The organism is Virgisporangium ochraceum, from assembly GCF_016863655.1.
Taxonomy (GTDB): Bacteria; Actinomycetota; Actinomycetes; order Mycobacteriales; family Micromonosporaceae; genus Virgisporangium; species Virgisporangium ochraceum.
Genome location: NZ_BOPH01000068.1, coordinates 1 through 170910, shown reverse-complemented (window position 1 = coordinate 170910; position 170910 = coordinate 1). Strand labels below are relative to the sequence as shown.

General features: G+C 72.0%; 145 protein-coding genes and 2 pseudogenes. 78 read left to right on the top strand and 69 right to left on the bottom strand.

Annotated elements, in window-relative coordinates:
• Positions 1-49 precede the first annotated feature (49 nt).
• Entirely contained in the window at positions 50-1075 is a 1026-nt protein-coding gene (locus Voc01_RS23730) for an AAA family ATPase (RefSeq protein ID WP_307781589.1), read from the bottom strand.
• Positions 1072-1335, bottom strand: coding sequence for a hypothetical protein (locus Voc01_RS23725; RefSeq protein WP_203929711.1), 264 nt, complete (start codon positions 1333-1335; stop codon positions 1072-1074). The genes Voc01_RS23730 and Voc01_RS23725 overlap by 4 nt, the downstream gene beginning before the upstream one ends.
• Before the next feature lie 105 nt (positions 1336-1440).
• On the opposite strand from Voc01_RS23725, the gene Voc01_RS23720 reads away from it, so the two are divergent.
• A complete protein-coding gene (locus Voc01_RS23720) occupies positions 1441-2373 on the top strand; it encodes an acetamidase/formamidase family protein (RefSeq protein ID WP_203929710.1) in 933 nt (310 codons plus the stop codon).
• Here Voc01_RS23720 and Voc01_RS23715 read toward each other — a convergent pair.
• Both Voc01_RS23715 and soxR read right to left on the bottom strand, forming a co-directional pair.
• Positions 2359-2727, bottom strand: a complete 369-nt coding sequence (locus Voc01_RS23715; protein ID WP_203929709.1) for a hypothetical protein — start codon at positions 2725-2727, stop codon at positions 2359-2361. The genes Voc01_RS23720 and Voc01_RS23715 overlap by 15 nt on opposite strands.
• Positions 2728-2743: 16 nt before the next feature.
• Entirely contained in the window at positions 2744-3178 is a 435-nt protein-coding gene (gene soxR / locus Voc01_RS23710) for a redox-sensitive transcriptional activator SoxR (RefSeq protein WP_239160433.1), read from the bottom strand.
• A gap of 208 nt (positions 3179-3386) precedes the next feature.
• Between soxR and Voc01_RS53225 the strand changes: the two genes are divergently transcribed.
• The 4 genes from Voc01_RS53225 to Voc01_RS23695 are packed head-to-tail and all read left to right on the top strand — an operon-like array spanning position 3387 to position 6739.
• Positions 3387-4004, top strand: a complete 618-nt coding sequence (locus Voc01_RS53225; RefSeq protein WP_239160432.1) for a 5-oxoprolinase subunit B family protein — start codon at positions 3387-3389, stop codon at positions 4002-4004.
• On the top strand, positions 3899-4867 hold the full coding sequence (locus tag Voc01_RS53220; RefSeq protein ID WP_373873856.1) for a 5-oxoprolinase subunit C family protein: 969 nt from the start codon (positions 3899-3901) through the stop codon (positions 4865-4867). Before Voc01_RS53225 ends, Voc01_RS53220 begins: the two co-directional genes overlap by 106 nt.
• Positions 4858-5616 (top strand): LamB/YcsF family protein, encoded by a 759-nt coding sequence (locus Voc01_RS23700; protein ID WP_203929707.1) that lies wholly within the window; start codon positions 4858-4860, stop codon positions 5614-5616. The genes Voc01_RS53220 and Voc01_RS23700 overlap by 10 nt, the downstream gene beginning before the upstream one ends.
• A gap of 43 nt (positions 5617-5659) precedes the next feature.
• Entirely contained in the window at positions 5660-6739 is a 1080-nt protein-coding gene (locus Voc01_RS23695) for a WD40 repeat domain-containing protein (protein ID WP_239160441.1), read from the top strand.
• 83 nt (positions 6740-6822) lie between these two features.
• Here the strand turns inward: Voc01_RS23695 and zwf are convergent, their stop codons facing one another.
• Positions 6823-8304 carry a glucose-6-phosphate dehydrogenase gene (gene zwf / locus Voc01_RS23690; protein WP_203929705.1) on the bottom strand — a complete coding sequence of 494 codons (1482 nt, stop codon included), beginning with the start codon at positions 8302-8304 and terminating at the stop codon, positions 6823-6825.
• Positions 8301-9743 carry a dihydrolipoyl dehydrogenase family protein gene (locus Voc01_RS23685; RefSeq protein ID WP_203929704.1) on the bottom strand — a complete coding sequence of 481 codons (1443 nt, stop codon included), beginning with the start codon at positions 9741-9743 and terminating at the stop codon, positions 8301-8303. Before Voc01_RS23685 ends, zwf begins: the two co-directional genes overlap by 4 nt.
• A 62-nt stretch (positions 9744-9805) precedes the next feature.
• On the opposite strand from Voc01_RS23685, the pseudogene fdh reads away from it, so the two are divergent.
• The 3 genes and pseudogenes from fdh to nrfD all read left to right on the top strand — a co-directional run.
• Positions 9806-13033, top strand: a pseudogene (gene fdh / locus Voc01_RS23680) (formate dehydrogenase); the annotation flags it as partial.
• 3 nt (positions 13034-13036) lie between these two features.
• Entirely contained in the window at positions 13037-13849 is an 813-nt protein-coding gene (locus Voc01_RS23675; protein ID WP_203929702.1) for a 4Fe-4S dicluster domain-containing protein, read from the top strand.
• Positions 13846-14808 carry an NrfD/PsrC family molybdoenzyme membrane anchor subunit gene (gene nrfD, locus Voc01_RS23670; protein ID WP_203929701.1) on the top strand — a complete coding sequence of 321 codons (963 nt, stop codon included), beginning with the start codon at positions 13846-13848 and terminating at the stop codon, positions 14806-14808. Before Voc01_RS23675 ends, nrfD begins: the two co-directional genes overlap by 4 nt.
• Positions 14809-14841: 33 nt before the next feature.
• On the opposite strand, the gene Voc01_RS23665 is transcribed toward nrfD, so the two are convergent.
• Both Voc01_RS23665 and Voc01_RS23660 read right to left on the bottom strand, forming a co-directional pair.
• Positions 14842-15744, bottom strand: coding sequence for a hypothetical protein (locus tag Voc01_RS23665; protein ID WP_203929700.1), 903 nt, complete (start codon positions 15742-15744; stop codon positions 14842-14844).
• 36 nt (positions 15745-15780) lie between these two features.
• On the bottom strand, positions 15781-16635 hold the full coding sequence (locus tag Voc01_RS23660; RefSeq protein WP_239160440.1) for a pentapeptide repeat-containing protein: 855 nt from the start codon (positions 16633-16635) through the stop codon (positions 15781-15783).
• A gap of 61 nt (positions 16636-16696) precedes the next feature.
• Between Voc01_RS23660 and Voc01_RS23655 the strand changes: the two genes are divergently transcribed.
• Complete coding sequence (locus Voc01_RS23655; protein ID WP_203929699.1) at positions 16697-18997, top strand: putative bifunctional diguanylate cyclase/phosphodiesterase; 2301 nt, start codon at positions 16697-16699, stop codon at positions 18995-18997.
• Here the strand turns inward: Voc01_RS23655 and Voc01_RS23650 are convergent.
• On the bottom strand, positions 18984-19982 hold the full coding sequence (locus tag Voc01_RS23650) for a GNAT family N-acetyltransferase (protein WP_203929698.1): 999 nt from the start codon (positions 19980-19982) through the stop codon (positions 18984-18986). The two genes, Voc01_RS23655 and Voc01_RS23650, sit on opposite strands and share 14 nt — an antisense overlap.
• Positions 19983-20083: 101 nt before the next feature.
• On the opposite strand from Voc01_RS23650, the gene Voc01_RS23645 reads away from it, so the two are divergent.
• Positions 20084-20734 (top strand): M15 family metallopeptidase, encoded by a 651-nt coding sequence (locus tag Voc01_RS23645; RefSeq protein ID WP_239160430.1) that lies wholly within the window; start codon positions 20084-20086, stop codon positions 20732-20734.
• 206 nt (positions 20735-20940) lie between these two features.
• Here Voc01_RS23645 and metE read toward each other — a convergent pair whose 3' ends face one another.
• Positions 20941-23079 (bottom strand): 5-methyltetrahydropteroyltriglutamate--homocysteine S-methyltransferase, encoded by a 2139-nt coding sequence (gene metE / locus Voc01_RS23640; RefSeq protein ID WP_239160429.1) that lies wholly within the window; start codon positions 23077-23079, stop codon positions 20941-20943.
• An 88-nt stretch (positions 23080-23167) separates the two neighbouring features.
• Here metE and Voc01_RS23635 point away from each other — a divergent pair, with 88 nt between their 5' ends.
• The 4 genes from Voc01_RS23635 to Voc01_RS23620 all read left to right on the top strand — a co-directional run bounded on the left by Voc01_RS23635 (position 23168) and on the right by Voc01_RS23620 (position 27061).
• The gene (locus Voc01_RS23635) at positions 23168-24034 is read left to right on the top strand and encodes a LysR family transcriptional regulator (protein WP_203929696.1); all 867 of its coding nucleotides are present in this window, start codon (positions 23168-23170) and stop codon (positions 24032-24034) included.
• A 9-nt stretch (positions 24035-24043) separates the two neighbouring features.
• On the top strand, positions 24044-24829 hold the full coding sequence (locus tag Voc01_RS23630; protein WP_239160428.1) for an alpha/beta fold hydrolase: 786 nt from the start codon (positions 24044-24046) through the stop codon (positions 24827-24829).
• Positions 24822-26090, top strand: a complete 1269-nt coding sequence (locus Voc01_RS23625) for a DNA polymerase domain-containing protein (protein ID WP_203929695.1) — start codon at positions 24822-24824, stop codon at positions 26088-26090. The genes Voc01_RS23630 and Voc01_RS23625 overlap by 8 nt, the downstream gene beginning before the upstream one ends.
• A 173-nt stretch (positions 26091-26263) precedes the next feature.
• The gene (locus tag Voc01_RS23620; RefSeq protein ID WP_203929694.1) at positions 26264-27061 is read left to right on the top strand and encodes a serine hydrolase family protein; all 798 of its coding nucleotides are present in this window, start codon (positions 26264-26266) and stop codon (positions 27059-27061) included.
• A gap of 40 nt (positions 27062-27101) precedes the next feature.
• Here Voc01_RS23620 and Voc01_RS23615 read toward each other — a convergent pair whose 3' ends face one another.
• From Voc01_RS23615 to Voc01_RS23590, 6 genes are all read right to left on the bottom strand, one after another.
• Positions 27102-27707: a CE1759 family FMN reductase gene (locus Voc01_RS23615; RefSeq protein WP_203929693.1), complete on the bottom strand. Its 606-nt coding sequence runs from the start codon at positions 27705-27707 to the stop codon at positions 27102-27104.
• Complete coding sequence (locus tag Voc01_RS23610; RefSeq protein ID WP_203929692.1) at positions 27704-28813, bottom strand: LLM class flavin-dependent oxidoreductase; 1110 nt, start codon at positions 28811-28813, stop codon at positions 27704-27706. The genes Voc01_RS23615 and Voc01_RS23610 overlap by 4 nt, the downstream gene beginning before the upstream one ends.
• Positions 28814-28865: 52 nt before the next feature.
• A complete protein-coding gene (locus Voc01_RS23605; RefSeq protein WP_203929691.1) occupies positions 28866-31829 on the bottom strand; it encodes an alpha-mannosidase in 2964 nt (987 codons plus the stop codon).
• Positions 31830-31902: 73 nt separating this feature from the next.
• A complete protein-coding gene (locus Voc01_RS23600) occupies positions 31903-34659 on the bottom strand; it encodes an alpha-amylase family glycosyl hydrolase (protein WP_203929690.1) in 2757 nt (918 codons plus the stop codon).
• A gap of 47 nt (positions 34660-34706) precedes the next feature.
• Complete coding sequence (locus tag Voc01_RS23595; RefSeq protein ID WP_203929689.1) at positions 34707-35660, bottom strand: aminoglycoside phosphotransferase family protein; 954 nt, start codon at positions 35658-35660, stop codon at positions 34707-34709.
• Positions 35623-36624 carry an EamA family transporter gene (locus Voc01_RS23590; protein WP_203929688.1) on the bottom strand — a complete coding sequence of 334 codons (1002 nt, stop codon included), beginning with the start codon at positions 36622-36624 and terminating at the stop codon, positions 35623-35625. The genes Voc01_RS23595 and Voc01_RS23590 overlap by 38 nt, the downstream gene beginning before the upstream one ends.
• A gap of 85 nt (positions 36625-36709) precedes the next feature.
• Here Voc01_RS23590 and Voc01_RS23585 point away from each other — a divergent pair, with 85 nt between their 5' ends.
• Together Voc01_RS23585 and Voc01_RS23580 are read left to right on the top strand one after the other, a co-directional pair.
• Positions 36710-37348 carry a SigE family RNA polymerase sigma factor gene (locus Voc01_RS23585; RefSeq protein ID WP_307781588.1) on the top strand — a complete coding sequence of 213 codons (639 nt, stop codon included), beginning with the start codon at positions 36710-36712 and terminating at the stop codon, positions 37346-37348.
• Entirely contained in the window at positions 37341-38576 is a 1236-nt protein-coding gene (locus tag Voc01_RS23580; RefSeq protein WP_203929687.1) for a hypothetical protein, read from the top strand. Before Voc01_RS23585 ends, Voc01_RS23580 begins: the two co-directional genes overlap by 8 nt.
• Here the strand turns inward: Voc01_RS23580 and Voc01_RS23575 are convergent.
• Both Voc01_RS23575 and gnd read right to left on the bottom strand, forming a co-directional pair.
• Entirely contained in the window at positions 38545-39366 is an 822-nt protein-coding gene (locus Voc01_RS23575; RefSeq protein WP_239160427.1) for a putative protein N(5)-glutamine methyltransferase, read from the bottom strand. The two genes, Voc01_RS23580 and Voc01_RS23575, sit on opposite strands and share 32 nt — an antisense overlap.
• A complete protein-coding gene (gene gnd / locus Voc01_RS23570) occupies positions 39324-40724 on the bottom strand; it encodes an NADP-dependent phosphogluconate dehydrogenase (protein ID WP_239160438.1) in 1401 nt (466 codons plus the stop codon). Before gnd ends, Voc01_RS23575 begins: the two co-directional genes overlap by 43 nt.
• Positions 40725-40862: 138 nt before the next feature.
• Between gnd and Voc01_RS23565 the strand changes: the two genes are divergently transcribed.
• Positions 40863-41270, top strand: a complete 408-nt coding sequence (locus Voc01_RS23565; protein ID WP_203929686.1) for a nitroreductase/quinone reductase family protein — start codon at positions 40863-40865, stop codon at positions 41268-41270.
• Between the two features lie 7 nt (positions 41271-41277).
• On the opposite strand, the gene Voc01_RS23560 is transcribed toward Voc01_RS23565, so the two are convergent.
• On the bottom strand, positions 41278-42165 hold the full coding sequence (locus Voc01_RS23560) for a S41 family peptidase (protein ID WP_203929685.1): 888 nt from the start codon (positions 42163-42165) through the stop codon (positions 41278-41280).
• A gap of 57 nt (positions 42166-42222) precedes the next feature.
• Between Voc01_RS23560 and Voc01_RS23555 the strand changes: the two genes are divergently transcribed.
• On the top strand, positions 42223-42771 hold the full coding sequence (locus tag Voc01_RS23555; RefSeq protein WP_203929684.1) for a helix-turn-helix domain-containing protein: 549 nt from the start codon (positions 42223-42225) through the stop codon (positions 42769-42771).
• Here the strand turns inward: Voc01_RS23555 and Voc01_RS23550 are convergent.
• The 4 genes from Voc01_RS23550 to Voc01_RS23535 are packed head-to-tail and all read right to left on the bottom strand — an operon-like array spanning position 42736 to position 49318.
• The gene (locus tag Voc01_RS23550; protein WP_203929683.1) at positions 42736-43152 is read right to left on the bottom strand and encodes an STAS domain-containing protein; all 417 of its coding nucleotides are present in this window, start codon (positions 43150-43152) and stop codon (positions 42736-42738) included. The two genes, Voc01_RS23555 and Voc01_RS23550, sit on opposite strands and share 36 nt — an antisense overlap.
• Positions 43139-46207, bottom strand: a complete 3069-nt coding sequence (locus tag Voc01_RS23545) for a SpoIIE family protein phosphatase (protein ID WP_203929682.1) — start codon at positions 46205-46207, stop codon at positions 43139-43141. Before Voc01_RS23545 ends, Voc01_RS23550 begins: the two co-directional genes overlap by 14 nt.
• A complete protein-coding gene (locus Voc01_RS23540) occupies positions 46204-47007 on the bottom strand; it encodes an alpha/beta fold hydrolase (protein ID WP_275423745.1) in 804 nt (267 codons plus the stop codon). Before Voc01_RS23540 ends, Voc01_RS23545 begins: the two co-directional genes overlap by 4 nt.
• Before the next feature lie 43 nt (positions 47008-47050).
• Positions 47051-49318, bottom strand: coding sequence for a beta propeller repeat protein (locus Voc01_RS23535; RefSeq protein ID WP_203929680.1), 2268 nt, complete (start codon positions 49316-49318; stop codon positions 47051-47053).
• A gap of 271 nt (positions 49319-49589) precedes the next feature.
• On the opposite strand from Voc01_RS23535, the gene Voc01_RS23530 reads away from it, so the two are divergent.
• Positions 49590-50954, top strand: a complete 1365-nt coding sequence (locus tag Voc01_RS23530; RefSeq protein ID WP_203929679.1) for an ABC transporter substrate-binding protein — start codon at positions 49590-49592, stop codon at positions 50952-50954.
• 6 nt (positions 50955-50960) lie between these two features.
• On the opposite strand, the gene Voc01_RS23525 is transcribed toward Voc01_RS23530, so the two are convergent.
• From Voc01_RS23525 to Voc01_RS23505, 5 genes are all read right to left on the bottom strand, one after another.
• Positions 50961-51758 carry a maleylpyruvate isomerase family mycothiol-dependent enzyme gene (locus tag Voc01_RS23525; protein ID WP_203929678.1) on the bottom strand — a complete coding sequence of 266 codons (798 nt, stop codon included), beginning with the start codon at positions 51756-51758 and terminating at the stop codon, positions 50961-50963.
• A 13-nt stretch (positions 51759-51771) separates the two neighbouring features.
• A complete protein-coding gene (yicI, locus tag Voc01_RS23520) occupies positions 51772-54030 on the bottom strand; it encodes an alpha-xylosidase (RefSeq protein WP_203929677.1) in 2259 nt (752 codons plus the stop codon).
• A gap of 12 nt (positions 54031-54042) precedes the next feature.
• Positions 54043-54870, bottom strand: coding sequence for a carbohydrate ABC transporter permease (locus tag Voc01_RS23515; RefSeq protein ID WP_203929720.1), 828 nt, complete (start codon positions 54868-54870; stop codon positions 54043-54045).
• A gap of 79 nt (positions 54871-54949) precedes the next feature.
• On the bottom strand, positions 54950-55885 hold the full coding sequence (locus Voc01_RS23510) for a carbohydrate ABC transporter permease (protein ID WP_239160426.1): 936 nt from the start codon (positions 55883-55885) through the stop codon (positions 54950-54952).
• A gap of 13 nt (positions 55886-55898) precedes the next feature.
• Positions 55899-57203: an ABC transporter substrate-binding protein gene (locus Voc01_RS23505; protein WP_203929676.1), complete on the bottom strand. Its 1305-nt coding sequence runs from the start codon at positions 57201-57203 to the stop codon at positions 55899-55901.
• A 218-nt stretch (positions 57204-57421) separates the two neighbouring features.
• Between Voc01_RS23505 and Voc01_RS23500 the strand changes: the two genes are divergently transcribed.
• Positions 57422-58420 carry a LacI family DNA-binding transcriptional regulator gene (locus Voc01_RS23500; RefSeq protein WP_203929675.1) on the top strand — a complete coding sequence of 333 codons (999 nt, stop codon included), beginning with the start codon at positions 57422-57424 and terminating at the stop codon, positions 58418-58420.
• A gap of 31 nt (positions 58421-58451) precedes the next feature.
• On the opposite strand, the gene Voc01_RS23495 is transcribed toward Voc01_RS23500, so the two are convergent.
• Genes Voc01_RS23495 through Voc01_RS23480 form a run of 4 tightly spaced genes read right to left on the bottom strand, consistent with a single transcriptional unit; the run spans position 58452 to position 62245 of the window.
• Positions 58452-59204, bottom strand: coding sequence for an ABC transporter permease (locus tag Voc01_RS23495; RefSeq protein WP_203929674.1), 753 nt, complete (start codon positions 59202-59204; stop codon positions 58452-58454).
• Between the two features lie 11 nt (positions 59205-59215).
• A complete protein-coding gene (locus tag Voc01_RS23490; RefSeq protein WP_239160425.1) occupies positions 59216-60169 on the bottom strand; it encodes an ABC transporter ATP-binding protein in 954 nt (317 codons plus the stop codon).
• Positions 60170-60197: 28 nt separating this feature from the next.
• Entirely contained in the window at positions 60198-60872 is a 675-nt protein-coding gene (locus Voc01_RS23485) for a response regulator (RefSeq protein WP_203929673.1), read from the bottom strand.
• Entirely contained in the window at positions 60869-62245 is a 1377-nt protein-coding gene (locus tag Voc01_RS23480) for a sensor histidine kinase (protein WP_203929672.1), read from the bottom strand. Before Voc01_RS23480 ends, Voc01_RS23485 begins: the two co-directional genes overlap by 4 nt.
• 151 nt (positions 62246-62396) lie before the next feature.
• Between Voc01_RS23480 and Voc01_RS23475 the strand changes: the two genes are divergently transcribed.
• The 6 genes from Voc01_RS23475 to Voc01_RS23450 all read left to right on the top strand — a co-directional run bounded on the left by Voc01_RS23475 (position 62397) and on the right by Voc01_RS23450 (position 68242).
• Complete coding sequence (locus Voc01_RS23475) at positions 62397-63065, top strand: ABC transporter ATP-binding protein (RefSeq protein ID WP_203929671.1); 669 nt, start codon at positions 62397-62399, stop codon at positions 63063-63065.
• Entirely contained in the window at positions 63062-65398 is a 2337-nt protein-coding gene (locus Voc01_RS23470; protein ID WP_203929670.1) for an ABC transporter permease, read from the top strand. The genes Voc01_RS23475 and Voc01_RS23470 overlap by 4 nt, the downstream gene beginning before the upstream one ends.
• 106 nt (positions 65399-65504) lie before the next feature.
• Positions 65505-65843 (top strand): VOC family protein, encoded by a 339-nt coding sequence (locus Voc01_RS23465; RefSeq protein ID WP_203929669.1) that lies wholly within the window; start codon positions 65505-65507, stop codon positions 65841-65843.
• Between the two features lie 14 nt (positions 65844-65857).
• The gene (locus Voc01_RS23460; RefSeq protein ID WP_203929668.1) at positions 65858-66778 is read left to right on the top strand and encodes a sigma-70 family RNA polymerase sigma factor; all 921 of its coding nucleotides are present in this window, start codon (positions 65858-65860) and stop codon (positions 66776-66778) included.
• Between the two features lie 34 nt (positions 66779-66812).
• Complete coding sequence (locus Voc01_RS23455) at positions 66813-67172, top strand: MFS transporter (RefSeq protein ID WP_203929667.1); 360 nt, start codon at positions 66813-66815, stop codon at positions 67170-67172.
• Positions 67157-68242: an MFS transporter gene (locus Voc01_RS23450; protein ID WP_203929666.1), complete on the top strand. Its 1086-nt coding sequence runs from the start codon at positions 67157-67159 to the stop codon at positions 68240-68242. Before Voc01_RS23455 ends, Voc01_RS23450 begins: the two co-directional genes overlap by 16 nt.
• Here the strand turns inward: Voc01_RS23450 and Voc01_RS23445 are convergent.
• On the bottom strand, positions 68148-69086 hold the full coding sequence (locus tag Voc01_RS23445) for an anti-sigma-D factor RsdA (protein WP_203929665.1): 939 nt from the start codon (positions 69084-69086) through the stop codon (positions 68148-68150). The two genes, Voc01_RS23450 and Voc01_RS23445, sit on opposite strands and share 95 nt — an antisense overlap.
• On the bottom strand, positions 69083-69664 hold the full coding sequence (shbA, locus tag Voc01_RS23440; RefSeq protein WP_203929664.1) for an RNA polymerase sigma factor ShbA: 582 nt from the start codon (positions 69662-69664) through the stop codon (positions 69083-69085). The genes Voc01_RS23445 and shbA overlap by 4 nt, the downstream gene beginning before the upstream one ends.
• 131 nt (positions 69665-69795) lie before the next feature.
• On the opposite strand from shbA, the gene Voc01_RS23435 reads away from it, so the two are divergent.
• The 13 genes from Voc01_RS23435 to Voc01_RS23375 all read left to right on the top strand — a co-directional run bounded on the left by Voc01_RS23435 (position 69796) and on the right by Voc01_RS23375 (position 84226).
• A complete protein-coding gene (locus Voc01_RS23435; RefSeq protein ID WP_203929663.1) occupies positions 69796-70740 on the top strand; it encodes an ABC transporter ATP-binding protein in 945 nt (314 codons plus the stop codon).
• Positions 70737-71486, top strand: a complete 750-nt coding sequence (locus Voc01_RS23430; RefSeq protein WP_203929662.1) for an MlaE family ABC transporter permease — start codon at positions 70737-70739, stop codon at positions 71484-71486. The genes Voc01_RS23435 and Voc01_RS23430 overlap by 4 nt, the downstream gene beginning before the upstream one ends.
• Position 71487: 1 nt before the next feature.
• Positions 71488-72276, top strand: a complete 789-nt coding sequence (locus Voc01_RS23425; RefSeq protein WP_203929661.1) for an MlaE family ABC transporter permease — start codon at positions 71488-71490, stop codon at positions 72274-72276.
• Positions 72273-73559 (top strand): MCE family protein, encoded by a 1287-nt coding sequence (locus tag Voc01_RS23420; RefSeq protein ID WP_203929660.1) that lies wholly within the window; start codon positions 72273-72275, stop codon positions 73557-73559. The genes Voc01_RS23425 and Voc01_RS23420 overlap by 4 nt, the downstream gene beginning before the upstream one ends.
• The gene (locus tag Voc01_RS23415; protein WP_239160424.1) at positions 73556-74581 is read left to right on the top strand and encodes an MCE family protein; all 1026 of its coding nucleotides are present in this window, start codon (positions 73556-73558) and stop codon (positions 74579-74581) included. The genes Voc01_RS23420 and Voc01_RS23415 overlap by 4 nt, the downstream gene beginning before the upstream one ends.
• Entirely contained in the window at positions 74578-75576 is a 999-nt protein-coding gene (locus Voc01_RS23410; protein WP_203929659.1) for an MCE family protein, read from the top strand. Before Voc01_RS23415 ends, Voc01_RS23410 begins: the two co-directional genes overlap by 4 nt.
• A complete protein-coding gene (locus Voc01_RS23405; protein ID WP_203929658.1) occupies positions 75576-76784 on the top strand; it encodes an MCE family protein in 1209 nt (402 codons plus the stop codon). The genes Voc01_RS23410 and Voc01_RS23405 overlap by 1 nt, the downstream gene beginning before the upstream one ends.
• Complete coding sequence (locus Voc01_RS23400; RefSeq protein ID WP_203929657.1) at positions 76781-78184, top strand: MCE family protein; 1404 nt, start codon at positions 76781-76783, stop codon at positions 78182-78184. Before Voc01_RS23405 ends, Voc01_RS23400 begins: the two co-directional genes overlap by 4 nt.
• Positions 78181-79443, top strand: coding sequence for an MCE family protein (locus Voc01_RS23395; RefSeq protein ID WP_203929656.1), 1263 nt, complete (start codon positions 78181-78183; stop codon positions 79441-79443). The genes Voc01_RS23400 and Voc01_RS23395 overlap by 4 nt, the downstream gene beginning before the upstream one ends.
• Positions 79440-80165 carry an Rv1363c family protein gene (locus Voc01_RS23390; RefSeq protein ID WP_203929655.1) on the top strand — a complete coding sequence of 242 codons (726 nt, stop codon included), beginning with the start codon at positions 79440-79442 and terminating at the stop codon, positions 80163-80165. Before Voc01_RS23395 ends, Voc01_RS23390 begins: the two co-directional genes overlap by 4 nt.
• A gap of 4 nt (positions 80166-80169) precedes the next feature.
• The gene (locus Voc01_RS23385; protein WP_203929654.1) at positions 80170-80634 is read left to right on the top strand and encodes a hypothetical protein; all 465 of its coding nucleotides are present in this window, start codon (positions 80170-80172) and stop codon (positions 80632-80634) included.
• A gap of 177 nt (positions 80635-80811) precedes the next feature.
• Positions 80812-82704: an FHA domain-containing protein gene (locus Voc01_RS23380; protein WP_203929653.1), complete on the top strand. Its 1893-nt coding sequence runs from the start codon at positions 80812-80814 to the stop codon at positions 82702-82704.
• A gap of 37 nt (positions 82705-82741) precedes the next feature.
• Positions 82742-84226, top strand: coding sequence for a GGDEF domain-containing protein (locus tag Voc01_RS23375; protein WP_203929652.1), 1485 nt, complete (start codon positions 82742-82744; stop codon positions 84224-84226).
• A gap of 7 nt (positions 84227-84233) precedes the next feature.
• On the opposite strand, the gene Voc01_RS23370 is transcribed toward Voc01_RS23375, so the two are convergent.
• Positions 84234-84797: a hypothetical protein gene (locus tag Voc01_RS23370; protein ID WP_203929651.1), complete on the bottom strand. Its 564-nt coding sequence runs from the start codon at positions 84795-84797 to the stop codon at positions 84234-84236.
• 42 nt (positions 84798-84839) lie between these two features.
• Positions 84840-86033, bottom strand: a complete 1194-nt coding sequence (locus Voc01_RS23365) for a DUF8814 domain-containing protein (protein ID WP_239160423.1) — start codon at positions 86031-86033, stop codon at positions 84840-84842.
• A gap of 126 nt (positions 86034-86159) precedes the next feature.
• On the opposite strand from Voc01_RS23365, the pseudogene Voc01_RS23360 reads away from it, so the two are divergent.
• Positions 86160-86894, top strand: a pseudogene (locus tag Voc01_RS23360) (class I SAM-dependent methyltransferase); the annotation flags it as partial.
• 111 nt (positions 86895-87005) lie between these two features.
• On the opposite strand, the gene Voc01_RS23355 reads toward Voc01_RS23360, so the two are convergent.
• On the bottom strand, positions 87006-87932 hold the full coding sequence (locus Voc01_RS23355) for a hypothetical protein (protein WP_203929649.1): 927 nt from the start codon (positions 87930-87932) through the stop codon (positions 87006-87008).
• Positions 87933-87990: 58 nt separating this feature from the next.
• On the opposite strand from Voc01_RS23355, the gene Voc01_RS23350 reads away from it, so the two are divergent.
• Positions 87991-91266, top strand: coding sequence for a BTAD domain-containing putative transcriptional regulator (locus Voc01_RS23350; RefSeq protein ID WP_203929648.1), 3276 nt, complete (start codon positions 87991-87993; stop codon positions 91264-91266).
• A gap of 151 nt (positions 91267-91417) precedes the next feature.
• On the opposite strand, the gene Voc01_RS23345 is transcribed toward Voc01_RS23350, so the two are convergent.
• Positions 91418-92080 (bottom strand): sirohydrochlorin chelatase, encoded by a 663-nt coding sequence (locus Voc01_RS23345; protein ID WP_203929647.1) that lies wholly within the window; start codon positions 92078-92080, stop codon positions 91418-91420.
• On the bottom strand, positions 92077-93252 hold the full coding sequence (locus Voc01_RS23340) for a uroporphyrinogen-III synthase (RefSeq protein WP_239160422.1): 1176 nt from the start codon (positions 93250-93252) through the stop codon (positions 92077-92079). The genes Voc01_RS23345 and Voc01_RS23340 overlap by 4 nt, the downstream gene beginning before the upstream one ends.
• Positions 93253-93412: 160 nt before the next feature.
• Between Voc01_RS23340 and Voc01_RS23335 the strand changes: the two genes are divergently transcribed.
• The 5 genes from Voc01_RS23335 to Voc01_RS23315 are packed head-to-tail and all read left to right on the top strand — an operon-like array spanning position 93413 to position 99935.
• The gene (locus Voc01_RS23335) at positions 93413-95479 is read left to right on the top strand and encodes a molybdopterin oxidoreductase family protein (protein WP_203929646.1); all 2067 of its coding nucleotides are present in this window, start codon (positions 93413-93415) and stop codon (positions 95477-95479) included.
• The gene (locus tag Voc01_RS23330) at positions 95480-95827 is read left to right on the top strand and encodes a molybdopterin oxidoreductase (RefSeq protein WP_203929645.1); all 348 of its coding nucleotides are present in this window, start codon (positions 95480-95482) and stop codon (positions 95825-95827) included.
• Positions 95828-98269, top strand: coding sequence for a nitrite reductase large subunit NirB (gene nirB, locus Voc01_RS23325; RefSeq protein ID WP_203929644.1), 2442 nt, complete (start codon positions 95828-95830; stop codon positions 98267-98269).
• Entirely contained in the window at positions 98266-98589 is a 324-nt protein-coding gene (locus Voc01_RS23320; protein WP_203929643.1) for a Rieske (2Fe-2S) protein, read from the top strand. The genes nirB and Voc01_RS23320 overlap by 4 nt, the downstream gene beginning before the upstream one ends.
• On the top strand, positions 98586-99935 hold the full coding sequence (locus Voc01_RS23315; RefSeq protein WP_203929642.1) for an MFS transporter: 1350 nt from the start codon (positions 98586-98588) through the stop codon (positions 99933-99935). Before Voc01_RS23320 ends, Voc01_RS23315 begins: the two co-directional genes overlap by 4 nt.
• 9 nt (positions 99936-99944) lie before the next feature.
• Here Voc01_RS23315 and Voc01_RS23310 read toward each other — a convergent pair whose 3' ends face one another.
• The 4 genes from Voc01_RS23310 to Voc01_RS23295 form a co-directional block, all read right to left on the bottom strand.
• The gene (locus Voc01_RS23310; RefSeq protein ID WP_203929641.1) at positions 99945-100235 is read right to left on the bottom strand and encodes an NIPSNAP family protein; all 291 of its coding nucleotides are present in this window, start codon (positions 100233-100235) and stop codon (positions 99945-99947) included.
• Position 100236: 1 nt separating this feature from the next.
• Positions 100237-100710: an SRPBCC domain-containing protein gene (locus Voc01_RS23305; RefSeq protein WP_203929640.1), complete on the bottom strand. Its 474-nt coding sequence runs from the start codon at positions 100708-100710 to the stop codon at positions 100237-100239.
• 79 nt (positions 100711-100789) lie between these two features.
• Positions 100790-101137, bottom strand: coding sequence for an ArsR/SmtB family transcription factor (locus tag Voc01_RS23300; RefSeq protein WP_203929639.1), 348 nt, complete (start codon positions 101135-101137; stop codon positions 100790-100792).
• A 12-nt stretch (positions 101138-101149) separates the two neighbouring features.
• Positions 101150-101506: a VOC family protein gene (locus Voc01_RS23295; RefSeq protein WP_203929638.1), complete on the bottom strand. Its 357-nt coding sequence runs from the start codon at positions 101504-101506 to the stop codon at positions 101150-101152.
• 98 nt (positions 101507-101604) lie between these two features.
• Between Voc01_RS23295 and Voc01_RS23290 the strand changes: the two genes are divergently transcribed.
• Both Voc01_RS23290 and Voc01_RS23285 read left to right on the top strand, forming a co-directional pair.
• Complete coding sequence (locus Voc01_RS23290; RefSeq protein WP_203929637.1) at positions 101605-102213, top strand: class I SAM-dependent methyltransferase; 609 nt, start codon at positions 101605-101607, stop codon at positions 102211-102213.
• Between the two features lie 9 nt (positions 102214-102222).
• Positions 102223-102633 carry a VOC family protein gene (locus tag Voc01_RS23285; RefSeq protein ID WP_203929636.1) on the top strand — a complete coding sequence of 137 codons (411 nt, stop codon included), beginning with the start codon at positions 102223-102225 and terminating at the stop codon, positions 102631-102633.
• 2 nt (positions 102634-102635) lie between these two features.
• Here the strand turns inward: Voc01_RS23285 and Voc01_RS23280 are convergent, their stop codons facing one another.
• Genes Voc01_RS23280 through Voc01_RS23270 form a run of 3 tightly spaced genes read right to left on the bottom strand, consistent with a single transcriptional unit; the run spans position 102636 to position 105235 of the window.
• Entirely contained in the window at positions 102636-103961 is a 1326-nt protein-coding gene (locus Voc01_RS23280; protein WP_203929635.1) for an acyltransferase family protein, read from the bottom strand.
• 57 nt (positions 103962-104018) lie between these two features.
• Positions 104019-104498 (bottom strand): HIT family protein, encoded by a 480-nt coding sequence (locus tag Voc01_RS23275; RefSeq protein ID WP_239160436.1) that lies wholly within the window; start codon positions 104496-104498, stop codon positions 104019-104021.
• A gap of 2 nt (positions 104499-104500) precedes the next feature.
• On the bottom strand, positions 104501-105235 hold the full coding sequence (locus tag Voc01_RS23270) for a TIGR03089 family protein (protein WP_203929633.1): 735 nt from the start codon (positions 105233-105235) through the stop codon (positions 104501-104503).
• Positions 105236-105342: 107 nt separating this feature from the next.
• Between Voc01_RS23270 and Voc01_RS23265 the strand changes: the two genes are divergently transcribed.
• Together Voc01_RS23265 and Voc01_RS23260 are read left to right on the top strand one after the other, a co-directional pair.
• On the top strand, positions 105343-106518 hold the full coding sequence (locus Voc01_RS23265) for a metallophosphoesterase (RefSeq protein ID WP_203929632.1): 1176 nt from the start codon (positions 105343-105345) through the stop codon (positions 106516-106518).
• Between the two features lie 3 nt (positions 106519-106521).
• Positions 106522-107316: an SDR family NAD(P)-dependent oxidoreductase gene (locus Voc01_RS23260; RefSeq protein WP_203929631.1), complete on the top strand. Its 795-nt coding sequence runs from the start codon at positions 106522-106524 to the stop codon at positions 107314-107316.
• Here Voc01_RS23260 and Voc01_RS23255 read toward each other — a convergent pair.
• The 3 genes from Voc01_RS23255 to Voc01_RS23245 form a co-directional block, all read right to left on the bottom strand.
• Positions 107303-107908, bottom strand: a complete 606-nt coding sequence (locus tag Voc01_RS23255) for a dihydrofolate reductase family protein (RefSeq protein ID WP_203929630.1) — start codon at positions 107906-107908, stop codon at positions 107303-107305. The genes Voc01_RS23260 and Voc01_RS23255 overlap by 14 nt on opposite strands.
• 78 nt (positions 107909-107986) lie before the next feature.
• Complete coding sequence (locus Voc01_RS23250; RefSeq protein WP_373873854.1) at positions 107987-109030, bottom strand: DNA polymerase domain-containing protein; 1044 nt, start codon at positions 109028-109030, stop codon at positions 107987-107989.
• A gap of 41 nt (positions 109031-109071) precedes the next feature.
• Positions 109072-111357, bottom strand: a complete 2286-nt coding sequence (locus Voc01_RS23245) for an ATP-binding cassette domain-containing protein (RefSeq protein WP_203929628.1) — start codon at positions 111355-111357, stop codon at positions 109072-109074.
• Positions 111358-111455: 98 nt separating this feature from the next.
• Here Voc01_RS23245 and Voc01_RS23240 point away from each other — a divergent pair, with 98 nt between their 5' ends.
• The gene (locus Voc01_RS23240) at positions 111456-112193 is read left to right on the top strand and encodes a MerR family transcriptional regulator (protein ID WP_239160421.1); all 738 of its coding nucleotides are present in this window, start codon (positions 111456-111458) and stop codon (positions 112191-112193) included.
• Positions 112194-112218: 25 nt separating this feature from the next.
• Complete coding sequence (locus Voc01_RS23235; protein ID WP_373873858.1) at positions 112219-113823, top strand: DEAD/DEAH box helicase; 1605 nt, start codon at positions 112219-112221, stop codon at positions 113821-113823.
• A gap of 249 nt (positions 113824-114072) precedes the next feature.
• On the opposite strand, the gene Voc01_RS23230 is transcribed toward Voc01_RS23235, so the two are convergent.
• Positions 114073-115065, bottom strand: a complete 993-nt coding sequence (locus Voc01_RS23230) for a zinc-dependent alcohol dehydrogenase (protein WP_203929626.1) — start codon at positions 115063-115065, stop codon at positions 114073-114075.
• A gap of 32 nt (positions 115066-115097) precedes the next feature.
• Here Voc01_RS23230 and Voc01_RS23225 point away from each other — a divergent pair, with 32 nt between their 5' ends.
• From Voc01_RS23225 to Voc01_RS23215, 3 genes are all read left to right on the top strand, one after another.
• Complete coding sequence (locus Voc01_RS23225) at positions 115098-116804, top strand: IlvD/Edd family dehydratase (protein WP_203929625.1); 1707 nt, start codon at positions 115098-115100, stop codon at positions 116802-116804.
• Between the two features lie 19 nt (positions 116805-116823).
• Positions 116824-117024 (top strand): hypothetical protein, encoded by a 201-nt coding sequence (locus tag Voc01_RS23220; protein WP_203929624.1) that lies wholly within the window; start codon positions 116824-116826, stop codon positions 117022-117024.
• Positions 117025-117193: 169 nt separating this feature from the next.
• On the top strand, positions 117194-117493 hold the full coding sequence (locus tag Voc01_RS23215; RefSeq protein WP_203929623.1) for a type II toxin-antitoxin system PemK/MazF family toxin: 300 nt from the start codon (positions 117194-117196) through the stop codon (positions 117491-117493).
• A gap of 15 nt (positions 117494-117508) precedes the next feature.
• Here the strand turns inward: Voc01_RS23215 and Voc01_RS23210 are convergent, their stop codons facing one another.
• Together Voc01_RS23210 and Voc01_RS23205 are read right to left on the bottom strand one after the other, a co-directional pair.
• Positions 117509-118510, bottom strand: a complete 1002-nt coding sequence (locus Voc01_RS23210; RefSeq protein WP_203929622.1) for a LacI family DNA-binding transcriptional regulator — start codon at positions 118508-118510, stop codon at positions 117509-117511.
• Positions 118511-118606: 96 nt separating this feature from the next.
• Positions 118607-119095: a ribose-5-phosphate isomerase gene (locus Voc01_RS23205; RefSeq protein WP_275423747.1), complete on the bottom strand. Its 489-nt coding sequence runs from the start codon at positions 119093-119095 to the stop codon at positions 118607-118609.
• A gap of 88 nt (positions 119096-119183) precedes the next feature.
• On the opposite strand from Voc01_RS23205, the gene Voc01_RS23200 reads away from it, so the two are divergent.
• Positions 119184-120038, top strand: a complete 855-nt coding sequence (locus tag Voc01_RS23200; RefSeq protein ID WP_203929621.1) for an SMP-30/gluconolactonase/LRE family protein — start codon at positions 119184-119186, stop codon at positions 120036-120038.
• On the opposite strand, the gene Voc01_RS23195 is transcribed toward Voc01_RS23200, so the two are convergent.
• Positions 120031-120441: a carboxymuconolactone decarboxylase family protein gene (locus tag Voc01_RS23195; RefSeq protein WP_203929620.1), complete on the bottom strand. Its 411-nt coding sequence runs from the start codon at positions 120439-120441 to the stop codon at positions 120031-120033. The two genes, Voc01_RS23200 and Voc01_RS23195, sit on opposite strands and share 8 nt — an antisense overlap.
• Positions 120442-120458: 17 nt before the next feature.
• Positions 120459-121187, bottom strand: coding sequence for an SDR family NAD(P)-dependent oxidoreductase (locus tag Voc01_RS23190; protein WP_203929619.1), 729 nt, complete (start codon positions 121185-121187; stop codon positions 120459-120461).
• A 223-nt stretch (positions 121188-121410) separates the two neighbouring features.
• On the opposite strand from Voc01_RS23190, the gene Voc01_RS23185 reads away from it, so the two are divergent.
• The 5 genes from Voc01_RS23185 to Voc01_RS23165 all read left to right on the top strand — a co-directional run bounded on the left by Voc01_RS23185 (position 121411) and on the right by Voc01_RS23165 (position 128318).
• Positions 121411-122730, top strand: a complete 1320-nt coding sequence (locus tag Voc01_RS23185) for an ABC transporter substrate-binding protein (RefSeq protein WP_203929618.1) — start codon at positions 121411-121413, stop codon at positions 122728-122730.
• Positions 122731-122810: 80 nt separating this feature from the next.
• A complete protein-coding gene (locus Voc01_RS23180; protein WP_203929617.1) occupies positions 122811-123695 on the top strand; it encodes a carbohydrate ABC transporter permease in 885 nt (294 codons plus the stop codon).
• Positions 123696-123700: 5 nt separating this feature from the next.
• On the top strand, positions 123701-124603 hold the full coding sequence (locus Voc01_RS23175) for a carbohydrate ABC transporter permease (RefSeq protein ID WP_203929616.1): 903 nt from the start codon (positions 123701-123703) through the stop codon (positions 124601-124603).
• Positions 124600-125463 (top strand): aldo/keto reductase, encoded by an 864-nt coding sequence (locus Voc01_RS23170; RefSeq protein ID WP_203929615.1) that lies wholly within the window; start codon positions 124600-124602, stop codon positions 125461-125463. Before Voc01_RS23175 ends, Voc01_RS23170 begins: the two co-directional genes overlap by 4 nt.
• Positions 125460-128318, top strand: coding sequence for a glycoside hydrolase family 2 TIM barrel-domain containing protein (locus Voc01_RS23165; RefSeq protein WP_203929614.1), 2859 nt, complete (start codon positions 125460-125462; stop codon positions 128316-128318). Before Voc01_RS23170 ends, Voc01_RS23165 begins: the two co-directional genes overlap by 4 nt.
• Here Voc01_RS23165 and Voc01_RS23160 read toward each other — a convergent pair.
• Genes Voc01_RS23160 through Voc01_RS23140 form a run of 5 tightly spaced genes read right to left on the bottom strand, consistent with a single transcriptional unit; the run spans position 128285 to position 132053 of the window.
• On the bottom strand, positions 128285-129160 hold the full coding sequence (locus Voc01_RS23160) for an NAD-dependent epimerase/dehydratase family protein (protein ID WP_203929613.1): 876 nt from the start codon (positions 129158-129160) through the stop codon (positions 128285-128287). The genes Voc01_RS23165 and Voc01_RS23160 overlap by 34 nt on opposite strands.
• The gene (locus Voc01_RS23155) at positions 129145-129537 is read right to left on the bottom strand and encodes a cupin domain-containing protein (RefSeq protein ID WP_203929612.1); all 393 of its coding nucleotides are present in this window, start codon (positions 129535-129537) and stop codon (positions 129145-129147) included. Before Voc01_RS23155 ends, Voc01_RS23160 begins: the two co-directional genes overlap by 16 nt.
• Before the next feature lie 5 nt (positions 129538-129542).
• Complete coding sequence (locus Voc01_RS23150; RefSeq protein ID WP_203929611.1) at positions 129543-129968, bottom strand: cupin domain-containing protein; 426 nt, start codon at positions 129966-129968, stop codon at positions 129543-129545.
• Position 129969: 1 nt separating this feature from the next.
• Positions 129970-130803, bottom strand: a complete 834-nt coding sequence (locus Voc01_RS23145; RefSeq protein ID WP_203929610.1) for a phosphoenolpyruvate hydrolase family protein — start codon at positions 130801-130803, stop codon at positions 129970-129972.
• A 2-nt stretch (positions 130804-130805) separates the two neighbouring features.
• Positions 130806-132053: a Tm-1-like ATP-binding domain-containing protein gene (locus Voc01_RS23140; RefSeq protein ID WP_239160419.1), complete on the bottom strand. Its 1248-nt coding sequence runs from the start codon at positions 132051-132053 to the stop codon at positions 130806-130808.
• Positions 132054-132146: 93 nt separating this feature from the next.
• Between Voc01_RS23140 and Voc01_RS23135 the strand changes: the two genes are divergently transcribed.
• From Voc01_RS23135 to Voc01_RS23100, 8 genes are all read left to right on the top strand, one after another.
• Entirely contained in the window at positions 132147-134744 is a 2598-nt protein-coding gene (locus Voc01_RS23135) for a family 78 glycoside hydrolase catalytic domain (protein WP_203929609.1), read from the top strand.
• Positions 134745-134839: 95 nt separating this feature from the next.
• Positions 134840-137716, top strand: a complete 2877-nt coding sequence (fxsT, locus tag Voc01_RS23130; RefSeq protein WP_203929608.1) for an FxSxx-COOH system tetratricopeptide repeat protein — start codon at positions 134840-134842, stop codon at positions 137714-137716.
• Between the two features lie 233 nt (positions 137717-137949).
• A complete protein-coding gene (locus tag Voc01_RS23125) occupies positions 137950-142236 on the top strand; it encodes a galactose-binding domain-containing protein (protein WP_203929607.1) in 4287 nt (1428 codons plus the stop codon).
• Between the two features lie 110 nt (positions 142237-142346).
• Complete coding sequence (locus tag Voc01_RS23120; protein ID WP_203929606.1) at positions 142347-143492, top strand: sensor histidine kinase; 1146 nt, start codon at positions 142347-142349, stop codon at positions 143490-143492.
• Positions 143493-143571: 79 nt separating this feature from the next.
• Positions 143572-144231 carry a response regulator gene (locus Voc01_RS23115; RefSeq protein ID WP_203929605.1) on the top strand — a complete coding sequence of 220 codons (660 nt, stop codon included), beginning with the start codon at positions 143572-143574 and terminating at the stop codon, positions 144229-144231.
• 194 nt (positions 144232-144425) lie between these two features.
• A complete protein-coding gene (locus Voc01_RS23110; RefSeq protein WP_203929604.1) occupies positions 144426-146366 on the top strand; it encodes a serine hydrolase in 1941 nt (646 codons plus the stop codon).
• A 194-nt stretch (positions 146367-146560) separates the two neighbouring features.
• Complete coding sequence (locus Voc01_RS23105) at positions 146561-152314, top strand: ThuA domain-containing protein (RefSeq protein WP_373873853.1); 5754 nt, start codon at positions 146561-146563, stop codon at positions 152312-152314.
• Between the two features lie 27 nt (positions 152315-152341).
• On the top strand, positions 152342-152956 hold the full coding sequence (locus Voc01_RS23100; protein WP_203929602.1) for a hypothetical protein: 615 nt from the start codon (positions 152342-152344) through the stop codon (positions 152954-152956).
• Between the two features lie 15 nt (positions 152957-152971).
• On the opposite strand, the gene Voc01_RS23095 is transcribed toward Voc01_RS23100, so the two are convergent.
• Together Voc01_RS23095 and Voc01_RS23090 are read right to left on the bottom strand one after the other, a co-directional pair.
• The gene (locus Voc01_RS23095; protein WP_203929601.1) at positions 152972-153553 is read right to left on the bottom strand and encodes a hypothetical protein; all 582 of its coding nucleotides are present in this window, start codon (positions 153551-153553) and stop codon (positions 152972-152974) included.
• 36 nt (positions 153554-153589) lie between these two features.
• Entirely contained in the window at positions 153590-154204 is a 615-nt protein-coding gene (locus Voc01_RS23090; RefSeq protein ID WP_239160418.1) for a TetR/AcrR family transcriptional regulator, read from the bottom strand.
• 64 nt (positions 154205-154268) lie between these two features.
• On the opposite strand from Voc01_RS23090, the gene Voc01_RS23085 reads away from it, so the two are divergent.
• Positions 154269-154676 carry a RidA family protein gene (locus Voc01_RS23085; RefSeq protein WP_203929599.1) on the top strand — a complete coding sequence of 136 codons (408 nt, stop codon included), beginning with the start codon at positions 154269-154271 and terminating at the stop codon, positions 154674-154676.
• 28 nt (positions 154677-154704) lie between these two features.
• Positions 154705-155145, top strand: a complete 441-nt coding sequence (locus Voc01_RS23080; RefSeq protein ID WP_203929598.1) for a nuclear transport factor 2 family protein — start codon at positions 154705-154707, stop codon at positions 155143-155145.
• A gap of 32 nt (positions 155146-155177) precedes the next feature.
• Here Voc01_RS23080 and Voc01_RS23075 read toward each other — a convergent pair whose 3' ends face one another.
• Complete coding sequence (locus tag Voc01_RS23075; protein WP_203929597.1) at positions 155178-155438, bottom strand: YciI family protein; 261 nt, start codon at positions 155436-155438, stop codon at positions 155178-155180.
• A 48-nt stretch (positions 155439-155486) separates the two neighbouring features.
• Here Voc01_RS23075 and Voc01_RS23070 point away from each other — a divergent pair, with 48 nt between their 5' ends.
• Positions 155487-156206: a Crp/Fnr family transcriptional regulator gene (locus Voc01_RS23070; protein WP_203929596.1), complete on the top strand. Its 720-nt coding sequence runs from the start codon at positions 155487-155489 to the stop codon at positions 156204-156206.
• Here the strand turns inward: Voc01_RS23070 and Voc01_RS23065 are convergent.
• Both Voc01_RS23065 and Voc01_RS23060 read right to left on the bottom strand, forming a co-directional pair.
• A complete protein-coding gene (locus Voc01_RS23065; RefSeq protein ID WP_203929595.1) occupies positions 156163-156786 on the bottom strand; it encodes a TetR/AcrR family transcriptional regulator in 624 nt (207 codons plus the stop codon). The two genes, Voc01_RS23070 and Voc01_RS23065, sit on opposite strands and share 44 nt — an antisense overlap.
• A 103-nt stretch (positions 156787-156889) precedes the next feature.
• On the bottom strand, positions 156890-157828 hold the full coding sequence (locus tag Voc01_RS23060) for a class I SAM-dependent methyltransferase (protein ID WP_203929594.1): 939 nt from the start codon (positions 157826-157828) through the stop codon (positions 156890-156892).
• Positions 157829-157886: 58 nt separating this feature from the next.
• Between Voc01_RS23060 and Voc01_RS23055 the strand changes: the two genes are divergently transcribed.
• Positions 157887-158738 (top strand): DUF72 domain-containing protein, encoded by an 852-nt coding sequence (locus Voc01_RS23055; protein WP_203929593.1) that lies wholly within the window; start codon positions 157887-157889, stop codon positions 158736-158738.
• A gap of 44 nt (positions 158739-158782) precedes the next feature.
• Here Voc01_RS23055 and Voc01_RS23050 read toward each other — a convergent pair whose 3' ends face one another.
• From Voc01_RS23050 to Voc01_RS23035, 4 genes are read right to left on the bottom strand one after another with little or no spacing between them, the layout of a single operon-like run.
• On the bottom strand, positions 158783-159436 hold the full coding sequence (locus tag Voc01_RS23050; protein ID WP_203929592.1) for a response regulator transcription factor: 654 nt from the start codon (positions 159434-159436) through the stop codon (positions 158783-158785).
• A gap of 5 nt (positions 159437-159441) precedes the next feature.
• Entirely contained in the window at positions 159442-160974 is a 1533-nt protein-coding gene (locus Voc01_RS23045; RefSeq protein WP_203929591.1) for a sensor histidine kinase, read from the bottom strand.
• Positions 160971-162320, bottom strand: a complete 1350-nt coding sequence (locus Voc01_RS23040; protein ID WP_203929590.1) for an ABC transporter permease — start codon at positions 162318-162320, stop codon at positions 160971-160973. Before Voc01_RS23040 ends, Voc01_RS23045 begins: the two co-directional genes overlap by 4 nt.
• The gene (locus Voc01_RS23035; RefSeq protein ID WP_203929712.1) at positions 162317-163036 is read right to left on the bottom strand and encodes an ABC transporter ATP-binding protein; all 720 of its coding nucleotides are present in this window, start codon (positions 163034-163036) and stop codon (positions 162317-162319) included. Before Voc01_RS23035 ends, Voc01_RS23040 begins: the two co-directional genes overlap by 4 nt.
• Positions 163037-163211: 175 nt before the next feature.
• Between Voc01_RS23035 and Voc01_RS23030 the strand changes: the two genes are divergently transcribed.
• The 5 genes from Voc01_RS23030 to Voc01_RS23010 all read left to right on the top strand — a co-directional run bounded on the left by Voc01_RS23030 (position 163212) and on the right by Voc01_RS23010 (position 170670).
• Positions 163212-163919 carry a DUF4184 family protein gene (locus tag Voc01_RS23030; protein WP_203929589.1) on the top strand — a complete coding sequence of 236 codons (708 nt, stop codon included), beginning with the start codon at positions 163212-163214 and terminating at the stop codon, positions 163917-163919.
• 306 nt (positions 163920-164225) lie between these two features.
• Complete coding sequence (locus tag Voc01_RS23025) at positions 164226-166547, top strand: glycoside hydrolase family 9 protein (protein ID WP_203929588.1); 2322 nt, start codon at positions 164226-164228, stop codon at positions 166545-166547.
• Positions 166544-168685 (top strand): glycoside hydrolase family 3 N-terminal domain-containing protein, encoded by a 2142-nt coding sequence (locus Voc01_RS23020; RefSeq protein ID WP_239160416.1) that lies wholly within the window; start codon positions 166544-166546, stop codon positions 168683-168685. The genes Voc01_RS23025 and Voc01_RS23020 overlap by 4 nt, the downstream gene beginning before the upstream one ends.
• Positions 168686-168835: 150 nt before the next feature.
• Positions 168836-170218: a GH12 family glycosyl hydrolase domain-containing protein gene (locus Voc01_RS23015; protein ID WP_203929587.1), complete on the top strand. Its 1383-nt coding sequence runs from the start codon at positions 168836-168838 to the stop codon at positions 170216-170218.
• Between the two features lie 65 nt (positions 170219-170283).
• Positions 170284-170670, top strand: a complete 387-nt coding sequence (locus tag Voc01_RS23010; RefSeq protein WP_203929586.1) for a hypothetical protein — start codon at positions 170284-170286, stop codon at positions 170668-170670.
• Here Voc01_RS23010 and Voc01_RS23005 read toward each other — a convergent pair.
• A partial coding sequence (locus Voc01_RS23005) for a YchJ family metal-binding protein (RefSeq protein ID WP_275423744.1) occupies positions 170634-170910 on the bottom strand: 277 nt, incomplete at its 5' end. The genes Voc01_RS23010 and Voc01_RS23005 overlap by 37 nt on opposite strands.

Sequence of the window (170910 nt, the reverse complement as noted above, 5' to 3'; positions counted from 1 at the left end):
AAATCCCGCACAGGACCGCGGCACGAGCGCCTACGCTCCGCTCCGGCACTCATGCCGCTACCTTGGGCGCCCCTGTGGCGACGGCGCCGAGGCCCGGGCCTCCCGTGACCGCGGTGATGCGCGGCGGCGGCACGACCTCCAGCAGCCGGGTGACGAGCTGCTCGGCGGTGACGCCGTCGGCGACCGCCTCGAAGCTCAGCACCAGCCGGTGGGAGAGCACGTCCGTGGCGAGCTCGAGCACGTCCTCCGGGAGCACGTACTCGCGACCCCGGATCAGCGCCAGCGCACGCGCCGCCGCCGTGAGCCCCAGCGTGGCCCGCGGGCTCGCGCCGTAGGCCAGGTTCGGAGCGACGTCGGGCGCCCCGAACCGCTGCGGCTGACGGGTCGCCAACACGAGCCGGACGACGTACTCGGCGATCGCGTGGTGCACGAACACGTCGCGGGCCTGCGCCTGCAGGGCCAGCAGCAGCTGCGGGTCCAGCACCGCCCTCGCCGCCGGCCGGCTCGTGCCGAGGCGGTAGAGGATCGCCAGTTCCTCGCTGTCGCTCGGGTAGTCCACGACGATCTTCATGAGGAAGCGGTCGCGTTGCGCCTCGGGAAGCTGGTAGACGCCCTCCGACTCGATCGGGTTCTGGGTAGCGAGCACCAGGAACGGCTTCGGCGTCGGGTACGTGCGTCCGCCGATCGACACCTGGCGCTCGGCCATCACCTCCAGCAGCGCCGACTGCACCTTCGCCGGCGCCCGGTTGATCTCGTCGGCCAGCACGAGGTTGTGCATCACCGGACCCAGCTCGACGTCGAACGTCTCCTTCGACGCCCGGTAGATCCGGGTGCCGAGGATGTCGCTCGGCACCAGGTCGGGCGTGAACTGGATCCGGGCGAACGTGCCGCCGACCGCCGTCGCCAGGGTGTGCGCGGCGAGCGTCTTCGCCACGCCGGGCACACCCTCCAGCAGGCAGTGACCGTCGGCGACCAGCGCGGTGAGCAGCCGCTCGACCATCCGGTCCTGCCCGACGATCACCCGCCGCACCTGGAACATCGTCTGCTCCAGGAGCAGCGCCGGTTCCTGACTCACAGGTTGTCTCCGGTGCCGCTCCCGGTGGCGCCGCCGCTGCTCCCGCCGGAGCCGGTGCCGGTGCCCTCGCCGGTGCCCTTGTCGGGGCAGTCGCGGCCGTCGCCGGTGTAGCCGGTGCCGCCGCCATCCTCGACGACGCGGACGATCTGCTCGCCGTTGCCGGTGTCGGGATCGCCGGCCGCGTACGCCACGCCGCCCACCGCGAGCGCCGCTCCGATCGCGCCCGCGGCCACGATCCCCGCCATCATTGATTTCCGCACGGGTCCACCCCTTCGTTGTGGTTGTGGACCCATGCCACCAGCCGGAGCCGAAAGCAACCCGAAAGCATTGGCCTCGCAAAGCCTTGCCTGGCAACCTTCCCAGACATGGCAGTGTTCGACATAGACCCCGACGACCGCACCCTGCACGGCTCCTTCAACCCCGACCGCGAGCCGGTGCTCACCATCGACCCCGGCGACACCGTGCGGTACACGACCCTCGACTCGGGCTGGTCGGCCGGCCAGTACCGGCACGACGTGGTGTTCCCGGAGCGGCCGCGGGTGCCGCAGTACCGGCCCGAGTTCGGTCACGCGCTGGTCGGGCCGGTGTACGTGCGAGGCGCCGCCCCGGGCAGCACGCTGGCGGTGCGGGTCGACGCGGTCGTCCCCGGCGGCTGGGGCTACTGCGTGGCCGGCGGCTGGACGAACGAGCTGAACACCCGCTACGGGCTGACGACCGAGGGCGTCGTGCACACCTGGACGCTCACCGGCGACACCGGCCGCAACCAGCACGGGCACACGGTGACGCTGCGGCCGTTCATGGGCGTGATGGGGATGCCGCCGGCCGGGCCGGGCGACCACTCGACGATCCCGCCCCGCGTCCACGGGGGCAACCTCGACTGCAAGGAGCTGGTCGTCGGCAGCACGCTCTACCTACCGGTCCCGGTGGAGGGTGCGCTGTTCTCGGTCGGCGACGGGCACGCCGTCCAGGGCGACGGCGAGGTCAGCGGCACCGCGATCGAGTGCCCGATGGACCGCGTCGAGCTGACCTTCGACCTGCGCGACGACCTGCCGCTCGACGCCCCGTTCGCCGAGACCCCGGCCGGCCTGGTGACGATGGGCCTCGGCGACACCGTCGACGACGCCACGTTCATGGCGCTGGAGGGCATGTTCGCCCAGCTGCGGCGGCTCTACGGGGTCTCGCGGCCCGACGCGCTGGCGCTCGCGAGCGTCGCGGTCGACCTGCGGGTGACCCAGATCGTCAACCAGGTCGTGGGCGTGCACGCGGTGCTGCCGCCCGGCGCGCTACGAACTGGATGAGCTCGACCCGCACGACGAGCTCGACGACGACCCGCACGACGACGAGCTTCCGCACGAGCTGGACGACCCGCACGAGCTGGAACTGCCGCACGAGCTGGACGAACTGGCGCAGGACGCGCTGAACGACGTGTCGCTGGACGACGAAGAAGACGACGACGAGCAGGAGGAGCCGCTCATCCCGGCGCCCGTCGCCGGCCCGAAGAACGTGCCCCAGTGCGGCGCGGCGCCGTTCGGTAGCCCCGACCGGACCCGCCGGGCGATGCGCCGGGTCACCACGAAGATCACGATCGCGGTCACGACGACGGGCACGACCGTCACCGCGACCACCAGGAACACCCAGCCGAACACGTCCACGCAGGGAAGATAACCCCTAGAGTCGAGAGGCCCCCGGGCCGTACGAGGCCATGAAGTCGTCGGGATTGGCCAGGGCGCAGCGGTCGAGCGACAGGCATCCGCAGCCGATGCAGTCGTCGAGGTTGTCGCGCAGGCGTTCCAGGCGCGCGATGCGATCGCTGAGCGCCGACCGCCAGGTCGCCGACAGGCGCGCCCAGTCGCCGCGGGTGGGCACGCGCCCGTCGGGAAGCTCGGCCAGCGCGGCCGCGATGTCCTTCAACGGCATGCCGACCCGCTGGGCGGCCCGCACGAACGCGACCCGGCGCAGCGTGTCCCGGCTGTACCGGCGCTGGTTGCCGGACGTGCGCCGGCTGTGGATCAACCCACGCGCCTCGTAGAAGTGCAGCGTCGACACCGCGGCGCCGGACCGGGCGGAGAGCTGGCCGACCGTCAACTCGGCGGGCTGGGACACCACCCCACCCTACCGGCGCTCATCCGCCCGCCGATCTTGCAGTTGTGGCCCCACCTAAAGCATGACATATCGCCACATAGGTGAGGCCACATGTGCAAGATCGGCGCGCCGGCTCGGCGCTCGCCACGGCAGCGAGCGGGTGTCGCCACGGCAGCGAGCGGCACGGAGCGATCCGCAACCCGACAAACCACTACTAGGCTGGCCCCCCGTGAGGGCAGCGCGCGTGGTGGGTCGGTCGGCGGTGCTGCTCGAGGTCGGCGGGCACGACGAGGTTGCCGCCTGGTACGCCGAGCTCACCCGGCGCAAGGACCGGGGCGAGCTCACCGCCGTCGACATCGTGCCGGCGGCCAGGACCGTCCTCATCGATGGTGTGACGAATCCGCTGGAAGTCGCAGAAACGCTGGCGAAAGCGGCGGAACCCGGAAGGCCGGAGAAGGGCGAGAGCCAGCTGATCACCGTGCCCACGGTCTACGACGGGCTCGACCTCGCCGACATCGCCGAGCGGTGGAACACCAGCCCGGAGGGCGTCGTCCGCCGGCACCAGGAACTGGAGTTCGAGGTGGCGTTCTGCGGCTTCGCGCCCGGCTTCGCCTACCTGACCGGCCTGCCACCCGACCTGCGCGTACCCCGCCTCGACGAGCCCCGCGTCAGCGTCCCCCGGGGCTCGGTGGCCCTCGCCGACGAGTACACGGCGGTCTACCCGGCGGCGTCGCCGGGCGGGTGGCGGCTGCTCGGCCGCACCGACCTCGTCCTCTTCGACCTGGACAGGGACCCGCCCAGCACGTTCCGGCCGGGCGCCAGGGTGCGCTTCGAGGAGGCCCGGTGATCGAGGTGCTGCGGGCGGGCGCGCTCACGACGGTCCAGGACCAGGGCCGCACCGGGCACGCGCATCTCGGCGTCCCGGCGGCGGGCGCGCTCGACGGACCCGCCCTTCACCTCGCCAACCGCCTGGTCGGCAACGACCGGGCGGCCGCCGGGCTCGAGATCACCGTCTCCGGCTGCCGGCTGCGCGTCCACCGGACCACGATCGTCGCGGTGACCGGCGCTCCGGCGGCAAAGATCACGGTGGACCGGCGGAGCGTCGACGCCGGTGTCCCGGTGCCCGTGCCCGCCGGTGCCGTGCTCGACATCGGACCGGCGAGCGCCGGCGTGCGCACCTACCTGGCGGTCGCCGGCGGGATCGACGTGCCGCCGGTGCTGGGCTCCCGGTCGACCGACACGCTGTCCGGGCTCGGCCCACGACCGTTGCGTGACGGCGACACGCTGCCGGTCGGCCCACCCACCGGACCCGCCGCGCCGGTCTGGTTCACCACCAGCGAACCGAGAACGCCCAGGCTGCGCGTCACGCTCGGCCCCCGCGACGACTGGTTCACCGACGAGGCGCGGCAGACGCTGGGGACCGCCGAGTGGACCGTCTCGGCGAAGTCGAACCGGGTCGCCGCCCGGCTCGAAGGGCCGAAGCTCACCCGCGCCAACACCGACGAGCTGCCCAGCGAGGGCATCGTGCTCGGCGCGGTGCAGGTGCCCGCGGGCGGCGAGCCGCTGGTCTTCCTCGCCGACCACCCCACGACCGGCGGCTATCCGGTGATCGGCGTCGTACACCCCGACGACCTGCCCGTGCTCGCCCAGAGCCGGCCCGGCGCGAAGCTCAGGATGACCGTGGTTCAGAAGGGCGACGCATGGACCTGAACGCCGACCTCGGCGAGGGCTTCGGCCGCTGGCACCTCACCGAGGACGCCGCGCTGCTCGACCTCGTCACCAGCGCGAACGTGGCCTGCGGGTTCCACGCCGGCGACCCGCTGACCATGCGCCAGGTGTGCGCGACCGCCGCCGCGAAGGGCGTCAGCGTCGGCGCCCAGGTCGGCTACCGAGACCTCGCCGGCTTCGGCCGCCGCTACATCGCCTACGAGCCGGCCGAACTGGCCGCCGACGTGCTCTACCAGCTCGCCGCGCTCGACGGGATCGCGCGGACCGCCGGCACCCGGGTCACCTACGTCAAGCCGCACGGCGCGCTGTACCACGCCGCGGCGCGGGAACCCGCGCAGGCCGGTGCCGTGGTCGACGCCGTCGCCGCGTACGACCCGGCCCTGCCCGTGCTCACGCTCCCCGGCTCGCGGCTGATGGAGGTCGCCACGGAGAAGGGGCTCAGGGCGGTCCCCGAGGCCTTTCTCGACCGGGCCTACACCCCCGACGGCGGTCTCGTTCCGCGCGGACAGCGCGGTGCGGTGATCCACGACGCGGCCGAGGTGACCGCGCGGGCCGTGCGGATGGCGGCCGAGGGCACCGTGGTCGCCGCCGACGGCAGCGTGGTGCGGGTCGCGGCGGAGTCGTTCTGCCTCCACGGCGACACCCCGGCGGCCGTCGACGTGGGCCGGCGGGTGCGGACGGCGTTGGAGGAGGCCGGTATCACGGTCGCCCCGTTCGTGACCGTAGGCTGAGGCATCCATTGTCATTTGTATCTGAGGTGTGCGCGTGAAGGCGATGCTGCGCAGCGACTCCGCCGAGCGGCCGACGGAACCGCCACCACCGGCGGTGTCCGCCGAGAACCGCACGTCGGTGGTGGTGGCCTCGATCGTGGCGCTGGTCCTGCTCGCCGCGACGGCGGTGGTACTGACGGTCCAGTCCGTGCGTGACACCGACACCGTGCGGGCCGCCAGCGGCTACCGCGGCGAGCTCGACGGCGGGTCGATGTTCCGGCAGGTCGCGTTCGACCCCGAGGGCACCTGGCTCTACGCGGCCACCGGCACGACCGTCGAGGTGCGGCACCCGGTCACGCACCGCCGCGCCGGCGCGGTGTTCGAGATCGGCAGCCGGGTCCTGACGATGGTCATCAGTCCGGACGGGCGTCGCCTGGTCACCGTGGCCGAGGACAACTCGGTGCGGGTCTGGGACACCGAGAGCCGGCAACCGGTCGGCGAGCCGCTCGCCGCCGAGGGGCTGACCCGGGCGATCGGGCTGGCGATCAACCCCGACAGCACGCTGCTGGCCGTCGCCGGCGACGGCGGAACCGCCCTGTGGAACCTCGCCGACCGGCGGGTCGTCGGGCTGCTGCAGGCCGCCAACGGCTCCCACTCGTCGGTGGCGTTCAGCCCCGACGGGTCACGCGTCGCCACCGGCGACACCGGCGGCGGCACCGTGGTGCTGTGGAGCACCGACACCCGCCAGCCCGAGGGCGAACCGCTGGTCGCGCACCAGCCCGGCGCGTCGGTGAACGCGGTGGCGTTCGACCGCAGCGGCACCGTGCTCGCCGACGGCAGCGGCGACTTCGTCGCCAACGTCTGGAACCTGACCGCCCGCGAGCACACCGAGTTCCGGGGCCACGAGTTCCAGCCGGTCCACTCGGTGATCCTCACCGCCGACGGCCGCACGATGATCACGGCGAGCCTCAACTCGATGCGGATCTGGGACGTGCAGAGCGTCGCCGAGGTCGGCCGGACCTACGGCAAGGACGGCTCCGACGACATCAACGACATCGCGCTCAGCCCCGACGGCGACACGCTGGCCGTGATCCGCGACCACCGCATCGAGTTCTGGAGCCTGGACGGTCTCCGCAACCGGTGAGGGCCCCGCCATCGGCGGAGGCCCTCACGTGGGTCGGTGTGTGCTCAGCTGTTGTGCTCAGTCGTTGTGCTCAGCCGTTATGCTCAGCCGTTATGCCAGGCCCGCCCGTCGCGTTCGAGCAGCTGGTCGGCCTCCGACGGCCCCCAGCTCGCCGCCTCGTAGAACGGGATGCGCCCGTCGGACTCCTGCCAGTGGGCCACGATCGGGTCGACGATGCGCCAGCTGTGCTCGACCTCGTCGGAGCGGATGAACAGGGTGGGGTCGCCGATCATCGCGTCGAGCAGCAGCCGCTCGTACGCCTCCGGTGACTCCTCCTTGAACGTCTCCTGGTACGAGAACTCCATCGACGCCGACCGCACCTGGAACGAGTGCCCCGGCACCTTCGCGCCGAAGCGCAGCGTGATGCCCTCGTCGGGCTGGATGCGCAGGATCAGCGCGTCGGGCTTGAGCTCGCTGACCTGGTCGGCCCGGATGGGCAGGTGCGGCGGGCGCTGGAACTGCAGCACCACCTCGGTGAGCCGCTGCGGCAGCCGCTTGCCGGTGCGCACGTAGAACGGCACACCCGCCCAGCGCCAGTTGTCGACGTCGAGGCGCAGGGCCGCGTACGTCTCGGTCTTCGACCGCGGGTTGACGCCGACCTCCTCGCGGTAGCCGGGCATCAGCTCGTCGGACGTGCCGCCGCGGCTGTACTGGCCACGCACCGCGATGCGGTCGATGTCGCGGGTGGTGGGCAGCCGGATCGACTGGAGCAGCTTGACCTTCTCGTTGCGTACGTTCTCCGGCGAGAACGAGGCCGGCGGCTCCATCAGGGCCAGCGCGAGCACCTGCAGCACATGGTTCTGCAGGATGTCGCGGGTGGCGCCGGCATGCTCGTAGAAGCTGCCCCGGGTGCCGACACCGAGCGTCTCGGCGACCGTGATCTGCACGTGGTCGACCCACGTGCGGTCCCAGATCGGCTGGAAGATCGCGTTGGCGAACCGCAGCGCCAGCACGTTCTGCACGGTGTCCTTGCCGAGGTAGTGGTCGATGCGGAACACCTGTGACTCGTCGAACCCGGCGTGCACGGTGTCGTCGAGCGCCTTCGCGCTGGCCAGGTCGTTGCCGTACGGCTTCTCGATGACCACGCGGGAGAAGCTCTCGGGCCCGGCGCCGTGGTTGAGCCCGGCGGCGGTGAGCCCGCGCACCACCGGCTCGAACGCCTGCGCCGGGGTGGACAGGTAGAACACCCGGTTGCCACCGGTGCCGAGCTGCTCGTCGAGCTCGTCGAGCAGCGTCTTCAGCCGGGCGTAGGTGTCGGGGTCGTCGTAGCCGCCGGCGAGGTACCGGAACCGCTGCAGCAGGCCGTCGTCGGGCCCGTTGGAGCACTTGGCGCGGAACTCGTCGTCGCTCATCGGACTGCGGGCCACCCCGACGACGGCGAACTCCTTGGCCAGCCGCTTGTGGTGGTTGAGCCGCTTGAGGGCCGGCACCAGCTTGCGGGCGGTCAGGTCACCCGACGCACCGAAGATCACCAGGGTGGTCGGCGGTGCGCGACGATCATCGGCTTCGACCGGCAGGTCGTTCATGAAGAATCCTCCCCACGGGCTTCGAGCAGGCGAAGCCAGATCTCACTCACCGTCGGGTACGACGGGACGGCGTGCCAGAGCGTCGAGACCGGCACCTTGCCGACCACCGCGATGGTGGCGGCGTGTACCAGTTCAGCAACGTCGGGTCCGACGAAGGTGGCGCCGACGAGAACGTCGGACGTCCGGTCGATGACCAGGCCGGCACGGCCCTTGTACCCGTCGCGTTGCAGCGACGCCCCGGCCACGTTGCCCAGGTCGTACTCGACGGTCTCCACGTCGATGCCGCGCTGGCGGGCCGCCGCCTCGGTGAGGCCGACGCTCGCCACCTGCGGGTCACAGAACGCGACCTGCGGCACCATGTCGTGGTCGGCCACGTCGCGGTAGCGGGGGCCGTCGAGGGGACGCCCCTCGGCGCGCGCGCCGATCACTGTGCCCGCGATGCGGGCCTGGTACTTACCCATGTGGGTGAGCAGGGCGCGCCCGGTGATGTCGCCGACGGCGTACAGCCAGTCGTGCCCGGGGACGGTCAGGTGGTCGTCCACCTCGACGAAGCCGTTCTTCAGGGACAGGCCCAGCGCGTCCAGTCCCAGATCGCCCGTGGCCGGAACGCGGCCCGCCGCGACGACGACCTCGGCCACGACGAGCGTCTCGCCGCCCGCGACCAGGTCGACCGGGCCACCGTGGACCCGCCCCTCGCCGGTGTCGGCCGGCGACTTGCGCGACACCCGCTCGACGCTCACGTTGAACCGCACGTCGATACCCAGCTCGGCGAACCGCTCGGCGACCAGCGCGCTCGCGAACGGCTCGCTGCGGCCGAGCAGCGCGTCGCCGCGCACCAGCATGACCACCTCGGCGCCGAGCGCGCGCAGCCACACGGCCGCCTCGCAGGCCACGACACCTCCGCCGATCACGGCGACCTTCGACGGCACCTCATGCAGGTTGGTCGCGTCGCGGGAGGTCCACGGCAGCGCCTCGCGCAACCCGGGCACCGGCGGAACCGCCGCCGTGGTGCCGGTGGCGAGGACCACCGCGTGGTTCGCGCGGATCGTCCGTTCCGTGCCGTCGGTGCCGGTGACCGTGAGCTCCCTGGGACCGGTGATACGCCCCCGGCCGCGCACGACGTCGATGCCGACGGAGTTGGCCCAGCCGACCTGGGAGCTGTCGTCGTGGTTGTGGGTGAACTGGTCACGCCGCTTGAGGACGCCGGCCACGTCGAGCGTGGCCCCGCGGACCCCGGTGAGCGCGTTCGCCGCGTCGACCACGTCGACGGGACGCAGAAGCGCCTTGCTCGGCATGCAGGCCCAGTACGAGCACTCGCCGCCGACCAGTTCCTTCTCCACGATGGCCGCGGTGCGGCTACTGCCCTGGATCGCGTAGCTCGCGGCATTCTCGCCGGGCGGACCCCCGCCCACGACGATCACGTCCCACTGATCAGTCACGAGAGCACGCTACCGTGCCCGCCAGCCGAGCAGGTTGCCCTGAACTCCCTTAGGCTCGCATCGTGGGCGTCCGTCGGTTGTTGCACCTGTGGCCGGTGTACCGGCAGGTCACGGGCACCGACCCGCTCGGGCGGGGCGCCGCGGCGCAGTCTGCGCGGTCGGCCTCGCTGCACGCCCGGACGGGTGATGCCGATCACGTTGCGCGCTCGGTCTGCCCGTACTGCGCGGTGGGCTGCGGGCAGCGGGTGTTCGTGCGCGACGGCGTGGTCACCCAGATCGAGGGCGACCCCGACTCGCCGATCTCCCGCGGCCGGCTGTGTCCCAAGGGCTCCGCGAGCAAGAGCCTGGTCACCAACCCCGACCGGCTCCGGTCGGTGAAGTACCGGCGGGCCTACGGCACCGAGTGGGAGGACCTGGACCTCGAGACGGCGATGGAAATGATCGCCGACCGCGTGGTCAAGGCGCGTGCGGAGACCTGGGAGTCGCACGACGCCGAAGGACGGCGGGTCAACCGCACCCTGGGCATCTCCAGCCTCGGCGGCGCCACGCTCGACAACGAAGAGAACTACCTGATCAAGAAGCTCTTCACCGCTCTGGGCGCGATCCAGATCGAGAACCAGGCCCGTATTTGACACTCCGCCACGGTTCCCGGTCTGGGAACCAGCTTCGGTCGCGGTGGCGCGACCGGTTTCCAGCAGGATCTGGCGAACGCCGACTGCATCATCATCCAGGGCTCGAACATGGCCGAGGCCCATCCGGTGGGCTTCCAGTGGGTGATCGAGGCCAAGAACCGTGGGGCCACGGTCATCCACGTCGATCCCCGGTTCACGCGGACCTCCGCGCTCGCGCACCGGTTCGTCGCCGTGCGGGCGGGGTCGGACATCGCGTTTCTCGGTGGGATCGTGCGGTACATCCTCGAGAACGAGCTCGACTTCCGTGAATACGTGCTCGCCTACACCAACGCGGCCACGATCCTGCGTGACGACTTCGTCGACACCGAGGACCTCGACGGGCTGTTCTCCGGCTTCGACCCCGACACGAACACGTACGACCCGTCGTCGTGGAACTACAAGGGTCAGGACGTCGACCGCACCGGCGGCGGCGCCGGCGACGACTCGGGAGACACCCACGCCGAACGGGAGACCGCGGCCGGCCTGCAGCACGAGTCGCACGGCGCGCCTGTTCCCTCGGAGCTGGAACGCGACGAGACGCTGCAGCACCCGCGGTGCGTCTACCAGGTGCTGAAGCGGCACTTCGCCCGGTACACGCCCGAGCTGGTCGAGCGGGTCTGCGGCGTGCCGGTGGCCGACTTCCTCGCGGTGTGCGAGGCGTGGACCGCGAACTCCGGCCGGGAGAAGACGACCGCGCTGGTCTACTCGGTCGGCTGGACGCAGCACAGCGTGGGCGTCCAGTACATCCGCACCGGCGCGATCATCCAGCTGCTCCTGGGCAACATGGGTCGCCCGGGCGGCGGCATCATGGCGCTGCGCGGGCACGCCAGCATCCAGGGGTCCACCGACATCCCGACGCTGTTCAACCTGCTGCCCGGCTACCTGCCGATGCCGCGGGCCGACGAGCACACGTCGCTCACGGAGTGGGTCGACAGCATCCGGCACCCCGGTCAGAAGGGCTTCTGGGCGAACGCCGGCGCGTATGCGGTCTCGCTGCTGAAGGCGTATTTCGGGGAGAACGCCACCGCCGGAAACGACTTCCTCTTCGACCACCTGCCCCGGCTGACCGGCGACCACGGCACCTATCAGCAGGTGCTGAACATGATCGACGGCAAGGTCAAGGGGTACTTCCTGCTCGGCCAGAACCCGGCGGTCGGGTCGGCGCACGGCAAGGCGCAGCGCCTGGGCATGGCCAACCTCGACTGGCTGGTGGTCCGCGACCTCTACGAGATCGAGAGCGCGAACTTCTGGAAGACCGGCCCAGAGATCGAGACCGGCGAGATCTCACCTTCCACGTGTCGCACGGAAGTGTTCCTGATGCCGGCCGCCTCGCACGTGGAGAAGGAGGGCACGTTCACCCAGACGCAGCGGATGCTGCAGTGGCGGGAGAAGGCGCTCGACCCGCCGGGCGACTGCCGGTCGGAGCTCTGGTTCTTCTACCACCTGGGCCGGATGATCCGGGAGCGGCTCGCGGACTCCGACCTCGACCGCGACCGGCCCGTGCTCGACCTGGCCTGGGACTACCCCGTCCACGGCCCACACGACGAGCCGGGCGCCTCCGACGTCCTGAAGGAGATCAACGGGTACGAGGTCGGGTCCCGTCGGCTCCTGTCCGGCTTCTCCGAGTACCGCGACGACGGCTCGACGGTCGGCGGCTGCTGGATCTACTCCGGCGTCTACGCCGACGGCGTGAACCAGGCGGCCCGCCGCAAGCCCGGCCGGGAGCAGACCTGGGTCGCGCCGGAGTGGGGCTGGGTCTGGCCGGCGAACCGGCGCACGCTCTACAACCGGGCCTCGGCCGACCCTTCCGGTAGGCCGTGGAGCGAGCGGAAGGCCTACGTGTGGTGGGATCCCGAGAAGGGTGAGTGGACCGGGCACGACGTGCCCGACTTCCCGAAGAACCTGCCGCCCGACCACCGCCCGCCGCCCGACGCCAGCGGGGTCGAGGCGCTGGCCGGCGACGACGCGTTCATCATGCAGGGCGACGGGAAGGGCTGGCTGTACGTGCCGGCCGGGCTGATCGACGGCCCGATGCCGACCCACTACGAACCGGTCGAGTCGCACACGGGCAACCCGCTGTACAAGCAGCAGGCGAACCCGACGCGCAAGGCGTACCCGCGCGAGGAGAACCCCGACAACCCCAGCCCACCCGACCGGCGCCACGAGGTGTACCCGTTCGTCTTCACGACCAGCCGGCTCACCGAGCACCACACCGCGGGCGGCATGAGCCGCACGCTGGCATACCTGTCGGAGCTGCAGCCGGCGATGTTCGTCGAGGTGTCGCCCGCCCTCGCCGAACTCCGGTCGCTGGAGCACCTGGGCTGGGCGCACATCGTCACGGCGCGGTCGGTGATCGAGGCGCGGGTGATCGTCACCTCGCGGTTGCGGCCGTTGCGGGTCGAAAGGCGGACCCTGCACCAGATCTGGCTGCCCTACCACTGGGGAGGCACCGGCCTGGTCACCGGCGACTCGGCCAACGACCTGATCGGGATCAACCTGGACCCGAACGTGCTGATCCAGGAGAGCAAGGTGGGCACCTGCGACATCCAGCCGGGCCGGCGTCCCGTCGGCCCCGAGCTGCTGTCGTTCGTCAACGGGTACCGGCGACGGGCGGGGATATAGATGGCTTCCTACGATCCGGTCGCCGTGTCGGGATACGTCGACGCGCCGCCGCGGATGGGGTTCTTCACCGACACCAGCGTGTGCATCGGGTGCAAGGCCTGCGAGGTGGCCTGCAAGGAGTGGAACGCCGTCCCCGCCGACGGCTTCAACCTGCTGGGCATGTCCTACGACAACACCGGCCGGTTGGACGCGAACTCGTGGCGGCACGTCGCGTTCATCGAGCAGCCCGGCTTCGGCGGTGGCGACGACCCGCGCTGGCTGATGATGTCGAACGTCTGCAAGCACTGCACCCACGCGGGCTGCCTCGACGTGTGCCCCACCGGGTCGCTGTTCCGCACCGAGTTCGGCACCGTGGTGGTGCAGGAGGACATCTGCAACGGCTGCGGCTACTGCATCCCGGCGTGCCCGTACGGGGTCATCGACCAGCGCAAGGACGACGGCCGGGCCTGGAAGTGCACGCTGTGCTACGACCGGATCGGCGACGGGATGACCCCGGCCTGCGCGAAGGCCTGCCCGACCGAGTCCATCCAGTTCGGCGAGCTCTCCACGCTGCGCGTCAAGGCGGCCGAGCGGGTCGACGCCCTGCACGCGGCCGGCGTGACCGAGGCCCGGCTGTACGGCCACGACGAGAACGACGGCGTGGGCGGCGACGGCGCGTTCTTCCTGCTGCTCGACGAGCCCGAGGTGTACGGTCTGCCACCGGACCCGGTGGTGACCACCCGCGACCTGCCCGAGATGTGGAAGCGCGCCGGGGTGGCGGCGCTCGCGATGGCGGCGTCGGTGGCGGTGGCGTTCCTGGGGAGACGGCGATGACCTCGTACTACGGCCGGCCGATCGTCAAGGTGCCGGTGTGGAAGCACGACATTCCCGCGTACCTGTTCACCGGCGGGCTCGCGGCCGGCTCGTCCCTGCTCGCGGCCGGCGCCGACCTCACCGACCGGCCGACGCTGCGCCGCGCCGGACGGCTGACCTCGCTGGCCGCGCTGGGCGCCAGCACGTACTTCCTGATCAACGACCTGGGCCGGCCGGAGCGGTTCCACCACATGCTCAGGGTCGCCAAGCCCACGTCGCCGATGTCGATGGGCACCTGGATCCTCAGCGCGTTCGGCGCCCTCGCCGGCACGGCCGCCGCGGCGGAACTGGCTCCGCTCGCGCTGCGCCGCCCGTCCGCGACGCCGCGCTTCCCCGCGGTGCGGCGCTCCTTCGCGGCTCGGCGCTCTCCCGCGGTGCGCCGTTTCTCTGACGGCGTGGGGCGCGTGTCCGGGCTCGGCGCGGCAGCCGTGGCGCCGGCGCTGGCCACGTACACGGGGGTGCTGCTGGCCAACACGGCCATGCCGTCGTGGCACGCGGCCCACCGGGAACTGCCCGTCGTGTTCGCCGGTAGCGCCCTGGCCAGCGGCGCCGGCGTCGGGCTGGTCGCGGCCGCCGTCGGTGGGTTGGACGAGGCCGCACCGGCCCGGCGCATCGCGGTCGCGGGTGCGGCGCTGGAGCTGTACGGGGCGCACCGGGCGGAGACCCGGCACGGCCTGCTCAGCGAGCCCTACGCCACCGGCCGGGCCGGTCGGCTGCTGCGGGCCGGGCGGACGCTGACCGCGCTGGGGGTGGCCGGCGCACTGCTGGGCCGCCGCAGCCGGGTGGCGACGGCCGCGTCGGGGGTGGCCCTGCTCGCCGCGTCACTGGCGACGAGGTTCGGCATCTACGAGGCCGGCGTCGCGTCGGGGAACGACCCGAAGTACACGGTCGAACCGCAGCGGGCCCGCCTCGGTCGGTGAGTCGGGAGCAGTCGGTGAGAGCGGGCCGGTGAGTCAGAGCAGGAAGTACGCGGCGGCGCCGGCGGCCGCCAGCACCACCAGGACGACGAGGACGATCGCGACCAGCTTGCCCTTGCCGCGACCCGCCGGACGTCCGTACTGCGCGCCGGCGGAGCCGTAGCCGGGCTGCTGACCCTGCTGCCGGCCCTGCTGCCGGCCCTGCTGCCGACTGGGCCGCCCCGGACGCCCGTACTGCCCCGGCTGGCCCTGCTGACCGGGATGCCCGCCCGGTCCGGGATATCCGCCCTGACCCGGGTGCCCCGGATGCCCTGCCTGGCCCGGGTGCCCGGGCCGCCCCGCGTGACCGGGCTGACCGGCGTACCCGGCGTGCCCCGGGGGTCCCGCGTGTCCCGACTGTCCCGGCTGTGCCGGGTGGCCGAACTGCCCGCCACCGGGTGCGCCACCGGGCTGGGCGAAGCCGGTCCCCGCACCGTGGCCGAAGCCGGGTCGCCCGTGGCCGAAGCCCGGCCCGTCGTCGCGCTGACCGGACGGGGCCGGAGGCAGGGTCGGCTGCGCTCCCCCGGTGACCGAGGAGGGCCAGAGAATCCCGGCGCCGCCGGCCGGAGGTCCGCTCGAGGCCTCGGCGGTCGACGAGGCCGGCGTGGCCGGCGCCTGCGCCGCGGGCCGCTGCCCCTCGGAAGCCGCGGGCCGCTGCCCCTCGGAAGCCGGACGCCGCCCACCACCGGCAGGGCCACCACCGGCAGGGCCACCACCGGCAGGACCCCCACCAGCTGGGCCGCCACCAGACGGGCCGCCACCGGTGGGCCGGCCGCGCTCGGGGCCGCCCTCGCCGGGTCCGGAGCCGCCCCCGGAACCGCCTCCGGACCCACCTCCGGAGCCGCCACCCGCACCGGGCCACAGCAGTGGACGCTCATCCCCCGTGGGCTGATCAGACACGTTTCTACCCCCGTGGCGTCGGCAACCCGAGTCACTTTATCGGCCCGCCTCCACCCCACCAGGGGCGGCGCCCCAATGGGCGGGGCGGACGCGTCCGTCCGGCAGGGTCGTGCGGGAGTCACCGGTGGCCGAGTCGACCTGGGACTGCAGCAGGAACAGCGCGCCGTCCAGGTTGGCCCCCGCGAGGTCGGCCCCGCGCAGGTCGGCACCGAGGAGGTCGCAGCCGCGCAGGTCGGCACCGGTCAGGTCGGCGCCGATCAGGTACGCGCCGCGCAGGGTGGCCCCCCGCAGGTCGGTGCCGGTGAGAACCGCGCCGATCAAATCGGCGCCCCGCCGGTCCCGCTTCCGGCCACGGGAAGGGCGAACACCGTGAGACCGGACCAGCTCGCTCGCCCGGCCCAGCAGCTCGCCCACGCCCGCGCGGAGCGGCGCCACGTCCAGCGCCAGCACCTCCTCCGGCGTCCCGGCCGCCAGCGCCTCGATACCGTCGCGGGCCTCGGCCAGCGCGCCGTGCAGCGCGGCGGCCCGGGGCATCGCCAGCGCCTCGGTGAGGTAGTACAGCAGCTCGTGGAGGTGCCGCAGCACTCCGAACACCGCGAACATCTGGCCCGCGGTGTCCGGGTCGTCGCGCCAGCTGCGGCCGCCGTAGGTGACCCGCGAGACCTGCTGACCCGCACCGAAGCAGTCGAACACCGTGCAGCCGGCGAAGCCGCGCGGCCGCAGGGACGCGTGGATTCCGCACCGGAAGTCGGCGCCCAGGTTCGGGCACGCGTGGCCGGCCGGCTTGTCGATCGCGAAGTCCGACGAGCGGACGAACGCGGGCGCCACGCAGCACAGACCGAAGCAGTTGGCACAGTCGGCCCGCAGCCGGGCGAGGGGAATCTGGCGTATCCCCCATGCCTACCAGAGCGGTAATCCTCAGGTCGCGCCGCACCGCGACGACGCTCCGGACGTGGGAACCAAGACGGGACTGCTGCTGCCGTACCTGTTCTTCCCGCCCGCCGTCGTCGCGCTCGCGGCCACCCACGGCACGACCGCGCACACCGCGGTCGCCAGCTGCACGTTTCTCGCGTTGAACCTCGCCGGCGCGGTCTACGCCGGAAAGGCGGCCACCCATCCCGCGCTCACGCCCGCGCAGCGCCGCCCGTGGTGGATGGTGATGGGGTGCTTCGTGGCCCTGTGGCTGGCCAGCGTCGGCTTCGGGATCTACGCGGTCACCGAGGACGACGAGCTGCCGCTGCCGCAGGTGCTGAGCATCGGCGGTCGGATCGCGTTCGTGCTGGTGCTGCTCATCGGCCTGCTGATGTTCGCCGCCCAGCCGCTCGACGGGCGGGCCGGCTGGAAGCTCGCGATGGACGTCGTCACGGTGGTCGGCGCCGGGGTGATGCTCGCCTGGTACTTCCTCGTCGGACCGGCGATCACCGACCCGGCGAGCACCCGGGCGCTCATCGTCCCGGTCAGCGACCTTATGCTGATCCTCGGCGTCTGCACGATGCTGCTGCGTGGCGCGGTGCTCAACGGTCGCCGGCCGCTGAACCTCCTGCTCGCCGGCACGCTCAGCTACCTCGTCGTCGACTTCTACCTCGCGGTCGTGAAGATCGGCGAGGGTCCGGTGGTGGGCAGCGTGCTCGTCCCGGTTCCGCTGTTCTTCCTGGTCGCGGCCGCCGTCGAGCAGATCAGGCTGGCCGGCGGACCGACCCGGCCGGCGCGTCCGCGCAATCCGCGCGGCAGCGGGCTGCCGTTCGCCGCGCTGCTCCTCGGCTACGGCGTCCTGGCCTACGCCGCCTGGGCGGCCGGCGTCGCGCGCTGGTACGGCCTCGTCGCGGGCGGGGTCGTGATGACCGTCGGGATCACCGTGCGTCAGATCCTCACCCTCCGCGAGAACCAGGCCCTGTTGGTGACGGACCGGCTGACCGGCGTCGCGAACCGGATGCGACTGCGGGACGCGCTGGCGCGCAGTGCCCGGCGGTCGGCGCGCGACGGTCGCGCCACCGGGGTGCTGCTGCTCGATCTCGACGGGTTCAAGCAGGTCAACGACACGCACGGGCACGACGCGGGCGACCAGGTGCTGATCGCGTTCGCCGACGTGCTCCGCCAGAGCGTGCGCGCCGGCGACCTGGTGGCACGGCTCGGCGGCGACGAGTTCGCCATCCTGCTCGACGGCGTCGACGACGTCGCGGCGGCCACGGCCGTCGCCGACCGGATCCTGGGTGCCCTGGAGACCCCGGTCGTCGTCGACGGCGCGGAGAGGACGCTGCGGACCAGCATCGGCGTCGCGTTGAGCGCGTTTCCCGACGGCGCGGGTCCCGCCGCCGAGCGCGACCTGCTCCACTGCGCCGACGTGGCGATGTACGTCGCGAAGCGACGGCGCACCCACGGCTGGCAGGTGTACGTCGAGGGGAGCATGGAACTCGGCCGGGAGCTGGCGGTGCTGGGCGAGGAGCTGGGCCGCGCCGTCGCCGACGGCGAGATGCGGGTCGCCTACCAGCCGATCGTGGCGCTGTCGTCGGGCGGGCTCGCCGGGGTGGAGGCGCTGGCCCGGTGGCACCACCCGACCCGTGGCGTCGTGCCGCCGGCGACGTTCATCCCGCTTGCCGAGGAGACCGGGCACATCCACGGGATCGGCGCGTGGGTGCTGGAGGAGGCGCTCGTGCGGGTCAAGGAGTGGCAGGAGCGGTTGCCGAAGAGCATCTACCTGAGCGTGAACGTCTCGGCGCTGCAGCTGGAGCGGCCCCGGTTCGCCGCCGAGGTGGGTGAGCTGATCGACCGCATCGGCTACGACCCGGCCAACCTGGTGCTGGAGGTCACCGAGAGCGCGCTGGTCAACGAGGCCACCGCGCTCGCGCACCTGGTCGAGCTGCGGACACGCGGCGTGCGGGTGGCCGTCGACGACTTCGGGACCGGCTACTCCAGCCTCCAGTACCTGAGCCGGCTGCCGGTGGACATTCTCAAGATCGACCGGAGCTTCGTGGCGGAGCTGAACGGCGACCCGGCCGGGGCTGCCGTCGCCGAGGCGGTGATCCGGCTCGGGCAGGTGCTCAAGCTCGACACGGTGGCCGAGGGCATCGAGCAGCCCGCGCAGGCGACCGAGCTGACCATGCTCGGCTGCGACAACGCCCAGGGCTACCACTTCGCCGAGCCGCTGGCCGCGGACGCGATGGACGACCTGGTGAGCCGGGCCGCGCACGGGTGGCCGAGCCTGCCGGAGGAGCGGGTCGGCACGGCTCCGGACAAGCCGGTCAGCTCAGCTTGAGCTGGTACTCCAGCTTGCTGCCGATCACCTTGTAGCCGATCGCGTCGTTGATCGAAATCATGTAGCCGTTCGACGCGGCGTTGTCGGTGTCGACCGAGCGCAGCTGCGGCTCCTCGACGGCGAGCCACCGCAGCATGCCGATCTTCAACAGCAGCCCCAGCCGGTAGCCGCGGTGCGCCCGTACCACGCTGGTGTCGAGCTGGAAGCCGATCCACGGCCGCTCACCGTCGACGACGACGATGGTGTGCCCGGCCAGCTCGCCGGTGTCGCGGTGCCGGGCCATCAGCCGGTAGATGCGGCGGCCGCGCAGCACCTGGGAGGTCTCGAACCGGCGTACCCGCTCCGGCGTGAACACGTCGTCCTCGACGTCGAGGCCGTCGGTGGGCGCGTCGTTGATCGCGGCGGTCAGGACGGTGACCGCGTCCAGCTGGTCGTCGGGCGTCGGTCCCGCGATCCGCACCAGCTCGTACGCGCCGGCCTTCGCCTCCGCCGACGCGTGGAGCGTGTCGAGCCGGCTCCAGTCGAGGTCCGCGGGGTCCTGGCGGCGCAGCATCACCTCGGACGCCTGGGACATCCCCATCGCCGTGAGGAACCCGACGCCGGTGGGGTAGTCGTGCGTGTCGGCCAGCACCGTGGTGCGGTTCTCGGCGCGGGCCCGCGCGATGCCGGCCTCGAAGAGCGCCCGCCCGAGCCCGTTGCCCCGCGACAGCGGGTCGACGGTGACCCCGATCGTGGCGAGGTGCGTGTTGTCCCACCGCGGCAGCCACACGTCGAGCACCCCGTCGACGCGGCCGCGGGCGTTGCGGTGCACGGCGGTGGCCGGGGGATCGCCGTCCCACCCGTGCTTGAGGCGGTAGGTGTACGAGGTGGACAGCACCGGTACCAGCACCGGGGTGTCGGCGGCCCGGGCCGCCTCGACGACCGCGACGGCGCCCGCGACGTCACGGTGATCGAGCTGTTCCGGGTCGAGCCAGGCGGGGTCCATGCGGCCATGAGACAGCGTCACCGGAGCAAACGCGAGCGAATTCCTCACGGGGCCGGGATCCGGGCCGATCTGGGAGGGCCGACTCACGGGGGGATCAACCTTTGGACGCGATCAGCAGCATCTCCAGCCGCATCGCCTACATCGAGTCCCAGCTCGCCGCGGTGCGCGCCGGCGGCTGGCCGGCCGGCACGGCAACCGCGACCGCTCCCACCGGTACGGCCACCACCGCCGGCGGAAACGCCTTCGCGGAGACGCTGCGGAGCATGGGCGCCGGCTCGACCGCGATGGGCGCCCTCGGCGCCGGGGCCGCCGGCGCCGGTGTCGCCGGCACCGGCAAGGCGAACCTGAACGCCAAGGGCATACCGGCCGACCTCGCCGCCTACGGCAACGGTCGCATCCCGTCGGGCGCGCTGGGCCAGGTGGGCGACACCCGGCACCGCCTCTGGACCCCGGCCGCCGACTCGCTGACGCGGCTGATCGCCGACGCCCGCCGCGACGGCGTGACGATCGGCATCACCGACTCCTACCGCTCCTTCGCCGAGCAGGTCGACCTCGCCAAGCGCAAGGGCCTGTACTCGCAGGGCGGCCTCGCCGCGAAGCCCGGCACCAGCGACCACGGCTGGGGCATGGCCGCCGACCTCGACCTGAACTCGAAGGCCCAGGCGTGGATGCGCGCGAACGCCGGTCGCTACGGGTTCGTGGAGAACACGCCCCGCGAGCCGTGGCACTGGGCCTACCGCCCCCGCGCCTAGGCGGGCGCGGTGGGCGGCGGTCACCACGTTCGCCAGCGCGGCCACCAACTCACGCCGACGGGTGGGAGGTTATCAACATCAAAAACACCTGTTTATGTTGATAACCTCCCATCCGTTCGTGATCATCGATGTGTCGGCATGGCGAAACTCCCGACGCTCATCACGAAACAAGCGGACGGACAGCCAGAGTCCTCGGAACAGATCGTCTAGGCCCTGGCGCGGTGGGCCGCGGTCACCAGGTTCGCCAGCGCGGCCTCCACCTGGTCGTACGTCCGCGTCTTCAGGCCGCAGTCCGGGTTGACCCACACGCGGTCGGCCGGGAGCGTCTTCAGCACGGCCGCCAGCGACGACGACACCTCCTCCACCGACGGGACCCGCGGCGAGTGGATGTCGTACACGCCCGGCCCGAGTCCGCGGCTGAAGCCGTCGGTCAGGGAACCGAGGATCCGGCCGTGCGAGCGGGCCGACTCGATCGTGGTGACGTCGGCGTCCAGGCCGTCGATCGCCGACAGGATCTCGTTGGCGTCGGAGTAGCACAGGTGGGTGTGGATCTGCACGCCGTCCGGGGCCGACGACGTGGCGCGGCGGTACGCGTCGACGGCCCACGACAGGTATTCGGCCTGCGCGGAGCGGCGCAGCGGCAGCAGTTCGCGCAGGGCCGGCTCGTCGACCTGGATGATCGACACGCCCGTGGCGGCCAGGTCGGCGACCTCCTCCCGGATCGCGCCGGCCACCTGGTGCACCACGGCCCGCAGCGGCAGGTCGGCACGCACGAACGACCAGGCCACGATCGTCACCGGTCCGGTCAGCATGCCCTTCACCGGCCGGTCGGTCAGCGACCGGGCGTGGGAGGTCCAGCGCACGGTGATCGGCTCCGGCCGCCGGACGTCGCCGTGCAGGATCGGTGGCCGGGTGCACCGGGACCCGTACGACTGGACCCACCCGTGGCGGGTGACGGCGAAGCCGTCGAGGTGCTCGGCGAAGTACTGCACCATGTCGTTGCGTTCGGGTTCGCCGTGCACCAGCACGTCGAGCCCCAGCCGCTCCTGGAGGCGGATCACCCGCTCGATCTCGGCCTCGATGTGCCGCCGGTACTCCGCGTCCGACAGCTCGCCGGAGGCCAGCCGGGCCCGCAGGGAACGCAGGTCACCGGTCTGCGGGAACGATCCGATCGTGGTCGTCGGCAGCGGCGGCAGCCCCAGCCCCGCCTGGGCCGCCCGCCTCGCCGCGTAGGGCCCGCGCCGGGCCGGGGGCGCGCTCACGCGGTCCACGACAGGAGCCGGCACCTCACCCGCGGCCTCGCCCCCGGCGAAGGCCGCGGCCAGGTCGACGACCTCGGTGACCTTCTGGTCGGCGAACGCCAGCCGCGCCCGTAGCGCGGCGTCGAGGTCGGGCTCAAGATCAAGATCATAGGGGACGTGCGTGAGCGAACACGAGGTACCGACCGCGACCGACGCTCCCAGGTCGCGCACGGCGTACAGGGCGGCGAGCGCGGCCCCGCGGTCGGTGCGCCACACGTCGCGGCCCGAGACGACACCGGCCACCACGGTTTTCCCGGTGAGCGGCACCGACGGAACCGGGCCGCGCACGAGGTCGAGCCCGATCGCCTCGACGCCGGTGGCGGCCAGGGCGGGCAGCGTCGCGCCGGGGTCGCCGAAGTAGGTCGCCACGAACAGCGACGGCCGTTCGGCCACCGCGGCGAGCCGGTCGTAGGCCGCCGCCACGTGGGCTTCGGTGACAGCGTCGGTGACGAACGCGGGCTCGTCGAACTGCACCCACTCCACCCGCTCGGCGGCGAGGATCCCGAGCAGCTTCGCGTACTCGTCGAGCACCTCGGGCAGCCGCGACAGGTCGGGGTCGTCGGCGAGGAGCAGGAACGTCACCGGCCCCACGAAGACGGGGCGGGTGTCGTACCCGAGCGCGCGGGCCTCGCGCAGCTCCCGGAGCGGCTTGGTCGCGTCGAGCCGGAACGCCGGCGGCAGCTCCGGGACGATGTAGTGGTAGTTCGTGTCGAACCACTTCGTCATGCGCAGCGGCGGCGTCTCCGCGGTGCCCCGGGCCATCGCGAAGTAGGGGTCCTTCTCCTTCCGGAACCGCTCGGGTACGGCGCCGAGCAGCACGGCCGTGTCGAGCACCTGGTCGTACTCGGAGAACGTGTTCGACGGCAGCCCCGAAAGGCCCCGGCCGGCGAGCGTGTGCCAGGTCCGCGCGCGCAGGTCGGCGCCGACGCGGTCGAGGTCGGCGCGGCCGGCGCGGCCGTCCCAGTAGGCCTCCAGGGCGCGCTTCAGCTCGCGGTGGGGCCCGATGCGCGGGTAGCCCAGGACGGTGGACGCGGGGAACGGCACGGTTGCTCCTTCGGCAGGTCGGACCGGCCGATCCTGGCGATAGGCGCGGGCGGACGCCCGTCCCATTCGCTCTGCTTATAGTGGGCGGATGCTGCGCGACGTGGCGTGCTTCGTGCGGGTCGCCGAGCGGGCCAGCTTCTCCGGCGCCGCCCACGACCTGCGGCTCTCCCAGCCCGCGGTCAGCCAGGCGATCGGGCGCCTGGAGCGCTCGTTCGGCACCCGGTTGTTCGAGCGCGGCAACCGGGCGGTGCGCCTCACCGGTCCCGGACGGGCCCTGCTGCCGTACGCCGAGGCGCTGCTCGCGGCCGCCACCGCGCTGCGCGACGAGGCCGCCCGGCAGGCCGTGCCCACCATTCGATTTGCTTATCCGCCGTTGGTCGGGCCGCTGGTGGCCCGCGTCGCCCGGCGCCTCGCCGCCCGCACGCCGGCCGTCGACGTCGACCTGCGGCCGGCCGGGTGGAGCGCGGCCACCGCCGCCCTGGGCGCCGGTGACGTGCCGGCCGCGATCCTCAGCTACCCGTTCCCCGCCGGCCGGCCCACGACCGCCCGGTTCCAGGTGCCGGTCGCGCACCTGGCCGTGCCGGCCGGTGGTCCGCTCGCCGCGCGGACGCTGCTGCGCCCGGCCGACCTGGGCCGGCACCGGATGCTGCTGCCCGCGACCCGTCCACCCGGCTCGACCTGGGCCCGGCTCGCGGCCCTGGTACGGCAGCACCGCGTGGTCGGCCCGGACCTCGACGACTTCGCCGCACCCCTCGACCTGGTCGCCGCCGGTGCCGGGGTGCTGGCCACGCCCCGGCTGGTCGTCGAGACGGTCCGGCGGCCCGACGTGCGGTTCGTGCCGCTCGACGCCGGCGACCTGCGCACCACGTACGGGCTCGTCTGGGCGCCGGAGGCGGCCTCGCCGGCCGTCATGGCGCTTGTCGCAACCGTGCAGGAGGCCCTGCGCACCCGGTAGCTTGGCGGCGTGGACAACGGATACGCACCGGTCAACGGACTGGACCTGTACTACGAGATCCACGGGGACGGCGATCCCGTGGTGCTCCTGCACGGCGCGTTCTCCGGCATCGGCACCTCGTTCGGCGCGGTCGCGCCGGCGCTGGCCGAGCGCCGCCAGGTGATCGGCGTCGAGCTACAGGCCCACGCCCGTACCGCCGACATCGACCGGCCGATCCGGGTCGAGACGCTCGCCTCCGACATCGAGCAGCTGCTCACGCACCTCAAGATCGAGCGGGCCGACCTGTTCGGCTACAGCCTCGGCGCCGGGGTGGCGCTCGAGACCGCGATCCGGTTCCCGTCGCGGGTGCGCAAGCTCGTGCTGGCCTCGCTCGCGGTCACCGCCGAGGGCATGCACCCCGGGTTCGGCGGCGGCATGGACGCGCTGCAGCCGGAGATGCTCCACGGCTCGCCGTTCCACGACGAGTACCTGCAGCTGGCGCCGAAGCCCGAGGACTTTCCGCGGCTCGTCGAGCGGGTGAAGGAGTTCTCGCGGCACACGCCGGTCTGGCCGGACGAGGCGATCCGGGCGCTCACCGCGCCGGTGATGCTGGTGGCCGGCGACTCCGACATCCTGCGTCCCGAGCACGCCGTGGAGACGTTCCGGCTGCTCGGCGGCGGCGTCAACGGCGACATCGTGGGCCTGCCCCGCTCGCGTCTGGCGATCCTGCCGGGCACCACCCACACCGGGGTGGCCGCTCACGGCGCCTGGCTCGCCCCGATGATCGACGACTTCCTCGACGCCGACCATGGCTAAGGCGAAGTCGGAGGTTCTCGAAGTCGACGGGATCGACGTCACGGTCACGAACCCCGACAAGGTGTACTTCCCGGCCACCGGGCACACCAAGCTCGACCTCGTCCGCTACTACCTGTCCGTCGCCGGCGGCGCGCTGACGGCGGTCGGCGACCGGCCGATGGCGCTCAAGCGCTACGTGAACGGCATCGACAAGGAGGCGTTCTTCCAGAAGCGGGCGCCCGACAAGCGTCCCGAATGGGTGGAGACCGTCGAGCTGAAGTACCCGTCGGGACGCTCGGCCCACGAGATCGTCGTGCGCAACGCCGCCCAGCTCGCCTGGGTGGTCAACCTCGGCTGCGTCGACCTGCACCCGCACCCGGTGCGCTCCGGCGACGTCCACCACCCCGACGAGCTGCGGGTCGACCTCGACCCAGTGCCGGGCGTCCCGTGGGCGATGGTGCGCGACGTGGCGCTGGTGGCCCGCGAGGTGCTCGCGGAGCACGGGCTCACCGGCTGGCCGAAGACCACCGGCTCGCGCGGCTTCCACATCTTCTGCCGCATCGCGCCGGCGTGGACGTTCCGCGAGGTGCACCGCGCCGCCGCGGCACTCGCCCGCGAGATCGCCCTGCGGGCGCCCGACATCGCGACGGCGCGCTGGTGGAAGGAGGAGCGGCACGGGGTCTTCGTCGACTACAACCAGAACGCCAAGGACCGCACCACCGCGGCCGGCTACTCGGTGCGGCCGACGCCGGACGCCCGGGTCAGCGCAACGCTGAGCTGGGACGAGGTGCCCGACTGCGACCCGGCCGCGTTCACGATCGACACGATGCCGGCCCGGTACGCCGAGCGCGGCGACCCGTGGAGCGGCATCGACGACGCGGCCGGCACGCTCGACTCGCTGCTCGACCTGGCCGACCGCCAGAAGGACCTCGACCCCGCGCAGGGCGGGGAGGTCGCGCCGGCCGCGCCGGGCAAGTCGTACGGGGCGTCGGGCCGCCGCCGCACGTCGGCGGCGCTCATCGAGATCAGCCGGGCGCGCACGCGCGAGGAGGCGCTGGAGGGCCTGGAGCGCTGGAAGGTCCGCCACCCGGGCATCGTCGAGCGGCTCGAGCCGTCGGAGGTGCTGGTGGACGCGATGCGGGGACGCAGTACGGCGTGGTACCGGGTGCGCCTGAACGTCACGAACATCCCCACCGACGAGCGGCCGGCCCAGGAGGAGCTGGAGGTCGACTACGACCCGTTCGAGGGGTGGACCCCGCCGCCGGAGCAGCCGGCACCGTGAGGCGCCCCGCGCTCCTCCTCCTGACTCTCTGCCTGTCACTCGCCGCGTGTGACAGCGGCGGCCGGACCTCCGCCGCCACTCCGGCCTCCGGTTCCGCGTCGGCCGCTGCTCCCGGTTCGGGTGCCGCTTCGGGTACTGCTTCCTCGGCCGCCTCCGCTTCCGCTTCCGCCGCCGTGCCGCCGCCGGTCGTTCCGGCCGGGGTCGCGGCGTCGGTCGTGGTGTTCGACCGGCGGACGGGCGAGTTCGTGTACAGCGTGGCGCCGTCGACGTCGTACCGCTCGGCGTCGCTGGTCAAGCTGCTCATCGTCCTCGACGTGACGTGGTCGTCGGGGGCGGTGCCCGCGGCGGACCGCGGCCGTCTCGACGTGATGCTCCGTTCCAGCGACGACGCGGCCGCGACGTTCTTCTGGCGGCGCGGCGGCCAGCGGGCGCTGGTGACGCGGATGGCGCAGCGCCTGGGGCTGGTCGACACCGATCCGCCACCGGCCGGCCAGCCGGGGTTCTGGGGTTACACGGCGATGAGCGCCGCCGACGTGGTGAAGATCTACCGCTACCTGCTCGACCAGGCCCCGCCGGCGGTGCGTGACTACGTGCTGGGCAACCTCCGCGCCTCGACGAGGTGCGGCACCGACCGGTACGACCAGTCGTTCGGCATTCCCACCGCGCTGGCCCGGCCGTGGGCGGTGAAGCAGGGCTGGTCGGGTTTCGGCGACACCCCGGCGACCCCGTGCACGGCCCCGGCCGCGCTACCGGTGCAAATGGAGGCCCCGGGCGCGCTACCGGTGCACCGGGCGGCCCCCGTCGACCTGGCCGGCGAGGTCCTGCACACGACCGGCATCGTCGGTGCCGACGACCGCGCGGTGGTGGCGGTCCTGACCTCCCACCCCGACGGCACCGCCTTCGCCCGTGCCACGGCGACCGTCACCGACCTGGTGCGCTCGCTGAGGATCCCCGGCGCCACCCCGGCCTGACCGCCGCCGGCACGGGGCGGCGTTCCGGTTCGGGGCCGGGTCAGTCGCCGGCGAGGAGCTGGTCGAACGTGGTGGTCAGCTCGAAGGGGTCGAGGACCGTGGCCGGTGCCCGGCGGAGCATCTCCTCGGCCAGTTCCCGGCCGGCCCGGCTCATCCGGGCGGCCAGAGCCGTGCCCGCTCCGCCGGTGGCCCAGTCTTCCGGGGCGGCGAACACGGACGTGGCGACCGGTGCCGCGCGCAGGTACGCGAACATCGGACGCAGGGCGTAGTCGAGGGCCAGCGAGTGGCGGGCGGTGCCGCCGGTGGCACCGAGGAGCACCGGCTTGTCGTGGAGGGAGCCCTCCTCGAACACGTCGAAGAAGGACTTGAACAGCCCGCTGTACGACGTGTTGAAGGTGGGCGTCACGGCCACGAGACCGTCGGCGCCGGCGATCGTGCGCAGCACCTCGGCCAGGGGCTGCGGGGCGAAGCCGGTGAGGAGGTTGTTGACCACGTCGTGGGCGTGGTCGCGCACCTCGATCACCGGCAGTACCCGCACCTCGGGAGACGCGGCCGCGACCGCGGCGGCCAGCCGCTCGGCCAGCAGTCGGCTGGACGAGGGCTGGCTCAGGCCGGCGGACACCACCGCGAGCGTGCGCTCTGTCACTGGGAGGCCACCTCCAGGGCGTCGACGTCGGAGGCGGCCGCGGCGGCAACCAGCGACGCGTGGGTCGGCGCGTCGGGCACGTGCGCGGGACGGCCGACCGCGAACTCCTTGCGGAGCACCGGCACGACCTCCTCGCCGAGGATGTCGAGCTGCTCCAGCACCGTCTTCAACGGCAGACCGGCGTGGTCGACCAGGAACAGCTGCCGCTGGTAGTCACCGACGTACTTCCGGAAGCCCAGCGTGCGGTCGATGACCTGCTGCGGGCTGCCCACGGTGAGCGGCGTCTGGGAGGTGAACTCCTCCAGCGACGGCCCGTGACCGTACACCGGCGCCTCGTCGAAGTACGGGCGGAACTCGCGCACCGCGTCCTGCGAGTTCTTGCGCATGAAGACCTGCCCGCCGAGGCCCACGATGGCCTGGTCGGCCGAGCCGTGACCGTAGTGCTCGAACCGCTGCCGGTACAGACCGACCATCCGCTGGGTGTGCGACGCCGGCCAGAAGATGTGGTTCGCGAAGAACCCGTCGCCGTAGTAGGCCGCCTGTTCGGCGATCTCCGGGCTGCGGATCGAGCCGTGCCACACGAACGGCGGCACGCCGTCGAGCGGACGGGGCGTCGAGGTGAACGACTGCAGCGGCGTGCGGAACTTGCCCTCCCAGTCGACCACGTCCTCGCGCCACAGCCGGCGCAGCAACGCGTAGTTCTCGACCGCCAGCGGGATGCCCATCCGGATGTCCTGGCCGAACCAGGGGTACACCGGCCCGGTGTTGCCGCGCCCCATCATGAGGTCGACCCGGCCGTCGGCCAGGTGCTGCAGCATCGCGTAGTCCTCGGCGATCTTCACCGGGTCGTTGGTGGTGATCAGGGTGGTCGCGGTCGACAGCAGCAGCCGCTCGGTGCGGGCCGCGATGTAGCCGAGCATGGTGGTCGGCGACGACGGCACGAACGGCGGGTTGTGGTGCTCACCCATCGCGAACACGTCGAGCCCGACCTCTTCGGCCTTCAGCGCGATCGCGACCATCGCCTTGATCCGCTCAGCCTCCGTCGGCTCCCGTCCCGTGGTCGGGTCGGGCGTCACGTCGCCGACTGTGAAGATCCCGAAGTGCATTTCGCGCGCTCCCTAATAGGTTCTTGCCCCTCCAAACTACTTGCTTACGCAATTAATTCCCAGGGGTCAGGCGCAAGGTCACAACCTGGAACGGGCGCAAGGTGATCGCGACGGTGCCACCTTCGCGAGCGGACGGCGTGAGCACGCGCTCCAGCAGGTCGGTCTCAGCCGCGGCGGCCAGCGGGAAGTCGACCGTGAGCCGGGCCGACGCCCGCCCGCCGAGCGCCTCGTACAGCCGCACCACGACGTCGCCGCTCCCGTCGTCGGCCAGCTTGACCGCCTCGACCACCACGGCGTCGTTGTCGACCGCCACCAGCGGCTCGACGACCGCGTTGCCGGGCTGCCGCCGCGCCGGCAGGTTGATCCGGTAACCGGCGCGCACCGCGTCGCCGATCGTGGCACCGGGCACGAGCGCGTACCGGAACCGGTGCTCGCCCTGGTCGGTCTCCGGGTCGGGGAACCGCGGCGCCCGCAGCAGCGACAGCCGCACGGTCGTGGTGGTGCCCCCGTCGTCGCGGACCGTCGACGTGACGTCGTGGCCGTACGTGGAGTCGTTCACCACGGCCGCGCCCCACCCCGGCTCGCCGACGTGCACCCAGCGGTGGGCGCAGATCTCAAACCGGGCCGCCTCCCAGGAGGTGTTGCGGTGGGTCGCCCGGTACACGTGCCCGAACTGGGTCTCCGACGCCGACCGGTCGGCCCGCACGTCGAGCGGGAACGCGGCCTTGAGGATCTTCTCCCGTTCGTGCCAGTCGACCACCGTGTCGATCTCCACGGTGCCGTCGGCCACCGAGACGACCTGCTCCACCGTCGACGCCCCGAACGCCCGCCTCACCACCACGGCGCCGTCGCGCGCCTCCATCGACACGAGGTCGACGAGGTCGGTGCCGGTGTTGCGGTAGTAGTGGTTGACGTCCCAGGCGTCCCAGTTGGCCGGGTGGTCGGGGTGCAGCTGCAGCAGGTTCGCCGCGCTCCCCGGCGCGACCGCCTCCCGCCCGTCGGCCACGACGGAGGTGATGAGGCCCCGGGCATCGACCACCACCCGGAGCAGACCGTCGTCGAGAACGTACCCACCATCGGCCTCTTCGACAGCGGAGTGCTCCGCGGGCGCCCACTCGGGATGCGCTCCCCCCGCCGGAACCCCGTTCCGGCCGTGCGGCGCGGCGTTGAACACAACCACACCCTCACCTGCACCTGACAGCGACTCCTGTGCCGAGTCGATGATCTCGCCCAGCTCGGCTGCGACGTCGGCGTAGGTGGTGCGGGCCTGACGGTGGACCCAGGCGATCGACGAGCCCGGCAGGATGTCGTGGAACTGGTGCAGCAGCACGGTCTTCCACAACCGGTCGAGCCGCTCGTACGGGTACGCGAAGCCCGCCCGCACGGCGGCGGTCGCGGCCCACAGTTCCGCCTCGCGGAGGAGGTGCTCGCTGCGCCGGTTGCCCTGCTTGGTCTTGGCCTGGCTCGTGTAGGTGCCGCGGTGCAGCTCCAGGTACAGCTCCCCCACCCACACCGGCGCGTCGGGGTACTCGGTGTGGGCGTCCTCGAAGAACCGCGCCGGCGCGGCGATCCGCACCCGGGGCGAGCCGGCGAGGTTCGCCAGCCGGCGGGCACGGGCCATCATGTCGCGGGTCGGGCCGCCACCGCCGTCGCCGTAGCCGAACGGTGCGAGCGACCGCGACGCGGCGCCCTTCTCCTCGAAGTTCGCCACCGCGTGCGCGAGCTGCTTGCCCGAGAACTCGACGTTGTACGTGTCGACCGGCGGGAAGTGGGTGAAGATCCGGGTGCCGTCGAGCCCTTCCCACCAGAACGTGTGGTGCGGGAACTTGTTCGTCTCGTTCCACGAGATCTTCTGCGTGAGGAACCACTTCGAGCCCGACAGCTTGATGAGCTGCGGCAGCGCCGCCGAGTAGCCGAACGAGTCGGGCAGCCACACCTCCTCGGTCTCGATGCCGAACTCGTCGAGGAAGAAGCGCTTGCCGTGCACGAACTGGCGCGCCATCGCCTCGCCGCCGGGCATGTTGGCGTCGGCCTCGACCCACATGCCGCCCACCGGCACCAACCGCCCGTCGGCGATCCTCTCCTTGACCCGCGTGAAGATCTCCGGCCGGTGCTCCTTGATCCACGCGAGCTGCTGCGCCTGCGACATCGCGAACACGACGTCGGGGTCGTCGTCCATGAGCGACACCACGTTGGCCGCGGTGCGGGCGACCTTGCGGACGGTCTCCCGCAGCGGCCAGAGCCACGCCGAGTCGATGTGCGCGTGCCCCACCGAGTACAGCGTGTGCGCGTCCGGGTGGGCCGGCAGCGCCAGCGCGGGCGCGAGCTTCTCGCGCGCCGCCGCGGCCGTCGCCTCCAGGTCGAACAGATCGAGGACGTCGAGCGCGCGCTCGCAGGCCCGCAGGATCTCCCAGCGGCGGGGTGACTCGAGCGACTGCTGCCGCATGAGGTCGACCAGCACGTCGAGGTCGTGGGCGAGGTTCCACACGGTCTCGTCGAAGATCGCCACGTCGGCGCGGGCGAGGCGGTAGAGCGGGGCGTCGCCGGCGGTCAGCGGGTCACCGAGCGCGGTGACCGGGCCGACGATCAGCGGGTTGGCCGCCGCCTCGACGTAGAGGTCGACCGTCCGTTCGGTGAGGCGCACCCAGTGGCTCTTCGGATGCAGCCCCTTCACCGGTGAGCCGTCGGGCCGGTACACCAGCCCCTCGGCCGAGAACCCGGGACCCGGGTGCGAGAACCCGAGGTCGAGCACGGCCTCCACGGTGCGCCCGGCCCACTCGGCCGGCACCTCGCCGGTGAAGCGGAACCACGAGGTGCCCCACGGCGGACCCCACGCGTCGCCGACCGCGGCCGGCGCGTACGTGGCCCGCAGCCCCTCGGCCACCGGCACCGGCTCACCCGGCACGTGCCAGACGTGCACCGCTAGCGGCACGGCATGCGGGTACACGGCCGGCCGGATCCGCTCGCGGAGCGTCCGGTCGATGCGCGCCTCGATGACCCGCCGATCGTCGTGCATGCCCCGTCTCCCCTCGAAGAACCGGCTCCCGCGTCCACCCTATGCGGCGGACGCGGGAGCCAGATCGAGGTAACTACCGGGGCTGGGACGTGTAGACCGTGAGGTCGCCCTGCACGATCCACACCTCGGGGCTGTCGATCGGCAGGAACGACCGGTCGCCGCCCGGCTCACGGGTGTCCGGTACGGCGTCCCCGTTGGGCGTGTGCATGATGAAGTTCACCGGCGCCGTGTCCGACACCAGCGGGATCTCGTACACCGCCCAGCCGTCCCGCACTCCGGTCCGCTGCCACGGCGCGCCCCACGCGATCTGCGCGAGCACCGCCGGGTCGACGGCGTCGCCCCACATGTGCAGGCCCCAGTCGGCGTAGTCGCCGGCCGGGCGGTAGTAGTACAGCGTCGCCGTGGTCACCGGCGGACCGGCGTACCGCACCTCGCGCACCGTGCTGGTCACCTCGCCCCGGCCCGACGTGAGCACGGCCCGGTAGGCCACCGTCGTGCCGGTCGCCAGGTTCAGCGGGGTGAGGTTGTCGAAGACCGTGTAGACCGGCGACGACGAGTCGGTGCCCACGGGCGTCCACTCGCCGGTGCCGATCCGACGGTCGATGCGCACGACGTGGCTCGACCGTTCGGGGTCGGCCACCGCGCGCACCTCGACGGTGCCGCGGACGTTGCTGCCCGCCGCGGGCACCTCGATGGTCAGCGTCGGCAGCGGCACCGTCGCCCGGCGCACCGAGCTGGCCCGTTCGTGACCGGCGTTGTCGAGCACCACGGCCCGGTACTGCACGTCGGTGCCCGACGGGATGTCGGTGACGTCGTGGAACACCTGGTACGGCGCCGTGTCGTCGGTGCCGATCGAGCGCCACTGGCCGTTTCCGGTGCGAGCCTGGAACGTCACCTCGTAGAACGACGAGCCGCCCACCTGTGCGCTCACCTGCATGCGCCCGTTCGCACCGGCCGCCGGCTGCGGCTGGGCGAGCGCGATGGACGGCGCGGCGCGCGACCGGTCGAGCTTGTCCGTCGCCTGGTACACCACGGTGGACAGCGGCGGCACGGTGACCGTCAGGGCGCCGTCGCGGTTCGTCCGGACCGTGCGTTCGCCGTCTCCGTAGATCTTCACGAACGTGTTCCGGCCGTACGTGGGGATCGCCGCCGTCGCCGGCTGCTCGCTGTTGTTCAGCGCCACCACGTACTCGCGCTGCTGGCCACGGTCGAAGCGGGAGAACGCGTAGATCCCCGCCGCGTCGCTGCCGTACCGGTGCTGGTGGGCACCGTCGCGCAGCGCCGGGTGCCGCTTCGTCAGTTCGGCGAGCTGGTTGATCGACCGGTACAGCGGGTGACCGGCCACGAAGTTCGACTGCGCGTGCGTGGCGTCGGTGCCGAGCAGGTCGTCGTCGAGGTACTCGGGCACGCGGCTGGCGAACATGGTCTGCCGGGCGTCCTGGTCGCCGCCGGGGCCGGTGAAGCCCTGCTCGTCGCCGTAGTAGATCACCGGGTTGCCGCGCGAGAAGTACATCAGCTGGTGCGCCAGCAGGTCGCGGGCCAGGTACTCGGCGTCGGTGGCTCCGGGGTTGTCGGCCTTCACGAAGCTGCCGATGCGCCCCATGTCGTGGTTACCGAGGAACGTCGGCAGTTGGTAGACGTTGCTGTCGGCATCGGTGTACCAGTCGTCGGCCTGGAAGAACGCTCCCAGGGAGTTGGTCGGTGCACCCTTCGACGCGAAGCCCCGCGCCGCCTCCTGGAACGGGAAGTCGAGCACCGACTGCATCCTGTTCTTCGTGGTGAACTGCGAGGTGAAGCTCTTCGTGGTGTCGAAGACCTCGCCGAACATGAAGAACTCACGCTTGCCCTGCGAGCGCGCGTACTGCAGCACCTCGGGCCCGAACGCCTGCCAGAACTCGTCGTTGACGTGCTTCATCGTGTCGATGCGGAACCCGTCGACACCGAAGTCGCGGATCCACGTCTTGTAGATGTCGATCATTCCGCGCACCACGCGCGGGTGCTCGGTGAACAGGTCGTCGAGCCCGAAGAAGTCGCCGTAGTACGAGTTCTCGCCGGTGAACGTCGTGTCACCACGGTTGTGGTACAGGGTGACGTCGTTGAGCCAGGCCGGCTGCTTCAGGTTCTCCTCGCCCGGCTGGAGCACGGGCGTGTAGCCGGGTGGGAAGCTGGCGGTGGGAGACAGCGGCGGGAACCGGTTCGAGCCGGCGTAGTCACGGTCGTCGAACGGCTGGCCCGCCGCCGTCCGGTACGGCGCCACGTCCTTGCCGACGTACGGCTTGCGGGCGCCGGTGTCGTACCCGATCACGTCGGCCGTGTGGTTGGTGATGATGTCGAAGTAGACCTTCATCCCCTTCCGGTGCGCGGCGTCGACGAGCGCCTTGAGGTCGGCGTTGCTGCCCAGGTGCGGGTCGATCTGGGTGAAGTCGGTGATCCAGTAGCCGTGGTAGCCGGCCGACGGTCCGTCCTCCAGTTGCACGGCCTTGTTCTTGAAGCTCGGCGTGAGCCAGATCGAGGTCGTGCCCAGGCCACGGACGTAGTCGATCCGGTTCAGCAGGCCCTTGAGGTCGCCGCCGTTGTAGAAGCCCTTGCGGGTGGGGTCGAACCCGGTCGTCAGGTAGTCGCCGGAGAGCCCGCCGGTGTCGTTGGCGGTGTCGCCGTTCTCGAACCGGTCGGCCATCACGAAGTAGAAGTTCTCGTCGGTCACCGGGCCGCGCAGGGAGTGGCCGGCACCATCGTTGCCTTTTGCGGACGCTGTGGCGGGCGTCAACGCGACGGCGAGAATCACGGGTAGCGCAGCGGCGACCGCCCTTACCGCACTGCGAAGGAACATTCACGCACACTAACGCCCGGCAGCCGTGGAAGCGCCCTTCACGAGCCCTATTCGGTTGCGTACCAACGGTCACCGAGCGACTCGAAGGTCGGTTCCTCCGGCTGTGGGAGGCGATCGAGGTATTTGCGCACGTTGCTGTAGAAGTGCAGCAGCGTCCACGCCGTCATGCGGCGCCGGAACGCCTCGTCGGGGTCGGCGTAGCCGTAGGCGCGCAGGGCGCGGCCGAGGAACCGCGCGTCGCCCTCCGCGACGGAACATCCGAGACCGACGAACTCGTACTCGCGGGCGCCCCGCACCGCCGGTTCGAAGTCGAGGAGACCGGTGAGCCGCCAGCCGTCGTCGCCGGGTGCCACGAGGAGGTGCTGGCGCATGATCTCGGTGTGCAGCAGCACCGGCTCCCCGTCGGGCAGGTCGACGCCGTCGAGGAACGGCTCCACCTTCGCCAGCCACTCCGGGGCGAGGCCGAGGCCGCGATGCCGGGCCACGCACATCGCGCGCTGGGTGTACACGAAGTCGTCCCAGTCCTCCGGCCACCAGTCGTCGATCTCGGGGACCGGCACAGCGTGCAACGCCGCCAGCGCCTCCCCCAACTGGGTGGCGATCGAGTCGCGGCCCTCGGCACCCAGCCCGTTCCACGCGGTCTCCAGCGACTCGCCCCGCAGCCGGTCCATGAGCACGTAACCCCAGTCGTCGCGCTCGCCGACGGCGCGCACACCCGGCGTCGGTACCGGCAGGCGGCCCTCCACCGCGGCGAGCACGCCCGCCTCGACCGGGAACTCGTCGAGGTGCACCGGCGGGAACAGCTTGAGCACCGCCGAACCGACCGCGTAGACCGGCAGCGACCCGCCCGGGAACCGGACGACGTCCGACCCACCGACACCGAGGTCCCCGACACCGAGGTCCCGGCACAGCGCCGCGACCCCGGGCCGGAGGTCCTCGTCGGTCAGGTCGTCGAAGTCCTCCTCAGACTCCGCTGGTGGCAGGGCGGGGCGCGACGTCATGGTGGCCGAACCTACCGGCACCGGGCCGGATACCCGGGGAGGTCGCGCCACCCGGCGTCGACGTACCGAGAACCACCGCGCCGAGCACCGCCGCGAAGCCCACGACCTGGCCGGCCGACAGCGCCTGGCCCAGCACCGCCCAGCCGAGCAGCGCGGCGACCGCCGGGCTCAGCAGGGCCAGCACCGTCACCCGGGCGGGCGCCAGCGAGGTGACCCCGCGGAACCACAGCACGTACGCGAACGCCGTCCCGACGATCGACAGGTAGCCGTAGCCGGTGAGGTTCAGCGCGGTGAGGGCGGGCGGCGGCCCCTCGACCAGGAGCGCCACCGGCAGCAGGAGCAGCCCACCCGCGGTCAGCTGCCAACCGGTGAGCGCGAGCAGCGCGGTGGCCTTCCGGTCGAAGCCCGCCGGCGTGCCCCAGCGCCGGCCGAGCACGGTTCCCAGCGACATCACGACCGTGCCGCCCGCGGCGGCCAGCAGCCCGACCGGGTCGAGCGCGACCGACGAGCGCAGCACCAGCAGCGCCACGCCGCCGACACCGATCGCGGCGGCCACCAGCGTCCGTCCGGCCGGCCGCTCCCCCAGCAGCACGAACGCGATCCCGGCCACCACGAACGGGCCGACGGCGCCGACCACCGCGGCCACGCCGCCCGGCAGCCGGTACGCCGCGACGAACAGGAGCGCGAAGAACACGCCGATGTTGAGCGTGCCGAGCAGCGGCGCCCGCCACCACCAGGCGCCGCCCGGCAGTATCGATGCGCCGGGCCGCGAGCGGCCCACCGGAGCCCGCCGGCGCGCGAACACGGAGACCAGGCCCAGCAGGAGGAGACCGGCGGGAAGCGCCCGCAGGGTGCCGGCGAGCAGCGGCCGGTGCGCGGGCAGCAGCTCCGTGGTCACCAGGTAGGTCGTGCCCCACAGCGCCGGCGCGGCGGCGCTCGTCCCCACGGTCCGCATGTCTCTCATGAGTAAGTAGCTTAGCAGTAAGCTACTTATCCACAAGGGTTCGGAAAGACCTGCAACCGGACGGGCCGCGGTGGCGTGTCGGTACGTGTCGATCGGCCACTATCGAGGCGGAGGGGGAATGCTGGATATGGCCATACCGGACGAGGAGGCGCGCGACAGCGATGACGCGCCGCCCACCTCGGTCCGTGTGCCGTCTGTGCCGCCCGTCCCGGCCGCGTCCACGGCCGACTTCGACGCCTTCTACCTCGCGAACTTCGATCGCTTCATCGTCCAGTTGCACGCGTACACGGCCGACATGGCCACCGCGCAGGACGTGGTGCAGGAGGCCTTCGCCCGTGCGCTGCAACGGTGGTCGCGGGTCTCGACCTACGACAACCCGGAGGCGTGGGTGCGCCGGGTCGCGTGGAACCTGGCCACGAGCAACTGGCGCCGGATCGCCCGCTTCAACACGTTCATGCGCAAGCAGTCCGTGGAACGGCTCGTCGCCGAACCCTCGCCCGACCGGGTGATGCTGGTCCGGGCGCTGGCCACGCTGCCGGAGACGCAACGCCGCGCCGTCGTGCTGCACTACCTCGGCGACATGTCGGTGAACGACATCGCGGCGCAGGAGCGGGTCGCGCCCGGCACGGTGAAGTCGTGGCTGCACCGGGGCCGCGCGGCCCTGGCGGCCGCACTCAGTGACAGTAAAGAGGAAGCGCCCGGGAGGGAGGTGCACGATGGCTGACCCGGAAGACGTTGAGGTGCGGGAGGCGTTCGCCCGGTTCCGGGTGGAGTCGCTCGTCGACTCGCCCGGTCCGGATCTCGCCCGGGTGCGCGGCATTGCCCGGCGCCGGCAGGTCACCCGCCGCACGATGCTGTCCGTAGTGGCCCTCGCGGTGCTCGCCGTTCCGGCCGTCGGCTACCGGTTCGTCGGCCATCAGGCCGAGACGCCGGTCGACCCCGGGCCACCGCAGCAGGTGTCCGGCCTGCCGTCGGAGCGGCCGTCGGAGGAGCCGTCGACCGCGGTGTCGACCTCGTCGGCCACCGTGCAGAAGCCGATCACCCGGGCCGACATCCTGGCGGCCACGCTCGCCGTGCCGGCCTGGCCGGCCAAGCGCGCCTTCTGCTCGTCGGGCGAGGTCGACCTCGACAAGATCGGCCCCGTCACCACCGAGCAGCAGTTGTCGGTCGGAAAGGTGATCTCCGTCGACGTCGACCGCGACGGCGACACCGAGGCGGTCGCCGTGTTCTCGTGCGGCTACGAGGACAGCGTCGACCAGGTGCTCGCGATCGGTCGCGACGAGCAGGGCGGCCTCCGCACGATGGCGCGGGTCGTCGCCAGCGGCGACTCCGACCCGTTCACGGACGTGGTCGACCTGCGGCCCGGCGTCGACGCCGCCGTCGACGTCTACATCTACGAGGGGATCAACCTCGCCGGGCCGGAGTACGTCGAGAAGCAGTGGCGCTCGTACGGCTGGAACGGTCGGCAGTTCACCCAGGTCGGCGGCCCGCGCCAGTGGACACCGAAGGCGCCGCCGACCGACCTCGGCGTCGCGGTCACCACCGCGCCGTTCGGGGCGGCGTCGAACGGCGTGTGGACCGGCGGCATCACGGTCACGGTCACGAACGCCGGCCCGAACCGCGCGCCCGGCGTGTACCTGGAGCTGTACGTCACGACCGCAGACAGCAGCGGCCTCGCCAAGCAGCTGAAGGTGACCCCGGAGTGCACCACCACCGACAACCGCCTCAGCACCGGCCTGGTGGGTGTGCGCCTGGTCTGTCACCAGCCGGCCCTGGCGAGCGGCGCGGGCCGGGAGACGTCGTTCGAGGTGAGGATGCCCGTGGCCAACGGGGCCAGGGTGCTGAACGCGACGGCGAGCGTCTCCTCCGAGCAGCCCGGCGTGCGGATCATCGAGGACACCGGCGGGCTGGCCAACTGGGTCAGCGTCCCGCTGCCGGCTCCGCCGGGGTGAGGGTACCGACCACGACGGTCGCGTCCGCGTCCGCGCCGGTCACCACGTCGGCGCGCAGACCGGCCGCGACCACGTCGGCGGCGAGCGCCGGTGCCTGCCGGTCGCCGGTCTCGACGAGCACGCTCCCGCCCGGCGCGAGCCAGGCGGGAGCGGCGGCGATCACCCGCCGCAGCACGTCGAGGCCGTCGGCGCCGCCGTCGAGGGCCGCGAGCGGCTCGTGGAGGCGGGCCTCTGGCGGCATCAGGCCCACCTCGGCGCTCGGCACGTACGGGGCGTTGGCGACCAGCACGTCGACCCGCCCACGCAGGTCGGGCGGCAGCGGCTCGACCAGGTCGCCCTCGTAGACGGGACCGTCGAGGTTGCGCCGCGCGCACCGCACGGCGGCCGGGTCGAGGTCGACCGCGTGCACCCGTGCGCCGGGAACCAGGTGCGCCACCGCGGCCGCGACCGCACCCGACCCGCAGCACAGGTCGACGACCACCGCACCCGCGGCGGCGCGCTGCGCGGCCTGACGGGCCAGGAACGCGGTGCGCTGCCGGGGCACGAACACGCCCGGGTCGACCGCGACGCGCAGCCCGCAGAAGTCCACCCAGCCGACCAGGTGCTCCAGCGGCTCACCAGCCACCCGCCGGGCGATCAGAGCGGCCAGGCCCTCGGGTGAGGGCCCGGCCGCCTCGATCAGCAGGCTCGCTTCGTCCTCCGCGAAGACGCAACCGGCCGCGCGGAGTGTGGAGACGATCGAGTCGTTCAGTGCCCGTCCTGACGGACCTCGCTGCGGTCGCCGCTCCACAGCGTGTGGAAGACACCCTCGCGGTCGACCCGCTTGTAGGTGTGGGCGCCGAAGAAGTCGCGCTGACCCTGGATCAGCGCGGCCGGCAGCCGCTCCACCGACAGCGAGTCGTAGTAGCTCAGCGCCGCCGAGAAGCCCGGCACCGGGACACCCGACAACGCGGCCACCGACACGATGCGCCGCCACGCGTCGACGCCGTCGGCCACGGCCCGCGCGAAGTACTCGTCCTCGAGCAGGGTCTGCAGCCCGGGGTTGCGCTCGTACGCCTCGACGATGCGGTTGAGGAACTGCGCCCGGATGATGCAGCCGGCCCGCCAGATCTTCGCGACCGCGCCCTTGTCGATCTCCCAGCCGTACTCCTTCGCCGCGGCGATGATCGCGTCGAAGCCCTGTGCGTACGCGACCACCTTCGACGCGTACAGAGCCGCGCGCACGGCGTCCTCGAAGTTCTCCCCGGGCGGGACGGGCGTGGGCCGCGCCGCGGCCGTGCGCTGGACGGCCGCGCGCTGCTCGGGGTGGCTGGACACGCTGCGGGCGAAGACCGCGGCGGCGATGCCACCGACCGGGACGCCGAGGTCGAGCGCGTTCTGCACGGTCCAGACGCCGGTGCCCTTCTGGCCGGCCTGGTCGAGCACGATGTCGACGAACGGCTTGCCGGTCTCGGCGTCGACCTGCTTGAGCACCTCGGCGGTGATCTCGATGAGGTACGACTCGAGGTCGCCGGTGTTCCAGGCCTGGAAGACCTCGGCGATCTGCGCCGGCTCGTGCCCGCCGACCGTGCGCAGCAGGTCGAACGCCTCGGCGATGAGCTGCATGTCGGCGTACTCGATGCCGTTGTGGATCATCTTGACGAAGTGGCCGGCGCCGTCGGTGCCCACGTGCGTCACGCACGGCTCGCCCTCGGCCACCGCGGCGATCGACGCCAGGATCGGCCCGAGCGTCTTGTACGCCTCGGCCGAGCCGCCCGGCATGATGCTCGGGCCGTTGAGCGCGCCCTCCTCGCCACCGGAGATGCCGGCGCCGACGAAGTTCAGGCCCTTGGCGCTGATCGCCTTCTCGCGGCGGATGGTGTCGTGGAAGTCGGCGTTGCCGCCGTCGACGATGATGTCGCCCGGCTCGAACAGGCCGGCCAGTTGGTCGATCACCGCGTCGGTGCCCTTGCCCGCCTGCACCATGATGATCGCGGTGCGCGGCTGGCTGAGCGACGCGACGAAGTCCTCGATGGTCTCGCTCGGTACGAAGTCGCCCTCGTCGCCGTGCTCGGCGATGAGCTGGCGGGTGCGTTCCGGCGAGCGGTTGTAGACGGCCACCACGTTGCCCTCACGGCTGGCGAGGTTGCGGGCCAGGTTGCTGCCCATGACTGCCAGGCCGACGACGCCGATGTTGGCGCTCTGCTTCTTCTCCACGGTCACGGATGGAAAATACCCTGCTCCGGTGGCCGGGGGCGGCGCCGGTTCGCACCGTGGACCCGGTTAACGGGCATCTAAGGTCACTCTATGGCTCAGATACCCGACGACCTCGCAGCCGCCAACCGGAAGCTGATCGGGGAGTTCCGCGCGGCCGGGCGGTCGCTGCCCGGGCGGCCGCTGCTCCTGCTCACCACCACCGGCGCCCGCACCGGCACCGCGCGCACCACCCCGATGATGTACGTGCGCCTCGACGACCGGCTGCTGGTGATCGCCTCGGCCGCCGGCTCGCCGCGCCACCCGGACTGGTACCACAACCTGGTCGCCAACCCCGATGTGACGGTGGAGGTCGACGGCGAGGAGTACCGCGCGACGGCCCGGCCCGCCGACGACCGCGACGCGCTGTTCGCCCGGATCGAGGAGCGCTACCCGTTCTTCACCGACCACCAGGCCGGCGTCGACCGGAGGATCCCGGTGGTCGAGCTCATCCGGGCCTGAAAGAGCTCTACGGGACCCGCCTGAGCGCGGTCGCGAGGGCCTCGTCGGCCGGGGTCTCCACGTCGGGGTGGACGCCCGTGCCCTCCCAGTTGCCGCCGGTCTCCGGGTCGAGCGCGCGGCCGGTCGGGATGGTCAGCTCCAGGTGCGGGTGCATGCGGTGGCCGACCCGCGGGTGGGCGCCGCCGCCGGTGCGTTCGCCGACCACCGTGGCCCGGCCGGTGCGCTGCAGGTCGAACGCGAGTTCCTCGCCGCCGGAGAAGGTCCGGCGGCTGGTGAGCACGAACACCGGCCGCGTTCCGCCGAAGCGCCGGCCCGGCACGTACGGCGAGCTCCAGCTCTGCGTGGTGCGGTCGCCCTGCCGCTGGTAGATGTCGATGAGGTGGGTCGGCTCGTCGAAGAGGTAGCCGCACACGAACGCCACCATCGTCGGGTCGCCGCCGACCGTGTTCCGCAGGTCGAGCACGAGCACGTCGGCGGTGGCGACGAGCTGCATCGCGGCCGCCATGGCGTCGCCGGCCATCGACGGCGGGTACAGCAGCGGGGTGATCTCCAGCCGGGCGACGGTGCTCCCGTCCGCGGCGACCAGCCGCTCGACCGCGGCGATCCCGCCGAGGTCACGGGCCGACCGCTCGGTGAACATCGCGACCGTCAGCTCCTCGCTCGGCTTGTCGGGGATCTCCTCGGCGTGGTGCTTGAGCCGCAGGTGCAGGTCGCCGTTGGCCGACTGCAGATCGGCGGTGACCAGTGCGGAGAGTCCCGGGACGTCGGCGTCGGCGTAGCGGCCCTCGCGCAGGTTGGCGCGCAGCAGGTCGGCGAGCTTGGTGCCGATCTCCGGAAAGACGTACTGCTCCTCGATCAGCCGGGCCGACGACGTCACGATGCGATCGATGTCCATGGCCGTCGAGTAGAGCAGTCGGTTGACAAAGCGTCAAGAGATGTAGACGCTTTCTGCATGCCCGAACCGCCCGAACCGCCCGAACCGCCCGAACCGCCCGGCCCGGCCGGCCCGCCCCGGCCCGCCGACGAGACGCTCGAGGCGACCTCGCCCGCCCAGCTCAAGGCCCTCGCCCACCCGTTGCGCCAGCGGCTGCTCTACGCGCTGGGCGAGCAGCCGGCCACGATCAGCCAGCTCGCCGTGTCGTTCGGCGAGCGGAAGGGCAACATCGCGCACCACCTGAAGGTGCTGAGCGGCGGCGGCATGGTGCGCATCGTCGAGACCCGGCAGGTGCGCGGCGGAACCGAGCACTACTACCAGCGGACCACCAGGCGCGTGCACGTCGGCGGGCCGCCGGCCGCGTCGACCACGGCCATGCTGCGGGCCGTGGCCGACGAGTTGGCCGCCACCCCGACGGAGCCGCTGCTGATCCTGCGGCACGTGCGCCTGTCGACCGCCCAGGCCGAACGCCTGGCCGCCGCCCTCACGGCGATCGTCGCCGAGACCACCGACGACGGCGCCGGCGAGCGGTCATACGGCCTGCTCGTCGGCCTCTACGAGAGCTGACCCGCCGGTGCCCGGCGGCCCGCCGCCGGCGCCGGCCCGTCGACCGGCCGCCTCGACCGCGGCCCGCACCGACGTGGCCAGGTACTCCTCCGGGAACTCGCACATCCGCAACGTGAACCACGGCGCGCCGCTGTCCGGTGCCACCATCACCGCGGTGCTGCCGGCCCGCCGGTGCCGGCCCACCAGCCGGTCCATCAGGCGCACGCCGGCGCTGTCGAGGAAGTCGACGCCGCTGAGGTCGACGACTAGGGGCACCGACGGCGCCGTCAACGCGACGATCTCGGCCTCCAGGCGGCCGGCCACCGCGGTGTCGACGTCCTGGCCCAACGTGATCACGCAGACGTCGCCCACCGAACGGACCGACAGTTCATGCGGGGTCATGGCGATCTCCCCCCTGTAGCCTGCGGCGCATCGTGATGGTCGTGCCACCGTCGTGCGCGATCGTGACGTCGTCGACCACGGTCTCGATGAGGGCCAGCCCGCGTCCGCGGTCGCTCTGCGGGTCGGGGTCCTGCCAGGCACCCCGGTCGTGGACGGCCAGCTCGACCGAACCGTCGAGCATCGCCGCGCTGACGTGCACCTCACCGACGCCGTCGGCGCCGTACGCGTGCTCGATCGCGTTGGCGACCGCCTCGGAGCACGCGAGCAGCACCGCGTCGCGGTCGAGGGCCGGCACGCCGGCGGTGACCAGCCAGCCGCGCAGCTCGTCACGCACGCTCTTGAGCCGCACGATGTCGGCCGGCACCGTGCACGCGAACGACGGGCCCGCGCCGTACGCGAGGCACAGCATGCACACGTCGTCGTCGCGGGTCTGCGCCAGCGCGGCGCCGAGGTCGGGCAGCAGCCAGGCCAGCGGCGCGTGCCGCCGCGCCGCGGCCTCGCCGGCGAGGCGCGCCAGGTCGGTGTGCAGGTTGCCGGTGCGCCGCTCGACCAGCCCGTCGGTGTAGAGCAGCAGCCGCGCACCGGGCTTGAGCTGGGCCTCGGCCTCGACGCGCGGCTTCATGCCGGTGTACGCGGCGATCGGCGTCGACCGGCCCGACCACAGGAACCGCTCGCCGCCGTTGGGCTCGATGAGCAGCGGTGGAACGTGACCGGCGCAGGCGTAGCGCAGCTGGCCCGTGTCGAGGTCGAGCAGCGCGTACGCGACCGTCGACATCCGCCCGTCCTCGAACCGGTCGACGAACCGGTCGAGCCGCTCCAGCAGCCCGGCCGGCCCCGGGTCGGTGGCGGCCAGGGCCCGCACGGCGCTGCGCAGGTGCCCCATGGTGGCGGCGGCCCGGATCCCCCGGCCCACCACGTCTCCGACGACGATCGCCACCCGGTTCGGGCCGACCATGAACGCGTCGTGCCAGTCGCCGCCGACCTCCAGGTCGTCGGCGGCGGGCCGGTACCAGGTGCCGAACGCCACCCGCGGGTCGCGCGGCAGGTCGCCGGAGAGCAGGCCGCGCTGCAGGATGTGCGCGTTCTCGTGCTCCTGGTCGTAGAGCCGGCCGTTCTCCAGCGCCAGCCCCGCCGACGCCGCCAGCTCGCTGAGGAACCGGGTGCGCCGGTGGATCTCGCTGCCGCGCGGGAACCCGAGCACGAGCACCCCGATCACGCGGCCGCGGGCCCGCAGCGGCACCGCCACGTCGCACGGTCCGGTGCCGCGCTGGGCGGCGATCGTCGTGTTGCCGGTGCGCACCGCCACGTCGACGAACTCGTCGGCCCGCGCCTCCGTACCGCCGGCGCCGTCCGGCCCGGCGACGGGACCGGTGGGCTCGGCGGCCAGCAGCACGCGCCCGGTCTCCACGACCAGCTCCACCCGCGCGCCGAGCGCCACCGCCGGCACCAGCTCCGACACGAGCACCCCGGCCCGCGAGAGCAGCCCGGCGGTCTCGTCGAGCCGCCGGCTCAGGGCCACCAGGAACGTGGCCTCGCGCTGCAGCTCCAGGGTCTCGGCGTGCAGCCGGGCGCGTTCGAGCGCCTGCGCGCACTGTGTCGCGAAGGTGCGCAGGAAGCTCCGCTCGCCGGGTGGGAAGCCGCGGGTGCCGGCCCGCCCGAGCACCAGCGCTCCCAACGCGACGGTGCCGACCCGCAACGGCAGGATCGCCACCGCCCAGTCGCCGGTGAACAGCCCGTCGAGCGTGTCGGGGTGGTCGGCCGCGCGGGCGATGAACGTGCCCTCGGTGGCCGGCCACCCGAGCATCCGTTCCAGCGGAGCCGGGTCGTGCCACCAGGCGTCCACTGTGGACTGCGTGAACCCGGTGGTGACGGCCGGAACCGCCGCCATCCCGCCGGCCACGGTCGGCGGCTCGCCCGGAAGCACCACCAGGGCCCGGTCGAAGTCGAGCGTCGCGGCGACCCGGTCGGCGGCGGCCTCGGCGATCTGCTGCGCGTCCAACGGCACGGCGAGCGCGGCGGTGATCAGCTGGAGTGTCTCGGCACGCTGCCGCAACTGCTGCTCGACCTCGAACTGGCGGGTCCGCTGCAGGGTCTGCCCGGCCTGGCGGGCCACGGTCCACAGAAGCTGGCGGGTCTCGGTGCCGATGTCGCTCGCGGCGCGGTAGCCGAAACCGACCACCCCGAAGAGGGTGTCACCGGCCACCAGCGGAACGATCGCGAGCGCGCCCAGGCCGAGCGCGACCATCGCGTCGGCGGCCACCGCCGACTCCCTCCGCAGTTCGTCGTCGGAGTCGACGACGAGCAACGTGCCCTCCCGGGCCGCCCGGGCGTGCGGCAACGGGTCGTCGAGCATGGTGCGTTGCATGCGTGGCTCCGTCGGAGCCGAGCCACCATTCATCCATTCGAGTGACGTGCCGTCGTCGGATTTGAGCCAGACCGCGCTGCGCACCGCGTGGACGGCCCGCAGCCCGGTACCGGCGAGGGCGTCGACCACGTCGCCGTTGTTGAGCGCCACCGCGAACTCCGACACCAGGTCCTGCAGCAGCGCCAGCCGCCGCTCGGACTCCTCGGCGGCCTGACGCGCCGCGAGCGCGACGCGCTCGGACACCTCCGCGGCGCGGCGGGCCTCGAGCGCGACCTTCTCCGACTCCTCCGCCGCCCGCCGGGCGGCGAGCAGTTCCTGCTCGTACTCGCGCCGGAACAGGGCACTGAACACGGCGGTGTGGATGAACGACGGCCGACCGTCGGAGCCCATCTGCACGTCGGAGTTCACCAGCGCCGGCATCCGGGTGCCGTCGCGGCGCACCAGCTCGACGGCGATCTCCCGCACGGCACCCTGCATCGCGAGGAGCGGCCCGTAGTGCGTCTCGTAGTAGATGCGTCCGCCGATGGCGAGCAGGCTCTGGAACGTGACGTGACCGATGAGCTCGGACCGCTCGTACCCGAGCCAGCCGAGCAGCGTCTCGTTGACGCCGACGATCGTGCCGTCCATGCGGGTCGACAGGTACCCGCAGGGTGCGTCGCCCGACGGCTGGTCGCTCACCACACCGCTCACACGCCCAGGAACTCCTTCATCGCGTCGACGGTCTCACCGGGTGAGCTGAGGTTCGGGCAGTGCCCGGTGGCCCGCATCACCACCAGTTTGCTGTTGGCGACGTGGTGGTGCACGTACTGTCCCACCGACACCGGCGCGATGACGTCGTTCGAACACTGCAGCACCAGCGTCGGCACGGTGATGCCGGCCAGGTCGGTGCGGTTGTCGCTCTTGAAGGTGACCTCGGCGAACTGACGCGCCACCACCGGATCGGTGCGGCAGAAGCTGTTGGTGAGCTCCTCGCCCAGCTCCGGCCGCTCGGGGTTACCCATGATCACCGGGGCCATGACACGTGACCAGCCCAGATAGTTGCTGTCGACCGACTCCAGCAGTTCGGCGACGTCGGCCTCGGAGAAACCACCGGTGTATCCGGCGTCCGGGTCGTCGATGTACCGCGGCGACGGACCGACCATTATCAGGTTGGCGAACCGGCCCGGCTCGCGCAGCACCGCGAGCGCACCGATCATCGCCGCGACCGAGTGCCCGACGAACGTGACGTCGCGGAGATCCAGCTCGTGAATGATGTCGAGCACGTCGAGGGCGTAGGCGTCGAGCGAGGAGTACTTCTCCACGGAGTACGCGTCGAGGTTGGAGAGCCCGTAGCCGATGTGATCGAAAAGCACGATGCGGTGGGTGTCGGCGAACGCCGGCGCCACGAACCGCCACATGTTCTGATCACACCCGTAGCCGTGGGCGAAAATCATCGGTGGGCCGCTCTCGAGACCCGTCACCGTGACCGCGTTGTCTGCTACAGATCCCACGCCGGACACACTACGGAAACAACTGTCGCGCGCAAACCGTCCGTCAGGCCGGTTCGCCGTAGATGATCCCCCGCCCGTTGGTGGCCACATAGACGCGTCCGGGTACCCGTGGGTCACCGGTGATCGCCGCACCGGTCCACGCGTACCGGTGGGCGTCATCGTTCACACGCACCCACGTCCGTCCGCGATCATCGGACCGGAAGATGCCGCGGACACCGCGGATCCGCGCGGAGCTGAAGATCGACGGATATCGGCCTCCGCGCAGGTTGGCGCCGAAGCCGACGGTGTCGGCTTCGTCGACGGCGGGGTGACGCGCGAACGACGCGCCGCCGTCGGTGGAGTGCCACAGGCCGTAGGCGCCGCCCTCCTCGCCGCCGGCGAACCAGATCTCCCCGGCGTGGCCGGGAACCGCCTTGAACCGCACGTTGCCGGTGGCCGGCAGGCCGGTCGCGGCGGTGGCGACGAACGTGAGACCGCCGTCGCCGCTGCGGTGGAACACGCCGGCGGCGTACGCGTAGAACACCGTCGGGTCGACGCGGTCGGCCGCGACGCCCGCGCCCGCCGGCACACCGGTCGACGCGGTCCACGTCGCGCCGCTGTCGCCGGTCCCGTGAACGGCACTTCCCGACGGCGACCACAGCGCGCGGGCGCCGTCGGCCGACACCGCGACGACACCGCCGCCCGTGACGCCGGGCGGTTCCGACGCCGCCGGGGTCCACGTGTGGCCGCCGTCGGTCGAGCGGCCGAACCGCGGCGCGTTGCCGTTGCCGACGCGCACGACGACGGCCGGCGCCAGTTCGGCGACGTCGACGCTGGTGCCGCTGCCCAGCGTCGGGTCGGCGTGCATCGTTCCCGGCCGGGCGAAGTCGACGTGCGTGAACCCGCCGAGGTCACCGACGGCGCTCAGCAGGTGGGCGCCCCGCGACGGGCTGACCAGGTCGAGGACCGCGCACTCCTCGATGCCCCGGGCGCGCACCGAGATCCGCACAACCTCACCGCGGTCCCACGCGGTGAGGTTGTCGGTTCCGTAGATCGTGGCGCCGGTGCCGTAGAGCAGCCGGTCGGAGTCGAACGGGTCGATCTCCACGGACTCGGTCATCCAGCCGAGCTTCGGGGTCTGTTCCGGCGGCGCGGGCGCGGTGTTGAACGTCAGCCACGGCGCCTCGCCGTAGTCGATCTCGTAGCGGTTCTGCCGTTCCGGCCAGGCGGTGACCTGCCACGCCCGGCTCCACGTGGCGCCGTCGTCGGTGCTGCGGAAGAAGACGGTGTCGGGCCACCAGGAGATCTGCGTGGCGACCATCAGCGTGCCCGGCCGGCGTCGGTCGAGGGTCAGGCCGCTGTACCCCCAGGCGCCGTCGGGCTCCGGGGTGATCCGGGTCCAGGTGTCGCCGGCGAGCTTCCACACCTCGCCCCCGCCGCCGCTGTACGGGCCGGCCGTGTCGCTGGTCGCGACGAACAGCGTGCCGTTCCGGTCGACCACGCCCTTGTGCGGGAGGAACCCGGTCGGCTGACCGGGCACCCGCTCCCAGGTGCGGCCGGCGTCGGTCGACCGGTACAGCATGTTCTGCTTGTCGGCGACGCCGACGTAGATGGTCCGCGTGGGCCGGGTCCGCCGGCCACTCCGCGGATCGAAGGCCACCCACAGAATGCCCTGATTGTCGCTTGAGTACCCCGACGCGTCATTCGGGTCGTCGGCGTAGTTGCCCGGGTTCGGGAAATTAGTGACTGATGACCATGACGCTCCGTAGTCGGTACTCCGCCACAGTCCGTGACCGCCGCGGACGCCGAAATACACGATCGAGTTGACGTTCGGGTCGATCGCGAGACGCTCACCCATGCCGCGTCCGGGCATGTTACCGCCGAGTTTGAACGGCAGTTCAGCGGCCTTCCACGTGGCGCCCCGGTCGCGCGACCGGAGGATGGCGCCGTCGTCCGGGTCCCAGTCGTTGGTGTACGTGCCGACCGCGAGGTAGACCCTGTCCGGGTCGACGGCGTCGGTGGCCAGGCTGACGACGCCGGTCCAGCCCCACCGCTCCCACCCCACCCAGTCGAGCAGCGGGACCCAGCGCCGTCGGCGGTGGTCGAACCGGTACGCGCCGCCGATGTCGGTGCGCGCGTAGACGAGCCCGCGCTCGCGCTGGTTGAAGACGATCCCGGGTACGAACCCGCCGCCGACGATCTCGACATTGCGCCACGTGTACCGCCCGCCACTCTCCGTAGCAGGCGGGCCGGGCGCGGCATGCGCCGCGGCCGACCCGGCACCGGCCGTGACGGCCGAGGCGCCGGCCGCCAGGGCGGCCGCGCGGATCATGGTTCGTCGTGACGGCCCGCCGCCGGTTCGCGATTCTTCGACCACGATCGATTCGTACCGAGCGGGGGCCTCCGCGTCAATAGTTTGCCGTCTATACAAATTCGGGTTTCGCTCTGACGCTCCGCGACGATGGTCACCCATCGTGAGCGCCGGGCGAACACGTCGCACAAGTTGGGCTTGACAGCCCATTTACAGCCGCTAGATCCGGCAACTAGTTTCCCCGGACGTGAATGGGTCTTCCCGCAGGTCATCCGCGCGCTCCACGTTCTCCGTGATCGCCTTGACCGCCGCGCTGGCCGTCTCGACGGCCGCGTGCGCAGGTGACGAGGCCGCCGACTCCGGGTCGGGCACGCAGCAGAGCAGCCCGTCAGCCACGGCGCTCACCCCCGAGACCCTCTCCACGATCACCCAGTACACGGGGGTGCCGGCCGGGAAGGCCACCGGCCAGCCGATCAAGATCGGGTTCATCAACGCCGACTCGCAGGAGTTGACGATCGCCACCGACGAGGCGATCCGTGCGGTCAACGACCAGCTCGGTGGCGTGAAGGGCCGCCCGATCCAGCTGGTGAAGTGTGTGGCCGGCAGCCCCGAGCAGGCGCAGCAGTGCGCGCAGACGTTCGTGTCCGACGCGGGCACCGTCGCCGTGCTCCAGGGCACGATCGACGCCGACGTCACCGCGTTCCACACCACGTTGTCGCCGAAGCTCCCGGTGCTCGGCGGCCTGCCCCTCGCCGTCGCCGACGCGGCCGCGCCGAACTCGTACTACCTCAGCAGCGGCCAGTTCGGCGGCATCGGCGCGGTGACCTACGCCAAGGACTACGCGAAGGCCCGGAAGGTCGCGATCCTGTCCCCGGCCGGCTCGCCGGCGAACGAGCTCGCCATCGCCACCCTGCAGCAGGCCCTCCAGGCCGTGGGCATCAAGGTCACGATCGCCCGGTTCCCCCTCGACGCCACCGACATGACCGCGGCCATCAACCAGAGCGAGGCGGCCAGCGCCGACCTCCTCATCCCGGCCGTCGGCATCCCGCAGCACTGCGTCGTGCTGAGCAACTCCCTGCAGAAGCTGGCCGTCTACACGCCGGTGCTCACGTTCGCCGGCTGCCTCGGCGCCGACGTCCGCAAGACCCTCGGGGACTACCCGCGCTGGAACTACCTCGGCTTCAGTGTCAGCGCGGAGGCGTCGTCGAGCGACGACCTCACCGCGTGGCAGGTGCGGGCGTTCAACGAGTGGTTCAAGCCGATGGAGAACCGCAGCGTCACCCGCAACGGCGCCGTGCAGATGTTCCAGACCGTGCTGACGCTCGTGAAGATCCTCTCCGCGATACCGGGCGACGGCATCACCCCGGCCTCCGCCGGCAACGCCATGAAGAAGTTCAAGGGCCCCGTGTTCCTCGGCGTGCCGACGCTGACGTTCGGTGGGGTGCCCAACATGCCCGCGATCGGCTCGCTCGCCAGCCGGGTGTACGTGTACCTGGGCAACGACGGCTGGCGCGACACCACGGGCGGCAAGTGGCTCGAGCCACCGGTGCTGAACCTGGGCCGTCAGGGGCAGCAGGGTCAGGGGCAGCAGGGTCAGGGGCAGCAGGGCCAGAGCCCCGGGCAGAACCAGAGCCAGAGCCCCGGCCAGACCCGCTAGCCCGCGCTACGGCGTCACCGCGAACACGTCGAGGACCTTCGCCGCGACCTCCGCGTCGCCGGAGACCTCGACGGGCGCCGACGCCGGGGCGATGCGGCCGGCCGCCAGCCGGGAGTACGTCTCCCAGTCCATGCGCAGCGTGGTCGAGGCGGCGGGCCCGGCCCACGGCGCGAGGTACCCGCGCCCGTTGTCGTCGACGGTGACCGCCACGTCGAACGGCACCGGGTCGCCGACGGCCAGCCGCACCACCGATCCCGGCGGCGCGGCCGCGTGCTTCGCCACCACCCGCGCGAGGCTGGCGAGCAGGATGTCGCGGGCGATCAGCGCCCCCGGCGCGTCGAGGTTGCCCGGCCGGCCCAGCGCACGCCGGATGTCCTGCTCGTGCACCCAGCCGTCGAAGGCCCGGTGGGTCAGCAGGATCCCGAGGTTCACCGGCACCCCGTACGCGGTGGTCGCCGGCGCGGCCGGGTCGGGCGGGTCGGCCGCGAGCTGCCGCTGCCGCAGCGCGAACACCTCGCGCAGCTCGGCCAGCACCTCGGCGCCGGTCGCGCCGCGGCGTTCGGCGACCGGCCGGTCGGCGATGCCGACGAGGCCCGACCGCCCGTCGGCCGGCGCCGGGTGGCCCTGGCTCATCCACACCTCGCCGCCCACCAGATGCGCGCAGACGTCCTTGACGGTCCAGAGTGGACACTCGGTCTGCGCGGACCAGCCCGGATCGGTCAGGTCCGCGCAGACGTCGAGGCTCGCCGTGAAGGTCTGCCGCCACGCTTCGATGCTGGCGGCGGTGTCGCTACCGTCGTTCACCCCGCCAGTATCGCTACCCGATGGCGCACTGGGAACCGGTCGCCGGCACCTGGAGCGGCTCGCCGGCACCGACCTGCTCCACCGCCCACGGGCCGCTTCCGGCGGTCCGCTCGACGCGGACCCGCGAGCCGGTCCGGGTCACCGTGAAGGCCGCGGAGGTCGAGCCGTCGAGCGCCGGGACGGTCACCGTCCGCGCGCCGTCGGGCAGGTCGAACAGCCGCAACGTGACCCCGTCGGCGTAGTCGTAGTCGGGACGCGCGTCGACCGCGCCGACCGCCACGACCGACCCGGGCCGCACGAGCAGCGGCACGCTGTCGAAGCCGTGCGTCTCGCGCACCCAGCGCGGTCCCTCGACCACCTCGCCCGTGTCGTACTTCGTCCACCGCCCGGCCGGCACGTAGTACCGCACGTCGCCGTCGGCCGCGAACACCGGCGCCACGAGCAGGCTGTCGCCGAGCATGTACTGGGTGTCGAGGTACGCACACGCGGGATCGTCGGGGAACTCCACCGCCATCGGACGCATTACCGGCAGGCCCTCGGTGTGCGCCTTGACCGCGGCACCGTACAGGTACGGCATCAGCCGGTGCTTGAGCCGGGTGAACGTGCGCAGCACGTCGACGGACTCCTCGTCGAACTCCCACGGCACCCGGTACGTCTGGTTGCCGTGCAGCCGGCTGTGCGACGACAGCAGCCCGAACGGCACCCACCGCTTGAACACGGCCGGGTCGGGCCGGCCCTCGAAGCCGCCGATGTCGTGGCTCCAGAAGCCGAACCCGCTCGCCGCCAGCGACAGCCCGCCGCGCAGGCTCTCGGCCATCGACTCGAACGACGACGAGCAGTCGCCGCCCCAGTGCACGGGGAACTTCTGCCCGCCGACCGTGGCGCTCCGCGCGAACACGACCGCGTCGCCGTCGCCGCGGGCCTCGCGGAGCACCTCGAACACGGTCTCGTTGTAGAGCTGGGTGTACCAGTTGTGCATGCGCTCCGGGTCGGCGCCGTCGTGCCAGACGACCTCGGTGGGGATGCGCTCGCCGAAGTCGGACTTGAAGCAGTCGACGCCCATGTCCAGCAACGCCTTCAGCTTCCCGGCATACCACGCGCGGGCCTCGGGGTTGGTGAAGTCGACGAGCGCCATGCCGGCCTGCCACCGGTCCCACTGCCAGACGTCGCCGTCCTTCTTGCGGGTCAGGTACCCGTTCGCCATGCCCTCGGCGAACAGCGCCGACCGCTGCGCGATGTACGGGTTGATCCACAGGCAGATCCGCAGCCCCCGGTCCTTCAGGCGCTTGAGCATCGCCGGCGGGTCGGGGAACGTGCGCGAGTCCCACTGGAAGTCGCACCAGGAGAACTCGCGCATCCAGAACGTGTCGAAGTGGAACACCGACAGGGGCAGGTCGCGCTCGGCCATGCCGTCGACGAAGGACGTCACGGTCTCCTCGTCGTACGACGTGGTGAACGACGTCGTCAGCCACAGCCCGAACGACCATGCCGGCGGCAGCGCCGGCCGCCCGGTCAGGGCGGTGTAGCGGCGCAGGATCTCCTTCGGCGTCGGCCCGTAGATGACGAGGTACGACAGGCTCTGCCCGGTGACGCTGAACTGCGTGCGCGACACGACCTCGGAACCCACCTCGAACGACACGCGCCCCGGGTGGTCGACGAGCACCCCGTAGCCGCGGTTGGTGAGGTAGAACGGCACGTTCTTGTACGCCTGCTCGCTGCTCGTGCCGCCGTCCTCGTTCCAGATGTCGATGCTCTGGCCGTTCTTCACCAGCGGGCCGAACCGCTCCCCCAGCCCGTACACGGTCTCGCCGACGCCCAGCGACAGCTGCTCGTGCACGAAGTGCCCACCGTCGTCGGTGTCGATGACACCCATGCCCTTCCAGCCGCTGCCGGTGAGCACCTTCCCCTCGGCCTCGAACGTGAGCGCCCAGTGTTCGCCCCGGCTGAACCGCGCGGTCAGCCGTCCACTGCGGAACGACGCGTCCTCCGCGGAGACGACCGGCTCGGTGGGCGCCTCGCTGATCTCGAACCGCGGCAGCCGCGGCTTCTCACCGAGGAAGTGCGACACGGTCACCCGGACCACGTCGGGCATCGGGCTGCTGCAGGTGACGGTGATGACCGGCGCGTTGAGGGTGTCGCCCCGCTGGTGCACGCGCCTCGTCGCGGCGAACACGGTCAGTGTCGTCGCGTCGGCCTCGACGTCGTGCAGGTGCGCGGGGTGCAGCGCGATGACGCCGTCCCGCTTACGCCAGTACCCGTCGGTGAACTTCATGGCGTGGAACTCCTACTTGATGGCGCCGGCGGTGATCCCCCGCGTCAGCGTGCGTTGGAAGATGACGAAGAAGAGAATCGCCGGCAGCACGCCGATGAGCGCCGACGCTGACGTGGTGGTGACGTCCATCTGGCGGTCGCCCTGCAAGACGCCGAGGGCCACCGGGACGGTCTGGTTCTCGTTGGAGATGAGGAAGATGAGGGGCAGGAAGAACTCGTTCCAGGTCCAGATGAAGAAGAACGTGAACAGCACGCCCATCGTGGGCCGGCTGATCGGGACCACGACGCTCCACAGCGTGCGCCAGCGGCCGGCACCGTCCACTTCGGACGCGTCGAGCAGCTCGCGGGGGAACTCCGCGTACACCGACGAGAGCAGGTACGTGCCGAACGCGCTCTGTACCACCGTGAAGATGATGATGACCGACCACACGCTGTCGTAGAGGTGCACCTCCTTCGACAGGAAGTACAGGGGGTAGACCAGCACCTCCTGCGGCAGCACGTTGGCGACCAGGAAGAAGACGAGGAACCACAGCCGGCCACGCACCCGTCCGATGCCCAGCGCGTACGCGTTGAGCACCGACAGCAGCACCGCGAGCACCGACACCACGATGCTCACGAAGAAGCTGTTCCACAGCTTGCGGGTGAAGTCGACGCGGTGCCAGAAGTCGACGATGCCGTCGAAGTACAGCTCGCCCGGGAACGACAGCGGACCGTTGGCCGCGTAGTCGGTGGGGCTCTTCACCGCGTTGACGACGATGACGAGGATCGGCCCCAGGGTGAGCGCCAGGATCACGACCAGCACCAGCAGAACCGGGTACCGGAAGGGATTGCGCCGCGCCATCGTGCTCACGCGATCGCTCCGCTGCGCTCCGCGATGCGTTCGCAGGCACTGAGTTGATGGTTCACTCGCTGGCGCTCGCTCACCGTGCGTCCTCTCCCTTTGTCTGGAGCTTGAGGAAGACGAACGCCAGCACCACGATGAGAACCGTGAGCACGACGGAGATCGCCGACCCGTACCCGACGTTGGCGCGTTCGAAGAAGTTGCGCCACGCGAAGTACGACGGCACCAGGGTCGCGTTCGCCGGGCCGCCGTTGGTGAGCACGAAGATCGGGCCGAACACCTTCAGCGCGGCGATCGTCGTGGTGACGAGCACGACGTAGAACTCCGGCCGGAGCATGTGGACGGTGATGTGCCGGAACCGTTGCCACCACGAGGCTCCGTCGAGGTCGGCCGCCTCGTACAGCTGCGGGTCGACCCGCTGCAGGCCGGCCATGAACATGACGAGCGGGTAGCCGATCTGCACCCACACGAGCACGCCCATCACGCTGTAGAGCGCGTAGCGTTCGTCGCCCAGCCAGTTGATGCTGAGGCCTCCGAGAATCCGGTTCAGCGCGCCGTAGTCGGGGTGCAGGATCCAGCCCCAGACGATGCCGGTGACCGCGACCGGAATCACCTGCGGCAGGTAGAACCCCGACCGGAACACGTTCGCCGTGCGCGGCCCGAACGTCTTGCCGACGTAGTCGAACAGCACGGCCGCCAGCACCAGACCGATCAGCGTCGGCACCACCGCCATCGCGACGATGATGGCCGCGATGTTCCGGAACGACTTCCAGAACAGCTCGTCCTCTAGCAGCCGGGTATAGTTGTCGAGCCCGATCCACTCGGGATCGCCGATGCCCGGCCACCGGGTGAAGCTGATCCCGATCGTCATCACCAACGGGATGAGGATGACGACGGTCGAGGCCAGGATTCCGGGCAGCAGGAACACGAGGTACCCGCCGCCCCGGCGGCGGCGCCGGGCCCGCGCCGCGGCGGCCGGGCGGCGGCGCCCCGTGTCGGCGCCGCCGCTTCTCACCAGTGTCGACACGCTACTTACCGAGGTCCGAACGGTTCTGGTCGTAGGGCTTGGCGACCTCGTCCTGCCACTGCGCGACGCTCTTCGAGCCGGTGATGAGGCCCTGGGTCGCGGCCGCCATCACGTCGTAGTAGCCGGGCGCGGGCCAGTCCGGGTAGAACGCCAGCCCGTCGTCCTTGAGAACCGTGCTGAAGTTCTCGATGAGCTCCTTGCTCTTGGCGTCGGTGATCGCGGTGGGTTCCGCCGCGACCGGCACGCCGCCGCTGTTGCCGAGCAGGTTCTGGATCTCGGGCGTCATCGTGATGTCGATGAAGTCGTACGCGAGGCTCTTGGCCTTCGACTTCGTCGGCACCACCCACAGGTTGCCGCTGGAACCGGGGTGCAGCTTGTTGCCCGGGAACAGGAACGAGCCCCACTGGAAGTTCTTGATCTCCTTGGCGAACCGGCCGTACCACCAGCTTCCCGAGATCAGGATCGGGAACCTGCCCTGGGTGAACGCGACACCCATGTCCTCGGCCTTGATGCCGGCCGAGTCCTTGCTGATGTAGCCCTTCTTCACCCAGTCGGAGAACGTGGTGGCGCCGTACGTCATCTCCGGGCCCTTGAAGTCGAACTTCCCCTTGTACAGCTGGAAGTTGTCGACCCACGAGCGGTTGGCCTTCGACAGCGCCAACGAGTACAGCACCTGCATCGCCGGGTACTCGGCGCCGCCCATCGCCAGCGGCACCTGGCCGCCCTTCGCGAACGTGTCCATCGCGGCCTCGAACTCGGCCAGCGTCTTCGGGACGGCGATGTTCTTCTGCGCGAAGAGGTCCTTGTTGTAGTAGACCATCACGTACTCGCCGTAGTTCGGCACCCCGTACCACTTGCCGCTGCCCATCACGCCGTCGGCGTCGTACTTCGCGGTGGTCTGCAGGCTGGCGCTGAGCTTCTTGTCCCAGCCGCGCTTCGTCGCCTCGCCGCTGAGGTCGGTGAGCAGGCCCTGCTTGGACAGCAGGCCGCTGGTCGCGTTGCCCTTGTTGTACTCCATGAGATCGGGCGCGTTGTCGGAGTTGAGGATCATGCCGGCGCTCTGCTGGATCTGTTCGAAGCTCTTCTCCTCGAACTTCACCTCCACGCCGGGGTGCTTCTCCTTGAAGATCTCGATCGCCCGGTTCCAGGCGACGCCCATCGCGCTGGTCGGGCCCTCGTAGTGCCAGAGGGTGAGGCTCTTGGCGTCCGTGCCTTCGTCGTCGGAGCCGCCGCACGCCGAGAGAACGGTGGTCGCGGCGAGCGCCACCGCCAGCAGGGTGCGGGTGAGAGTGCGGGTTCGGTGCATGGGGGGGTCCTCCCGGTGGGAGCTGGTTCAGCCGGCGCTCCTCCCGAAGCGCTGTCGAAGCGCTTCGACAATGCGCGCGTCGAAGCGCTTGCGCAGACGCTAGGGAGGGGGGCCGTTCGGTGTCAACGGCGTGTACGGCAGATTTCCTAACTTTTACCGAGCGTGATCATCACCGCCCCCATTGCCACCATGGCCGACTCGGCTTACAGTGCGTAACCGTGGTCACGATCGACGACGTGGCGCGCGCCGCCGGGGTGTCCACCAGCACGGTGTCCTACGCCCTGAGCGGTCGGCGGCCCATCTCACCCGCCACCCGGGAGCGTGTCGCGGCGGCCATCGCCGAGCTCGGCTACCACCCGCACGCCGGCGCGCGGGCGCTCGCGAGCAGCCGGTCGAGCGTCCTGGCCCTGGTCGCGCCGCTGCGCTCCGACATCAACGTTCCGGTGATCATGGAGTTCGTCACCGCCGTGGTCACGGCCGCGCGGGAGCACAGCTACGACGTCCTCCTGCTGACCAAGGACGAGGGCACCGCCGGGCTCCAGCGCGTCGCGGGCGGCGCGATGGTCGACGCGTTGATCGTGATGGACGTGGAGAGCGACGACGCCCGCGTGCCCGCGCTGCTCAAGCTGCGCCAGCCGTCGGTGCTGATCGGGCTGCCGTCCGAGCCGACGGGGCTGACCTGCGTCGACCTCGACTTCGAGGCCACCGCCCGGGCCTGCGTCGAGCACCTGGCCGGCCGCGGACATCGACGGATCGCGCTGGTCGGCCCGGCACCGGGCGTCTACCAGCGCGGCACCAGCTACGCGAACCGCTTCCTCACCGGGTTCACCGCGGCGGTCGGCGCGCTCGGCGCCGACGTGGTCGCCGAGCCCTGCGATCCGAGCCGCGCCGGCGTCCGCGACTGCCTCGACCGCATCGGCCCCGACGTCACCGGCCTGGTGGTGCACAACGAGGCCGCGCTGATGCCGCTGCTCGACCTGCTGCGCGTCGACGGCCGGCGGGTTCCGGAGGACGTGTCCGTGGTCGCCGTGTGCCCGCGCGACGCCGTACCGCCGCTGCCGGTGCGGCTCACCACCGCGGAGATCCCGGCCCACGAGGTCGGCACGCTCGCGGTCACGATGGCGATGCGCCTGCTCGACAGCCCGGTCGCGACCCCACCGGAGACGCGGCTCCTGCCACCGGTGATCGTCGAGCGCGACTCTGTCAGTCCCATCTGAGTCAGTCCCATCTGAGTCAGTCCCATCGGAGTCAGTCCCATCGGAACGCGCGCCGGGCCGCGACCACCGCGACCACCGACCACGCCGCGAGCGAGAGCCACGCGAGGCCGTCGGCGGCCATGCCGTCGGTGAGTGCGGCCCGCAGCACGGTGGCATGCGCGGTGACCGGGACCAGGTACTCGGCGCCACCGAGGTCCGGCGCCGGGAAGAGGGTGCCGCCGCCGACGAGGAGCACCGCGTAGACCAGCGTCGCACCGGCCGTGGTCGCTTCCGGGCGGGTGAGGCTCGCGAGCACCAGGGCGAACCCGCAGTACGCGGCCGTCGCGAGGAGGGTGGCCGCGACCGCCGCCACGAGGTGGCCGACCTGCGGACGCCAGCCGACGGCGAGCCCGACGAGCGCCACCACGAGCGCCTGGGCCAGCACCAGCACCAGCGTGGCGAGGGTCTTGCCGGCGACGAGCCCGGTGCGGGTCAACGACGACGCGCCGAGGCGGGCGAGCGCGCCGTAGAAGCGCTCGTACCCGACCGAGATCGCCTGCCCGGTGAACGCCGTCGACAGCGTGGTCAGGGCGATCACGCCGGGCACGACGTATCCGGCCCGGTCGTCGCCGGGCAGGCTGATGACCGCCGTGTGCACGACGGCGAGCAGGCCGAGGATCGGCACGCCCAGGCTGAGCACGAGCGCCTCGGCGCGCCGCGCGTTGATCACCAGCTCGAAGCGGGCGTGACGCAGGAGCAGCAGGTGCGCCGGCGCCCGGCCGGGCGCGGGAGTGAACGGGTTCACGTTCGGGCCCGTCACCGCCCGGCCCGCCGGCTTGTGAGCGCGAGGAACACGTCCTCCAGGGTGCGCCGCTGGCTGTGCACCCCGGTGACGTGCGCGCCCTGTCGGGCGAACCACGCGAGCACCGCGGCCGCGGCCGCTGCGTCGACCGTCCCTTGTGGACTGTCCACTGTGTACCTCCCGGGCGTCTCCGCCGCCTCGGTGACGACGCAGCCGGCGATGGTGCCGGCGATGGTGCCGGTGATGGTGCCGGCGATGTCGCCGACAGGCAGTCCCGGATCGGCGTGGATGGTCAGCCGGTCGATCCCGGCCGCGGCGGTCAGCTCCGCGGGCGTTCCGGCGGCGACCACCCGTCCCCGGTCGACGATCACCACGTCGTCGGCGAGCCGTTCCGCCTCGTCGAGCAGGTGCGTGGTGAGCAGCACCGACACGCCGGCCGACCGCAGCTGCCCGATGACCGCCCACGTGGTGTGCCGGGCCTCGACGTCCATGCCGGCCGTGGGCTCGTCGAGGAACACGAGCTCGGGCCGCCCGACGATCGCCAGCGCCAGCGCGAGCCGCTGCAGTTCGCCGCCGGACAGCCGCCGGCACTGGCGCCGCAGCACGTCGTCGCCGAGCTCCAGCGTGCGTGCCAGGTAGGCGGGGTCGACCGGGTCGGCGGCGTACGACGCGAACAGCCGCAGCAGCTCGCCGGCCCGGGCCATCGGGTGCACGGCACCGCCCTGGGGCATGATGCCGACCCGGGGCATCAGCCGGTCGCGGGCGGCGTACGGGTCGAGGCCCAGCGTCGTGACCCGCCCGGCGTCCGGGCGCCGGAAGCCCTCGCACACCCGCAGCAGGCTCGTCTTGCCGGCGCCGTTGGGCCCGAGCAGGGCGAGCACCCGGCCCCCGTCGAGCGCGAACGACGCCCCGTCCACCGCGGTGGTGTCGCCGTACCGGACAACCACCGAGTCGACGTCGAGTGCCACCCCCGCAATCTACTACACCGCGTAGTAGTCACCTCCTTCCCGGTGCCACCAGTCCCGTCTCGTAGGCGACGACGACCGCCTGCACCCGGTCACGCAGCTGCAGCTTGGTGAGGATGCGGGTGATGTGGGTCTTGACCGTCGCCTCGCTCAGGTGCAGCGCGCCGGCCAGTTCGGTGTTGCTGAGGCCGCCGGCGAGCAGCGTGAGCACCTCCAGTTCGCGCGGGGTGAGGCCGGCGAGGTCGCGGTGCAGCGCCGACCGGTCGGGATCGACACGGGCGAACCGCTCGACGAGGCGCCGCGTGATCGTCGGCGCCAGCAACGCGTCGCCGTCGCGGACCAGCCGCACCGCGTGCACCAGGTGATCGGGCGTGACGTCCTTGAGCAGGAACCCGCTGGCCCCGGCGGTGAGCGCGGCGTACACGTACCGGTCGAGGTCGAACGTGGTCAGGATCAGGATCCGCACCGGACCACCGTCGGCGGCCAGGGGCGGGTCGGCCAGGATCCGCCGGGTGGCCTCCAACCCGTCGACCTCGGGCATACGCACGTCCATGAGCACCACGTCGGGACGCAGCCGCCGCGTCGCCGACACCGCCTCGGCCCCGTCGGCGGCCTCGCCCACCACCTCGACACCCGCGGCGTTGAGGATCATGGTGAAGCCCGACCGGACGAGCGCCTGGTCGTCGGCGATGACCACCCTCGTCACAGCTCCTCCATCGGTAGGCGGGCGCGCACCCGGAAGCCGCCGCCGGGACGCCGGCCGGTCTCCAGCACGCCGTGGTACAGCCGCAGCCGCTCGGCCAGCCCGAGCAGTCCCGACCCCGAGCCGTTCGTGGCCGCCTCCGCCCCGGCCCTGTCGTCCGGCACCTCCGACCCGGCCCTGGCCGCCGGCATCTCGGATCCGGCCATGTTCTCCCGCCCCTCCCACCCGGCCATGCTCCCCCGCGCCTCCGATCCGGCCCTGGTTCCGGGCGGCTCCGATGCGGGCCTGCCCGCCGGTGGCGCCGGTGCCTCGTCGTTGGTGACGTCGATGACGAGGTCGGCCTCGTCGACGGTGAGCTCGACCCGCGTACGGGCGCCCGGCGCGTGCCGCAACGCGTTGGTCAACGCCTCCTGCACGACCCGGTACGCGGCCAGGTCCATGCCCCGCGACAGCTCCACCTCCGTGGTGGACAGCGACACCGGCTGGCCGGCCTGCCGCACGGTCGCGACGAGCGCGTCGAGCTGTGCCAGGCCGGGCTGCGGGTGGAGCAGGTCCTCGTCGACCTGGGCCGCACCGGGTGCCAGGGCGCCGAGCAGGTGGCGCAGTTCGGCCATGGTCTCCCGGCCGCTGTCCTCGATCGCGGCCAGCGCGATACGGGCCAGCTCGGGCCGCTGGTCGAGCACCTTGCCCGCCGCGCCGGCCTGGATCGTCATCACGCTCACGTGGTGGCTCACGACGTCGTGCAGCTCACGCGCGATGCGGGCGCGCTCCAGCTCCAGGGCCAACCGCGTGGCCGCGCTCTGCTCGCGTTCCAACGCGGCGGCCCGCTGCTGTGACGCCTCCGCACGCCCCCGGGCGGCCCGGATCGCGATGCCGGTGAGCCCGATCGGCACGAGGATCACGAACACGCCGGCCGTACCGGGCACCCGCGGCCACGTCTCGCTCTCGATCGACGCCGTGACCGCGGCGGTGCCCACGAGCACGCCCATCGACAGCACCGCCGGCAGGTACGCGGCCACCGAGTACGCCCCGACCAGCACCGCGAGCAGCGCCGGCACGTTGCTGGCGGCCTGTGCGGCCAGCAGGGCCGGGTACTGCACGGCGAAGCAGACGAGCGGCCAGCGCCGGCGCACGACCAGCGGACCGGTGATCAACGCCGTCGCGAGCAGCAGGAGCCCCCACGACCGGTCGTCGACGGTCCGGCAGCATCCGTCGGGCTCCCTGACCGGCCCGGGTCCGACGGGTGCCGCGGGAGCGTCGCCGCCCACCTCCCGGAGGAAGTCGGGCGAGAAGACCTCGAACAGCACCACGGCCACGGCCAGACCGGCGACGAGCGCCAGGTCGGGCCACGGCAGGCGGCGGAGGATCGGAGGCACGCACCCATTCTGCGCAGCCACGCCCGTCCCCACCTCCGCCGTGACGCCTACATCGCACGGATGACCCGCGCCGCGGGTCATCGGATCGCTGTACCCCGCGCCAACCTCGCGCCCGATCCGCGGCGGCGACCACGGCAATAGAACTGTCGGCATGAGCGAACTGGTGAACATCCGAGCGGTCGGCAAGCGGTACGACTCGGCCGGGCCGCCGGCGCTGCACGGCGTCGACCTCACCGTCGCCCCGGGCGAGGCGGTCGCGGTGATGGGGCCCTCGGGCAGCGGGAAGTCGACGCTCCTCAACCTCATCGCGGGCCTCGACCGGCCCACCGAGGGCCGGGTCGAGGTGGCCGGCACCGACCTCACCGGCCTGTCGGAGACGGCGCTGGCCCGGTTCCGGCGCCGGCACATCGGCATCGTGTTCCAGTTCTTCCACCTGCTCGACGAGCTGACCGCCCGCGACAACGTGCTCCTGCCGGCGCACCTGGCCGGCACGCCGCGCAGGGCCGCCCGCGCCCGCGCCGACGATCTGCTCGACTCGCTGGGCATCGCCGCCCGCGCCGACGCGTACCCGGCGCGGTTGTCGGGTGGCGAGCGGCAGCGGGTGGCGGTGGCCCGGGCGCTGGTCAACCGTCCGCCGCTGCTGCTCGCCGACGAACCCACCGGCGCCGTCGACGCCCACGCCGGCGACCAGATCTGCGACCTCCTCCGCGACCTCAACCGGGGCGGCCAGACGGTCGTGCTGGTCACCCACGACCCGTCCCTCGCCGCGCGGTGCGCGACGAGAACGGTCGAGGTCCGCGACGGGCAGGTCGCGCCGTGATCGCCGTCGCGCTCGCGGCCGTGCGCAGGCGCCGGCTGCAGAGCCTTGTCATCGGGACCGTCGTGCTGCTGACCAGCGCCACCACGGTGCTCGCCATCGGGCTGCTCGTCGCGTCGTCGGCGCCCTTCGACTCGGCGTTCGCACGGCTGCGCGGCGCGCACGCGACGGCGGGCTTCGACCCGTCCACGAACACCACCGACCTCGCCGCCACCGCCACGCGGCCGGGAGTGGCCGCGGCCGCCGGGCCCTTCGAGGCGGTGAGCGCGATGATCGTCGGCGACCGGAACGCGCGCCTGCCGGCCGGCCTCGTCGTCGGCCGCGCCGATCCCGGCGGGTCCGTCGACCGGCTGCATGTCGACGAGGGTGGGTGGCTCACCGGGTCGGGCCAGATCGTGCTGGCGCGCGACCACGTGCGCACCGGCAGCCAGACCTGGAAGGTCGGCGGCACGGTCACCGTGAACGGCACGTCGTTGCGGATCGTCGGGTTCGCCGAGTCGGTCACGGCCACCGCGGGCGCGTGGGTGTGGCCCGGGCAGTTCGGCTCCCCGACCGGGTGGCAGATGCTGTACCGGTTCGCGTCCGCCGACACCGACGACGACGTCCGGGCGGGCCTGGCCGGTGCGACCGCCGGCCTGCCCGACGGTGCGCTCACCGGCTCGTCGTCGTACCTCGCCGTGAAGCTGCGCACCAACGAGGCGCTCAAGCCGATGGTCCCGTTCGTGGTGGCGTTCGCGGTCCTCGGGCTGGTGATGTCGACGTTGATCGTCGTCAACGTGGTCGCCGGGGCGGTGGTGGCCGGGTACCGGGCGATCGGCGTCCAGAAGGCGCTCGGGTTCTCGCCGGCGCAGGTGGTGGCCGTCTACGCGGTACAGGTCCTGGTCGTAGGCGTGCCGGCCTGCGTCGTGGGCGTGGTGGCGGGCTCGGCCCTGGCCGTGCCCATCCTGGCCATGACCTCGGACGCGTACAGCGTCGCCGGCGCCTCCGGGGTGCCGCTGTGGGTGTCCGCGTTGGTGCTGCTCGCCGTTCCCGTGGTCGTCCTGGTGGCGGCGGTCGGGCCGGCGCTGCGGGCGGGGCGGTTGTCGGCCGTCCAGGCGATCACGGTGGGGCGGGCGCCGCGGGCCGGCCGCGCGGTCCGGTTGCGGCGGGTGCTGGCCCTGTCGCGGTTGCCGCGACCGGTCGCGCTCGGCCTGGGCGCGCCGTTCACGCGGCCGGCGCGGGCGGCGGTCACCGTGGTGGCGGTGCTGCTGGGCGCCGCGACGTTCGTGCTCGCGGCCGGGCTCGCCGAGACGCTCACCCGGGTCGCCGAGGGCGTCAACCGCACCGGGGCCGCGCAGGTGCTGGTGCCGATGATGGCTCCGCCGGACGGAGATCCGGGCGGTCGCGGACCGGCACCCGGCGCGGGCCGGCAACCGGCCGACCCCGCCGCGATCAGGGCGGTGGTCGCCGCGCAGCCCGGCACGGCCCGCGTCGCCGGGCTGAGCGAGGCGACCGTCGACCTGGTCGGGTCGACCCAGCGGATCAGCGTGCGCGCCTACGACAGCGACGCCTCCTGGACCGGCTACCCGATCATCACCGGACGCTGGTACGCCAACCCCGACGAGGTGGTCGCGTCGTCCCGGATGCTGCGGCTCACCGGGGTGCGCGTCGGCGACGCGATCACGATCAGCGGACCGGCCGGCGAGCGCCGGGTCCGGATCGTCGGCGAGGTGATGCTCAACGGTGGCGACCCGACGCTGGTCATGGACGTGTCCGCGCTGTCCGACGCGGCCGGCGCGGTGCCCCCGCGCCAGTACGAGGTCTCCCTGACGCGCGGCACCGACCCGCACGCCTACGCCGACCGCCTCGCCGCCGCGGTACGCGACCTGTCGGCCGACGCGACCGTCAGCGCCGACACCCAGGAGAACGAGGCGATCGCGGTGATGCTCGCGTTGATCGGGATCCTGGCGCTGCTGCTGGGCGCGGTGGCGGCGCTGGGCGTGTTCAACACCGTCGTGCTCAACACACGGGAGCGGGTGCACGAGATCGGGGTGCTCAAGTCGGTGGGCATGACGCCGCGCCAGGTGCGCGGCATGGTGGTGACCTCGATGGTCACCGTCGGACTGATGGGCGGGATCCTGGCGGTGCCCCTGGGCTGGGGCGTGCACCGCTGGATCGTTCCGGTGATGTTCGACGCCGCCGGCTTCGGCTACGCGCCGGAGTTCGTCTCCGTGTACGAGCCGTGGCAGCTGGTGTCCCTGGCCCTGGGCGGTGTCCTGCTGGCGGTCCTGGGCGCCCTGGTACCGGCCGGCTGGGCCGCGCGGACCCGCCCCGCGACCGCCCTCCGCGCCGAGTAGCCCACCGGTGGCGACCGCCCCCGATCAGCTCCGCACGCCCCCGATTAGTTCCGCCCACCCAGCGGATCTGTACTCGCGACAACAGGAACACCTCACGGAGGAACGAATGAGCGTGCGGTTGGGCAGTGTGGTGCTGGGCAGCGTCGATCCGGAACGGCTCGCCGGGTGGTACCGGGCCGTCGTCGGGCTCGGCGACGGCGGGGAGCTCGCCGGCGGCGGACGGCTCATCTTCGACCGGCGTGCCGATGTCGGGCCCGCCGCCGGGGAGCCGGGGCGGGTCCTGATCAACCTCTACGTCGACGATCTCGCGGCGGTGGCCGCCCGGCTCACCGGGCTGGGCGTCGACTGGGTCAGGCCGGTGGAGGCGTTCCCGCCGGGGCTGATCAGCACGGTGCGCGACCCGGACGGGAACCTCGTCCAGTTCGTCGAACTGGCCGTCCGGTGACCATCCTGGAGGGCATGGCGACGGAGACGGACGAGTTCGCGCGGCGGACCGACCCGTACCGTCGCGAGCTGCTCGCGTTCGCGTACCGGATGCTCGGGTCGCTGCACGACGCCGAGGACGCGGTCCAGGAGACGTACCTGCGCGCCTGGCAGGGGTACGGGGGCTTCGCGGGCCGCTCGTCGGAGCGCACCTGGCTGTACCGCATCGCCACCAACGTCTGCCTGCGCGCCGCCGAGCGGCAGGGCCGTCGGCCGCTGCCGGCCGGTCTCGACACGGTCGTCGGTGACCGGGTGCGCTGGCTGGAACCCGTGCCCGACGCGCTCGTGGTGCCGGCGGACTCCGACCCGGAGACGGCCGTGGCGGTGCGCACCAGCATCCGGCTGGCGTTCGTGGCGGCCCTGCAGCACCTGCCGGCCCGTCAGCGGGCGGTGCTGATCCTGCGTGACGTGCTGGCGTGGTCGGCCGCGGAGGTGGCCGACCTGCTGGGTACCACCGTCGCGTCGGTCACGAGTGCGTTGCAGCGGGCCCGGGCACGGGCCCGCCCGCCGATCGACGACATCCTGGAGCCCAGCGAGCCGGCCGTGCGGGCCCGCGTCGACAGGTACGCCACCGCGTTCGAGAACGCCGACCTCGACACGCTGATCGCGCTCATGCGCCAGGACGTCGTCTGGGAGATGCCGCCGCTGCCCGAGTGGTACACCGGCCGCGACGCCGTGCGGCGGTTCGTCGGCGGCACCGTGTTCCCGGGACCACAAACCTGGCGCGCCACGCACACCGCCGCCAACGGCCAGCCGGCGCTCGCGCTGTACCGACGCACACCCGGTGGAGCCTGGGAACCACACGGAATCCAGGTGCTCGCGCCGACCCCGGACGGCTTCGCCTCCGTGGTGACGTTCCTCGGACCCACCCACTTCGAGGCGTTCGGGCTCGACTGAGCCGCGCCCACGTCCGTCCACAATGGAGCTTTTCATGCCCCGGAACATGCCCGGATCCCGGCGGGGCTGGACCCTCGCCCTCGCTTCGCTCGGCAGCTTCCTCGCCGCTCTCGACGTGGTGGTGGTCGCGACCGCGCTTCCCGTGCTGCGCACCGACCTCGGCGCCAGCCTGTCGCAACTGGAGTGGACGCTCAACGCCTACAACCTGGCGTTCGCGTGCCTCATGCTCACCGGTGCCGCGCTCGGCGACCGGTACGGCCGGCGGCGCGCGTACGTCGCCGGTCTCCTGGTGTTCACCGCGGCGTCGGCGGCGGCCGCGATGGCGACGACCGCCGGCGCGCTCGTGGCCGCACGCGTCGTGCAGGGCGCGGTGCCGCCGTGGTGCTGCCGTTGACGTTGACGCTCATCAGTGACGCGTTCCCGCCCGCCCGGCTCGGGGTGGCGGCCGGACCCGTGCTCGGCGGCGCCGTCACCGAAGGCCTGTCGTGGCAGTGGATCTTCTGGCTGAACGTACCGGTGGGCATCGCGGTCGCGGTGCTCTCGGCGCTGCTGCTGCGGGAGAGCCACGGGCCGCGGCCCCGGCTGGACCTGCCCGGCCTGCTCCTCGGCGCGGCGGCGCTGTTCGCGCTGACGTGGGCGCCGGTGCGCGCACCGGAGACGGGCTGGGCCGACGCGGAGGTGGTCGGCGCGTTCCTGGCCGGCGCACTCCTGCTGGCCGCGTTCCTGGCGTGGGAGGCGCGGGCGCCGTACCCGATGCTGCCGCTGGCCTACTTCCGGCTGCGCGGCTTCGCCGCCGCGAACGCGGTCATCTTCCTGCAGTTCGTGTCGCTCATCGGGTCGCTGTTCATGATCACGCAGTTCTTCCAGCTCGGGCTGGGTTACTCGCCGTTCGAGGGGGGGCTGCGGCTGCTCGTGTGGATGGCGATGCCCATGCTGGTGGCTCCGGTCGGTGGACTGGCCGCCGCGCGGGTCGGCAACCGGCCGGTGATGCTGATGGGCATGCTGCTGCAGGGCGCCGGGCTCGGCTGGCTGGCCGCGGTGGCGACGGCGGGCGTCGACTACGGCACGCTGGTCGGCCCGCTCGTGGTGGCCGGCGTCGGGATCGCGCTGGTGTTCCCCACCACCGCCGACGCGGTCGTCGCCGCCGTCCCGCCGGAGGACTCGGGTGTCGCGGCGGGCACGAACAGCGCGCTGCGCGAGGTCGGCGGCGTGTTCGGGGTCGCGGTGCTGGCCGCGGTGTTCGCGTCGTACGGCGGGTACGCGTCACCGGCCGCGTTCACCGACGGCTTCCGCGCCGCGATGGTGGTCGCGGCGCTGGTTCCGCTGGTGGGTGCGGTGGCCGCCGCGCTCGCGCCGGGTCGAGGTGCGGTCAGGAGTTCGGACCGAGCGGCAGACCCGGAATCGTCAGTGTCGGAATCGGGATGGGCAGCGTCGGGGTCGGCAGGCCGGGGATCTCGGGGATGATGCCGTCGCCGGGTTGGCGGGTGTTTCCACCGCCACCCGGCTGGCCGCCGCCGGGTTCGCCGCCGCCCGGCTGGCCGCCACCCCCGGGCTGGCCCCCGCCGGTGGCGGCCGGTCCGGTGGGCGCGGCCGGCGCCGGGGTCGACGGCGACGGCGAGGCCGACGGCGCCGGGGTGCTCGGGGTGTCGGTCGCCGGCAGGGTGCGGCGGATCTCGTCGATCTTGGCCCGGAGCTTCGCGGCCAGTTCGCGGTCGTCGATGCGGTCGACGTCGATGGCGGCCCGGTCGAGGGTGCGGCGGGCGTCGGCGTAGCGCCCGTCATCGGCCGCCTCGCGGGCCAGGGCGATGGTGTGCTCGGCGAGCCGCACGTCGGCGCGCTCCGGGTAGAGGACCTGCGCGATCGGCCACAACGGGCTGTCGGGACCGGCGGACCCGGCACCGATGCCGAGCCCCGCGAACAGCACCACTGCCGCCGCGACGCCGACGAGGGACCGCCGGCCCGGCCGCCACCGCTTCCGCTCCAGCGGGACGACGACGCCGCCGTCGCCACCGTCATCGCCGCCGCCGTCGTTGTCCGCGGGCACCGCAGACCGGAGCGGCGCCGTGCTGGCGGCACTGGCGGCACTGGCGGCACCGTCTACGCCGTCCGGCTCCTCGGCCAGCCTCGTGAGCAGGCCGTCCACGTCGAAGTCGGCCGGTTCGTCGTCGAGGTCGGCGCGCCAGAGCGCCAGGACGCCGGCCAGCTTGTCGTCGGCGGGCACCGGATCGCCGTGGGCCAGCGCGTCGAGCAGGGCGTCGTCGGCGGCGAGCACGGTGAGGTCAGCAGCATCGTCACGCTTGGATGTCACGCCGCCACCTCCCGCAGTGCGTCCCCCGCCAGCGTACGCAGCTTGGCCAGCGCGCGGGACTGCGTGACCCGCACCGCGGCCGCCGTCATGCCCACGACCTGGCCCACCTCGTCGGCCGACAGCCCGACCGCGACGCGCAGCAGCACGATCTCGCGGTGCGTCTCGGGCAGCCTCGCCAGCAGGCCGGACAGGCGACGGGCCAGGTCACTGCGCTCGGCGGACTGCTCCGGGCCGGGCACGGTGGTGTCGGGGCCGTCACCGATCTCCGCCACCGGCGAGGTGACCGCGTTGCGCATCGCCGCCCGTTGCGCGTCGGCCACCTTGTGCGCGGCGATGCCGTAGACGAACGCGGAGAACGGCTTGCCGACGTCGCGGTAGGTGGGCAGCGCGCGGAGCAGCGCCAGGCACACCTCCTGTGCCACGTCGTCGGCGGTCGTGTAGGCGCCGCCGATGCGCCCGAGCCGGGCCCGGCAGTACCGGACCAGTCCTGGGCGTAGCTCGGTCAGCAGGGCCGCCATGGCGTCGTGGTCACGACCGGCGGCCCTGCGGACGAGATCGGTGTCGATCGAGGCGGTCATCAATACCTTCGTCGCGCGGGGGGCTACCGCACGGTAGCGCCATCGCCGCCGCATCACCAACCGGGACCCGCATCGAGATCGGCTGTTGCGTCGCGCGCGGGTCCGGCGATGGACAGGACAAGGGAGGTGTCATGGGCGTCGAGGTGCGGGTCGAACGGCTGACGAAGTCGTTCGGTGGCCGGCCGGTCTGGTCCGACGTCTCGTTGACCCTTCCCGCCGGCGAGATCTCGGTGCTGCTCGGCCCGTCCGGCACCGGGAAGTCGGTGTTTCTCAAGGCTCTCGTGGGCCTGCTGAAACCGGACCGGGGCCACATCTGGGTCGGCGACAGGGATCTGCCCCACCTGTCGGAGAAGGGCCTGTACGAGATCCGCCGGCTCTTCGGTGTGCTGTTCCAGGACGGCGCGTTGTTCGGGTCGATGACCATCTACGACAACGTCGCGTTCCCGTTGCGCGAGCACACGAAGCTGTCGGAGAAGGAGGTCAGGGAGACCGTCACCGAGAAGCTCGACATGGTCGGGCTGGTCGGTGCGGAGGGCAAGCTGCCCGGCCAGATCTCCGGAGGCATGCGCAAACGGGCCGGGCTCGCCCGCGCGCTGGTCCTCGAACCGGAGATCATCCTGTTCGACGAGCCCGACTCCGGGCTCGACCCCGTCCGTACCGCGTACCTGAACCAGCTCATCATCGACCTGAACCAGCGCACCGACGCGACGTTCCTCATCGTCACCCACGACATCAACACCGCGCGCACGGTGCCCGACAACATCGGGCTGCTGTACCACGGTCACCTGGCGATGTTCGGTCCGCGCGAGATGCTGCTGTCGAGCACCGAACCGGTGGTGCGGCAGTTCCTCAACGCGCAGCGGATCGGCCCGATCGGGATGGCCGAGGAGAAGGACGCCGACGAGCTGAAGGCCGAGGCGGAGGCGGGCGTCGACCTGCCGCCGCTGCCGCCGATCCCGTTGCAGTTGCAGCCTTCCGACGGCGGAGCCCGGCGCGGCGAACGCGAACCCGGTCAGTGGTGCGTGGACAACGGCGTCACGCCGCCGCCGGGCTCGTTCGAGGCGGTCCGGGTATGAAGGCCGCCGGCGACTTCTTCGCGTTCTCCCTCGACACGGTCCTCGGCCTCGCGCGGAGGCCGTGGCAGTGGCGCGAGTTCGTCCAGCAGGCGTGGTTCATCAGCTCGGTGTCGATCGTGCCGGCGGCGCTCGTCTCGATTCCGTTCGGCGCGGTGATCGCGCTGCAGCTCGGCTCGCTCGTGCGCCAGATGGGCGCGCAGTCGTTCACCGGCGCGGCGTCCGTGCTCGCCGTGGTGCGGGAGGCCGGTCCGATCGTCACCGCGCTCATCATCGCCGGCGCCGGCGGGTCCGCGATCTGCGCCGACCTCGGCTCGCGGAAGATCCGCGAAGAGCTCGACGCGATGGAGGTTCTCGGCATCGACCCGGTGCGGCGGCTCGTGACGCCACGCGTGGTCGCGTCGATGGTCGTGGCCGTGCTGCTCAACGGTCTGGTGAGCGTGGTCGGTGTCGGCGGCGGCTACTTCTTCAACGTGATCCTGCAGGGCGGCACGCCGGGCGCGTACCTGGCCAGCTTCCAGGCGCTGGGCCAGCTGCCCGACCTCGTGGTCGGTGAGATCAAGGCGCTGGTGTTCGGGCTCATCGCCGCGCTCGTCGCCTCGTACAAGGGAATCACGGCGAAGGGTGGTCCCAAGGGCGTGGGCGACGCGGTGAACCAGAGCGTGGTCATCACGTTCATGCTGCTGTTCGCGGTGAACTTCGTCATCACCGCGCTGTACTTCCAGATCGTCCCCCAGAAGGGCCAGTGAGATGCTGGACCAACTGGGCGGACAGCTCGCGTTCTACATCCGGGCGATCGGCTGGACGCCGCGCGCGACCACGAGGTACCGCAAGGAGATCGTCAGGCTGCTCGCCGAGGTGAGCTTCGGGACCGGTGCGCTGGCCGTCATCGGCGGCACCGTCGGCGTCATTTGTTTCCTGACGTTCTTCACCGGCACCGAGGTGGGGCTGCAGGGCTACCAGGCGCTGAACCAGCTGGGCAGCAGCGCGTTCACCGGGTTCATCTCCGCCTACTTCAACACGCGCGAGATCTCACCGCTGGTCGCCGCGTTGGCTCTCAGTGCGACCGTCGGGTGCGGGTTCACCGCGCAGCTCGGGGCGATGCGCATCTCCGAGGAGGTCGACGCGCTCGAGGTGATGGGTGTGCCGTCGCTGCCGTACCTCGTCACCACGCGGATGATCGCCGGGTTCATCGCGGTGATCCCGCTGTACGTCATCGGTCTGCTCACGAGCTACTTCGCCACCCGCACGATCGCGACCGGCTACTTTGGACAGTCGGCCGGCACGTACGACTACTACTTCGACCTGTTCCTGCCACCCGGCGACGTGTTGTGGTCGTTCGCCAAGGCGCTCGTCTTCAGCGTGATCGTGGTGCTGGTGCACTGCTACTACGGCTACACCGCGAGCGGCGGGCCGGCCGGCGTGGGTGTCGCGGTGGGACGCGCGGTGCGGCTCGCGATCGTCGCGGTGAACGTCGTGGACTTCTTCCTCTCGCTCGCGATCTGGGGCGCGACCACGACCGTGAGGATCGCCGGATGAGACACCACAGGGTCCTCGGAATCGTCTTCGTGGCGATGCTCACCGGCGCGCTCAGCCTGTCGGTTCTCCAGTACCGCAAGGTGTTCACCCCGGTCGACCGGGTCACGCTGCTCGCCGACCACACCGGCCTGCAACTCAACCCGGGCGCCGACGTGAAGCTGCGCGGCGTCGTCGTGGGCGAGGTCCGCGCGGTGCGGACGACGGGACGCGGTGCGCGCGTCACGCTCGCGTTGAACCCCGACCTGACTCCCCGCGTCCCGGCCGACGTGAGCGCGCGGCTGCTCCCGAAGTCGTTGTTCGGCGAGCGGTACGTGGCCCTCGTGCCGCCGACGTCCGCGTCGACACGGGCGATCCGGGCCGGCGCGACCATCCCGCAGGACCGCAGCAGCAGCGCGGTCGAGCTGGAACGCGTGCTCGACGACGCGTTGCCGTTGCTGCAGTCGATCCGGCCCGACAAGCTGGCCGCCACGCTCGCGGCGCTCGCCACCGCGCTGGAGGGCCGCGGAGACCGGCTCGGCCGCACACTGTCCACACTGGACGGCTACCTCGCGGAGCTCAACGCCGAGATGCCCACGATCGCCGAGGACGTGCGCAACCTGGTGACCGTGCTCGACGCCTACGGCGACGCCATGCCCGACCTGCTGGCGCTGCTGCGCGACGTCACCGTCACCGCGAACACCGTGACCGACCAGCGCGAGCAGCTCGCGGCGCTGCTCGCCGACACCACCGGCGCCGCCGACACCACGCGGTTGTTCCTGGCGCGGCACGGCGACCAGCTCATCCGGCTCGGCGACGTGACCCGGCCGCTGCTGGAACTGCTGGCCGCCTACTCCCCCGAGTACCCGTGCCTGCTGTCGACGCTCGTCGCCTCGCAGGCGCGGGCCGAGAAGGTCTTCGAGGGCGGACGCATGCACATCACGTTGGAGATCACACGGGACGGCGGAAAGTACGTCCCCGGCCGCGACGAACCCGTGTACGGGGCGCGCAACGGGCCGAACTGCCACGGGATGCCGAACCCACCGGTGCCCGCGCCGGCGTACCCGGTCAACGACGGCTACGACTACGGCGCCGGTCCCGGCACGACGAGGAAGGTACCCGTCGGCACACCGGGAACCGTCCAGGGGCCGATGGGTTCCGCGGGAACGGCCGAGGAGCAGAGCGTGGTCCGCCCGATCGTGGGCGCCGCGCTGGGCGTCCCGCCGGTGGAGGTCCCCGACATCGCGATCATTCTGTGGGGACCGTTGCTGCGCGGCGCCGTGGTGAACGCGAGGAGTGCGCCGTGAGTATCAGGGCTCCGCTCATCAAACTGACCATCTTCGCGGTGGTCACCGTTCTGCTCACCGCGATGCTGGCGCAGACGCTCGGCACCTGGACCACGTCCGGCACCGGCTACCGGGCCCGCTTCACCGACGTCACCGGCCTGCTGAAGGGCGACGACGTCCGGATCGCCGGCGTGCGGGTCGGGAAGGTCACCGACATCCGTGTCGTCGACAACTCGATCGCACAGGTCCGGTTCACGGTCACCGACGAGGTTCCGCTGGGCACGGGCGTCCGGGCGAAGATCCGCTACCGCAACCTGGTCGGGCAACGGTACCTCGCGCTGTTCGAGGGCCCGTCGACCGGACGCACACTGAAACGCGACGGCGTGATCCCGCTGGAGCAGACCGCGCCGGCGCTCGACCTCACCGCGCTGTTCAACGGTTTCCGGCCGCTGTTCACCGCGCTCTCGCCGCAGGACGTGAACCGGCTCGCCTACGAGATCATCCAGGTGCTGCAGGGCGAGGGCGGCACGATGGCGAGCCTGCTGCGGCGCACCGCGTCCCTCACGAACACGCTCGCCGACCGCGACGAGGTCATCGGCCGGGTCATCTCCAACCTCAACGCCGTGCTGTCCACCGTGGACGAACGCGAGGGCCAGCTCGACCAGACCATCTCCCAGTTGCAGCAGCTCGTGTCGGGGCTGGCCGCCGACCGCGCCGCGATCGGGCAGTCCCTCGTGAACCTCGGCGAGCTGACCGTCGCCACCGGGTCGCTGCTCGGCGAGGCGCGGGCGCCCCTCGCGTCCGATGTGGACGGTCTGCGCCAGGTGGCCGGCAACGTCAACGCGAACGCCGAGGCGATCGACAGGGCGCTGGCCGCGATGCCCGGCCGGTACGAGGCGCTCACGCGGGTCGCCTCGCACGGGTCGTGGTTCAACTTCTTCCTCTGCGACCTGAAGGGAACCGTGGCCCTGGGCGGGCAGTCGGTCCCGATCCCCCCGTTCACCTCGACCGCGCCCCGGTGCAGTGCGGCGGCGTCCTCATGAGGCCGCCGCTGTGGACGCCGTTCCGGCACCGGAACCCGCGCACCGTCGGGCTGGTGAGCCTCGGCGTGCTCGCGGCGCTCGTCCTCGTCGCGTTCCGGATCGACGACCTCGCGGCGCTGACCGCGACCACCTACCGCGCCGCGTTCCGCGACGCCAGCGGGCTCGCGCCGGGAAACGAGGTGCGGGTCGCCGGGGTGCGCGTCGGGAAGGTCACCGACGTCGACCTCGCCCGCGCGCCGGCGCCGTACGTGCGGGTGACGTTCCGGGTCGAGGACGACGACCTGCGGTTCGGCACCGACACGGCCGCCTCGATCCGCATCCGGACCGTGCTCGGGCAGAAGTACCTCGCGGTCGAGCCGAAGGGGTCCGGCCGGCTGCGTGCCAACGCCCAAATCCCGCTGGAGCGCACGGCGTCGCCGTTCGACGTCGTGGAGGCGGTCACCGGGCTCGCCGGCACGCTCGACGCCATCGACACCGCGCAGCTCGCCACCGCGTTCGGCGTGGTCGCCGACGCGTTCACCGACACGCCCGCGAGCGTCCGCACGTCGCTCGACGGGCTGTCGCGGCTGTCGAAGACCGTCGCCGACCGCGACGCGGAGCTGCGCGAGCTGCTCGACCGCGCCCGGTCGGTGACCGCGGTGCTGGCCGGCCGCGACGAGGAGTTCCGGAAGCTGGTGTCCGACGGCGGCCTGCTGCTGGCGGAGGTGAGCCGGCGCCGCGACGCCATCCACGAGCTGCTGGTGGGCACGAAGACGCTGAGCGACCAGCTGACCGGCCTGGTCGCCGACAACCGCGCGCAGCTGCAGCCCGCGCTGACCGAACTGCGCGCCACGGTGGCGATCCTGCAACGCAACCGCGCCAACCTCGAACGGACGATCCAGAAGATGGGCCCGTTCGTCTCCGCGTTCGCGAACGTCACCGGCAACGGGCGCTGGTTCGACTCCTACGTGGCCGGCCTCGTGCAGCCGCTCGTGCCGACGACGGGAGGTCGCTGATGCGCAGGGCTCTCATCGTCGGCGCCGTGGTGCTGGTGGCGGCCGCGCTCGCGGTGCCGCTGTGGCGGCTCGCGCCCGCCGAGCGCCGGCTCACCGCACACTTCACCCGCGCGGTCGGCATCTACGAGGGCTCCGACGTCCGGGTGCTCGGCGTCCGCGTCGGGCGCGTGGTCAAGGTGACGCCGATGGGACGCACGGTGCGCGTCGACCTGCGTTACGACCGCGACCTGCGCGTCCCGGCCGGCGCGCAGGCCCTGGTGATCCCGCCGAGCGTGGTGAGCGACCGGTACGTGCAGCTCGCTCCCGCGTACGACGGCGGCGCCGCGCTGCCCGACGACGCCGACATCCCCGTGGAGCGCACGGCCGTGCCGTTGGAGATCGACGACGTCTACCGCGCGCTCGACGGGTTCAACACCGCACTCGGCCCGAACGGCGCCAACGCCGACGGCGCGCTCGCCGACCTCGTGAAGGCGGGCCGGGCGAACCTCGAAGGCAACGGCGACAACCTGCACACCACGCTCGACAGCGTGTCGCGGGCACTGTCCACGGTGGCCGACGGGCGGGCCGACCTGTTCGGCACCGTCGGGAACCTGCAGGTGCTCACGACCGCGTTGGCGAAGAGCGACCAGCAGGTGCGCGTGTTCAACCAGCAGCTCGCCGACGTGGCCGCCCAGCTCGCCGCCGAACGGGCCGACCTGGCGGCCGCGCTGCGCAGCCTCGCGATCGCGCTCACCGAGGTCACCACGTTCGTGCGCGCGAACCGGGAGCTGGTGCGGTCGAACGTCACCGCGCTCGCCGACATCACCACCGTGCTGGCCCGGCAGCAGAAGGCGATCGCCGACATCCTCGACGTGGCCCCGCTCGCCGCGTCGAACCTCAACCTGGCCTACAACCCGCGCTCGGGCACGCTCGACACCCGCAACGACGCGCTCGGATCGTACGACCCGGCCACGTTCGTGTGCGCGATCCTGGCCGACGCCGTTGCCCTGCCCCAACTGCCGGCGCAGTGCACGGCCCTCGCGCAGACGCTGGCCGCGACGGGACTGCCGATGCCCGACCAGCTCCGCAGGCTCCTCGGCCTCGCGCCGGCGAACCCGGCGGCACCGCAGGTTCCCCAGGTGCCGCAACAGCCCGCGCTTCCCCAGCTTCCGGACCTCGGCGGCACGATCGACAGGACGCTCGGCGGCATCCTGAAGGTGGTCCCGTGAGAGCCGCCGTCGCGTTCCTCGCGCTGACCCTCGCCGGGTGCACGGTCACCGACGTGCCGCTGCCCGGTGGCGCACCCGACGGGCCCGCGTACCGGGTCGTCGTCGAGTTCCAGGACGTGCTCGACCTCGTGCCGCAGGCCGCGGTGAAGGTCGACGACGTCACGGTCGGCAGCGTCGAGAAGATCTGGCTCTCCGGGTGGACCGCGCGGGTCCGCCTCGCCATCGGCCGCGACGTCGAGCTGCCGGCCAACGCGACGGCGGCCGTGCGGCAGACCAGCCTGCTCGGCGAGAAGTACGTGGCACTCGACGAGCCGACCACCGAGTCGGCCCGCGGACGGCTCGCCGACGGCGACACGGTCCCGCTGGCCCGCACCCGCCGCTCGGCCGAGGTGGAGGAGGTGCTCGCCGCGCTCGGTCTGCTCCTCAACGGCGGCGGCCTCGCCCACGTGCAGACGATCAACCGGGAGCTGGGTACCGCGCTCGAGGGCCGCGAAGCGTCCACAAAGGACCTGCTGCACCAGCTCGACGCGTTCGTCGGCGGTCTCGAGGCCCAGAAGTCCGACCTGGTGCGGGCGATCGACGCCCTCGACCGGCTCACCACGCGGCTCGCCGACCAGCGGGCGGTCATCGGCAGCGCGCTCGACGCGCTCGGGCCGGGCCTGACCGTTCTGGCGGACCAGCGCACCCAGCTGACCGCGGCCCTCACCGCGCTCGGCGAGCTCGGCCGGGTCGGTACCCGGGTCGTCACCGCGACCCGCGACGACCTGCTCGCGAGCCTGCGCGCCCTGCAACCGCTGCTGCAGCAGCTCGCGAAGGCCGGCGACAACCTGCCGAAGTCGCTGGACTTCCTGCTGAGCTTCCCGTTCCCGCCGAACGTCACCGGCGCGATCGTCGGCGACTACGTGAACCTCGGCGCCACCGCCGACCTCGACGCCGCGCAGATCCTCGCGAACCTCCTCGTCACACCGCCCCGGGTCGTCCCGGGTGGACAGTCGAACGGCTCCAAACCGGAACAGCCACGGCAACCGGGCCAACCGGGCCAGCCGACCCAGCCGACGCAGCCCACCCAGCCGACGGTGCCGGGCGTCCCGTCGCTGCCCGAGATCCTGCCGGTCGGCTGCCTGCCCGTGGCCGGTCCGCTGCTGCCCGGCTGGACGCCGCCGCAGGGCTGCACGGTGCCGCCCGGGTGCGCCCTGCTGCCACCGACCGCGTCGGCGCCGCCGGGGAGCCTGCGCCCACCGGGTGGCGTGGTGCCGCCCGGCACGGTGTTCCCGCCCGGAACCCCGCTGCTGCCGGGCACGATCCTGACCCCGCAGTGCCTGCTGCCCAGGGCGACCGGCGCCGTCGGCGCCCAGCAGGGCGGCGTCGGCGACCTCCTCCCCGGAGGGCTGCGACCGTGATCACGACAGCGGTGCGCGTCAAGGTGCTCGTGTTCGCGGTGGTGAGCCTGCTCGGCACCGGTTACGTGGCGGTGCGGTACGTCGGGCTCGGTGACCGGCTGCTCGGCAGCGGCTACACGGTCTACGTCGACCTCGCCGACGGCGGCGGCATCTTCGCGAACGCGCCGGTGACCTACCGCGGTGTGCCGGTCGGACGGGTCACGGCGGTCACCCTGCACGGCGACGGCGCCCGGGTGCGGGCGACGCTGGAGGACGGCGCGCGGGTGCCCGCCGACCTGCGGGCGGTCGTGACGCACCGCTCCGCGGTCGGCGAGCAGTACCTCGACCTGCGCCCCGACCGCGACGGCGGCCCCTACCTGCGCGACGGGTCGGTGGTCCCGCGTGACCGCACCGGCGTGCCGCTGCCGCCGGAGACGCTGCTGGCGAACCTCGACGCGCTGGTGCGCTCGGTGAACCCCGACGACCTCACCGTGGTCATCGACGAGCTCGGCGCCGCGTTCGAGGGCAGCGAGGACGCGCTGCGTCGCATCCTTGACGCCGGCGAGCTGATCCTCACCGACGCCGTGGAGGCGCTGCCGCAGACGGTCACGCTCATCCGGGACGGCGCGACGGTGCTGCGCACGCAGGCCGAGTCGGCCGAGCAGATCCGGCAGTGGGCGGCCGGTCTGGCGAAGCTGGCGGAGACGGTGCGCGCGTCCGACCCCGACCTGCGCCGCATCCTGGTGAACGGGCCGCCCGCGGCGACCGAACTGGTCGCTCTGCTCGACGGGCTGGAGCCGGCCGTCGGGGTGCTGCTGGGCAACCTCGTCGCGGTCAACGGCGTCGCCGCCCGGCGGCTGGCGGGCATCGAGCAGCTGCTGGTCGTGTACCCGCTCGCGGTCGCGGGTGGGTACACGGTGTCGCCACCGGGCGACGGCACCGCCCACTTCGGGCTCGCGCTCAACGTCAACGACCCGCCGCCGTGCGTGTACGGCGGGACCCCGACGTGCAGCGCCGCCGACGAGGCCCGCGGGTCGAACGTGCGCGGCTCGAACAACGCACCCCGCGCCGGCGCGCCACCAGGTTCCGGGCCCGGGCCCGCGGACCCGGGCGCGGAGCCGTCCACAGAGCCGCCCACTATGGCCGGCTACGACCCGGTGACCGGGCTCGTGCTCGGCCCGGACGGCCGCCCGGTGCGGTTCGGCGGCACCGGCGGCCAGTACGCGATCGCCGGCGACCAGTCCTGGAAACAGCTTCTTCTCGCAGGAGTGACCCCATGACGCTCAAGCTCATCAAGGGCGGCTCACCGGACGACCCGACCGACAGCCGCACGCACACGGCCCGCCGCCGCACCGGCTCCCGCCGGACGGTGACCCGCCGCACCCCGCCCGCGCGCGACCCCGTCGCCGAGGTGCTGGAACGCCTCGACGAGGAGCCCACCGAGGAGAAGCCCCGGATACCGCGACAACGGCGGGCTGTCCGGCGTCCCGTCGAACCGCCGAAACCCCGACGGCGCTGGACCGGCCGGCCCAGCCGCACCACGGCCGCATTGCTCCTCCTTCTCTGCGCGGCCCTTGCCGCGGCCGGCTTCCACGGCGCGCGGTGGTACGGCGACCGGCAGACCGACCGGGCGAACCAGCGGGCCGTCGCCGCGGCCAAGCAGGCGTGCGTGGACTTCGTGTCGGTGAGCGCGGCCAGCGTCGACCGCGACCTGCAACGGATCCTGGCCGGCACCACCGGCGACTTCCGCGACGAGTTCAGCCGCGGGCAGTCGCAGGTGCGCGCGGCCGTGGTCGAGAACAACGTGCAGTCGCAGGGCACCGTCCTGCGCGCGGCGCTGCTGGCGGGCGACCGGCGACGCGCCACCGTGCTCGTCGCGATCGACGCCACCGTGCGCAACACCAACGCGCCGGACGGTCGCCGCTCGCACTACCGGATCCAGGTGGAACTCGTGCGCACCGACGGTCGGTGGCTCGTGTCACGACTGCAGTTCGTGGGGTGAGGTCATGAAGACGAAGGTTCTGATCGCCGTGATCGTGCTCGCCGTGGCCGGCGCGGGCGCCGGCTGGTGGGCGAACCGCACGGCCGACCGGCGCGACGCGGCCGTCCGCGACGCCCTGGCCGCCTCGACCGCCGCCGCGCAGGCCATCTTCTCCTACGACTACCGCAGCTTCGACACGAGTGTCGCGAATGGACGGTCGTTCGTCACCGGAACGTTCGCCGACGAGTACGGCCAGACCACGACCGCGTTGAAGAACACGGCGGTGGCCGAGAAGGCGGTCGTGCGGGCCGCGGTGTCGGCGGCGGGCGTGGTGACCGCGACGCCGGAGCGGGTGGAGCTCCTGCTGTTCCTCAACCAGTACCGCCGCAACGCCAACATCGACGGCGAGAAGGTCGACCAGAACCGCGTGGTGCTCACGATGGTGCCGGTCGGTGGCGACTGGAAGGTGTCCGCCGCGGCCGCGATCTGAGGGGCGCGGCCAGCTCAGTGTCGCCCCGCTGACAGAACATCCGGGTAGCTCGATGGGACGATGACTCTCCCGTATTCGTGCCGCCCAGATCCCACGGTGAACCCGGTGCCGGGTCGGGACGTTGGTGAGGGTGCAAGGCCACCCCCAGACGTTTGCAGATCCGTGAAGGAGAGACCCGTGGCACCGGAGATCGTCGGGCGCGAAGGTCCCAACACAGGCAAGAGCTTCCGCGTCGGCGAGGGCCCGGTCACCTTCGGTCGCAAACCCGACAACACCGTGGTCGTCGGCAGTCGCGCGGCGTCGCGGTACCACGCCGAGGTCCGCCGCGACGACGACGGTCGCTACGTGCTCGTCGACCTCGACAGCAGCAACGGCACGCTGGTCAACGGCCGGCGCATCAGGCGCTACCCGCTGCGCCCCGGTGACCTGTTCATGATCGGCAACGAGACGTTCTGCTTCGAGGTCGCCGAGGTCACCCGCACGGTCCTCGGGCTGCCGCCCGTCAAGCCCATCGACCCGGTCGTCGCCGCGACGGTGCCCGTCCTCAACGTCACCGTCGCCGGTGGCGGGCCGGTCGGCCTGAGCCTCGCCCTGCTCCTCGACCACATCATGGGTCCGAAGGTGGCCGTCACGGTCTACGACGCGCGGTGGACCCGCGACGGCGACACGGTCGTGTGGAAGGACGAACTGTCCGGCAACGTGCGGCGGCAGCAGGTCGTCACCGTGCAGAGCCGCCAGTACCTCAACCTGCCCGAGTCCATCCAGGAGCGGCTGTTCCAGGCCGGCGCCTTCTCGGAGATGTGGCCGCCCGGACCCGACTCGGTGCAGGGCGCCGGACCCCGCAACGTGCGCATCGCCTACGTCGAGGACACGCTGCTGGAACTGGCCAACGAGTCGAGCCGCATCACGCTGGTCCCGGAGAAGTTCGACGCGGCCGAGCGCCGCGACGAGATGACCGGTTCGCACGTGCTCGCCATCTGCGAGGGCGGCCGGTCGCGCACCCGCGAGTTCTTCGCGCAGAAGTTCGGCACCGCCGACAAGTCCATCTACTCGCTCGACGGCGAGCACCTGCAGGACGTGGTGCTCGGGCTGCGGGTGAAGTCGACGCTCACCGACCCGATGAGCGTGCTGCTCACCGTCGCACAGAACCGGTTCCTGCTGAACTCGCTGCGCGGCGAGGGCTTCCTCAACATGCGCCTCACCGACGCCGAGGCGCAGGAGGTCGTCGGCATCGACCCGGTGCGGCGCACGTTCGAGGAGTGCATCGCCTCGCGTCCGTGCGTGATGGGCCGCGACGAGCACGGCGACTTCGCCTGCTCCACGCACCACACGCTGTTCCTCCCCGCCCTGGTGCGCGGGTCGAAGCTGTGGCGCCGGGTGCTGGAGGGGCTGCGGTTGTTCGGGGTCGCCGAGGCCGACCTCAGCGCGGTCACCGCGTTCCGGCTCGACATGGTGCAGCGCCCGCGCTTCACCGCCGAACTGTTCTCCCCCACCGCCCGCACGCCCGGCACCTACGGGTTCCTGCTCGGCGACGCCGCCAACGCCATCCACTTCTGGCCCGGCCGCGGCCTGAACTCCGGGCTCGCCTCGGCGATCTCGCTGGCCCGCTCGCTCAGCGCCGCGTGGCGCGGACGGCCGTTCCGCGACGCCGACTTCATCCGTCACGAGGCGGCGATGTCGATGCTGCAGTACCGGCACAAGAGCCGCGGCTGGAAGTCGATGGTCACGTTCGACGAAGACGGCAACAGCAAGGCCATCAAGGCGACGATCGCCGAGAGCATCGAGGCGCCGTTCGACCCGGCGTTCGACACCGAGGCGGCCGTCGACGGTCTGATGGCGCGGCTCGGGCAGATCCGCGACCGGCTGACCGGCCGCCTGGCCGGCCTGCCCGACGACGACACCCTGCGCGCCCACCTGCGGACCCTGCGGCCGGAGACCCTGCGGACCCTCCTCGACAGCGGCGCCTGGGACACCGTCATCGTCGGTGGCGAAGAGGTCGACATCGACATCTTCTACCGGCCCGACCCGCAGGCGGCGCCGGAGCCGAGGGTCGTGCTCAGCCGCACCTGAGGCCTCAGATCGGCGGCCGCGCCGCCGATGGTCGGAGGTGACCTCGGACCACGCTCCCGGGGGCGCCGGTGACCGGCGTCCCCTGGTGATGTACCTGTGCGTCCAGGCGCTGCTGTTCCTGGCCACGGTCGGATGCGCGGTCGCCGTTCCCGGAGCGGTCGGCGTGGTCGGCGTGATCGTCAACGCCGTCATGGTCGCCGTCTCGGCCGCCGCGGTCGTCGCCGGCATCCGGGTGCACCGGCCGACGCGGCCGGGCGGGTGGTGGCTGCTCGCGGTCTCGCAGGTGGCGTTCTTCGTCGGCGCGTTGCTGTTCACGATCGGCGTCGGGTTTCCGGGTCCGGCCGACGCGGTCTACCTCTGCGTGCAGTACCCGGCCATGATCGCCGCCCTGGCGGTGTTCGCGCGGTCACGCACCCCGACGTGGCACCGGGGCACCGCCATCGACGCCGCCGTGCTGGTCACCAGCGCGTCGTTGGCGTCCTGGGTCTACCTCCTGCGGCCGGCGGTCGAGGCGTTCGGCGCCGGGCCGCTCGGCGCCATGGTCGTCGGGGTCAGCTATCCGGTGATGGACCTGGTGATGCTGTCGATCGCCGTCCGGCTGAGCCTCGGCGGTGGCGGCCGCGTCCTGGCCCACACGCTGCTCATGTCGTCGCTCGCGATGTGGTTCGCCGCCGACGTCCTGTACCTGCTGGAGCGCGTCGACGGCTTCTTCACCGACACGTCGACCACGACCTTCGGCTACCTGGCGGCCCTCGTCCTCGTCGGCGCCGCCGCGCTGCACCCGTCGATGACCGGGCTCGGTGAACCGGCCGGCGCGCCGCCCGGGCCCGGCGTGTCCCGGCTCGGCCTGCTCGCCGCGGCCGCCCTGATCGCGCCGGTGATCCTGGCGGTCGAGTACCTCCGCGGCACCCTGCGCGACGTGATCGTGATCGCGGTCGCCTGCGCGGTGCTGTTCCTGCTCGTCATCTTCCGGATGGCCGGGCTCGTCTCGGCCCAGCGGCTGCAGGCGATCACCGACCCGCTCACCGGCCTGTACACGCGGCGGTTCTTCGGGCCGGCGCTGTCCGACGAGATCACCCGGGCCGGGCGCTCCCGCGTCCCGGTGGCCCTTCTCCTGCTCGACGTCGACCACTTCAAGCGGATCAACGACGGGTACGGCCACCCCGTCGGCGACGCCGTGCTGCGGGCCGTGGCCGCGCGGCTCGCGACGCTGTGCCGCTCCGGCGACATCGTGGCCCGCTACGGCGGCGAGGAGTTCGCGGTGCTGCTGCCGGGCGTCGGCCCGGACCGGCTCGCGGAGGTCGCCGAGCGGATCCGCGCCTCGATGACCGGCCCGATCCCCCTCGCCGACGGCCGGGAGGTGCTGGTGACCGTGTCGATCGGCACGGCGACGGTTCCCGTCGACGCCGGGTCGCCGGAGGACCTGGTGCGCCTCGCCGACGCGGCCCTGTACTCGGCGAAGCGCGGCGGCCGCAACCGCGTGGTGGCCGCCTCGACCGACCGGGACGCGGTACCGGCGTGACGACCCGTCAGGTCCTGTCCTCGACCCGCACGTCCGGGGCGAAGTGGTCGACCGCGGCCGCGAGCCGCTCCCTGTCCAGGCGCCAGAAGGAGATCTGGCGGCTGTCGACCATCAGGTCCTCCGACACGTCTCCCGGCACGAACGCCTTGCCGACCTTTCTGAGCGCCCGGTTCTGCGCCAGTCCCGACTGCGGCGGCGCGCCGGCGCGCCGCTCGACCCCGATGTAGTAGATGGACTGCCGCCACACGAGGACCCGCACCGTCCGTTGGCGCCACAGGACCACGGCATCGATGTACGACCAGGGCACGAACGTGGCCTTGCTGGCCGGCCAGGGCGGCAGGGCGCCGAGGGTGATCCCCTCCTCCGTCACGGCCAGCGCGGCCCGGCGGCTCGCCCACGCCGTGAGCAGCAGGGCGAGGTACAGGCCGCCGAGCAGGATGCAGAGCACACCCATCACCGGCTCGTCGGCGACCGACAGCGCGCCGAGGAGGACGAAGGCGGCGCAGGCGGGCACCATGATGACATCCCGGAGCGTCCAGCCGAAGCGGACGACGTAGGAGCGGTCGGACACCCGGCCCAGCCTGCCAGGCCATCGACCGGAACGAAAGCGACGTCAGCAGGCGGGTACCGCGCCGCCCGCGATGCTCGCGACGTACGCGTGGCTGATGAACTGCCCGCTCGCCAACCGGTTCCACTGGTTCGTGGTGCGGTAGGTGCCGGTCACCGTGGTGCCCGTGGTGGAGCACTCGACCGGGACGCGGGCGTAGTTGGCCACGTAGCCGATGCTGGCCGCCGAGGTGTTCGGGGCGGTGCGGATGTTCAGCAGCCCCGAGCCGACCGTGGCGCGGGATCCGGTGCCCGTCCACAGGAACGACACGTTCACCCAGGAGTTGTCGGTCAGCTTGAGGCCGTCCCAGAACGTGCCGTCGGCGAGGTCGATGCCGGCCGGGTTCGCGACCGTGCGTCCGAACTGGTCCTTTCCGCCGTTGTAGTTGTTCTGGTACGCGGCCTGCGCCTCCGGGCGGCCCTGCGGCAGGTCCTTCCACGACTGCCGGGTGGCGGCCGGGTTCCAGTAGTCGTCGGTGGTGTTCCACGGTCCGACGTCCCAGACCGGCGCGTACTCGCAGCGCAGCGCTCCGCTGGTCGTGCAGACCTTCACCGTGTAGTCACCGGCGTTGCGGGCGGCCAGCCCGCGCCGCGACGGCAGGGCCACGAAGTGGTCGCGGCTGGTGATGACGTGACCGTTGGCGGTGGTGCCGCCGACGAGGCCCTCGCGCGTGGCGAAGACCCGGTAGGTGAGGCCGGGCGTCGCGGCTTTCAAGCCAGGGGACCGACTGAGCGTCGCCGTCAACGCCAGGCCCGCGATCGTGGCGTTCGTACCGGAGAGAACGACGCGGACCTGCACCATGAGCGTCGCTTCGGGCAGCGGCGTGCCGGTCTCCCGCCACTCGCCCCACTCCCCGTCGGTCTGCCGGCCCCGCACCTCGACGGTGACGCCGACCGCGGCCTTGCCCGTCAGGTCGGCGGTGACGAGGTCGGCCGGCGTCTCGAGCGGGTGCGCGGCGAGCACCAGCGTCCCCTCGGGAACGGGTAGCCGCAGGCTCGCCGGCGACGTGGCGGGATCGGCGATCCGGAGCCGCCCGTCGGTGTGGGTCACGTTCGTGTCGTCGTTGTCGATCGTGGCGAGGTCGGCGGTCCAGGCGTTGGACGGGTCCTCCTGCCGCACGGGGTCGGCCTGCGCCGGCGTTCCGGATGAACCGACCAGTCCCGCGACGAGCATGATGGCGAATAAGGTTCGACGGCGCACCGGCTACCTCCCTGAGGATTCGTCAGCCAGTCGGAACCATAGCGACGCATATCGATTAATGTCAAAGAACAACTTCCAACGAGGAGACGGCGGAAATTTCCTTCACCGCCCGGAGGGATCAGCATGCGGCTGTACGACACCATCGGCGCCACCTACCCCGTCACGCGGCGCACCGACCCGCGGTTCGCCGCGGCCCTCCTGTCCGCGCTCGGCGACGCGCGGACGGTCCTCAACGTCGGCGCCGGCACCGGCTCGTACGAGCCGACCGACCGCACCGTCGTCGCGGTCGAACCCTCGGCGCTCATGCGGTCGCAGCGGCCCGCCGGCGCGGCGCCGTGCGTGGCCGCCGCCGCGGAGAACCTTCCGTTCGACGACCGGTCCTTCGACGCCGCGATGGCCGTGTCGACCGTGCACCACTGGGCCGACCCGATCGCCGGGCTGCGCGAACTGCGCCGCGTGGCCCGCCGGGTGGTGGTGCTCACGCACGACTCCAGCGAGGCCGGGTGGCTGCACCGGTTCTGGCTCACCCGCGACTACCTGCCCGAGACGGCGGACCTCGTCGCCGGACGGCCCACGCTGGCCGGGCAGGCCGACGCCATCGGCGCCCGCGTCGTGCCGCTGCCGGTCCCGTGGGACTGTGCCGACGGCCTCTTCGAGGCCTACTGGCGCCGGCCCGAGGCGTACCTCGACGAACGGGTGCGGCGCGGGGTGTCGGTGTGGGCCCGGCTGGGTCCGGAGGTCGAGCGGCGGGCGGTCGACGACCTCGGCGCGGACCTCGGTTCGGGCCGGTGGGCCGACCGCAACCGCGACCTCCTCGCCCTCGACGAGGCGGACCTCGGCCTGCGTCTGCTCGTCGCCTGACACCGGAGCGGTTGTGGTGCCGGAGCGGTTGTGGTGCCGGACCGGGGGAATCCGGCACCACAACCGCGCTACCCGGCGAACCCGCCACTGAACCCGGTGGCGCAACAGGGTTCAGTGGCGGGCGGCCGCCAGCCAGAAGCTCTGCCGGCTGCCGCGGGCGGCGAGGTTCTCCGCCAGCAGTTCGGCGTCGGCGCGGGAGCCGAAACGGGCGATCTCGCGGACCTCGCCCGCGGCGTCCTGGCGCCACATCGCCCAGGCGACACCGACCGGCCAGGGCTCGGCGCCGGCGGCGAGCAGGTCGCGCAGCAGCGGACCCAGGTGCGGCTCGACCGCGACCCGGAACCCCCCGACGGGCGTGGCGTACGACGCGACCACCCGGAGGCCGACGGCGGCCCGGTCGGGCCGGCCGGCCAGCGCGAGGTGCGGGTCGTCGCTGCCGAGCAGCGGCCACGCCGCCGGCAGGAGGCCGCCGCCGGGTTGGAAGGACAACAGCCCGGGAACGGCCGTCAGCCGGCCCTCGATCCAGCCGTCGCGCGACTTGGCGGCGCCGAAGCCCTGCACCTGGCAGGCCACGGTGACCTCGCCGCCGTCGCGGAGCCGGTTCCGCAACAGGTCGGTGGCGTCGTCGGCCGGTACCCGCACCACCACCGGCGCGCCGAGCGACCGCGGGGCGCCGTCGGCGCGGATCTCGTCGGCCGCGGTGTCACGCAGCGCGCGGGCCGCCGACGCGCGGGCCTCGTACCGGACGCGCATGCCGTCGTCGCGGCGGCCGTGGGCGGCGACGGTCCACCGCCGGCCGAGCAGCCGGACCGGCACCGCGAATGGCAGGAACGCCAGCAGGAGCGCCCATTCGACGAGCAGCACCGGCAGCAGCAGCGCGCAGGGGATGTTCAGCAACAGACCGGTAACGAAGTTGGGCTCGTCGTCGCCGTCGAGCGGCGAGTACAGGGCGACCACCGCCCGGTGCACGCGGGGACGCCAGGGCAGCCAGCGGCGGTGCACCGTCCACGGCCACCCGGCCGGATCCACGACTCGCACGCTGACATCCTCCGGATCGACCTTCAACTGTCCTTAAAACATTCGCTACGGTCTCGGCATGGGGGCGTACTCGCCGCTCTGGAAGCACGCGATCCCGCCGGCCCCGCCGGACCTGATCGCCCGGCCGGAGCTCGTACGGCGGCTCGACCAGGCCGTCCGCCGGCCGGTCACGCACGTCTGCGCCGCACCCGGTTACGGCAAGACCACCCAGCTCGCGATGTGGGCGCGGGCCCACGCCGGCAGCGTCGCGTGGTACAGCCTCGACGGTCGCGACGGCGACCTCGCCACGTTCGCGGCCGGGCTGATCGCGAGCCTGCGGGCCGCGTTCGGGAAAGAGCTGTCACTGGACCGGGAGCGCGCGCTACCGGCGCAGTTGGGCCCCGACGCGGCGAGCGACCGTACGGCCGACGCCACCGCGGAGGCGATCGCGGAGGCGGTCGAGCGCGCGGTGACGGCGCCGCTGGTGCTCGTGCTCGACGGCTGCGAGGCGCTGGAGGGGCCGCCGGCGGCGATGCTCACGGCGCTCACCCGCCAGCTGCCGCCCCCGGTGCGCCTGGTGCTCGCCGGGCGACGGCCCGCCCGCGTGCCGCTGGCCCAGCTGCGCGGCCGGGGCCTGCTGTCGGAGGTCTCGGCCGCCGATCTCGCGTTCTCCGTCGAGGAGACCGGCACGGCGCTCGCCGGTGCCCTCGGGCCCGACGGTCGTGCGCTCGCCGAAGCGGTGCGGCGGTACACCGGCGGCTGGCCGGCCGCGGTGCGGCTCGTCGCCGAGACGCTCGACCGGGTGCCGCCGGCCGACCGCGCCGGCCACCTCGCCGCGCCGGTTCCCGGCACCGGCGGGCTCGTCGACCACCTCGCCGAGGAGGTGGTCGGCAGCGGCCCGGAGCGCATCCGTCCACTGTGGTGGGTCGCGGCGGGGCAACCGAGGTTCACCGCCGCCGCGTGCCCCGCGGCCGGACTCGACATCACCGAGGCCGACCTCCGCGACCTCGCCCACCGCGGCCTGCTGACAGTCGTCGAGGACGTACCCGACCGCGCTTACGCGGTCCCACCGCTTCTGGCCGCGGCGGCGCGGGACGCCGCCGGCACCGCGACCGACGACGGGGCCGGCACGGGGCGCCGGGCGTTCGCGGTGGCGACGGCGCGGTCGTTCCACGACCGCGGCCGGCCCGCCGACGCGCTGCAGGCGGTCCTCGCGCTCGACGACGTCGCCACGCTCACCGAACACCTCGCGGAGCACGGACCGGCGCTGCTCGCCGCCGGCGAGGTCGCCGCCGTCAGCGCGGCGGTCGCGCGGATCCCGGCCGGGCCGCTGCCACCGGCCGTGCACCTGGTCGCCGGACGCGCGCGGCACATCCAGGGCGACTGGGCCTCGGCGCTGACGCACCTGCGGGCCGCCGACCCCGGCGGTGGGCCGCTGCCCGCCGGGCTGGCGTGGCGGCTGGCCGTCATCCACTACGACCGCGGCGACCTCGACGCGGCGCTGGAGGCCGTGGCCCGCGGCACCGGGGAGGGAGGCGCCGACTGGGCGCTGCTGCTCAGCTGGACGGCCGCGATCCACTGGCTGCGCCACGACGCGCGGCGGTGCCGGGAGGCCGCGGCCGCCGCGCTCGCGGCCGCGCAAGCGTGCGGCGACGGGTCGGCGCTCGCCACCGCGCACATCACGTGCGGCATGGTCGCCGCGATGGACGGCGACCAGAACGGCAACGCCATGCACTACGAGCAGGCGATCCGCGCCGCCTCCCGCGCGGGTGACGTGCTGGCGCTGATGCGGGTGCGCAACAACAACGGGTCGCGGCTGATGGAGACCGGCCAGTTCCGCGCCGCGGTGGCCGAGTTCGACGAGGCGATCCGGCTGGCCGAGCTCACCGGGTCGCCGGCGAGCCTGGCGATGGCGACCGTGAACCGCGGACAGGTCACGTTCGCGCTCGGCCGCCTCGACGAGGCGGTCACCGACTTCGGCGTGGCGCTGGCCATCTACCGCCGGCTCGGCAGCCGGATGGTCACGTACGCGTTGCTGACCTCCGCCGACCTGTACCGGGCCCGCGGCAACCTCGAACTCGCCCGCGCGACCTACGAGGAGGCGGTCGTGCACTCGCGGGCCGGCGGCGACCGGCAGGGCGCGGTGCCGTCGCTGGCCGGGCTGGCCCGGTCCATTGTGGACGACGACCCCGACCGTGCCGACGCGCTCGTCGCCGAGGCGCTCGACGTCGACCGGGGCATCGCCGAGGCGGAGGTGACGCTCGCGGCCGGCTGGATCGCGCTGGTGCGGGGCGATGACGCCGCGGCCGCCGGATGGGCCGAGCGCGCACTGGCGGCCGCGGGTACGCGCCGGCAGGGGCCGCGGCTGGCCGAGGCGATCGAGCTCGCCGCGCTCGCCGGTCCCGCGGCCGACCGGGTGGCCCGGCTCGCCGAGGCCGCCGACCTGTGGCGGGGCATGGAGCACGCGCCGGGTGCCGCCGTCAACGAGTACCTGCGGGCCCGGATCACCGGTGGCCCGGCCGGCGCCGCCGAGCACCGGCTGCAGCTGATGGCGGTGCGCACCACCGGCAGCCGCCACGCCGCGGGACCGTTGCGCTGGCTCGCCGCCGCGCACGCACCCCCGTCACTGCGGCTGCGCACCCTGGGCGGCTTCGAGCTCCTCCGCGACGCCGTGCCGGTGCCCGTCGAGGAGTGGCGCTCGCGCAAGGCGCGCGACCTGCTCACCATCCTCGTCGCGCACCGCGGCCGCATGGTGAGCCGAGACAGCGTCGCCGAGGCGCTGTGGCCCGGCGAGCCGGTGGACCGGCTGCCCAACCGGCTGTCGGTGGCGCTGTCGACGCTGCGGACGGTGCTCGACCCGGCCCGCCGCTTCGAGCCCGACCACTACGTGGTGTCCGACCGGGCCCGCCTGCGCCTGGGCACCCTGGACGTCGACGTGCTCGAGTTCCTCCGCGCCGCCGCGGAGGGCATGGGACTGCTCGCCGCCGGTCAGCCGGCCCGTGCCCGGTCGGCGCTGGTGACCGCCGAGGTCGCCTACACCGGCGACTTCCTCAGCGACGACCCCTACGCCGCGTGGACCACCGGCCTGCGCGACGAGGCCCGGGCCACGTACCTGCGCGTGGTGCGGACGCTGGCCGACCTGGCGATCGCCGACGCCGACACAGACACAGCGGTGCAGTACCTGCTGCGCCTGCTGGGCCACGACCCGCACGACGAGCCGGCCCACCTCCGCCTGGTGTCGGTGCTGCGGGCCGGTGGCAGGCACGGCGAGGCCCGCCGGGCGTACCGGCGCTACACGGAGAACATGGCCGACATCGACGTGGAGCCGGCCCCGTTCCCGGTGCTCACGGCCTGAGTTGTACCTTGCCGGGTCGCGAACCGTCCTGCAGCCGCCCAGACTCGTCGATCTTGCAGTTGTGGCCGCCTTCCGCAGTGACCGGCCGATCTTGGACACCGCTACATCGAATTCGATGTATAAGCATCCAAGATCGGCCTGGCTCGTTCCGTCAGGGGGACGCCGGCGCCAGCCGTCGGGCCTCGTCGTAGCGGTGCAGGACCAGGTCGGTGACCACCGGGTGGGTCACCAGGGGCGCGGTGACCGCGTCCGCGCCCGCCCGGTACAGCGACCGGTGGAACAGCCCGTCGACGAGCAGGTACGCCGCGACGACGATGCGCGCGGCGCCCGCGGCGCGCAGGGACGCCACCACGTCGGGCACCCGGGGCGTCAACGACGGGCTCGCGTACGCGACGTGGCACGGGAACGGCAACGAGCCCGCCACCGCCGCCACGTCGTCGCGGGACCGGGGGTCGCTGGAGCCGGCCGCGGCCAGCACCACGGCGTCGGCCGGCCCGGCGGCGGCCACGCGGTCGGCCAGCGCGGCCACGAGGCGGTCGTCCTGCAGGGGTGGCGCGGCGACGACGGAGGTGCCGGCGATCGCCTCGGCGATGTCGACCCGCACGTGGTAGCCGGCGGTCAGCAGCAGCGGCACCGCCACCGCCGGGCCGTCCACAGTGGACACAACCTGGGCGAAGGTCGGCTCCTGCACGTCCACATAGGACAGCCGCAGGTCGAGGGCGGGGCGGCGCAGCGCCACCCGCCGCGCCAGGGCGTGGATCTGGGCCTGCCCGGCCGGCGACCGGGTGCCGTGGGCGACCGCTATCAGCGTCATGTCTCATCAACCCGCAATCGGTAGCCGCGTTTCACCACGGTCTCGATGAACCGGGCGGAACCGAGCGCGGCCCGCAGCCGCGCGACCGCGACGTCCACGGCGTGCCCGTCGCCTCCGTCGGCGCCAGACCAGCCGGTTCTGCCGGCTCCGCTCGGAAGGGCGGCCGCGAGCGCCGCCCGGGACACGACCGCACCGGGACGCGCGGCCAGCACGCCGAGCGCGGTCATGCTCGCCGGAGCCAGCAGGCGCACGTCGCCGTCGACGACCACCGCGTGCCCCCGGATCTCCAGTACGCAGTCGTCGACCCGCAGCCGCAGCGCGCGCCGGGGCAGCTCGTCGGTGACCGACCGGACGAGCGCGCCGAGGCGGGACCGGTCCGGCACCAGCGCCGGGACGCCGGCCTTCAACAGCGGAGCGGCCGTCACCGGCCCGACACACGCGGCGAGCACCCGGCCGTCGAACGAGCGCAGCAGTTCGGGCGCGTCGGCGCCGGCGACCTCCAGCAACGCGTTGACCGCCGGTGCGCTGGTGAACGTCACCGCGTCGAAGCGGCCGGCCAGTACCTGGTCGACCAGTCGCCGCAGTGGCGCCGGGTCGTCGGGCAGCCGGTACCGGTACACCGACACCTCCACGACGTCGGCGCCGGCGGCCCGCAGCGCCTCGACGAAGTCCTCCTGCACACCGCCGTGCAACTGCACCGCGATCCGGCGCCCGGCCACCCCCTCGGCCAGGAGCCGGTCCAGAATCTCCCCCATCGACTCGCTGCTGGCCGACCAGCCCTCGCTCAGCCCGGCCGCGCGGATGGCTCCGCACGGCTTCGCCCCGCGCGCGATCAGCGTCGCCCCCGCGAGGCTGACGCGCAGCGCGCCGCCGAGGTCCCAGCCCTCGGCGGCCTCCAGCCACCCGCGGAAGCCGATGCCGGTGGTCACCACGACCAGGTCGGGCGGGTCCTCGATGCACTCCTCGGTGGCCGCGTGCAGCGCCTCGTCGTCGAGCAGCGGCACGTGTGTGATGACGGGCACACGAACGACGCGGGCGCCACGGCGTTCGAGCAGCACCGCCTGCTCGTCGCGCCTGCGCTCGGCGGTGATGGCTATGGTGAACCCGACCAACGGGGTACCTCCGGGCGCCCCCGTGTTGCGCCCGGATGTCCCGTCCTCGGCTCCACTCACGCCTAGAGGCTGACGACCTGCCGTTTCCGTCCGCGCACCTGCGTGTTACCGCGATGCAAACCGCGTCTCACCATCGCCGCCCACCGGTCGCGAGATCTTTCTCAACGCGCCGAAACGATGACGGAACGCGAGGGCAACCCGGGGTGTCGAGCATCACCCCATGACTCCGGTGGCGACGCACTGTCCGTACTGCTCGTTGCAGTGCGGCGTCACCATGCGCCTGAACCCGAAGCCCGTTCTCGAACCGGCCGACTTCCCCACCAACCGCGGCGGCCTGTGCGCCAAGGGCTGGAGCGCCGCCGAACTCCTCGACCACCCCGAACGGCTGACCACCCCCCTGGTGCGCGAGCACGACAAGCTGCGCCCGGCCACCTGGGAGGAGGCGGTCGACCGCGTCGTCGAGGCGATCCGCGCGGCGCAGGACCGGTACGGGTCCGACTCGGTCGGCTGCTTCGGCGGCGGCGGGCTCACCAACGAGAAGGCGTACCAGTTCGGGAAGTTCGCCCGGGTCGCGCTGCGCACGCCGTACATCGACTACAACGGGCGGTTCTGCATGTCGTCGGCGGCCACCGCCGGCAACCGCGCGTTCGGGGTCGACCGCGGCCTGCCGTTCCCCCTCGCCGACATCGCACACGCGCAGACCGTGCTGCTGGTCGGCAGCAACCCGGCCGACACGATGCCGCCCGCGATGCAGTACTTCGACGCGGGACGCGCGCAGGGCGCCGCCCACATCGTGGTCGACCCGCGGTACACGGCCACCGCGCGCGGCAGCACGCTGCACCTGCAACCGACACCGGGTACCGACCTCGCGCTCGCGAACGGGTTGCTGCACATCGCGATCCGGGCGGGCTACGTCGACGAGGCGTACATCGCCGAGCGGACCACCGGGTTCGCCGCCGTGCGCGCGGCCGTCGCGGCGTACTGGCCCGACCGCGTCGAGCGGATGACCGGCGTGCCCGTCGCGCACCTGCGGCGCGCGGTGGAGCTGCTCGGCACAGCGCCGTCGGCGATGGTGCTCACCGCGCGCGGTACGGAGCAGCACCGCAACGGGACCGACACCACGCAGGCCTGGATCAACCTGGCGCTCGCCCTCGGGCTGCCGGGCCGGCCGTACTCCGGGTTCGGCACCGTCACCGGGCAGGGCAACGGGCAGGGCGGCCGGGAACACGGCCAGAAGGCCGACCAGCTGCCGGGCTACCGCCGCATCGACGACCCCGCCGCCCGCGCGCACGTGGCGGCGGTGTGGGGCGTCGACCCCGCCACCCTGCCCGGGCCGGGCGTGTCGGCGGTGGAACTGCTCGACCGGCTCGGCCGGCCGGGCGGCATCCGGGCGCTGCTGGTGCTCGCGTCCAACGTGGTCGTCTCCGCGCCCGACCGCAACCGTGTGCGGGACCGCCTGGGTGCGCTGGACTTTCTCGCGGTCTCCGACATCTTCCTCTCCGAGACGGCCGCGCTCGCCGACGTCGTGTTCCCCACGGCGCAGTTCGCCGAGGAGGACGGCACGATGACCAACCTCGAGGGGCGCGTGCTGCGCCGCCGCCGCGTCCTCGACCCGCCGGACGGCGTCCGCGACGACCTGGCGCTGCTGTCGACGCTCGCCGAACGGCTCGGCGCACCGGGGTTCTCCCCGGACAGCGAGGAGGTCTTCGACGAGCTGCGCCGGGCCAGCGCCGGCGGGATCGCCGACTACGCCGGCATCTCCTACGACCGCATCGACGCCGAGCAGGGCGTGTTCTGGCCCTGCCCGGCCGACGACCACCCCGGCACGCCCCGGCTGTTCGAGGAGCGCTTCGCCACGGCCGACGGCCGGGCCCGGTTCATCCGCGTCGACCACACCGACCCGGCCGAGACGCCCGACCGCGAGTACCCGTACGTGCTCACCACCGGCCGCATCATGCAGCAGTACCAGAGCGGCACGCAGACCCGCCGGGCCCGTTCGCTGCACGCCAGCGCGACCGACCCGAAGGTCGAGCTGCACCCCGATCTGGCCCGGCGCCTCGGCATCGCCGCCGCCGACCTGGTGGAGCTGCGCACCCGGCGCGGACGCGCGGTGTTCCGCGCCCAGCTGACCGACACGATCCGGCCCGACACCGTCTTCGCGCCGTTCCACTGGGGCGGCGAACAGAGCGCGAACGCGTTGACCGACCCGGTGCTGGACCCGCACTCGAAGATGCCCGCGTTCAAGGTGTGCGCGGTCGCGATCACCCCGATCAGAGAGGACGGCTGAATGCAGTCGACACCACGGTTCCTGCAGGGCGTCTTCCCGTTCCAGGGCAAGGGCCTCGACTCGCCGGTCACGCTCGACGCGGCGCTCAGCTACACCGTTCCGAACGGGGTCACCGCGCAGGCCGTGTACTTCCGCGGCGGCAACGCCAGCGGTGAGCTCGTCTGCTTCGTGCTGACCCGCGACGGCGCACCGATGCGCTACTTCCCGGTCGGCGCCAAGGGCGACACCCACGTGCCGCTGCGCGTGGTGGAGGACCTCGGCGGCGGCACCGTCGTCGAGCTCATGCTCGCCGCGCCCGACGGTCTACAGGGGACGGTCGTGGTCGATCTCGGTCTGGTGGAGGTCTAGATGCGCCGGCTGGTGGTCATCGGCAACGGCATGGCCGGTGCGCGGACAGTCGAGGAGGTCCTCAAGCGCACCGACCAGTTCAGCATCACGATGTTCGGCGAGGAGCCGTACGGCAACTACAACCGGATCCTGCTCAGCAACGTGCTCTCCGGAGCCGAGGACGAGTCGGACATCTTCCTCAACAGCCTCGCCTGGTACGAGGAGAACGGCATCGACCTGCGCGCCGCGACCCGCGTCGAACGGATCGACAGGCACGCGAAGACGGTGCTCGCCAGCGACGGCTCCGTCACCCACTACGACAAGCTCATCATCGCCACCGGCAGCACGCCGTTCGTGCCGCCGATCGAGGGCATGCGCAACCCGAAGCGCGGCTTCCATCAGGGCGTCTTCACGTTCCGCACCATCGACGACACCCGCGCGATGATCCGTTACGCCCGTGACCACGAGCGCGCGGTCGTCATCGGCGGCGGCCTGCTCGGGCTGGAGGCCGCCCGCGGCCTGCAGCAGTACGGCGTCGACGTGACGCTCGTGCACGCGATGGGCCACCTGATGAACACCCAGCTCGACGTGCAGGCCGGCGGGATCCTCCGCGGCAGCGTCGAGAAGATCGGCATCACGGTCGAGCTCGACGCGATGACCACCGCCGTGGTCGGCACCGAGAAGGTCGAGGGCGTGCGGTTCGCCGACGGGCGCACGATCCCGTGCGACATGGTCGTGGTGGCCGCGGGCATCCGTCCGAACACGGCGCTCGCCGAGGTGAGCGGGCTGCGCGTGGAGCGGGCGATCGTGGTCGACGACCAGCTCCGGGTGCTCGACGAACCCGACATCTACGCGGTCGGCGAGTGCGTGCAGCACCGCGGCGCCACGTACGGGCTCGTCGCACCGCTCTGGGAGCAGGCGACGGTGCTCGCCGACCACCTCACCGGCGCCAACCCGGACGCCGCCTACCACGGCTCGCGCACCGCCACCAAGCTGAAGGTCGCCGGCGTCGACGTCGCCGCGATGGGTGTCACCGCGCCGGAGCGCGAGGACGACGAGTTCGTCGTGTTCGTCGAGCCGAAGCGGGGCGTCTACAAGAGCGTCATCATCCGCGACGATCGGCTGATCGGCGCGACGCTGCTCGGCGACGTGAACAAGGTCGGCTTCCTGATGCAGGCCTTCGACCGCGGGCTGCCGCTGCCCGAGGAGCGGGCCAAGCTGTTCTTCGACCTCGGCGGTCCGGCGGCCGAGGAGTCGCCCGAGGAGATGGACGACGAGGCGCAGGTCTGCAACTGCAACGGCGTCAGCAAGGGCACGATCTGCGCGACCGTCCACGGTGGAGTGAAGACCGTCACCGGCGTCATGGACGCGACCCGGGCCGGCAAGGGCTGCGGGTCGTGCAAGGGCCTCGTGCAGCGGATCGTCGACTGGGCCGCGGGCGGCGCCGCCGAGGTGGACCCGTCGGCGAACTGGTACGTGCCGGGCGTGCCGCTCGACAAACCGGCGCTGATGGCCGCGATCCGCGAGCAGGGCCTGCGCAGCGTCTCCGCCGTGTTCGACGCGCTCGCCGGCGGCAAACAGGACGCGAAGAGCAAGATGGGCCTGGTCTCGCTGCTGCGCATGATCTGGGGCGAGGAGTACGAGGACGAACGCGGCGCCCGCTTCATCAACGACCGGGTGCACGCCAACATCCAGCGCGACGGCACGTTCTCCGTCGTGCCGCAGATGAAGGGCGGCGTCACCACGCCCGACCAGCTGCGCCGCATCGCCGACGTGGCCGACAAGTACCGCGTGCCGATGGTGAAGCTCACCGGCGGCCAGCGCATCGACCTGCTCGGCATCCGCAAGGAGGACCTGCCGAAGGTCTGGGCCGACCTCGACATGCCGTCCGGCTACGCCTACGGCAAGAGCATGCGCACGGTGAAGACCTGCGTCGGCAGCGACTTCTGCCGCTTCGGCGTCGGCGACTCCACCGCGCTGGGCGTAGCGATCGAGTCGCGGTTCCAGGGGCTGGAGAGCCCGGGCAAGCTCAAGCTCGCGGTGACCGGGTGCCCGCGCAACTGCGCCGAGGCCTACGTCAAGGACCTCGGGGTGGTCGCCATCGACGGAGGTAAGTGGGAGATCTACGTCGGTGGCGCCGCGGGCGCCCACGTGCGCAAGGGCGACCTGCTGGCCACTGTGGACACTCCCGACGAGGTGATGACGCTCGCCGGCCGGTTCATCCAGTACTACCGCGAGAACGCGAACTGGCTCGAACGCACCTACGCGTTCGTGCCGCGGATCGGCATCGAACGGCTGCGGGAGCTCCTCGACGAGGACGGCGACGGCCTCGACCGGCGCATGGAGGAAGCGGTCGCCGCGTACAAGGACCCCTGGAAGGAGGGCGCGGAGCCCGCCACGCCCGGCCAGTTCCGCACATCGCTTCCGCTCGTCCCGCTGCCGTTGGTTCCGGTGCGCTCATGACGACCGTGAGGATCGGACGCGCGGAGGACCTTCCCGAGGGCGAGGGCCGCACCTTCCCGGTCGGCGGCGACATGGTGGCCGTGTTCCGGCTGCACAACGGCGCGATCCGCGCGGTGTCGGCGGTCTGCCCGCACGCCGGTGGGCCGATCGCCGACGGGCTCATCGACGACGACGTCGTGATCTGCCCCCTTCACCAGCACATCTTCGACCTCGCGACCGGCTGCTCGAAGACCGGCCAGCCGCCGCTGCGGGTCTACGACGTGCGCGTCGACGACGACGGCGACCTGATCGTCCACACCGGAGCCCTGGAGGCACGATGACCGCGACCCTCGAGACCGTCGAACAGAAACAACGCAAAGGTCGGTGGATCTCCCACTGGGCCCCGGAGGACCCGGAGTTCTGGGAGAGCACGGGTCGCGGCGTCGCCCGGCGCAACCTCGTCTTCTCCATCTTCGCCGAACACATCGGGTTCTCGGTGTGGCTGCTGTGGAGCATCGTCGTCGTGCGCCTCGGCGCGGCCGGATGGGACCTCAGCGTCAGCCAGGCGCTGTGGCTCACCGCGGTTCCGAGCGGGGTCGGCGCGTTCCTGCGCCTGCCGTACACGTTCGCGGTGCCCATCTTCGGCGGTCGCAACTGGACGGTCGTCTCGGCGTTGCTGCTCATCGTGCCCTGTGCCGGACTCGCGTGGGCCGTGGAGCACCCCGAGATCGGCTACGGCGCGCTGCTCCTGATCGCCGCGACCGCCGGAGTCGGCGGCGGCAACTTCGCCTCCAGCATGGCCAACATCTCCTTCTTCTACCCGGAGCGGGAGAAGGGCTGGGCGCTCGGGCTCAACGCGGCCGGCGGGAACATCGGCGTCGCCGTGGTGCAGTTCGTGGTCCCGAAGCTCATCGTGCTCGGCGGCGGCCTCGCGCTGGCGCGGGCCGGCCTGTTCTACATCCCGCTCGCGGTGATCGCGGCGGTGTGCGCGTACCTGTGGATGGACAACCTGTCCGAGGCCAAGGCCGACGTGAAGCCGGTGTGGTCGTCGCTGAGGCACTCCGACACATGGATCATGTCGCTGCTCTACATCGGGACGTTCGGCTCGTTCATCGGCTACTCGGCCGCGTTCCCCACGTTGCTGAGCTCGGTGTTCAACCGTCCCGACATCGCGCTGCAGTGGGCGTTCCTCGGTGCCGGCATCGGGTCGGTGATCCGGCCGCTCGGTGGACGGCTGAGCGACCGGATCGGCGGCGCCAAGGTCACCGCGGCGGCCTTCGCCGCGCTGGCGGTCGGCGCGTTCATCGGCCTCTGGTCGGTGCAGAACAAGAACCTCGGTGTGTTCTTCATCAGCTTCATGTTCCTGTTCGTCGCCACGGGCATCGGCAACGGCTCGACGTACCGGATGATCTCGCGAATCTTCCAGGTGAAGGGCGAGGACCTCGGCGGCGCACCGGAGACGATGCTCGCCATGCGCCGGCAGGCGGCCGGCGCGCTGGGCGTCATCTCCTCGGTCGGCGCGTTCGGCGGCTTCCTCGTGCCGATCTGCTACGCGTGGTCGCGCTCGACGTTCGGCAACATCCAGCCGGCACTGCGGTTCTACGTCGGGCTGTTCCTGGTGATGCTCGCGGTCACCGTGTGGGCGTACCTGCGCAAGGGCTCCCGGATGGCACAGGCGGGCGTCTGACCCAGCTTTTCAGGCCACCTGAGGCAGGATCGACATCGTGTAGGGCTCCCGTTCCCAGACGTCGAACGGGAGCCCTTCGATCGCGGCGCCGAGCACCGGCATTCCGTCCTGCAGCGCCTGTTCCGACGCCCACACCGAGACCGCGACGATGCGTCCCGTTTCGGGGTCCTCGAACCCGCCGATCTCGTCGAGACCGGGCAGGTGCTCGACCGCCGACCGCAGCCGGCCCATCGCGGCCAGCAGGTCGGCCCGGTACTCGGGCTTGGGGAAGTGGACGACCTGCGCCATCATTCGCGGCATTTCAAGCTCCTTCGACTCTGGTGCGCAACGATTCGAGGATCCGCGCCCAGCCGGCCTCGTAGCCGCCGGGAACGGAGGTGGCGGCGCGGAGCTCGTCCTCGGAGAGCTTCTCCCAGCCGCGGTGTTCGAGCTCCACGCGCGTCACGGCCGGTCCGAGCGCGGTGAACCGCAGCTCCACCTCCGTGACGGCGGCGAGGATCTCCCAGGTCATGCCGAACAGGTTCGGCGGGTCCCATGCGATCACGTGACCCCAGTCGACCTCGTGCCCGTCGGTCCAGGTCTCGTAGACCCGGCCGCCGATCCGCGGCTCGATGCGCGCCGCGACCACCTTCGCCTGGCCGATGGAGAACGGCCGGGTCGGCCACCAGGCGCCGATCTCGTTCGTGAACACGTCGAACGTGTGCTCCACGTCGCTACGGACGATGGTCTGCTGCCGGATCGGTGGCCGCGTCAGGGGACGGACGTTGTCGTTCATGTTCGCTCTCTCACTTGCTCGCCGCAGGGCCTCTGTCCACATGAGAACGATCGCGGCGCGGCCGTAAGCCGGGGGTAAGTCACGCCACGGCGTCGTCCGCCTCCGTCGACTCCTCACGGGACGCCTCGACCAGCCGGCGCCCCACGTCGAGAGCGCCGGCCCACATCGTGTCGAGGTACTCGCGCACCGCGGCCAGGCCCTCGGGCCGGGCCCGGTACAGCCGCCGGGTCCCGTCGCGGCGCTCGGTGACCAGTCCGGCGTCCTTCAGCACGGTGAGGTGCTGCGAGACCGCCGTGCGGGTCACCGCGAACGCCGCGGCGATCTCGCCCGCCGCCAGCTCGTCGGTCGCGACGAGCCGCAGGATCGCCCGGCGGCGGGGCTCGACGAGCGCCTTGAACGCACCGTCGGCCGCATCGTCCGCGTTCACCGGGCACCTCCCCTACTCCCACAGGCCGACCGGGTTGCCGTCCGGGTCGGCGAACACCGCGAACCGCCCGAAGTCGCCGGGCAGGTCCATCGGCGGTACCAGTGTCTGCCCGCCGAGCTTCGTGGCCCGCGCCAGGTAGTCGTCCAGGTTGTCGACCCGGACATAGATTTTCACGCCGGTGTCGCCCTCGCCCTGCGACGGGCCGATGCCGCCGCCGATCGCGTCGGGACCGGCACCGGTGTCGACCATCGCGTAGCCGCCCAGCTCCGGGTCGGCCTCGGTGGTCCACTCGAACAGCTCGCCGTAGAACTTCCGCGCACGCTCGGCGTCGTGGCTGGTGATCTCGAAGAACGCGACCGGACGGCCCATGCCGCCACCCCCTTCAGGAGCTCCGCCGGCTCCCTGCCGGCACGACTAACGTTAGCGATGACTAACGTTAGTGTCAACTGACGCAATACGATGACCCGGTGACCGACAGGAACGGCTGGCTCGACCTCATCGAGGAGAACCCCGGGCATTCGCAGTGGTACGTCGACCGGTTCCGCAAGCTGGCCGAGGACGGCGCCGACCTGCACGGGGAGGCCCGGCTCGTCGACGCGATGGTCGGCCGCGGCGCCCGGATCCTCGACGCCGGATGCGGCCCCGGCCGGGTGGGCGGCTACCTGGCCTCCGTCGGCCACGATGTCACCGGCGTCGACCTCGACCCGCTGCTGATCGCCGCGGCCCGGGCCGACCACCCCGGCGTGCGGTGGCTGGTCGGCGACCTGGCCGAGCTCGACCTGCCCGGCGACGGGTTCGACGTCATCGTCTGCGCCGGCAACGTGATGACGTTCCTCGCGCCCGACACGCGGCGGCCCGTGCTCACCCGCTTCGCCGCTGGCCTGCGCGGGCACGGGCGCGCGGTGGTCGGTTTCGGCACCGACCGCGGGTACCCGCCGAAGGAGTTCCTCGCGGACGCCGAGGCGGCCGGCCTCGCGCCCGACCTCCTCCTGTCGACGTGGGACCTACGCCCGTACCGGGACGATTCCGGGTTCCTCGTCGCCGTTCTGGCCCACGCGGGAGGGTCCCGGGACTAGGGTCCCCCCATGCCTTCGGTTCTCAACCCGTACCTCATGTTCCCGGGCAACGCCGCCGACGCGATGACCTTCTACAAGGACGTGTTCGGCGGCGACCTGAAGCTCAACACCTACGGCGACTTCCCCGGTGCCGACGAAGCCCTCGCCGCGAAGATCATGCACGGCCAGCTCGACACCCCGGCCGGCTTCACGCTGATGGGCGCCGACGAGGCACCAGGCATGGAGCTCAAGGCCGGCAACAACTTCGCGGTGAGCCTGAGCGGAGACGACGAGTCCGAGCTCCGCGGCTACTGGGACAAGCTGTCGGGCAGCGGCCAGGTGACGGTCGCCCTGGAGAAGCAGATGTGGGGCGACACGTTCGGCCAGTGCGTCGACCGGTTCGGCACCGCCTGGATGGTCAACATCCTCGGTTCCGGCTGACCTCAGGACGCGGGACCCCGGGTCACCCGGAGCAGTGCGGCGCCGGCTCCGACCAGGAGTGCCGAGAGCAGCGGCGTCACCGGCAGGACGATGAGGGTCGCCGTGCGCCCGGCCAGCAGGCCGCCGAAGCCGACCGCCGAGAACCCGAGCACGCCGACCGTGCACAGCACCATCCCGGCGACCGCGAACCCGTCGCGCCGCGACCCCACGGTGGTGGCGCGCGGCCGGTCGGCGCCGCGGAACGCGGCCACCAGCGCGGCGGTCAGCAGCACCAGCACGCCCAGCCACACCGGGCGCAGCAGCCACCACCCCGCCGACCCGACCGCCGGGCCGGCGAACCCGAGCGCCATCGTCGCCGCGGTCGCGAGGAACATCGCGGTCAGGTGCCACAGGAACGCGGTCATCGCGAGGCCGTTCGCCGCGACGACGCCGCGCCACACGGCCGGCCGCGCCAGCCAGCGGGTCACCGGCCCGCGCAGCAGCATGGTCAGCCCGATCAGCGACACCGCGCACATCACCAGCGCGAACGTGGGCGGCGACATGTTCGACACCTTCTCCCCCGGCATGCCGACCATCGACGTCGGGTACGGACCGACCGTGGTGCACAGCACGGTTCCGACCAGGCCGGTCGCGAACAGCGCCGCCGGCACCCGCGGGCCCCGGAAATGGCCGTCGGCGTAGAGGAAGCCGACCTGGTGCACGCCCAGCCACACGAAGGCCAGGTTCAGGAAACCGATGTACGGGACCGCGTGAGCGAACCGCAGGACGTCGACCAGCCCGGCCGCCACGCCGAACGCCACCGGAACCGCCGGCGCCCACCGACCGCTCCACCGGTGCAGCCGCAGCATCGCCGGGGCCAGCGCCACGATGCCCAGGTACACGCCCACGAACCACAATGGCTGCGCCACCAGGCGGGTCGCCAGCTTGAGGATGCCGTGGTCGGCGCCGAGCAGTTCGACGCACAGCGCGAGCACCAGCCACACCCCCGCGAACACCGCGGTCGGGCGCAGCAGGCGACCGGCCCGCGACCGGGCGAAGTCGGCGTACCCGCCGCCGCGCCGCTCGATGGAGGCCCACGCGGTGGCGTGCGAGAAGCCGCCGACGAGGAAGAACACCGGCATCACCTGCAGCAGCCAGGTCAACGGCTGCAGCGCCGGCTCGATCGCCAGCAGGTTGGTGGTGCGCACCGACCCGTCGGCGCCGGTCACCACCACGGCCATCAGCCAGTGGCCGAGCACGACCACGCCGAGCGACAGCACCCGCAGGAGGTCGACATACCTGTCCCGGGTGACGGGCGTGACGGCGGCCAGGGCAGCGGCGTTCTTCATGCTGTACAGCCTCGCGGCAGGAGAGGCCGCGGGCACCGGCGTCGATGCTCAAGCCGTCTAGGTACCCGGGCTCAACCTCTCCCGGAGGTCGGCGACCTCGGCCTCGAGCTGCTCCTCCGGAACCGGCAGCGCGGCGGCGGCCGCGGCCGCCAGGGGGAACGGGCCGCCCGGGTTCGGGTCGTTGATGAACCGCGGGATCAGGTGCGTGTGCAGGTGCGGGACGGTGTTGCCGAGCGTCTCGTAGTTCAGCTTCAACGGCCCGTAGTGCGCGATCAGCGCCCGCGCGACCGTGAGCACCTCGGCACCGTAGCCCGCCGCCTCCTCGTCGGACAGCTCGGTGGGCTCGGTGACGTGCCGGTCGCCGCGCCAGATCACCAGCGTGTAGCCGCGTTGCACGCCGGCCCGCTGGAGGTAGGCGTCGGTGAACCGTCCACTGTGGATCCGGATGCCGTAGGCGTCGCGCTCGGGCCGCCCGGACAGGCACATCGGGCAGGCCTCGCCGCTGGTCAACGCGTCCCAGTTCGCCGGCCAGGACATCGTCACACGACCTTCGTGACGCCCTCGGCCGCGACCCGCGCGTCGAGGCCACCACGGTCGAGGTTGGCGCACAGCACCACGGTCGCGCCCTTCGACAGCGGGGTCAACAGCCATTTGACCGGATGCTCGTGCTCGTTCGCGTCGATGAGCAGCCGCTCGCCCGGGCGCAGGTCCCACTGCTCGGCGATGACGCCGGCGAGGCGTCCCCACGCACCGAAGCTGGTGCCGTCGGCGCTCGCCGCCTGGTCGGGACGCACCAGCCCGTACGCCGGCAGGTTTCCCGCGAAGTCGTCCATCGCGGTGACCAGGTCGCGGTAGCCGTCGGGCGCGTCGCCGTTCACGAGCAGCGCGAACCGGTGCCGGGCGTCGGGCACGGTGTCGAGCCAGTCGTCGACGCGGGCGTGCTCGACGAACAGCGCGTCGAGCGTCTCGCCGTCGGTGCTGTCGAGAGCGGCCAGGCCGGCGGTGGCCGACAGCCGGAACGACAGCGCCGCGCCGACCGACCAGGCGCCGAGCACGGCGGCGGCGGTCTGCCAGTGCGGCGGCGCCTGGATCGCCACCCGGTCGCCGGCCCGCAGCCCGCACCCCTCGCGCAGCAGCCGGGCCACCTTGCCGGCAAGTTCCGCCAGGGCGGAGGCGGTCAGTTCGCGCCGCTCGCCCGTGCGGTCGTCGTAGAAGGTGAGCACCGGCCGGTCGGCGACTTCGAGCTCAGGGGAGAAGATCGCGGGGACGCCCATGCCGACGCACCTTACTACCTTCCTGAGAGCCGACTGAGATCCGATAGTGGACGCTGCCGTCTACTAGGTGTCAAGCTGGGACCCCACCCCGTCCCCGAGGAGTTCCCGTGTCGGAAAGTGTTGCCGTACCCGCCAGGCGGTCGCTCCTGCGTCCCCTGATCTTCGGCCTCACGATCACCGCGATCCTGGCGCTTCTGTTCCTGGTGCCCTGGTACACGATCGTGCTCGGCGGCGCGCACTGGCCGACGCCGGTCGTCGCGCTGGGCAGCGTGGTGTTCCTCGGCGGGGCGGTCGCGTTCCCGGTCCTCATGATGGCCGGGCACGGCCGCAACCACCGCGACCGGGCCGCGCGCACGGCCGACACCATGCTCGGCGTGGTGTGGGTGCTGTTCGTGTGGTCGGTGCTCGGCAACGTGCTGCGGGCGGCGCTGGCCGCCGGCGGCGTCGCCGACCCCACCCGCGGCCGGGTCGTGGCGCTGTCGGCGCTCGCGGTGTCGGCGGTGCTGCTGGTCTGGGGCAACGTCGAGGCGATGCGGGTGCCGCGGGTGCGCCGCGTCGACGTGCCGATCGAGCGGCTCGGCGCCGGCCTCGACGGCCTCAAGGTGGTGCTGATCACCGACACCCACTACGGCCCGATCAACCGTGCGAAGTGGTCGAACGGCGTGATCGACAAGGTCAACGAGCTCGACGCCGACGTGCTCGCCCACACCGGCGACATCGCCGACGGCACCGTGTCGATGCGGCGCGAGCAGGCCGCCCCGCTCGGCCGGGCGAAGGCGAAGCTGGCGCGCACCTACGTCACCGGCAACCACGAGTACTTCGGCGAGGCGCAGGGCTGGCTCGACCACATGCGGGAGCTGGGCTGGACGCCGCTGCACAACCGTCACCTCGTGGTCGAACGCGGCGGTGACCGTCTCGTGGTGGCCGGCGTCGACGACCGCACGGCCGGCGGCTCGGGCCTCGGCGGACACCGCGCCGACCACGCCGCCGCGCTGGCCGGCGCCGACCCCGACCTGCCGGTGCTGCTGCTGGCCCACCAGCCCAAGCAGATCGACGACGCGGTGGCCCACGGCGTCGACCTGCAGATCAGCGGGCACACGCACGGCGGCCAAATGTGGCCGTTCAACTTCCTCGTGCGGCTCGACCAGCCGACCGTGGCGGGGCTGAGCCGGCACGGCGCGCGCACGCAGCTCTACACCAGCCGCGGCACCGGCTTCTGGGGTCCGCCGTTCCGCATCTTCGCGCCGAGCGAGATAACCGTTTTGACGCTCCGCAAGAATTGATCCGTGCATGTAGCGATCGTCACCGGGTCCAACCACGGCATCGGCGCGGCCGTCGCGCGGGCACTCGCCGCCGACGGCGTCGCCGTCGTGTGCGCCTACTGGGTCATCCACGACGAGGTCGACCCCGGGATCCCCGACGCGTACCGGGTCAACCGGGCCCTCGACGGCGACCCGGTCGTGAGCGCGATCCGGGACGCCGGCGGCCGCGCGGTCGCCGTCTCCGCCGACCTGCGTGACCCCGCCACCCCCGCCGCCCTGTTCGACGCGGCCGAGCGGGAGTTCGGGCCGGTCGACATCCTCGTCAACAACGCCACCGGCTGGGTCGCCGACACGTTCAAGCCGGCCGACACCGACCGGCTCGGCCGCGGGCTGCGGCAGGTGAGCCACGAGACGTTCGGCCAGCAGTTCGGCGTCGACGCGATGGCGCCGGCCCTGCTCATCGCCGAGTTCGCCCGCCGCCACGCCGCACGCGGCGGCACGTGGGGACGCATCGTCGGCCTGCACTCCGGCGGCGAGCTCGGCTTCCCCGAGGAGGTGTCGTACGGGGCGGCCAAGGCGGCCCAGCAGAACTACACGATGTCGGCCGCCGTCGAGCTGGCGCCGTACGGGGTCACGGCGAACATGCTGCACCCGCCGGTCACCGACACGGGCTGGGTCACCGACCCGGTGCGCGCGTTCGTCGCGGAGTCGACGGGCCTGGTGCACGTCGCCACCCCCGACGAGGTGGCCGAGGTCGTCGCGTTCCTCTGCTCCGACCGGGGCCGCCTCGTCACGGGCAACACGATCACCTTGCGGTGACGCGGTAGCGCAGGTGCGTGACGGCCTTACCGGCACCGATGCTCAGCGGCCCCTCCAGCACCACGGGCCGGTTGGCCAGGTTGCCGAAGAACGGGGTGCCGGCGCCGAGGATCACCGGCACCAGGTCGACCCAGACCTCGTCGACCAGCCCGGCGTCGAGGGCCTGGCTGGCGATCTCGCCACCGTTGAGCGCGACGCCCTTGTCGCCCGCGAGCTCCTTCGCCTTCGCGACGGCCGCCCCGATGCCGCCCTCGGTGACGAACGTGAACCACTCGCCCTCGCGCTCCCACCCGTCGGGGACGCTGTGGGTGAGCACCACCACCGGCACTCCCATCGGGTGCGTCCCGCCCCACGCCTTGGTGAGGTCCCAGAGCGTGCGGCCGCACACGATCGCGCCGCTCATCCCGAGAATGGTGCGCAGGTGCTCGGCGCTCACGTCCGTGACGCGCTGCGACAGCTCGGGGTGGATCTCGTTGGGGATCTCGACGTCGCCGTTGGTGTACCAGGCGAACAGGTGCTCGAAGCCACTGAACTCCGGGCCGGAGATGTAGCCGTCGATCGACATGCTGGCGCCGGTGTAGACCTTGCTCATGACTGCCGTCCTCTCTCGGTGTGTGCCTTCACCGAGGCGTCGAACGAGAGGGGTCGCGCGTCGACAGTCTCCGGGAAACTATTTCCGGGACGCCTTCTCCGCGGCCCGCTTACGCCGCTTGCCCTCGTGCATCGCGGCGACCCGGGCGACCGGGATCGTGTGCCCCAGCTCGATGAGGCCCGGGTCGATGCGCTGCGGACCGGGTAGCAGGTCGGCCCAGTCCGGCCTGCCGTCGGCGAGCAGGGCCGCGGCCGTGCGCACGGTGAAGTCGCGCGGCGAGACGTCGTCGAGCTCGTCCCACGGCACCGGGAACGACACCGGTGTGTCCGGCCGCACCCGGGGGCTGTACGCGGCGACCACCGTGGCACCGCCCGCCCGGGTCGAGTCGAGGAACACCTTCCCGTCGCGGTCCTCCTTGATGTAGGCCGTGGTGGCGAGCGCCGGGTCGAGCTCCTCCGCTCTGCGCGCGACCGCGCGCGTGGCGGCCGCGATGTCCTCCGGTGTGGCCGCGTCGGTGGGGTCGAGCGGCACGAACACGTGCACGCCCTTCGACCCGCTGGTCTTCACCGCCCCGGCCATCCCCGCGTCGGCGAGCGCCCGGCGCACCAGGTGCGCCGCCTTCACCGCCAGGTCGAAGGCCTCGGTGCCGTCCGGCGGGTCGAGGTCGAGGATCAGATGGGACGGGTGCTGCCAGTTGCCGTCGGTGAACAGCGTCGGGTGGTACTCGACCGCCCGCTGGTTGCCGAACCAGATCAGGGTGCGCAGGTCGTTGCACAACGCGTAGTTGATCTCCCGGTGGGAGGCCTCGGCCCAGACCGTGGTGCTCCTCACCCAGTCGGGCGTGTACTTCGGCAGGTTCTTCTGCATGAACGGCGGCTGCCCTGGCCGCACCCGGACCACCGACAGCGGCCGGTCGCGCAGCCCCGGCAGCATCTTCGCGTGCACGGCGTCGAGGTACTCGACGAGGTCGCGCTTGGTCGCCCCGGCGCCGTCGAACAGGGGCTGGTCGAGGTTGCTGAGCTCGACCCCGTGCAGTGTCTCCCTGGGTGCCTTCCCTGCCACGGGACCACCCTCCCACCCCCGCGCCGATCTTGCAGTTGTGGCCCCCGATAAGTCCGGCATAACGCGAAATAGGGGCGGCCACAGCTGCAAGATCGGCGGGGTTAGGCGGCCGCGAGGGGTGGGCGGGTCGCGAGGTAGTGGCGGAGGTGGTGGGCGGTCAGCGTGTCCGAGGTCGTCACGAGGTCGTGCGGGGTGCCCTCGAAGACGATCCGACCGCCGTCATGGCCGGCGCCGGGACCCAGGTCGACCAGCCAGTCGGCGTGGGCCATCACGGCCTGGTGGTGCTCGATCACGATCACCGTGTTGCCGGTGTCGACCAGGCGGTCGAGCAGGGCCAGCAGCTGGTCGACGTCGGCCAGGTGCAGACCGGTGGTCGGCTCGTCGAGAACGTAGGTGCACGCCTTCTCGGCCATGTGGATGGCGAGCTTCAGCCGCTGCCGCTCGCCGCCCGACAACGTGGTCAGCGGCTGCCCGAGTCCGAGGTAGCCCAGCCCGACGTCGGAGAGGCGGTCGAGGATCTGCCGCGCCTGGCCCTTCGTGAAGAACTCCCGCGCCTCGGTGACCGGCATCGCCAGCACCTGGCTGATGTCCTTGCCGTTGAGCGTGTGCTTGAGCACCTCGGGCGTGAACCGCTTGCCGTCGCACTGCTCGCACACGGTCGCCACCCCGGCCATCATCGCGAGGTCGGTGTAGACGAGGCCGATGCCCTTGCAGTTCTGGCAGGCGCCCTCGGAGTTCGCGCTGAAGAGCGCGGCCTTCACGCCGTTCGCCTTCGCGAACGCCGTGCGGATGGGGTCGAGGAGACCGCTGTAGGTCGCCGGGTTCGAGCGGCGGGACCCGCGGATCGCCGACTGGTCGACGACGATCACGTCCTTCCGCCCGCCGAGGGACCCGTGGATCAGCGAGCTCTTCCCGGAGCCGGCCACCCCGGTCACCACGGTGAGCACCCCCACCGGGAGGTCGACGTCGACGTCGCGCAGGTTGTGCCGCGTCGCCCCGCGGATCTCCAGGTACCCCGACGGCTTGCGGACATCGGCACGCAGGCCGGCCCGGTGGTCGAGGTGCTCGCCGGTGAGCGTCCCCGACCTCCGCAGCCCCGCGACGTCACCGCTGAAGCACAGCCGGCCCCCGGCGGACCCGGCGCCCGGCCCCAGATCGACGACATGGTCGGCGATCTCGATGGTCTCCGGCTTGTGCTCGACGACGAGCACCGTGTTCCCCTTGTCGCGCAAGCGGAGGAGGAGGTTGTTCATGCGCTGGATGTCGTGCGGGTGCAGCCCGACCGTCGGCTCGTCGAAGACGTAGGTGACGTCGGTGAGGCTGGAACCCAGGTGCCGCACCATCTTCACGCGCTGCGCCTCGCCACCGCTCAGCGTGCCCGACTCGCGGTCGAGGCTGAGGTAGCCCAGCCCGATCTCGACGAGCGAGTCGAGCAGGTCGCGCAGGTTCGCCATCAGCGGCCCGACCGAGGGGTCGTCGACCGTGTGCAGGAACTGCGCCAGGTCGCTGATCTGCATGCTCGCGCAGTCCGCGATGTTCCTGCCCTTGATGCGTGACGACAACGCCGCCTGGTTCAGACGCGCGCCCTCACACGACGGACACCGCCGGAACGTGACCGCACGCTCCACGAAGGACCGGATGTGCGCCTGCGCGGACTCCTTGTCCTTGCTGAGGAAGATGCGCTGGACCTTCACCACGAGCCCCTCGTACGTGGTGTTCATGCCCATCATCTTGAGCTTCTCGGCGGGCCGGTACATGAGGTCGTGCCACTGCTGGTCGGTGTAGTCGCGCAGTTTCACGTCGGGGTCCACGTAGCCCGACTCGGCCAGCCCGCGCCAGTACCAGGTGCCGACCTGGAAGTTGGGAACCGTGATGGCGCCCTCGTTCAGGGACAGGTCGCGATCGACCAGTTCGGATTCGTCGATGGTGTTGACGCGGCCGAGCCCTTCGCACTCCGGGCACATCCCGTCGGGCAGGTTGAAGCTGAAGAAGCCGGAGTGGCCGACGTGCGGCTGGCCGAGGCGGCTGAACACGATGCGCAGCATGGTGAACGCGTCGGTGGCGGTGCCGACGGTCGAGCGGGCGTTGGCGCCCATCCGCTCCTGGTCGACGACGATCGCGGCGCTGAGGTTGTGCAACGCGTCGACGTCGGGACGCGGGATGTTCGGCATGAACGACTGCAGGAACGCGGTGTAGGTCTCGTTGATGAGGCGCTGCGACTCGGCGGCGATCGTGCCGAACACGAGAGAGGACTTGCCCGACCCCGAGACACCGGTGAAGACGGTGAGCCGCCGCTTGGGAAGGTCGAGGGAGATGTCGGCAAGGTTGTTCTCCCGCGCGCCGCGGACCTGGATCACGTCATGGCTGTCAGCGATGTTCGTTTCCACTCTTGAAGTCTTTCATTGAAGTCCTCGTGGAGACCGCTGGCGCTTTGGGCGCGATGGTTCATGGTGGAAAGTCTCAACCGGCGCGTAAGGTCGATCACGTGCCCCGGCCCCGCGCGACAGACGTGCCCCGGCTGCGCGCGATCGACGTGGCCCGCGGCGCGGGCGTCTCCGTGCAGCAGGTGCGCAACTACGAGGCGGCCGGCGTGCTGCCGCCGCTCGGCCGCACCGCGTCCGGATACCGGATCTTCACGCCGCACCACGCGGCGGCGGTGAGGCTGGTGCGCCTGCTGGCCGACGGGCACGGATGGGAACGCGCCCGCACCGTGATGCGGGCCGTGCACGCCGGCGACGTCGCCACCGCGCTCGCCGTGCTCGACCGCAGCCACGCCGAACTCGACCGCGAACGCTCCGAGATCGCGGACGTACTCAGCGCGTTCGCGACGCTGGCGACCCCGCCGATGCCCGCGCTGCCGCCCGGTGCGCCGGCCCGCTCGGGGGTCCGGATCGGAGCGGTCGCCGACGCGGTAGGGGTGCGCACCTCGGCTTTACGGGTCTGGGAGGGGCACGGGCTGCTGCGCCCGTCGCGCGAGAGGGTCACCGGGTACCGCGTCTACGACGACGCCGAGGTGCGCCGCGCACGGGTGGTTGCCCTGCTCAGGAGGGGTAACTACCCGATCGCCATCGTGCGCGCCGTCATCGACGAGCTGCGGTCGACGGGCAGCCCGGAACGGGTCCGAACGGAGCTCGCGCGGCGCGAACAGGACCTGCACCGGCGCAGCCTGCTGCGCCTGCGGGCGTCGGCAGCGCTGTACGAGTACCTGTCTCGGGTAGAGTAGGGAGATCACGAGTCCTGCCCGCGAGATCGACACCGCCGGCCATGAGGGCTCCACTGCAACGTTCGGAGACCCGATTACCACGTCGTTCGCCGCCCTCGGTGTGCCGCAGGCGCTCGTCGCCGCACTCGCCACCCAGGGCGTCACCAGCCCGTTCCCCATTCAAACGGCCACGCTGCCTGACGCGTTGGCCGGCCGCGACGTGCTGGGTCGCGGCCGCACCGGATCCGGTAAGACCTACGCGTTCGTCGTGCCGCTCCTGGCCCGGCTCGCTGCCAGCGGCACCCGCCGCCGGCCCGGGCGCCCGCGCGCGCTCATCCTGGCACCCACGCGGGAGCTCGCCACCCAGATCGAGGCGTCGCTCGCGCCGCTCGCCGAGGCCCTGTCGATGCGGGTGCTCACCGTGTTCGGCGGCGTCGGCGCGCGTCCCCAGATCAACGCGCTGTCGCGCGGGGTCGACGTGCTCGTGGCCTGCCCCGGCCGGCTCGACGACCACGTGCGGTCGGGCCACGCCAGCCTCGACTCCGTCGAGGTCACGGTGCTCGACGAGGCCGACCACATGGCCGACCTCGGCTTCCTGCCCGTGGTGCGCAAGCTCCTCGACCAGACCCCTGAAGACGGCCAGCGCCTGCTCTTCTCGGCCACCCTCGACGCGGCCGTCGACGTGCTGGTGCGCCGTTACCTGTACAAGCCGGTCACGCACAGTGTCGACCCACCCCAGTCCCCCGTGTCGACGATGTCGCACCACATGCTGCACGTGCGCGCCGACGACCGCTTCCCGGTGCTGGTCGACCTCACTGCCGCGCCGGGCCGCTCGCTGGTGTTCACGCGCACCAAGCGCGGCGCCAAGGTGCTCGCCAAGAAGCTGGTCGCGGCCGGTGTCCCGGCCGTGGAGCTGCACGGCAACCTGGCGCAGAACGCCCGCACCCGCAACATGTCCGACTTCGCCGAGGGCCGGGTGCGCACCCTGGTCGCGACCGACATCGCCGCGCGCGGCATCCACGTCGACGACGTGACCCTGGTCATCCACGCCGATCCGCCGGCCGAGCACAAGGCCTACCTGCACCGGTCCGGCCGCACGGCCCGGGCCGGCGCGAGCGGCACCGTGGTGACGCTGATGACCGACGCCCAGCTCGCCGACGTCGCCGACCTCGCGCGGCGCGCCGGCATCCGGCCGACGACCACGCGCCTGCGGGTCGGGGATCCGCTGCTCGCGCAGCTCGCCCCGGGGCAGCGTTCGTTCGTCCAGCCCGAGGCCGCTCCCGCCGATCGCGCCGTGTCGGGTACGGGCCGGGGCACCGGTCGGGGCCGCGGGGCCGCGCCGGCAAGGGCGAATGGTGGACGCGCGTCAGCGGCCGACCGCTCGCCAGACGCGGGCCGCTCGGCCGACACCCGACGCGGCACCCCGGCCGGGCGCGGCGGATCCACCGGTCGCAGCGTCGACGGCCGGGCCGGCTCAGAGGCCCACGCCCCGCGCGCGTCGAGGTCCCGGCGCGGCGGCCGGGGCAGGAGCGGCACGTCGACCCCGGCGGCGGCACCGGCCCAACGCTCGGGCGGCGACCGCGCGAGCGCCAGCAGCGGCGGGGCAGCCGCATTCTCGTCCCGCAGCCGCGCCGGCCGCCGCTCCCGCTGAGGCGTCCAACCGCCGCGATCCTGGACTGTCTTCGTACCCCTGGCTACGAAGATCGTCCAGGATCGCGCGGTCAGAGCCTGTTCGGGAGCTGGACGATCACCGGAACCGGGCCGCGAAGGGTCACTCACGGCGGCATCGTCCGGGCGACCCGGCATCGGTGATCAACTTCTCTGGAACGAACGTCAAGTCACGCCGCACTCTGTCTTCCAGAGAAGTTGATCGTCCCGGAACCCGCCGCCGCCCAGAATCTCAGCGGCCCGGGTCGACGTGCACCTTCGGAGCGGGCCCCGAGCTCAGGCCGGCCAGCACGTCGGCCACCTCTTCCAGGCCGACGGTCGCCGCCACCAGCGGACGCGGGTCCACAGCGCCGCTGGCGTACAGGTCGACCATGCCGGCCAGGCCGCCGGAGGCGGACAGGATCCCGGTCACGGTCAGGTCCTTGAAGACCAGCTCGCGCGAGTCGATCATGCTGGGCTCGCCGGACAGTCCGATGTAGACCACCCGCCGCCCCGGCTCGACCACCGACAGTGCCAGCGCCGGCACGCCGGCGCCGGTCGAGGCGTCGACCACCCCGTCGTAGCTGCCCGATGGAGTGTCGCTCGCGTGGAAGCCCAACGACCGCGCGAACTCCAGCGACGGCCGGGTCACCCCGAGCAGGTGGACGTCGACGCCGAACGACCGGGCGACCAACGCCACCAGCAGACCGATCGCGCCCGGCCCGACCACGAGCAGCCGCTCACCCGACGACACCCCGGCCGCCCGGAACGCCCGTAGCGCGTTGCCACCGGGCTCCACCAGCGCACCCACCGTGGCATCCACAGTGGACGGTAGCGGCACGAGCGCCCGCGCGGGAACCAGCAGCGACGACGCGAGCGCACCCGGCCAGCCGCCCCGGATGCCGATCTCGTAGCGCGTGGCGCACAGGTGCTGCCGCCCACTCAGACAGCGCGCGCAACTCGAACAGCCGAGCATCGTGTCGCCCGTGACCCGCCGGCCCACCCACGACGGGTCCACCGACGGACCCACCGACGCGACCACGCCGCACCACTCGTGCCCGATCCGCATGGGGTACGCGGCGTCGCCCGAGTGCAGGTAGGCCATCTCGCCGGTGAAGAACTCGACGTCGGTGCCGCACACGCCGGCGCGCTCGACGTCGACCACGACCTCGCCCGGCCCGGCCACGGGCTCCGGCACGTCGACCACGGCCGATGAACGTGGACCGGTGATTACGAAGGCGCGCACGGGTAGGGTCCCTTTCTAAAGGGAGAACATACATGTCCGAGCTCCGCAGCGCGCAGTGGTACGGCGGCAACGGCCGCAACGCCTACATCCATCGGGCCTGGATGCGGCGGGGTGCCCCGCCCGACGCGTTCACCGGCCGCCCGCAGATCGCGATCGCGAACAGCGCCTCCGACCTGACCCCGTGCAACAGCCACCTCAACGAGGTCGCCGAGAGCGTGAAGCAGGGCATCTGGGCGGCCGGCGGGGTCCCGCTGAACCTGCCCGTGGTGTCGCTCGGCGAGACGCTCGTGCGTCCCACCGCGATGCTCTGGCGCAACATGGCCGCGATGGCCGCCGAGGAGATGCTGCGCGCCAACCCGGTCGACGGTGTCGTGCTCCTGGGCGGATGCGACAAGACGATCCCGGCGTTGCTGATGGCCGCCGCGAGCGTGAACCTGCCGGCGATCGTGGTGCCGGGCGGCCCGATGCTCACCGGCACGTTCCGCGGGGTGCCGCTCGGCTGCGGCACCGACGTGTGGCGGTTGAGCGAGGAGGTGCGCGCGGGAACACTGTCCGAAAAGGACTTCATCGACTCGGAGTCGTCGATGATCCGCAGTCGCGGGCACTGCAACACGATGGGCACCGCGTCGACGATGGGGCTGCTCGCCGAGTCGCTCGGCATGGTGCTGCCCGGCACCGCGGGCATTCCGGCGCCCGACAGCCGGCTCCTCGCCCGCGCGCACGAGTCGGGACGGCTCGCCGTCGAGCTGGTCGAGAAGCAGCGCCGCCCCAGCGACGTGCTCACCCGGGCGGCGTTCCGCAATGCCATCGTCGCGCTCGCCGCGCTCGGCGGTTCCACCAACGCCGTGGTCCATCTTCTGGCGATCGCGGGACGCGTCGGAGCGCCGCTCTCGCTCGACGACTTCGACGGCATCGGTGCCGACGTGCCGCTGCTCGTCGACCTGCAGCCGGCCGGGCGGCACCTCATGGAGGACCTGCACCGCGCGGGCGGCCTGCACGCCGTGCTCCAGGAGGTGCGCGACCTCCTGGACCCGGAGGCGGTCACCGTGTCGGGCCGGCCGCTCGTCGACGAGATCGGTACGGGTCAGATCTTCGACCACGAGGTGATCCGCTCACGCGGGTCCCCTCTGAAGCCGCACGCGGGCATTGCCGTTCTCCGCGGCAACCTCGCGCCCGACGGCGCCATCATCAAGCCGGCGGCCGCGACGCCCGAACTGCTCGCCCACCGCGGACGCGCGGTGGTCTTCGACTCCGTCGAGGACATGCACGCGCGCATCGACGACCCGGCACTCGACGTCGACGCCGACTCCGTGCTCGTGCTGCGCGGCTGCGGGCCGAAGGGGTATCCGGGGATGCCGGAGGTGGCGAACCTTCCGCTGCCGCAGAAGGTGCTGCGGCAGGGCGTGCGCGACATGGTGCGCGTGTGCGACGGCCGGATGAGCGGCACCGCCTACGGAACCGTGGTGCTGCACGTGGCTCCCGAGGCGGCGACGGGCGGCCCCCTGGCCCGGGTGCGCACCGGCGACCTGGTGACGCTCGACGTGGCCGCCCGCCGCATCGACGTCGACGCCGACCTCGACGCCCGCGAACCCGCCCCGGCGGTGCTGGCCGCGCTGGCACAGCCGCGCCGCGGCTGGGAGAAGCTGTACGTCGACACCGTGCTCGGCGCCGACACCGGTGCCGACCTGGGATTCCTGGTCGGCGCCAGCGGGGATCAGGTGGCCCGGGAGTCGCATTGAGCGGCGGTAGAATCGGCGCATGACCCGCCTGACGATCGTGGTTCCCGACGATCTGGCCGAGCGCATCCGCGCCGCGGCCGGCGGCAACGTGTCGGCCTGGCTCGTCGAGGTCGCGCGCGATGCGCTGCTACGCCGCGAAGCAGCGGCGATCGCGGCTTTCGAGGCCCAGGAGGCCGTGCGGTCGAACGACGGGTGGGACGAGGAGCGGTTCGCAGCGTGAATGCCGGAGCGAAGCGCAGGCGTTCACGCTGCGGCCCCTGTGCGGGATTGAAGCGGCACAGCGTGAATGCCGGAGCGAAGCGCAGGCGTTCACGCTGCGGCCCCTGTGCGGGATTGAAGCGTTCACGCTGCGGCCCAACGGCCGCCCGGACGGGTCTTGGTGGCCCGGCATGAGGCGCGGCGACGTCTATGCGCATCCGAAGATCGACCGGCGGTTCGTGGTCGTCTCCACCGACCGGCTCACCGAGACCGGCACGGTGATCATCGCCGAGATCAAAGGTGAGATTCCCGCGGAGCTGCGGGGGATGCTCGCCGTGGGGCTGCGGCCCGACGATCCGGTGGCGGGCGCGGTGCTCGGCTGGCGGGTCAACTACGTGGCCGCGCACCGGTTGGGCGAGCACCTCGGCCGGCTGAGCGACGAGACCATGGAGGTCGTCGCGATGGCGCTCCGCACCGCCATGGACCTCTGAGGCGCCTCCCGCCGGTCAGCGTTCGGCACTGCGGCGGATCACCAGCTCCGGCGCGAACACCCGGTGCAGGTCCGACTCCTTCTCCTCCACCATCACGAGCAGCAGGTCGACCGCCGCGATCCCGAACTCCTGGTGCGGCGGGCGGATCGAGGCCAGCGGCACCAACGAGTTCTCGGCGTACTCGATGTCGTCGTAACCGATCACGGCGATCTCGTCGGGCACGCGCACCCCGCTGGTCACGAGCGTCTGCACCAGGCCGATGCCGAGCATGTCGTTGACCGTGAACACACCGTCGGGGCGGTTCGCCTCCGGGCGGCCGGCGATCTCGGCGCCGACCTTGTGGCCCACGGAGATCACGCGCGGCTCGACGTCGATGATCTCCAGTGTGGCCGAGCCGGTCTCGCGCACGGCGCGGCTCGCGCCCTGCAACCGGTCGGCGACCTGACGGACGCTCAGCGGACCGCCGACGAACGCCAGCCTCCGGCACCCGATGTCGATGAGGTGCCGCGCGGCGAGGTAGCCGCCGGACACGTCGTCGATCGACACCGACGGCTGCCCCGGCGACGCGGCGAGCTGCCCGACGAGCACCGACGGCGTGCCCTTCTTCTGGATGGCGGCCAGCCGGTCCTCGATCGGCTCGGGCGACGCGACGAGGATGCCGAGCACGCCGTGCTCCTGGAACAGCTCCAGGTACGAGTCCTCCCGCGCCCGCCTGCCGCCGGAGTTGGCCAGGAACACCGACAGCCCGGCCTCGGACGCGCGCTGCTCCACGCCCTCGGCGATCGTCGCGAAGAACGGGTTGCTGACGTCGGGGACGATGTAGGCCATCGTGGTGCTGCGGCCCAGCCGCAGCTGCCGGCCGGCATTGTTCCGCACGAATCCGAGCTTGTCGATGGCGGCCTGGATGCGGACGGCCTTCTCGGCCGATACGCGTGACGGGTGGTTCAGGTAGTGCGAAACCGTGCCCATCGAGACGCCCGCCAGTGCGGCCACCTCCCGGATCCCTATCCGCGCCACGTCGCCTCCCTCGGCGACAGATCCACTGTTGCCGTCAGCTCCACCCGATACCCGTGTGACGTCACACCGTACTCGGCGACGTGACCGTTCGCGCCATCAGCACGCTTCCCGCTCCGGCCGGTCGTAGGCGTCGAGGGCGCGCACCTTGGCCGCCGAGGCCGACGCCTCGTCGAAGCGGTGCCCGAGCCACTCGCGGACCAGGCGCCGCGCCAGTTCCAGCCCGACGACCCGCTGACCCATCGTGAGCACCTGCGCGTTGTTGCTCAGCACCGCCCGCTCGACCGAGTACGAGTCGTGGGCGGTGACCGCCCGGATGCCACGCACCTTGTTGGCGGCGATCGCCACCCCGAGCCCGGTGCCGCACACCAGCAGGGCCCGGTCGGCGTGCCCGTCGGCCACCAGCTGCGCCGCGCTGACGGCCACGTGCGGGTAGGCGGTGTGGTCGTCGGCTCCCACCCCGACGTCCACGACGCTGGCCACGAGGCCGCTGTTCTCGAGGTCCTTCCGCAGGACCTCCTGTACTCGAAGCCCGCGTCGTCGGACCCGACGACGATGCGCCAGCCGGTCATCGCGCTCCTCCGTCAATGCGTGCTTGAAACGTGTCAAAGCTAGCGCACATCCGCCTCTACCGGAATCCTTTCGTTTCCCCTACCGGCTCTGCCATGCTCGGGCGATGCGCACGATGCTTGCCGATCCCTCCACGCTTGAAACGTTATTCACCGGGACGGCGTGGGGCGAAGGACCCGTGTGGCTGCCGCGCGAGGAGCGGGTGCGGTGGAGCGACATCCCCAACGACCGCATCCTCGAGTACGACGCCGGCTCCGGAGAGGTCGGCGTGTACCGGACCGGGGTCGAGTTCACCAACGGACGCACGCTCGACCACTCCGGTGCGGTGCTGCAGTGCTCGCACGGCCGGCGCGCGATCGAGCGCGACACCGGCGGCGAACCGTCCATTGTGGTCGACCGGTTCGAGGGGCACCGGCTGAACTCGCCCAACGACGTCGTGGTGGCGCACGACGGGGCGATCTGGTTCACCGACCCGCCGTACGGCATCCACCCCTCCGGCGCGCAGGGCCACCCGGGCGAGGAGGAGTACGGCGGCTGCTACGTGTTCCGGTACGACGAGCGCACCGCTCGGCTCGACCCGGTCGTCACCGACATGTGGCACCCCAACGGGTTGGCGTTCTCGCCCGACGGGAGCGTCCTCTACGTGTCCGACACCTCGGCGCTGTGGCACGCCGACGGGCACCACCACATCCGCGCGTACGACGTCGTCGACGGCACCTGCCGCAACGGCCGCGTGTTCGCGGTGATCGAGCCCGGAGTGCCCGACGGTTTCCGGGTCGACGCCGAAGGGCGCGTGTGGACGTCGAGCGGCGAGGGCGTTCAGGTGTACTCGGCGGAATGCGCGAAGCTTTCCGTGATAGAGCTCCCGGAGGTCGCGTCCAATCTCTGTTTCGGCGGCCGCGACCGGCGCGACCTCTACGTCACCGGCAGGACCAGCCTGTTCCGCGTGCGCCTCAACTAGCGGGGTTCAGCGGCGGCGGGATCTCGGCGCCGCACTCCTCCAGGCGTTCGGTGACCACCTTGATGGCGTTGAGCGCCTTGGGGAAGCCGCTGTACTGCACGACGTGGATGACCGTCTCGAGGATCTCGGTCGGGGTGAGGCCGGCGTTCAGCGCGCCCCGCGTGTGGCCGCGCAGTTGCGGTTCGAGGCCGCCGAGCGCCACCAGCACGCCGATCGTGATCATCTCGCGCTGGGCGAGCGTGAGCCCCGGTCGCGAGTAGACGTCGCCGAAGTTGAACTCGACGCCGTAGCGGGCGAGGTCCTGCGCGAGACCCTTCTGCCCGGCGATGAGGTTGTCGGCCGTGCCCGGTCCGTACAGCTCCTCGAAGCGCCGGCGGCCCCGGTCGAGGCGGTCGTCGTCCACTGTGGTCTCTCCTCGCATCAGATGGAGTGGCCGCCGTCGAGCGGCAGGATGACGCCGGTGATGTTCACCGCGGCGGGACCGGCGAGGAACGCGATCGTCTGCGCCAGATGCCCGGGCTCGCCGAGCAGCCGGGTGGGGATCTGGTCCAGCAGCGCCTCCCGGCGCTCCGGGGTGTCGCGGTCGCGGCCCGGTGTCGCCTGCGCGCCCGGCGCGATGCAGTTGACGGTGACGCCCCGCTCGGCCACCTCGATGGCCAGCGCCTTGGTGAGCCCGACGACGCCGGCCTTGGCGGCGGCGTACGCGGTGGCGCCGCGCACCAGGCGGCCGCCGCCGATCGCGGCGACCGACGCGATGTTGATGATGCGCCCGTGGCGCTGCTCCAGCATCGACGGCAGCACGGCGCGCGTGACGTTGAAGACGGTCGTGAGGTTGCGGTCGACCTGAGTGGTCCACGTGTCGTATGTCATCTCGTGGAACCAGCTGACCGCCCCGCCGCCCGCGCCGTTGACGAGAATGTCGACGCCGCCCCACTTCTCGACCACGCGGCCCACCGACCGCTGGACGGCGTCGAAGTCGGTGAGGTCGACCGCCTCGCCGAGCCCCGGCGTCACCGCGGCGAGGGCGTCGGCGTTGAGGTCGAGCCCGGCAACGGCCGCACCCTCGGCCTGGAGCTGTGCCACGATGACCCTGCCGAGGGCGCCCGCGGCGCCCGTGACGACGGCCCGCCGGCCGGCAAGTGTTCTCATTCGGCGCATTGTCGCACCGTCTTTTGAAACGTGTCAAACATTGGTACGCGGCTGTCGCGGCAACCATCTCGCAGGGAACAGCGGTCATCGATGCCGCGCCAACGGGAGCGCGATTCCCCGGTGACACAGCGGTTCTTGACTATGTCGACCCTCACAGTTAGCCTCCGATTTGAAACGCTTCAAAACCACTCCTCATGCCGCCGCGCTTCACCGGGAGGAAACCGTGCCACCAGCCTTACCGAGCCGCCGGCTCCGCTCCGTCACCGCCGCGCTCGGCGCGCTCGCCGTGGCCGTCGCGGTCACCGGGTGCGCGTCCGACGACGGGGGTTCCAGTGGAGACAACCCCTCGAACTTCAGCCTGCTGACCCCCGCCGAGAACGCCATCGTGCGCAACGAGTTCGCCGCGCTGGCCAAGGGCGAGTGCGCCACCGCAGAGAAGGCCATGCCGCTCAAGGCGGAGACCGTGGCACAGGCGGAGGCCGTCCAGAAGATCACGCTGCTGGCCGGGCAGAACGCCCTGCCGGTCATGTTCGTCGCCGGCACCGCGCAGGTGAAGCCCGACGGCGACCTCGGCAAGAACAACCTCATCGTCGACTACGAGAAGACGCTGAAGGACCTCGGCGTCTGGGACAACGTCCTGCCGGCCGCCGCGTCGACGGTGAAGTCGGTCTACGGCCAGATGACGTCGCTTCCCTTCCAGTACAACATCGAGGGCATCTTCTACAACAAGAAGCTGTTCGCCGACCAGGGCCTGCAGGCTCCGAAGACCTGGGGCGAACTGGTGAGCGCCGCGCAGAAGTTCAAGGGTGCGGGCGTCACGCCCATCACCGAGGCCGGCAACCAGGGATGGCCCATCACGCGGCTCATCGGCATGCACATCTTCCGCAACCTCGGGCCCGACGCGATGAAGGCGGTCAAGGACGGTCAGGCGAAGCTGACCGACCCGGTGTACGTCGCCGCCGCGCAGGCGATCGCCGACCTCGGCAAGCAGGGGCTGTTCGGCGAGGGCATCACCTCGCGCGACACCGACACGGCCAACACCCAGTTCCTCACCGGCAAGGCCGCGATGATGTACAACGGGTCGTGGTTCCTCGCGAACCTCAACGACCCGAAGCAGAACCAGATCGGCGTGGAGAACGTGGGCTTCATTCCGTTCCCGACCGTCGACGGCGGTAAGGGCAACGCCGGGCAGTGGCCGGCCAACGCCGGCGCGCCGACGGCGATGTCGCAGAAGGCCTACAGCGCGAAGGCCGGTGACTGGCTGAAGTGCCTCGCCGAGAACTACGGCAGCAGCGTCATGCAGAACCAGGGCGTCATCTCCGGCTTCAAGCTGAACAAGGAGGTGTCCAACGTCCCGCCGCTCACGAAGGAGCTGCAGGACGTGGTCGCGAAGGCCACCGAGACCGTGCTGTGGTTCGAGGCCCTCTGGGACGCGAAGACCACCAAGGACGCGCAGACCAACGTCGCGCTTCTGGTGAGCGGTCAGATGTCACCGCAGCAGTACATGTCCGCGCTCCAGGCGGACCTGGACCAGGCCCGTTGACGGGTGCTTCCGACAAGTGACGGCGTGGCGGGCCGGTCGGTCCGCCACGCGTCGTCCCGACACACGGGAGGAGGTACGGCGTGAACCGTGCCCTCGGTGACAAGCGGGCGGTGCTGCTCCTGCTCGGGCCGGCCCTCCTCGTCTACACCGCCATCAAGCTCGGGCCGGTGCTGTGGTCGCTCGGCCTGACGTTCTTCACCGGGAACCCGCTCTCCGGCTACGAGTACATCGGCTTCGACAACTTCGCGACGTTCGTCGACGACCCGCAGTCGCGGCAGGCGATGTGGTTCACCGTCAGGTACGCGGTGGTGCTCACCATCGGCCAGCTGCTGCTCGGCTACGGCCTGGCCCTGCTGTACGTGTTCGTCCTCCGGCGCGGGTCCACGTTCGTCCGCACGATCGTCTTCTTCCCGGCCGTGCTGCCGACGGTCGCCGTCGGCCTGCTGTTCAAGAGCTTCTTCGCGGTCGGTGACAACCAGGGGCCGGTGAACGCGAGCCTCGAGGCGCTCGGGCTGTCCGGTGTGGACTGGTTCGCCACCGGCAACGGCACGTTCGTCGTCGCCATCCTCATGGAGCTGTGGCGGTCGATGGGCTTCTTCGCGGTGCTGCTCTACGCCGGTCTCCTCGACATCCCCGAGGAGGTGCTGGAGTCGGCCCGGGTCGAGGGTGCCACCGGCTGGCGGCTGGTCCGGCACATCGTCCTGCCGCTGTCGCTCCCGGTGCTGCTGTCGGCCGCCATCTTCAGCGCGAACAACACGCTGAAGGTCTTCGACACCCTGCTGGCGCTCAACGACGGCGGACCGGGGTCGGAGACCACGCCGCTGACCCTGCAGATGTACCGCACCGTGTTCAACTACTCCGACTACGGCTACGGCAGCACGATCGCGCTCGTGCTCACCATCATGTGTCTGCTGGTGACGCTCGCCGTGTTCCGGTCGGCCCGCCGCGACATCACGAGGAGCTGACGGCGATGGCGCTGCAGACGATGACCGCTCCCGCCGCCGGCACCCGGGCGGCGCCCCCGCGCCGGCCCCGCGCCAACGCCCGCCGGATGTGGCGGCGTGTGTGGGTGACCACGGCCGTGACGCTGCTCGTCGCGATCGAGCTGTACCCGATGTTCTGGCTCGTCATGGGCTCGTTCAAGACCCAGAACGAGTTCTTCTCCAAGCCCACCTGGGCGCTGCCGGAGAGCTTCGGCTTCGACAACTACGCCGAGGCGTGGAACACCGGCGGCCTCGCCCGCAACCTCCTCAACAGCGTGCTGGTGACGGTGCCGTCGGTGCTGCTCATGCTGATCCTGGGCGTGGCGGCGGCGTTCGCCCTGGAGGTCATGGTGTGGAAGGGCCGCCACACCGTGCTGCTGACGTTCATCGCCGGCATCATGATCCCCGGTCAGATGATCCTGGTGCCGCTGTTCATCGTCTACTTCAAGGTCGGGCTCACCAACACGCTGTTCCCGCTGATCCTCACCTACACGGTGATGGGCCTGCCGCTCACCGTGTTCCTCATGACCGCGTACTTCCGGGCCATCCCCCGTGCCATCTTCGAGTCCGCCGCGATCGACGGGGCGAGCCTGCTCACCACGTTCTGGCGCATCGGCGTGCCGATGATGAAGAACGCGATCGTCACGCTGGCACTCGTGGAGTTCTTCAGTGTGTGGAACGATCTCCTCATCGCATTGACGTTCACCACCCACGACGAACTGCAGACCGTGCAGGTCGGTCTGCTGGCCTTCAGCGACGAGTACGGGTCCACGCGGTACGGGCCGCTGTTCGCCGCGATCACCATCAACCTGGCCGGCATCCTCGTCCTGTACCTGTTCCTGAACAAGCAGATCATGACCGGCCTCGCGAACGGATCGCTCAAGGGATGAACCCCCGTAAGCTCACCCTCGGCGCGTCACGGCTCGGCCAGCGCGCCGACGGTGCGCGGGACCTGGCCCACGCGCTGGTGCGCTCGGCCAGCGGCCAGATCGACACGTCGAACAACTACGCGGAGGGCCGGAGCGAGTCCCTGTTGGGCGAGGCGCTCCGGGAGACGGGCGCGTCGCCCACGGTGTTCTCCAAGGCGGACGCCGACCCGGTCACGGGGGTCTTCGATGGTGACCGCGTGCGGCGCTCCTTCGAGGAGACGCTGGCCCGGCTCGGCGTCGACCGCCTTCCCCTGTACCACCTGCACGACCCGTACGGCATGACGGTGGCCGAGGGACTGCGCACCGCTGTGCCAGCCCTGGTCGCGCTCCGCGAGCAGGGCCTCGTCGGCGCGATCGGCATCGCCGCCGGCGACCCGGCGCTCGTCGAGGGGTACATCCGCAGCGACATGTTCGACGCGGTGCTGACCCACAACCGGTACACCCTGGTCGACCGCAGCGCCGAGGCGCTCATCGCGGCGGCCCGGGAGCGCGGCATGACGGTGTTCAACGCCGCGCCGTTCGGCGGCGGCATCCTCGCCGGGTCGCCGCGGCGGGCCGGACAGTACGCCTACCGGCCGGCGCCACGGGAGGTGCTGGCGTTCGTCGACCGGCTCGCCGCCGTGTGCCGCGAGTGGGAGACGCCGTTGCCGGCGGCCGCGCTGCACTTCTCGCTGACCGCTCCGGTGGTCGACTCAACCGTGGTCGGTGTGTCCGACGCGGCACAGGTGGCGGCGACCGAGGCGCTGGCCGCCCGGCCGGTGCCGGCCGGCCTCCTGGAGGCACTGGCGGCTCTCGGCACACCCCCGGCGGCGTCCTCATGACGTCCTATGTAGACAGCACCGCGCCCGGCGAAGGGCGCCGCGCGCCGCGGGCCGACCTGCGCACGGACGCCCCGCGCCTGAGCCTCAACGGGCGGTGGAGGTTCCGGCTGTCGCCGACGGCCGACGGTGCCGACGGCCCCTTCGACGACTGGGACACCATCCGGGTTCCGGCGCACTGGGTGCTGGAGGGCCACGGCGAACCCTGGTACACCAACACCGCCTACCCGTTCCCGCTCGACCCGCCGCACGTGCCGAACGACAACCCCACCGGCGACTACCGGTTGCGGTTCGACCTGCCCCCGCACTGGCCCGACACCGTGACGGTGCTGCGGTTCCAGGGCGTCGACTCGTGCGCCAAGGTGTGGCTCAACGGCACGGAACTCGGTCACTCGAAGGGCAGCCGGCTTCCGTTCGAGTTCGAGGTGACCGGGCTGCTGCACCCGCGTGACAACGTGCTCGCCGTGCGGGTGCACCGGTGGTCGTCCGGCAGCTACCTGGAAGACCAGGACATGTGGTGGCTGCCCGGCATCTTCCGCGACGTCGAACTGCTGGCCCGGCCGGCGGGGAGCGTCGACGACGTGTTCGTGCACGCCGGATTCGCCGACGGCGTGGGCACGCTGCGGGTCGACGCCGACCGGCCGGGGGTCGTGGAGATCCCGTCGCTGTCCCTGCGGTTCGACACCGGCACCGAGGTCTCCGTGGAGGGCGTCGAGCCGTGGAGCGCCGAGTCGCCGACGTTGTACCGGGGCACGCTGGTCGCCGGCGGTGAGCGGGTCGATCTGGCGATCGGGTTCCGCACGGTGTCCATTGTCGACGGACGGCTGCTCGTCAACGGGCGGCCCGTCCTCATGCGCGGCGTGAACCGGCACGAGCACGACCCGCACCGCGGCCGGGCGCTCGATCTGGAGACCATGCGGCGCGACGTGCTGCTGATGAAGCGGCACAACATCAACGCCGTCCGCACCAGCCACTATCCCCCGCACCCCGAGTTCCTGCGCCTGTGCGACGAGTACGGGCTGTGGGTCGTCGACGAGTGCGACATCGAGACGCACGGGTTCGCCTACTCGGGCTGGAAGGGCAACCCGCCCGCCGACCCCGCCTGGCGCGACGCGCTCCTCGACCGCGCGCGGCGGATGGTCGAGCGCGACAAGAACCACCCGAGCGTCATCATCTGGTCGCTCGGCAACGAGAGCGACGCGGGCGCGGCGTTCGCCGACATGGAGGAGTGGATCCGCGACCGCGACCCGTCGCGGCCGATCCACTACGAGCGCGACCGCAGCTACCGGCACTCCGACTTCCACAGCGTGATGTACCCGTCGCTCGACGAGCTGTCGGCGATCGGGCAACGGGCCGAGCCCGCGCCCGAGGGTGTCTCCGCCGACGACGCCGCCCGCAGCCGCACCCTGCCGCATCTGCTGTGCGAGTACGGCCACGCCATGGGCAACGGGCCCGGGTCGCTCGCCGACTACCAGAAGATCCTGGAGGGATCCGACCGGTTCTGCGGCGCGTTCGTGTGGGAGTGGATCGACCACGGCCTGTGGGGCACCGACGCCGACGGCGTGCCGTACCTGCGGCACGGCGGCGACATCGACGTGAAGCCCAACGGCGACCGCTTCTGCCTCGACGGGCTGGTGTTCGCCGACCGCACCCCGTCGCCGGGCCTGATCGAGTACGCCAAGGTGATCGAGCCGGTGCTCGTCGACGTCAAGCCCAGCGGCATCACGCTGCGCAACCGGTACGACGTCAGCGACCTGGCGCACCTCCGTCTCCTGTGGACGGTGGCCGACGACGGGACGCCCGTCGCCTCGGGCGAGCTCGCGGTTCCCGACGTGCCCGCGCGCGGGTCGGCGTCGGTGGCCGTTCCGGAGGCGGCCCTGGCGGCGGCACCGGGAACGGGCGAGCGGTGGTTGTCGGTGCGGGCCGTGCTCGCGGCCGACACGTCCTGGGCGGCGGCCGGTCACGAGGTGGCGTGGGGCCAGGGAATGCTGGCCGTCTTCCGGCCACCGTCACGGCGCGCGAACGGCTCGGCCCTGTCCGCCCGGATCGACCCGGCGACCGGTCGGCTGCTCGGCCTCGGCGACCTTGCGATCTCCGGCCCGTGGCTGGACGTCTGGCGGGCGCCGATCGAGAACGACCACGGCCACGGCGGCCTCAACGAGCTGTCGCGGGCGTGGCGTGCGGTCGGGATGGACCGGTTCCTGCACCGCACCGACGAGGTACGCACCGAGGACGACGGCACCGTCGTGGTCCGTGTCCACAGTGGACCCGCGACCCAGACGCTGGCGCTGACGGCCGAGTACCGCTGGGCCCCCGTCGACGACCGCTCGGTACACCTGCGCGTGCGCGTCGAGCCGGTCGGCATCTGGGACGGCACCCCGATCGGGCACCACTCGGTGACCCCTCCCCGGCTCGGCCTGCGCTTCGGCCTGCCGGCCGCGATCGGGGCGGCGGAGTGGTTCGGCCGCGGCCCGCACGAGTCCTATGTGGACAGCTTCACCGCCGCCCGGGTCGGCCGCTTCCGCGCCGAGGTCGACGCGCTGCAGACCCCGTACCCGGTGCCCCAGGAGAACGGCAACCACGTCGAGACCCGGTGGCTGCGTCTGCTGGGTGCCGGCGTGCCGAGGCTGCGCGTCACCGGAGACCCGCACTTCGCGTTCACGGTGCGCCGCTGGACCACCGAGGACCTCGACCGGGCCGTCCACCCGCAGGACCTCCGCCCGTCGGAGACGGTGTGGCTCAACGTCGACCACCTGCAGCAGGGCCTCGGCAGCGCCTCATGCGGACCCGCGCTGCCCGACCGCTACCGCATCCCGGTGAAGCCCTACGAGTTCGGAGTGACCCTGTCCGTCGAGTGAAGCTCGTCGCGCCACAGGTGCGCGGGCCGGTAGCCGAGGTCGCTGGCCGCCTTCCCGATCGCGAAGACCGGTTCGTGGCCCGCGAGGTCGCCGCGGAGCGGCACGTCCGGGAAGGCGCCGGCTACCAGGTCGGCGGTCGGCACGGACAGCCCGGTGTCGGAGGCTCCGATGTTGTAGGACACCGCTCCGGGACGGCCGGCGGCCAGCGCCAGGGCGACCGCCGCGGCGACGTCGCGGGCGTCGACGTAGCTCCACAACAGGTCGCGCCGGTAGGCCGGGTCGTGGCCGCGGGTCGCGAAGGGCCCGTACTCCCCCGGACCCGTGACGTTCGTGATGCGCAGCCCCGTGATCGACAGCTCCGGGTCCCAGCGGACGAGCTGCGCCGCCATCGCCTCCTCGAGCACCTTGACGAGGCCGTAGGTGTTGTTCGCGCGCGGTGGGCAGTCCTCGTCCAGCGGCAGGTACGCCGGCGGCTCGTGGAACGGGAAGCCGACCGCGGTGATGCTCGACGCGTGCACGATCCGCCTGATCCCCGCCCGGAGACAGGCGTGGAACACGTTGAAGCTCACGCTCAGGTTGGCGTGGAACGTGGTCACGTCGGGCACCAGCCCGTTGACCGGAATCGCCGCCAGGTGCACCAGCGCGTCCAGCCCGGTGTGGCGGGCGGTCACGCCGAGCACCGAGTCGAGCGTCTGCCCGTAGTCGGCCAGGTCGACACGTGTGAAGCCCGGGCCGGCGGTACCGGTCACGTCCAGGCCGAGCACGTCGTGTCCGTCGGCGCGCAGCCGGTCCACTGTGGCCCGTCCGACCTTGCCGGAGCTGCCGGTCACCGCGATGCGCACGGGAAATCCTCCGGTACGGGTCTGCGTGGAACGTCATGGCCCGCGGCGTCCGCGGGGTCGCGGTACAGGTGGCCGACCCGGCCGCCGGCCGGTAGCCCGGTCTCCACGAAGAACCCGTGCAGAGCCTCGTAGACCTCGACCACGTCGTGGGTGTCGCCGGCGCGCGTCAACACGATGTCGCCGGCCTGCACGTAGCGCTCGCCGCCGTCCACGAGGATGCGCGCCTTGCCGGCGGAGATGAACCAGATCTCGTCGTCGTCGTGGTGGTGCCGCTCGAACCGTCCACCGTGGACGGGCACCGCGAACCGCCCGGCACCGGCGACAGCGCACCAGCCCGGGCGGTCCGACGGGTTGATCCAGCGGCCGGGTGGGAACACCGGCACTAACGGTCCTGCTTCCAGGACGGCTGCACGCCGGGCTCGAGGATGCGCGCGTCGGGCAGCCCGTCGAGGCCGGTCTCCGCGCCACCCGGGGTGTAGACGACGATGAGCCGCAACGGCGACCAGGTCGTGTTGTACGTCGAGTGGACGGTGTTGGCCGGGATGTAGACGGCGTCGCCGGCCTTGATGGGGAACGGGTCCGCGCCGTCGCCGACGGTCTGCGTGCCCTCACCGGAGATCACGTAGATGACCTCCTCCTCGTTCGGGTGCACGTGCGGCGCGTGCCCCTGGCCCGGGTACACGATGACCTCACCGGTGGTGAGTCCGGCACCCTTGTCGAGGTGCGGGGTCACCAGCCACTTGATCGTGCCCCAGTCGAAGACGCGGGTCGGTACCTCGTCGGGGCGGCGCCCCACGTACTCGCTCATGTCAGTCTCCTTTGGACAGTGGGATGGACTTGAACTGGCGGGCCTGCTCGGCGATGGCGCGTTCGGTGGGCAGCCGCTCCATCGAGGACGCGCCGAAGAACCCAACCACACCGGTGGTGTTGGCGAGCACGTAGGCGGCGTCGTCGGGCTCGGCGATCGGACCACCGTGGCAGAGCACGATGACGTCCGGGTTCACCGCGACCGCCGCGTCGCGCATCTCCTGCACCCGCGCGGCGGCCTCCTCCAGCGTGACCGCGGTCTGCGCACCGATCGTGCCGCTCGTCGTGAGACCCAGGTGCGGCACCAGCACGTCGGCGCCGGCCTCGGTCATGGCCACCGCGGACGACACGTCGAAGACGTACGGCGCGGTCAGCAGGTCGCGCTCGTGGGCCAGCCGCACCATGTCGACCTCGAGCTCGTACCCCATGCCGGTCTCTTCGAGGTTCTGGCGGAAGACACCGTCGAACAGGCCGACCGTCGGGAAGTTCTGCACACCGGTGAAGCCCATGGTCTTGAGCTCGTCGAGGAACCGGCCCATGAGCCGGAACGGGTCGGTGCCGTTGACGCCGGCGAGCACCGGCGTGTCACGCACCACCGGCAACACCTCGCGGCTCATCTCCACCACGACCTGGTTCGCGTCGCCGTACGCGAGCAGGCCGCTGAGCGAGCCGCGGCCGGCCATCCGGTAGCGGCCGGAGTTGTAGATGATGATGAGGTCGACGCCGCCCAGCTCCGCCGACTTCGCCGACAACCCGGTTCCGGCGCCCGCGCCGATCACCGGCTTTCCGGCGGCAACGGTGGCCCGCAACCGCTCCAGAGCCGTCGAACGGTCCATTCTCAGGCCCCCGTCATCAGTGTGTGGAGAAGGTCCGCCGACCGCACGGCCAGGTCCTTGTCGTTGATGTGCGCGTCCTCGTCGACCACTGTCACGGCGCTACCGTCCACTGCGGACAGAACGGCGTCGAACAGCGCGGTGTCGGCGGCCCCGTCGCGGAAGGCCATGCCGTCGGCGTCGAGCGCCGACACACCCTTGCGGGGCACGATCAGAGCGGTGGGACCGGTGGCGGCGGCGAGCTTCGTACCGAGCCGACGACCGAGTTCCGCGTTCTCCTCCGCCGTGGTGCGCATGAGCGTCACGGTCGGGTTGTGGACGAAGAAGGTCCGGCCCTCGAAGCGCTCCGGCACGGTGTCGCGCGGGCCGAAGTTCACCATGTCGAGCGCGCCGAGGCTCACCACCTGCGGCACACCCGCCGCACCGGCCGCGGTGAGCCGCGACGGCCCGGCGGTGAGCACGCCGCCGACGAGGTCGTCGGCGAGTTCGGTGGTGGTGAGGTCGAGAACGCCGGCGAGCATCCCCGACCGGGCGAGGGCCTCCAGCGCCTGCCCGCCCGAGCCGGTCGCGTGGAACACCAGCACCTCGTACCCCAGCTCCTCGAGACGCGCGCGGGCCGCGTCGACCGCTGGCGTGGTCACCCCGAACATGGACGCGGCGACCAGCGGACGGTCGTCGCCCGCGCCCGACGCGGCCCGGCGCGCGGCGAACGCCCGCGCCATACCGGCGATGCCGGCCGCGGCGTTGCCGAGGACGGCGCGCGACACCTGGTTGATGCCCGCCACATCGACGACGCTGTACATGATGCTGACGTCGCTGGCGCCGACGTACGGCGACACGTCGCCCGACGCCATCGTGGAGACGATCAGCTTGGGCAGGCCGACCGGCAGGTCGCGCACCGCCCGCGCGGCGATCGACGAGCCGCCGCTGCCGCCGAGCGCGAGCACACCGTCGAGGGCGCCGGCGGCGTGCAGACGGGTGAGCACCGCGGCCGCGCCCTCGCCCATCGCGGTGACGGCCGCGCCGCGGTCGTTGCCCGACCGCAGCGCGTCGAGCGAGGTGCCGGCGGCGGTGGCGACCTCCTCCGCGGTCACGGTGGCCTCCACCGTGCCGGGATTCACCCCTGTGTCGACGATCGTGACGGCGACGCCGTGCTCGCGAAGTTTCTCTGCCACCCACTGGTACTCGGCGCCCTTGGTGTCGAGGGTGCCGACCAGAGCCACGGTGGCGGGTGGCTGTGTGGGGTTGCTCACGGGTCCATCCTGAGGTCGTGTTTGAAACGTGTCAACCGCTTCAGTAAGCTCATTCGACGCGAGATTGAAACGTGTCAGGCCGGAGGTAGTTGAATGACCGTTACCCCGCTGCCCCCGACGGCTGAGCACCACCGGGTGCCGCTGGGTATCGGCGAGAGCCGCCCCCGCCTGTCCTGGCGGGTCACCGGTTCCGGCCCCTGGACGCAGGCCGGCTACGAGGTCGAGGTGACCAGGGGCGGTACCCGCTCGGTGGTGCGCGTGGCCTCACCCGACCAGCTTCTCGTGCCGTGGCCGGTTGAGCCACTGGGATCCCGCGAACAGGTCGTGGTGCGCGTCCGCGTGTTCGACGCGTCCGGTCGCTCCTCGGACTGGAGCGGGCCGACGGTGATCGAGGCCGGGCTCCTGCGTCCCGACGACTGGGTCGCCCGACCGGTCGGCGCCTCCTGGCCGGAGGACCCCGACTCCGACCGCCGCCGGCCGTCCCTGGTGCGGCGGGGCTTCCACGTCGCGGGCGAGGTCAGGAGCGCCCGGCTCTACGCGAGCGCGCACGGCGTCTACGAGCTCGAGGTGAACGGACAGCGCGTCGGCGACGACACGCTCTCACCCGGCTGGACCGTGTACCCGAAGCGCCTGCGCTACTACACCTACGACGTCACCGCGTTGCTGCGCGCCGGCGACAACGCGATCGGCGGGTGGCTCGGCGACGGTTGGTACCGCGGCCGCCTCGGCTGGCGCGGCGGGTTCCGCAACCTCTTCGGCACCGACCTCTCCCTGATCGCGCAGCTCGAGATCTTCTATGTGGACGGGCGCAGCGAGGTGATCGCCACCGACCCGTCGTGGCACGCGGCCCAGGGTCCGATCCTGTACGCCGGCAACTACGACGGCGAGGCGTACGACGCCCGCCGGGAGCTGGCCGGCTGGTCCTCGCCGGGATTCGACGACGCCGGGTGGAGCCGGGTGCAGGTCCGGCACCGCGATCCGGCCACGTTGGCCGCGCCGATGGGACCGCCGGTGCGCTGCACCGGGGAGGTGCAGCCGGTCGCGGTCCTCACCACCCCGGGCGGACGCCGGGTGGTCGACTTCGGGCAGAACCTGGTGGGCCGCCTGCGGATCCGGGTCAGCGGGTCGGCCGGGCAGACGGTGACCCTGCGCACCGCGGAGGTGCTGCAGGACGGCGAGCTGTACCAGCGCCCGCTGCGGGAGGCCCGCTCGACCGACTCGTACACGATGGCCGGCCGGGCGACCGAGGAGTGGGAGCCGAGGTTCACGTTCCACGGCTTCCGCTACGTCGAGGTCGACGGCTGGCCCGGCGACCTCGACCGCGCCGCCCGCGACGGTGATCTCGTGGCGCGCGTCCACCACACCGACATGGCCCGCACCGGCTGGTTCGAGTGCTCCGACGCCGTGCTGAACCGGTTGCACGACAACGTCGTCTGGAGCATGCGGGGCAACTTTCTCGACATCCCCACCGACTGTCCACAGCGCGACGAACGCGTCGGCTGGACCGGTGACATCCAGGTGTTCGCGCCCACGGCGTCCTTCCTCTACGACTGCTCCGGGATGCTCTCCTCCTGGCTCGTCGACGTCGCCCTGGAGCAGCTGCCCGACGGCACCGTGCCGTGGTACGTCCCGGTGATCCCGTCGCACGAGCGATGGACGCCGATCCGTCCGGGTGCCGGCTGGGGCGACGCCGCGGTCCTCACCCCCTGGACGCTCTACGAGCGGTTCGGCGACGCCGGAATCCTGGAGCGCCAGTACCCGAGCGCGAAGGCCTGGGTCGACCTCCTCGACCGGCACTCCGGCCCGCCCCATGTCTGGGACACGGACTTCCAGCTCGGTGACTGGCTCGACCCGACCGCCCCGGCCGACGACCCGGCGGCCGCCGCGACCGACCGGCACCTGGTGGCGACGGCCTACTTCGCGCAGTCCGCGCGCCGCCTGGCCGACATCGCCTCGGTTCTGGGCCGCGCCGACGACTCCTCCCGTTACCGCACGCTGGCCTCTGACGTGCGCACGGCGTTCGCGGACCGGTACCGCACCGGTCCGGGCCGCCTGTCGAGCGACACCCAGACCGCCTACGCGCTGGCCATCATGTTCGAGCTCCTCCCGGCCGACGAGCTGGCGCTGGCCGGGCAGCGGCTCGCGGAACTCGTGGCGCAGGGCGGCAACCGCATCGGCACCGGTTTCCTCGGTACACCCCTGGTCGCCGACGCGCTCACCCGCACCGGTCACCTGGACACGGCGTACGACCTGCTCCTGGAGCGCGAGTGCCCGTCGTGGCTCTACCCGGTGACCCAGGGCGCCACGACGATCTGGGAACGCTGGGACAGCCTGCTCCCCGACGGCACGGTCAACCCCGGCACGATGACGTCGTTCAACCACTACGCCTTCGGCGCGATCGCCGACTGGATGCACCGGGTGGTGGCGGGCCTGGTGCCGGCCGCGCCGGGTTACCGCCAGATCGTGTTCCGGCCCCGCCCGGGCGGAGGGCTGTCGTGGGCCCAGGCGCGGCACGAAACCCCGTACGGCCTGGCGGCGATCGCGTGGGAACTGGCGGACGACGGCGAGCTGACGGTCGACGTGACGGTGCCGTACGGGGTCACCGCTTCCCTGGACCTGGCCGGTGAACCGGCGCGGACCCTCGAACCCGGCACGCACCGCGTGGTCGTCCCCGCCTCGCTGCCCGCTTAGCGTGTACGCCTTTCGGTTGGTCGTTGGTCACATCGCACGCGGTCTCAGACATAATGAGGAGTCGCTGCGCGTGCCGCACCAACCGAAAGTTCGCCATGTCCGAGGACGCTCGATCTCTGCGCATGGGAGGCGGCGGGCGCCTCGATGTCGAGGGGCGGATGGTCGCGGAGCTCCAGACGTCGATGACGTTTTCCAGTGAGTCCGGGCTCCAGCTCGCACTGCAAATGATCAACGACGAGCTCGGTACGCCCGTGGCCCTGCGACGTCACTCAGCGGTTCGCGCTCAGCTGTTCGACCTGGTGCGATCGCTCGCCGGAACGCAAGGCGGACTGGTCAGCCTCGTCACGGTCGCGGAACGGCTGGAACCCGACACCAACCAGACCAGGACGCTGCGCAACCTCCTCGACCAGTGGGTCGCCGCGGGCGGGGCGACCCTGCGGGTCGCGCGAACCGCCGACACCTGCGGGACGTCCGGTCCGAGAGGCCGGCACCGCCCGGTCGTGTGGGGAAACATCCCACCCCGCAACCCGAACTTCACCGGCCGCCACGCGATGCTTGGAACCCTGCACGAACGGCTGCGATCGGGACCTACGGCCCTCCTTCCTGAGGCGCTCTACGGGATGGGCGGAGTGGGAAAGACACAGCTCTCGACCGAGTACATCTACCGTTATCAGAACGAGTACGAGCTGGTTTGGTGGATCCCGTCGGAGCGGCCGGCACAGATCCGCCAAGCGCTGAGCGAGCTTGCCCACCGGCTCGGGCTGCCGGTGGGAGCCGAGGCCAACGCCGCCGTACCGGCGGTTCGCGAGGCGCTTCGTGCCGGCACACCGTTCAGCGAATGGTTACTGGTCTTCGATAATGCAGAGAGCCCGGAGTCTGTTACACCCTTCTTTCCCACCGGCGGTCCCGGACGCATCCTCGTCACCTCACGCGATTCACGGTGGGCATCCGTGGCCGACACCGTCGAGGTGGACGTCTTCACCCGTGCGGAGAGCACCGAGCTGCTCCGTCGACGTGGGCCCGAGCTGAGTATCGAAGATGCCGACCGGCTCGCCTTCACCCTTGGCGACCTGCCATTGGCCATCGAGCAGGCAGCCGCCTGGCGATCCGAGACCGGCATGCCGGTCAACGAGTATCTGCGCCTGCTGGAGGAGAAGCGCCCAGAGCTGCTGGACGACGCACCACCACTGGGTTATCCCACCACAGTCGCCGCTGCCTGGAATGTCTCGCTGGACGCGCTACGCGCGCGGAACGCGGGCGCGATGCAGCTGCTGCAGCTGTGCGCTTTCCTCGCACCGGAACCCATTTCCCGATGCCTGTTGACCGGATCACCGCAGATCCGGATCCTGCCGGAACTGGACGAGACGCTGCGTGACCCCATCCAGTTCAGCCGGGCAATCAGGGAGATCAACCGGCACGGCCTGGCCCGGATCGACCACAGGAACGACACCATCCAACTGCACCGGCTGGTGCAGCACGTCCTCATCGGGCAGATGGCCGACGATCAGCGGAAGACCCTACGGCACGGCGTGCACCTGCTGCTCGCGTCCAGCGATCCGGACGACCCGGATGCGCCGGCGAACTGGCCCCGGTACGGCGAACTGTACGCACACGTCGTCGCCTCCGGCGCCTTCGACTGCGGTCACGATCCCGTTCGTCGGCTGGTTCTCAACGAAGCGCTGTATCTGTTCCGCTGGGGAGACAACGACGGAGGCATAGAGATCTCCCAGCGTGCCCTCGAAGCCTGGCGCGTCCTCCTCGGCGCGGAGCATCCACAGACCCTCGGAGTGGCCGCCCGACTAGGGTTCATGCTGTTCCACAGCGCCCGCTTCGCTGAGGCGGCCGCTCTCAACATGCAGGTCCTCGACGGGTACCGGCGAGCTTTCGGTGACGAGGACAGAGGAACCCTCGGCGCCATGCAGGCGATGGCCGCTGACCTGCGGGCACGAGGGGACTTCGTGGCCGCACTCGAAGTCTCCAAGACTGTCCATCGTGAGTCCACCCGGCTGTTCGGTGCCGACGACCCGATCACGCTTCGTGCGGCCCACAACCTCGGCGTGAGCCTCCGCCTGGTCGGCCAGTTCGAGCGGGCGCGGACGCTCGACGAACAGACGTTCCGGCGGATGGTCGGCATTTTCGGGGAAGACCATCTCACCACCTACTACACCCACCTCGGGTTGACCATCGACCAACGCGAACTCGGGGACTACCTCGGCGCCCGGCGTGCGCTGGAGGTGCTGGTCGCCAGACTCCAACTCATACTCGGAGAGCACAACTACGTCACGCAGCGGGCGGTGCTGACACTGTCCGTGACGCGACGTAAGGCAGGCGACCACCAGGGTGCGCTCGAATGCGCGGAAGCCGCCAGCGCGCTGTCTGCGAATCAGTACGGACCGCATCATCCCGAGACCCTTGCCAGCCACCTGAGCCTGTCGACTGCTCGTCGGGCGTCCGGCGACCTCCATACGGCGTGGGAACTTGGGCGTTCAACGTACGAACGCTACGTAGGGACGCTGGGCGAACGTCACCCCTACACGACGGTCGCCGCGGTGAACCTCGCCGCCACCGATCGACTTCTCGGCGCGGCCGATCACGCCTACCAGACCGACGCCGCGGCCATCGAGCAGCTTCGTGGTGGTCTCGGAGACAGCCATACCCTGACCGCGGCGTGCGCGATCAATCTGGCAAGTGACCTGTTCGCCAAGGGCGAGATACGGCATGCTCACGACCTCGACTCCGCCAACCTTCGCCGGCTACGCACCATCCTGTCCGACGACCATCCGCTCGTGCTCGCATGTGCCATCAACCATGCGATCGATCGACGGGAGCTCGGACACGACGACGAGGCGAAGCAACTGCACCTGGACATCCTCGAACGGCTCGGACGCGTACTCGGACCGGGCCACCCCGCGACGCAGGAAGCCGCCGGATGGACAAGGGCTACCTGCGACGTCGACCCGATGCCGCTCTGAGCCGGGGCGGACACACGCGGATCGAACCTGGTTGACCTGTTGACGCGCTCGTAGTGCGTCGGTAACCTTTGGCCAACCTCGCGCAAGATTCCTACAAGTCGATGAAATTCTTGCGCAGATGCCCGCCCACTTCCTTCCCGGCCCGCCCGCCGGGGAGCACCCCACCCTGCGCGTGCGCGGGGTCCCCCAGCCGGGCGACCGCCGCGTGCGGCCTCCCTGCGTGAAGGACCCCCATGAGAAGACTCATCTCCGTGCTCACGACGGCCGTCGCCGTCGTGGCCGCGACAGCGGGGGCCTGGGTGCCCGCCGCGAACGCGGCCGGCGGCCCCAACCTCTCGATCGGCAAGGCCGCCGCCGCCAGCAGCGTCAACGGGCCGTACGCGGCCGCCAACATCAACGACGGCAACCAGGGCAGCTACTGGGAGAGCTCGGGCGCCCTCCCCCAGTGGGCCCGCGTCGACCTGGGCGCCAGCGTCAGCATCGACCAGGTGGTCCTGAAGCTGCCCTCCGGTTGGGGTGCCCGCACCCAGACGCTCGCCATCGAGGGCAGCACCGACGGGACGAACTTCAGCACGATCGTCGCCGGTGCCGGCCGCACCTTCAACCCGGCCGTCACCATCGACTTCGCCGCGGTCACCACCCGCTACGTGCGGGTGAACATCAGTGGCAACACCGGCTGGGGCGCGGCGCAACTGTCCGAAGTGGAGGTGTACGGCGCGGGCGCGCCGACCGGCAACCTCGCGCAGGGACGCCCGACGCAGGAGAGCGGCCACTCCGACGTCTACGACTCGTCGCGCACGACCGACGGGAACCAGGGCTCCTACTGGGAGAGCAACGGGTTCCCGGCCTGGGTGCAGGTCGACCTCGGCGCCGCGCGCAGCATCGACCGCGTCGTGCTCAAGCTTCCGGCGTCGGGCTGGGCGACCCGCACGCAGACGCTGAGCGTGCAGGGCAGCACGAACGGCTCCTCGTTCACGGATCTCAAGGCGAGCCAGAACTACACGTTCGATCCGGCCGTGAGCGCCAACTCGGTCACCGTCACGTTCAGCGCGGCCACCGCGCGGTACGTGCGGATCGCCATCACGGCGAACAGCGGCTGGCCGGCCGGTCAACTGTCCGAAGTGGAGATCTACGGCGCCACCGCCGGCACCGACACCACGCCGCCGAGCGTGCCCGGAACGCTGTCCTACAGCCAGAACGGCAGCACGATCACGCTCAACTGGGGCGCCTCCACCGACAACGCCGGCGGCAGCGGCCTCGCCGGTTACGACGTCTACCGCAACGGGACCCTCGCACAGCAGGTCGGCAACGTCACCTCCTTCACGGACACCCAGCCGACCACGGCAACCGTGTCCTACTTCGTACGGGCGAGGGATGTCGCGGGCAACGTCTCCGGCAACAGCAACACGGTGACCCGCACCGGCACCGGAACCGACACCACGCCGCCCAGCACCCCGGCGAACCTGGCCCACGGCACGAGCGGCAACGTCATCACGCTCACCTGGGCCGCCAGCACCGACACCGGCGGCAGCGGGCTCGCCGGGTACAACGTGTACCGCGGTGGCAGCCTCGTCGCGACGCTCGGCACCGTCCTGTCCTATCAGGACACCCAGCCGCCGACGGCGACCGTCTCGTACTTCGTGCGGGCGCGTGACGGTGCGGGCAACCTGTCGGGCAACAGCAACACGGTCACGCGCACCGGGTCGCAGCAGCCGCAGTGCGTCAACGTGGCGCAGGGCAAGGCGATGACGGCCACCGGGTCCACGTTCACGTTCACGCCCGACAAGGCGAACGACGGCCAGCTCGCCACCTACTGGGAGGGCGCGGCGACCTACCCGCAGAACCTCACGGTCGCGTTGGGCGCCAACCATGTCATCACCGCGGTGAACGTCAGGCTGAACCCGGATCCGGCGTGGGGCACGCGTACGCAGACCTTCCAGATCCTCGGCCGCGACCAGGCGGCGACCACCTACACCAACCTGGTGTCGGCGGCCGGCTACCAGTTCGTGCAGGGCACGAACGCGGTCAGCATCCCCGTGAGTGCCACCACCGCCGACGTCCAGCTGCGCTTCACCTCCAACACCGGCGCGCCTTCCGGCCAGGTGGCGGAGCTCGAGGTGTGCGGCACGCCGGCGCCGAACCCCGACCTCGTCGTGAGCTCGGTGACGTGGTCGCCGGCCAACCCGACCGAGACCACGGCCGTCACGCTGTCGGCCACCGTGCAGAACATCGGCACGGCCGCCAGTCTGGCGACGACGGTGAACCTCAGCCTCGGTGGCTCGGTCGTCGGAACCGCCAACGTGGGCGCGCTCGCGGCGGGCGCTTCGGCCTCCGTACAGGTCAACGCGGGGACCCGCGCGCAGGGCACGTACGCCGTCACCGCCGTCGTCGACCCTTCCAACACGGTGGTGGAACAGAACGACGGCAACAACAGCCTGACCGCGCCCACGCAGCTCGTGGTGGCACAGGCGCCCGGGCCGGACCTGCTCGTCACCGGCATCAGCACCAACCCGCCGAACCCGGCGATCGGCGCGTCGGTGAGCTTCACGGTGAACGTGCAGAACCGCGGCACGAGCGCGTCGGCCGCGTCGACCACCCGGGTCGTGGTCGGTGGCACAACGTTGAACGGCGCCACGGCGTCGATCGCGGCGGGCACGACGGCCACCGTCGCGATCTCCGGTAGCTGGACGGCCACGAGCGGCGGCGCCACCATCACGGCGACCGCCGACGCCGCCAACGTCGTCGCGGAGACCAACGAGGGCAACAACTCCCTGTCACAGTCCATTGTGGTGGGACGCGGTGCGGCGGTGCCGTACGTCAGCTACGAGGCCGAGATCGCCGCCCACAACGGCGAGGTGCTCACGGCCGACCCGCTGCGGACGTTCGGGCACACCAACTTCGCCACCGAGTCGTCGGGCCGGCGGTCGGTGCGGCTGGGTGGTCAGGGTCAGTTCGTGGAGTTCACGTCCACGAACCAGGCGAACTCGATCGTGGTGCGCAACTCGGTCCCCGACTCGGCTGGCGGAGGCGGCCAGGACTTCACGATCAGCCTCTACATCAACGGCGCCTTCTCCCGGAAGCTGACCCTGTCGTCGCGCAACAGCTGGCTGTACGGCACCACCGACGACACCGAGGGTCTGTCGAACACCCCGCAGGCCAACGCGCGCCGGCTGTTCGACGAGTCGAACGCGTTGCTGGGCCAGTCGTACCCGCCGGGTACGAGGTTCAAGCTGCAGCGTGACAGCGGAGACAACGCCTCCTTCTACATCATCGACATGATCGACCTGGAGCAGGTGGCACCGCAGCTGTCGCAGCCGGCCGGCTGCACGTCCATCGTCCAATATGGAGCGACCCCGGACGACAACACCGACGACACCGCCGCGATCCAGCGCGCGGTGACCGACGACGAGAACGGTGTGATCAGCTGTGTCTGGATCCCGGCCGGCCGGTTCCGGCAGGAGCAGAAGATCCTGTCGCCCGACCCGGCCCGCACCGGCAACAACCAGAAGGGCATCCGCAACGTGACGGTGCGCGGTGCCGGCATGTGGTACTCGCAGCTGTACACGAACACCGAGCCGCAGAACGTCAGCGGGAACATCAACCACCCGCACGAGGGCAACGTCGGCTTCGACATCGACGACAACACGCAGATCTCCGACATCGCCATCTTCGGGATGACGACCAACCGCGCCAACCGGGGCCACGGCCTCAACGGCCGGTTCGGGAAGAACACGAGGATCAGCAATGTCTGGATCGAGCACGTCAACGTCGGCGCCTGGGTCGGCCGCGACTACAGCGACACCCCGGCGTACTGGAACCCGGGCGACGGCCTGGACTTCACCGGGATGCGCATCCGCAACACGTACGCCGACGGCATCAACTTCAGCAACGGCACGCGGAACTCGCGGGTGTTCAACTCCTCGTTCCGCACCACCGGCGACGACGCGCTCGCCGTGTGGGCCAACCCGTTCGTGCGCGACCAGTCGGTGGACATCGGGCACGACAACCACTTCGTCAACAACACCGTGCAGCTTCCGTGGCGGGCCAACGGCATCGCCATCTACGGTGGCTACCGCAACTCGATCGAGAACAACCTCGTCTACGACACGGCGAACTACCCGGGCATCATGCTGGCGACCGACCACAGTCCGCTGCCGTTCTCGCAGACGACGCTGATCGCCAACAACGGCCTGTACCGGTGCGGCGGCGCGTTCTGGAACGAGGACCAGGAGTTCGGCGCGATCACGTTGTTCGCGGCGACCAGTCCCATCGTCGGCGTCACGATCCGCGACACCGACATCGTCGACTCCACCTACGACGGCATCCAGTTCAAGTCGGGCAACATGCCGGGCGTCGCGATCACGAACGTCCGCATCGACCGCTCGAACAACGGTGCCGGCATCCTGGCGATGGCGCAGGCTCAGGGCAGCGCGACCCTGACCAACGTGTCCATCACCAACTCGGCCGACGGCGACATCGTCCGGCAGCCCGGTACGCAGTTCACGATCACCGGGGGTTAGCACTCCTACGACGCTGGAGGTAGGGCCGCCGGTCCTACCTCCAGCGTGGTACTGCGATCTCCCTCCCGAGGGCGACGTGCCGATGGGGTCCGGCCGCCTATCGTCCCTGCATGACCACGACACCCGGGCTCCTCCGGCCGTTCGCCGGTGCCCTCGGGCTGGCCGTGGTCATGGTCGTCGCGGGGCTGATAGCGCCGGAGAGCAGGCGCGCGCTCGACCTGGTCGCCGTGCTGCTCATCGCGGTTCCGGCGCTCGCCACCGCGGGGGTGCGGCGGGCGCCGGTGCCGGTTCTCGCGGTCGCCACCGCCGCCCTGCTCGCGTACCAGGCGCGCGGGTACCCCGGGGTCGGCTCGTCGCTGCCGGTCATCGTCGCGTTGTACTTGGCGGTCCTCGCCCGGCAGCGGCTCGCGGCCGGCGCGGCCATCGCCGCCGTCCTGGTCGGCGGGTACACCACCGAGGTCGCCACCGTAGGCAGTGGGGTCGGCGGCGCGAACCTGTCACCCGACGCGCTCCAGCGCTGGGTGCTGCTCATCGGCTGGATGGTGGCCGCCTGCGTGGCCGGTGAGCTGTCGCGGCAGCGGCGCATCCACATCGGTCACCTCGAGCAGCGGGCGCTCGACGCCGAGCGCACCCGCGAGGAGACCGCGCGGCGCCGCGCCGACGAGGAACGGCTGCGCATCGCCCGCGAGCTGCACGACTCGCTCACGCACAGCATCTCGCTCATCAACGTGCAGGCCGGGGTGGCGGTGCACCTGGCCCGCAAGCGGTCGGAGGAGGTGCCGCCGGCGCTGCTGACGATCCAGGAGACAAGCCGGGAGGCGATGCGGGAGCTGCGGGCGGCGCTGGAGGTCCTGCGTTCCGACGAGGAGCCGGCGACGGTCGGGCTGAACCGGCTCGACGGGCTGGTCGAGGGCGCGGTCAGGGCCGGCGTTCCGGTGTCGGTCACGGTGAGCGGCGAGCGGCGCGACCTCCCGGACCCGGTCGACCGTACGGCGTACCGCATCGTGCAGGAGGCGCTCACCAACGTGGCCCGGCACGCCGGTCCCGCCACCGCGTCGGTGCACCTCGAGTACGGCGACGACGAGCTCGCCGTCCAGGTCGACGACGGGAGGGGCGGTGCCGCCGAGCCCGGGGTGGGGCTCACCGGGATGCGGGAACGGGTCACCGCGCTCGGCGGGTCGCTGCACGTGGGTCCGCGGGCGGGCGCCGGGTTCAGCGTGCGGGCGGTGCTCCCCGTGGAGGTCGCCGGCCCATGAGGTGGATCAGCCGGGAGCGGGTGGCGGGCCCGGCGCCGGGCGGGACCCGGTCGGCCCGCCCGAACGACGGAGGCACGCCGTGATCCGAGTGCTGCTCGTCGACGACCAGGCGCTCATCAGGGCGGGCTTCCGGGCGCTCATCGAGGCCGAAGACGACCTCAGCGTGGTGGCGGAGGCGGCCAACGGCGTCGAGGCGGTCGCGCTGGCGGCGCGTCACCGGCCCGACGTGGCCCTGGTCGACATCCAGATGCCGGTCCTCGACGGCATCGAGGCCACCCGGCGCATCGCGGCCGACCCGTCCCTCGCCGCCACGCGGGTCGTCATCCTCACCAACTACGGCATCGACGAGCACGTGTACGCCGGCCTGCGGGCCGGCGCCACCGGCTTCCTCGTCAAGGACACCGAGCCGGCCGACCTGCTCCACGGAATCCGGGTCGCCGCCCGCGGCGACGCCCTGCTCTCCCCCGCCATCACCCGCCGGCTGATCAGCGAGTACACCTCCCGGCTGCCCCGCGCCGGCCGGGCCGCCACCCTCGACGTCCTGACCAACCGCGAGCGCGAGGTGATGGCGCTGGCCGCCCGCGGCCTGTCCAACGACGACATCGCGGCCCGCATGGTGATCAGCGTGGCCACCGCCAAGACCCACGTGAGCCGCGCGATGACCAAGCTCCACGCCCGTGACCGCGCCCAGTTGGTGGTGCTCGCGTACGAGACCGGCCTGGTGACCCCGACCCCGTGACCCCGGGAAGCCGGCCTGGGCCCGGTCAGCGGGAGCACCACACGTCGGAACAACGACAGAAAAGCGGGCAAAGCAAAGATTCCTCAGCATCCGACCAAATCGCCATGTAAGGATCCCCGGCAGTCATCAGCTAGGGGGCAGGCATGAGGACAGACACGGGGACAAGCACGGGAACAGGCACGGGGTGCACGTCGGTGAGTCGTCGCGGGCTCATCCGCGCGGCGGCGGTGGCGGCGGCCGCGCCGCTGCTGGTCCCGGCGAAGGGGGTGGTGGCCGCCGGCGAGGCCATGACCGCGTACCACGGTGTCACCGGCGCCACCCACCAGCAGAAGTTCAACGAGCTCAGCTCGGCCGGCTACCGGATGATCTCGTTGAGCGTCCACGGCGAGCGGACGGACCCGCGGTACACGGCGGTCTGGGTCCAGCGGGGTGGACCGGCCTGGGCGGCGCTGCACGGGCTCGACGCGGCCGGCTACCAGGCACGGTTCGACCAGCTCGTCGGGCAGGGCTTCGTGCCGGTGATCGTCAGTGCCACCGGCCCGCGCGGCAACCCCGTCTTCGCGGCCGTGTTCGAGAAGCTCCCGGCGTCGACCTGGATCGCCCGGCACGGGCTGGTCGACGGGTCGGCCGACGCGACGGGCACGCTGTCGAACGTGAACCGGTGGGCGCGCGACCACCACTGCATGCCGAAGACCATCGCGATCTACGGCGGCGCCGGCGAGCGCACCTACGCCGGGGTCTGGCTGCCGAACCCCGGCGACGTCAAGTGGCAGGCGCACGACATGGGCAACGGCGACCGGTACCAGGAATGGTTCGACGCCTACACGGCGGCCGGGCTGCGCCCCGCCTTCGTCGACGCGTCGGACCCGTTGCAGTACCTCGCCATCTTCACCGACGACAGCGTCGGCGGCTGGGTCGCCCGCCACGGCCTGGACTCCCCGGCCTACCAGCGGGAGTTCGACACGCAGCTCGGCGCCGGCCGCTACCCGGTCACGGTGCAGGGCGGCGGGCTCGGCACGGGCACCCGCTACTCGGCCGTGTTCGCCGCGCGCGACCTGCCCGTTCCCCGCGTCTTCACGCAGGCCAACGAGACCGGTTCGGGCTTCGGCGGGGTCCACGCGGTGATGCGCGACTTCATGAAGTCGCGGGCGGTGCGCGCCGGGCAGCTCGCGGTGCGGCGCGGCGGGACGCTGCGGCTCGCCGCCGGATACACGTGGGCGGAGCCGGGCTACCCGACGACCCGGGCCGACAGCCTGATGCGGGTGGCGAGCGTCAGCAAGGCGTTCGCGTGCGCCGCGATCCGCCGCCTCGTGCAGACCGACCGCCTCGACCTCGACGAGGAGGTGTTCCCCCTGCTCGGCATCACCGGTGTCGCGCTCGCCGGCCAGACGAAGGACAGCCGCATCGACGACGTCACCGTGCGGCACTGCGTGGAGCACACCGGCGGCTGGGTGCGCCGCGTGTCCACTGTGGATCCGGTGTTCCGGATGCGCGACATCGCCCGTGCGTTGAAACTTTCGGGACGCGCGTCGAAGCGCGACATGGCCCGCTACATGTACGGCGAGCCGCTGCAGTACACGCCCGGCGACTCGAGCGCCTACGACGCGGACGACCGGTACTCGAACTTCGGCTACGTGCTGCTCGGCCTCGTCGTGGAGGAGGTCACGAACCTGCCGTTCCGCGACTTCCTGGCGCAGGAGGTGCTCCAGCCGCTCGGGGTCGACGGTCAGGTGTTCGTCGGGGCCACCGAGCGGACCGGCCGGCGCGCCGACGAGGTGTCCTACGACCACGCCGACGTCGGCGGCAGCGCCCTCGACCCGTGGTCCGACGCCCTGGTGCCGTCGGCGTACGGGAACTTCCTCATCGAGACGATGGACTCCGGTGGCGGCCTCGTCACCACCGCGCCGGCCGTCACCGCGCTGACCAGCGACTATGCCGTCTGGGGCCTCGGCGGCCGGGCACCGGGATCCGCCCGCACCGGCTCGATGCCCGGCTGCTACAGCCGCGCCGAGTCGCGCACCGACGGGATCGACTGGTGCTACATCCTCAACACGAACACCATCCGCGACGCGAACGCGAGCCTGTCGGAACTCGCCGCGAACCTCAACGCGGCGATCGGCGCGGCCGGCATCTGATCGAGCACCGCCACACATAGGGTTCCAATAGAGGGTCGTCTTCATTTAGGCTCACCACTGCATTTGTTCAGTGCCCTTACCTACACCCTTCACCCCGGGTCCGGTCTTCGGCGAGCCGTCCTGGGCGCAACACCCCCTTCCTTCGAGGAGCCCGTGTGTCCAGACATCGCCGAAGTCGGCTCGTCCATGCCGCCGTGAGCGTCCTGCTCGCGGTCGTAGGCACGGTCGTCGCCGCGACCCTCACCGCCGCCCCCGCGCGGTCCGCGCCGGCGACGGCGCAAGCGGAACCGTTCTCCGTACTGGTCTTCTCGAAGACCGCCGGCTTCCGCCACGACTCCATCCCGGCCGGTATCGCCGCGATCCAGGATCTCGGCGCCACCAACGGGTTCTCGGTGTCGACCACCGAGGACTCCGCCGCGTTCAACGACGAGAACCTCGCCCAGTACGACGCGGTCATCTGGCTGTCGACCACGGGCGACGTGCTCGACCTCACCCAGCAGGCCGCGTTCGAGCGGTACATCCAGGCCGGTGGCGGCTACGTCGGCATCCACTCGGCGTCGGACACCGAGTACCAGTGGCCGTGGTACGGCGAACTGGTCGGCGCGTACTTCACCTCGCACCCGGCCAACCAGACGGCCACGGTCAAGGTCGAGGACCCGGCGCACCCGTCCACGTCCGGGCTTCCGGCCAGGTGGTCGCGCTTCGACGAGTGGTACAACTACCAGTCCAACCCGCGCGGCGACGTCCACGTGCTGGCCTCGCTCGACGAGACCAGCTACTCGCCGGGCGCCGGCGCGATGGGCGCCGACCACCCGATCGCATGGTGCCGCGACTACGACGGCGGGCGGTCCTGGTACACCGGCATGGGCCACACCATCGAGTCCTTCGCCGACCCGCAGTTCCGCGGCCACGTGCTCGGTGGCATCCGGACCGCGGCGGGCGCTGCCGGCGCCGACTGCTCGGCGTCACTGACGAGCAGCTTCGAGAAGGTGACGCTCGACAGCAACACCAGCAACCCGATGGAGCTCGACATCGCCCCCGACGGGCGGGTCTTCTACATCGAGCGCGACGGGCGCGTGCAGATCATCCGGCCCGACACGAACCTCACCACCACGGCGATCGACCTCGACGTCTTCTCCGGCAACGAGGACGGCCTCATCGGCATGAGGCTCGACCCCGACTTCGCCACGAACAACTGGATCTACCTGTACTACGCGCCGAACGACGGGCAGACCCGCAACCGGTTGGCGCGCTTCACCGTCACCGGAGACACGATCGACCTCGCCAGCCAGAAGTCGGTCCTCGAGGTGACCACGCAGCGCAACACCTGCTGCCACGCGGGCGGCAGCATGACGTTCGACGCCGACGGCAACCTCTACCTCGCGACCGGAGACAACACGAACCCGTTCGAGTCGAACTCGTTCACCCCGATCGACGAGCGGCCCGGCCGCCAGGACTACGACGCCCAGCGCACGTCGGGCAACACCAACGACCTGCGCGGCAAGGTGATCCGGATCCACCCGGAGGACGACGGCACCTACACCGTGCCCGACGGCAACCTGTTCCCGGTGGGCACCGCACAGACCCGTCCCGAGATCTACGCGATGGGCTTCCGCAACCCGTTCCGGATCGGCTACGACACGACCACCAGCACCCTCTACGTCGGTGACTACGGCCCCGACGCGGGGGCGGCCAACCCCGACCGCGGACCCGAGGGAACGGTCGAGTGGAACGCGATCGGCGCGCCCGGAAACTTCGGCTGGCCGTACTGCCACGGGAACAACTACGCGTACAACGACTACACGTTCCCGTCCGGACCGAGCGGACCGAAGTTCGACTGCGCCGCGCCGGTCAACAACTCCCCGAACAACACCGGCCTGACGAACCTTCCGCCGGCGATCCCGGCCACCGTCGACTACGACTACAGCGGCAACCCGCGGTTCCCGGAGATCGGTGGCGGCGGCGCGCCGATGGGCGGACCGGTGTACCGGTACGAGAACCTGCCCAACAGCGACCGCGAGTGGCCGGCGTACTACGACGGCAAGGCGATGTTCGGCGAGTGGAACCAGAACAAGATGTACACGTTCCAGGTGGGTGCCGACGGAACGTCCCTTGTGGACATCAACCAGTTGCTCACCGGGATGACGTTCCTGCGCCCGATGGACTTCGAGTTCGGGCCCGACGGTGCGATGTACATGATCGAGTGGGGCACCGGGTTCGGCGGTAACAACGCCGACTCGGGCGTCTACCGGATCGACTACGTGGCCGGCGAACGTGCGCCGATCGCGGAAGCCACCGGTACCCCCGACTCCGGGCAGGCGCCGCTGGAGGTCCAGTTCTCCAGTGCCGGTTCGCGTGACCCGGACGGCGGCCAGCTCACCTACGCGTGGACCTTCGGCGACGGCGGCACGTCCACGGAGCCCAACCCCGTCCACACCTACACCGCCGCCGGCAACTACACCGCCCAGCTGACGGTCACCAACCCGGCCGGACGCACCGCGGTGGCCAACGTGCCCATCACGGTCGGGAACACCGCGCCGACCGTGGTCGTCGAGTTCCCGCCGGCCGGCGGCTTCTACGACTGGGGCGACCAGGTCGCCTACACGGTGCGGGTCACCGACCCGGAGGACCCCTCGATCGACTGCTCCCGCGTCAGGCTGCAGTCGTACCTCGGCCACGACGCGCACACGCACCCCCTGCAGGAGTACACCGGCTGCACCGGCACGGTGCAGACGTCGCTCGCCGCCGGACACGGAGCCGACGCGAACGTGTTCATGGTGTTCGAGGCCACCTACACCGACAACGGCGGCACGGGCGGCGCGAACGCGCTCACCGGCCGGGCCCTCGTGCAGCTGCAGCCGAAGCGCAAGCAGGCCGAGTACTACTCAGCCACCGGCCGCGCCAACGACGGCGTGGGTGGCGGTGACCCGGGCGTGCAGCGGGAGACGACCAGCGACCCCGCGGGCGGCTTCCAGAACATCGGCTTCATCGAAGACGGTGACTGGTGGTCGGTCGCGCCGGCGAACCTCACCGGCATCACGCAGATCCGGTTCCGGGCCGCGTCGGCCGCCGCCGGCGGACGCATCGAGGTCCGCACCGGCTCGGCCGCCGGGCCGGTGATCGCCACGGCGACCGTGCCGGGCACGGGCGCCTGGCAGACCTACGCCGACGTGACCGTCGACATCCCGGCGGGAACGACCGAAGGTCCGCTGTTCTTCGTGGCCCGCAACCCGGCCGGCAGCACCGGTACCGGGAGCCTGTTCAACGTCAACTGGATGGACTTCATCGGCAAGGGCGTGTCGACGAACGCGCGTCCGCAGGTGACCGTGCAGGCCAGCGCGACGAGCGGCACCGCGCCGTTCGCCGTGAACTTCACCGGTTCGGCGACCGACCCGGACGGTGACGGCCAGCTCACCTACGCCTGGGACTTCGGTGACGGCGGGACGGCGAACACGGCCAACGCGTCGCACACCTACGCCGCGCCGGGGACGTTCACGGCCACCCTGACCGTCACCGACAGCCAGGGCTCGGCCGGGTACGCGTCGGTGCAGATCACCGTGGAGGCACCGAACACGGGCTGCTTCGGGGCACGCTCCGACGACTTCGCCGGAACCGCGCTGAACCGCACCCGATGGTCCACAGTGGTCAGAGAGTCGCAGACGTACGCGGTGCGCGACGGAAACCTCGTGCTCCCCACGGGCGTCGGCGATCTCTACGGGACCCGTAACGACGCGACCAACCTCGTGCTGCAGCCCACTCCCGAGGGGCCGTGGCAGGCGACGACGAAGGTCTCGCTCGCGGTGGCCGTCAACTACCAGCAGGCGGGTCTGCTCCTCTACGGCGACGACGACAACTACGCCAAGCTCGACCTGCTGTTCTCGGGGTCGGCACGGGTGGAGTTCATCCGGGAGACCGCCGCGACGCCGCGCAACGACGCCGCCGACGCCACCGCCGCGCCCAGCGGCGAAAGTGTCTACCTGCGACTCACCAGCGACGGCACCAACGTCACCGCGTCGATGTCCGGCGACGGACAGACGTTCACCCCGATCGGACGCTCGGCCGCCCTGGCCGGGATCACCAACCCGAAGATCGGGCTGTTCGCCCTCCAGGGCGGCGGCACCGCGCCGGTGATCGACGCGGCGTTCGACTGGTTCCAGATCACGCCGGACGAACCGGCCGGCGCGGTCGACCCGTCCGACGAGTTCACTGCGCCGGCCCTGGACAAGTGCCGGTGGAACTCGATCGTCCGCGAGGACGCGACCAAGTACCGGATCGCCGACGGCGCGCTGACCATCGACGTGCCGAACGGCGACATCTACACGACCAACAACACCGGTCCGACGAACTTCATCCTGCAGACCGCGCCGAACGGTGACTGGACCGCGCAGACGAAGGTCGACGGCAGCGCCTTCAACGAGCAGTACCAGCAGGGCGGCCTGCTCGTGTATCTCGACGACGACAACTACCTGAAGCTCGACTACATCGTCGACAACGCGGCCGGGCAACCGGTGTCGCGGCGGATCGAGTACCGCAGCGAGATCGCCGGGGCGGTGCAGAACCCGCAGCCGGGGATCACCAACCTCACCAGCGGCGCGTGGCACCTGCGGATCGTCAAGTCCGGCAACACCTACACGGCGAGCTACTCGGCCGACGGCACCACGTGGACGGCCTTCGAGCCGTTGACGAACGCGGCCGTGGGAGCCACGCCGAAGGTCGGCCTCTTCACGCTCGGCGGCGCGCAGACGGCGTCGAAGCAGGCGTCGTTCGACTACTTCCGGCTCACGCCGGCAGGTGCGGGCGACACCGAGGCACCGGTCACCACGGCGACCGTGGCCGGCCCGCAGACGAACGGCTGGTACACCGGCCCGGCCACGGTCACCCTGGCCGCCACGGACAACGTCGGGGTGGCCCGCACCGAGTACCAGGTGGACACCGCCACCGCGTGGACCGCGTACACCGAGCCGGTGGTCGTGTCCGGTGACGGCACCCACGAGGTGCGGTTCCGGTCGGTCGACGCGGCGAACAACGTCGAGCAGACGAAGAGCGTCACCGTGAAGATCGACGCGACCGCGCCGGTCACGGCGGCGACGTTCGCACCGCCGAACGACGACGGCTGGCACAACGGCCGCATTCCGGTGACGCTGACGTCGACCGACGCCGGCTCCGGGGTGGCGTCGATCGAGTACTCGCTCGACGGCGGCGCGTGGACGCCGTACACCCAGCCGGTCGACGTGACCGGCGACGGCGAACACACCGTCCGCTACCGCGCCACCGACGCGGCGGGCAACGTGGAGACCATCAAGTCGGCGGTGCTCACCATCGACGCCACGAAGCCCACGTTGCTCATCGGCGGCCTCGCCGACGGACAGCTGTACGGCGACAGCCAGGACGTGCGGGTCACGTTCCAGGCGGTCGACCCGACGTCGGGGATCCAGTCGGTGGTCGGCACGCTCGACGGCCGGGCGTACCAGAGCAACACGCTGCAGGCCATGTACGAGCTGAACCTCGGCCTGCACGAGCTGGTGGTCACGGCCACCGACAAGGCGGGCAACCAGACGACGCAGAACGTGCGGTTCTTCGTCACCACGTCGTTCCGCGACATGCAGAACCTGCATGACCGGTTCAAGGCGACGGGCTGGTTGTCCGCGCAGGCGCACAAGCAGCTGACGAACAAGCTCACGGCGGTGCGGCAGGCCGAGGCGAACGGCATCGACCAGCGGGCGATCAACCTGCTCAACCAGTACAAGCAGATCGCCGGAAACGCCTCCGTCGTCACCAACGCCGAGGTCCGCGCGACGCTCATCCGCGACGCCGACGCGATGATCGTGCGGCTCGGCGGCCAACCCGGCAACGCGGCCGCCAAGGCCAACGGCGGCAAGCCGTTGAAGGGCACGGGCCGCCTGGAAGGTGACGCGACGACGGTCCCCGAAGGAGGAACACTAGGCTGACCCGTTGACCGACCATTGGAGGGGACCATGCGACGCCTTGTGGTGCTGGGAGTTCTGGCGATTCTCGGCGTCGTACTGGTCCCCTCCGCCCCTGCCGCGGCCCACGGGGGAAAGGTGAAGCTCGAGGTCGCCGGCGACGGCGCCACGGGCGTCACCGTCCGGGCCCTGTACCAGAGCGACGGGCACCCGGTCGAGGACCGGGTGCTCCGTCTCCTGCTGACGGCCAAGGGTGAGGGCGGGAAGTCGGTCGGCCCGCTCGACCTCGAAGCCGCGCCCGAGGGCCGCGCCTTCTACCGCACCAGCGGCGTGCTCACCCCCGGCCGCTGGACGGTGACGGTGACCGGCACCGACCCGAACGTCATCGCCACGGAGTCCACAGTGGACGCCAGGGCGCAGCAGGCCGCGCCTCCGCCACCGACCGGCGCCCCGCCGACCACCGGCCCGGCCGAGCGCACGGGTGCCACCGAACGGTCCGGCGGTGGCGGCGGAGGCGGCTGGTGGACGATCGCCTTCGTCGTGGCGCTCGCGGCGGCCGGCGCCGCCATCCTCATGGTCCGCCAGCGCGGCACCCGCCCGGCCGGTGTACCGGCGGGGCGGCCGGGAACGACCGGACGACCCCGCCGCGGGTCCGGGAGCCGGTAGCCGGTTCCGGACCCGCTAGCGCATGTTCTCCAGGCCGATCGCGGCGACGTCGTCCGGGCCGTTGCGCAGCCAGATGAGAATCAGCCCGATGGCGATGGCTCCCCACCCGGCGAGCTGGATCGGACCGGCGCCGTCGTACCGCAGCTCGACCGACCACTCGTCGACGTCGAACTCCAGGTGGGTCAGGTCGACGCGGTGGTACCCCCACCGACCCTCGTCGGACTCGCAGATCAGCCGGTCGCTCGTGAGGCGGACCAGCACCGGTCCCCGCTCGATCCACAGGAATTCGGGACCCTCGGCCACCTCGCGGCTGAGCCGCTCGAACTCGGCCCGGTTCACGGCACGGTCGTGCGCGTCACGGGCCCGCTGGAACGGGTTGAGCGTGAACGGACGCTGGATCTCCTGGTAGGTGACCGTCCGCTCCACCGGGGTCGGCGTCAACAGCAGGAGCCCCGTCTCGGCGTACCACGCCTCGTCAGGACCGAGCTCGATCTCGTCGCCCTCGATAACGTTCGGCGACCCGCCGGATCGGAGCTTGTCGTAGAGCCGCAGCGTGCGTTCCCACGCACGCTTCTCTTCGCCTCGTAACCGCGCCATCACTCCACGATATGGGTCGGTGTCGATGGCACCGGCTCACCCGGGCTCGACCCATCCCGCCTCGGCGGACCGCTGGGCCGGCGCCGCCCGGTCGCCGAACCCGACGTACGCGGCCGCCCACATCGGCGGCAGGTGACGCCCCAGGTCGGACCTCTCCAGCGCGCCGGTGAGCACGAGCATCACCATCCCGTGGGTCATCCCCCACAACCGGGTCGCGGCGGCCGCCGGGTCGACCGTCTCCGCGAACCGCCCCTCCGCGCGCGCCCGCGCCGCGGCACCGACGAGCACCTCGAAGCCGGTCGCCGCGACGCCGGGATCGTCGAGTTCGTACCGGTTGTCGAACATCGTGAGGTAGAGGTTCGGGTCGGCCAGCGCGTTCGCGACGTACACCGAGCCGACGAGCGTGAGGTCGGTGACCGGGTCGTCGGTGGGCCGCTGGGTCGCGAGGCGCCGCGCGAGCCGGGTGAAGCCCTCCGCCCGCACCGCCGCCCAGAGGCCGGGCATGCCACCGAAGTGCGTGTACACCGCCATCGTCGAGGTACCGGCGGCCGCGGCGAGGCCGCGCAGCGTCACCGGTTCGCGGGCCGCGAGCAGTTCGGCGGCGCGCTCGATGAGCGTGACCCGAACGGTGAGATCGGCACTCCTTGGCACTTGCACATATTACATAGCTATGCCATATCATTGCCATAGCAATGTTATGCAAAAGGAGAACGCCGTGACCGTCGAACTGATCAACCCCGCCGGACTGCCGACGCCCGAGATGTACGCGCAGGTGGGCATCGCCACCGGGACCCGCACGGTCTACCTGGCCGGACAGGTGGCCCGCGACGCCGACGGCCGGCCGGTCGGCACCGGCGACCTGGCCGCCCAGGTGGAGCAGGCGTTCGTCAACGTCCACACCGCGATCACCGCCGTCGGCGGGAGCTTCGACGACGTGGCGAAGCTGACCATCTACATCGTCGACTGGACGCCCGACAAGATGGCCGCGTTCGGCGAGGGCGCGATGCGCGCGGCCGCCCGGCTGGGCGTCAACCCGGTCAAACCGGTCACGTTGATCGGGGTCGCCGCCCTGGGCGAGCCGGACCTGCTGGTCGAGATCGACGCCATCGCCGTCCTGGCATAAACTCTGTACGCTGTATATAATTACAGCCATGAGCCCTTTCACCTCCGCTCCCTTCGCACCGACCGACCAGCAGGTGGCCGACCTGCTGGCCTGGTTCGCCGAGTACGACGCCCTGGCCCGCAAGAACGATGTCGAGGCGATGGCCGACCAGGCGCTGTTCCCGCTCACCGTGATCTCGCACGACTCGGCGGGCGAACGGGTCACCCAGCAATGGGACCGCGGCACGTTCGTCCAGGCGATGGGCGCCGCGACCGACGGGCCTCAGCCGGAGCTCGAGAACCACCGCGAGCCCCACTTCCTGAGCGCCGACCTGGCGGTGGTCGTCACCACGACGGTGATCAGGGGCGGCGGCGACGTCCAGTACATGCGGTACGCCGACGTCATGGCGAAGGCCGGCGGGCGGTGGCGGTTCACCAGCATGGTCCAGGCCGGCTGGGGCGACATGATGCGCGAGTACTTCGGCGCCTAGGCCGGTCGTGTTGATCTGCGGCAGGGCAGGGCCTAGCCGAGGAACGGTCGCCAGCAACGGATCCCGACGATCGTGACCCCCGCGGTCCGGTAGTACGGATCGTCGGCGATCAACGCGTCGACGTCGGCGCGGTCGTCCAGGTCCACGAGGATGACCGCGCCGCTGTCGTCGTCGAGCGGCCCGGCCATCCGCACCGTTCCCGCGCGGTGCAGGGCCGTGAGCCGGTCGCGGTGTGCGGGACGTGCCGCCAACCGCTCGGGCGTACCGGTGAACGCCAGTTCCACTATCCACATGGGACGACCGTAGGTCCGATGTGGACGGGACGCTGTAACACTCGATACATGACCCCGCTGGACTCCATTCCCGCGTTCCGCACGCTGTCGCCGGACTCGCTGGCGGCGGTCGCCCGGGCCAGCCGCGCGGTGCGGTACGGGGCCGGCGCGCTCGTCCGTCCACAGGGGACGCCGGCGCGGGCCGTGCTGTTGCTGCTCTCCGGCACGGTGGCCGCCGAACACGCCACGGCCGAGGGCCAGCTCGTCTGGCCCGAACGGTGGACCGGACCGTCCATTGTGGACAAGCCGGCCGTCCTCGACGGTGGCGCGTGGCCGAGCGGGCTGGTCGCGGTCACCCCGTGCGCCGGTCGACTGCTCCCCGCCGAGCGGTTCCTGCGGCTGCTGGAGGAGGAGCGGTCGGTGCGCGGGCACGTGCTGGCGCACCTGGCCCGCACCGTTCTCGCCGGCCGGCGGCGGCTGGCTCAGGCGGTCACGCTTCCGGCGGTGGCGCGGGTCGCGGCCTTTCTCGGCGCGCACGATCCGGCGGCGCCGGATGCGGCCGGGGCGCCGCCGCCGGATACGGCCGGTGTGGTGGTGGTGCCGGTTACGGCCGGCGTGGTCGCCTGGCGGGGTACGCAGGAGCATCTTGGCCGCGTGCTGGGGCTGAGCCGGGTCACCGTCAACCGCGCGCTGGGCCAACTCGCCCGCCGGGGCGCCGTCGAACTGACGCCGCGGGGCATCGTCGTCACCGATCGCCGTCGCCTGCACTCGGCGGCGGCCGACGGATGACGGCGTCGAGCATCGACTCCACCGTGCGCACGAACGCCTCCCGGTCGAGACCGTCGTCGAGCACCGTCTGCAGCACCAGCCCCTGATAGATAGCGATGAACACGCGCACGAGCGCGTCGGGGTCGAGGTCCGCCGGCGCCTCGCCGTTCCGCTGCGCCGACCGGACCCGCGCAGCGAGGCTCCCGCGCGGCCCGTCGATCCCGGCGCGGGTGAGGTCGCCGATGCGGGGCGAGCGCACCGCCTCGGCCCACACCTGCACGCCCAGCCGCAGGCCGTCCCGTGCGGACGGGTCACCGATCGACCGGAGCAGCCCGAGGTACGCGTCGGCCAGGTCGTCGAAGTCCACTGTGGACGCTTCCATCACCGCCCGCCGCTGCTCATGCCACTCGGACACGATGGCGACGATCATGTCGTCCTTGCCGGTGAAGTACCGGTAGACCAGGCCGGCGCTGATGCCGGACTCCCGCACGATGTCGTGCACCGAGGTGGCGTGGAAGCCGTCGCGGGCAAAGCACCGGCCGGCGGCGTCGAGGATCTGCCGCCGGCGGGCGGCCAGATGATCGGCGGAGACCTTGGGCACGCCTACCGCTCCGAGGCCGGGCGGTCGCCGTTCACCGCACACGGGCGAGGCGGTCGACACGGCGCGCGCGGAGCACGGGAGCCGGTGCGCCCCGTGGGCACAGTCACCGGACCTCGGCCCGGGCGATCCGGTAGAACGGCGCGGCCGGCTCCGCTCGGCCGAGCGGCACCAGGTACCGGTCCGCGGCGTCGCGGGTCGACAGGTCCAGGGTGAGGTCCATCCCCCGCTCGTCCAGGTACGCGGGCAGCACGGCCGGATCAAGGCCGAACGTCCACGGCTCACCATGCCGCCGCACGGCGTCCTGCCAGACGCCCTGGAAGTCTCCCGTGCCGTCGAGCGCGGCACGGTCGACATACGTGAAGACGACGTGGCTACCACTCACCAGCACACCGGCAAGCCGCCGGAGAGTGGTGTCGACCGCCTCCGCGGTGAGGTAGTTGGTGACCCCCTCCCAGACGACGACCGCCCGCCCCCCGAAGCCGCGATCACCGGCACCTTGCTCCCCACGGCCGCGATCCCCGGCCGCAGGTCCACCGGCACCCTCGAACCCGGCCGCGAGCAGGGCCGCGGCCAGGTCGTCACGCAGCAGATCGACCGGGACGAACCGCACATGCGCCCGCCGCTCCACCGGAACCCGCGCCTCGACGAGCCCCCGCTTCGTGACCTGCGTGGCCGGATGGTCCACCTCGAACACGCGCACCGAACGCGCGGCCGCCAACCGGTACGCCCGGCTGTCGTACCCGGCCCCGAGCAGCACCACCTGGCCGGCGCCGGCCGCGAGCGAGTCCTCGACCAGCCCGTCGATGAGCCGCGTCCGCACGACGGCCGACGCACGCGGTCCGCCCGGGAACCGCCGGTCGAGGTATCGCTCCAGCCCCCGGCGGGCCGCCGGTACGCGAGCGGCCCGGGCCAGAAGCCCGTACCGCCCGGTGAGGAACGTGACCGCGTACGGGTCGTCGATCACCCGGTCGCGTCGGCGCGCCGTCTCGATCGCCCGGAACAACGTGACGTGTTGAGCGGTGCGACTGGTCCGGTTCAACACCCGTCCCACAATAATGAATGAACGTCCACTTTTCTATCTCTGCGTTAGCCTGCCCTCCATGCGGCTTTTCGTGGGATGTGCGCAATGGACGCACAAGTCGTGGCAGGGACGCCTCGTCGCACACCCGCTCCCACCCCACGAGCGGCTGCGCGCGTACGCCGGCTGGTGCAACGCGGTCGAGGGCAACACGACGTTCTATGGGATACCGGCCCGCGACACGGTCGCGACCTGGGCCAAGCAGACCGACCCCACGTTCCGGTTCGTGGTGAAGCTCCCGAGAACCGTGACCCACGACCGCTGCCTGGTCGACGTGGCGCCCGACATGCGTGCCTTCCTCCACGCGATCGAGCCGCTCGGGCCGCGCGCCCACGCCGTGTGGATCCAGCTGCCCGCGAGCTTCGGACCCGCCGACCTGCCCACGCTGGCCCGCTTCATGCGCCGGTTGCCGGCCGACCACCGGTACGCGGTCGAGGTACGGCATCCCGCGTTCTTCACCGAGCCGGACGCGACCACCCGGCTCGAGGAGGTCCTGGCCCCGTCGTCGGCCGAATGGGTCCCCTTCGACACCGAGGTCCTCTTCGCGGAGCCACCGGTCACCGATATGGAACGCGAGGCCTGGACCCGCAAACCGCGCGTCCCCCGCCGCTCGGTCCCACTGACCGACCGGCCGATCGTCCGCTACCTCGGCCGCGACGACCCCGAGCGGACCGCCGAAGGCTGGCAGTTCTGGGCCGACACGGTCGCGGCGTGGCTCCGCGAGGGCCGCTCACCCACCATCTTCATCCACACCCCCGACAACGTCGACGCGCCCGTGCTGGCCCGCCGTTTCCACACCGACGTCCGGACACGCGTTCCCGACCTCGAGCCACTCCCCGAGCCGGAACCGGTCGAGCCGCTGACCCTGTTCTGAGTTGGTCCCTGGTCACCTCCAGTTCTGGTCTCTGGTTGTCGGATTCAGGCCCTGGTCGCCTCCAGATATCGGAGAACCGCGAGAACCCGCCGGTGATCGGTGCCGGTCGGGGCGAGGTCGAGCTTGGTGAAGATCGCGGTGACGTGCTTCTCGACGCTGCGACCGGCAAGCCCCAGAAGACCGGCGATCGCCGTATTCGACCTCCCCTCGGCCAGCAGTGCGAGGATCTGCCGCTCGCGGGCGGTGAGCCGGGCGAGGCCGGCGTCGGCCCGCGGAGCAGCCAGCAACTGCCGGATCACCTCGGGGTCCAGCGCTGTTCCCCCGGCGGCGACCCGCCGCAGCGCGTCGACGAACTCGTCGGTGCTGACGATGCGGTCCTTCAGCAGGTAGCCGACACTGCCCGGGCTGTCGCGCAGCAGCCGCCGGGCGTACGTGGTCTCGACCCACTGGGAGAAGAGCAGCACCGCCGTTCCCGGATGCGCCCGCCGGATGGCGGTGGCCGCGCGAACCCCCTCGTCGGTGAAGGTCGGCGGCATCCGCACGTCGACGATCGCCACGTCGGGCCGGTACTCGGCCACGGCGGCATGCAGCTCCTCGGCGGTGGTCGCGGTGGCGACGACCGGGATCTCGAGGTCGGTGAGCAGCGCCGCGATGCCGTCACGCATGAGCGGGTTGTCTTCGGCGATGACCGTGCGCATGGCGGTCATCCTCCCGGCCCCGACGTGAGCGGCAACGTCATCGTGACGGTGGTCGGCCCGCCGGGTGGACTGACGACGTCGAGCCACCCGTCGAGCGCCTCGGCACGCCGGGCCAGCCCCGCGAGCCCCGTACCGGAGCCACCGCCGGAACCCGCACCCGACGCGTCCGCGTTCGCGGACCGGCCGGCGCCACCTCCGGGCGCCGCCGCACCCGACGTGGCCGCGCTCACGGGCCGGCCGGCGCCTCCGCGACCGTCATCGGTGACGACCAGTCGCAGCGACCCCTCGTCGTCGGACAGGCGCAGCACCACCCGCCCGGCGTCGGCGTGCCGGGCGGCGTTCGCGAGCAGCTCCGCCGCGGCGAAGTAGAGCGTGCCCGCCGCGGCGTCGCCGGGCGGCTCGGCCAGCGTGACCCGGGCGTCGACCGGCAGTCCGCTGCGGGCCGCCAGCGTGGCCAGCGCCGTGGCCAGCCCGTCGTCGAGGGCGGGCGGATGGATTCCGCGCACGATGTCGCGCAGCTCGGCCAGCCCGTCGGTGACGCTGTCGCGCGCCGATCCGACCAGGCCGCGCAGCTCGCCGATGCCGTCGGTGTCGTCGGGCAACCGGTCGAGCCGCCGCCCGATGCGCGACAGCGCCATCCCGAGCGACACCAGCCGCGCCTGCGTGCCGTCGTGAAGGTCCCGTTCCAGCCGGCGCAGCGTCGTGGCGGCATCGGCCGTGAGCGCCGCCCGTCCGGACTCCAACCGCGCGATCCGCTGCGCGGCCGGTCCCGGCGCCAGCAGCGTGTCGACGAGGAACCGGTCGAGCAGCGTCGACAGCCGCAGCGGCCACGGGAACACCAGCAGCACGATCACGCCGCCCGTGGCGACGGTCGAGCTCTCCGACCAGTTGTCGAGCTCGGTCGGGACGAACGGCGACCACACCGGACAGGTGAGGCTGACCACCCCGACCACCAACGCCGCCACCGTGACGTACGCGGTGGTTGCCGCGAGTGGCAGACGCAGGAAGCAGTAGACCAGCGCCCGCCAGGCCCGACCATCGACGAGCAACGCGCGCGCCTTCCGCACCGGCCCCTGCCCGCCCAGCCGTACCGGACCCGCCCACGACCGACCCAGCAGCACCCGCGCCGGCGCGCGGAAGTACCGCACCGCCAACCGGCCCCCGGCCAGGACCGCGACCAGCACCGGCAGGCCGACCACCATGAGCGACAGCGCACCGGCCACCAGCCCGGCCAGCGCGAGCAGAAACGCCGGCACGGCCATGACCGTCGTGACGAGCGTGTATCCCACCTCCCGCCACGTCTCCCCCGCGACCGGCGCCCGGACGAACACGGCCAGCCCACGGGCGACGGTCGCGACCGCACCCCGTTCCGGACCCACGCCGACGTCGGGCCCGGCGCCGCCCCGCACCGCGCCCGCGCGAAGGCCGGCCCTACGCGGCGCCATGCCCGCCCGGAGGTCCGCACCGCCCGACGCCGCGCCCGCGCTTCCCGCACCACCGTCCGGGCCCACGGCCGCGGGACCCTCCGCGGCGCTCACATCGAGACCCGCACCGACGCGATCGGCGGCTTCCGGACGAGCACCGCCGCCGGCAGGACCGTGCCAGCCCCCACCACCGCCGCACCAGCGAGAACCATCAGCGCCAGCTGCACCGGCGGCACGAACGGCAGGCTGTCGAACGCGGTGTGCGTCATCGGGACCAGCGTCGCCAGCGCGACCCCGGCCGCCAGCACGACGACTGTTCCCAGCACCAGCACAGCTTCGCAGGCCCACACCGCCAGCACGCGGGCCCTGGTGGCCCCGGCCAGCCGCATCACCGCCAGTTCGCGCTCGCGCCCCACGCTCACGGTCAACAGTGTGTTGATGGCGCCGATGACCGCGAACGCGACGAAGATCGCCGTACCCGAGTACTCGAGCCACAGGTCGGCGGACGGCGGACGGACACCGGTCGCATGCTCGACGGTCCCGTACACCCCGACCTTCACCCCGGCGAAGCTGCCCGCCAGCACCAGTGGAATCAACGCCGTCGACAACGCCCGTGACCGGGCGACCAGGGCGTCGGCCGCGAGCACACCGGAGTCGCCAACCAGCCGGAGCACCGGCCGGGCCACCCGGGCCGTGACCCGCAGCAGGACCGGACCCAGCAGCCCGACCCCGACCGACATACCCAGGATCACGAACAGCCCCCCGGCATCCGCCTGCTCGGCGTCGACCCTGGTGAGGGCCGCCGACAGCACCACCCCGCCGACGAGCAGCACCACGCCCGCGATCGTCCGCACCGCGCCCCCGGCGGGACGTCGCGTGGCCGTCTCGGTGAGCGCGGTCGCCGGCCGGACCCGCGAGGGCCGGACCGCCGACACCAGCGCACCCACCACCGACGTGACGACCTCGATACCGATCACCACCGGCAGCACCCACAGCAGCGGCTGGTACCTGATCCCGCCCGGTACCACGTCGTGGCCGGCCAACTGGGTCAGCCACACCCGGCCGAAGATCAGGCCGAGTCCGTATCCGAGCGTGGCCGCCGGAACCGCGGTCAGTGCCGCCTGCCGCGCGACCGACCTGCGGATCCGTCCCGGCGTCGCACCGACCGCCCGCAGCAGCGCGATGTCGCGGGCCTGGCGGGCGATCGCCGCCGTCATCGTGACACCGACCATCAGGATCGACAGGTAGATCGAGGTACCGGTGAAGGCGGCCGCGGCGTCGGTCATGCCGCTCTCGTCGAGCGCGCGACGCTCGGCTGCCGACAGCGTCGCCGCCGACATCGACATCCCGGTGGTGATCATCGCCGTCATGACGGCGGCCGCCACGCACTGCGTGGCGAACGGCCCGGCGAACCCCCACCGGTGCCTGCGCAGCGCCTGCCACGTGAGCCCCGACCTCATCGCGGGACCGCCACCGCACCGGACACCGCCGCCAACCGGCTCGCGATCGTCGCCGCGTCGGGCGTGGGCGCGTCGGCCACCAACCGGCCGTCGCGTAACAGCAGCAGCCGGTCGCTGACCTGCGCCGCCGTCGGATCGTGCGTGACCATCACGACCGTGACCCCGAGCCGGTCGACCGCGTCGCGCAGCAGCCCCAGGATCCGCCCACCGGTGGTGGGGTCGAGAGCACCGGTCGGCTCGTCGGCGAAGACCACCGCGGGACGCGTGACCAGCGCCCGCGCCACCGCGACCCGCTGCTGCTGGCCGCCCGACAGCTCGCCGACCCGCCGGTCGGCCGCACCGGCGAGCCCGACCTCCGTGAGCACCCGTTCGAGGTCGGCACCCCGGACCCGCCTACCGCCGAGCCGGCCCGGCAGCAACGCGTTCTGCCGCACGGTGAGCTCGGACAGCAGGTTGTAGGACTGGAACACGAAACCCACCCGGTCACGCCGGAGCCGGGTGAGCGACGCCTCGCGCATGCGGGTGATGGTCCGCCCCGCGAGCGTCACCACACCGGTGGTCGGCCGGTCGAGCCCGGCGGCGCAGTGCAGCAGTGTGCTCTTCCCGGACCCCGTGGCGCCCATCACCGCGGCGAACGTGCCCGCGGGCACCCGCAGGGAGACGTCACGCAGCGCCCACGGCCCGTCGGAGAAGTACCGCCGGCCCACCAGTTCCATGGTCAACACGTCTTCGGTCACGGGTCCAGCCTCGTCGGCACGGCGGGTGTGGTCGACCGGGCCAGCCCACCCGCGAAGGTGCGGTAATCCGCACCATCCGTGGAGGGTGCGGTAATCCGCACCTTCCACGGAAGGCTCACCCCATCTCCACAAGCCGTCAATAGCGTGTAGAACTGTGCCATCGACGTTTCCGACCCATCCCGTCGCCGTTCTTCCACTCAAGATCTGGCGGCCGCGCTGGTTCGACGGGGTCGCGCTCGTACTCGGCTCGATGGCGCCCGACGCCGCGTACGTGCTCGACGGCTCCGGCCTGCCGGTGTGGCCGTTCTCCCACGAGCCGCTGGGCCTGCTCGGCTGGTGCCTGCCGCTGACCCTGGCCGGCGCCTGGCTGGTGAGGCGGGCGGCGCCGGCGGTCGCGGCGCACCTGCCCGCCGGTGGATCGTTCGCGCTGCGCGACTACGGCGCGATCGGTAGGGCGCGCCACCGCTGGTGGGTCACCGTCGCGTCGGCGCTGATCGGCGCGGCCAGCCACGTCGCGCTCGACGAGGTGGAACAGGGCGTCACCGCTGGCGAGTACGTGTTCCACGCTGCCGGGGTGGTCGCGGTGGTCGTCGCGGGTCAGAGCATCGGGCGGCGGGGGCTGGTCCGCCGGTGGCACGGTCCGTCGCCGGCGGTGCGGCGTCGGCCCGCGCTGTTCTGGACCGTGGCCGGCGCCGTCGCCGTACCGGCCGCGGCCGTGACGCCGTTCCTGCCGGCGGCGTTCCTCCCGCACACCACCGGCGCGCGGCTGATCGCGGCGGCCGGAGTGGGCCTGCTCGCCGGCGCGGCGGCCGTCGGAGGTGACCGCCGGCGGCTCCCGGCGGAGGTAGACCGGCGGAGGTAGGCCGGCGGAGGTAGGCCGCCGGAGGTAGACCCGCGGCGGCACAACGGCGGCCGTCGAGGGCACACCCACGGCGGCACCGGCGGCGGGCATCGCCCGGGAAGATGCCATATGCCAGGGCCGGGCCAGGACCCGGATCAACCGTCCACCAGCAGCTCACGAGATCGCACAGGCACGTCCGAGGACCACCGATGATCGCCGGCCATCCCGGTTCGCCCCGTCCACCAGTTGCTATGGGAGCGCTCCCATGTAACGATGACCGTCACTGCACCCCCACCCCGCCGCCGCACGGTCATCCGAGGAGCCGCTATGTCCTCGAGGTCCCGTACCTTGTCCCTCGCCACTGTTCTCGTCCTGGTCGCGACCGCGTTCGTCGTCACGCGGTCGTTGTCCGCCACGGCAGCGCCCACCTACAGCTACGGCGAGGCGCTCCAGAAGTCACTGCTGTTCTACGAGGCGCAGGTCTCCGGGAAGAAGCCCGCCTGGAACCGGGTCTCATGGCGGGGCGACTCCGCCATGCGCGACGGGTCCGACGTCGGGCTCGACCTGACCGGCGGCTGGTACGACGCCGGCGACCACGTGAAGTTCGGCCTGCCGATGGCCTTCACCACCACGATGCTGGCCTGGGGCGCGGTCGAGAACCGGGCCGCCTACACCAGTTCCGGGCAGCTCACCCACCTGCTGAACAACCTGCGGGTGCCGAACGACTACTTCATCAAGGCACACCCGTCGGCCAATGTCCTCTATGGACAGGTGGGCAAGGGCGACGACGACCACAAGTGGTGGGGCCCGGCCGAGGTGATGCCGATGGCCCGCCCCGCGTACAAGATCGACGCGACGTGCGGCGGAAGCGAGCTGGCCGCGGAGACCGCCGCCGCGATGGCCGCCAGTTCGATCGTGTTCCGGCCCACCGACGCGGCCTACGCCGACACGCTGCTGACCCACGCGCGGCAGCTGTACACGTTCGCCGACACCGTGCGGAAGTCCTACCACGAGTGCATCACCGATGCGACGTCCTTCTACCGCTCCTGGAGCGGCTACGTCGACGAGCTGGTGTGGGGCGCGATCTGGCTGCACCGCGCCACCGGTGACGCGAGCTACCTCGCGAAGGCCGAGAGCACCTACGACGCGCAGGGTAACGAGAACCAGACCACCACGAAGTCCTACAAGTGGACGATCTCGTGGGACAACAAGCAGTTCGCCACGTACGTCCTGCTGAACAAGCTGACCGGCAAGCAGAAGTACCTCGACGACGCCAACCGCTGGCTCGACTGGTTCACCGTCGGCGTCAACGGTGAGAAGGTGCGGACGTCGCCGGGCGGCATGGTCGTGGTCGACAGCTGGGGCGCCCTGCGGTACGCGGCCAACACCGCGTTCGTCGCCCTCGTCCACAGCGACTCCATCACCGACGCCACCCGGAAGCAGCGGTACCACGACTTCGCCCTCAGGCAGATCGACTACATCCTCGGCGCGAACCCGCGCAACTCCAGCTACGTCATCGGGTTCGGCAACAACTCGCCGAAGAACCCGCACCACCGCACCGCGCACGGCTCGTGGTGGGACAGCCAGCAGGTGCCCGTCGAGACGCGGCACGTCCTGTACGGCGCGCTCGTCGGTGGACCGTCGTCCCCGAACGACGCCTACACCGACAGCCGCGGCGACTACGTGATGAACGAGGTGGCCACCGACTACAACGCCGGCTTCACGTCCGCGGCCGCCCGCCTCTACGGCGAGTACGGCGGCGCGCCGCTGGCCGGATTCCCCCAGGCCGAACGGCCCGACATCCCCGAGATGTCCATCGAGACCACCGTCATGCAGAACGAGCAGCGGTCGACCGGCGTCAAGGTCGTCGTCTACAACAAGTCCGCGTTCCCGGCGCGGGCGTTGACCACGGCCAGGTTCCGCTACTACTTCCGGCGCGACGGCGACGCGGCGCTCCAGGTCAGCTCGCCCTACACGCAGGGCTGCCCGGGCCCGACGAGCGCCAGGCAGTACTCGGGCGACATCTGGTTCGTCGAGGTCGACTGCACCGGGTACACCATCGCGCCCGCCGGCCAGTCGGCGCACCGCATGGAGGTGCAGCTGAAGATCGGCGTGGCCGAGGGCGGCACGTGGAACCCGGCCAACGACCCGTCGTACCAGGCGGCGGCCGGCCCGAACCAGGGCATGACCCTCTACGAGGGCGGCACGCGCATCTGGGGCAACGAACCGGGAACGGGTCCCGACCCGGACCCGTCGAGCAGCCAGAGCTCGAGCTCCGGCCCGCAACCCAGTGCGAGCCAGAGCTCCAGCCAGCCGCCCACGCCGGTCACCGGTTGCCGGATCACGTACTCCACCAACGACTGGAACACCGGCTTCACCGCCGCGGTCACCGTCGCCAACACCGGATCGACAGCAGTCAACAACTGGACGCTCGTCTTCAGCTACGCCAACGGGCAGCAGGTCACCCAGGCGTGGTCGGCGACGGTCACCCAGGCCGGCGCGGTGGTCACCGCGCGCGGCGCCGGCTGGAACCCGTCGTTGGCTGCGGGCGCGTCGACCAGTTTCGGCTTCAACGGGACCCACGGAGGAAGCAACCCGCGCCCGACGAGCTTCACCCTCAACGGGACCGCGTGCGCGGTGACGGCGTGAAACGTGCTCTGGTGCTCGCGTTGTTCACCGGGACGCTGACATCAGCGGCCCCGGCGGACGCCGCGGCACTCCCCTACCAGGACCCGACGCTGCCCGTGGCGCAGAGGGTCGGCGACCTCCTCGCACGGATGTCGCTCGACGACAAGCTCGGCCAGATGACCCAGGCCGAGCGGGCGGTGGTGACGCCGGCCGACCTGACGCAGTACCGCATCGGGTCGGTGCTGTCGGGCGGCGGATCCGCGCCGGCGCAGAACGACCCGGCCGGCTGGGCCGACCTGTACGACGGCCTCCAGCGCGGCGCGCTCGCGACACCGTTGCAGATCCCCATGATCTACGGGATCGACGCGGTGCACGGCAACAACAACGTGCTCGGCGCGACCATCTTCCCGCACAACATCGGGCTCGGCGCCACCCGCGATCCCGACCTGGCGCAACGGATCGGCCGCGCCACGGCCGAGGAGGTCGTCGGGTCGGGCCAGGACTGGACGTTCGCGCCGTGCGTCTGCGTCGCGCGCAACGACCGGTGGGGACGCACGTACGAGTCCTTCAGCGAGAACCCGGACCTCGTGTCGCAGATGTCCACAGTGGTCACCGGGCTCCAGGACGGCACCCCGAAGGTGCTCGCCACCGCGAAGCACTACGTCGGCGACGGTGGCACCACCAACGGCACCGACCAGGGCGACACCCAGCTGTCCGAGGCGGAGCTGCGCTCGGTCCACCTGCCGCCGTTCCGCGCTGCGGTCCAGCGCGGCGTCGGCTCGGTGATGATCTCCTTCAGCAGCTGGAACGGACAGAAGCTGCACGGCCACCGGTACCTGGTGACCGACGTGCTCAAGGGGGAACTCGGCTTCACCGGGTTCACCGTCTCCGACTGGGCCGGCATCGACCAGATCGACGGGCAGCGCGGCTTCACCCAGGCCGAGGTCGCGCAGGCCATCAACGCCGGGCTCGACATGATCATGGTGCCCAACGAGTGGCGGCTGTTCCTCACGCACCTCAAGGCCGCCGTGAACGCCGGTCAGATCCCGATGTCACGCATCGACGACGCCAACCGCCGCATCCTCACGAAGAAGTTCGAGTACGGCCTGTTCGAGCAGCCGCTCGCCGACCGGTCGTACGCGTCCACTGTGGGCAGTGCCGCGCACCGCACGCTCGCCCGCGAGGCCGTGCGCAGGTCGCAGGTGCTGCTGAAGAACAGCGGCGTACTGCCGTTGGCGAAGAACGGCGGGAAGATCTTCGTCGCCGGAAAGAGCGCCGACGACATCGGCAACCAGAGCGGCGGCTGGACGCTGAGCTGGCAGGGCGCCAGCGGTAACACGGTACCGGGAACCACGATCCTGCAAGGGATCCGTGACGCGGTCGGATCACAGGCGACGGTCACGTACGCCCGCGACGGGTCCGGCATCGACGGCTCCTACCGGGCGGCGATCGCGGTGGTCGGCGAGACCCCGTACGCCGAGGGCGCCGGCGACCGCACCGGTTCGCTGACCCTGGACGCCACGGATCTGTCCACCATCAACCGGTTGCGGGCAGCGGGTGTGCCGACGGTCGTGGTGCTGGTGTCGGGCCGCCCGCTCGACATCGCGTCGCAGGTCGGCGACTGGAACGCCGTGGTGGCGAGCTGGTTGCCGGGAAGCGAGGGCGGCGGCGTCGCCGACGTGCTGTTCGGCGACCACGCGCCGACCGGCAAGCTCCCCGTCACGTGGATGCGGTCCGCGTCACAGCAACCGGTGAACGACGGTGACGGCCAGACGGCGCTCTACCCGTACGGACACGGGCTGACCTACACCACGACGGACCCCGACCCCGAACCGCAACCGTCGTCGTGCCGGGTGACCTACACGACGAACGACTGGAACAACGGGTTCACCGCATCGGTGTCGGTGACGAACACCGGTACCGCGCCGGTGAACCCGTGGAGTACACAGTGGACATACACCGCCGGACAGCGGGTCACGCAGGCGTGGTCGGCGCGCGTCACGCAGTCCGGCACCGCGGTGACCGCCACCGGCGAGGCCTGGAACCCGTCGCTGGCACCGGGCGCCACCGCCACGTTCGGGTTCAACGGCAGCCACACCGGCAGCAACCCGCGTCCCCCGTCCTTCACCCTCAACGGCAGCACCTGCACCGCGGCCTGACCGGCCGTACGACGAGCGCCACCCGGGCAGGTGGCACACCCCCGCGCGCCTCGGCCCGGGGCGCGCGCCACCGCCCGGGTCGTGCGCCCCCCGAACGTCGGGCCCACCGGCCCGGCTGCACATACCCCCAAACACCCCAAAGGAGCCTCGATGATCAGGTCAACGCTGCGGGCGTTAGCAGCGACCGGAATCGTCCTCGCCTCGTCGGCCATCGCCGTGGTCGCGGCCGCCCCCGCCGCCAACGCCGAGGTGATCTGCGACCAGTACGCGTCGCGCACCATCCAGAACGGCCGATACGTCGTGCAGAACAACCGCTGGGGCGCCAGCACCACGCAGTGCATCGACGTGACGTCCAACGGCTTCACCATCACGCAGGCCAACCACAACAACCCGACCAACGGTGCACCCGCCTCGTACCCGTCGGTCTTCCTGGGCTGCCACTACACGAACTGCACGTCCGGGAGCAACCTGCCGATCCAGGTCAGCCGGATCAGCAGCGCGACCAGCAGCATCAGCTACACGTACGTCAACAACGCCACCTACAACGCCTCGTACGACATCTGGCTCGACCCGCAGCCGCGCACCGACGGCCAGAACGGCGCGGAGATCATGATCTGGTTCAACCGGCAGGGCTCGATCCAGCCGATCGGATCGCGGGTGGGCACCGCCACGATCGGTGGCCGCACGTGGGAGGTCTGGCGCGGCAACATCGGCTGGGAGGTCGTCTCCTACGTGGCGCCGTCGCCGATCAGCAGTTGGAGCTTCAGCGTGCTCGACTTCATCAACGACGTACGCAACCGCGGGGCGATCACCAACTCCTGGTACCTGACCAGCATCCAGGCCGGCTTCGAGCCGTGGGTCGGGGGCGCCGGGCTCGCGGTGAACTCGTTCTCGGCGAGCGTCAACGGCGGCGGCAACCCGGGCGGCGACACCCAGGCGCCGAGCACGCCGGGCCAGCCCAGCGCGTCGAACGTGACCTCGTCCAGCGTGAACCTCTCGTGGAGCGGGTCGACCGACAACGTCGGCGTCACCGGGTACGAGGTGCTGCGCTCGACCGGCGGCGGCTCGCCGACCGTGGTGGGCACCACCAGCGGGACGTCGTTCACGGCCACCGGGCTCTCCGCGTCGACGACCTACACGTTCAGCGTGCGGGCCCGTGACGCGGCGGGGAACACGTCGTCGGCGTCGGCGGGCCGCACGGTCACCACGTCGTCCGGCGGCGGCAACCCCGGTACCGGCGCGTGCACCGCGACCTACCGCACGACCAACTCCTGGAGCGGCGGGTTCCAGGGTGAGGTGACCGTGCGCAACAACGGCACCTCGACGCTGAACGGCTGGACCACCACGTGGTCGCTGCCCGGCGGCTCGAGCATCGGCCAGGTCTGGGACGGCCGCTCGTCGGTCTCCGGCTCGACCGTCACCGTCCGCAACGAGGCCTACAACGGCAACCTCGGCGCGGGCGCCACCGCGACGTACGGCTTCATCGGCACCGGCACCGCACCGAACCCGTCGGTAACCTGCACCAGCCCGTAGAACCGGAACCCGGGCCCCGCCGTGGGGCCCGGGTTTCTGTCGTACCCCGGTGCCACGATCGACCCATGCTGACGGGAAGGATCATCCTCGAGAGCCTGCGGGTCGGCAGCGAGCTGCGGATCCCCGGCCTGGTCGCCACGTGGGTCAGCAGGCAGGACGTCTCGTCCTCGACGGCGTCGTTCCAGCCGGAGGTCTGGACGCTGCTCGACTTCGAGGCGCCCGACGACGCGTACGACGCGCTGGTCGAGGGCCTGTCCGGTGCCCTGGCCGCCGACCAGGGCTGGTACGCCGACTTCCGGGCCGGCGACGACCACGTGGTCGTCTACCCGGGCCGGGTCTTCCGCTACCGCCACGGCGACCCCGCCGGTCGCGACGAGGCCAGGGAGTACGGACGGAAGGAGGGGATCCCCGCGGGTCAGCTCGACTGGGAGGACACGTCGCCGTCCACGTAGGTCCACGCGCCGTCGACCTTCGTGAACCGGCTGCGCTCGGTGAGCGTGCCCGGCTCGCCGCGGTCGCGGAAGTGCGCCCGGAACTCCACCACGCCCTCCGTGTCGTCGGGGCCGCCGCGCTCGGTGGCGAGCACCCGCAGGCGGGTCCAGCGGCGGCCGACCGGGGTCAGGCTGGCCGGGTCGGGGCTCGCGGGGTCGGGGCTCGCGGGGTCGGGGCTCGCGGGGTCGGGGCTCGCGGGG

What these genes read in the sequence shown, in the direction of transcription:
- Voc01_RS23385 (WP_203929654.1), top strand. Translation starts at nt 80,170, where the DNA reads ATGAAGACGAAGGTTCTGATCGCCGTGATCGTGCTCGCCGTGGCCGGC.
- Voc01_RS23455 (WP_203929667.1), top strand. Translation starts at nt 66,813, where the DNA reads ATGCCCCGGAACATGCCCGGATCCCGGCGGGGCTGGACCCTCGCCCTC.
- Voc01_RS23600 (WP_203929690.1), bottom strand. Translation starts at nt 34,659, where the DNA reads ATGTTCCTTCGCAGTGCGGTAAGGGCGGTCGCCGCTGCGCTACCCGTG.
- Voc01_RS23605 (WP_203929691.1), bottom strand. Translation starts at nt 31,829, where the DNA reads ATGCACGACGATCGGCGGGTCATCGAGGCGCGCATCGACCGGACGCTC.
- Voc01_RS23190 (WP_203929619.1), bottom strand. Translation starts at nt 121,187, where the DNA reads ATGAGAACACTTGCCGGCCGGCGGGCCGTCGTCACGGGCGCCGCGGGC.
- Voc01_RS23170 (WP_203929615.1), top strand. Translation starts at nt 124,600, where the DNA reads ATGAACCCCCGTAAGCTCACCCTCGGCGCGTCACGGCTCGGCCAGCGC.
- fxsT (WP_203929608.1), top strand. Translation starts at nt 134,840, where the DNA reads ATGTCCGAGGACGCTCGATCTCTGCGCATGGGAGGCGGCGGGCGCCTC.
- Voc01_RS23410 (WP_203929659.1), top strand. Translation starts at nt 74,578, where the DNA reads ATGAGGCCGCCGCTGTGGACGCCGTTCCGGCACCGGAACCCGCGCACC.
- Voc01_RS23635 (WP_203929696.1), top strand. Translation starts at nt 23,168, where the DNA reads ATGCTGCGCGACGTGGCGTGCTTCGTGCGGGTCGCCGAGCGGGCCAGC.
- Voc01_RS23610 (WP_203929692.1), bottom strand. Translation starts at nt 28,813, where the DNA reads ATGCACTTCGGGATCTTCACAGTCGGCGACGTGACGCCCGACCCGACC.
- Voc01_RS23465 (WP_203929669.1), top strand. Translation starts at nt 65,505, where the DNA reads ATGAGCGTGCGGTTGGGCAGTGTGGTGCTGGGCAGCGTCGATCCGGAA.
- Voc01_RS23405 (WP_203929658.1), top strand. Translation starts at nt 75,576, where the DNA reads ATGCGCAGGGCTCTCATCGTCGGCGCCGTGGTGCTGGTGGCGGCCGCG.
- Voc01_RS23010 (WP_203929586.1), top strand. Translation starts at nt 170,284, where the DNA reads ATGCTGACGGGAAGGATCATCCTCGAGAGCCTGCGGGTCGGCAGCGAG.
- Voc01_RS23275 (WP_239160436.1), bottom strand. Translation starts at nt 104,498, where the DNA reads ATGTCCTGGCCGGCGAACTGGGACGCGTTGACCAGCGGCGAGGCCTGC.
- Voc01_RS23120 (WP_203929606.1), top strand. Translation starts at nt 142,347, where the DNA reads ATGACCACGACACCCGGGCTCCTCCGGCCGTTCGCCGGTGCCCTCGGG.
- Voc01_RS23580 (WP_203929687.1), top strand. Translation starts at nt 37,341, where the DNA reads ATGGCTGACCCGGAAGACGTTGAGGTGCGGGAGGCGTTCGCCCGGTTC.
- Voc01_RS23070 (WP_203929596.1), top strand. Translation starts at nt 155,487, where the DNA reads ATGACCCCGCTGGACTCCATTCCCGCGTTCCGCACGCTGTCGCCGGAC.
- Voc01_RS23555 (WP_203929684.1), top strand. Translation starts at nt 42,223, where the DNA reads ATGCCCGAACCGCCCGAACCGCCCGAACCGCCCGAACCGCCCGGCCCG.
- Voc01_RS23200 (WP_203929621.1), top strand. Translation starts at nt 119,184, where the DNA reads ATGCGCACGATGCTTGCCGATCCCTCCACGCTTGAAACGTTATTCACC.
- Voc01_RS23015 (WP_203929587.1), top strand. Translation starts at nt 168,836, where the DNA reads ATGATCAGGTCAACGCTGCGGGCGTTAGCAGCGACCGGAATCGTCCTC.
- Voc01_RS23560 (WP_203929685.1), bottom strand. Translation starts at nt 42,165, where the DNA reads ATGGACATCGATCGCATCGTGACGTCGTCGGCCCGGCTGATCGAGGAG.
- Voc01_RS23425 (WP_203929661.1), top strand. Translation starts at nt 71,488, where the DNA reads ATGCTGGACCAACTGGGCGGACAGCTCGCGTTCTACATCCGGGCGATC.
- Voc01_RS23700 (WP_203929707.1), top strand. Translation starts at nt 4,858, where the DNA reads ATGGACCTGAACGCCGACCTCGGCGAGGGCTTCGGCCGCTGGCACCTC.
- Voc01_RS23100 (WP_203929602.1), top strand. Translation starts at nt 152,342, where the DNA reads ATGCGACGCCTTGTGGTGCTGGGAGTTCTGGCGATTCTCGGCGTCGTA.
- Voc01_RS23050 (WP_203929592.1), bottom strand. Translation starts at nt 159,436, where the DNA reads ATGCGCACGGTCATCGCCGAAGACAACCCGCTCATGCGTGACGGCATC.
- Voc01_RS23165 (WP_203929614.1), top strand. Translation starts at nt 125,460, where the DNA reads ATGACGTCCTATGTAGACAGCACCGCGCCCGGCGAAGGGCGCCGCGCG.
- Voc01_RS23350 (WP_203929648.1), top strand. Translation starts at nt 87,991, where the DNA reads ATGGGGGCGTACTCGCCGCTCTGGAAGCACGCGATCCCGCCGGCCCCG.
- Voc01_RS23305 (WP_203929640.1), bottom strand. Translation starts at nt 100,710, where the DNA reads ATGAACGACAACGTCCGTCCCCTGACGCGGCCACCGATCCGGCAGCAG.
- Voc01_RS23695 (WP_239160441.1), top strand. Translation starts at nt 5,660, where the DNA reads ATGCTGCGCAGCGACTCCGCCGAGCGGCCGACGGAACCGCCACCACCG.
- Voc01_RS23255 (WP_203929630.1), bottom strand. Translation starts at nt 107,908, where the DNA reads ATGAGCAAGGTCTACACCGGCGCCAGCATGTCGATCGACGGCTACATC.
- Voc01_RS23595 (WP_203929689.1), bottom strand. Translation starts at nt 35,660, where the DNA reads ATGACGTCGCGCCCCGCCCTGCCACCAGCGGAGTCTGAGGAGGACTTC.
- shbA (WP_203929664.1), bottom strand. Translation starts at nt 69,664, where the DNA reads ATGACCGCCTCGATCGACACCGATCTCGTCCGCAGGGCCGCCGGTCGT.
- Voc01_RS23320 (WP_203929643.1), top strand. Translation starts at nt 98,266, where the DNA reads ATGACGACCGTGAGGATCGGACGCGCGGAGGACCTTCCCGAGGGCGAG.
- Voc01_RS23040 (WP_203929590.1), bottom strand. Translation starts at nt 162,320, where the DNA reads ATGAGGTCGGGGCTCACGTGGCAGGCGCTGCGCAGGCACCGGTGGGGG.
- Voc01_RS23345 (WP_203929647.1), bottom strand. Translation starts at nt 92,080, where the DNA reads ATGACGCTGATAGCGGTCGCCCACGGCACCCGGTCGCCGGCCGGGCAG.
- Voc01_RS23215 (WP_203929623.1), top strand. Translation starts at nt 117,194, where the DNA reads ATGAGGCGCGGCGACGTCTATGCGCATCCGAAGATCGACCGGCGGTTC.
- Voc01_RS23095 (WP_203929601.1), bottom strand. Translation starts at nt 153,553, where the DNA reads ATGGCGCGGTTACGAGGCGAAGAGAAGCGTGCGTGGGAACGCACGCTG.
- Voc01_RS23225 (WP_203929625.1), top strand. Translation starts at nt 115,098, where the DNA reads ATGTCCGAGCTCCGCAGCGCGCAGTGGTACGGCGGCAACGGCCGCAAC.
- Voc01_RS23175 (WP_203929616.1), top strand. Translation starts at nt 123,701, where the DNA reads ATGGCGCTGCAGACGATGACCGCTCCCGCCGCCGGCACCCGGGCGGCG.
- Voc01_RS23550 (WP_203929683.1), bottom strand. Translation starts at nt 43,152, where the DNA reads ATGACCCCGCATGAACTGTCGGTCCGTTCGGTGGGCGACGTCTGCGTG.
- gnd (WP_239160438.1), bottom strand. Translation starts at nt 40,724, where the DNA reads ATGGGCAGCAACCTGGCCCGCAACCTCGCCAGCCGTGAGGGCAACGTG.
- Voc01_RS23025 (WP_203929588.1), top strand. Translation starts at nt 164,226, where the DNA reads ATGTCCTCGAGGTCCCGTACCTTGTCCCTCGCCACTGTTCTCGTCCTG.
- Voc01_RS23650 (WP_203929698.1), bottom strand. Translation starts at nt 19,982, where the DNA reads ATGGACCCCGCCTGGCTCGACCCGGAACAGCTCGATCACCGTGACGTC.
- Voc01_RS23430 (WP_203929662.1), top strand. Translation starts at nt 70,737, where the DNA reads ATGAAGGCCGCCGGCGACTTCTTCGCGTTCTCCCTCGACACGGTCCTC.
- Voc01_RS23150 (WP_203929611.1), bottom strand. Translation starts at nt 129,968, where the DNA reads ATGAGCGAGTACGTGGGGCGCCGCCCCGACGAGGTACCGACCCGCGTC.
- Voc01_RS23420 (WP_203929660.1), top strand. Translation starts at nt 72,273, where the DNA reads ATGAGACACCACAGGGTCCTCGGAATCGTCTTCGTGGCGATGCTCACC.
- Voc01_RS23460 (WP_203929668.1), top strand. Translation starts at nt 65,858, where the DNA reads ATGGCGACGGAGACGGACGAGTTCGCGCGGCGGACCGACCCGTACCGT.
- Voc01_RS23145 (WP_203929610.1), bottom strand. Translation starts at nt 130,803, where the DNA reads ATGGACCGTTCGACGGCTCTGGAGCGGTTGCGGGCCACCGTTGCCGCC.
- Voc01_RS23280 (WP_203929635.1), bottom strand. Translation starts at nt 103,961, where the DNA reads ATGAAGAACGCCGCTGCCCTGGCCGCCGTCACGCCCGTCACCCGGGAC.
- Voc01_RS23135 (WP_203929609.1), top strand. Translation starts at nt 132,147, where the DNA reads ATGACCGTTACCCCGCTGCCCCCGACGGCTGAGCACCACCGGGTGCCG.
- Voc01_RS23565 (WP_203929686.1), top strand. Translation starts at nt 40,863, where the DNA reads ATGGCTCAGATACCCGACGACCTCGCAGCCGCCAACCGGAAGCTGATC.
- Voc01_RS23390 (WP_203929655.1), top strand. Translation starts at nt 79,440, where the DNA reads ATGACGCTCAAGCTCATCAAGGGCGGCTCACCGGACGACCCGACCGAC.
- Voc01_RS23035 (WP_203929712.1), bottom strand. Translation starts at nt 163,036, where the DNA reads ATGGAACTGGTGGGCCGGCGGTACTTCTCCGACGGGCCGTGGGCGCTG.
- Voc01_RS23330 (WP_203929645.1), top strand. Translation starts at nt 95,480, where the DNA reads ATGCAGTCGACACCACGGTTCCTGCAGGGCGTCTTCCCGTTCCAGGGC.
- Voc01_RS23515 (WP_203929720.1), bottom strand. Translation starts at nt 54,870, where the DNA reads ATGGCGCGGCGCAATCCCTTCCGGTACCCGGTTCTGCTGGTGCTGGTC.
- Voc01_RS23220 (WP_203929624.1), top strand. Translation starts at nt 116,824, where the DNA reads ATGACCCGCCTGACGATCGTGGTTCCCGACGATCTGGCCGAGCGCATC.
- Voc01_RS23590 (WP_203929688.1), bottom strand. Translation starts at nt 36,624, where the DNA reads ATGAGAGACATGCGGACCGTGGGGACGAGCGCCGCCGCGCCGGCGCTG.
- Voc01_RS23285 (WP_203929636.1), top strand. Translation starts at nt 102,223, where the DNA reads ATGCCTTCGGTTCTCAACCCGTACCTCATGTTCCCGGGCAACGCCGCC.
- Voc01_RS23435 (WP_203929663.1), top strand. Translation starts at nt 69,796, where the DNA reads ATGGGCGTCGAGGTGCGGGTCGAACGGCTGACGAAGTCGTTCGGTGGC.
- Voc01_RS23125 (WP_203929607.1), top strand. Translation starts at nt 137,950, where the DNA reads ATGAGAAGACTCATCTCCGTGCTCACGACGGCCGTCGCCGTCGTGGCC.
- Voc01_RS23475 (WP_203929671.1), top strand. Translation starts at nt 62,397, where the DNA reads ATGAGCGAACTGGTGAACATCCGAGCGGTCGGCAAGCGGTACGACTCG.
- Voc01_RS23335 (WP_203929646.1), top strand. Translation starts at nt 93,413, where the DNA reads ATGACTCCGGTGGCGACGCACTGTCCGTACTGCTCGTTGCAGTGCGGC.
- Voc01_RS23315 (WP_203929642.1), top strand. Translation starts at nt 98,586, where the DNA reads ATGACCGCGACCCTCGAGACCGTCGAACAGAAACAACGCAAAGGTCGG.
- nirB (WP_203929644.1), top strand. Translation starts at nt 95,828, where the DNA reads ATGCGCCGGCTGGTGGTCATCGGCAACGGCATGGCCGGTGCGCGGACA.
- Voc01_RS23080 (WP_203929598.1), top strand. Translation starts at nt 154,705, where the DNA reads ATGAGCCCTTTCACCTCCGCTCCCTTCGCACCGACCGACCAGCAGGTG.
- Voc01_RS23055 (WP_203929593.1), top strand. Translation starts at nt 157,887, where the DNA reads ATGCGGCTTTTCGTGGGATGTGCGCAATGGACGCACAAGTCGTGGCAG.
- Voc01_RS23295 (WP_203929638.1), bottom strand. Translation starts at nt 101,506, where the DNA reads ATGGGCCGTCCGGTCGCGTTCTTCGAGATCACCAGCCACGACGCCGAG.
- Voc01_RS23535 (WP_203929680.1), bottom strand. Translation starts at nt 49,318, where the DNA reads ATGATCCGCGCGGCCGCCCTGGCGGCCGGCGCCTCGGCCGTCACGGCC.
- Voc01_RS23720 (WP_203929710.1), top strand. Translation starts at nt 1,441, where the DNA reads ATGGCAGTGTTCGACATAGACCCCGACGACCGCACCCTGCACGGCTCC.
- yicI (WP_203929677.1), bottom strand. Translation starts at nt 54,030, where the DNA reads ATGAAGTTCACCGACGGGTACTGGCGTAAGCGGGACGGCGTCATCGCG.
- Voc01_RS23310 (WP_203929641.1), bottom strand. Translation starts at nt 100,235, where the DNA reads ATGCCGCGAATGATGGCGCAGGTCGTCCACTTCCCCAAGCCCGAGTAC.
- Voc01_RS23075 (WP_203929597.1), bottom strand. Translation starts at nt 155,438, where the DNA reads ATGTGGATAGTGGAACTGGCGTTCACCGGTACGCCCGAGCGGTTGGCG.
- Voc01_RS23505 (WP_203929676.1), bottom strand. Translation starts at nt 57,203, where the DNA reads ATGCACCGAACCCGCACTCTCACCCGCACCCTGCTGGCGGTGGCGCTC.
- Voc01_RS23625 (WP_203929695.1), top strand. Translation starts at nt 24,822, where the DNA reads ATGGCTAAGGCGAAGTCGGAGGTTCTCGAAGTCGACGGGATCGACGTC.
- nrfD (WP_203929701.1), top strand. Translation starts at nt 13,846, where the DNA reads ATGACCTCGTACTACGGCCGGCCGATCGTCAAGGTGCCGGTGTGGAAG.
- Voc01_RS23270 (WP_203929633.1), bottom strand. Translation starts at nt 105,235, where the DNA reads ATGGGCGTCCCCGCGATCTTCTCCCCTGAGCTCGAAGTCGCCGACCGG.
- Voc01_RS23675 (WP_203929702.1), top strand. Translation starts at nt 13,037, where the DNA reads ATGGCTTCCTACGATCCGGTCGCCGTGTCGGGATACGTCGACGCGCCG.
- Voc01_RS23250 (WP_373873854.1), bottom strand. Translation starts at nt 109,030, where the DNA reads ATGCCGGACTTATCGGGGGCCACAACTGCAAGATCGGCGCGGGGGTGG.
- zwf (WP_203929705.1), bottom strand. Translation starts at nt 8,304, where the DNA reads ATGAACGACCTGCCGGTCGAAGCCGATGATCGTCGCGCACCGCCGACC.